Origin of the sequence: Microbulbifer hainanensis (genome assembly GCF_014904735.1) — a bacterium.
Taxonomy (GTDB): Bacteria; Pseudomonadota; Gammaproteobacteria; order Pseudomonadales; family Cellvibrionaceae; genus Microbulbifer; species Microbulbifer hainanensis.
Genome location: NZ_JACZCR010000047.1, coordinates 1 through 198,012 on the forward strand (window position 1 = coordinate 1; position 198,012 = coordinate 198,012).

176 protein-coding genes and 1 tRNA gene are annotated in these 198,012 nt (G+C 60.0%); 73 read left to right on the forward strand and 104 right to left on the reverse strand.

What is annotated here, in order from left to right; genetic code table 11:
• Positions 1-190: 190 nt before the first annotated feature.
• From IG168_RS17285 to IG168_RS17355, 15 genes are all read right to left on the reverse strand, one after another.
• A tRNA-Ser gene (locus tag IG168_RS17285) sits at positions 191-280 on the reverse strand.
• Positions 281-569: 289 nt separating this feature from the next.
• Entirely contained in the window at positions 570-764 is a 195-nt protein-coding gene (gene csrA / locus IG168_RS17290) for a carbon storage regulator CsrA (protein ID WP_193165853.1), read from the reverse strand.
• A gap of 234 nt (positions 765-998) precedes the next feature.
• Positions 999-2,237 carry an aspartate kinase gene (locus tag IG168_RS17295; protein WP_193165854.1) on the reverse strand — a complete coding sequence of 413 codons (1,239 nt, stop codon included), beginning with the start codon at positions 2,235-2,237 and terminating at the stop codon, positions 999-1,001.
• 160 nt (positions 2,238-2,397) lie between these two features.
• A complete protein-coding gene (gene alaS / locus IG168_RS17300) occupies positions 2,398-5,010 on the reverse strand; it encodes an alanine--tRNA ligase (RefSeq protein ID WP_193165855.1) in 2,613 nt (870 codons plus the stop codon).
• 111 nt (positions 5,011-5,121) lie between these two features.
• Positions 5,122-5,472 carry a histidine triad nucleotide-binding protein gene (locus IG168_RS17305; RefSeq protein ID WP_193165856.1) on the reverse strand — a complete coding sequence of 117 codons (351 nt, stop codon included), beginning with the start codon at positions 5,470-5,472 and terminating at the stop codon, positions 5,122-5,124.
• Between the two features lie 5 nt (positions 5,473-5,477).
• Positions 5,478-5,663 carry a Trm112 family protein gene (locus IG168_RS17310; protein ID WP_193165857.1) on the reverse strand — a complete coding sequence of 62 codons (186 nt, stop codon included), beginning with the start codon at positions 5,661-5,663 and terminating at the stop codon, positions 5,478-5,480.
• 113 nt (positions 5,664-5,776) lie between these two features.
• A complete protein-coding gene (locus IG168_RS17315; protein ID WP_193165858.1) occupies positions 5,777-6,634 on the reverse strand; it encodes an alpha/beta hydrolase in 858 nt (285 codons plus the stop codon).
• A gap of 77 nt (positions 6,635-6,711) precedes the next feature.
• Entirely contained in the window at positions 6,712-7,734 is a 1,023-nt protein-coding gene (locus IG168_RS17320) for a class I fructose-bisphosphate aldolase (protein ID WP_193165859.1), read from the reverse strand.
• A gap of 48 nt (positions 7,735-7,782) precedes the next feature.
• The gene (gene glpK, locus IG168_RS17325; RefSeq protein WP_193165860.1) at positions 7,783-9,261 is read right to left on the reverse strand and encodes a glycerol kinase GlpK; all 1,479 of its coding nucleotides are present in this window, start codon (positions 9,259-9,261) and stop codon (positions 7,783-7,785) included.
• Between the two features lie 170 nt (positions 9,262-9,431).
• Complete coding sequence (gene pcp, locus IG168_RS17330; protein ID WP_193165861.1) at positions 9,432-10,076, reverse strand: pyroglutamyl-peptidase I; 645 nt, start codon at positions 10,074-10,076, stop codon at positions 9,432-9,434.
• Entirely contained in the window at positions 10,073-11,020 is a 948-nt protein-coding gene (locus tag IG168_RS17335; RefSeq protein ID WP_193165862.1) for a DUF979 domain-containing protein, read from the reverse strand. Before IG168_RS17335 ends, pcp begins: the two co-directional genes overlap by 4 nt.
• Positions 11,007-11,732 (reverse strand): DUF969 domain-containing protein, encoded by a 726-nt coding sequence (locus IG168_RS17340; RefSeq protein WP_193165863.1) that lies wholly within the window; start codon positions 11,730-11,732, stop codon positions 11,007-11,009. Before IG168_RS17340 ends, IG168_RS17335 begins: the two co-directional genes overlap by 14 nt.
• Before the next feature lie 263 nt (positions 11,733-11,995).
• Positions 11,996-12,493, reverse strand: coding sequence for a regulatory protein RecX (locus tag IG168_RS17345; protein ID WP_193165864.1), 498 nt, complete (start codon positions 12,491-12,493; stop codon positions 11,996-11,998).
• Positions 12,494-13,528 carry a recombinase RecA gene (gene recA / locus IG168_RS17350; RefSeq protein ID WP_193165865.1) on the reverse strand — a complete coding sequence of 345 codons (1,035 nt, stop codon included), beginning with the start codon at positions 13,526-13,528 and terminating at the stop codon, positions 12,494-12,496.
• Between the two features lie 142 nt (positions 13,529-13,670).
• Positions 13,671-14,186, reverse strand: a complete 516-nt coding sequence (locus tag IG168_RS17355) for a CinA family protein (RefSeq protein WP_193165866.1) — start codon at positions 14,184-14,186, stop codon at positions 13,671-13,673.
• A 143-nt stretch (positions 14,187-14,329) separates the two neighbouring features.
• Here IG168_RS17355 and IG168_RS17360 point away from each other — a divergent pair, with 143 nt between their 5' ends.
• Positions 14,330-14,575 carry a hypothetical protein gene (locus IG168_RS17360; protein ID WP_193165867.1) on the forward strand — a complete coding sequence of 82 codons (246 nt, stop codon included), beginning with the start codon at positions 14,330-14,332 and terminating at the stop codon, positions 14,573-14,575.
• A 148-nt stretch (positions 14,576-14,723) separates the two neighbouring features.
• Here the strand turns inward: IG168_RS17360 and IG168_RS17365 are convergent, their stop codons facing one another.
• Both IG168_RS17365 and IG168_RS21035 read right to left on the reverse strand, forming a co-directional pair.
• The gene (locus IG168_RS17365) at positions 14,724-15,362 is read right to left on the reverse strand and encodes a TetR/AcrR family transcriptional regulator (RefSeq protein ID WP_193165868.1); all 639 of its coding nucleotides are present in this window, start codon (positions 15,360-15,362) and stop codon (positions 14,724-14,726) included.
• A gap of 914 nt (positions 15,363-16,276) precedes the next feature.
• On the reverse strand, positions 16,277-16,522 hold the full coding sequence (locus IG168_RS21035) for a DUF6482 family protein (protein ID WP_404932008.1): 246 nt from the start codon (positions 16,520-16,522) through the stop codon (positions 16,277-16,279).
• Between the two features lie 212 nt (positions 16,523-16,734).
• On the opposite strand from IG168_RS21035, the gene ppnN reads away from it, so the two are divergent.
• The 7 genes from ppnN to IG168_RS17400 all read left to right on the forward strand — a co-directional run bounded on the left by ppnN (position 16,735) and on the right by IG168_RS17400 (position 23,701).
• Positions 16,735-18,108, forward strand: coding sequence for a nucleotide 5'-monophosphate nucleosidase PpnN (gene ppnN / locus IG168_RS17370; RefSeq protein ID WP_226877102.1), 1,374 nt, complete (start codon positions 16,735-16,737; stop codon positions 18,106-18,108).
• Positions 18,109-18,406: 298 nt separating this feature from the next.
• Positions 18,407-21,037 carry a DNA mismatch repair protein MutS gene (gene mutS / locus IG168_RS17375; RefSeq protein ID WP_226877103.1) on the forward strand — a complete coding sequence of 877 codons (2,631 nt, stop codon included), beginning with the start codon at positions 18,407-18,409 and terminating at the stop codon, positions 21,035-21,037.
• A 151-nt stretch (positions 21,038-21,188) separates the two neighbouring features.
• On the forward strand, positions 21,189-21,512 hold the full coding sequence (fdxA, locus tag IG168_RS17380; RefSeq protein WP_193165869.1) for a ferredoxin FdxA: 324 nt from the start codon (positions 21,189-21,191) through the stop codon (positions 21,510-21,512).
• A gap of 93 nt (positions 21,513-21,605) precedes the next feature.
• Positions 21,606-22,268, forward strand: coding sequence for a polysaccharide deacetylase family protein (locus IG168_RS17385; protein WP_193165870.1), 663 nt, complete (start codon positions 21,606-21,608; stop codon positions 22,266-22,268).
• A 386-nt stretch (positions 22,269-22,654) separates the two neighbouring features.
• Entirely contained in the window at positions 22,655-22,822 is a 168-nt protein-coding gene (locus IG168_RS17390) for a DUF1328 domain-containing protein (RefSeq protein ID WP_193165871.1), read from the forward strand.
• A gap of 279 nt (positions 22,823-23,101) precedes the next feature.
• The gene (locus IG168_RS17395) at positions 23,102-23,494 is read left to right on the forward strand and encodes a hypothetical protein (protein ID WP_193165872.1); all 393 of its coding nucleotides are present in this window, start codon (positions 23,102-23,104) and stop codon (positions 23,492-23,494) included.
• A gap of 9 nt (positions 23,495-23,503) precedes the next feature.
• Positions 23,504-23,701, forward strand: coding sequence for a helix-turn-helix transcriptional regulator (locus IG168_RS17400; protein ID WP_193165873.1), 198 nt, complete (start codon positions 23,504-23,506; stop codon positions 23,699-23,701).
• Positions 23,702-23,748: 47 nt separating this feature from the next.
• Here IG168_RS17400 and IG168_RS17405 read toward each other — a convergent pair whose 3' ends face one another.
• A complete protein-coding gene (locus IG168_RS17405; RefSeq protein WP_193165874.1) occupies positions 23,749-24,270 on the reverse strand; it encodes a peroxidase-related enzyme in 522 nt (173 codons plus the stop codon).
• Between the two features lie 103 nt (positions 24,271-24,373).
• Here IG168_RS17405 and dinB point away from each other — a divergent pair, with 103 nt between their 5' ends.
• From dinB to IG168_RS17425, 4 genes are all read left to right on the forward strand, one after another.
• Positions 24,374-25,456, forward strand: a complete 1,083-nt coding sequence (gene dinB, locus IG168_RS17410) for a DNA polymerase IV (protein WP_193165875.1) — start codon at positions 24,374-24,376, stop codon at positions 25,454-25,456.
• Positions 25,457-25,603: 147 nt separating this feature from the next.
• A complete protein-coding gene (locus tag IG168_RS17415; protein ID WP_226877104.1) occupies positions 25,604-25,885 on the forward strand; it encodes a DUF6116 family protein in 282 nt (93 codons plus the stop codon).
• A gap of 95 nt (positions 25,886-25,980) precedes the next feature.
• A complete protein-coding gene (locus IG168_RS17420) occupies positions 25,981-26,514 on the forward strand; it encodes an RNA polymerase sigma factor (protein WP_193165876.1) in 534 nt (177 codons plus the stop codon).
• Positions 26,511-26,960 carry a hypothetical protein gene (locus IG168_RS17425; RefSeq protein WP_193165877.1) on the forward strand — a complete coding sequence of 150 codons (450 nt, stop codon included), beginning with the start codon at positions 26,511-26,513 and terminating at the stop codon, positions 26,958-26,960. Before IG168_RS17420 ends, IG168_RS17425 begins: the two co-directional genes overlap by 4 nt.
• 40 nt (positions 26,961-27,000) lie before the next feature.
• On the opposite strand, the gene IG168_RS17430 is transcribed toward IG168_RS17425, so the two are convergent.
• Genes IG168_RS17430 through IG168_RS17470 form a run of 9 tightly spaced genes read right to left on the reverse strand, consistent with a single transcriptional unit; the run spans position 27,001 to position 35,293 of the window.
• Positions 27,001-27,978 (reverse strand): NADPH:quinone oxidoreductase family protein, encoded by a 978-nt coding sequence (locus tag IG168_RS17430; RefSeq protein ID WP_193165878.1) that lies wholly within the window; start codon positions 27,976-27,978, stop codon positions 27,001-27,003.
• A gap of 50 nt (positions 27,979-28,028) precedes the next feature.
• Positions 28,029-29,210: an acetyl-CoA C-acyltransferase gene (locus IG168_RS17435; protein ID WP_193165879.1), complete on the reverse strand. Its 1,182-nt coding sequence runs from the start codon at positions 29,208-29,210 to the stop codon at positions 28,029-28,031.
• 33 nt (positions 29,211-29,243) lie between these two features.
• The gene (locus IG168_RS17440; RefSeq protein WP_193165880.1) at positions 29,244-30,167 is read right to left on the reverse strand and encodes an SDR family NAD(P)-dependent oxidoreductase; all 924 of its coding nucleotides are present in this window, start codon (positions 30,165-30,167) and stop codon (positions 29,244-29,246) included.
• A 27-nt stretch (positions 30,168-30,194) separates the two neighbouring features.
• Entirely contained in the window at positions 30,195-30,653 is a 459-nt protein-coding gene (locus IG168_RS17445; RefSeq protein WP_193165881.1) for a MaoC family dehydratase, read from the reverse strand.
• Positions 30,654-30,709: 56 nt separating this feature from the next.
• Complete coding sequence (locus IG168_RS17450; RefSeq protein ID WP_193165882.1) at positions 30,710-31,492, reverse strand: SDR family NAD(P)-dependent oxidoreductase; 783 nt, start codon at positions 31,490-31,492, stop codon at positions 30,710-30,712.
• 1 nt (position 31,493) lies between these two features.
• The gene (locus tag IG168_RS17455) at positions 31,494-32,270 is read right to left on the reverse strand and encodes an SDR family oxidoreductase (RefSeq protein WP_193165883.1); all 777 of its coding nucleotides are present in this window, start codon (positions 32,268-32,270) and stop codon (positions 31,494-31,496) included.
• Positions 32,271-32,304: 34 nt separating this feature from the next.
• Complete coding sequence (locus IG168_RS17460) at positions 32,305-33,351, reverse strand: phosphotransferase (protein WP_193166015.1); 1,047 nt, start codon at positions 33,349-33,351, stop codon at positions 32,305-32,307.
• Between the two features lie 43 nt (positions 33,352-33,394).
• Complete coding sequence (locus IG168_RS17465) at positions 33,395-34,609, reverse strand: acyl-CoA dehydrogenase family protein (RefSeq protein WP_193165884.1); 1,215 nt, start codon at positions 34,607-34,609, stop codon at positions 33,395-33,397.
• 12 nt (positions 34,610-34,621) lie between these two features.
• Entirely contained in the window at positions 34,622-35,293 is a 672-nt protein-coding gene (locus IG168_RS17470) for a histidine phosphatase family protein (RefSeq protein WP_193165885.1), read from the reverse strand.
• A gap of 108 nt (positions 35,294-35,401) precedes the next feature.
• Between IG168_RS17470 and IG168_RS17475 the strand changes: the two genes are divergently transcribed.
• Both IG168_RS17475 and IG168_RS17480 read left to right on the forward strand, forming a co-directional pair.
• Positions 35,402-36,301, forward strand: a complete 900-nt coding sequence (locus IG168_RS17475; protein ID WP_193165886.1) for a LysR family transcriptional regulator — start codon at positions 35,402-35,404, stop codon at positions 36,299-36,301.
• 246 nt (positions 36,302-36,547) lie between these two features.
• Entirely contained in the window at positions 36,548-38,578 is a 2,031-nt protein-coding gene (locus IG168_RS17480) for an NADPH-dependent 2,4-dienoyl-CoA reductase (RefSeq protein ID WP_193165887.1), read from the forward strand.
• A 116-nt stretch (positions 38,579-38,694) separates the two neighbouring features.
• Here the strand turns inward: IG168_RS17480 and IG168_RS17485 are convergent, their stop codons facing one another.
• Both IG168_RS17485 and IG168_RS17490 read right to left on the reverse strand, forming a co-directional pair.
• A complete protein-coding gene (locus IG168_RS17485) occupies positions 38,695-39,957 on the reverse strand; it encodes an MDR family MFS transporter (protein ID WP_193165888.1) in 1,263 nt (420 codons plus the stop codon).
• 168 nt (positions 39,958-40,125) lie between these two features.
• Positions 40,126-40,305: a hypothetical protein gene (locus tag IG168_RS17490; RefSeq protein WP_193165889.1), complete on the reverse strand. Its 180-nt coding sequence runs from the start codon at positions 40,303-40,305 to the stop codon at positions 40,126-40,128.
• A gap of 198 nt (positions 40,306-40,503) precedes the next feature.
• On the opposite strand from IG168_RS17490, the gene IG168_RS17495 reads away from it, so the two are divergent.
• Both IG168_RS17495 and IG168_RS17500 read left to right on the forward strand, forming a co-directional pair.
• Positions 40,504-42,090, forward strand: coding sequence for a carboxylesterase/lipase family protein (locus IG168_RS17495; RefSeq protein ID WP_193165890.1), 1,587 nt, complete (start codon positions 40,504-40,506; stop codon positions 42,088-42,090).
• Between the two features lie 3 nt (positions 42,091-42,093).
• Positions 42,094-42,642: a histidine phosphatase family protein gene (locus tag IG168_RS17500; protein ID WP_193165891.1), complete on the forward strand. Its 549-nt coding sequence runs from the start codon at positions 42,094-42,096 to the stop codon at positions 42,640-42,642.
• A gap of 95 nt (positions 42,643-42,737) precedes the next feature.
• Here IG168_RS17500 and pepN read toward each other — a convergent pair whose 3' ends face one another.
• Together pepN and ggt are read right to left on the reverse strand one after the other, a co-directional pair.
• A complete protein-coding gene (pepN, locus tag IG168_RS17505) occupies positions 42,738-45,368 on the reverse strand; it encodes an aminopeptidase N (protein WP_193165892.1) in 2,631 nt (876 codons plus the stop codon).
• A 163-nt stretch (positions 45,369-45,531) separates the two neighbouring features.
• Complete coding sequence (ggt, locus tag IG168_RS17510; RefSeq protein WP_226877105.1) at positions 45,532-47,178, reverse strand: gamma-glutamyltransferase; 1,647 nt, start codon at positions 47,176-47,178, stop codon at positions 45,532-45,534.
• Between the two features lie 164 nt (positions 47,179-47,342).
• Between ggt and IG168_RS17515 the strand changes: the two genes are divergently transcribed.
• The 3 genes from IG168_RS17515 (at position 47,343) to IG168_RS17525 (ending at position 51,026) form a co-directional block, all read left to right on the forward strand.
• Positions 47,343-50,309, forward strand: coding sequence for an intermembrane phospholipid transport protein YdbH family protein (locus IG168_RS17515; RefSeq protein ID WP_193165894.1), 2,967 nt, complete (start codon positions 47,343-47,345; stop codon positions 50,307-50,309).
• A gap of 184 nt (positions 50,310-50,493) precedes the next feature.
• Positions 50,494-50,688: a YnbE family lipoprotein gene (locus IG168_RS17520; RefSeq protein ID WP_193165895.1), complete on the forward strand. Its 195-nt coding sequence runs from the start codon at positions 50,494-50,496 to the stop codon at positions 50,686-50,688.
• Between the two features lie 11 nt (positions 50,689-50,699).
• A complete protein-coding gene (locus IG168_RS17525) occupies positions 50,700-51,026 on the forward strand; it encodes a YdbL family protein (protein WP_193165896.1) in 327 nt (108 codons plus the stop codon).
• A gap of 71 nt (positions 51,027-51,097) precedes the next feature.
• Here the strand turns inward: IG168_RS17525 and rpoS are convergent, their stop codons facing one another.
• From rpoS to tilS, 12 genes are all read right to left on the reverse strand, one after another.
• The gene (gene rpoS / locus IG168_RS17530) at positions 51,098-52,141 is read right to left on the reverse strand and encodes an RNA polymerase sigma factor RpoS (RefSeq protein ID WP_226877106.1); all 1,044 of its coding nucleotides are present in this window, start codon (positions 52,139-52,141) and stop codon (positions 51,098-51,100) included.
• A 191-nt stretch (positions 52,142-52,332) separates the two neighbouring features.
• Positions 52,333-53,097, reverse strand: coding sequence for a peptidoglycan DD-metalloendopeptidase family protein (locus IG168_RS17535; RefSeq protein WP_319024746.1), 765 nt, complete (start codon positions 53,095-53,097; stop codon positions 52,333-52,335).
• Positions 53,098-53,320: 223 nt separating this feature from the next.
• Positions 53,321-54,259, reverse strand: coding sequence for a DUF368 domain-containing protein (locus tag IG168_RS17540; RefSeq protein ID WP_193165898.1), 939 nt, complete (start codon positions 54,257-54,259; stop codon positions 53,321-53,323).
• Positions 54,256-54,927 carry a protein-L-isoaspartate(D-aspartate) O-methyltransferase gene (locus tag IG168_RS17545; protein ID WP_193165899.1) on the reverse strand — a complete coding sequence of 224 codons (672 nt, stop codon included), beginning with the start codon at positions 54,925-54,927 and terminating at the stop codon, positions 54,256-54,258. Before IG168_RS17545 ends, IG168_RS17540 begins: the two co-directional genes overlap by 4 nt.
• Before the next feature lie 123 nt (positions 54,928-55,050).
• Complete coding sequence (gene truD / locus IG168_RS17550) at positions 55,051-56,025, reverse strand: tRNA pseudouridine(13) synthase TruD (protein ID WP_193165900.1); 975 nt, start codon at positions 56,023-56,025, stop codon at positions 55,051-55,053.
• Entirely contained in the window at positions 56,018-56,503 is a 486-nt protein-coding gene (gene ispF, locus IG168_RS17555; RefSeq protein ID WP_319024747.1) for a 2-C-methyl-D-erythritol 2,4-cyclodiphosphate synthase, read from the reverse strand. The genes truD and ispF overlap by 8 nt, the downstream gene beginning before the upstream one ends.
• Positions 56,503-57,222: a 2-C-methyl-D-erythritol 4-phosphate cytidylyltransferase gene (gene ispD, locus IG168_RS17560; RefSeq protein ID WP_193165901.1), complete on the reverse strand. Its 720-nt coding sequence runs from the start codon at positions 57,220-57,222 to the stop codon at positions 56,503-56,505. Before ispD ends, ispF begins: the two co-directional genes overlap by 1 nt.
• Positions 57,219-57,515, reverse strand: coding sequence for an FtsB family cell division protein (locus IG168_RS17565; RefSeq protein WP_193165902.1), 297 nt, complete (start codon positions 57,513-57,515; stop codon positions 57,219-57,221). The genes ispD and IG168_RS17565 overlap by 4 nt, the downstream gene beginning before the upstream one ends.
• A gap of 110 nt (positions 57,516-57,625) precedes the next feature.
• Positions 57,626-58,912: a phosphopyruvate hydratase gene (gene eno / locus IG168_RS17570; protein WP_193165903.1), complete on the reverse strand. Its 1,287-nt coding sequence runs from the start codon at positions 58,910-58,912 to the stop codon at positions 57,626-57,628.
• 91 nt (positions 58,913-59,003) lie between these two features.
• Positions 59,004-59,849, reverse strand: coding sequence for a 3-deoxy-8-phosphooctulonate synthase (kdsA, locus tag IG168_RS17575; protein ID WP_193165904.1), 846 nt, complete (start codon positions 59,847-59,849; stop codon positions 59,004-59,006).
• Between the two features lie 76 nt (positions 59,850-59,925).
• Positions 59,926-61,560 (reverse strand): CTP synthase, encoded by a 1,635-nt coding sequence (locus IG168_RS17580; RefSeq protein WP_193165905.1) that lies wholly within the window; start codon positions 61,558-61,560, stop codon positions 59,926-59,928.
• 143 nt (positions 61,561-61,703) lie between these two features.
• Positions 61,704-63,020: a tRNA lysidine(34) synthetase TilS gene (gene tilS / locus IG168_RS17585; protein ID WP_319024748.1), complete on the reverse strand. Its 1,317-nt coding sequence runs from the start codon at positions 63,018-63,020 to the stop codon at positions 61,704-61,706.
• A 275-nt stretch (positions 63,021-63,295) separates the two neighbouring features.
• On the opposite strand from tilS, the gene IG168_RS17590 reads away from it, so the two are divergent.
• Together IG168_RS17590 and IG168_RS17595 are read left to right on the forward strand one after the other, a co-directional pair.
• Positions 63,296-64,798 (forward strand): sugar porter family MFS transporter, encoded by a 1,503-nt coding sequence (locus IG168_RS17590; RefSeq protein WP_404932009.1) that lies wholly within the window; start codon positions 63,296-63,298, stop codon positions 64,796-64,798.
• Positions 64,799-65,134: 336 nt separating this feature from the next.
• A complete protein-coding gene (locus IG168_RS17595; RefSeq protein WP_193165908.1) occupies positions 65,135-66,037 on the forward strand; it encodes a DegV family protein in 903 nt (300 codons plus the stop codon).
• Positions 66,038-66,133: 96 nt separating this feature from the next.
• On the opposite strand, the gene IG168_RS17600 is transcribed toward IG168_RS17595, so the two are convergent.
• From IG168_RS17600 to IG168_RS17625, 6 genes are all read right to left on the reverse strand, one after another.
• Positions 66,134-67,090, reverse strand: coding sequence for an acetyl-CoA carboxylase carboxyltransferase subunit alpha (locus IG168_RS17600; protein ID WP_193165909.1), 957 nt, complete (start codon positions 67,088-67,090; stop codon positions 66,134-66,136).
• 102 nt (positions 67,091-67,192) lie between these two features.
• Positions 67,193-70,732, reverse strand: coding sequence for a DNA polymerase III subunit alpha (gene dnaE, locus IG168_RS17605; RefSeq protein ID WP_193165910.1), 3,540 nt, complete (start codon positions 70,730-70,732; stop codon positions 67,193-67,195).
• A gap of 87 nt (positions 70,733-70,819) precedes the next feature.
• A complete protein-coding gene (locus tag IG168_RS17610) occupies positions 70,820-71,023 on the reverse strand; it encodes a DUF1289 domain-containing protein (RefSeq protein WP_193165911.1) in 204 nt (67 codons plus the stop codon).
• 20 nt (positions 71,024-71,043) lie between these two features.
• The gene (locus tag IG168_RS17615; RefSeq protein WP_193165912.1) at positions 71,044-71,574 is read right to left on the reverse strand and encodes a gamma carbonic anhydrase family protein; all 531 of its coding nucleotides are present in this window, start codon (positions 71,572-71,574) and stop codon (positions 71,044-71,046) included.
• Positions 71,575-71,676: 102 nt separating this feature from the next.
• Positions 71,677-72,177 (reverse strand): methylated-DNA--[protein]-cysteine S-methyltransferase, encoded by a 501-nt coding sequence (locus IG168_RS17620; RefSeq protein ID WP_193165913.1) that lies wholly within the window; start codon positions 72,175-72,177, stop codon positions 71,677-71,679.
• Complete coding sequence (locus IG168_RS17625) at positions 72,174-73,646, reverse strand: DNA-3-methyladenine glycosylase 2 (RefSeq protein ID WP_193165914.1); 1,473 nt, start codon at positions 73,644-73,646, stop codon at positions 72,174-72,176. The genes IG168_RS17620 and IG168_RS17625 overlap by 4 nt, the downstream gene beginning before the upstream one ends.
• A gap of 442 nt (positions 73,647-74,088) precedes the next feature.
• Here IG168_RS17625 and IG168_RS17630 point away from each other — a divergent pair, with 442 nt between their 5' ends.
• A complete protein-coding gene (locus IG168_RS17630) occupies positions 74,089-77,139 on the forward strand; it encodes a thrombospondin type 3 repeat-containing protein (protein WP_193165915.1) in 3,051 nt (1,016 codons plus the stop codon).
• Positions 77,140-77,705: 566 nt separating this feature from the next.
• On the opposite strand, the gene IG168_RS17635 is transcribed toward IG168_RS17630, so the two are convergent.
• The 5 genes from IG168_RS17635 to IG168_RS17655 form a co-directional block, all read right to left on the reverse strand.
• Positions 77,706-79,448 (reverse strand): dipeptidyl-peptidase 3 family protein, encoded by a 1,743-nt coding sequence (locus IG168_RS17635; RefSeq protein ID WP_193165916.1) that lies wholly within the window; start codon positions 79,446-79,448, stop codon positions 77,706-77,708.
• A gap of 97 nt (positions 79,449-79,545) precedes the next feature.
• Positions 79,546-81,342, reverse strand: a complete 1,797-nt coding sequence (locus tag IG168_RS17640; RefSeq protein WP_193165917.1) for an ABCB family ABC transporter ATP-binding protein/permease — start codon at positions 81,340-81,342, stop codon at positions 79,546-79,548.
• A 145-nt stretch (positions 81,343-81,487) separates the two neighbouring features.
• Positions 81,488-82,099: an NUDIX hydrolase gene (locus tag IG168_RS17645; RefSeq protein WP_193165918.1), complete on the reverse strand. Its 612-nt coding sequence runs from the start codon at positions 82,097-82,099 to the stop codon at positions 81,488-81,490.
• A 102-nt stretch (positions 82,100-82,201) separates the two neighbouring features.
• Positions 82,202-85,363 carry an efflux RND transporter permease subunit gene (locus IG168_RS17650; RefSeq protein ID WP_193165919.1) on the reverse strand — a complete coding sequence of 1,054 codons (3,162 nt, stop codon included), beginning with the start codon at positions 85,361-85,363 and terminating at the stop codon, positions 82,202-82,204.
• 20 nt (positions 85,364-85,383) lie between these two features.
• Positions 85,384-86,655 carry an efflux RND transporter periplasmic adaptor subunit gene (locus IG168_RS17655; RefSeq protein ID WP_193165920.1) on the reverse strand — a complete coding sequence of 424 codons (1,272 nt, stop codon included), beginning with the start codon at positions 86,653-86,655 and terminating at the stop codon, positions 85,384-85,386.
• A 378-nt stretch (positions 86,656-87,033) separates the two neighbouring features.
• Here IG168_RS17655 and IG168_RS17660 point away from each other — a divergent pair, with 378 nt between their 5' ends.
• The 5 genes from IG168_RS17660 (at position 87,034) to IG168_RS17680 (ending at position 93,202) form a co-directional block, all read left to right on the forward strand.
• The gene (locus IG168_RS17660) at positions 87,034-88,467 is read left to right on the forward strand and encodes a basic amino acid/polyamine antiporter (protein WP_193165921.1); all 1,434 of its coding nucleotides are present in this window, start codon (positions 87,034-87,036) and stop codon (positions 88,465-88,467) included.
• Positions 88,468-88,480: 13 nt separating this feature from the next.
• On the forward strand, positions 88,481-89,749 hold the full coding sequence (gene arcA / locus IG168_RS17665; RefSeq protein ID WP_193165922.1) for an arginine deiminase: 1,269 nt from the start codon (positions 88,481-88,483) through the stop codon (positions 89,747-89,749).
• Positions 89,750-89,868: 119 nt separating this feature from the next.
• Positions 89,869-91,371, forward strand: a complete 1,503-nt coding sequence (gene nhaC / locus IG168_RS17670; protein WP_193165923.1) for a Na+/H+ antiporter NhaC — start codon at positions 89,869-89,871, stop codon at positions 91,369-91,371.
• Between the two features lie 50 nt (positions 91,372-91,421).
• Complete coding sequence (locus tag IG168_RS17675; protein WP_193165924.1) at positions 91,422-91,961, forward strand: NUDIX hydrolase; 540 nt, start codon at positions 91,422-91,424, stop codon at positions 91,959-91,961.
• Positions 91,962-92,029: 68 nt separating this feature from the next.
• Positions 92,030-93,202: a sterol desaturase family protein gene (locus IG168_RS17680; protein ID WP_193165925.1), complete on the forward strand. Its 1,173-nt coding sequence runs from the start codon at positions 92,030-92,032 to the stop codon at positions 93,200-93,202.
• Positions 93,203-93,273: 71 nt separating this feature from the next.
• On the opposite strand, the gene IG168_RS17685 is transcribed toward IG168_RS17680, so the two are convergent.
• From IG168_RS17685 to IG168_RS17720, 8 genes are all read right to left on the reverse strand, one after another.
• Positions 93,274-93,591 carry a Nif3-like dinuclear metal center hexameric protein gene (locus tag IG168_RS17685; protein ID WP_193165926.1) on the reverse strand — a complete coding sequence of 106 codons (318 nt, stop codon included), beginning with the start codon at positions 93,589-93,591 and terminating at the stop codon, positions 93,274-93,276.
• Positions 93,592-93,608: 17 nt separating this feature from the next.
• Positions 93,609-94,463 (reverse strand): thioredoxin, encoded by an 855-nt coding sequence (gene trxA / locus IG168_RS17690; RefSeq protein ID WP_193165927.1) that lies wholly within the window; start codon positions 94,461-94,463, stop codon positions 93,609-93,611.
• 21 nt (positions 94,464-94,484) lie between these two features.
• Positions 94,485-94,865 carry an MmcQ/YjbR family DNA-binding protein gene (locus IG168_RS17695; RefSeq protein WP_193165928.1) on the reverse strand — a complete coding sequence of 127 codons (381 nt, stop codon included), beginning with the start codon at positions 94,863-94,865 and terminating at the stop codon, positions 94,485-94,487.
• A gap of 9 nt (positions 94,866-94,874) precedes the next feature.
• Positions 94,875-96,251, reverse strand: coding sequence for a hypothetical protein (locus tag IG168_RS17700; RefSeq protein WP_193165929.1), 1,377 nt, complete (start codon positions 96,249-96,251; stop codon positions 94,875-94,877).
• A gap of 94 nt (positions 96,252-96,345) precedes the next feature.
• Entirely contained in the window at positions 96,346-97,734 is a 1,389-nt protein-coding gene (locus IG168_RS17705) for a flavin monoamine oxidase family protein (RefSeq protein WP_193165930.1), read from the reverse strand.
• 48 nt (positions 97,735-97,782) lie between these two features.
• On the reverse strand, positions 97,783-98,922 hold the full coding sequence (locus tag IG168_RS17710; protein ID WP_193165931.1) for a carbon-nitrogen hydrolase family protein: 1,140 nt from the start codon (positions 98,920-98,922) through the stop codon (positions 97,783-97,785).
• A gap of 220 nt (positions 98,923-99,142) precedes the next feature.
• On the reverse strand, positions 99,143-100,303 hold the full coding sequence (locus tag IG168_RS17715; RefSeq protein ID WP_193165932.1) for an acyltransferase family protein: 1,161 nt from the start codon (positions 100,301-100,303) through the stop codon (positions 99,143-99,145).
• Positions 100,304-100,397: 94 nt separating this feature from the next.
• Complete coding sequence (locus IG168_RS17720) at positions 100,398-101,306, reverse strand: LysR family transcriptional regulator (RefSeq protein WP_193165933.1); 909 nt, start codon at positions 101,304-101,306, stop codon at positions 100,398-100,400.
• Positions 101,307-101,405: 99 nt separating this feature from the next.
• Here IG168_RS17720 and IG168_RS17725 point away from each other — a divergent pair, with 99 nt between their 5' ends.
• The 7 genes from IG168_RS17725 to IG168_RS17755 all read left to right on the forward strand — a co-directional run bounded on the left by IG168_RS17725 (position 101,406) and on the right by IG168_RS17755 (position 107,017).
• Positions 101,406-102,155 carry a Mut7-C RNAse domain-containing protein gene (locus IG168_RS17725; protein WP_193165934.1) on the forward strand — a complete coding sequence of 250 codons (750 nt, stop codon included), beginning with the start codon at positions 101,406-101,408 and terminating at the stop codon, positions 102,153-102,155.
• 174 nt (positions 102,156-102,329) lie between these two features.
• Positions 102,330-103,466 carry a pectinesterase family protein gene (locus tag IG168_RS17730; RefSeq protein ID WP_226877108.1) on the forward strand — a complete coding sequence of 379 codons (1,137 nt, stop codon included), beginning with the start codon at positions 102,330-102,332 and terminating at the stop codon, positions 103,464-103,466.
• A gap of 193 nt (positions 103,467-103,659) precedes the next feature.
• Positions 103,660-103,875: a hypothetical protein gene (locus tag IG168_RS17735; RefSeq protein WP_193165935.1), complete on the forward strand. Its 216-nt coding sequence runs from the start codon at positions 103,660-103,662 to the stop codon at positions 103,873-103,875.
• The gene (locus IG168_RS17740) at positions 103,876-105,450 is read left to right on the forward strand and encodes a cytochrome ubiquinol oxidase subunit I (RefSeq protein WP_193165936.1); all 1,575 of its coding nucleotides are present in this window, start codon (positions 103,876-103,878) and stop codon (positions 105,448-105,450) included.
• 10 nt (positions 105,451-105,460) lie between these two features.
• Positions 105,461-106,594 carry a cytochrome d ubiquinol oxidase subunit II gene (cydB, locus tag IG168_RS17745; RefSeq protein ID WP_226877109.1) on the forward strand — a complete coding sequence of 378 codons (1,134 nt, stop codon included), beginning with the start codon at positions 105,461-105,463 and terminating at the stop codon, positions 106,592-106,594.
• 28 nt (positions 106,595-106,622) lie between these two features.
• Positions 106,623-106,766, forward strand: a complete 144-nt coding sequence (gene cydX / locus IG168_RS17750) for a cytochrome bd-I oxidase subunit CydX (RefSeq protein WP_193165937.1) — start codon at positions 106,623-106,625, stop codon at positions 106,764-106,766.
• Positions 106,763-107,017 carry a cyd operon YbgE family protein gene (locus IG168_RS17755; RefSeq protein ID WP_193165938.1) on the forward strand — a complete coding sequence of 85 codons (255 nt, stop codon included), beginning with the start codon at positions 106,763-106,765 and terminating at the stop codon, positions 107,015-107,017. The genes cydX and IG168_RS17755 overlap by 4 nt, the downstream gene beginning before the upstream one ends.
• Positions 107,018-107,052: 35 nt before the next feature.
• Here IG168_RS17755 and nhaA read toward each other — a convergent pair whose 3' ends face one another.
• Positions 107,053-108,480, reverse strand: coding sequence for a Na+/H+ antiporter NhaA (gene nhaA, locus IG168_RS17760; RefSeq protein WP_226877110.1), 1,428 nt, complete (start codon positions 108,478-108,480; stop codon positions 107,053-107,055).
• 207 nt (positions 108,481-108,687) lie between these two features.
• Between nhaA and IG168_RS17765 the strand changes: the two genes are divergently transcribed.
• Positions 108,688-109,455 carry a TlyA family RNA methyltransferase gene (locus IG168_RS17765; protein WP_193165940.1) on the forward strand — a complete coding sequence of 256 codons (768 nt, stop codon included), beginning with the start codon at positions 108,688-108,690 and terminating at the stop codon, positions 109,453-109,455.
• A 40-nt stretch (positions 109,456-109,495) separates the two neighbouring features.
• On the opposite strand, the gene IG168_RS17770 is transcribed toward IG168_RS17765, so the two are convergent.
• The 3 genes from IG168_RS17770 to IG168_RS17780 form a co-directional block, all read right to left on the reverse strand.
• Positions 109,496-109,957, reverse strand: a complete 462-nt coding sequence (locus tag IG168_RS17770; RefSeq protein ID WP_193165941.1) for an OsmC family protein — start codon at positions 109,955-109,957, stop codon at positions 109,496-109,498.
• A gap of 13 nt (positions 109,958-109,970) precedes the next feature.
• On the reverse strand, positions 109,971-110,201 hold the full coding sequence (locus IG168_RS17775) for a DUF1272 domain-containing protein (protein ID WP_193165942.1): 231 nt from the start codon (positions 110,199-110,201) through the stop codon (positions 109,971-109,973).
• A gap of 120 nt (positions 110,202-110,321) precedes the next feature.
• Positions 110,322-110,666 (reverse strand): 4a-hydroxytetrahydrobiopterin dehydratase, encoded by a 345-nt coding sequence (locus IG168_RS17780; protein ID WP_193165943.1) that lies wholly within the window; start codon positions 110,664-110,666, stop codon positions 110,322-110,324.
• A 277-nt stretch (positions 110,667-110,943) separates the two neighbouring features.
• Between IG168_RS17780 and IG168_RS17785 the strand changes: the two genes are divergently transcribed.
• Positions 110,944-112,752: a DUF885 domain-containing protein gene (locus IG168_RS17785; protein WP_193165944.1), complete on the forward strand. Its 1,809-nt coding sequence runs from the start codon at positions 110,944-110,946 to the stop codon at positions 112,750-112,752.
• A 99-nt stretch (positions 112,753-112,851) separates the two neighbouring features.
• Here the strand turns inward: IG168_RS17785 and IG168_RS17790 are convergent, their stop codons facing one another.
• Positions 112,852-114,042, reverse strand: coding sequence for an acetyl-CoA C-acyltransferase (locus IG168_RS17790; RefSeq protein ID WP_193165945.1), 1,191 nt, complete (start codon positions 114,040-114,042; stop codon positions 112,852-112,854).
• A 187-nt stretch (positions 114,043-114,229) separates the two neighbouring features.
• Here IG168_RS17790 and IG168_RS17795 point away from each other — a divergent pair, with 187 nt between their 5' ends.
• From IG168_RS17795 to IG168_RS17820, 6 genes are all read left to right on the forward strand, one after another.
• Positions 114,230-114,826 (forward strand): LemA family protein, encoded by a 597-nt coding sequence (locus IG168_RS17795; RefSeq protein WP_193165946.1) that lies wholly within the window; start codon positions 114,230-114,232, stop codon positions 114,824-114,826.
• A 9-nt stretch (positions 114,827-114,835) separates the two neighbouring features.
• Entirely contained in the window at positions 114,836-116,779 is a 1,944-nt protein-coding gene (locus tag IG168_RS17800; RefSeq protein ID WP_193165947.1) for a M48 family metallopeptidase, read from the forward strand.
• Positions 116,780-117,057: 278 nt separating this feature from the next.
• On the forward strand, positions 117,058-119,355 hold the full coding sequence (locus tag IG168_RS17805) for a TonB-dependent receptor (RefSeq protein WP_193165948.1): 2,298 nt from the start codon (positions 117,058-117,060) through the stop codon (positions 119,353-119,355).
• Positions 119,356-119,364: 9 nt separating this feature from the next.
• The gene (locus IG168_RS17810; protein WP_193165949.1) at positions 119,365-121,377 is read left to right on the forward strand and encodes an amidohydrolase; all 2,013 of its coding nucleotides are present in this window, start codon (positions 119,365-119,367) and stop codon (positions 121,375-121,377) included.
• 24 nt (positions 121,378-121,401) lie between these two features.
• Entirely contained in the window at positions 121,402-122,718 is a 1,317-nt protein-coding gene (locus IG168_RS17815; protein ID WP_193165950.1) for a serine hydrolase domain-containing protein, read from the forward strand.
• 135 nt (positions 122,719-122,853) lie between these two features.
• Entirely contained in the window at positions 122,854-123,483 is a 630-nt protein-coding gene (locus IG168_RS17820) for a TetR/AcrR family transcriptional regulator (RefSeq protein ID WP_193165951.1), read from the forward strand.
• 240 nt (positions 123,484-123,723) lie between these two features.
• Here the strand turns inward: IG168_RS17820 and IG168_RS17825 are convergent, their stop codons facing one another.
• From IG168_RS17825 to zapE, 14 genes are all read right to left on the reverse strand, one after another.
• The gene (locus IG168_RS17825) at positions 123,724-124,338 is read right to left on the reverse strand and encodes a Yip1 family protein (protein WP_193165952.1); all 615 of its coding nucleotides are present in this window, start codon (positions 124,336-124,338) and stop codon (positions 123,724-123,726) included.
• 104 nt (positions 124,339-124,442) lie between these two features.
• Entirely contained in the window at positions 124,443-125,639 is a 1,197-nt protein-coding gene (locus IG168_RS17830; protein WP_193165953.1) for a GGDEF domain-containing protein, read from the reverse strand.
• An 87-nt stretch (positions 125,640-125,726) separates the two neighbouring features.
• Positions 125,727-126,512: a COG4705 family protein gene (locus tag IG168_RS17835; RefSeq protein WP_193165954.1), complete on the reverse strand. Its 786-nt coding sequence runs from the start codon at positions 126,510-126,512 to the stop codon at positions 125,727-125,729.
• 36 nt (positions 126,513-126,548) lie between these two features.
• A complete protein-coding gene (locus tag IG168_RS17840; protein WP_193165955.1) occupies positions 126,549-127,277 on the reverse strand; it encodes a phosphatase PAP2 family protein in 729 nt (242 codons plus the stop codon).
• Positions 127,270-128,883 carry a phosphoethanolamine transferase gene (locus IG168_RS17845; protein ID WP_193165956.1) on the reverse strand — a complete coding sequence of 538 codons (1,614 nt, stop codon included), beginning with the start codon at positions 128,881-128,883 and terminating at the stop codon, positions 127,270-127,272. The genes IG168_RS17840 and IG168_RS17845 overlap by 8 nt, the downstream gene beginning before the upstream one ends.
• A 137-nt stretch (positions 128,884-129,020) precedes the next feature.
• Complete coding sequence (locus tag IG168_RS20940) at positions 129,021-130,286, reverse strand: sensor histidine kinase (protein ID WP_193165957.1); 1,266 nt, start codon at positions 130,284-130,286, stop codon at positions 129,021-129,023.
• Entirely contained in the window at positions 130,283-130,960 is a 678-nt protein-coding gene (locus IG168_RS17855; RefSeq protein WP_193165958.1) for a response regulator transcription factor, read from the reverse strand. The genes IG168_RS20940 and IG168_RS17855 overlap by 4 nt, the downstream gene beginning before the upstream one ends.
• A 131-nt stretch (positions 130,961-131,091) precedes the next feature.
• Positions 131,092-131,487, reverse strand: a complete 396-nt coding sequence (locus tag IG168_RS17860; RefSeq protein ID WP_193166020.1) for a ClpXP protease specificity-enhancing factor — start codon at positions 131,485-131,487, stop codon at positions 131,092-131,094.
• A 41-nt stretch (positions 131,488-131,528) separates the two neighbouring features.
• Positions 131,529-132,155: a glutathione S-transferase N-terminal domain-containing protein gene (locus IG168_RS17865; protein WP_193165959.1), complete on the reverse strand. Its 627-nt coding sequence runs from the start codon at positions 132,153-132,155 to the stop codon at positions 131,529-131,531.
• A 114-nt stretch (positions 132,156-132,269) separates the two neighbouring features.
• On the reverse strand, positions 132,270-134,471 hold the full coding sequence (locus tag IG168_RS17870; protein ID WP_193165960.1) for a ubiquinol-cytochrome c reductase: 2,202 nt from the start codon (positions 134,469-134,471) through the stop codon (positions 132,270-132,272).
• Positions 134,468-135,073, reverse strand: coding sequence for a ubiquinol-cytochrome c reductase iron-sulfur subunit (gene petA, locus IG168_RS17875; protein WP_193165961.1), 606 nt, complete (start codon positions 135,071-135,073; stop codon positions 134,468-134,470). The genes IG168_RS17870 and petA overlap by 4 nt, the downstream gene beginning before the upstream one ends.
• Before the next feature lie 379 nt (positions 135,074-135,452).
• On the reverse strand, positions 135,453-135,845 hold the full coding sequence (gene rpsI / locus IG168_RS17880) for a 30S ribosomal protein S9 (protein WP_193165962.1): 393 nt from the start codon (positions 135,843-135,845) through the stop codon (positions 135,453-135,455).
• 14 nt (positions 135,846-135,859) lie between these two features.
• Positions 135,860-136,288, reverse strand: coding sequence for a 50S ribosomal protein L13 (rplM, locus tag IG168_RS17885; RefSeq protein WP_193165963.1), 429 nt, complete (start codon positions 136,286-136,288; stop codon positions 135,860-135,862).
• Positions 136,289-136,413: 125 nt separating this feature from the next.
• Positions 136,414-137,514 carry a cell division protein ZapE gene (gene zapE, locus IG168_RS17890; RefSeq protein ID WP_404932010.1) on the reverse strand — a complete coding sequence of 367 codons (1,101 nt, stop codon included), beginning with the start codon at positions 137,512-137,514 and terminating at the stop codon, positions 136,414-136,416.
• 185 nt (positions 137,515-137,699) lie between these two features.
• Here zapE and IG168_RS17895 point away from each other — a divergent pair, with 185 nt between their 5' ends.
• Complete coding sequence (locus tag IG168_RS17895) at positions 137,700-138,158, forward strand: YhcB family protein (RefSeq protein WP_193165965.1); 459 nt, start codon at positions 137,700-137,702, stop codon at positions 138,156-138,158.
• A gap of 77 nt (positions 138,159-138,235) precedes the next feature.
• Here the strand turns inward: IG168_RS17895 and sat are convergent, their stop codons facing one another.
• Positions 138,236-139,426, reverse strand: coding sequence for a sulfate adenylyltransferase (gene sat / locus IG168_RS17900; protein ID WP_193165966.1), 1,191 nt, complete (start codon positions 139,424-139,426; stop codon positions 138,236-138,238).
• A 153-nt stretch (positions 139,427-139,579) separates the two neighbouring features.
• On the opposite strand from sat, the gene IG168_RS17905 reads away from it, so the two are divergent.
• Entirely contained in the window at positions 139,580-140,713 is a 1,134-nt protein-coding gene (locus IG168_RS17905; protein WP_319024750.1) for a S1C family serine protease, read from the forward strand.
• A 13-nt stretch (positions 140,714-140,726) separates the two neighbouring features.
• On the opposite strand, the gene hisD is transcribed toward IG168_RS17905, so the two are convergent.
• From hisD to IG168_RS17930, 5 genes are all read right to left on the reverse strand, one after another.
• A complete protein-coding gene (hisD, locus tag IG168_RS17910; RefSeq protein WP_193165967.1) occupies positions 140,727-142,037 on the reverse strand; it encodes a histidinol dehydrogenase in 1,311 nt (436 codons plus the stop codon).
• Between the two features lie 14 nt (positions 142,038-142,051).
• Positions 142,052-142,687, reverse strand: a complete 636-nt coding sequence (gene hisG / locus IG168_RS17915) for an ATP phosphoribosyltransferase (RefSeq protein ID WP_193165968.1) — start codon at positions 142,685-142,687, stop codon at positions 142,052-142,054.
• Positions 142,688-142,786: 99 nt separating this feature from the next.
• Positions 142,787-144,049, reverse strand: coding sequence for a UDP-N-acetylglucosamine 1-carboxyvinyltransferase (gene murA, locus IG168_RS17920; protein ID WP_193165969.1), 1,263 nt, complete (start codon positions 144,047-144,049; stop codon positions 142,787-142,789).
• Between the two features lie 19 nt (positions 144,050-144,068).
• Positions 144,069-144,302, reverse strand: coding sequence for a BolA family protein (locus IG168_RS17925; RefSeq protein ID WP_193165970.1), 234 nt, complete (start codon positions 144,300-144,302; stop codon positions 144,069-144,071).
• A 90-nt stretch (positions 144,303-144,392) separates the two neighbouring features.
• Positions 144,393-145,043, reverse strand: coding sequence for an MlaC/ttg2D family ABC transporter substrate-binding protein (locus IG168_RS17930; protein WP_193165971.1), 651 nt, complete (start codon positions 145,041-145,043; stop codon positions 144,393-144,395).
• A gap of 389 nt (positions 145,044-145,432) precedes the next feature.
• Here IG168_RS17930 and IG168_RS17935 point away from each other — a divergent pair, with 389 nt between their 5' ends.
• The 12 genes from IG168_RS17935 (at position 145,433) to yjgA (ending at position 154,907) form a co-directional block, all read left to right on the forward strand.
• On the forward strand, positions 145,433-146,404 hold the full coding sequence (locus IG168_RS17935; RefSeq protein ID WP_193165972.1) for a KpsF/GutQ family sugar-phosphate isomerase: 972 nt from the start codon (positions 145,433-145,435) through the stop codon (positions 146,402-146,404).
• A 94-nt stretch (positions 146,405-146,498) separates the two neighbouring features.
• Complete coding sequence (locus IG168_RS17940; RefSeq protein WP_226877126.1) at positions 146,499-147,032, forward strand: KdsC family phosphatase; 534 nt, start codon at positions 146,499-146,501, stop codon at positions 147,030-147,032.
• 74 nt (positions 147,033-147,106) lie between these two features.
• The gene (lptC, locus tag IG168_RS17945; protein WP_193165974.1) at positions 147,107-147,673 is read left to right on the forward strand and encodes an LPS export ABC transporter periplasmic protein LptC; all 567 of its coding nucleotides are present in this window, start codon (positions 147,107-147,109) and stop codon (positions 147,671-147,673) included.
• The gene (gene lptA, locus IG168_RS17950; protein ID WP_193165975.1) at positions 147,660-148,232 is read left to right on the forward strand and encodes a lipopolysaccharide transport periplasmic protein LptA; all 573 of its coding nucleotides are present in this window, start codon (positions 147,660-147,662) and stop codon (positions 148,230-148,232) included. The genes lptC and lptA overlap by 14 nt, the downstream gene beginning before the upstream one ends.
• Positions 148,233-148,312: 80 nt before the next feature.
• Positions 148,313-149,038: an LPS export ABC transporter ATP-binding protein gene (gene lptB, locus IG168_RS17955; protein ID WP_193165976.1), complete on the forward strand. Its 726-nt coding sequence runs from the start codon at positions 148,313-148,315 to the stop codon at positions 149,036-149,038.
• 162 nt (positions 149,039-149,200) lie between these two features.
• Positions 149,201-150,649, forward strand: coding sequence for an RNA polymerase factor sigma-54 (locus tag IG168_RS17960; RefSeq protein ID WP_193165977.1), 1,449 nt, complete (start codon positions 149,201-149,203; stop codon positions 150,647-150,649).
• 205 nt (positions 150,650-150,854) lie between these two features.
• Positions 150,855-151,145 (forward strand): ribosome hibernation-promoting factor, HPF/YfiA family, encoded by a 291-nt coding sequence (hpf, locus tag IG168_RS17965; RefSeq protein WP_193165978.1) that lies wholly within the window; start codon positions 150,855-150,857, stop codon positions 151,143-151,145.
• A 3-nt stretch (positions 151,146-151,148) separates the two neighbouring features.
• On the forward strand, positions 151,149-151,610 hold the full coding sequence (ptsN, locus tag IG168_RS17970; RefSeq protein WP_193165979.1) for a PTS IIA-like nitrogen regulatory protein PtsN: 462 nt from the start codon (positions 151,149-151,151) through the stop codon (positions 151,608-151,610).
• A 108-nt stretch (positions 151,611-151,718) separates the two neighbouring features.
• Complete coding sequence (gene rapZ, locus IG168_RS17975) at positions 151,719-152,576, forward strand: RNase adapter RapZ (RefSeq protein WP_193165980.1); 858 nt, start codon at positions 151,719-151,721, stop codon at positions 152,574-152,576.
• 51 nt (positions 152,577-152,627) lie between these two features.
• Positions 152,628-152,897: an HPr family phosphocarrier protein gene (locus tag IG168_RS17980; protein WP_193165981.1), complete on the forward strand. Its 270-nt coding sequence runs from the start codon at positions 152,628-152,630 to the stop codon at positions 152,895-152,897.
• Between the two features lie 128 nt (positions 152,898-153,025).
• Complete coding sequence (gene mgtE / locus IG168_RS17985) at positions 153,026-154,372, forward strand: magnesium transporter (protein ID WP_319024753.1); 1,347 nt, start codon at positions 153,026-153,028, stop codon at positions 154,370-154,372.
• A gap of 19 nt (positions 154,373-154,391) precedes the next feature.
• Complete coding sequence (gene yjgA / locus IG168_RS17990; RefSeq protein ID WP_193165983.1) at positions 154,392-154,907, forward strand: ribosome biogenesis factor YjgA; 516 nt, start codon at positions 154,392-154,394, stop codon at positions 154,905-154,907.
• Positions 154,908-155,145: 238 nt separating this feature from the next.
• Here yjgA and IG168_RS17995 read toward each other — a convergent pair whose 3' ends face one another.
• The 8 genes from IG168_RS17995 to IG168_RS18030 all read right to left on the reverse strand — a co-directional run bounded on the left by IG168_RS17995 (position 155,146) and on the right by IG168_RS18030 (position 165,709).
• On the reverse strand, positions 155,146-155,985 hold the full coding sequence (locus IG168_RS17995; protein WP_193165984.1) for a hypothetical protein: 840 nt from the start codon (positions 155,983-155,985) through the stop codon (positions 155,146-155,148).
• A gap of 78 nt (positions 155,986-156,063) precedes the next feature.
• A complete protein-coding gene (gene msrB / locus IG168_RS18000; RefSeq protein WP_193165985.1) occupies positions 156,064-156,597 on the reverse strand; it encodes a peptide-methionine (R)-S-oxide reductase MsrB in 534 nt (177 codons plus the stop codon).
• 60 nt (positions 156,598-156,657) lie between these two features.
• Positions 156,658-160,917, reverse strand: coding sequence for a YhdP family protein (locus IG168_RS18005; protein ID WP_226877111.1), 4,260 nt, complete (start codon positions 160,915-160,917; stop codon positions 156,658-156,660).
• Positions 160,918-160,995: 78 nt separating this feature from the next.
• A complete protein-coding gene (gene rng, locus IG168_RS18010; protein WP_193165986.1) occupies positions 160,996-162,486 on the reverse strand; it encodes a ribonuclease G in 1,491 nt (496 codons plus the stop codon).
• Positions 162,483-163,103, reverse strand: coding sequence for a Maf family protein (locus IG168_RS18015; RefSeq protein ID WP_193165987.1), 621 nt, complete (start codon positions 163,101-163,103; stop codon positions 162,483-162,485). Before IG168_RS18015 ends, rng begins: the two co-directional genes overlap by 4 nt.
• Positions 163,104-163,267: 164 nt before the next feature.
• Positions 163,268-163,747, reverse strand: coding sequence for a rod shape-determining protein MreD (gene mreD, locus IG168_RS18020; RefSeq protein ID WP_193165988.1), 480 nt, complete (start codon positions 163,745-163,747; stop codon positions 163,268-163,270).
• Entirely contained in the window at positions 163,734-164,585 is an 852-nt protein-coding gene (gene mreC / locus IG168_RS18025; protein WP_193166023.1) for a rod shape-determining protein MreC, read from the reverse strand. The genes mreD and mreC overlap by 14 nt, the downstream gene beginning before the upstream one ends.
• 89 nt (positions 164,586-164,674) lie before the next feature.
• A complete protein-coding gene (locus IG168_RS18030; RefSeq protein ID WP_091386284.1) occupies positions 164,675-165,709 on the reverse strand; it encodes a rod shape-determining protein in 1,035 nt (344 codons plus the stop codon).
• Between the two features lie 423 nt (positions 165,710-166,132).
• On the opposite strand from IG168_RS18030, the gene gatC reads away from it, so the two are divergent.
• The 7 genes from gatC to cysZ all read left to right on the forward strand — a co-directional run bounded on the left by gatC (position 166,133) and on the right by cysZ (position 174,189).
• The gene (gene gatC, locus IG168_RS18035) at positions 166,133-166,420 is read left to right on the forward strand and encodes an Asp-tRNA(Asn)/Glu-tRNA(Gln) amidotransferase subunit GatC (RefSeq protein WP_193165989.1); all 288 of its coding nucleotides are present in this window, start codon (positions 166,133-166,135) and stop codon (positions 166,418-166,420) included.
• Positions 166,421-166,461: 41 nt separating this feature from the next.
• Positions 166,462-167,922: an Asp-tRNA(Asn)/Glu-tRNA(Gln) amidotransferase subunit GatA gene (gene gatA, locus IG168_RS18040; protein ID WP_193165990.1), complete on the forward strand. Its 1,461-nt coding sequence runs from the start codon at positions 166,462-166,464 to the stop codon at positions 167,920-167,922.
• 27 nt (positions 167,923-167,949) lie between these two features.
• The gene (gene gatB, locus IG168_RS18045; protein WP_193165991.1) at positions 167,950-169,401 is read left to right on the forward strand and encodes an Asp-tRNA(Asn)/Glu-tRNA(Gln) amidotransferase subunit GatB; all 1,452 of its coding nucleotides are present in this window, start codon (positions 167,950-167,952) and stop codon (positions 169,399-169,401) included.
• A 211-nt stretch (positions 169,402-169,612) separates the two neighbouring features.
• Positions 169,613-171,301 (forward strand): AMP-binding protein, encoded by a 1,689-nt coding sequence (locus IG168_RS18050; RefSeq protein ID WP_193165992.1) that lies wholly within the window; start codon positions 169,613-169,615, stop codon positions 171,299-171,301.
• A 128-nt stretch (positions 171,302-171,429) separates the two neighbouring features.
• Positions 171,430-172,974, forward strand: coding sequence for an amidase (locus IG168_RS18055; RefSeq protein ID WP_193165993.1), 1,545 nt, complete (start codon positions 171,430-171,432; stop codon positions 172,972-172,974).
• A gap of 68 nt (positions 172,975-173,042) precedes the next feature.
• Positions 173,043-173,342: a PA4642 family protein gene (locus IG168_RS18060; protein WP_193165994.1), complete on the forward strand. Its 300-nt coding sequence runs from the start codon at positions 173,043-173,045 to the stop codon at positions 173,340-173,342.
• Between the two features lie 13 nt (positions 173,343-173,355).
• Positions 173,356-174,189 (forward strand): sulfate transporter CysZ, encoded by an 834-nt coding sequence (gene cysZ / locus IG168_RS18065; RefSeq protein WP_193165995.1) that lies wholly within the window; start codon positions 173,356-173,358, stop codon positions 174,187-174,189.
• 11 nt (positions 174,190-174,200) lie between these two features.
• Here the strand turns inward: cysZ and IG168_RS18070 are convergent, their stop codons facing one another.
• Entirely contained in the window at positions 174,201-175,109 is a 909-nt protein-coding gene (locus IG168_RS18070) for a LysR family transcriptional regulator (protein ID WP_193165996.1), read from the reverse strand.
• Between the two features lie 104 nt (positions 175,110-175,213).
• On the opposite strand from IG168_RS18070, the gene IG168_RS18075 reads away from it, so the two are divergent.
• The gene (locus IG168_RS18075) at positions 175,214-176,152 is read left to right on the forward strand and encodes a peptidyl-alpha-hydroxyglycine alpha-amidating lyase family protein (RefSeq protein WP_193165997.1); all 939 of its coding nucleotides are present in this window, start codon (positions 175,214-175,216) and stop codon (positions 176,150-176,152) included.
• A gap of 127 nt (positions 176,153-176,279) precedes the next feature.
• Here IG168_RS18075 and IG168_RS18080 read toward each other — a convergent pair whose 3' ends face one another.
• The 4 genes from IG168_RS18080 to IG168_RS18095 form a co-directional block, all read right to left on the reverse strand.
• Positions 176,280-176,627: a 5-carboxymethyl-2-hydroxymuconate Delta-isomerase gene (locus IG168_RS18080; protein WP_193165998.1), complete on the reverse strand. Its 348-nt coding sequence runs from the start codon at positions 176,625-176,627 to the stop codon at positions 176,280-176,282.
• A 395-nt stretch (positions 176,628-177,022) separates the two neighbouring features.
• Positions 177,023-178,531 (reverse strand): fumarate hydratase, encoded by a 1,509-nt coding sequence (locus IG168_RS18085; protein WP_193165999.1) that lies wholly within the window; start codon positions 178,529-178,531, stop codon positions 177,023-177,025.
• A gap of 202 nt (positions 178,532-178,733) precedes the next feature.
• Positions 178,734-181,196, reverse strand: a complete 2,463-nt coding sequence (locus IG168_RS18090) for a plasma-membrane proton-efflux P-type ATPase (protein ID WP_193166000.1) — start codon at positions 181,194-181,196, stop codon at positions 178,734-178,736.
• 376 nt (positions 181,197-181,572) lie between these two features.
• Positions 181,573-182,340, reverse strand: a complete 768-nt coding sequence (locus IG168_RS18095) for a hypothetical protein (RefSeq protein ID WP_193166001.1) — start codon at positions 182,338-182,340, stop codon at positions 181,573-181,575.
• Positions 182,341-182,709: 369 nt separating this feature from the next.
• Between IG168_RS18095 and IG168_RS18100 the strand changes: the two genes are divergently transcribed.
• Both IG168_RS18100 and IG168_RS18105 read left to right on the forward strand, forming a co-directional pair.
• Positions 182,710-183,291 carry a superoxide dismutase gene (locus IG168_RS18100; protein ID WP_193166002.1) on the forward strand — a complete coding sequence of 194 codons (582 nt, stop codon included), beginning with the start codon at positions 182,710-182,712 and terminating at the stop codon, positions 183,289-183,291.
• Positions 183,292-183,359: 68 nt separating this feature from the next.
• Positions 183,360-185,276: a DUF885 domain-containing protein gene (locus IG168_RS18105; RefSeq protein WP_193166003.1), complete on the forward strand. Its 1,917-nt coding sequence runs from the start codon at positions 183,360-183,362 to the stop codon at positions 185,274-185,276.
• A gap of 86 nt (positions 185,277-185,362) precedes the next feature.
• Here the strand turns inward: IG168_RS18105 and IG168_RS18110 are convergent, their stop codons facing one another.
• Positions 185,363-186,298: a universal stress protein gene (locus IG168_RS18110; RefSeq protein ID WP_193166004.1), complete on the reverse strand. Its 936-nt coding sequence runs from the start codon at positions 186,296-186,298 to the stop codon at positions 185,363-185,365.
• Positions 186,299-186,431: 133 nt separating this feature from the next.
• Here IG168_RS18110 and IG168_RS18115 point away from each other — a divergent pair, with 133 nt between their 5' ends.
• Genes IG168_RS18115 through IG168_RS18125 form a run of 3 tightly spaced genes read left to right on the forward strand, consistent with a single transcriptional unit; the run spans position 186,432 to position 190,232 of the window.
• Positions 186,432-187,946 carry a thymidine phosphorylase family protein gene (locus IG168_RS18115; protein WP_319024751.1) on the forward strand — a complete coding sequence of 505 codons (1,515 nt, stop codon included), beginning with the start codon at positions 186,432-186,434 and terminating at the stop codon, positions 187,944-187,946.
• A complete protein-coding gene (locus IG168_RS18120) occupies positions 187,943-188,872 on the forward strand; it encodes a ribose-phosphate diphosphokinase (protein ID WP_193166005.1) in 930 nt (309 codons plus the stop codon). Before IG168_RS18115 ends, IG168_RS18120 begins: the two co-directional genes overlap by 4 nt.
• Before the next feature lie 4 nt (positions 188,873-188,876).
• Complete coding sequence (locus IG168_RS18125) at positions 188,877-190,232, forward strand: MBL fold metallo-hydrolase RNA specificity domain-containing protein (RefSeq protein ID WP_193166006.1); 1,356 nt, start codon at positions 188,877-188,879, stop codon at positions 190,230-190,232.
• A gap of 28 nt (positions 190,233-190,260) precedes the next feature.
• Here the strand turns inward: IG168_RS18125 and IG168_RS18130 are convergent, their stop codons facing one another.
• From IG168_RS18130 to IG168_RS18140, 3 genes are all read right to left on the reverse strand, one after another.
• Positions 190,261-191,526 carry a C69 family dipeptidase gene (locus IG168_RS18130; RefSeq protein WP_193166007.1) on the reverse strand — a complete coding sequence of 422 codons (1,266 nt, stop codon included), beginning with the start codon at positions 191,524-191,526 and terminating at the stop codon, positions 190,261-190,263.
• 63 nt (positions 191,527-191,589) lie between these two features.
• On the reverse strand, positions 191,590-192,315 hold the full coding sequence (gene hda / locus IG168_RS18135) for a DnaA regulatory inactivator Hda (RefSeq protein ID WP_193166008.1): 726 nt from the start codon (positions 192,313-192,315) through the stop codon (positions 191,590-191,592).
• A gap of 2 nt (positions 192,316-192,317) precedes the next feature.
• Positions 192,318-193,415 (reverse strand): DUF2066 domain-containing protein, encoded by a 1,098-nt coding sequence (locus tag IG168_RS18140; protein WP_193166009.1) that lies wholly within the window; start codon positions 193,413-193,415, stop codon positions 192,318-192,320.
• A 360-nt stretch (positions 193,416-193,775) separates the two neighbouring features.
• Here IG168_RS18140 and purM point away from each other — a divergent pair, with 360 nt between their 5' ends.
• The 4 genes from purM (at position 193,776) to IG168_RS18160 (ending at position 197,967) form a co-directional block, all read left to right on the forward strand.
• Entirely contained in the window at positions 193,776-194,840 is a 1,065-nt protein-coding gene (purM, locus tag IG168_RS18145; RefSeq protein WP_193166010.1) for a phosphoribosylformylglycinamidine cyclo-ligase, read from the forward strand.
• A complete protein-coding gene (gene purN / locus IG168_RS18150; protein WP_193166011.1) occupies positions 194,840-195,493 on the forward strand; it encodes a phosphoribosylglycinamide formyltransferase in 654 nt (217 codons plus the stop codon). Before purM ends, purN begins: the two co-directional genes overlap by 1 nt.
• A 111-nt stretch (positions 195,494-195,604) precedes the next feature.
• A complete protein-coding gene (locus IG168_RS18155; RefSeq protein WP_319024752.1) occupies positions 195,605-196,318 on the forward strand; it encodes a DUF3108 domain-containing protein in 714 nt (237 codons plus the stop codon).
• Between the two features lie 233 nt (positions 196,319-196,551).
• Positions 196,552-197,967 carry an OmpP1/FadL family transporter gene (locus IG168_RS18160; RefSeq protein ID WP_193166012.1) on the forward strand — a complete coding sequence of 472 codons (1,416 nt, stop codon included), beginning with the start codon at positions 196,552-196,554 and terminating at the stop codon, positions 197,965-197,967.
• Positions 197,968-198,012: the final 45 nt, after the last annotated feature.

Consider the following 198,012-nt stretch of genomic DNA (forward strand, 5'->3'; position numbering starts at 1 on the left):
TCACCGTCCCCGGCGACCCTTGAAGTGGCGCGCATTATAACGCTCCACCTCCTCCCTTCAAGCACTTTCTCAACATTTTTTTGAGCGTTACCAGAAGGAAAAATCCAGAACCATTTCTGAGCCTGGCAGCCTCGCGAAACCAAGCCCGCGGAGCAAAAAAAACACCCTCTCGAAAGAGGGCGTTTCTATATGGCGGTGAGAGAGGGATTCGAACCCTCGATGAGTGTTAACCCATACGCCCTTAGCAGGGGCGCGCCTTCAGCCACTCGGCCATCTCACCTGGAATCTTTTGCCCAAACCTAAATGGTTTACCGGGCGACCTCAATATGAGGCTCTTTTCTCTGCGACCAACGACTTGCGGTGACCGCTGAAAGTGGACGGCATCATACCAACGGCGAGGCAAAAATCAATGGGGAATCAATAACTTTTTGAGGATTGAGTGTGGGCAGAACACTAATTGAACAGCCTGTGTGCAATGCGCCCCGGAGGCCCCCTTCGGGTAGCCCTATTGGACTGGGCGCCAATAAAAAAGGCCGGAGATTCCGGCCCTTTTGCTACGCGTGCAGCGACTACTCGCTATCGCCTTCCTCGGAAGACTGCTTCTCGCGCTGGATGCGCTGGTAGATCTCCTCGCGATGCACGGCGACTTCTTTGGGTGCATTTACACCGATGCGCACCTGATTACCCTTTACGCCCAGTACAGTAACGGTGACGTTGTCACCTACCATCAGCGTCTCGCCAATCCGGCGGGTTAAAATCAGCATTACCTACTTCTCCTTGATCATCCTGTGATAGTGCGCAGCGGGAAGTTCCCTGAGGCTGCGCATCTGGTCATCATAACCGGATGGCGGCGTAAATGGTCGAAATTCGCCAATCACACTATTCATTATTGACCAGTCGATCAAAATCTCAACAGGTCGGACTCTACGCCAAATGACCGAATCGCTATGGAAAGCTCACGGCCGCCTTCACTCTGGTTATAGTTTTGGCGCCTGTATTCAGCTCGCTTCACGCGGCTCAGACAGCTCAAACTCACTGTGTAGTGCTCGCACAGCCAGCTCCAGGTACCGCTCGTCGATGATCACCGAGATCTTGATCTCAGACGTGGTAATCATCTGAATGTTGATATTGTCTTCCCCCAGGGCGCTGAACATACGGCTGGCCACATTGGCGTGGGAGCGCATACCAACGCCGACAATCGATACCTTGGCGATTCGGTCATCGGCAACCACTTCCCGGGCGCCCAGTTCCCTGGCTACCCGCTCCAGTACCTCGCGGGCCTTGGAGAGGTCATTCCTGTGCACCGTAAAGGTGAAATCGGTAGTGCCGTCGACCGCACTGATGTTCTGCACGATCACATCGACTTCGATATTCTCGGCACCTACCGGCGCCAGAATTCGGCAGGCTACGCCGGGGGTATCCGGCACTCCGCGAATCGTCAGTTTGGCTTCATCGCGGTTAAAGGCAATCCCGGAAACGACGGGCTGTTCCATTTCGTTGTCTTCCTCATCCAAACTGATCAGAGTGCCCTCCCCCTCCTCAAAGGTAGAGAGTACACGCAGGGGCACCTTGTATTTGCCAGCAAATTCAACCGCGCGGATCTGCAATACCTTGGAGCCCAGGCTGGCCATTTCCAGCATTTCTTCGAAAGTAATGCGATCCAGACGGCGGGCGCTGTCCACCACGCGCGGATCGGTGGTGTAAACGCCGTCGACGTCGGTATAGATCTGGCATTCGGTCGCATCCAGTGCCGCGGCGAGCGCGACACCGGTAGTATCGGAGCCCCCGCGGCCAAGGGTGGTGATATTGCCGTCCTCATCGACCCCCTGGAATCCGGCCACGACGACCACGCGGCCCGCATCCAGGTCCCGGCGCATGCGCTCGACATCGATGCGCTGGATACGCGCCTTGGTGTGAGCCGTGTCGGTAAGAATCTTCACCTGTCCACCGGTGTAGGAGCAGGCGTCATAACCGCGCTTTTTCAGCGCCATACTGAGCAGCGCGATAGTGACCTGTTCACCAGTGGATACCAGAACATCCAGCTCCCGCGGATCGGGCTTTTCCTGGACCTGGAATGCGAGATCGAGCAGGCGGTTGGTCTCGCCGCTCATCGCGGACAGCACCACCACCATTTCGTGTCCCTGGGCGCGGAATGCCGCGACTTTGTCGGCCACCGCCTCGATGCGCTCAATGGAGCCCACCGAGGTGCCGCCGTATTTCTGCACGAACAAACTCATTGGTTTCTGTGTTTCCTTACTACTCCCCCACTAAACGCTAGTCGGGCTCGCTCTGTCATGCGCTTGTAGTACCAATTCGCGCAAGTCGCGCACTAAATCACCAAAATTCAGTGAAATCAACTTGCCGAATGGCAACATCTGCCAATTTGGCCGAAATTAACTAGTTAAGCTGACTCTGTATCCATTCCGGCACTTCGGAAAGCATGGCAGGCAGGGCCGACACGTCGGTGCCACCGCCCTGAGCCATATCCGGGCGGCCGCCGCCCTTGCCGCCGAGCTTGCCCGCCGCAAAGCGCATCAGATCACCGGCGGCCACCTGTTTAGTCAGGTCTTTGGTCACCGCCGCGACCAGGGCGACCTTGTCCTCTCCGGGCGCCGCCAGCAGCACGACACCGCTACCGAGCTTGTTCTTCATCTGGTCGGCCAGGTCCCGCAGAGACTTGGGATCCGCGCCGTCGATAGATGCCGCGAGCACTTTCATGCCCGCCACTTCCACCGCCTGGCTGGTCAGGTCGCCGCCGGTGCCACTGGCCAGTTTCGTCTTCAGCTGTGCCAGCTCTTTTTCCAGCTTGCGGTTGTTGGCGAGCAACTGCTCCACCTTGTCCGCCAGCATATCGGGGCGCGTCTTGAGCAGCGTTGCAGCGTGCTCGAGGCGCTGCTGTGCCTGATCGAACAGCGCCAGCGCATGGGCACCGGTAACAGCTTCGATGCGGCGCTGGCCGGAGGCGATACCGCTCTCACCGACAATCCGCAACAGGCCGATATCACCGGTGCGCTGCACGTGGGTGCCGCCACACAGCTCTACCGAGAAGGCGCTGCCATCGTCTATCTGGCCCATGGACAGGACGCGGACGGTATCGCCGTATTTCTCGCCAAACAGTGCCATGGCACCCTTCTGTTTGGCGCTCTCGATATCGGTCTCCTCGGTATGCACCGGTGAATTGGCACGAATCTGCCCATTCACCAGGGACTCGATTGCGTGCAGCTGTTTGGCAGTCACCGCTTCCGGATGGGAAAAGTCGAAGCGCAGGCGCTCGGAATCCACCAGCGAGCCCTTCTGGGTCACGTGTTCACCGAGGACTTTGCGCAGCGCGGCGTGCAGCAGGTGCGTGGCAGAGTGATTCAGCGCCGTTGCCTGGCGGACGTCGGCGGAAACCTGCGCCTCCACTTTGTCGCCCACGGCAATGGCACCCTGCAACATTTTGCCGGTATGCAGGTGATGTGCGCCCTGCTTGGTGCAGTCGCCCACTTCGAAACGGCCAGCGTCGCAGCTCAGGTAACCGCTGTCGCCCACCTGGCCACCGGATTCCGCGTAGAACGGCGTGCGGTCCAGGACGACAACGCCCTCGTCCCCTTCCTCCAGGCGCTCGGCCTGCTCGCCGTCGCGCAGAATGGCAACGACGGTACCCTCGGCGCGAGTCGCGTCGTAGCCGAGAAATTCTGTGGCGCCCTCCAGGTCCAGCGCCCCGGTGTAATCCAGCTTGAATTTACCGGCGGCGCGGGCGCGCTCGCGCTGCGCTTCCATCGCCTCTTCGTAGCCGGCCATATCCAGCGTCAGGTTGCGCTCGCGGGCGATATCCTGTGTCAGGTCGACCGGGAATCCGTAGGTGTCGTACAGGGTGAACACCAGCTCACCGGGAATTTCCGAGCCCTTCAGGGAAGCCAGGCCGTCTTCCAGCAGCGCCATACCCTTATCCAGGGTTTTGGCAAACTGCTCTTCTTCCTTGCGCAGGGCATTTTCGATAATTTCGCGCTTCTCGCGCAGTTCCGGATAGGCGTCGCCCATCTGCTCGGCCAGCGCCGCCACCAGTTTGTAGAAGAAGATATCCTCGTGGCCCAGTTTGTGGCCGTGGCGCACCGCGCGGCGGATGATACGGCGCAGCACATAGCCGCGCCCCTCATTGGAGGGCATGACGCCGTCGGCGATCAGGAAGGCACAGGAGCGGATATGGTCGGCGATCACGCGCAGGGATTTCTCTTCCAGGTCGTCGCAGCCGACGATCTCGCCCGCCGCCTTCAGGAGCGCCTGGAACAGGTCGATCTCATAGTTGGAGTGGACGCCCTGCATCACCGCGGCAATGCGCTCGAGCCCCATACCGGTGTCCACCGATGGCTTCGGCAGCGGGTGCAACTCGCCGTCGGCAGTGCGCTCATACTGCATGAACACCAGGTTCCAGATCTCGATATAGCGATCGAGATCATCGTTATCGGAACCGGGGGGACCACCGGGCACATCTTCGCCGTGATCGTAGAAAATCTCGGAACTGGGACCACAGGGACCGGTATCCCCCATCTGCCAGAAGTTGTCTTCGTCGAGGCGCGAGAAACGCTCGGCACTGACGCCGACCTCTTTCAGCCAGATATCCGCGGCTTCATCGTCACTGATGTGCACCGTTACCCACAGGCGCTCTTGGGGCAATCCCAGCACCTGGGTCAGGAAGGTCCAGGCGAACTGGATGGCCTCGCGCTTGAAGTAGTCGCCGAAACTGAAGTTGCCCAGCATTTCGAAAAAGGTGTGGTGACGGGCGGTATAGCCGACGTTTTCCAGATCGTTGTGCTTGCCACCCGCGCGTACGCAGCGCTGGGAACTCACGGCGCGATTGTAGGGACGCGGCTCCTGACCGAGGAAGGTGTCCTTGAACTGCACCATGCCGGCATTGGTAAACATCAGCGTCGGGTCATTGCCCGGCACGAGCGAACTCGAGGGCACCACCTGGTGGCCCTGTTCGGCAAAGTAATTCAGGAAGGCATCGCGAATCTCTGCACTTTTCATCCAGCGTAATTCCACTTCATTGGTCAAATTTAATCGTTCAGTTTTGCTCGGGGTAAGCCCCCAGCTGCCGCCCGCGGCGGGTCCCCTGACCGCGTGCAAAGCTGCGCTTTGTCAGTGCGCGGCCAGATCCTGCTCGCGCATCTCGCGCTGTGCCAACAGGTGTATATGCAGGTGAAAGACCGTCTGCCCCGCAGATCGGCCATTGTTCACGACCAGGCGATATCCCTCGAGCCCCAGCTTGCGCCCGAGCTCGGCGGCCACCCACATCAGGTGGCCCAGCAGCGGCTTGTCGTCGCCATTTGCTTCGGACAGGTTGGCCAGCGGTTTGCGCGGAATAATCAGCAGGTGGGTAGGGGCTTGTGGGGAGCGGTCCCTGATCACGATACACAGGTCGTCCTCATAGACTCTCGGAACCTCAATCTCCCCGGAAATGATCTGGCTGAACACGCTGGGCTCGGGCATAGGTGCTACTTTTCCAGCTTTTCCTCAGCGGTCAGCTGGCGCGCTTCGGACTCCAGCATCACCGGGATACCGTCGCGCACCGGATACGCCAGGCCGCTGGCTTTGCAGACCAGTTCCTGGGTTTCTTCACGATACTCGAGGGGCGCCTTGCTCACCGGGCACACCAACAGACTCAGTAACTTCTTATCCATGTCTACCCAACCTAGTTCTACCGCAGGTCAAAAATGACCGCGTATAGTACAACGGTTGTCCGGGTATTTCACGGTCTCTTGGGCGCCCGGGGCAGGCGAAAATGAACAGCAGGTCAACCAGTGGCCGCTGCGGGTAGTGGCAACTGTGCCTTCAGGTGCTGCAACAGCAGTTCGCGGGCCACCGGCCCCTCTTCAACCTCATTGAACAGCTCGTGGTAAGCGCCAGCGAAGGAATGCAACCGCTTGGCGTCGCTGCCCAGGTGATCGAACCAGGCACGGGTCGTCTCTGGATCCACCGCCAAGTCACCTTCTGGCAACAACACCAGGCAGGGTACGGTGATCTGCTCCAGCCGCGCACGCAGGAACTCCCGCTCACGCAGAAAGGCGACAAACCACTGCAGGGTCACCCGATTGTGGACAAGATCGTCGGCGCAATAGTCTGCGACTACCGCCGGATCGCGGCTCAACCAGTGCGGGTCTATGCGGTTCGGCAGGGACAGGCGCGGGGCCACTACTGCCAGTCGGTGTACCAGCCAGCGCTCCACAGCGCTTGGCTCTGCCCCCCCGCGAAAACCCGGTGCCGAGAGGATCAGACTTTCCATGCCCCCGAAGCGGATGGCACAACCGGCCGCGATGACCCCACCCATGCTGTGCCCGAGCAGGTGAATCTGGCGCCCCCCGTCGGCCCGGCGCTCGCCATCGAGGTCCCGCCGCACCAGTCGCAGGAAATGGTAGAGATCCTCACTGAAATGGGCGAAATCATCGATGTGCCCGCGCTTGCCCTCGGACAGGCCGTGGCCGAAATGATCCAGCGCGTAGACACTGAAGCCCGCTGCATTCAGGTAGCGGGCCAGTGCCCGGTAGCGGCCACTGTGTTCGCCGAGGCCGTGGGATATCACTACAACACCGAGCGCGCCCTCGACCCACCAGCGCCGGTAATGCAGGCGGTTTCCGCGTGAAACAAACTCCATGGCTCTCTCCTCATTATCTTGTCGTTATATTTATCGATATTATCCGCGTCGTTTGTTGTGGTTTTACTGCAGTATCGCTAGTCGTCACGCCCCTCTAGGGACTCATCGTACTCCCCCAGCATCGCCAGGTGATTCAGGTGCGCCCGCTGCAACAGCGCCTTCTGCGCCGCCGGGCCATTGGCCGACTCGCCCGCCCAGGCCGCCAGCGCCGGTTCCTGTAGCGCACGACCGAAGGAAAAGCTGAGCTGCCAGGGCGCCTGCCACAACTGATTCAGCGCATTCAGGTTAGCGGTGGCTTCCTCCGGACCCTGGCCGCCGGACAGGAAGTTGATGCTGGGCACCGCAGCTGGAACGGCACGGCGCAGGCAGCGCATTGTGTATTCCGCCACCTGCTCCGGCGGCGCCTTCGCGCAGGCCTTGCCGGGTGTGGCCATGCTGGGCTTCAGGATCATGAACTCCAACTGCACTCCGTGACGGTGCAAGGCATCGAAAACCTTCTGCCAGACGTGTTCGTTCACCTGGGCACTGCGTTCGATACTGTGGTCGCCATCGATCAACACTTCCGGCTCCACGATCGGCACCACGCCACAGGACTGGCATACCGCCGCGTAGCGAGCGAGCATTTCCGCGTTGGCCGTGAGGCCGAGAGGAGTGGGATTGGTGGGACTGACGGGATAGACTTCGCGCCACTTGGCGAAGCGCGCACCGAGTTCCCGGTAGCTATCGAGGCGCTCGGCCAGGCCGTCGAGTCCGTAGGTGATCATGTCGCCGGGTGCACCGGGCAGCGGTCCCTTACCCTTGTCGACCTTGATACCGGGAACGATACCCTGCGCCGCAGAGACCTTGGGCAGTGGAGTGCCGCTGTCGTCGGTTTGCCCGAGAGTCTCCTCAAACAGGATGACGCCACTGACATAGTCGCCCAGCCCTTCCGTCGACAACAGCGCCGAGCGGTAAAAGCGGCGGTTTTCCTCCGTTGATTCCACGCCGATGGTGTCGAATCGCTTGGCGATGGTTCCACTGCTCTCGTCCGCGGCGAGAATGCCGCGGCGCCCATCGACCATATCGGCAATGGTGGCTTGCAAGTCTTCACTGACACTCATATTCAACTCCTCCAAATCAAATCCTGATCTGAGGATAGGCCCAAAGTCTTAGAAGGCGCGGCAAGCGGCGACCGCTTTTTGCCAGCCGGCAATCAGGTCATCCCGCCGCGCCAGTGACATCTGCGGCACGAAGTCCCGCTCAATTTCCTGCAGGCACCGCGGCAACTTGTCGGCGCTCCAGAGGCCGGCACCGATTCCCGCCAGCAGCGCCGCACCCACGGCGGTCGACTCGACCTGGCGCGGGCGCTCGACCCGCACGCGGGAAATATCTGCCTGAAACTGCATCAGGAAATTGTTGGCGCTCGCACCGCCGTCGACACGGATATGGCTGATTTCAACATCCAGCGCCTGCCCCATCAGCTGCACCAGCTCGTCGCTCTGGTAGGCAATGGACTCCAGCGTTGCGCGCACCAATTCCGCCTTGCCGGCCCCGCGGGTCAGGCCGCAGATGGTACCGCGCGCATGCGGATCCCAGTGGGGCGCGCCCAGGCCACTGAAGGCCGGGACCAGGTAGACACCTCGGGTATCCGGAATGCTGTGAGCAATGGTTTCACTGTCCGCCGCCTGCTGAATGAGGCCCAGGTCGTCGCGCAACCACTGCACGGCGGAGCCCCCATTGAACACCGCGCCCTCGATGGCGTAAACCGGCCCACCATCCGCTCCGCAAGCGATGGTGGTGAGCAGTCCCGGTGGTGCTTCCGGACGTTCCGCACCGGCACAGGCCAGCATGAAGCAGCCAGTACCGTAGGTATTCTTGACGTGACCAGGCCGGGTACATCCCTGCCCGAACAGGGCGGCCTGCTGATCGCCAGCCACGCCGCAGATGGCAGCCCCGGCGCCGAGGAATGCCTCGGGATCCGTTGTGGCGAAATGTCCCGCGGAGGGCAGGATTTTCGGCAGTACCGCCTCCGGGATATGGAACAGCGCCAGCAGTTCCGGATCCCAGGTCCTCGCCTCTATGTTATAGAGGAGCGTGCGGCTCGCGTTGGTGTGATCGGTCATGTGCGCGCAGCCACCGCTCATCTTCCAGATCAGCCAGCTGTCGATGGTGCCGAAACAGAGTTCGCCGGCTTCCGCGCGGGCGAGCAGTTCTGGCTGCTGGCGAAACAGCCACTGCAGCTTGCTGGCAGAAAAGTAGGCGTCCAGCACCAGTCCGGTCTTCTCCAGCAACCAGTCGGCTTTGCCGGCCCGCTGCAGCTCTGCACAGATATCTGCGGAGCGGCGGCATTGCCAGACAATGGCCGGATAGACCGGCTCTCCGGTCTGCCGGTCCCACAGTACCGTGGTTTCGCGCTGGTTGGTAATGCCAATAGCCGTCAGGTCAGCGGCAGCAATTTCGGCGCGCTCCAGCGCCGCGGCGCAGACACGCAGGGTGACATCCCAGATTTCACTGGCGTCGTGCTCGACCCAGCCAGGATGCGGGTAATATTGGGGGAATTCGGAATAGCTGCGGCCGCGCAATGCGCCGCTGGAATCAAAGACAAAGGCAGTGGTGCCGGTGGTGCCCTGATCGATAGACAAGATCATGGAAGCTGCTCGCGCTTATTATTCTCAACCTCTTCATCTCGCAGAAGCGACCTTTAGTCACTCCTGCCGGTCAGAGTATAAGTCGGATTCTCCCGCGTCCAGCACCCGATGGACACGCCGGCGGAAAATCTGCGATTCGCAATTTCTTGCCGCCGGCGCGCGCCCCGAAGTCAGTGGGTGGTACCGGCGATGGCGTCAATCTCTTCCATTTCTTCGCCGCCGGCAATCAGCTCGTCGCAGATCCCCTTGAGCCCCTCGGTCAGCATGGACAGGGCCATGTGCGGACTGCCGGGATGGCGCGCAGCCTGTTCCGGCAGATAGGGAATATGGACGAAGCCGACCCGCGGCGGCCGGGGCAGCTGTTCGGCCAGGTGGCTGGCGCCGTAAAAAAGGTGATTGCAGACGAAAGTGCCCGCCGTGTAGGACAGCTCCGCCGGGATACCGCTGTCCTGCAGCCTGGCTGTCAGGCGCTTGAGTGGCAGGCCACTGAAATAGGCGGTGGGGCCACCGGGCACGACCGGGGTGCCGCGCGGCTGGCCACCGGCGTTATCCGGGATGCGCGCCTCGTTGAGATTGATGGCGACCTTTTCCAGGCTTATCGCGGCGCGCCCGCCGGCCTGCCCGACGGCCAGAATGACATCCGGCCCCACTTCCCTGACACGACTGCCTAGCTGCTCTAGGCACAGATCGAAGACGCAGGGCAACTGCAGAGCCTCGACCCTACCCCGATAACCGTGCAGGGTTTTGACCGCCTCCCAGGAAGGGTTAATGGGTTCGCCACCGAAGGGTTCGAAACCCGTGAGCAGTATCTTCATAGCAGCCACCAGAGCAGAGCGATATTCGCCACAAGAACCATCAGCGCCGTGGGTATCTGCGCCTTGATCACGGCATTCCTGTCGTGCAATTCCAGCAGCGCCGCCGGCACGACATTGAAATTGGCGGCCATGGGCGTTATCAGCGTCCCACAATAACCGCAGAACATGCCAATGGCGGCCATGACCGCGATGTTGCTGTGGTATTCCTCAACCAGGAAGGGAATACCGATGCCCGCGGTAATCACCGGGAAAGCGGCAAAGGCATTGCCCATAATCACGGTAAACAGCGCCATGCCCAGGGCGAAGGCCACGATGGCCCATAAGCGCTGACCTTCCGGCAGTATCTGCCCGACAATATCGGCCACCGCGTCGCCGACACCCGCCTGCGCAAACAGGATACCCAGTGTCGCCAACATCTGCGGCAGCAACATCGCCCAGCCAATGGAATCCATCAGGCGGGCACTTTCGCGCAGCCCCTGCACCGGGGCTTCCCGCGTATACCGACAGGCGAGCACAAAGGCGAGCACACAGGCGATACCGAGGCTCACCAGGGTGGATTTGGCGGGATCCACCAGCGTCAATCCGTGCTTGGCCAGGAAGGGGAAGCCCAGGGCCCCGACCAGGGTAAATCCGGGTATCGCCAGGGACGGCCAGAACAGCTTGATACCGAGCCTCTCGGCGCCATCGCGGGCGCGCTGTTTATCCGGCTTGGCGGTCGGCTTGGCCGCGACCAGGTTGAATCCACCCAGCGCGCACATAGCCAGCACCAGTACACCACTGACGACCGGGGGCAACCAGCTACCGACCAGGAACAGGATTCCGAACAGCCCCCAGAAGAGCGCCGATGGCCAGCGCCTGGGATTAGTCCGGTCGAGCGCTGAAAGCAGCGCATTGGCCAACAGCAACAGGCCGGCAACGACGTAAAAGAACTCAATTGTTAGCATGGGTCGCCTCCGCCGCAGCCTGATCGACCGCTGCGCGCGCGCGGGCCAGCTGGCGATCCAGGTACAGCACCCGGGCACCGTGAATGACCAGCGCACAGAGGGCGGTGGGAATACCCCACAGGGCGATGTGCATCGGCTCCACTTCATAGCCCCGCTCGCTGAGGAAACTGTACATCAGCATTACCGCGCCGAAAGCCACAAAAATATCCTCACCGAAAAAGAGGCCCACATTGTCGGTGGCCGCCGCCATCGCGCGCAGGCGCTGACATTCATCATCGGTGAGCGGCCCCAGCGCGCGGCCAGCCGAACCCTCGGCCATGGGGGCGAGCAGCGGTCGCACCATCTGCGGGTGGCCACCCAGGCTGGTCAGCCCCAGGGCGGCGCTGAGCTCGCGCAGCAGTAAGTACAGGGCCAGCAGGCGCCCGGCGGAAATACGTTTGAAACCGGCGATCCAGTTTGCCGCCTGCTCGCGCAGGCCGTTGCGCTCCAGCAGCCCGACCACCGCCAGCGGCAGCACCAGGATCAACGACAGGGTGCGGGTATGGTTGAAGCCCTCGCCGAGAGCCTCGAGGATTTTGGTAATGGGTAGCGCATCGGCCAGCCCGGTGATTACGCCGGCCAGCGTCACCACCAACAGCGGATTAAAGCGAAAAGCAAAGCCGACAATAACGACCAGTACCCCGATCAGGGGCAAGTAGGAAACAGTATCCATAGGGGAGTCCTGTCTTTTTTGAGTTTTGGAGCTCCGTGATATTCCAGCTGGGCCCGCAATCAGACACTCCCCCCTGGAATGTACAGCCCCGAAAGGATGGCTGCAGCGCCATTATGGCGGAATTGATTCAGCTCCGCTAACCGGGAACTGCGGCCCACCGGCCAGTTCTGCCACAGGGAAAGAACACTGCGCAACCGACCGGCGACGCTGAATCGGGATGGGAGGATGTGGGCAGGGAGGGAAAGGTTATGCCAGACCGGCGCTCACGGGGAGCCGCCGTCCTCAAATGCATCTGCCGCGTCCAGCGCCCAGTGAATGGCATCGCTGGAAAATCCGCGATAGGCGAGGTAACGACTGCGCCGCGCGCGCTCTTTCAGCTGCTGTTCGCGGGGCAGCGCGTCGCTGACAGCTCCGCGGAATTTGCGCTGCAGTAACTCGGCAGCCAGCGCAAACCAGTCGGTGTCCGCCTGCTCCAGCGCGCTGGCGATAAGGTCACTGCCGATGCCGCGCTGCTGCAGCTCGCGGCGAATGCGCAGCGGCCCCTGGCCGCGCTGCACCCGTGAGCGGGCAAAGACTTCGGCAAAGCGCTGGTCGGACTGGTAGTTGAGTTCCTGCAGGCGCGTGAAAAGCGCGTCGAAGTCGGCACCGGGGAATTTGTCCGCGAGCTTCTGCCTCAGTTCGAGACGCGAATGCTCGCGGCGGGAGAGCAGCTCAAGCGCCGCACCGAAGAGCGCCTGAGCTGGATCCTGCTCGGAAAACACTTAGTCTTCCGGGGTCTCTGCAACCTCTTCGGGCTTGGCGGGCACCAGGTCACCCAGCAGCTGGGCGCGCAGCAGGCCTTCGATTTCGTCGCGGATATCCTGGTTCTCCTTCAGGAATTTGACCGCGTTGGCCTTGCCCTGGCCGATCTTGTCGCCCTTGTAGCTGTACCAGGCACCGGCCTTGTCCACCAGACCCAGCTTGACGCCGTAGTCGACGATCTCACCCAGAAGGTTGATACCCTGGCCGTACATGATCTGGAACTCGGTCTGCTTGAACGGCGGGGCCACCTTGTTCTTGACGACTTTCACGCGGGTCTCGTTGCCCACCACTTCATCGCCCTCTTTCACCGAACCGATACGGCGGATATCCAGGCGTACGGAGGAGTAGAACTTCAGCGCGTTACCGCCGGTGGTGGTTTCCGGGGAGCCGAACATCACGCCGATCTTCATGCGGATCTGGTTAATAAACACACACAGGGTATTGGTGTTCTTGATGTTACCGGTCAGCTTGCGCAGAGCCTGGGACATCAAACGCGCCTGCAGGCCCACGTGGGAATCGCCCATCTCGCCCTCGATCTCGGCGCGCGGGGTCAGGGCCGCTACCGAGTCGACGACCAGCACGTCTACCGCGCCGGAGCGCACCAGCATATCGGCCACTTCCAGCGCCTGCTCACCTGTATCCGGCTGGGAGACGATCAGCTCGTCGACATTCACACCCAGCTTCTCGGCGTAGATCGGGTCCAGCGCGTGTTCGGCGTCGACAAACGCACAGGTGCCGCCCTTGCGCTGGGCTTCGGCAATCACCTGCAGGGTCAGGGTGGTTTTACCGGAAGATTCCGGACCGTAAATTTCAACGATACGGCCGCGGGGCAGACCGCCAATGCCTAGGGCCACATCCAGGCCGAGGGAACCGGTGGAGATGGCGGGAATCTGCTCGCGCTCCTTGTCCCCCATGCGCATAACCGTACCTTTGCCGAACTGGCGTTCGATCTGTGACAGCGCCGCCTGCAGTGCCTTGTCTTTGTTGGAATCCATGACCCTTCCCGTGTGTTTAAGCATTGTTGATTGGGGGCAAGCTTATCGAAGGATTACTGTATAAGCAACCAGTGATTGGAGATGGTGAGAAAGCGCCCGCTAACGACGCAGCGGTCGCTTTGGGGAAACTGCGGGCTACCCCCTATTCCGGATGCTCCCGCACCAATTCCAATACCCCGCGCAGTGCCTCGGCGACCGTCTGGGCCTGCACCGCCGCGCGATCGCCACTGAAACGGAAGCACTGGGCATCGATATACACGGGCTCTTGCCCCACCGAGTGCGCCCAGGCAATCCAGACGGTGCCCACCGGTTTCTCCGCGGTGCCACCGTCCGGGCCGGCGATACCGCTGACCGCCACCGCTACCTGTGCGTCCATCAACGCCAGCACTCCGCTGGCCATCTGCCGCACCACCGGCTCGCTGACCGCACCGAAGGTCTCCAGGTCGTCCCCGTCCACCGTCAACAAATCGCGTTTGATGCGATTGGCATAGCTGACCACGGAACCCTCGAACCAGTTCGAGGCTCCCGCTACGGCGGTGATCGCTGCGGCGATGCCGCCACCGGTGCAGGACTCAGCCGCGGTACAGAACCATTTCCGCTTGTGCAGTTCCTCTCCGAGCGACTCCGCCAGCGCCGAGATATGCAGCTCCTCAGCCATTTACCTGCCTCCTTTGAAACACCTGTATGAACGGCTTCAATCAGGTTCCACATCTGGACATACCGGGCTGCCTGGAGCCGATAACACTCAGCTAAAACGAATAATGTTCGCAGACCAAGGGCTTCCAGCAGTTTGTCGACACCATGCTCAGCCTGGATATGTCGCCGCTACTGGCACTGCTGAGTTCGGTCAGTGTGATTGCCGGCATCATCGGCTCCTCTTCGGGCTGCCAGAAGATCATGCGACAGTCCTACCCACGCCTGGGTATCCAGACCGATGCGCTGCATCGGGTGGCAGCGATGGCTTCCGGTGGCCCGGATTCACTGCCGCATTCTAATGGAGTAATCGCCGTCCTGGCCATCATGGGTTCGAAACATAACGAGTCCTAAAAGGACATCTTCATCATGTCGGCACTCATCTCAATCATCGCCGCTCGGGTCGACATCGCAATGGCCGCAGCTTTCTATCTTAAGCGGCCATGTGGCCGGTTACGCGACACAGTAGCAGTGCTGCGCGTGGTCACGTGACCGGCCCCACTCAATCAAGCAACGGCAGGGGTTCGAATCCCCGGCAAAGCACATCGACCATCTCGTCGTAACTTTTCTTGTAATTCTCTGCCGACGCCTGCTCATCCGGTAATGCCAGCCACCGTTGCACGACATCGATTCGCAGCCAGTCGTACATATCGCAGACCAACTCTGCGGAAATATCAGTGCGGATAACGCCTTGGGATTGGGCCTTAATCACCCGCTCCATTCGCGGTTTCCGGTAGGTCGCGGGGAATAGCAGATTCTTCCCGGTCGGGGCCGCCCCGGAAAAATAAACGGAGGAAAACAGGTCCGTGTGATACATGATCATCTGTAATATGCGGCGGTGCTTGATGATCCAGTCCTGAATCTCTTCTATGTTCGGCGGCACTATTGCCGACCTCAGGTTTAGTTCCGGCTCGCTCTCAAAGCTCCAGGCATTGATCTCCCGCAACAAACTCAGCAGCAGCTCTTCGAGCAAGTAAGCCTTACTGGGGAAATAATTGAAAAAAGTCTTTTGACTGATTTCCGCCCTGGCAACGATTTCGTCAACCATCACCTCTTCGTAAGGCAACTCTGAAAACAGTTGTTCGGCTATCTCCAGCAATCGTATCCGGGTCTGCTGTTTCTTGCGCTCGCGTAAACTCATTGTCCCAACCTAAAAAATAGATGATCCAAGGCCCTTGATGATTCGGCCACTTCGCAAAACTGACAGCATGTGCAACCGTCAGTCACCTTCCGCGAGAGCCTGTCCAATGGAGGGGTAACAAAGCGGCTGCCATGGTCGTTGAAAGCTGCGTGACGAGCCATCGTTCAACAGATGCCACCACAATACTACAGTAGCTGTAACATTTGGACTGGCATATTTTACAGCAGCTGCATTTTTTGTGCTCCGTACCGCCTCGGATTCCAGTTTATTGCAGCGCCCGATCACCCTGCAGCGAACGAGCGGGGCAACGACAAACCGGGGAGTGTCACTAATGGGCAGCCGACTAACGGTTCGGTACCATCCATCAAAATTCGGTACTTACTCAGCAATCAGGAAAGTGCGGTACGCCGGTTGAATAGCAATGGATGGGCTAGTAGCCGGCAAAGTGAAGTAAACAGCAAGGAACACCAACCTTCGACGCGGATAAACAAGATAAGAAGAGGACGATGATGAACGTATAAGCTTACCTGAAACAGGTCCGCGAACTATGCCTGCTGACCGCACAGAGCTCCCCTCCAAACCGCTCTATCCGCACGGAGAAAAGCCGGTTATCAAATACCCAGCGGAATGGGCCAAGAGAAACCGGGACAAGCCGCTCACCCACTGCTACGGTTATGATCTCGCCTCGGGGGGAACTGTATTGGCTCAGCACTCTTTCCGCCAATGGGTTCTTCGTGGAAATGGAGAAACGTAACGCCAAGGATGGCACTACATTATGCGAGTCAATGCGACTTCAATCGCAGTTCCTGTCCGCTGTTTTGTGTCCCTTGACCAGCACATCAGTCAACAATATTTTTCGATGCTACTTATCCCACGCCGCTGCCAAGCGACCGGCCAAATCGATATCTTGCCCCTTACCAATGAAGCCTGATCCTCAGTGGCAAAGTGTCGTCTGGTAGCCCACACATTTCCTCATAGGGCGTCTGCTGCTCGAGCCAGACCTCGCCTAACTCCTGCGTCAGAAAATGGTCATGGATTTCTTCCAGGCAGTGAAACTTGCGTGGCCGACGCTTACGATCGGTGAGGAGATGAGATCCTTCCTCATCGATTGTCTCGACGAGATAAATATGTCCCTCCAGGGAGAGTATCTGTAGGTTCACGTTCCCTCCTTCGGCACTCGCGGCGCACGCCTTTGCGATGACATACTTTCAGCATAAGGTGGCGCCGAAACAACGGGAAATCTGCCGTCAGCCGAGAGTTCGCCACTCGGGTCTCAGCTCCACTGTACGACTTGTGGGCCCGAACATGAATCTATATCCACCCTGCGATATTTCTTGTACTGTAAAAGCTTCTAGCATTAGCGGGAGGGTGCATGTCCACCGAAGTCATTGATGCGGAAGTCTCGCCAACCGGCCAGTTCGATATCCTGTCCAAGTACGAAATTCACAAGCTCACGGACGACAGTCGCGGCCCCCAATACCAACTGTTCCGCAACTGCGCCCTCGCAGTACTCAACTGTGGAAACTACATGGACGATGGCAAAGAGTTGCTGGAAAAATACGCCGGCTTTGACATTGCCGTCGTCCCAACGGAACGCAGCGTCAAGCTCAAGGTAACCAACGCGCCCGCCAGCGCCTTTGTAGATGGCAAGATGATCCGCGGTATCGCCGAGCACCTCTTTGCGGTGCTGCGGGACATTATCTACGTCAACAGCGAAATCACCGGCGATCCGCGCTACGACCTGGTTTCCGCGCAGGGCGTCACCGACGCGGTATTCCATATCCTGCGCAACGCCGGCACGTTTGACCGGCACCGCTCACCGAGGCTGGTAGTGTGCTGGGGCGGGCACTCGATTTCGCGCGAGGAATACGATTACACCAAGGTAGTTGGCTACGAGCTGGCCCTGCGACACCTCGACATCTGCACCGGCTGCGGTCCGGGTGCAATGAAAGGGCCAATGAAAGGCGCGACTATCGGGCATGCCAAGCAGCGTTACCAGCACGGGCAGTATCTCGGTGTTTCCGAGCCCGGGATCATCGCCGCAGAGGCGCCGAACCCCATCGTCAACCAGCTGGTCATCATGCCGGATATCGAGAAGCGCCTGGAGGCGTTTGTGCGAACCGGGCACGGCATTGTCGTATTTCCAGGCGGTGCGGGCACGGCCGAGGAAATCCTCTATCTACTGGGAATACTCCTGCATGAGGACAACAAACAGCAGCCTTTCCCCCTGATCTTTACCGGCCCACACAGCGCGGCGGATTATTTCATCCGCATCGACCAGTTTATTGGCCAGACACTCGGAGAGGCAGCGCGGTCGCGATACCAGATCATCATCGACGACCCACAGGAAGTCGCGCGACAGATGACAGCCGGTATCCAGAGGGTGCAGCAATACCGCAAGGAAACCGGCGATGCCTACTACTTCAATTGGCAACTGAAAGTCTCGACAGAATTCCAGCGCCCGTTTGTGCCCACGCACGAAAACATGCGCGACCTCGCACTGCATACCAATCAGGAACCCTACCTGCTCGCCGCCAATCTGCGCCGGGCATTTTCCGGAATTGTGTCCGGCAACGTAAAAGACGCAGGTATTCGCAATGTCGCCAGAAATGGCCCCTACGAACTGAACGGCGACGCAACCCTCATGCACAGTATCGATACCCTGCTGGATTCCTTTGCCAAACAGCAGAGGATGAAACTGCCCGGTAAGGAGTACGTTGCCTGCTACAGAATCGGCGCGGACTGAAAGCTGAGCCTCGCTGGCCGCCAGCAAACCAACGCATCGAGGGCAGTCAGTGCGAAAACCGGAAACGGACAGGCCACAATAACCAATTGATTTTATTGAACTTTCCAGGTCATTCACGGCAGAATAGGTCAAAAATCAATCTGACCTGCAGAATCACCGGGCAACTGGTGGCGGCACTCCGGTAAATATAACCACGCGCGCCCGGGCAACTCGCCGATACCCGGTTTCATCACCCGCCTGACCCGCTACAATAGCGCCCCTTCCATCCTTAAATCTGACAACAAGAAGTAGCCTGTCCATGCCGCAAGCCGCGACCGCCAGCAAGACCAGTACCCAGCACACCCCGATGATGCAGCAGTACTTAAAGATCAAGGCCCAGCACCCCCAGGAGCTGGTGTTCTACCGCATGGGCGACTTCTACGAGCTGTTCTACGACGACGCCAAGCGCGCTGCCGAGCTCCTGGACGTGACCCTGACTGCCCGCGGCAAATCCGGCGGAGAGCCGATCCCAATGGCGGGAATCCCTTACCACGCCGCCGAAGGCTACCTGGCGCGGCTGATCAAGCAGGGCGTGTCCGTGGCCATCTGCGAGCAGATCGGCGATCCAGCCACCAGCAAAGGGCCGGTAGAACGCAAGGTGATGCGCATCGTCACACCGGGTACCGTCACCGACGAGGCGCTGCTGAACGAGCGCCGCGACAACCTGCTGGCCGCTGCGGCCCCGCTGGGCGACCAGTTTGGCCTGGCCCTGCTAGACTTGGCCACCGGCCGCTTCGTGGTGCAGGAAATGGAATCCGCCGAAGCGCTCGCGGAACAGGTGCAGCGCCACAGCCCAGCGGAGCTGCTGGTGCCGGAAGACCTGGCCCTGCCCGCGGACATCGAGCGCCGTGCAGGCCTGCGCCGCCGCGCGCCGTGGGAATTCGAGCTGGAAACGGCCCTGCGCCTGCTGAACCAGCAGTTCGGCACCCTCAATCTTGAGGCCTTCGGCTGCAGCCACATGCACGCTGCCGTCGTGGCCGCCGGCTGCCTGCTGCAGTACGCCCGCGACACACAGCGCACCGAACTTCCGCACATCCGCAGCCTGCAGACGGAGAGCAGCGACGACACCGTGGCACTGGATGGCGCCAGCCGCCGCAACCTGGAAATCGACCTGAACCTTTCCGGAGGCGACGACAACACCCTGCTGTCGGTCCTCGACAGCTGCAAGACCGCGATGGGCAGCCGCCTGCTGCGCCGCTGGCTGAACAACCCGCTGCGCCAGCTCACCGCACTGAACAACCGCCAGGACGCCATTGCCGCGCTGATCGACGGCTATCAGTTCGAACCGCTGCGCGATGCGCTCAAGCCGGTTGGCGATATGGAGCGCATTCTCGGCCGCCTGGCCCTGCGCTCGGCGCGCCCGCGGGACCTGGCGCGGCTCGGCCAGTCGCTGGCACAGTTTCCGGAAATCCAGCGCGAGCTGGCCGAAACCGAATCCGTGCTGCTGAAAGAACTGCTGCGGGAAATCGGCGAGTGGCCGGAAACTGTAGAACTCCTCGAGCGCGCGCTGGTGGAAAACCCGCCGGTGGTGATCCGCGAAGGCGGTGTTATTGCCACTGGCTACGACAGCGAGCTGGACGAGCTCCGCGCGATCAGCGAAAACGCCGGCGACTACCTGGTGCAGCTGGAAGTGCGCGAAAAAGAGCGTACCGGCATTCCCACCCTGAAGGTGGGCTACAACCGCGTGCACGGCTACTTTATCGAGATCAGCCGCGGCCAGAGCGACAAGGCGCCGGCGGACTATATCCGCCGCCAGACCCTGAAAAACGCCGAGCGCTTCATTACCCCGGAACTGAAAGAGTTCGAGGACAAGGCGCTATCCGCCAAGAGCCGCGCCCTGGCGCGGGAAAAGGCCCTGTACGAGGAGCTGATCACAAAACTCAATGAGTTCCTCGCGCAGCTACAGACTGCCGCGGCGGCGGTGTCCCAGCTGGACGTACTGGCGTGTCTCGCCGAGCGGGCCGACAACCTGCGCCTGTGCCGCCCGGAGCTCGGCACCGAGCCCGGCCTGCACATCGGCGCCGGCCGCCACCCGGTGGTGGAGCAGGTGCTGGACGAACCCTTCGTGGCCAACGATATCGAACTGCGCGACGACCGCCGCATGCTGGTGATCACCGGCCCGAACATGGGCGGTAAGTCCACTTATATGCGCCAGACCGCACTGATTGCCCTGCTCGCCCACTGCGGCAGCTATGTGCCGGCAGACTCCGCCAAAATCGGCCTGCTGGACCGTATCTTCACCCGTATCGGCAGCGCCGACGACCTGGCCGGAGGCCGCTCCACCTTTATGGTGGAAATGACCGAGACGGCGAATATCCTGCGCAACGCCAGCGAGCACAGCCTGGTGCTGATGGACGAGATCGGCCGCGGCACCAGCACCTACGACGGCCTGTCACTGGCCTGGGCCTGCGCGCACTACCTGGCGGACCAGGTACGTGCTTTCACGCTGTTCGCGACCCACTACTTCGAACTGACCGACCTGCCGAACCAGTGCCCGGAATCCGCCAATATCCACTTGAATGCCACTGAGCACGGCGACGACATCGTCTTCCTGCACCGCATCCAGGAGGGGCCAGCATCCAAGAGCTACGGACTGCAGGTGGCCAAACTGGCGGGAATCCCCGGCGACGTCCTGGTGGAGGCACGCCAGCGCTTGCACGCGCTCGAATCTGGCGACAGCGACAATTTCAGTGCGCAACCCGCCGTCGCCGCGGAGCCGCCACCGGCGTCCGCGCAGGCACCGGTGGCCACGGGCGAATCCCCTCGCCAGGTGGACCTTTTTGGGGCCCCCAGTCACCCTGCGGTCGACGCCCTTGAAGCACTAGATCCGGACGACCTGAGTCCGCGCCAGGCACTGGAGCAGCTCTATGCCCTACGCAAGCTCCTGTGACTCACTGCCACATCGACAGCGCGGGACTGGTGCCCCGCGTGCCCGGCAGTTATAAGAACCCAACCAATTTGACTGAAAAGCCACTACAATTCGCGCCAGTAATTGCTAAAATCCGCTGCTTCACCGATCTGGGTACTTTCGAGGGACAAGCATGACATTCGTAATTGGGGAAAACTGCATCAAGTGCAAATACACCGACTGTGTGGAAGTTTGCCCGGTGGACTGCTTCTATGAAGGCCCCAACTTCCTCGTGATCCACCCGGACGAATGCATCGACTGCGCCCTGTGCGAGCCGGAGTGCCCGGCGAACGCCATCTTTTCCGAAGACGAGGTCCCCGAGGACCAGCTGCAGTTCATCGAGCTCAACGCGGAACTGTCCGAAGTCTGGCCGAATATCACCGAGAAGAAAGATCCCCTGCCCGACGCGGCGGAGTGGGATGGTAAAAAAGGCAAACTGGATCAACTGGAACGCTGAATTTACCCGCGCAAAAGCCGTCCCGACGGCTTTTTTTATTGCCGATCCGGGTATCCCCGCTATCGACCAAGTAGTATTAAGACAGTCCCTACCATGAAAACGCTGCGTGTTCTCCTGCGACGCACCCTCGCGATCGCACTGCTGAGTATTCCCGCCGAAGTACTGGCCAACGACGACAAGAAGATCGCCCTGACCTTTGACGACGGGCCCCTGCCCGGCGCCACCGAAGCCCTGCTCGACGAATTGGATCGCCTGCAGATCAAGGCAACCTTTTTCCCGGTCGGCAGCGAAATGGAAAAGTTTCCCGAGCAGACCAAGGCGATCATTGACGCCGGCCACAGCGTCGGCAATCACACTTACTCCCACGCCAATCTGGCGGAGCTGGCAACCCCCCAGGCGAAAAAGGAAATTGCCGGAGCGACGCGTATCCTGCGTGAACTGGGCTACGAGGATCCGCTGATGTTCCGCCCGCCCTTCGGGCTACTGCCACAGCCGCTGGAGCGCGAACTGACTCGCGAGGGCACCCCGGTGGCACGCTGGGACCTGTTGCCGGAAGCGAAAACCGATATGGACGATCCGCAGGCCGTCGCCGACTATGTTGCGGACAACGCCTTCCCCGGCGCCATAGTGCTGCTGCATCCGATGTACGGCCAGCGCCGCCAAGTACTGGAGGCCCTGCCGCTGATCAGCGAACAGCTCCGCGACAGGGGCTACGAGTTTGCCACCCTGTCGGAAATGTTACTCGACGCCGATTGAACCGGCGCCGCGACCGTTCAGCTCGCGGACTTCTCCCACAGCGTATCGCATCGACCGGATCCGCCTGGTCGGCGGCGCGATCTGTCCGGCATTCAACGCCGCATGAAAACGCCTCGACAAACTGCGCGCGTATTTATCGCTATTTCCCCATCCTCCGAACCAACAGCTCGTCGCGAGACTTGCCTGGCCCAACCAGTGAACACGGACAGGACACATCCCTTGATCTAATTTTCACGCGATTAAAGTGGTGGTCGACGCAAGGTAACCCTATAAATTAGAACCATCGACTCACGGCACATCATGCCCCTACCGGTGTGGTCGGCGGTGAGACGGTGAACTGAGAGCCGCCGCTAGCGGTTTTTTCCTGACACAACAGGAGTATTACCATGTTGCGCTGGGCCATTATCTTCTTTGTGATCGCACTGATCGCGGCATTCTTCGGTTTCGGCGGCGTCGCTTCCGCAGCCTCAGGTGCGGCTAAAGTGCTCTTCTTCGTATTTATTGCACTGTTCGTGCTGGCACTTATTTTCGGCCGTCGCGGACCGCCCAAATAGCTTCGCTCACGAATCAAAACCGGCGGCTCAGGCCGCCGGCTTTTGCTGTCCCCCGCCCGCCTCTGAATCATCCTCCGCCTTACAGGCCGCACCGTTAAAACCTCCACGGTGTCCACTCTCTGCGCAACCTCTTCCAGCGACGGGAATGATCTTCCCGGTGATAGCCGCCAGCGAGTCAATCAAAGGGAGATTTCCACGCCCAATTTGTAAAGCACACTTGACATAAGGTGCTGCCGCGCAGTCCAATCAGATGACAAGCTAACTTTACATGGAGGTACTATGTCCAGACGGCCCAGACGCCCACTTCACCGGTATTCCTTTCCTCTCATTACCGGCCTGTTTTCCCTGACAACACTCTGCGCCGGCCTGGCGTTGAGCACGGTGCCCGAAGACTCGATGTGGCGCTTCCCGTTGCTACTGGGGCCAATCGTCCCGGCGGCTGGCCTGGTGATCATTGCAACCCGCTACCTGCTCGCACGCGACGAACTGGAACAGCGGGTACAGATGATTGCCGCCACCGTGTCGCTGTTGATCACCGTGACTTTCACGCTTACCTACGGTTTGTTGGAATCCCGTGCGGGTTTTCCCAGCCTCAACGCCACATGGACCGCACTGCTGATTCTGGTGAGCTGGATCATGACCGGGAATATTGTGCGCAGGCGCTACAGGTAACCCCGGGCGATGAAGAACTGCCTGAAAGCTTTGCGCGCCGAACGGCGCTGGACGCAGCAGCAACTGGCCGACGCGCTGGGGGTCAGCCGGCAGACCGTAAATGCGATTGAAAAAGGGAAGTTCGATCCGAGTCTGCCGGTGGCATTTCGCCTCGCCGCGCTGTTTGCCTGCCGGATTGAGGATATCTTCTCGCCAAATTCAGGATAAAGGAGCCCGCACCAACGGCACTGGTGCAGGAACTGCGACTGCAGAACCTAGTTCTCCAGCCCCAGTACATCCGCAAAGTTGTTGAATCCGGTCACCATTTCCATGACCCCCAGCGCCTCGACGATTTCGTCATCACTCGCACCGACCTGGTGGGCCTTGGCAATCAGGTGCTCGCCGTGGTCGAAGGGCGCCAGGTTGGCGTGGCGCGCGAGGTCAAACAGAGCGTGCTCCTTGGGGGGATAGTGCACGTGCTTGGGGTCGGTGCGAATATGCAGCACTTCCTTCGGATCCACGCCCAGCTCCTGCAACATGGCGCTGTGGTGGTAGATACCATAGTCGCAGTTGTTATCAGCTGAAACCACCAGGGCGATGCCCTCCTTGAGCTGTGCCGACAGGCACCCGTGCAGCATCAACGTTTTGAATTTTTCCCAGTTGGCTTGCAGCAAGGCTGGGTGCTGGGCAAAGGCGCGGAACAGATTGGGCACACTCCCCAATTCACTTTCCATCTCTTCAAAGACTTTCTGCACCCGCTCGTCCGCGGGTCCCTCCACCAGGGGTATACGACTCATAGTTCACCTGCCCGAGCTGCCTGCAGCTCTCTGTTCACCTACCCGATTCCATTGCTTCCAAATTCGCTTTTCGCGCTGACCACATACTGTATATAATCCCAGCATGCGAAAGATCATCCACTGCGACTGCGACTGCTTTTACGCTTCAGTCGAAATGCGCGACGACCCGAACCTCCGCGGCCGTCCTCTCGCAGTGGGCGGCGCCAGTGACCGGCGCGGTGTCATTTCCACCTGTAATTACGAGGCGCGCAGCTATGGCGTGCGTTCCGCCATGCCCAGCGCCCAGGCAAAAAAACTTTGCCCTGACCTGATTGTAGTACCGGGCAACATGAAAAAATATCGAGAGATCAGCGGCCAAATCCGGGATATTTTCCTGGATTATAGCGACGCTATAGAACCGCTATCCCTCGATGAAGCCTTTCTGGATGTCACTGGCAGCGGCCACTGCCAAGGCAGTGCCACGCTGATCGCCGAGGAGATCCGCCGGCGGGTACGCGAAGAGCTGGGTATCACCATCTCCGCCGGGGTAGCACCGAACAAGTTTCTCGCCAAGATCGCCAGCGACTGGCGCAAACCCGACGGGCTGACGGTGATCGTGCCAGACGCAGTCGACCAGTTCGTCCTGCGGCTGCCGGTCAACAAGATTCACGGCGTCGGTCGCGTAACGGCGGAAAAGATGCTGCGCCGCGGCATCCGCACCTGTGCCGATCTGCGCGGCTATTCGCAGGTCGAGCTGACCCGGGACTTCGGCAAATTTGGCCAGCGCCTCTATGAACTGTGCCGGGGTATCGACGAACGCCCAGTCAGTGGTGACGGTGCGCGCAAGAGCGTCAGTGTCGAGCATACATTCAGCGAGGACCTGCCGACCCTGGAAGACTGGCAGGAGCAGCTCACAGGACTCTACATGCGCCTGCTGGAACGGCTCGACAACCTGGACGAGCGCTATCAGATTAGTGGCGCGTCGGTAAAAGTGAAGTACGGCGACTTTTCCACCGCCACCCAGGAGCGCGCCAGTCACGCTGCGCGAATCTCCGAGTTTAAACACCTGCTACAACAGAGTTGGGACAGGCGTCCGGAGCCCATCCGCCTGCTCGGCGTGGGAGTAAAACTCAAGGATTTACGTGCCGAATTTGGACCCGAGCAACTCCCCCTACCCCTGCCAGCGGTAAACAGCCTGTCCGCTTGATTCGGGCCCTGCACGCAAATCCGGCCGGGTAACGGCTACCGCCTGGCACGTACCAGTCAGTAAATTTGGCGCCGCCAGACACTCACTACAGACAGGACTGCAAAGCCGCGAACTATACTCCCCAGACTACCGGCAAGGTGCGGGCCGATGAAAAAAGTACTCCCCAGCGCCGCTGTAAGTTGGTTCCTGAATTACGCCAGGAAGCTGGAACATCCGCAGCTGTTCAAGTGGATTTGCGCCATATTTCTGGTGAATCTGTTTATCCCCGACCCGGTACCACTTGTAGACGAACTGCTGCTGGGAATGGTTGCCCTTTATCTGGCCCGCCAGAAGAAAGCGCCAGACCAGTCCGGTGAAAAAACAGTAGGTAGTGGCAGAGGTGAGCGGGTCAAGGAAGAGCCGCAGACCGGGGAACGCCATAAATTCTGACCTGCGTCAGAAGGGCCGCCAGCCAGCGAAACGCTTCGATGGCGTTATCGCTGCCAATCGTTCAAAAAGGTGTACAGCGCATGGAGGCGCGATAAATGTCCTGGAAAGACTTTCAGCACCTGAGTGACGAGGCCCTGCTCGATTACTACCACTCCACGCGCAATATCAAGGCGTTCCGCCAGCTTTACGCCCGCCATAAAGACTGCCTTTATCGCTACTGCACGCAAATGAATTTTGCGGGCGCAGCGAGCGTGCTGGAGGAACTCTGGAGGGGGCTGCTCGAGCGCCCACCACAGCTCTGCGGCCGCCTGCTGCGCAGCTGGTTATTTATTCGCGTCAACAAACTGTTGCGCAACTATGCCGGCGCAGATCCGGATGCCAAACAGAATTCTCTCCTCCCTGACAGCCAACTCCTGCAGGGCATTCAGCAACTTTCCCGGACTGAGCGCAATATTCTGCTGCTCCACCTGGAATGCGAGTTGCCGCTCGCCACAGTTGCCGATATCGAAAAAATTTCCCTTAAATCCTGCCGCGAACACTATCGCAGCGGCAAGGATAAACTGGACGAATTTTTACACGGTTCCAAAAGGAAACCTTGGCGTATCGAAGAGGTAGAGGTAACTGTATGAGCGTATGGGAGCATCAATACCGGGACGCAGTAGCAGAAATCACTTCCCCGGGAACTCTCGATGAAAAAATCCTGCTGCAGGCCCGCCAGTTCAAGCCGGTCAAGCAGGAAAACCGCTGGCTGTCCAAAGCGGCTGGCAGTTGTGCAGCTGTGGCAGTCATCGTGCTGCTGGTCCATCCGGCGCAATATCTTGGCGCCCTGACACCGAAACAGCGCGGCGCACAGAGTAACGAAAGCAGTTCGCTGACAAACTGGCAGCTACAGAAACCCTTACCGGCAACCGGTACAGATCCCTGGTTCGAACTCCGCAGCGAAGTACAGGCGGGAAATTATATGCGCCTCTGCCAGCAGTGGCGCCACGAACAACGTGGCATCACCGCGGATAAGCTGCCCCGCGACCTCGCCAACAAAGCGCGTAAACACTGCCGCTTACTGCCCACGCATTAACCACCCGTGGCGGGGCGGCACTCTGCTGCGCCGCTACCGCTTACTTCAGTGTCAGTATCACTTTACCCCGTGCGCGACGTTCGGTGATCGACGCGAAGGCCTGTACATACTCTTCAAACCGATAAACTTCGGTTGTCAGCGGGTTCAGTTTTCCCTCCTCGACCATCTGCAACAGCTCGGCAAAATTCTGCAGGTTGGCTTTGGGATCTCTCTGCGCCCAGCTGCCCCAGAAAATTCCCATAATATCGCCCGCTTTAAGCAGTGGCAGGTTCAGCGGCAACCTGGGAATATCCCCCGAAGCGAAACCAATGACCAGGTAACGCCCACACCAGGCGATAGAACGGTAGGCTTCTTCCGTGTAGTCGCCACCGACCGGATCGTAGATAACATCAGCACCCTTGCCACCGGTCAGTTCCTTGATGCGATCCTTGAGGTTTTCCTCTGAGTAATTGATCAGCTCATCCGCACCCACCTCGCGGCAAAACTCCAGCTTTTCCGCACTGGATGCGCAGGCAATCACCCGGGCCCCGAGAGACTTACCCAACTGGATGGCAGTCACACCGACACCACCCGCTGCTCCCAGCACCACCAGGGTTTCGCCCGGTTCCAGGGCTGCGCGTTGCTTGAGCGCGTAATAGGAAGTGGCATAGGTGATACAGAATCCGGCAGCCTGTTCGAAACTGAGTTTTTCCGGCATCGGCACCAGCAGTTTCTGGTCCACGTTAACCTGCTCTGCAAATGCGGACATGCCCGGCATGGCGATCACGCGGTCGCCAACCTTGAAGTTTTTCACCGCGCTGCCCACAGCACTGATTACACCGGCACATTCGCCACCGGGCACAAACGGTAGTGGTGGTTTCACCTGGTATTTTCCGGCAATGATCAGCGAATCCGGGAAATTGATGCCCGCGGCACGCACATCAATACGCACCTCGCTTTCTTTCAGTTCCGGAAGTTCCCGCTCGGCAATGACCAGCGTTTCCGCAGTACCGTATTCCTCGCACACCAGAGCGCGCATACATTTCTCCAATTCTTCAATCTAAACCAAGTTTGACGGCGACGAAAAGATCACACCACTTCAAACAGCCCGGCCGCCCCCATGCCGCCGCCCACGCACATGGTAACCACGACATACTTGACCCCGCGGCGTTTGCCTTCCAGCAGTGCGTGCCCGACCATGCGCGCACCACTCATGCCATACGGGTGGCCGATGGAAATGGCCCCGCCGTTGACATTGAGTCGGTCGTTATCGATTCCCAACTTGTCACGGCAGTAGAGTACCTGTACCGCAAAGGCTTCGTTCAGTTCCCACAGGCCGATATCGTCCATGGAGAGCCCTGTCCGCTTGAGCAGCTTGGGAATGGCATAGACGGGGCCGATACCCATTTCGTCCGGCTCGCAACCGGCCACTGCCATTCCCCGGTAGATACCCAGCGGCTGCAGGTTGCGCTGCTCTGCAAGCGCGCGATCCATCAGCACCATCGCCGCCGCACCATCGGACAACTGCGACGCGTTGCCAGCGGTGATGATGCCGCCCTCGCGCACCGGCTTTAACCCCTGCAACCCTTCGAGCGTCGTCTGCGGCCGGTTGCCCTCGTCCTGGGCCAGCGTGACTTCCTCATAGGAAATCTCGCCGCTCTCTTTGTCGAATACGCCCTTGGTGCAGGTTACCGGGATGATTTCGTCTTTGAATAGATTGGCCTGCTGCGCGGCCGCGGTGCGCATCTGCGACTGCAACGCATATTCATCCTGGCGCTCGCGCCCAATACCGTAGCGCTCGGCAACCACCTCCGCCGTGTCGATCATCGGCATATAGATCGCCTTGTGCATTTCGAGCAGCCCCGGATCCGTCGCCCGGAAACTGTTCATGTGCTCGTTCTGCACTAGGGAGATCTGCTCCAGTCCGCCCGCCACAGCAACCGGGCAACCATCCTGCACAATCTGCTTGGCCGCCGTCGCCACCGCCATCAGGCCCGACGAACACTGGCGATCGATGGTCATGCCGGCAACGCTGACCGGCAGCCCTGCGCGCAGCGCGATCTGGCGCGCCGCATTCAGACCCGTGGTGCCCTGCTGCATGGCCACGCCGAAAATACAGTCGTCGACTTCTGCCGCTTCGATTCCAGCGCGCTCGACTGCGGCGCTGACCGCGTGCGCGGCGAGGCTGGGGCCCTCGAGATTATTGAATGCACCGCGATAGGCCTTGCCGATCGGCGTGCGTGCGGTAGAGACGATAACGGCTTCTTTCATGATGGTTTCCTCAATTCAGTCGCGAATTGATATTCAGCTCAATTCCACATCCAGCGCAGCTGCGGCTTTCTGCACAAATTTGACGGTCTGATTCAGGCCGCCGACCAGTTCTTTCTGGGCACTCTCATCCGAGATTGCGTCCAGGTTGGCAAGTACATCTTCCGCTGTCTGCCGTTCCGGTGGCAGATAGACACCATCGGTTTCCACAATCCTGGCGCGGGCAAATGCACCGGCGCCGGCACCCAGAATAAAGCGATTGGGCGCATCTTCTGCCACCAGAGCGACCAGGCCCGCGGTAACCGATTCCGGCGTCATCAGATCGAGAATTTTCTCATCGGTAATAATGTCTTCCGTCATTCGGGTACGCGCAGTCGGCGACAGGCAGTTGATCTTGATACCGTACTTTTCACCCTCCAGATACAGGGTGTTCATCAGCCCCACCAGCGCCATCTTGGCGGCACCGTAGTTGGACTGGCCGAAGTTACCGTAAAGCCCGGAAGAGGAAGTGGTCATGACAATACGGCCGTAATTCTGCTCACGCATCAGGCCCCAAACCGCCTTGGTGCAGTTGACCGAGCCCATCAGGTGCACTTCCATCACAAGTTTAAAATCGTCCAGATCCGCCTTGGCGAAGGATTTGTCCCTCAATATACCGGCATTGTTCACCAGAATATCCACGCGACCCCATTGATCCACGGCCTCTTTGACCATGGCTTCCACTTCACCGTAACGGGTCACATTGGCGCCGTTGGCGATGGCCTCGCCCCCGAAACCGCGAATCTCTGCCACCACCTGCTCCGCCGCGGACAGAGATGCGCCGGAACCGTCCCGCGCGCCGCCCAGATCGTTGACGACGACACGCGCTCCGCGTCGCGCCAGTTCCAGCGCGTGGGATTTTCCAAGGCCGTTGCCGGCGCCGGTCACAATGGCGACCTGCCCATCAAATCGAATGCTCATATCGCTGACTCTCTCAAAACCGATTTTTTAGACGAATTGCATAAACAGCCACTCGGCAATCAACGCCGGTTTCTCCTGCCCCTCAATCTCCATGGTGACTTCCAGCTTCAACTGAAACTGGTTCGGGCTTTTCTCCTGGATATCCAGAACCTTCGCCCGCACGCGGACATTGCTGTCGACCTTGACGGGATTGATAAAGCGCACTTTATCCAGGCCATAGTTAACCCCCATCTGCACGCCCTCGATACCAATTTGCAGTTGTTCCGCAAAATAGGACAGCAGTGACAGAGTCAGGAAGCCGTGGGCAATAGTCCCGCCGAACGGGGTCTGTTTGGCCGCCTCGGGATCCACATGGATAAACTGGCGATCGAGGGTGCACTCGGCAAAGGTATCAATACGGTGCTGATCTATTTTCAGCCAGTCGGTGGCCTCACTTTCAAACCCGATGAATGCCTGGATCTGGTCGCGGGGAATCAATGTCGTCATGGTGTACTCCTGTTGTTATCTGTTCATTGGAGTCAATTCACAAAAGGCGTTGCGCGTCAGTAGGCGGAAAGTCCGCCGTCTACCGCCAGCGCCTGCCCCGTGACATAGGTCATTTTAGGCGACAGCAACATCAGCATCGCCGTCACCACTTCCTCCGGCTGCCCCAGGCGCTTCATCGGACACCCGGAAGCGAGGAAACCCTGGAAATCCTGCTGGCTAACACCGGGTGTTTCGATACCTGTCACCATCGGCGTCAGGGTAAAGAAGGGGCAGATCGCATTGACGCGCACGCCGTATTTGGCAGTTTCCACTGCAGCGGTCTTTGTCAGGCCGATGACCGCATGTTTTGCCGCCGAATAGGAGGCAATCTTGGGGGCGCCGCCCAGACCAGCCATTGACGACACATTGAGCACCACACCGCTGCCGCGCTTTTTCATCAGCGGCAGCTGGTGCTTGAGGCCGAACAGGACACCCTTCAGGTTAACGTTGTACTGACGGTCCATCTCCGCCTCGTCAGTCTCTTCAACCAGCATCATCGGCGGGGCAATACCGGCATTGTTGACCGCAATATCCAGCTGCCCGAATGCGTCCTGTGCCAATTCCACCAGTGCCGCGCAGTCTTTTTCTGACGACACGTCGCAACGCCGCGCGCGGACTTCGATACCTGCTCCACCCAGCTCGTCGGCCAGTGTCATCAGATCCGCTTCATTGATATCGCCCAATACCAGCTTTGTTCCACGCTCGCCCAACTCGCGGGCGAGTAGCTTGCCAAATCCGCTGGAAGCACCGGTAATCAGCGCCACCTGGCCGCTGAAATCGAGAATCGGATCGGTAGCCATATCAGATACCCCCACAGGAAGTCATGCCGCCGTCGACCACTACACATTCACCGGTGGTGTAGCTGGACGCATCGGAGACGAGATAGAGCACGGTACCGGCCATTTCCTCCGGCTCCGCGTGACGGTGCATAGGAATATGGTCGACGGCCGTCTTGTAGATATCCTCGTGGGTGAACAGCGCGCCGGCGAACTTGGTCTTGGTCAACCCCGGCAACAGCGCATTGACGCGGATATTGAACTGCGCACACTCCTTGGCAAATGCCTTGGTCATATTCACTACCGCCGCCTTGGTGATGGAGTAGATGCCCTGGCCCACCCCGGGCTGCAGCGCATTGATCGAGGCAGTATTGACAATACAACCACCGCCCTGCTCGCGCATCAGCTTGCCGGCCTCGACGGACATAAAGAAATAACCGCGAATATTTACGTCGACGGTTTTCTGGAAGGCACCCAGGTCCGTATCGAGAATATGGCCGAAGTACGGGTTCGTTGCCGCATTGTTCACCAGGATATCCAGGCGACCGTATTTCTGGCGAATCTCGCCGAAGACCCGCTCGATGTCCTCCATATTGCCGATATGGCAGGGTACCGCTTCGGCCTTGCCACCGGCGTCGACAATGGCATCGGCGACTGCCTGGCAGCCCTCGATCTTCCGGCTGGACACCAGCACGTGGGCGCCCTGCTCTGCCAGCAGCTTGGCAATGGCTTCGCCGATACCCCGGCTCGCACCGGTCACCAGAGCAATCTTGCCTTTCAGGTCAAAAAGATTAGTCGCCATACATTTCTCCAATACGTAAATTTTTAATTTGGTTTCAGGATTCTTTGTCGATCACATCCAGGGCCATCTGTGCCAGCGGCTCTACAAAGGCGCCCAGTTTGGCTGCGCTCTTGCTGGAAGCATTCCCGTCCTGCGCGCGCTTGGCGACACCCTGTACGATTGCCGCGAGACGGAAAAAGCTGAAGGCCAGATAGAAGGCCCAGTTGTCGATTTTATCGATTCCCATGCGAGCGCAGTAACTGGCGACGTATTCCCGTTCCGAGGGAATGCCCAGCGCGTGCCGGTCCATCCCCATCAGTCCGGAGATATTGCCCGCGCCCGCGGGCATGCGCAGCTGCATGCACTGATAGGCCAGGTCGGCAAAGGGGTGACCGAGCGTCGACAGTTCCCAGTCGAGCACCGCGATAGCGCGGCTCTCGGTGGGGTGAAATACGATGTTGTCGAGACGGTAGTCGCCGTGCACCAGCGTTGCGCGGCCGTCATCTGCAGGCAGAGCGGTTCCGAGCCAGTCCATCAACTGATCCATCGCCGCAATCGGCTGCAGCTCCGAGGCCCGGTATTGCCCCTGCCAGCGCTCCAGCTGGCGCTCGAAGTAATTCCCCGGCTTGCCGTAATCGGTCAGCCCACAGGCCTCCAGATCGACGCTGTGCAGGGCAGCCAGTACCCGATTCATTTCTTCGTAAAAGCCGCTGCGTTGGGCGTTGTCGAGTTCCGGCAACGCCGCATCCCAGAAAATCCGGCCGTCGCAGTATTCCATCACGTAGAACATCGAGCCGATCAGTTCCCGATCTTCACACAGGTGCAGTACACGCGGCACCGGCACATCGGTATCCGCCAACGCGCGCATCACGCGAAATTCTCGATCCACCGCGTGGGCAGATTTCAGCAGTTTGCCCGGGGGCTGGCGGCGCAATACGTAGGTACCGGATTCCGCCTGGACTTTGAACGTCGGGTTCGACTGGCCGCCGGAGAACTTTTCGACCTGGATCGGCCCGCGGAAGCCTTCGATATGTGTAGCCAGGTACGCGGCCAGTTTTTCGGTGGGCAACTGCTCCACCGCCGTTTTCTTGCCGGATTCCATTGTTTCCGTGGTCACGTTGTCATCACCTTATCGCTCGATTTTTTTATTCGGTTTCAGCACCGTAACGCGCCGCGAGGTTGCGTCCCAGCTGCATCATATGCACCTGGTCGGGTCCATCCGCCAGGCGGATGGTGCGCGCATAGGCGTAGTGCTGTGCAAGGTTGAAATCCTGGCTGAGGCCCGCGGCGCCGTGAATCTGTATCGCCCGGTCAATCACATTGCAGGCCATTTGCGGCGCCACGATTTTGATCATTGCGATCAGGTCTTTCGCCGACTTGTTACCATACTTATCCATCTGCTGCGCCGCTTTCAGGGTCAACAGTCGCGCCTGTTCGATTTCACAGGCGGACTTGGCGATATCCTCGCGCACCGATTGCTGCTTGCTCATCGGACGACCGAATACCACGCGCTGTTCGGCACGACGGGACATCATTTCCAGCGCGCGCTGTGCCTGGCCGATCAGGCGCATGCAGTGGTGAATGCGCCCCGGCCCGAGACGGCCCTGGGCGATTTCAAAGCCCCGCCCCTCGCCGAGAATCAGGTTGGACGCCGGCACGCGCACATTGTCGAATATCACCTCCGCGTGGCCTTCCGGTGCGTCGTCGTAGCCAAACACCGTCATCGGGCGCAGAATTTTCACTCCGGGGGTATCGGTGGGTACGAGAATCTGCGACTGCTGCTGATGGCGGTTCGGGTTTTCCGGATCGGACTTGCCCATCACGATCATGATTTTGCAGCGCTTGTTCATCAACCCACTGATATAGAACTTGTGGCCATTGATAACGTAGTCATCGCCATCGCGCACGATCGAGGTTTCGATATTGGTAGCATCGGATGACGCCACCTTCGGCTCCGTCATTGCAAATGCGGAGCGGATCTCTCCGGCGAGCAATGGTGTCAGCCACTGCGCCTGCTGCTCGGGGCTGCCGTACTGTGCCAGCACTTCCATATTGCCGGTGTCGGGGGCGCTGCAGTTGAAAATCTCCGAGGAAAAGAGCACCTTGCCCATTTCTTCGGCCAGCGGCGCGTACTCGAGATTGGTCAGGCCCGCGCCGAAGCGGGAGTCCGGCATAAACAGGTTCCACAGCTCGGCACTCTTCGCCTTGGCTTTCAGTTCCTCCATGATCGCCGGTTCGCCCCAGCGATCTTCCTGCAGCTGCTGGAAGTAGGTGTCTTCAGCCGGATAGACATGTTCCTGCATAAACTGCTGCAGGCGTTCGAGTAGCTGTTTTACTTTGTCTGAATATTCAAAATCCATTATTCGCTACCTTTAGCTGTAGGTAATAAATTCCTGCCGCTCCTCGCTTTCGAGATGTGGCACGTGATTGAAACTGTGCAGACTGACGCTGTCAGCACTGGAGAAAAACTGACTGACTGACGTGTTCTTGATCTGCATATTGAGCTTGGTGACCGTCTCCGCATGGGCGCCGAGCACCTGGCGTACCATCATCGCAATGGCGCCGCCGGAACTGACGACCAGAGTGGTACTGCCTTTGGGTCCACTGCCGATCACTTTCAGTCCGTCCTCAATACGCTGTTCGAACGCCCGCCATGTCTCGGTTGGAGTAATTTCTCCGTTGGCCCAGGCGAGCATGGCTTTTTTCAGGAAGCGGTAATAATCGGCCCGGCCGGCGTCCTTAGCAGGCACGGAGTGCGGATCGCGCTCTCCGTAACTGCGCATCATGCTGTGGAAATCGAATTCATTCAGGTGCGGCACCAGCTCGACCCGGGAGACATCCAGGTCCAGTCCCTCGCAGATCCCCTGCGCCGTCTCCCGGTGGCGCAACAGGTCCCCGCAAAGGACCCGATCAAACTGCATGCGGGCATCACGCCAGTGCTCTCCCAGCCAGCGCGCCTGGCGCCAGCCAAGATCGGATAGCTTGTCGTAGTCGGCGGCGCCAAATGACGCCTGGCCATGGCGAACGATATAAAACTCAGCCAATTTGTATCTCCCCTCGGATTGCCCACTACCCTAGCTCGCCCCCATAGATCATCCAAATTTATTATGCGAATATCGCACCATTCACAGCATCAAACTTGGGTGATCGAAGTGAATCTGCAACAGATGGACATGAATCTCTTCCTGGTCCTGGAAGCAATCTACAACGAGCGCAATCTGACCCGCGCTGCGGAGCAGCTGCACATCACCCAACCGGCGGTGAGTAATGCCCTCGCCCGCTTGCGCCGCACACTGGATGACCCTCTGTTCACGCGAACCACAGGCGGCATGAGTCCGACACCGCTCACCGAACGCATCATGCCCAAGGTGCATGAGGCCCTGGTGCTGCTCGGCGGCAGCCTGAGAGAGCAGCGTCAATTTGATCCGGCCAGCGCGGAAATGACGCTGCGCCTGTCGATGAACGACATGGCCGAAACCCTGCTGTTGCCACGCCTGCTGGAACAGCTGCAACAGACTGCGCCCGGTATTTCCGTCGAGTCCTACTATGTGCCCAGGAACCAGCTGGTTAAGGAGCTTTCGGCCAATATGCTGGATTTCGGCCTGGATATTTCCCTCGCCACCACCACGCAATTGCAGCAGCACCGCCTGGTCCACGATCGCTATCTGTGTATGGTGCGCACAGACCATCCACTGGCACAGCAGACCAGTCTGACCCTGGAACAGTATCTACAGCTGGAACATATTCACGTTTCCAGCCGGCGCAGCGGCCCCGGGGTCGTGGATATCGGCCTGAATAAGCTCGGGCGCCGCCGCAATATCAAGTTGCGGGTACAGCACTACCGGGTTGCCCCGCTCGTGGTATTGCGTACAGACCTGGCTCTGACAGTACCGGCCAGTCTCGCCAACCAGTACCCCGCGCGCCTGTTCGAACTGCCATTCCAGATCCCACAGCTGGACTGGCACCTGTTGTGGCACAACAATCAACATGACGATCCGGCCAACCGCTGGTTGCGCGAGCTGATACTGGATATGTTCGCAACCGCTCAATAGGCAAGGATCTGTGCCCCGCAGGCCGTATCGGCGAAAGAGTCACCTCAGGCCATTGCCAGCCGCTGGAATGCGGATTCTTCCGCAGCCATGCGGTGCACGTCGGAGATTGATCACTGATTTCGACCGGATCGGTCACTGCCCACCGCTCCCGCCATTGCTATTCTGCGCCCAACAATATGCAACTCTTTGCATATACGAATCGACCGAAACCGGTCACATCTAGGTCAAGAAGAAGAGATTATTGCCATGTCCCACGCCTACCCCCACCTGCTGGCCCCGCTGGACCTGGGCTTTACCACGCTGAAAAATCGGGTGCTGATGGGCTCGATGCACACCAACCTGGAGGAACACGCCGGTGGCTTTACCCGGCTGGCAGCTTTCTATGCGGAGCGCGCCCGGGGCGGTGTAGGCCTGATTGTGACTGGCGGTATCGGCCCCAATGAAGAGGGCGGCGTCTTTATGGGCTCCGCCAAAATGACGACCCCGGAAGAGGCCCAGCAGCACCGGGAGATCACCGACGCGGTCCATTCGGAGGGTGGCAAAATCTGTATGCAGATTCTGCACGCGGGCCGCTACGCCTATAACCAGAATCTGGTTGCCCCTTCCGCGATTCAGGCGCCGATCAACCCGTTCACGCCGCGTGAACTGACTGGCGAAGAAATCGAAGGCCAGATTGACGATTACGTGCGCTGCGCCACCCTGGCCCGCGAGGCGGGTTACGACGGCGTCGAGATCATGGGCTCCGAAGGCTACTTCATCAACCAGTTCATCGTGTCGCGCACCAACAAGCGCACCGACGAGTGGGGCGGCAGCTTCGAAAATCGCATCCGCCTGCCGCTGGAAATCGTGCGCCGCGTGCGCGAGGCGGTCGGCGAAGACTTCATCATCATCTACCGCCTGTCGATGCTGGACCTGGTAGAAGACGGCAGCACCTTTGACGAAGTCGTTGCCCTGGGCAAGGCGATCGAAAAAGCCGGCGCCACCATCATCAATACCGGCATCGGCTGGCATGAAGCCCGTGTGCCCACCATCGCTACCAGCGTCCCCCGCGCGGCATTTACCGAAATCACTGCCAAGGTAAAACAGCACCTGAGCGTACCAGTGGTGACCAGTAACCGCATCAATATGCCGCAGGTGGGCGAAGACGTACTGGCAGCAGGCCACGCCGACATGGTGTCCATGGCGCGTCCGTTCCTCGCCGACCCCGACTTCGTCAATAAGGCCGCAGAAAACCGCACGGATGAGATCAATACCTGTATCGGCTGTAACCAGGCCTGCCTGGACCACACCTTCGAACTGAAGCTGACCTCCTGCCTGGTCAACCCGCGTGCCTGCCACGAAACCGAACTGCAATACCAGCCGACGGATAAGGCGAAGAAGATCGCTGTCGTCGGCGCCGGTCCGGCCGGCCTGGCTGCAGCGACTGTGGCCGCCGAGCGCGGCCACGAGGTCACGCTGTTTGAAGCGGACGGTCGCGTCGGCGGCCAGTTCAATATTGCCAAGCAGATTCCCGGCAAGGCGGAGTTCGAGGAAACGCTGCGTTACTTCAAGCGCAAACTGGAGCTCACTGGTGTAACGGTGAAGCTGAACACACGTGTGGAAGCGGCGGACCTGCGGGAATTCGATGAAGTGATCATCGCCACCGGCATCGAACCGCGCACACCGCCGATCCCCGGCGTCGAGCACGAAAAGGTATTGAGCTACCTGGACGTACTGAAACACAAGAACGCGGTCGGGCAGAAAGTCGCCGTCATCGGCGCTGGTGGTATTGGCTTTGACGTGGCGGAATACCTGACCCACGAGGTGGATCCGCAGGCCGAACTCATCGCCAGCAGCAAGTCCGAGTTCTTCGACGAGTGGGGCGTGGACATTCAGCTGGAAAACCGCGCGGGCCTGAAGTCCGCAAGCGCGGTTTCCGCTCCCCGCCAGGTTACGCTGCTGCAGCGCAAGACATCCAAAGTCGGCGCCGGTCTCGGCAAGACCACCGGCTGGATTCACCGCACCAGCCTCAAGCACCGCAATGTTCAGATGATTCCCGGTGTGCAGTACGAAAAGATCGACGATCAGGGCCTGCACCTGCGCATCGGCGACGAGCAGCAGGTTCTGGACGTCGACAACATCGTGATCTGTGCGGGGCAGGAACCGGCGCGCGCTCTGTACGATGCATTGCAGGAAAATGGAGTGACCACGCACCTGATCGGCGGCGCAGACGAGGCCGCCGAGTTGGACGCCAAGCGCGCGATCGACCAGGGTTCACGCCTTGCGGCCGAGATCTAACTATTCGGGCAGGTAGTCAGTATAGGCGCCGGATGCCGTCCGCATCCGGCAGGAATTTCCAGGTAAAAAAAGGCCCCGTAATGGGGCCGAGCTCAGGGTCATAAGACAAGCGACAATCAATTTGGGTGGGGCGGCACAGCCAGCGCCGCTTCACTCTCCGGCTGCCACTGGGGCCGCGAGAGATATCCGGTCAGGCGGTAGAGCACAAATACCAGGCCACAGAGTGCAAACATTGCCCAGTACAGCGCCGGCCCGCCCAACCACTCGATCACCAGTCCGCCGACAAACGGCGCCGCGGACCAGCCCAGCGAATAGAACGACGAAGCGCCGAAGTAACTACCGCGCAGATGATCCGGCGCCATCCGGTCTATCTGCACACTCATGGTCGGGAACAGAATCGCCTCTGCGAGACTGACGACAAAGGTCGCGCCCATCCACCCGGCGAACCAGTCCACCGGATTGGTCGCATACCAAATCTGTCCCGCGGCCAGAATCAGCAGCCCGATCGCAATACGCCTGTTTACGCTGATATCGCGCATCATCTGCAGCATCGGAAACTGCAGCAGTACGATGGTCGATGCATTCACCAGGATCATACTGGAAATCAGCTGCACCAGATCCGGCGCCTCAGCGCGAGTCAGGTACTGGACCAGACTCGAATCCATATGGGCGTAGATAAACATGGTCAGCACATTCGCAACAATAACAACGAGAAAAACGTGGTCGCGTTTCAACACTGCAAGCGTACTGGCAAACGTAGCTCCCGCATCGCGTTTTTTGTGCGCGAGGCGGCCGGTGGCGGTCCGCGCAAATCCCCAGAGAAAACCGAGGCTCAGCAGTAAATAACTGAGTGCGGTCAGGCCGAACGTGGACTGCTGCGCACTAAGCCCTGCCCACACCCCGACAATAGGACCGAGCGCCGCCCCGACGTTGACCAGGAAATAACGGAACTGCAACGCCAGCTCCCGGCTCTGCTTGTCCCGAATCAGGTCGCCCATCAACGCACTGGCGGGCGGCTCCCATACCGCGCGGCCGATCGAGCAGAAGGTTATCGACAGGACAAACAGCGGCAGCGTGTCTGCCACTGCCAGCAGAGCAAAAGCGAGGAAATTAATTCCGGTTCCGGCCAGCAGAATATTGCGTCGGCCGTAACGGTCTGACAGTGCCCCGACATAAAACCCGAGCAGGGCCGCCCCCACCGCGGAGGCACTCAGAATCAGACCGATTTGCGCCGCACCCAACTGGAATTTTTCATACAACAGAATCGCCAGAAACGGCCACACCATGAAATAGGTGCCGCGTCCGAAGAAGCTGCCGATCAGAATGATCCATATCAAAGGCGGAAAGTTATGCAGCCTCTGCCACCACTGCCTGTCCATTGGAATTACTCCTTGTCGATGATCTTTCTCTCGTAAATAACCAGAACGCACAGACACTCTTCTGCGCGAAATTTTTGGCAAAAAAAAACCCGGGAGGCGTGCCTTCCGGGTTTTCTGTTGGGAGGAAGGCTTTTTCACCTTCCATCGCCAGTAGCTTTGTCAGGTGTGCTAGGTGATCACGACGGTCACCGGGCGCATCTTATAAGTATTGCGCTGGGCGCAGACTTTACGCGCACCGCCACACCAGGTCACAAACCCGAACGCCGAACGCAGATGCACAGAGGCCGACAGCAGGTGCTGCAGGGCGGAGCGCAGTCGCGGCGAAAATTGTAGGGTTTGCGGGTTCATCGAATTAAATTCTTAAGTTGACGCTATGGCGTTAATAGTATCTGAGCAGTCAGCGTTTGCAAGGAAAAAGTTGCATTATTTTTTCGAGTTGTTCTCATCGCCGCAGCAAATATTTCAACGCGGTAATCAAAGGGGCATGGCCGACTATACTGGAAACATTTCTGCGGACCGGAGACCCACCAAGGATTGGACCCGCCCATGACCAGTGACGCAAATATTCCCCAGAATATTGACGATACCGCCGCGCGGCAGACTGAGATGATAGCCACCCCCGCCGGCCCACTTCTCGGGAAGATAGATCCCAAAACCGGAGTACAGTGTTTTCTCGGTGTTCCCTTTGCTGCGCCACCGGTGGGTGAGCTGCGCTGGCGCGCCCCACAGAAGATGGCGCCGTGGCGGGCACCTTTGCAGGCCACCCGATTCGGTATGCCCGCGGCACAGAACCCCTCGCTACTGTTCAAGGTGCTCGGCCCCAACGGCGAGCATCCAGAGGGGGAGGACTGCCTGTACCTCAATATCTATGCGCCGCCACAGGACAGGCGGAGTTCGACCAAACTGCCGGTGATGGTCTGGATTCACGGTGGTTCTTTTTACCTGGGATCCGGCTCACAGGAAATTTACGACGGCCGTTACCTGGCTGCCAGCGGCCGGGCCATCGTGGTCACCTTCAATTACCGCCTCGGCGCCCTCGGTTTTCTGCGCCTCGACGACATCAGCGATATTCCGGCGACCGGCAACGAAGGCCTGCAAGACCAGATTGCTGCACTGCAATGGGTACAGGAAAACGTCGCTGCATTCGGCGGCGATCCTGACAACGTCACCCTGTTTGGCGAATCCGCTGGCGCCATGTGCATCGTCAATTTGATGGCTGCGCGCAACTGCCGCGGTCTGTTTCATCGCGCGATTGTACAGAGCGGTAACCCGAGCACCGTGCACTCCCGCGATCGGGCCAACGACCTGGGCCGGGGATTTCTCGAACACCTGGCACAACTGAGAGATGTCGACGATCCGGCCGGCGCCAGCACCCGGGAAATCTTACAGGCTCAACTGGCGGTGCTGTCCGATCCGCGTATGGAACAGCACTGGGGGCAACTGCCGTTCAAACCGGTAATCGACGGCGCGTTGCTGCACGCGGAACCCGTCACCGCAATGCAGGATGGCAGCGCCGCCGACTTATCCCTTTTACTCGGCTACAACCTGGACGAGTGGAACCTGTTCAGCGCAACCGCACCGGACAGCTTTACCCTAGATAGCGATCAGATCCGTGCGCGCCTCGAGTGGATGCTGCCGGGCAATGTGCTGGATCCATTACTCGAACACTACTATCGCAAAGCCGTGACCCTGACAGGCAATCCCTGGCCGGAGTGGAGCCGCGCCTGGAACCTGATGCTGACCGATATGATATTCACCCTGCCCGGCATGCGCCTGCTGCAAGCCCATGGCGGCCGTAATTTCCACTACCACTTTGCCCAGCCCCTGGCGTCGCAACCGCTACTCGGGGCCTGCCACGCGGTGGAACTCGGTTACGTATTTGGCACCCATGGGGAAAGCGCTGTTCAGGATCTCTACGGTGCCGAAACTGAGCCGCACCAGCTCAGTGATGTGATGCGCGATGCCTGGCTGAACTTTGCCGAAAGCGGAGATCCCGGTAAAGACTGGCCGGCATTCAGTGAGGGGCACAGTCGCCGGTTCGGCGATCACCCGGAGGATCGCGCCTTCGATGCGGCAGAAGTGGCCGCACTGTGGCAACATGTGCCGCATGAATGGTTGCAGCGATATCTATAGGGAATGACAAAAATATTACTGATCCGCCACGGCGAAGCGGCGAAGTCTCCCAAAGACCCGGATCCGGGCCTGACCGAACTGGGCAATCTGCAGGCAAGAAAACTGGCGGAACACTTCGCCGAAGCGCCGCGCTTCGAACTGGTCAGCAGCCCCAAGGCGCGGACGCGACAGACGGCGCAACCGCTGGCGGATCTCTGGCAGTGCCCGGTCATTATCGAGGAAGCGATGATTGAAATCCCGTCGCCGGCAGGCGTAACCCTGAGCAATCGGGGCGACTGGCTGCGGAGTTTGCTCAACAGTGAATGGGATTTTGCAAACCGGGAACAGTCCGAATGGCGCAGTAAAACCCTGGACTACCTGAAAGGGCTGGAACAGGACACCGCAGTGTTCTGCCACTTTATGGTCATCAATTCAGTGGTTGCACATATTCGCGACGACGCCAGTGTTCAACAGTTCCGACCCGACTACACCTCGGTGACGGAGCTATACCTCGAGGGTGACACCCTCGAGCTGGTAACCCTGGGCAAGATCCGTGACAGTCGGATCCTCTAGAAAACCGATAAACCACCGCCAATAAAAAAAGGGGCAAACCGCAATGGTTGGCCCCTCTTTCACTTCGATCTTGCAGCAATCCGCCAATACGGCGGTCAGGCGAGGCTTTTGCTCACCACCTCGTAGAGATCCCGCGACAGCTTGCCGGAGTCCATTACTGACTGCAGTGCAGCCCGCATCTTATCTCCCAGATCCGCCGTGTACTTCTTCCATCGCGTGATGGGTGTTACCAGGCGCGCGGCGATCTGCGGATTGAGTTTATCAAGTGCGATTACCTGCTCCGCGAGAAAATCGAAGCCGCTGCCATCCGCACGGTGGAACTGATTGAAATTGCGATTGGCAAAACCACCAATGACAGCACGAACCTTGTTCGGGTTTTTCAGTTCGAAGGCAGGGTGCTGCATCAGGCCGCGCACATTCTCCAGTGTGCCGCGCTGGGCACTGCTGCTTTGCAGGCCGAGCCAGAGTTCCACCACCTGCGTATCCTGCTGCCAGCGCTGGTAGAAGGATTCCAGGGCGCTCTGGGCGACCTGTTCCGGCGCGTGATTGACCAGTGCCGCCAGCGCCACTGCGCTGTCGGTCATATTGCCGGCGGCGGCAAATTGCGCTTCCGCCAGCGCCAGCTGTTCCGTTTCCTCCGTGACACACAGATAACTGAGGCAGGTATTCTTCAGGCTGCGCGCGGCGATATCGGCGGCGCTGGGGCTGTATTCGCGGTCGTCGTGGAATCGCTGGTAACAGGCGAGCAGATCGTCTTTCAAGGCCAGTGCCAGCTCGCGCCGCGCGAATTCGCGCGCGGCGATAATGGCTTCCGCATCGATGGTTTCCGCGTGCTCCGCCAGTGTCTGCGCACTAGGCAGCGCCAGTATCTCCGCCACCAGGGCCGGATCCAGCTCGCGGTTTTGCAGCACACTGCGATAGGCGTTCACTAGTGCCGGAGGCAGTTCCAGCGGGCGCTGCTGGCGAAAATCTTCCTGCAGTTTTTCCAGCGCCATAAAGGCCAGACGCTGGCCAGCATCCCAGCGATTGAATTCGTCGCTGTCGCAGCGCATCAGGAACAGCAAATCCTCGCTGCTGTATTCATAGCGCACTTTCACCGGCGCAGAAAAACCGCGCAGCAATGACGGCAGCGGTTTTTGTGCAAATCCATGGAACCGGAACGTCTGCTCACTCTCGGTGATTTCCAGCACCTGCTCGGTGTTGCCTGCGGTATCCAGCGGCAGCGCCTCACCATCGCGGCCCAGCAAACCGAGCGCAAATGGAATATGGAAAGGCAGTTTTTCCTGCTGTCCCGGTGTCGCCGGGCAGGATTGCCTGATTGTCAGGGAATAAGTGCCGCTGGCCGCATCAAACTCATCGCTCACATCGAGCACCGGTGTGCCCGCCTGGCTATACCAGCGGCGGAACTGGGAAAAGTCGACACCGTTGGCGTCCTCCATCGCCTTGACGAAATCCTCGCAGGTCACCGCCTGTCCGTCATGGCGCTCAAAATAGAGGTCGCTGCCCTTGCGGAAACCATCGGCCCCCAGCAGCGTGTGGATCATGCGCACGACTTCCGCACCCTTTTCGTAAACCGTCAGGGTGTAGAAGTTGGAGATTTCCATGTAGGAGTCCGGCCGCACCGGGTGAGACATGGGCCCGGCATCCTCGGCGAACTGCGTGGTGCGCAGCATGGAAACATCTTCAATGCGCTTGACCGCGCGGGAGTTCATATCGGCGGAAAATTCCGCGTCGCGAAATACGGTAAAGCCCTCTTTCAGGCTCAACTGAAACCAGTCGCGGCAGGTAACGCGGTTGCCGGACCAGTTGTGGAAATACTCGTGCGCGACGATCGCTTCGATACGCTGGTAGCTCGCGTCCGTGGCAGTCTTGGGGCTCGCCAGTACACAGGCCGAGTTGAAGATGTTCAGCCCCTTGTTTTCCATTGCGCCCATATTGAAGTGATCGACGGCGACCACCATGAAAATGTCCAGGTCGTACTCGCGTCCGTATACCTCCTCGTCCCAACGCATCGACTTTTTCAGCGAGCGCATGGCGTGATCGCATTTGCCGATATTCTTGGCCTCGGTGAAGATCTGTAGCTTCACCGCGCGGCCGCTGGCCGTGGTAAACGTGTCTTCCACATGCTGCAGGTCACCGGCCACCAGGGCAAACAGGTAGGACGGCTTGGCAAAGGGGTCCTCCCAGGTGACGAACTGCCGCCCGTCTTCGGTGGTGCCGCGCTCGATTTCATTGCCGTTCGACAGCAGCACCGGGTACTGCTTCGGCGCGACAATGGTGGTCGTGAAGGTGGACATGACGTCCGGACGGTCCGGATAGAAGGTGATCTTGCGGAAACCCTCCGCCTCGCACTGGGTGCAGTACATGCCGTTGGAGAGGTAGAGCCCCTCCAGCGAGGTGTTCTCCTCCGGATTGATGCGGTTGTGGATCTCCAGCACGAATTCCGGCTTGTCCACCGGGATCGACAGCCCTTCCGGCAGCTCCTGGTAGCGGCTGGCCGGGACCAGTTCGCCATCGATGGACACCGACAGCAGCTCCAGTTCCACCCCATCCAGAACCAGAGGTGGCAAATCGGTCCCCGCGGCAGGGTTGCGGCGGATATGCAGCTCCGACCTGACCAGCGTGGACCTGGGCTGCAGCTCGAAGCGCAGCCGCGTACTGTCGACGAGATAGTCGGGTACGCGGTAATCCTTCAGGTAGACGGTACGGGGCTGGGCATCTTTCATGACAAAATCCAATAGACTGCTGACAGACGGTTCGGCGCCCATGACGCTACTAGGCGTTTCCCGAGGGCGTCTATCCAACGCGTCTCTCAAGCTCATTTAGGGGGGCCGGAGCGCCCCACTATATAGATTTCATCCGCAGTGCCAAGGCCCCGCGCCAGCGACTTCAGTAGCCGGCGGCCTGTCCGTCTTTGCGACTTTCCGAGGCCCCGTGGTAGACACCCTGGCTGTCGCGCATGATCCCCTGGTAACCCCCGTAAGGGCCGCTTTCGAAACGCACCTGGTGCCCCATCTGCACCAGGGCGCGACGGGTCTCCATCGGGAAACCGTCTTCAAGGCTCAGGTAGCCCCCGTCGAGCATAACTTCGTCGGTGGGCTGGCTGGAGCCGCTGTGCAGAATTCGCGGGGCATCGCCGGCTTCCTGCACGTTCAATCCAAAATCGACCATGTTGACGACAATTTGCGCATGCATTTGCGGCTGTGTCGCCCCACCCATCACGCCGAAACTCATATACGGCTCGCCATCTCTGGTGATGAATCCGGGAATAATGGTGTGAAACGGGCGTTTGCCCGGTTGGTACTGATTGAAATGCCCCTCTTTCAGGCTGAACATCTCGCCGCGATCCTGCAGGATGAATCCGAGGTCGCCGGGAGTCATTCCGGAACCCATCCCCCGGTAATTACTCTGGATCAGCGACACCATGTTGCCGTTCTTGTCCGCCACCGTCAGGTAGATGGTGTCGCCGTGTCGCAGAGCGACATTCCCCGCGTCGTAGCGTTTGGCGGCCCGGTGCCGGTCGATCTGCTTGCGTCGCTCCGCCGCGTATTTCTTGGAAATCAACTGCTTCACCGGTATCTGGTTGAAATCCGGGTCGGCGTAATATTTGGCGCGATCCTCGAAGGCGAGCTTCTTGGCCTCGGCAAACAGGTGCACATACTCGGGACTGGTGCGGCCCATCTTGGCCAGGTCGTAGCCCTCCAGAATGTTGAGGATCTGCAGCGCGGCGATGCCCTGGCCATTGGGCGGCAGCTCCCAGATGTCGAAACCGCGGTAATTGGTGGATACCGGCTGCACCCAATCGGAGTGATGCGTCGCCAGGTCCTCATAGGAGAGGAAACCACCATTCTTTTTCATGTAGGCAGCGATTTTCCTGGCGATCTCACCCTTGTAGAAGGCGTCGCGGCCGCCCTCCGCGATGGCACGATAGGTCTTGGCCAGACGCGGGTTACGGAAAATATCCCCCTCCTGCGGCGCCTTGCCGCCGGGCATGAAGGTCTCACGGAAACCCGGATATTTTTCCAGCAGCGGCACCGAGCGGTTCCAGTAATAGGCCACCAGTTGTGTTACCGGGAACCCCTGTTCGGCATAATCGATCGCCGGCGCCAGCACGTCTTTCATCGGCAGGCGACCGAACTTCTTGTGCAGCTCAAACCAGCCGTCTACGGCGCCGGGTACCGATACCGGCAACGGCCCGTGAGCGGGAATACTGGTCAAGTTGTGCTGGGCAAAGTATTCAAATGGCAGGGACTTTGGCGAGCGGCCGCTCGCATTCAGGCCGTATAGTTTTTGGTCTTCGGCACTCCAGACGATGGCAAACAGGTCGCCGCCTACACCGCTGCCGGTGGGCTCCATCAGGCCCTGCGCGGCGTTGGCGGCAATCGCCGCGTCCACGGCACTGCCGCCGCGTTTGAGAATATCCAGCGCTACCTGCGTCGCCAGCGGCTGGCTGGTGGCCGCCATACCGTGGGTGGCCAGTACCTGGGAACGGCTGGCAAAGCCCTCGCCATTGACCCGGTCATACCCATTCGCCATAACGGTTCCTCCCATTAGCAGACAGGTCGACAACAAAACAGAAAAATTTCGCAATATGCCTTTCACGCGGCGTGCCCCTCTCATTATTTTTCCCGGCCGGTTACACTGAAATCCGGATAGAACATCCAGTCTCCATATTTACCCGGCGATCGCAAGTCAGTCGAATGAATCTCAAGTTGCGCAAATCCATCGTATTTTCCACCGCACTGGCCGTGCTTTTAGCCGTACTGCTCTGGTTGTGGCTGGATCGCGATCGCATGACACCGACGCTGCTCAATCCGTTTCTGCAGGGCAGTCGTATCCAGGAATTGCAGGAACTGCACTTGGCTCCGCGAAAGATCGGTGCAAAAACACTCACCCTGGTGTTGGCGGATGGCGCCACGTTGCAGGTACAGGATCTGCAATTGCACAACCCGCTGGACCTGCTGTTTGGCTCCCGCAATAACCGCAGCCGGCTCAGCGCCAGCCAACTAATCTGGACCCCGGCCCCGGATGACACCGCTCCCCAGAAAAATGCACGCGCGATCGGCACCCCGGACCTGTCACTGCATGACCTTCTGCAACAGCTGCAGCGCTACCTGCCCAATGCGATGCAGATCCGGCAATGGCAGTGGCGAGGGGCCGAGCCCATTACCGGCGAACTGCAGGCACAGCGCAATAACGCCGATGAATCCGCCAAGGTACAAATATCCGCAGATGGACGACAACTGAAACTGGACGTGAGATGGCGCGGGGAGCAATTCCAGTTCGGCGCGCAGATAGTTGCCGCCAATGGTGAGTCGATCGCCACGCTGAACGGAGCCTTAAATAGAGACTCCGCACAATCGCCGGCACCCCAGCACTGGCGCGGCGAGCTGACCGCCACCGCCAGACTCGACCAGTTCAAGACCCTGCCCATTCCACCGGATGCAGTCGCCCGGCTGGCCGGCGCCCGCGGCGATGTAACAATGACAGTGAGCGGCCAATTACCGGACCGTTTGCTGCAACTCGATGAATATCGCGATATTGCCGCCGAAGTCCGCACTGAATCCGCCCGGCTGCCGGTACCGGATTCGACGCTGGGCGTGCCGCTGGAACTTTCCTTGAAGACGGTAGCGCCATTCACCGTGCGCCTCGCCTCCGTCAGACCGTTACAACCTGAAGAGATCGCCGGTCGCGGCGACCTCGAAATCACTGCGGAAAACGAAAGTGCGCCGCTACTCTGGGCCACGATCAGCGCCGATGACTCTGCCGGGCAAGCGAAGATCACGGTCGACGGCACGCTGGATTTCGCCGCGGCATCCGGCGTACTCAAGGCACCGCCGCTGCAAGACGCCCTGTCGCCGCTGGTGCTAGACACTCCGAGTGGCTCGGCGCGCCTCCACGGCTCGGCCAGTCTGCCCGCACTCAATCAGATCGACAGGGACACCGCCGCGCTGCGCGATATTGCCGTCACTCTGCTTCCCGCGAGTACGCTGAAGGTATCGGTGACAGAAAAGGGGCAACCCGGCAAGGTTGAGCCTCTTCTGGCGCCATTCAACTGGCGCAGCGGCACGGCACAGGTGCAACTGACGGAACCACTGACCGTCACCGCACCGACCTTGCCCGGCAAGCTCCAGCTGGAGGGTGGAAAGATAAAACTGCACCTGCAAGAGCAACGCGGAACGCCGCTCGCCGATATAGCGCTTTCCGCATTGTCCTGCGAGTTGACCGATGACTACCGGTGTACGCTGTCTGCCAGTGCACAGCTTCCCGAATTGTCGATCCCGGCCGACAACATCACAGTGAAAGATCTTGCGCTCGATTCACACCTGACACTGAAGCTCACCGACACCGAACAGCGCTGGCAGCTGCAACAGCTCGCCGTAACGGCAGACAGACTTGCCCTCGAAACCGTCAGTGCGGACAACATCGCATTCCGGGCAGGTAAAATAGTGTGCGTCGATAGCGGTGCGCCGACCTGCCACAGCCCGTCAGTGGATGCGAGTGTCGCCACGCTCAAAGGCGATGATTTTGAAGTTGGCGGCACGGTTGGCTTTACCGACGTGCAGTTCAGCCGCGAGAATCTGGAGAATCGGGCTTCCGCCCGCTTCCACACAGACCCGCTGCAACTGCGCCTGCAGGGAAAATATAAAGCCGATGTCAGTATCAGCGGACAGTTGGCATTGACTGGCGATCGCGTGCACGGCGACAGTGAAGTGCAGTCCGGCGCTGTCACGCTGAAAGCGGCGTGGCAGCACGACCTGCAGAAGAATCGCGGATCGGCACAGCTGGATATGCCAGCGGTCACATTCAGCCAGGGCTCCCCCCTGAGCCAGTCAATCGCAGGATTGCCCGTGGATATCGTCGCTGGAACCCTGACTGCGGGTGGGAACGTTTCCTGGCCCCAGCTGGATGGCGACCAGCTGCGGGCAACCCTCGACCAGGTCGCCGCCACCCACGGTGACATATTTGCGGTGGGTGCCAGTGGACAACTGGCCGCCACTCACCGCGACGGCCACTGGTTGACGCCCGAACCCCAGCCGATGCGACTGGACACCCTGGACGTGGGCCTCCCCATCGAAAAGATCCGCTTTACCATCGGCCTCAACGGCGATCAGGACCTGACTCTCGGCAACATCAGCGCCGAGCTGCTGGATGGCAAGCTGCACTCGAAGGCCGTCGTGTGGAACCTGGCCGGCGAGGAACGCCGCAGTGAAGTCGATATCGAGGGTATTTCCCTCCGCAACCTGGCCGACGAAATGGACGCGGAAAACTTCGCTGCCAGCGGCACCCTCGACCTGCAGGTACCACTGATAACGGGAAAAGACGGCATTACTGTCGAACAGGGCAAAGTACAGGCGCGCCCCCCCGGTGGCCGCCTGCGTTATTACGGCGCCTTTTCTCCCGAGGTACTGGCGAGCAACCCATCGTTGAAACTGGTAGCGGGGGCGCTGGAGGATTACAACTACCGCGAATTGAGTGGCACCGTCGAATACCCCCCGAGCGGCGACATGCAGATGGCACTGAAACTGGTTGGACGCAGCAATTCTGTCGCGGCGGACAGGGATCTGATAATCAACCTGAACCTGGAAAACAACGTTCCGGACACCCTCCGCTCCCTCCAGGCAAGCCGCGATTTAACCGAAGCGCTGGAGAAGAAACTGCAATAACAGCCCGGCACTCGCCGCCGGCCAAAGGTTTGGCCGCCATCTCGGGGATGTGACACGATAAATCCCATCCCGATTCAGATTGGGTTAAGCTAGGGCGATTAATATGAGGGTACTCGAAGCAACTCCACAGCCCCTGTGGATTTCAGAGATTCCCTGACTATCGTTAACGATGTAGGAGCGTCAGATGACAACCACCCGATTGCTTCCGCTAGTGCTGACGGCCTTTGTCGTTATAGCGGGGTGCACACCGACAGTCGCGGTTCAGGCACCGAGTGAGCCGATTACCGTCAATCTCAACGTGAAAATTCAGCACGAGATCCGCATAAAAGTCGACAAGGAACTGGACAACCTGTTCGAAGACAAAGAAGGCATTTTCTAAGGAGGCGAATGATGAAATTTTTAAAAATGACCCTGATCAGCCTCGGTCTCGCCATTGCCTTGCCGGTAATGGCGATCACCCTGGACGCCGCACGCAGCCAGGGATTGGTGGGTGAAGCCAACAGCGGCTACATCGCCGTGGTCAACCAGAGCACTCCGGAGCTGGAAAAACTGGTGGCCGAGGTCAACGCCAAGCGCAAGGCCGAATACGCGCGAATCGCCAAGCGCAACAAAATCGATATTGCCCAGGTTGCCGCCCGTGCCGCGGAAAAGCTGGAGGCCAGGTTGCCTGCAGGGGCCTACTACCAGGATTCCCGTGGACGCTGGGTACAGAAGTAATTAGTGACCCCAACGGGACACAAAAAAGGCCGCGGAGAATCACTTCTCCGCGGCCTTTTTTTGAAGCTTAATTAAAGATTGCCGAACAGCGACAGGCCGTCGAGCCCCTGTTTCTCCATCACTTCACGCAGGCGCTTGAGGGCATCTACCTGGATCTGGCGAACACGCTCACGGGTCAGCCCGATTTCGCGACCAACTTCTTCCAGAGTACTGGCCTCGAAGCCGCGCAAGCCAAAACGGCGGGATACCACTTCGCACTGCTTGTCGGGTAACTCACCCAGCCAGCGATTGATACTGTCGAACAGGTCGCTGTCCTGCAGTAGCTCGGCGGGATCGGATTCCTGCTGATCCGGAATGGTGTCTACCAGTGTCTTTTCGGAAGAAGGGCCGATCGGTGTGTCCACTGAGGTGACACGCTCGTTCAGCCCCAGCATACGCTCGACATCTTCAACCGGTTTTTCCAGCAGATTGGCGATTTCTTCCGCGGACGGCTCGTGATCGAGTTTCTGTGCCAGCTCGCGCGAGGCGCGCAGATACACATTAAGCTCTTTGACGACGTGAATCGGCAGACGGATGGTGCGCGTCTGATTCATGATCGCCCGTTCGATGGTCTGACGAATCCACCAGGTGGCGTAGGTCGAAAACCGGAAACCGCGCTCCGGATCGAACTTCTCCACCGCGCGAATCAGACCGAGATTACCCTCTTCGATCAGGTCGAGTAGCGCCAGACCGCGACTGACATAGCGACGCGCAATCTTCACGACGAGGCGCAGGTTACTTTCGATCATTCGTTTTCTCGATGCCGCGTCACCGCGCAACGCTTTCCGCGCGTAGTAGACCTCTTCTTCTGCGGTCAAAAGCGGAGAGAAACCGATTTCATTCAGGTATAACTGGGTGGCATCGAGATTCTTCTGCAAGTATCCGTCAGTTTCCGGCTTGCGTGCCCGTGCCTTCAGGGGGGTAGGTTCGGAGTTTTTTTTTGCCGTAGTTCTCCGGGTGCGGCCTTTTGAAGTGTCCTCTTTCCGTTCTATTTGATGCTCATTGCGATCTGCTGCCAACTCTGGAGGAAGATCTGCCTGGGCGGCTACAACCTGGTCTTGCCGTTGTGCTTCCATTTCCCCAACTCCTTGTACTTTGCCATTGTCAGCCGCACTTCAGTTTTCGACCTGGGCCGGCTCGAAAGCTGTCAGTGCGACAGTCGCCGGATCGGCTGACCTTGCGATGGTCACGTCACCGGTGACTACCTCAAGTGGTACAAATTAAAAATCCATTTTTATTTGCAGAAGCTCACGGCTCCCCACTCGGGTTATGGCAAATAGGCAAGAGGGTCAACCGGTTGACCGTTGTGGCGAATTTCGAAGTGGAGCTTATTGCGGTCGGTACCACTAGAACCCAGTTCCGCTATCCTTTGCCCCGCCTTCACTTCGCTGCCCTCGCCGACAAGTAGTTTGTCGTTGTGGGCGTAAGCACTCAGAAATTCGTCGTTGTGCTTAACGATCAGTAATTTTCCGTAGCCTCTCAGCGCACTTCCCGCGTAGATCACGGTGCCATTGGCTGCTGCGAGTACAGAGTCCCCCTTTTCCCCGGCGATATCAACACCCTTGCGCAACGGGTTCCTGGCCTGGAAGCTGCTGATCACTTTTCCCCTGGCGGGCCAGCGCCACCGAATTCCCGAAGACGAAATACGCGTAACTGTCTTCTTTGGCTTACTGGGTGTTAAGGATTTTGCTGTTTTTGCGACTGGCCTGGTGGTCGGCCGGGAGGGCTTACGCGGCGCTGTATATTTCTTTTTGGGCGCCGCCACCGGCGCCGCAGCAACGACCCGGCCGGCCAGATTCAGGCGCTGCCCGGGAAAGATCTGGTAGGGAGGTGCTATGCCGTTGGTTGCCGCCAGCTGGCGAAAATCCTTGCCATACCGCCAGGCGATGGAATAGAGGGTCTCGCCGCGAGAGACAACATGGTATTTGATCCGCTGGCTCGGCGGCTGCTGCAGGGAGCTGGTGGGGGCCCGGTTACTGGCACAGGCGCCCACCAATAGCACCAGCAGTACCATGGTAAATATATTGAACACCCGGAAAAGCATCCCGGCGGATTCGGAACGATTACTCCGCCAGGAGGGGGCTTCAAAATGTTGGAAAAGACGACATTTCATTATTCTCTTTTTACATCACACGGCCGCATTTATGGAAAAAGTGTCTAAAAAAATATCTGGGAATTGCGCCATTTCCCTTTAGAAAAAGCTGCCATACCGAGCTTATGCAGCGCAATTACCGGTGGCGCGAAATTCTTGCCCACTAATCGTGCGCTCCCGCGCGCCCACCGAAATAATCGACGACCAGTACCAGCAACACAGCGGCAATGGATGCGCCAATTGCCGCGCCCAGAAATGCGTCGTGGCCAGTGCTGGCCGCGTAAGTAGAGGGCCAGCTGTTGGACATCAGCGGCGCCAGTTTGTCACCGGCATCGGCGGCCCCCTCGACAGCCAGTTTCCATGGCCAGACGATTTTCAGACTGCCCAGCAGAATACCCGCGAGGAATGCCAGGGTTCTCGCGACATAGGTATGCATGAGCCAGGAAAGCAGGCGACTGAACAGCATAAGCCCCACTGCTGCTCCGCTGGCGAAGCAGGCGAGGCTGAAGATCTGCAGGTCGTGGACTGCATCCAGCACCCGCGGATAGATACCGATCATCAACAAAATGAAGGCCCCCGAAATACCCGGAAGGATCATCGCGCAGATGGCGAGGGCCCCGGACAGGAACAGGTTCAGCGGGGTGGCTGCGATCTCCGCCGGACGCATTTCGCTGACAGCGATGGCGACCAGCGCGCCGAGTACCAGGCAAACGACTACCGATACCGACCAGCGGGGAATCCGCTTGATTATTGGGAAACAGGACGCGAAGATCAGGCCGAAAAAGAAGGCCCACACAACAATCGGATAGGTACTCAACAGGTAGCTGATCAGCCTCGCCAGACTGAAAATACTGACGAGTATTCCGCCGAAAAGTGCCAGTAGAAAACTGCCATTGATATATTGCCAGGCAGCGACCACGCCGCTGCGGCGCAGGACCGTCAGACAGTGCGGTCCGATTCGGCTCAGGGAGTCGAGCAGTTCCTGGTAAATGCCGGTAATGAAGGCAATGGTGCCGCCCGAAACGCCGGGGACTACGTCCGCCGCGCCCATGGCCATGCCCCGCAATGCAACGCCCCAGTAGCGCCCGCGCAACCACTTCATCGCACTACCCCCCCTAGCAATGGCACAAAGCGCACGGCCTCCAGGCGCTCCACGTCAAACTGATCGGAATCCTCGCGTCGGGTCACCAGGTGCAGATACTGGCTGTCACTCCCGACCGGGATCACCAGAACGCCGTTGGGCGCCAGCTGCTGCTTGAGTTCCGCCGGTATCGACGCCGGGGCGGCCGCGGCCAGAATGGCATCGAAAGGCCCCTTTTCCGGCCAGCCAAACCCGCCACTGCTCAATTTCACTTCGACGTTGTACAGCTCCAGCTCCCGCAGACGGCGTCGCGCTTTATCCAGCAGTGGCCCTATTCGTTCCACGGAGTAAAGCTGGTCGACCAGGCGGGCGAGTATCGCGGTCTGGTAACCGGATCCGGTTCCGACCTCCAGGACCCGGTGCAGGGATTTCGCGCGGCTGAGCAGCAGCTCGGTCATCCGCGCGACAATATAGGGCTGGGATATGGTCTGGCCATAGCCGATAGGCAGTGAGGTATCTTCGTAAGCGCGCACGGAAAGGGCTTCATCGAGAAACAGGTGGCGTGGTGTGGAGGCCATGACATCCAGCACTTGCTCGCTCTCAATACCCTCTTCCCGTAGCCGCTGTATCAGGCGATTGCGGGTTCTCTGGGAGGTCATTCCCAGACCTTCACGTTTCAGATGATCCATCTTTTTCTTATTTCAACCTCTCCGGTATCTTCCGCATGCAGCAGAACCGGACGTCACAACCTGGCGATTCTTCCGCCAGCCCCCAATGGCTGGTCCACAAGGACCGCCCCCATGGCACAGATTCTATGTGGCGTCGGAAACGTTGACCAGTTCCGCTACTTCCCGCAACAACGCGGTGGCAAACGTACCCACTGGCAGGGCAAATTGCAGAATAAGGTCGTCTCCCGACCATTCGTGGGTAAATGCCGCCGGCTGCAACACCAGCGGGCGCCGCTCCTGCTTCAACCCGCAGTGCTCAAGCCAGTCACACCAGGCGAGCCAAGGTGCAACAGTGCTTTCCTCCAGCGCCGCCACCGCTTCGCTGGCAGGGTTCCTGCCACGGCCCCAGAGTGGGCCCGTGGGCTCGGATTCCGGCTCCCCGGGCAGAGGCTGGCGCCAGTTGTCGGCGCGCACGCGCGCAGCGAGCACCTCGTTGAACAGCCAGCTGCGCGCCGCCGACATGGCGAACGCCTTTTCGCTCTTGCGACAGCGTCCCCCCTCCTCTGCCAGCCGGCGCGCCAGTGACAGATTGCCGCCTTCGCGGCCGAAACGCTGCTCGCCGAAGTAATTGGGTACTCCGCCGCCAAACCTCCCCAGTACTTGTTCCGCGCTGTCGCGGTCGCCGCGCACATTGCGTAGGCGGATGACGAAGCGGTTGCCTGCATGCTCTCCGCGGCGCAGTTTGCGCGGACCGCGGTGGTGCTGCAGCACCTCGACTTCGCCGTTGTTCAGAGGAGACCAGTCCGGCTCAGCCTTCTGTCCGAGCCAGACACTGAACCACTGCGTAGTAACCGCGTGGCGGTCCTTGAGCCCGTAGAAACCAATATCCTGGGTCCGCACGCCGGCCAGCTGCGCCAGTTGCTGTGCCACCCAACCGGTATTGGCACCGCGCTTGCGAACCTGCAGGTAAACATGCTCTCCCTCGGCAAACGCCGGTGCGGCCATCTCGTCCACGACGAAGTCTTCCGGTTCGGAACGGAAATCGGCGGAGATCGCCGTGCCGCCCAGTGCGCGCGGCCAGTCGAGCGCCCATGCGCTAGAGGAATTCTGCTCAGTCATTCAAACGCTCTACGAGAACCGTTGCCTGTGCGGCAATACCTTCACCGCGGCCGGTAAATCCCAGGCGCTCACTGGTGGTCGCCTTGATGCTGGCTGCGCCGATCTCGACACCGCAATCGGTGGCGATATTTTCCCGCATGGCATCGATATACGGTGCCATTTTCGGTGCCTGGGCGATCAGTGTGCAGTCCGCATTGACCAACCGATAGCCTCGCTCCGCGACCAGCTCCACCACGTGCCGCAGCAGTGCGCGGCTGTCCGCTCCGGCAAAACGGGCATCGTTGTCTGGAAAATGATGACCGATATCGCCGAGCGCCAGTGCTCCCAGCAAAGCGTCCGCCAGCGCATGCAGCAGTACGTCGCCATCGGAATGCGCTTTCAATCCGCGCTCATGGGGTATCTTTACGCCGCCGAGCACCACGTGATCGCCCTCGCCAAAGGCGTGCACATCAAAGCCCTGGCCAATTCGGAAACTCACTATCTCTTATCCTCTGTGGGCGCAAAACGCAGACGCAAAATTGCCTCTGCCACAATAATGTCGGATGGATGGGTCACTTTGAGGTTATCCCGCCGGCCCGGCACCAGTTGCGGCGCGTGGCCAAACAGCTCCAGGGCACTGGCCTCGTCGGTAATGGGGGCTCCCTGTTCGAGCGCGCGGCGCAGGCAGTCCTGCAGTAGACCCAGTGGGGCCCGCTGGGGCGTTTGCGCCAGCCAGATACTGTCCCGATCCAGTGTTCGGTCGACCAGATCGCGGTCACCCTCACGGCGACTGGATTTCACCGTATCGCTGGCGGGCTGCGCCAGCAGGGCTTGTGGCGACGTGTTTTCGTCGAGCAATGCGGCGATATCTTCCAGCGCCACGCAGGGACGCGCCGCGTCGTGCACGAGTACAGGAGTTTCCGCGGGGACCCGGGTTATCAGGGTATTCAGCGCAGCGAGCACTGAATCCGCGCGCTCGGCGCCACCGGTGACCCGGTGCACTCTTGGATCGCTGGCCTCCGCCAGATGGGGAAAGTAGCTGTCGTCATCAGATACCGCGACAACCACACCGGCCAAGCCTGGCCAGGTCAGAATATTGCGCAACGTCAACGACAACATGGGGCGGCCCAGCAGCGGTAGGTACTGCTTCGGTCTGTCTGCGCCCATACGCTTGCCCACGCCGGCGGCGGGGACGACGACCCAGAAATCACTGATCACGGTTTACCGTTCTCCGCTTTATCCGGATCCATAAAAATAAACAGGGTTTCACCATCCTTGATCAGGCCCAGATCGTATCGGGCCTTGGCCTCTACACCGTCGGTACCCACTTTGAGGCTGCGCACTTCGCGCAGCAACTGGCGATTGCGCCGTTCGAGTGCCGAGTTCTTTTCCTGCTGCTGTGCCAGCTCGCGCTTCAGGCGCGTGACTTCTGCCAGGCTCCCCTCACCCACCCAGAGGCGGTACTGGGTAACCAGCAGAATAATGGTGAGAATTGCCAGCAGCCATCTCATTCTGATTTATCCAGGCTTCACGCAATACGAAAAGTGCGGAGGAGGGGTTCGGGTTGTTCAATTGAACTGAAGCTCCCTGACTCCACCCCCCGCTACTCTCGTTACATAAATTACTTGAATTCTGCGCGGCCGCGGTACGGCGCAGCGCCGTTCAGCTCGGCTTCGATACGCAGCAGACGGTTGTACTTGGCCACGCGGTCAGAGCGGCACAGGGAACCGGTCTTGATCTGGCCCGCGGCAGTGGCCACGGCCAGGTCCGCAATGGTGGTGTCTTCAGTCTCACCGGAACGGTGGGAAATCACCGCAGTGTAACCGGCGTCCTTGGCCATTTTGATCGCGTCCAGGGTCTCGGACAGGGAGCCGATCTGGTTGAACTTGATCAGGATGGAATTGGCCACGCCCTTCTCGATGCCCTCTTTCAGGATCTTGGTATTGGTCACGAACAGGTCGTCACCCACCAGCTGCACCTTGTCGCCGATCTTGTCGGTCAACACCTTCCAGCCGTCCCAGTCGCTTTCGTCCATACCGTCTTCGATGGACAGGATCGGGTAGTTGGCGGACAGGTCTGCCAGGTAGTCAGCGAAACCTTCGCTGTCGAATTGCTTGCCTTCGCCCGACAGGTCGTACTTGCCACCCTTGTAGAATTCAGAGGAAGCGCAATCCAGTGCCAGGGTGATATCTTCGCCCAGTTTGTAACCGGCTTTTTCCACCGCCTCGGCAATCATGGTCAGAGCGGCTTCGTTGGACGGCAGGTTGGGGGCAAAGCCGCCCTCATCGCCCACAGCGGTGTTCAGTCCCTGCGCGGAAAGTACTTTTTTCAGGGAGTGGAAAATTTCTGCACCCTGGCGCAGCGCTTCGGCGAAGCTGGTTGCCTTGACCGGCTGGACCATGAACTCCTGGATATCGACGTTGTTGTCGGCGTGCTCACCGCCGTTGAGGATATTCATCATGGGGATCGGCATGCTGTACTGGCCGGGAGTGCCGTTCACTTCAGCAATGTGCTGGTACAGCGGGATTTTCTTGGAAGCCGCAGCTGCCTTGGCCGCAGCCAGGGAAACCGCCAGAATCGCGTTGGCGCCAAACTTGGATTTGTTCTCGGTGCCGTCGGCATCGATCATCGCCTTGTCCAGCCCGCGCTGATCGGTCGCGTCCATACCTTTCAACAGGTCGGCGATGGTGGTGTTGATGTTTTCGACGGCTTTCAGCACGCCCTTGCCCAGGTAGCGGCTCTTGTCACCGTCGCGCAGTTCCAGCGCTTCGCGGGAACCGGTGGAGGCACCGGATGGCGCGCAGGCAGAACCTACGGATCCGTCTTCCAGAATCACATCGGCTTCAACCGTCGGGTTTCCGCGGGAATCCAGCACTTCATAAGCTTTTACGGCAACAATCTTGCTCATTAACAAGGGCTCCATGTTGGTGAATGGCAAATTGAATTTTGGTTTTGGCGGAGGTTGGTTGGTGCCAGCTCCGCCGACTTTTCTATCGTCGTTATTTGGTATCCAGCGGCGCGAAGCTCTTCACCAGGTCGTCCACGGCTTTCATTTGCGCCAGGAACGGCTCCAGCTTCTCCAGCGGCAGTGCGCTGGGGCCATCGCACAGGGCTTTGTCCGGATTCGGGTGCGCTTCCAGGAACAGGCCGGCGATACCGATGGCCAGACCGGCGCGGCCCAGTTCAGTGACCTGGGCACGGCGACCGCCGGAAGCGGCACCGGACGGATCGCGCATCTGCAGCGAGTGGGTCACATCGAAAATCAGTGGCGCACCGCCGGAGGCGTCGATCATGGTGCGGAAACCGAGCATGTCCACGACCAGGTTGTCGTAGCCGAAGCAGGCGCCACGCTCGCACAGGATGATTTTGTCATTGCCGCCCTCGGCAAACTTCTCCACCACGTTCTTGACCTGCGGCGGGCTCATGAATTGCGGCTTTTTCACATTGATGACGGCACCGGTCGCGGCCATTGCCTTGACCAGGTCGGTCTGGCGAGCCAAAAACGCGGGCAGCTGGATCACGTCGACCACCTCGGCCACCGGCGCTGCCTGGTCGGGCTCGTGCACATCGGTAATCAGCGGCACATTGAAGGTGCTCTTGATCTCTTCAAAGATCTTCAGCCCTTCTTCCATGCCCGGTCCGCGATAGGAATGGATGGAAGAGCGGTTCGCCTTGTCGAAGGACGCCTTGAAGACGTAGGGAATGCCCAGCTTCTCGGTGACCTTGACGTAGTGCTCTGCCACCTGCATGGCCATATCGCGGGATTCCAGTACGTTCATGCCGCCAAACAGCGTGAACGGCTTGTCGTTGGCAACCTGGACTTTTCCGACTTCGATGGTTTTCATAGTTTCCCTCTGCCCCGCCCTTTCACTCAGGAATAGGCGGGGTTCATCAATTGCCTGCGTACAGGCCCTTAATTGTTTAGCCCTGCTTGTCGTGCTGCTTCATCGCCGCGGCGATAAAGCTTTCGAACAGCGGGTGACCGTCGCGCGGCGTGGAGGTGAACTCCGGGTGGAACTGACAGGCCACGAACCACGAGTGCTCCGGCAATTCAACCATTTCCACCAGGGTGTCGTCCGCAGACCAGCCACCGACTTTCAGGCCGGCTTTCTGCAGGCGGTCGACATAGTTGTTGTTGACCTCATAGCGGTGGCGGTGGCGCTCGACAATTACGTCGGAGCCGTAAATCTCGCGCGCCTTGCTGTCTTTGGACAGACGACACTCCTGGCCGCCAAGGCGCATGGTGCCGCCCAGATCGGACTGCTCGTCGCGCTTCTCGACTTTACCTTCGCTGTCGATCCACTCAGTAATCAGGCCAATCACCGGGTTGGAGGTATTCACGTCGAATTCTGTACTGTTGGCATCTTTCAGGCCCAGCACATTGCGGGCGTACTCGATGACGACCGACTGCAGGCCCAGGCAGATGCCCAGGAACGGGATATTGTTCTCGCGCGCGTAGCGCACCGATTCCAGCTTGCCTTCCAGGCCGCGCTCGCCAAAGCCGCCCGGTACAAGAATGGCATCGGCACCCTTGATCAGGTCGAGGCCGTTCTCGCCTTCCACGTCTTCGGCATTGATAAAGTCGATATCCACTTTGCAGCGATGCTTGATACCGGCATGGGTCAGCGACTCGATCAGGGATTTGTAGGCGTCCAGCAGCTCCATGTACTTGCCGACCATGGCAATTTTCACTTCGTGCTGCGGGTTCAGCTTGCCATCGACCACCGCGTCCCACTCGGACAGGTCCGGTGCGGCACATTCGAGCTGCAGTTTCTCCACCACGATATCGTCGAGGCCGTGGCTGTGCAGCATGCGCGGCACACTGTAGATGGTCTTCGCATCCGGCAGCGGCACGACCGCGCGCTCTTCCACGTTGGTAAACAGCGCAATCTTGCGACGGGAGTCCTCGTCGATTTCACGCTCGGAGCGGCACAGCAGGATGTCCGGCTGCAGACCGATGGAGCGCAGTTCTTTCACCGAGTGCTGGGTCGGCTTGGTCTTGGTCTCGCCGGCAGTGGCAATAAAGGGCACGTAGCTCAGGTGGATCAGCAGGGCGCGGTTCAGGCCCATCTCCACGCGCAGCTGGCGCACGGATTCGAGGAACGGCTGGGATTCAATATCCCCCACGGTTCCGCCGATCTCGACGATGGCAACATCGACATCGCGGCCACCTTCAATCACGCGGCGCTTGATCTCGTCGGTGATATGCGGAATCACCTGTACCGTCCCGCCCAGGTAATCGCCGCGGCGCTCTTTGCGCAGCACGGTTTCGTACACCCGGCCGGTGGTGAAATTGTTACGCTTGGACATGCGCGTGCGAATGAAGCGCTCGTAGTGTCCCAGGTCCAGGTCCGTCTCGGCGCCATCTTCGGTCACATAGACCTCGCCGTGCTGGAAGGGGCTCATGGTACCCGGATCCACGTTAATGTACGGATCCAGTTTCAGGATGGTGACCTTGAGGCCACGGGCCTCGAGAATGGCGGCCAGGGAGGCGGAAGCGATACCTTTCCCCAACGAGGAAACCACGCCACCAGTGACAAAAATATAGCGCGTCATGCAAAACCTTGGTCAGTTGAAAACCCGATGGAATCGGGGATGCGGGGCTGGCCCGGGCAAGCCGTCCTGGGGACGAATCCCACTTATCCCGGAGCCTTTGAGATGGGACGCCAGACTACCAGAAAGCGGTTTTCCGCTCAATCTCAAATCGCGGTCGGAAGCCCGCAATATCGCCACTCGAGCGCGTCCGGCAGGCCCTCCTCGCAGCGGAACAGGTCGCCCACCGCCAGCAGGGATTCCGGGGCATCCGCGCGATACACGAGCGGCACCCGATCCCGCAGCCAGGGCTCGAGACCGGTTTCCTGCAGGAGTTTCTTCAGGCGCTGAGAATGCGCGCGGCCCAGCGGCTGCGCCCGCTCGCCACCGCGGCGGAAGTGAACCCGATAGTCACCGGCCGGCCAGGCTGCGCCGGGCCTCAGCTCCCAGCCCTGAGGCAATAGTAGGGTCCGATCTCCGCGCCATGACCAGTCACCGGTTGCCAAAGCCTGCGGTAATTGTGGCGTGAGGTAGAGCCGATTGCGATAGCGGCGCACCACCCGCCCAACCAGGGAGACCGCCAGTTCGCTGTCCTCCGCCGCCGCCATGGCCTGGTCCAGGGCTTCCTCCAAGTGCACTGCCGCTGGCATATCGCCACCGAGTCGGGTGAGCCAGGTACGCAGCAAATTCTTGCGGCGCCGCGGCGGTAACTGGCACAGGAGTTTCAGGTCGATACTTTCACCAAACCGCTCCTCACGCCGGTCGCAGGCCAAAAGGTCTACATCGCCCAAATCCTGTAACAGATCGGCGGCTTCGCGCAGGTTGGATGCCGCCCGCGCCACCCGCTCGCGCACCGGCCAGCGCTCGCGCAGCGGGGGCAGGACGCGCGCGCGCAGGAAATTTCGCTCGAGAGATAAGTCCCGGTTGCTCTCGTCTTCAATCCAGCTCAGGCCTTCGGCCCGGGCGTAGGATTCGAGCTGATCGCGACCTGTACCGAGTAGAGGCCGCAACAGCGTTGCCGTCGACCCACCTTCACATTCGAGCTGCCGGCTCTCCGCCATCGCCGCCAGGCCCAGAGCACCACTGCCGCGCAGCAGCCGCAGCAGAAACGTCTCAGCCTGGTCGTCGCCGTGTTGGGCCAGTAACAACTGATCCCCGGGTTGCAGCAGTTCCGCAAACACATGGTAGCGGGCCCGCCGGGCCCCCTGCTCCAGGCCCCCGTCCCCGGAGTCGACCGCTACGCGGCGCACTTCGATCGGAATGCCCAGCGATTCCGCAGTCGATACACAGTGCTCTTGCCAGGCATCCGCATTGGCCGACAGCCCGTGATGAACGTGTATTGCGCGCACGGGTAATCGAAGGCGGGCGAGGATGTGCAGTAATACACTGGAATCCAGCCCGCCGGAATAGGCGACCCAGCGCACACCCGCACAGGGGTGGCGCGACAACGCCGCGGCAACAATTTCCGGCAATTCCACAGACACGCCCGCTCCGGCTCCCGACTCTCTCTGGCGGCAGTATACGACAGCCGCCTCTGGTCTTGATTGCCCCAGCGCCCAAGCCGGCCCAGGAGGCGCATTCCACTTGCACTGAAGCATTCACTACGCCGGTTTGTGGCCGGCCGAACCGTTGCCGCCAGCTTTCCCGGCATCCCGGCCCGCCACGAACAAAGTGGGACACCCGACCATGTCCAACTTTGCGGCAAATGGCAAAGTAGGACGATTATCGACCGGCTTATGCTCCACCATCGACTCACAGGGTGGCAGTGCTGCGCACGCCCAAAACGCCGCCCAAAGGCTCAACAATAAAAACCGGTAGGTACATCATGCAAGCGATTGAGAACTCTCCGGATGCCCTGGTGACGGGCACACCGGACTCCCCTCCCCTGGCCTTTGTGATTCTGATCTGCAGCGTCGCCACCATCGGCGGCTTCCTTTTCGGCTTCGACAGCGGCGTCATCAATGGGACCGTCACGGGCCTACAGCAGGCCTTTCATTCCGACACCGCCGGAACCGGCTTCAACGTCGCCTCGATGCTGCTCGGCTGCGCCGCGGGTGCCTTTTTCGCCGGCCGCCTCGCCGATATCTGGGGGCGCAGGCAGTTGCTGCTGATCGCCTCGGTCTTTTTTGTAGTCAGCGCCTGGGGATCAGGTATTGCCGCCAATTCACCGGAATTTGTGTTCTACCGCATCCTCGGTGGCCTCGCCGTGGGGGCCGCCAGTGTGATGTCGCCAGCCTATATCAGCGAAGTCGCGCCGGCGGCTTGGCGCGGTCGCTTGATCACCACTAACCAGATCGCGATCATCTCCGGGCTCTTCGCCGCCTTCGTCAGCAACTACTTTCTCGCCGACATCGCCGGTTCCGCGGTCAATGAATGGTGGATGGGATACAGCGCCTGGCGCTGGATGTTCTGGATCGAAATTGCTCCTGCCCTCATGTTCTTTCTCGCCCTGTTGCTGATTCCGGAAAGCCCTCGCTACCTGGTTCTGTCCCGCCAGATATCGAAAGCGACCCAGGTTTTGCGTCGCCTTTACGGGGAAAGCGAGGTTGCACAAAAGCTCAGTGATATTCGGGCATCGGTTGCCGGTGATCGCCACCCCAAGTTCAGCGATCTGCTCGATGGGCGCGCCCGCCCGCGCAAGATCGTCTGGGTCGGTATTGGCCTGGCCGTATTCCAGCAGCTGGTGGGTATTAATGTAGTGTTTTACTACGGTGCCGTTCTCTGGCAGGCCGTCGGCTTTTCAGAGAGCGATGCCCTGTTGATCAATATCATTTCTGGCGCAGTCAGTATCGGCGCCTGCCTGATCACGATTGCACTGATTGACCGAATCGGTCGCAAACCGCTGCTCTTAGTAGGTTCCATCGGTATGGCCATCACCCTCGGAATGGTGGCAGCGGCCTTTACGAGCGCCTCTGCGGATACAACCGGCAAGCTTGTACTGTCACAAAACATGGGGCTAATGGCACTGATCGCAGCCAATGCCTATGTTTTCTTTTTCAACGGTTCCTGGGGCCCGGCCATGTGGACCATGCTCGGAGAAATGTTCCCCAACAAAATCCGCGGCTCCGGTCTCGCTATCTCCGGCCTGTCCCAGTGGGTGGCCAACTTCGCCATCACGATGACGTTCCCGATCATGCTGACCGGTATTGGACTGGCCGGGGCCTATGGCATTTACATGCTGTTTGCCATTCTGTCTGTCGCTTTCGTGATTTATCTGGTGCACGAAACCAAGGGATTGGAACTGGAGGAGATGCGCGGCTGACGCCGAGCGCTCATTCACCAAAGTGTCGGCCCGGAAAACTACCGGGTCGCACTGCGCGGTGTCGCCTTCGCGACCGCGCGTCCACATACCGCCGAGACCGCCTGTGGACAATAAACTGATCGCGTTTCCCTCTCGCATTCCGTGACCCAATCATCCCACCTGGTTTCCCGGCGGCGTAGACAAACTTGGACCATTTAGAAAACGCCCGAGTCACTTTATCCGCGCTGCAATTATGTCAATTCGATCAAGTAAAAGGTTCCCTTTTAGCCTGTTGCTACTCGGCGGCAAATGATAAATTTCAGCCCCAAGTTAGACGACGATGTACACGAGTTTTTCATGGTCCAGTTAGTTGTAGATTCCGGATGTGACCTGCCGGATGAGTTTCTGCGCAAATATGCCATCCCCGTCCTGCCCCACACGGTCAGCGTCGGCAAGGATACCTTTGGCGACCAGCGCAACCCGGCCCAGATGGCCCACTTCTATACGCTTTCGCTGGTGGACCGCTCCCGGCAGATTGTCAGCGGCCCGGCAGAAAGTGGGGAGATCGGCGCGATTCTGCAACGCCTGGTGGCCAGGGGCAGCAAGGATATCGTCGTGCAGACCATCAACGGTTCCAACAGCCCTACCTACCAAAACGCCCAAACTGCGGCCAGTAAATTGCTCGCCGAATCAAGCGGCGATGTCGAGATCCACACGGTGGACTCACATACCCTGTTCTCGGGCCAGGGGCTGCTCGCGCTATATACACTGTCATTGATCCAGCGTGGACTCAGCGGTGCGGAGATCAAAGACAAGGCGGAGGATTTCGGTCGCCGTATCCAGGCCTTTGCCGCCATCAAGGACGTCTACTATGTGCGCGAGCGCGGGCGCCTCAAAAACGAAAACAGCATCAGCTGGCTCAAGGCGATGGCCGCCCAGACCCTCGACCTGCATCCGATATTGTCGATGAAATACAGCGGCAGCTCGGTGACCGAGACAGTTCGCGGGTTCGACCAGTGCACTGAAACCCTGTTCGCGCTGGCTGCGGAAAGAATTCGGGCCGGTGACCTGCAGGTTCCGATGATTGCCGTGAGTATTGCCGGCCGCCTCGAAGACCTGTCGCGGACACCGGGATTCAATGCGCTGGAAAAACTGGCCCAGGAAAAGGGCGTGAAGATCTATCGCTCGGTCATGAGCCTGTCAGGCGGTATCAATCTTGGCCCGGGAACAATCGGCATGGCATTTGCCGCCAGAGATTAAGCGGGACAAGCTCGGGGCGCGACTACAGCGTGGCCAGCACCCGGCAAACAAAAAAGGCGAACCGATTGGTTCGCCTTTTTTCTAAGTCACAGCTACTCAGGAAGTGATGTTGCCGTAGCTCATCAGACGCTGGAAGCGCTTTTCCAGCAATTCATCAATAGGCACGTTGCGCAGCTGGTCCAGCTGGGCCGACAGGCGTTCCTGCAGACGGGCGGCCATGGTATCCGGATCACGGTGGGCCCCACCGAGCGGTTCCGGGATGGTCTCGTCGACGATACCCAGCTCTTCCAGCACACTGGAGGTCACCCCCATGGCCTCGGCGGCCAGCGGCGCCTTCTCCACGGTTTTCCAGATGATATTGGCGCAGCCCTCCGGGGAGATCACGAAATAAGTGGAGTACTGCAGCATATTCAGCTGGTCGCCGACGCCGATCGCCAGCGCGCCGCCGGACGAGCCCTCGCCAATGACGGTGCAGATGATCGGCGTACGCAGGCGGGACATTACCGCCAGGTTCTGCGCAATGGCCTCACTGATACCGCGCTCTTCACTGTCGATCCCCGGATAGGCTCCGGGGGTGTCGATCAGGGTCAACACCGGCATCTTGAAGCGCTCGGCCATCTCCATGATACGCAGTGCCTTGCGGTACCCCTCGGGCTTGGGCATGCCGAAGTTGCGCGCCACCTTGTCATTGACCGAGCGACCCTTCTCTTCGCCAATGACGGCAACCGGTTTGCCGTCCAGGCGGGCGATACCGGAAATGATGGCCTTGTCGTCGCCGAAATGGCGGTCGCCGTGCAGCTCATCCCAGTCGGTGAAGATGCGCTCGATATAGTCCTTCGAGTAGGGGCGCTGCGGATGGCGCGCCACCTGGACCACCTGCCATGGGGACAGGTCGGAATAGATAGATTCGGTCAGGTTCTTGCTTTTTTCCCGCAGGCGGGCAACTTCGTCGGCGATGTTCAGCTCATTGTCATCGCCCACGTGCTGCAGCTCTTTGATCTTGCTTTCCAGTTCAGCAATCGGCTGTTCAAACTCGAGAAAATTGAAATTCATGAAATCCGCGCCTTTAAATCTTTTCCAATGCCGCCGGGCCACAGGGCAATAATGGCGGCATAGCTTACCTGTACAGAACCGGGCAGTCGAGCCTGATGAGGGCTATCGCCGCTCAGTGTAGTTGAGCGCGACCTGCTCGCGCCCGAGAAGCTCACGCAGGGACTGCACCAACTGATCGTTTGGCTCCACTTTCCACGCCGTCGGCAACCGGAAGGTGCCGCGGGCATCGCTGCGCGCCACTTCCAGTGTCACGCCGCAGGTGCTGCCGGCGCCGCCGGTATACGGCTGCAGGCAGGCCGCCAGGCGTTTGGCCAGCCCGGGCGGGGCCGTGGCACTGTCCAGCTGCAGGCGCACCCCTGTCACACTGCCCTGGCGTAAATCGTCGAGGGTCGAAACGCCGTTGACGGTCATTTTCAGGCCGCCGCTGTAATCGTCGTGGGCCACGGGCCCATCCAGCACCAGCAGCGAGTCTTTGACCAGCTTCTCGCGATGCTCGCCGAACGCCTCACTGAACACCGCTGCCTCGATGCGACCGCTGCGGTCATCCAGGGTCACAATGGCCATGGAATCACCGCGCTTGGTCTTCATCACCCGCATCGCCACCACCAGGCCGGCGACCTTCTGCCCTTCGCGACCGGGCTTCAGGTCGGCGATACGCGCCTTCACCAGGTGCTTCAACTCATCTTCGTATTCGTCAATCGGGTGGCCGGTGAGATAGAGGCCGAGCGTGTTCTTCTCGCCTTCCAGGCGCTCGCGGATGCTCCACGGGCGGGCGCGGCGGAATTCGGCGTAGACATCGCCATCGGCGGCCTGGGGCACAACCTCGCCGAACAGGTCCATCATGCCGGCATTGGCGTTGGCCGCCTGCTGTTCGGCTGCCTTGACCGCTTCGTCCACTGCGTTAAACAACACCGCGCGGGAATAATCGAGGCCGTCGGCACCGTGGATATCGGGGCCGATACTGTCCAGCGCGCCGGATCGCACCAGCGCTTCCAGCGCGCGCTTGTTGACCTTGCGCGGATCGATACGGGAACAAAAATCAAACAGGTCGGTAAAGGGACCGCCCTCTTTGCGCACTGCAATGATATTTTCAATCGGGCCTTCACCCAGTCCCTTGATGGCACCGAGGCCGTAGATGATGCGGTTGTCGCCATTCTCGGAGACAGGCACCGAGAACTGGTAGCTGCCGAGATTCACATCCGGCGGCACCAGCTCCAGCCCCATGGCCCGGCACTCTTCAATAAACGTTACTACCTTGTCGGTCTTGTCCATGTCGGAAGACATGGTGGCGGCCATGAACTGCGCCGGGTAGTGGGCCTTGAGCCACGCGGTCTGGTAGGAAACCAGGGCATAGGCGGCCGAGTGGGATTTGTTGAAGCCGTAGCCGGCGAACTTTTCCACCAGGTCGAAGATCTTGATCGCGAGATCCGGGTCTACGCCCTGCTCTTTCGCCCCCTGCTCGAAGGTGCTGCGCTGCTTGGCCATCTCCTCGGGCTTTTTCTTACCCATGGCCCGACGCAGCATGTCCGCGCCGCCGAGGGTGTAGCCCGCCAGTTCCTGGGCAATCTGCATTACCTGTTCCTGGTAGACGATAACCCCGTAGGTGGGTTCCAGGATCGGCTTGAGTTTCTCGTGCTGGTACTTGGCATCGGGGTAGGCCACCTGCGCGCGGCCGTGCTTCCGGTTGATGAAGTCGTCCACCATGCCCGACTGCAGCGGACCCGGGCGGAACAGGGCCACCAGGGCGATCATGTCCTCGAGGTTGTCCGGCTGCAGACGCTTGATCAGGTCCTTCATACCGCGGGATTCCAGCTGGAACACCGCAGTGGTCTCGGCCCGCTTGATCATTTTGAAGGTTTCGTCATCGTCCAGCGGCAGCGCCTCGATGACCAGCGGCTCTTTGCCCTCGAGCGCGCGCTGCTCATCGACCATGCGCTTGGCCCAGTCGATGATGGTAAGTGTGCGCAGGCCGAGGAAGTCGAACTTCACCAGACCGGCGTCTTCCACATCGTTTTTGTCGAACTGGGTCACCAGGCCGGCGCCAGTCTCGTCACAGTAGAGCGGCGCAAAATCCGTGAGCTTGGTCGGCGCGATTACCACGCCGCCAGCGTGCTTGCCGACGTTTCTGGCCACACCTTCAAGCTGCAGGGCCATCTCCCAGATTTCCTGGCCCTCTTCGTCGCTCTCCAGGAATTCGCGCAGCACGTCTTCCTGGTCGTAGGCCTTCTGCAGGGTCATGCCCACGTCCGGCGGAATCATTTTCGACAGCTTGTCGGCGAGGCCGTAGGACTTGCCCTGCACCCGCGCCACGTCGCGCACCACCGCCTTCGCGGCCATGGTGCCGAAAGTGATGATCTGGCTCACCGCGTTGCGGCCGTAGTTATCGGCCACATAGCCGATCACCCGATCGCGCTTTTCCATACAGAAGTCGACGTCGAAGTCGGGCATGGATACCCGCTCCGGGTTCAGGAATCGCTCGAACAGCAGGTCGTACTGCAGCGGGTCCAAATCGGTAATATCCAGCACATAGGCCACCAGTGAGCCGGCACCGGAACCCCGCCCCGGCCCCACCGGGATATCGTGGTCCTTGGCCCACTGGATAAAGTCCATCACGATCAGGAAGTAACCGGGGAATCCCATCTGGATGATGATATCCAGCTCGAAGCGCAGGCGTGCCTCGTAGTCGGCGCGGCGCTGCTGGTAGTCCGGCGCCGCCTTGTCGAGAATTTTCTCCAGGCGCCGCTCGAGTCCATCGAAGGAGACTTTCTCGAAAAATTCGTTTTCCGTCATTCCCTCGGGAATCGGGAATTCCGGCAGGAAGTATTTACCCAGCTGGATCGGCGCGGAGCAGCGCCTGGCGATCTCCACCGTGTTCTGCAGGGCCTCGGGGATATCGCTGAAGAGCTCGCACATTTCCTCGGGCGTGCGGAAATACTGCTGCGGCGAATAGCGGCGCTCGCGCCGGGGGTCATCCAGGGCGCGACCCTCGTGGATACAGACGCGCACTTCGTGCGCCTCGAACTCGCTCTCCTCGAGAAAGCGCACATCGTTGGTGGCCACTACCGGCAACGCCAGCAGCTGTGCCAGCTTGACTGCCTCGTGCAGGTATTCCTCGTCACCGGGGCGGCCGGTGCGCTGCAGTTCCAGGTAGTAGCGTCCGGGAAAAATCCGCGCCCACTCGCTGGCCAGCTCCTGCGCCTGGGCGCGACGCCCCGCTATCAGGGCGCGACCCACGTCGCCGTACTTGGCGCCGGACAGCATCAATACTCCGTCGGCGTATTCCTGCACCCATTCCCGGCGGATATAGGCGTGACCGTGGTACTGCCCCTCCATCCACGCGCGCGAGATCAGCTCGGTGATATTGCGATAGCCATCGGCATTCATCGCGAACAGCGAGATCAGCGTCGGGTTGTCTTCGCCCCCTTCACTCAGCCAGAAATCCGTGCCGGTCAGCGGCTTGATGCCGGCGCCGAGACAGGCTTTATAGAACTTGATCTGGCCGTAGTAATTGGTCTGGTCGGTGAGCGCCAGCGCCGGCATTTCCAGCTCGGCCGCGCGCGCCACCAGCGGCTTGATCCGTACCAGCCCGTCGATCAGGGAAAATTCCGAGTGGACTCTTAAGTGGACAAAAGATTGGGTCATATTTTTTCGTTATCGAAACTGTTTTGGCCCGCAGGCGCTAGAGCACCCGCGAGTATTGTTCTACAAGTAGCCAGTTGCGCCCGCCCGCTACAGCAGGCGGCCCATCTGCCGCGCGCGCTCCAGGCAGCTGCGCAATACACTGCGGCGCTCATCGTTGTTCAGCGCCGTCCAGCGGGTAATTTCCGACCCGGTCCGGAAGCAGCCCTCGCAGACATCCTGCGCATTCAGCGCACAGACGGAAACACAGGGGGATTTTACCGGGCGCTCGGTTTCGGCAGTTTTATCAGACATCGCGCTTCGACTTATTCCGTTTACGTTCCAGCCACAGGCACCAGCTGCTCGGCAAAGCGCTGGCCGTTGGCCACGTAGTGATCACTACTGTACTTGAGTATTTCGAAGGTGGCTTCGTCGAGGGTTTTGACCACTTTGCCGGGGCTGCCCAGCACCATCGAGTAGTCGGGAATTTCAGTGTTTTCGGTCACCAGCGCGTTGGCGCCAATGATGCAGCACTTGCCGATTTTGGCTCCATTCAGCACCACCGCGTTGATGCCGATCAGGCTGTAGTCGCCGATGGTGCAGCCGTGCAGCATCACCTTGTGGCCGATGGTCACGCCGGTGCCAATGGTCAGCGGCACGCCCGGGTCGGTATGCAGGACCGAGCCGTCCTGGACATTGCTGTTTTCGCCGATCGTAATGCGATCGCAATCGCCACGCACCACGGCATTGAACCAGACAGAGCTGTGACTGAGCATTCGCACATTGCCGATTACATGGGCGCCGGGCGCGATGTAGTGGCCCTCGCCTTCGAGGACAGGCTGTTGATCACCCAGTTTGTACAGCATATGGCCTCCGGCTTCTCTTTTTGGCAAGCCGGCTATTATCCCGCCAGGAGCGGCCTATGGCTAGCGGATGGACCTTGCGCTTTTGCCGGCGCCCGCCCCGGGTCACAGCAGCTCCGGTTGCTGGATGAAGTGAGCCCCCTCGAGTGTCAGCAGCTGCGCCTTCCGCTCCAGGCCGCCGGCGTAGCCAGTCAGGGTCCCATCGGCGCCGATCACGCGGTGACAGGGAATAATAATGGCTATCCGGTTGGCGCCGTTGGCCCGCGCTACCGCGCGGATCGCCCGCGGATTGCCGAGGGACTCCGCCTGCTCCCGGTAACTGCGGGTCTCGCCGTAGGGTATGCGCAACAACGCGTCCCAGACGCGGCGCTGGAATTCGGTGCCCTGCGGATCCAGCGGCAGGTCAAACGCGCGGCGTGTACCGGCAAAGTATTCCTCAAGCTGCCCCGCCGCCATGTCGGTCAGCGCCGTCGCCCCCTCCTGCCATTCAGGGCTTATGCTGGAGGGCCGCTCTACCCCGTGAAATGCGAGCGCCACCAGCCCTGCGTCGTTCGCCGCGATGACTACATCGCCAAAGCGGGTACTGTAAATTGCGTAGTGAATCATTCTTCTGCTCCCGATTTGAGCGACTGCCACAACAGCAGTGCGCCGTAGGCCCGCCAGGGGCGCCAGTGTTCCGCACGCTGAAGGGCCTGTTTGGGTTTGGCCTTCTCCCCACCGCCACCCAGGGCCTGCAGTATCCCCAGATCCGACGCCGGAAACGCGTCCGGCATCGACAGGCCGCGCATGGCGATGTAGTGGGCGGTCCAGTCGCCGATACCCGGCAGTTCAGTGACCCGGGCGCACCAGCTGTCCAGCTCCGGTTCGGTGAAATCCACACGCTCATCGAGCACAGCCTCGACGAAAGTGCGCAACGTCTGCGCCCGCGCCCGGGTAACACCGAGCCCGGCGAAATCGACACCGGCCAGTTGCTCCGCAGTCGGGAACAGCCGGTGGGCGACGCCATCGGCGCCAGTAAAGGATTCCCCGTAGCGATCGACGATGCGCCCGGCGATGGTGGTGGCCGCCGCTACCGAGATCTGCTGGCCGAGGATTGCCCTCAGCGCATACTCGAACGGGTCCCACGCGCCCGGCAGGCGCACGCCCGGCGACCGCTCGATTTCCCGCGCGAGCAGCGGATCCGCCGCCAGCACGCCGGTGATTTCCTCGGTATCGGCATCCAGGTCGAACAGCCGCCGCAGCCGCTGATTCACCCGGTACAGCCCCACCCCACCCTCGCCGATCACGTCTACGACCAGGCAGTTGCGGGCACTGTCGTCACGGACACGAAGCACGCCGCGCAGGCCGTCGAGCGCGAAGCTGCGCTGGTAGGTATCGCCATCTACCTGCTCAACCCCGGCAAGCGCCCGGGCGCGAAAAAACTCCAGTAATTTCCGCCAGTGAAATGGCGGGCGGTAGTGCAGGTACAGCCGGGCACCCAGATCGCTGCCGGAACTGGGCGATGGCGTCCGGCCCGGCGACTTTTCGCGGCGCACTTCTGACGGCGTGCGCCGGTAAATCTGTTTGAACACGCCATTGAAGCGGCGCAGGCTGTTAAAGCCGGATTCATAGGCAATCGCGGCAATCGGCAGATCCGTGTCGCGCAGCAGGCCGAACGCGAACAACGCCCGCTCCGCCTGCCACACTGCCAGCGGACTCACCCCCAGGTGCTCGGCAAACAGGCGGCGCAGGTAGCGGCTGCTGACTCCGAGGCGATCCGCGAGGGTTTCAAGGGACTGGGCCTCGCGCTCGCTACGCATCAGCTGCAGAGCCCGCCGCACCGTTGTCGATACCAGCCCCCAGGCTGGGCTGCCTGGCGCCGCGTCCGGGCGGCAGCGCAGGCACGGGCGAAAACCCGCTTCGACCGCTTCGGCGGCAGTGGCGTAATAGGTGACATTGCGCTCCAGCGGCGCCCGCGCGGGACAGATGGGCCGGCAGAAAATGCCGGTCGTCTTCACCGCCGTAAAGAACCGGCCATCGAAACGGCGATCTCGGGCGAGGCGGGCACTGGAACAGATTTCGGCGTCAAGCTGCAAGGTATTCTCCTGATGAACGGCGCCAGTGTAATCGCCCGCAGAATCCTCGACTAGTCAGATTCGGAACTGACAGTAGACGGGACTCCCGCCGCAGTCTCCACGCAACAAAAGAAAGACTTGAATGGTTAGTCAGGCCAGTAGATAACAACTAGATTCATTGTCCGCCAACAATTAGACACAGGTCACAATTTCAATTAGAAACGCAACACGAACACCTGCGTTCGCAACGAATGGAATTCGTCCGGCCGCTGTACCAACTTGCAGCGGGTAACGGTCATACAGGGAAGTATGTTGTGAGTGCGCCGCAATCGTTGTTTAGATGACAGCGCCAGTTTCTGCCGTCTCCGCGCAGAGGGCGGGTCTTACCCCGTCATAACCATGCTCCCCGGGCCGTGCGGCCAATAACGCCAACAAGAATGCCTGTTGCCTGGAGCTGTCACTCATGATTCGTATTTCTACCCTGACCCTGTGCGCCCTGCTGGTGCTGCTCGCCGGATGCTCCGCGGATGTCAAACACGGCCGCCGCCAGTCCACGGACGCACTGCTGACAGCAGCGACAACGTCCACGTCGAGCGACACGGAAACAGTGGTCGACGGCGATAGCGACGGAGTCGGCGACGCCAGCGACAACTGCCCCGCAATTGCCAACGCAAACCAGGAAGACTTGGATAAAGACGGCATCGGCGATGCCTGTGACAGTGACGACGACGGTGACGGCACTGCCGACAACAGCGACAACTGTCCGCAATTGTCCAATAGCGATCAGGCCGACGGCGATGGCGATGGCCTCGGCGATGCCTGCGATGAAGATCTGGATGGCGATAACGTCGACAACGAAAGCGACAACTGCCCCGCCGTTGCCAACAGCGAGCAGGGCGACCTCGACGGCGATGGTATCGGCGACGCTTGCGACAACGATCGCGATGGCGACGACATCACCGACAGCCTCGACAACTGCCCGGCGGTGGCCAATCCAGATCAGGCGGATCAGGACAACGACAATATCGGCGACGCCTGCGATCAAGACAGCGACACCGATAACGACGGACTGGACGACGGCGAGGACAACTGCCCAGCCATCGCCAATGCCGATCAGATCGATACCGACGGCGACGGCTTGGGCGATGCCTGCGATGACGATGACGACGGCGACAGTATCAGCGACAACACCGACAACTGCCCTACGGACGGCAATGTCGGACAGAGCGACCTGGACGGCGACGGCATCGGCGATATCTGCGACACAGATCGTGACGGCGACGGCGTCGACAACCCCGAGGACAACTGCCCCGCCATCGCCAATCCCGGCCAGGAGAACGCCGATGGCGACGACACCGGCGATGCCTGCGACCCGCTGACCGATAGTGATGGCGACGGCGCCGGTGACGATGCCGACAATTGCCCCAGCCAGCCCAACCCGGATCAGGCCGACCAGGACAACGACGGTATTGGCGATAGCTGCGACACCGATGTGGATGGAGACTCCACCGCTAATGACAGCGACAACTGCCCGGTAATTGCCAACGACCAGACGGACAGCGACAGCGACGGTCTCGGCGATGCCTGTGACGACGATGACGATGACGACGGCCTGAATGACGCCGTCGACAACTGCCCGACTACTGCCAATGCCGATCAGGCGGACCAGGACAGCGACGGCATCGGTGACGCCTGTGATGGCGACCGCGATGGCGACGGAGTGGACGATACCGCAGACAACTGTCCGCTGGTGGAAAACCCGGACCAGGCGGATACGGACAGTGACGGGTTCGGCGATGCCTGTGACGACAACACCGACAGCGATGGTGACAGCGTTCCGGACGATGCAGACAACTGTGCAAACGCCGCCAACCTCGACCAGGCGGATCTGGACGGCGACGGCATCGGCGATGCCTGCGATGAGGATGTCGACGGAGACGGCGACGCCAACGACGTGGACAACTGTCCGGTGACAGCCAACCCATCGCAGGCGGATACCGACAGCGACGGGTTCGGCGACGCCTGTGACAGCGATGACGACAACGACGGTGTCGAAGACACCGCGGACAATTGCCCGCTGATCGACAACGCCGACCAGGCCAACCTGGATGGCGACGCCTTCGGCGATGTCTGCGATGCGGACGACGATGGTGACGGCCTCGACGACGACGCGGACAACTGTCCGGCCGTTGCCAATGCCGGCCAGGACGATCTGGACGGTGACAGTATCGGCGATGCCTGTGACGACGACGACGACAACGACGGCACCGGCGACGACGTCGATAACTGCCCGGTCTCCGCCAACGCCGACCAGGCCGATCTCGACAATGACGGTACCGGCGATGTCTGCGATACGGATCTCGACGGCGACACCGTCGCCAACGATGCTGACAACTGCCCCAACGTCGCTAACCAGGATCAGGCGGACCAGGACGGTGACGGCATCGGCGACCTGTGTGATACCGACAGCGACACCGATAACGACGGCCTGGACGACGGCGAAGACAACTGCCCGGCCCAGCCGAACCCGGATCAGCTCGATTCCGATGGTGACGGCATTGGCGATCTGTGTGACAGCGACGTCGATGGTGACGGAACTGACAACGGCAGTGACAACTGCCCGATGACCGCCAACGACCAGAGCGACAGCGACGGCGACGGCATCGGCGACGCCTGCGACGATGATCTGGATGGCGATGGCACGGACGACGCCGTGGACAACTGTCCGCTGGACGCCAATCCCAGCCAGGCGGACAGCGACGGCGACGGTATCGGTGACGCCTGCGACCAGGATCAGGACGGCGACGGCATCGACAACGGCCCGGACAACTGCCCGTCCGTCTCCAATCCCGACCAGCTGGATTCCGACGGTGATGGTATCGGCGATGCCTGCGATACCGATGTCGACGACGACGGCGTTGCCAACGAACTCGACAACTGTCCGCAGACCCCGAATCCGGACCAGGTGGACTTTGACGGTGATGGTATCGGCGACGCCTGCGACAACGGCCTCGCCGCGAGCTGCGAATCCCTCGGCGACCTGCTGCCGATCACCACCAGTGAGTCCTTCCGCTCTATCGGTACCGAAGGCTCCTGTGAAGGTTGCAGTGTCAGCAGTCCCGGACTCATTACCAACAGCGTGATCACCGATGCGTCGCGGATGCAGGTCACCGCGGGCGCCAGCGGCTCGGTGTACATCGATGTCACCAAGACGACGGTCTTGAACGGTCGCTACGTCATCGGGTATCTGGTGGAAAAACCGGAATCGCTACTGGACCTGGTGATGCTGCAGACTGTGACCATCAGCACCTGGATGGACGATACGCCCACTGGCGACAGTGGCAGCGGCAGTTCACTGGTGGTGTTTGACGTGGACGGCGCGGTGAACCAGCGGGTGATCACTATCGTCTCCATACACGACTTTAACCGCGTGCGCCTGAGCCTCGGCAGCCTGCCGTACGAGGTCAATACGCTGGATGTTTATATGGCCTGCCTGGCCCCTCTCGATCCCTGACCATCCCCCCGGTGCAGTACGGCTGACAACTGTCACTGCAGCGGAACATGCAAAGCCCCGGCACCAGCCCGGGGCTTTTTTAATGGGGAATACGCTGTGCTGCCGGCACTGCCTGCCTCATTCCGTCCATGCGTTACTCACCGCAATTCCGGGCATCGCACTGCTTGAATTTCCCCCATCAAAATTGCCGTTCAAAAAACATACAATTCTGCACAGAAAGCGTGCGACATTTCACAGTTTCAGCGCTTTTATCCACCAGTAGGAGCGTGAACGTGCCAGCACTGTCGCCAGAATTTGAATTTGGATAAGGCTGTTTATTTTTCGTACAGTCAGAGTTTTTTCTGCCAGTGCAGGAGGAAGGTGCTCAGGCAGCAGAACGACAGAGATTGGTGGCGGGCAGCCGGTGGCAAAGGAGAAGCGCGATTCGCTAGCGGCAGCTATTTCTCTCGTTACTACCTCTCTCGGTAAATGGCTATCGCTATGTACCGGCGCACAAGACGGGCCTTGTTCCCATAAAAAAACCCCGGCCAATGCCGGGGTTTTTATCGGACGGAGAAAACCGGGGCTTACTTGATACCCAGTACTTCCCTGCCCTGCACGAAAGTAACATCGACCGGGATACTGGCAGCCGCCAGGCGGTCCAGGTCTTTCTGCAGCTGTGCGTTGATCACGCCCTTGCTCTCGAGCAGTTCCTTGGCGCGCGCATAGTCGCCATCACCCTGGATGGTGAGAATCAGGCGGGACAGATCCGTCATCGCCTGCTGCATCTTGTCAAAGTTCACCCGGTACAGGCCGGTATCGGCATCGCGACTAAAGGCGCCTTCCTCTTCAAAGAAATTGAAGCGCACCATATTCGCAGTACCGTGGGCATCGGCAGCACCGAAGCGCACGCTGCGGAAAATACTGGCGAGGAAGGTAACGTAGTTGTCCATCAGCTCGCTGTCGGGCAGCTCGCCTTTCTCGTGCAACTTGGTGACCATGTACAGGCCGAGGATATCTGCCTTGCCCTCTTCGAGCGCCGAGGCATTTTCCTTCAGCGCCTGGCGCACATTGCTGCCGTCGGTCAGGGTTTTCTTGATACCCAGGCCGTGGGCTACCTCGTGGAACATGGTGTTCTGGAAGAAAGCCGGGAAGGTGATGTTCTCACGCTGGTCTTCCGCGATCAGGACATCGCCGATGGGTACCAGGATCTTGTCAAACTTGGCGCGCATGGCGTTTTTCAGCTGCAGGCGACGGGTCCCCTTGGCCAGCTGAACTTCCTCATCGTTCGGCAGATTGATGGCGATGGTCTTGCCACCGGCATTGGAGTGGCCGGCGTAATACAGCACGTCGTAGGCATTCAGGTCGGAGTCGGTTCCCGGCTTTTCTGCCTTGTATTTTTCATCCACGGGCAGGCCGCGCTGCAGCTCCGGCAGGAAGGCGGCGAACTTGGCCAGCTTCTCACTCCACTCCTTGTCCTTCAGCAGTACATAGGCCTCATAGGCGGTGCGGTAGCCGAACAGCTGGTCTTCGTAGTTCTCGATCGGGCCAATGACTACATCGATCGGGTTGTTCTTCATGTCCATCCAGGCCATGTCGCTGGGACGGAAGTCGTCGCTGACCAGGGCCTTCGCACGCAGGTTCAGGTAGCCGGCAAACTCCTCGTCGTCGGCCAGCTTCGCGGCTTCGCGCAGCAGCTCGGCGGCCTTCTGCAGATCTTCCTTGTAGGCCACGTGATACGGCACCAGTTCCAGCTTGCCTTCCTGGTTGCGCCGCACCAGGGTATAGAGGCCGTCCTTGCCCGGCTGGTTCCAGGATTCGAACTCGGCCTTGGTCATGTCTTCCGGATAAAACTGCGCACCCAGGGGTTTGGCACCATATCCCGCGATAAACGGTTCGTTATCGTTCAGGCGATCCCAGGGGCCGTAGTTGATCTTGGCGAAGTCACGTTTGGTGCTGTCTTCGATGCTCGACAGCAGCTCTTCCGCCGGACCGTAGGCCTGCAACCAGAACAGGCGATCCATGACCTTGCTCGCGTCGATCAGCTTGCCAATCATCTGGCGCTGGTTGTCGGAGAGGTCGGAAAGATCGGCATTGAGCTCGACCGGGACGTAAATCTCGAAATCGGCGCTGGACTCCAGCTTTTCGGGTTTGGCCGCCGTTTCGGAGGTCGATTTCGCTGCGGTTGACTCGGCGGCGCTGGATTCCGCGGCCGGGGCCTGAGTCGATTCAGTCGTTTCGCTTTTGTTGTCGCGCGGCGAACAGGCGGTGGTCAGCGCCAGTGCCAGTAGCATCGCAGTCAATCGGGCGAACTTGAAAGGGGTAGTCATAGGAGCCTGCCTATCGTTATCTTTTGTCCGGCGCCACATTAGTCCGGCGCCGGGCATTTATCAAGACGGGCAGAGGCTGCCGCGACAGAATCCGCAGTTATACCACCTCGGCGCTGCGCTCCTGCTGCTGCAGGCGCCACAGGGCGGCGTAATGCCCCCCCTCCGCCAGTAACTGGGCGTGGCTGCCGCGTTCGACGATCTCGCCCTGCTCCAGCACCAGGATCACGTCCGCATCCACCACGGTGGACAGGCGGTGGGCGATCACCAGGGTGGTCTGCTCCCGGGCGATATCCCGCAGGGATTCGAGAATACCGCGCTCGGACTTGCTGTCGAGCGATGAAGTGGCCTCGTCGAATACCATGATTGGCGGATGTTTGAGCAGTGCGCGGGCAATGGCTACGCGCTGTTTTTCGCCGCCGGAAAGTTTCAGGCCGCGCTCGCCCACCAGCGTGTGAACGCCTTCCGGCAGCTGCTGCACGAAATCCGCCAGCTGCGCGTGCCTGATCGCCTCCATGACCTCTTCATCACTGGCATTCACACGGCCGTAGCGCACGTTTTCGAGGATCGACTGGTTGAACAGCACCGCGTCCTGCGGCACCACACCGATAACAGAGCGCAGGGAATCCTGGCTGACGCTGCGGATATCCTGCCCGTCAATCAAAATTCGTCCGCCGGTAGCGTCGTAGAAACGGAACAGCAGCTTGAACAGCGTCGATTTACCCGCGCCGCTGGCGCCGACGATCGCCACCTTCTGCTGTGGCTCCACGGTAAAACTGATGCCTTTGAGGATTTCCCGCTCGGGCCGGTAACCGAAATGCACATCGTCGAACACGATGCGCCCGCTGTGCACCTCCAATATGCCCGCCGAATCGTCATCCCGCACCGCCGGCTCTACCAGCAGCAGGGAAAACATCTTCTCGATATTCGCCATTGCGCCCTTCATCTCCCGGTAGACAAAACCGAGGAAATTCAGCGGAATAAAGATCTGCATCATGAAGGCATTGATCAGCACAAAGTCACCAATGGTCATCGCACCCCTGGTGACATTCACCGCAGCCAACACCATGGCGCCGCACATGGCGCTGGCAATGATCAGCGCCTGTCCGGCATTGAGGCCGAACAGGGACAGGCGGTTCTTGCGCCGCGCCTGCTCCCAGAACGCCAGCTCGCGATCGTAATGGCTCGCCTCGTGCTGTTCGTTGCCGAAATACTTGACCGTTTCGTAGTTGAGCAGGCTGTCCACCGCGCGGCTACTGCTCTGGGATTCCGCCTGATTCAGCTCGCGGACAAAACGCGTGCGCCACTCGGTGGCGACCACGGAGAAGCCGATATAGATCACCACCGCGCCCAGCACCAGCAGGGCGAAGGCGGCGCTGTAGTTCCACCACAACAGCCCCGCCACCATCGCGATTTCCACCAGGGTCGGCACGATGTTGAACACCATAAAGCGCATCAGGAACCCGATGCCGGAATTGCCCCGTTCAATATCCCGCGACAGCCCCCCGGTGCGGCGATTCAGGTGAAAATCCATATCCAGCCGGTGCAGGTGCCGGAATACTTCCAGCCCCACCCGGCGCTGGGCGCGCTCGGTTACGCGGCCGAAAATCGTGTCGCGCAATTCACCGAACAGAACGCTGGAAAAGCGCACTGCCCCGTAGGCCAGCAGTAATCCAAGGGGCAGTGCGATAGCCGCGGCCGTGCCACCGGAGCTGTCGAGGGCGTCAACAATGTGCTTGAGGATAAACGGCAGCCCCACCCCGGCCAGCTTGGCTCCCACCAGACACAGCAGCGCGAAAATCACCGCGCGCTTGAATTCCAGCAGATACGGGAACAGGGTTTTCAGTGCGCCCCAATGCACTTCATCCAGGGCAACTGCGGATTTTGGTCTGGGCATAGATCACTCGCGATAAATACAACGGAATTATAAGCGCTAGGCGCCATTTATTGCGGGAGGGTAAAAGATGAAGTTAACTTGAGATCAAGTGCATGGCCCCGGCCAGGCGCTTTCTTTTGATAATGAAGGACTGAAACAGCGTCCGTCACTTCAGCGCCCGCAGCGGCACATCCTCGCGATGGACAATCTCGGCACCGAGGATCCGGACCATGAACTCGGTCAATATTCCAGCGGTAAAGCCCCAGATTTCGTACTCGCGAAACTGGTAGGCCGGCAGATAAACGGTGCTCTGGTCGATGGTGATCCGGTCCGTGCGAATGCGCGGATCGGCGAGAAAAAACGACAGTGGCACGCGGAAGATCGCATCCAGCTCGCCGGGATTCGGCGTCAGTTCAACATCCGGCGATACCACACCGAGCCAGGGCGTCACCTGTACTTTCCAGCGCGTAGCGCGGGTCCACAGGGGACCCAGCACACGGATCTCGTCCGGGTGCAGGCCGATCTCCTCTTCGGTCTCGCGCAGGGCGGTGTATTCCAGGGAGGGATCGGTAGCGTCCCAGCGGCCGCCAGGCAGCGAGACTTCGCCTGAGTGGGTCGACAGGTTCGCGGAGCGCAGGGTAAGTATCACTTCCGGATCCGGCTCATCGGTCAGGGCCAGCAGCACTGCGGCGTGGCCACGCAGGTCCGGCCCCTCTGGCACTTTCGCCAGCAGGTCCTGCCGCAACTGCGATATTTTTTGCTCGATAACGTCCAGCATTGCCCGTTTACTTACCACTGCACCGCATGGCGCGGCGACTTCGCCTTATTATCTGCCACTATACGCCAAAGACACCGATTTCCTCTATATTCGATCGGCCACTCAGCTATCGGACGCGGCTGCATCCCGCTGTTTCATCGGCGTATGGCCTCCCTTGATCTTCTCCCGCAGCGACTGCACCAGCGCGTAATACACCGGCACCAGCAATGTGGCGAAGATTGCCGCTGCGGTCATTCCACCGAATACCGCCAAACCCAGCGAGATGCGGCTGGCGGCGCCGGCTCCGGTGGCCACCAAAAGGGGGATCACCCCCAGCACGAACGACAGTGCGGTCATCAGCACGGCGCGGAAACGCAACTGGGTTGCGCTGACCGCCGCTTCCAGCACTGATTTTCCGCTGTCGCGCTCCAGGCAGGCAAACTCCACAATCAAAATGGCGCTCTTCGCCGCCATACCGATCAGCAACACCAGCCCGATTTGCGTATAGAGATTGTTGATCGAGCCCACCAGCCAGACCACGAAAAGAGCACCGGCGATGGCAATGGGCACACACAGCATCACCGCGATGGGAATCATCCAGCTCTCGTACTGCGCCACCAGAAACAGGTAGACAAACACAATGGCGAGAGAAAACAGAATCGGCGCCATATTGCCGGAACTGATTTCCTGCAGACTGGAACCGGTCCAGTCATAGCTGTAGCCCTCCGGCAATTGCGCGGCCAGCTCCTCCATTGCCCGCATAGCCTGGCCACTGGAATAACCGGGCGCCGGCGAGCCATTGATGGTAACGCTGTTGTAGAGGTTGTAACGGTCTATGGTCTGTGGGGCCACCGTCGGCTCGATATTCACCACTGCGGTAATCGGCACGAGCTCGCCACTGTTGGCGCGCACAAAAAAGCCCGTCAGATCCTGCTCGTTACTGCGAAACTGCTGGTCCCCCTGCACCATCACGCGAAACACCTTGCCGAATAAATTGAAATCGTTGACGTAAAATCCGCCGAGCTGGGTCTGCAAGGTGTTGTAGACATCGGTGAGCCGCAAACCCAGCGTGTGCGCCTTGTCCCGGTCCACCGTCAGTTCCAGTTGCGGTGTTGTGGCCTGAAAGGTAGTGAATGCCTGTGCAATCTCCGGTCGCTGATTCGCCGCGCCGAGGAGTCCGTACATCACCTGTGCCAGTTCAGCGGGATCGCGCCCCATCAGATCCTTGAGGATAAATTCAAAGCCGCCAATGGTGCCGACTCCCGGCAGGGGTGGAGTCGGGAAGACCATCACCCGGGCCTCCGCTATGCCCGCAGCCTTCTCCTGTATTCGCTGCATGACCGCCATCTGATGCTGGTCGGCATTGGGCCGCTCGTCCCATGGCGGCAAAATGCCTATCATGAAGGCCGAGTTGGAGCTGACACTGCCCGACAGCACGTTGAACCCGGGCACCGCCATGACATGGGAAATATCCGGGTCCTCTCGCATGATTTCACTGAGGCGCGCCACCACGGGTCCCGTGCGAGTCAGCGAAGCCCCCTCAGCCAGCTGCACATGGACCAGGAAGAACCCCTGATCCTCATCGGGAATAAAACCGGTGGGCACACTGGTAAATAGCCAGGCACAAAGGCCCACCATGCCGGCTATGGATAATAATCCGAACAGAGGGCGAGCCACCCAGAAGCGCACCATGCCCGTATAAAAATGCGTGAGTTTATGCAGTGCTTTGTTGAACCAGCCAAATGCACCGGTCTCTTTGACCCCGGCGATTTGGTCGCCTTCACTTTTCTTGAGCAGTGTTGCGCAAAGGGCCGGGCTTAAAGTGAGGGCATTAATGGAGGAGATAATCACCGCAAAACTAATCGTCACTGCAAACTGCTGGTACATCCTGCCGGTCAGACCCGGCATCAGCATCACCGGCACGAACACCGCCAGTAAGACCAACGTCGTGGCAATCACTGGACCGGTCACCTCCTCCATCGATTTCAGTGCCGCCTGCCGCGGCGCCAGACCCTCACTCATCAAACGCTGAGTGTTTTCTACGACAATAATGGCGTCGTCCACTACGATGCCGATCGCGAGGATCAAGGCAAACAGTGTGACCGTGTTGATGGTCATACCAAAGGCAAACATCAGGGCAAAAGTGCCAATCAGCGAGACGGGAATGGCAATGGCGGGGATCAGGGTGGAACGCACATCTTGCAAGAATACGAATACCACCAGAATGACGAGCAGCAGCGCAATCAATAGCGTCGTAATCACCTCCGCGATCGATGCGCGCACGAAGTCTGTCGTGTCGTAGAGAATTTCTGCCTTGAGGCCTTCAGGAAAGCGCTGGGACAATTCATCTACACGCTCCGCGATACCTTCAGCGACACTGAGGGCGTTGGCATCCGGCAACTGGTATACGGCGATAACCGCTGCTGGTTTGCCGTCCAGACGGCCGTAGGCACTGTAAAACTCGCTGCCCAGCTCCACACGCGCGACATCCTTCATGCGAACCATGCCGCCGGAGGGATCGGCGCGAATACTGATTTCCTTGAATTGCTCCGCATCGACCAGTCGGCCCTGAGCGAGGATGTTGTACTGGAACTGCTGGTCCTTGCCGATGGGCGGCGAACCGATCTGCCCCGCTGCCACCTGCATATTCTGCGACTGGATTGCGCTGATGACATCCTGGGTCGTCACATCCAGTGCGGTCATACGATCCGGATTGAGCCAGATGCGCATGGCATAGTTGAGGGAACCGAGAATCTCTACATCACTGACACCTGGCACCCGCGCCAGCTCGTCGCGAATGAAGATCTGCGCATAGTTGGCCAAAAACAGTTCGTCGAACTTTTCATCCGGTGACAGCAGGTTCACCACCAGCAACATGGTGTTTGACTTCTTGCGCACGACGACACCGTTACGGCGCACATCCTCCGGCAGCCCCGGTATTGCCTCCTGAACCCGGTTCTGCACATTCACCTGAGCGATATTGTCGTCAGTCCCCGTCTCGAAGGTGACCGTGAGGCTGTAACTGCCGTCGTTACCGCTGACGGAATCCATATACAGCATGTCTTCCACACCATTCACTTCCGCTTCGATCGGCACGGCGACACTGTCGCGCATTACTTCGGCGCTCGCGCCGGTGAAGCGGGCGGTGGCAGTGATGGTGGGGGGGGTAATGTCGGGAAACTGGGCGACGGGCAGGATCGGCAGCGTCAGCAATCCCGCAAGGGTAATCAAAATCGATACCACAAAGGCAAAGCGCGGTCGGCGAATAAAGAATGCGCTGATCAAAAAAACCTACTCCCTGTCAGCTATTTGCTGTCCGTTGCCGGCGCCTCGCGTCTCGACTCCTGCTGTTGTGTGACGGAGGCTGAACCGCTCCCCTGTTTGCTTTCCTGCTCCGGCCGGGCTTTCGGGCCCCGCTGAGACTTGTCCTTGGAATACGGGTTACGCGCCGAAGTTTGTGGCGCCACTGGCCGATCCGCCACTACCCGCTGGAGACCATTGACGATCACTCGCTCGCCTGCCTGCAACCCCTTTTCCACGGCCCACAATTCCCCTTCCCGCTGCCCCAGCTCCAAATAGCGGCGGTGGGCGACATCATTCTCGTCCACGACAAATACATAGCGCCCTTGCATGTCCTCGAGCACCGAGGATTGCGGCACCAGGGGCAATATATTCTCGTCACCGGACATGACCCGGATCGAGACACGCACAAACTGCCCCTGTACCAGCAGTTGATCCGGGTTGGGAAACTCTGCTCGGACCGCCACCGAACCGGTATTGAGATTAATCTGGTTGTCGACAAACGCGATTGAGCCGGGATACGGATAGAAGGTATCGTCGGGCAGCTCAATGCGAATATCCCGCGAGCTGGGGGCCCTTCCTTCACGCAGCCGACGCGCCTCGCGAATTTGCACCGCTAACAGCTGGTCTTGCGGGACCTCAAACAGCACAAATGTGGGATTGAGGTTCAGAACTGTCGTCAGCGGCTCTGACTGGGGCCCGACCAGAGAACCTTCGGTAAACGCCGAGCGGCCGATACGTCCGGTCAATGGCGCATATATCTTGGTGTACGACAGATTTAGTTTGGCACTCTCTACGTCTGCCTGCGCTGCCTGCAGGCCCGCCTGGGCCTGTTCGTAAGTCCCCTGTAGCTCGTCCATGGTCTTCTTGCTGATAAAACCCTGACCAACCAGTTGCCGCCCCCGCCGAAAATTGCGCTCCGCTACCTGTAATCCCGCACGGGCCTGCTCCAGAGCCGCTCGGCGATTGTCCAGAGTGGCAATGAAAGGCTGCGGATCTATCTCGTAAAGTAGCTGGCCCTTCTCCACCATGGAACCCTCCTCGAACAGGCGGCGCATGATGTACCCCTCCACCCGCGGACGCACGGCGAGCTCATCGGTGGCTTCTACGCGTCCCACATACTCGTAACGGGGAATTACCGGCTGTTCACGTACTGCGAGCACCTCCACGGGAGGAGGTTTTTGTTCTGGCTCCTCTGCCCCGCGATCGCCACAGCCGACAGCGAGCAACAGCGGCGCGGAAATTACGATCGCAGCAAATAAGAAACGCCAGATCATCGGGTTACTTCTCAGCCAGGGGGAGCAGGACTCATTGGAAACTATAGATGCTAAGCCATCGGGGGAGCGAAACGCCCAAAGGGCCCACAATAGGAAAGGCAGTCCGATACTCAGGGACCTCGGACTAAAAGAATAGAAATCGACCTGCATATTTCGAGGAGAAATAGCGCATCCATATTCGGGAAGGGATTTCCGGATTGCGACGCGGAATGCGAACAGACACGCCGCTCTTGCCCGCGGACCACGGACCACGGACCACGGACCACGGACCACGGACCACGGACCACGGACCACGGACCACGGAAGTGTAAACGCGCCGGGTCTGTCGAATAAGCTGTCTACACTGTACTGACACTGCGGGTAATCCAAGTAGACACCATGACAGTCGAGGCACAGAAGACCCTGAACCGCACGACCATGATGGGCATGGTGGTTGGCTCCATGGTCGGCGCAGGCATTTTTTCCCTGCCTGCGACCTTCGGCAATGCCACCGGTCCTTTTGGTGCCCTGATTGCGTGGTCAATTGCCGGCACCGGCATGTTGATGCTCGCGTTCGTATTCCAGTTTCTGGCCGTGCGCAAACCCGATCTGGATGCCGGCATCTTTACCTACGCCAAGGAGGGATTCGGCGACTATCTCGGCTTTATCGCCGCCTTCGGATTCTGGGCCGGTAGCTGTCTCGGCAATACCACCTATTTCATCCTGATCAAGTCCACACTTGGCGCCGCTATTCCCGCATTCGGCGAAGGCAACACGGTTCCGGCGGTAGCCGTTTCCTCGGTGATTCTCTGGAGTATTCACTTCATGATATTGCGCGGCGTTAAGCAGGCCGCCGGTATCAATAAGCTGGTCACCGTCGCGAAAATTGTGCCGATCCTTATCTTCATCATCATCGTCGCGTTCGCCTTCAAGAAAGACCTGTTCGCCGACAATTTCTGGGGCGGCGCCGATTACAGCTTCACGGATGTGATGGCACAGGTACGACGCACCATGCTGGTGACCGTATTCGTGTTTATCGGCGTGGAAGGGGCCAGCGTTTTCTCCCGCTATGCGAAGAACCGCGCGGATGTCGGCTGGGCCACGGTAATGGGTTTTCTCGGTGTGCTGTGCCTGATGATCCTGGTCACGCTGCTGCCCTATGGTGTCATGTTACGCTCGGAAATCGCCGACTTGCGCCAGCCTTCCATGGCCGGCGTGTTGCAGCATGTGGTCGGGACCTGGGGCGCCGTATTTGTCAGCGCCGGGCTCATCGTATCGGTGCTCGGTGCCTACCTGGCCTGGACTCTGCTCTGCGCGGAGGCGCTGTTTACGGCCTCAAAATACGACCTGGTGCCGAAAGTGTTCGGGCGAGAAAACCAAAACGGCGTGCCGCATATCGCCCTGTGGCTCACCAATGGCCTGGTGCAGCTATTCCTGATCATGACGATATTTGCCCAGTACGCCTTCGACCTGACGCTGGAATTGACCAGCGCCATGACGCTGATTCCCTACCTGCTGGTCGCGGCCTTCGGGCTAAAACTGGCGCTGACCAATGAGACTTATGAGAAGGATCCGCGCCGGCTGCGCAACCGGGAATTGCTGTTCGCCCTGATCGCCACTGTTTACGCCATTTTTATGATTATCGCCGGGGGCCTGGGGCACGTGCTGCTCGCCTGCATCCTGTTTGCACCGGGCACTCTGCTGTTTATCTTCGCACGGCGCGAGCTGAAGTTGTCGACCTTCAACAAAGTGGAGCTGATCCTGTTCTGCGCCATTCTTCTCGGCGCCATTATCGGAATCTACTCACTCGCAACCGGTGCCATCACTCTGTAACGGGAGACCCGTCATGGCCAAAGCCAAATCGAACTCCACCGCCACTCTCGGTGTTTACAGCGAAGTTGGCCAACTGCGCAAAGTCATGGTGTGCGCGCCAAGCCTCGCCCATTCGCGCCTGACGCCGACCAACTGTGACGACCTGCTGTTCGACGATGTGCTATGGGTACAGAACGCCAAACGCGACCACTTCGACTTCATGACCAAGATGCGGGAATTTGATATCGAAGTTCTGGAGATGCACAACCTGCTGGCGGAAACCGTGGCTATACCCGAAGCCAAGAAGTGGTTGCTGGACCGGAAAGTGACCCCGAACAATGTGGGGCTCGGTTTGATGACGGAGACCCGCGCCTATCTGGAGAGCCTGGATCCGCGCAAGCTGGCGGAATTCCTGATCGGCGGAATGTCGGTGGCGGATATCCCGGACGAGTACTCAAAATCGGAATTTATGGAACTCGCCCACGAGGCCCACGGCGCCACCGAGTACCTGCTGCCACCTCTTCCCAACACTCTCTATACCCGCGACACCACCTGCTGGATTTATGGCGGTGTCACCCTCAACCCACTCTACTGGCCGGCACGCAAAGAAGAGACGTTTCTCACCACGGCCATCTACAAGTTCCATCCCAGCTTTACCCAGGAAACCTTTGAGGTCTGGTGGGGAGACCCGGACATCAACTTCGGTGCTGCAACGCTCGAGGGTGGCGATGTGATGCCGGTCGGCAACGGTGTGGTCTTGATCGGTATGAGTGAGCGCAGCTCGCGCCAGGCAATATCGCAAGTGGCCGTGGCACTATTCGAGAAGGAAGCGGCGCAGCAAATCATTGTTGCCGCGATGCCCAAACTGCGCTCCGCCATGCACCTGGATACCGTGTTCACCTTTGCCGACCGCGACCTCGTCACGCTGTACCCGGAGATCATGGACAGGGTGCAGCCTGTGATCATGCGGCCCGGCGATAGCAAGGGGCCGCTGCATGTCACTCTTGAAAACAAACCATTCGTGGATGTGGTGGCCAAGGCACTCAACCTGAAGAAACTGCGGGTGGTGGAAACCGGCGGCGACGCCTATGCCTCAGAGCGCCAGCAGTGGGACAGCGGCAACAACCTGGTCGCCGCGAAGCCCGGGGTGGTTTTTGCCTATGATCGCAATACCACTACGAATACCCACCTGCGCAAGGAGGGGATCGAAGTCGTGACCATCGTCGGTGCGGAACTCGGTCGCGGCCGCGGCGGTGGCCACTGTATGACCTGCCCGATTGTTCGCGACCCGGTCGATTTCTGAACCAGTCTGAACCAGAGTGGTAGGCAAATCTTGCACCCAGCGTGTTACCCCGGCACATCCGCATGCCCCCATGCTGACGCAACATATTCCGGCAGTCAGACAGACCAGCCGAGAACACGATGAGCAACGAAGATAACTCCCCGACAGAGGTGGAAGGCGAGATCAAAGCGCCCTCGCTTGTGGATGCGCTGATTCCGCTTTTCACTCTGGTATTGCTGATTGGCGCGGCGCTGTGGTTGTTTGGTATGGATGCGCTGGATGGACCGATCCAGACGGCACTGATTGTCTGCTGTATGGTGACGGCGCTCATCGCGCGAAAAAACGGCCACAGCTGGAGTGCGATGCATGAAACCGGTCGCGGCGCCCTGGCTTCGATCACCAGTGCTATTTTTATCCTGCTCGCCGTGGGGGCGTTGATCGGTGCCTGGAATCTGTCGGGCACCATCCCCACACTTGTCTACTACGGCATTCAAGTACTGTCTCCATCCTGGTATTACGTGGCCACCGCACTGATTTGCGGAGTGATCGCGATGTCAATCGGCAGCTCCTGGACCACTGCCGGCACGATTGGCGTGGGGCTCGTCGGTATCGCCGCGATGCTCGAAGTATCCACCGTGATCACCGCCGGCGCGGTTGTCTCCGGAGCCTATCTCGGAGACAAGTCCTCACCGCTATCCGAAACCACCATCATCGCCGCACAGATGGTCGAGGTGGATGTCTATACCCATATCCGCAATCAGCTGTGGACCTCGCTACCGGCGTTCCTGATCGCCCTTATCCTGTTCACCCTACTCGGGCTGGGCCGAGTCGACGCCGCCGGACAGAGTGACATGCAAACGGCAGTGGAATTGGGGGAGCTGAACGGCATCTACCACATTACTGCCTTCAACCTGCTGCCCCTTGGGATGCTGGTGTGGTTCTCGGTTCGCAAACGCCCGCCGTCGCTCGCCCTGTTAGTCTCCGCGTTATTCGCCGGCGTGCTGGGCGCTTTTCTGCAGCCGCAGGTGTACGCCACCTTTGCCGGTGAAGACAGCCTGACGCTCAGTGGTGCCGTAACGGCGGTGTGGCAGGCCATGGCAAATGGTTTCTCCATGAACTCCGGCATCGCGGATGTGGACAACCTGTTATCCCGTGGCGGTATGTCGAGTATGTTACTGACCGTCTGGCTGATCATCGGTGCGGTGACCTTCGGCGCCCTGCTCGATGAGTTCGGCCTGATCGCGCGGCTGCTCAATCCGCTGATCCAGCGAGCCAAATCCACCGGGGGACTCTTCCTCACTGTGTCTGCCACGGCGCTCGGCCTCAACGTCGTCGCTGGCGATCAATATATCGCGGTGGTACTACCCACCCGCATCTACCGGGCTGAATTCACCAAACGGGGATTGGCACCGCAAAACCTGTCACGCCTGGTCGCCGACAGCGGTACAGTGACATCGCCCCTGGTACCGTGGAATTCCTGCGGCGCCTTCATGTCTGCAGTACTGGGGGTATCGACCCTGCTCTACCTGCCATTCTGTTTCTTCAATATCGCCAGCCCTCTGCTCAGTGTGTTTTACGGGTTCACCGGCTTCAGGGTGGTGCGGCTCGAACACGCCGGGGCCCCCGAAACCGAATCCCGCTAACCGGCACCTCCGGCACTGACGCCACGCCCCCGCACGGGTATACTGGCGCGATGAAATACTGCAGTCATTGCGGCAGCGACGCCGTTACATTTGCCATTCCCGAAGGCGACGACCGCCCGCGCCACCTGTGCGGCGGCTGTGGCGCCATTCACTATATCAACCCGCGCGTGATCGTCGGCGTACTGCCCTATCTCGGCGACAAGGTGCTGCTGTGCAAGCGCGCCATCGAGCCGCGCCTGGGCCTGTGGACACTGCCGGCGGGATTTATGGAGAACGGCGAGACTAGTGAAGAGGGTGCCCTGCGGGAATCCTGGGAAGAGGCGCGGGCCAATATCCGCGTCGACGGACTCTACAGCGTGTACGATATTCCGCATATCAACCAAGTGTACCTGATGTACCGCGGCGAACTCGCCGACACCGGTTTCGGCCCGGGCCCGGAGTCTCTGGAAGTCGAGCTGTTTACCGAAGCGGAAATTCCGTGGGAGGAAATCGCCTTTCCGATAATGCAGGAAACGCTCGAACACTATTTCGAGGATCGCAAAAAGAACAGTTACCCACTGCACCGAGGGGTTATTCAACGCAAGCTGTAACCGCAGGGGCGATGAGACGATTCAGCACAATCATCGCGCAAAGATCAGGTCGGCAAATCCCAGGGATTATGAGTAGCGAAACTTCAAACTATGAATATCGTAAGCGCCGGGTAAAACTCGACAGGGCGCGGGAGCTCCGTCTCGGCGAAGGTAGGATCAGCGGTATCAGCTCCGTTCTACTGGGCACATTGAGCCTGCTGGCCGTACTGGCTTACCTTTACCCCTCCTACCTGACAACCGTCGAGTTGCGTCAGGCTTACGACGCTGTAGCCCTGCAGAAGTTGCTGAAATACGGCATGTACTTTTCGCTCTTCTTCGGCGCCCTCACTCTGCTACTCAACCGCTACAAACGTCTCGGCGCACTGGGCATGGCACTGACGCTGCTCGCCTTTGCCCTCGGCGGCTACTCGATACCGGTTGGCCCAGTGGAGCCCCGCAGGCTGTCACTCGGGGTGGACTGGCTGATCCTCGCCCTACTCGGTTCCATTTTCATCTTCATGACCCTGGAAAAGCTGTTTCCCAAATATCGCAACCAGGTGATCATGCGGCCGGAGTGGGACGTGGACCTGTTTTACTTCTGTCTCAATCACCTGCTGATCTCGGCCATTTTGATCTACGGCAATTACCACGCGACCCACTTTCACTGGGCGGTGAGCCCCGCCCTGCAGCAACTGGTGCAGTCGGCGCCGCTGGCCCTGCAGGTAGCGCTGATCATTATCTGCGCCGATTTCGTTCTTTACTGGGAACACCGCCTGTATCACGAAACGAGCTGGCTGTGGCCGATTCATGCGGTCCATCACTCGGTGGAGCATATGGACTGGCTGGCGGGTTCTCGCGGGCATTTCCTGCAGGTCTTTTCCGAGCGGGCTCTGGTACTGGTCCCCCTCTACCTGCTCGGCCCCTCCCAGGCGGCGCTGGATATCTACGTTGTTTTCGCCGCCCTACAGGCGGTATTGATTCACAGCAACCTGCGCTTTTCCTTCGGGCCACTGAAAGCGATTTTTGTCACGCCACAGTTTCACCACTGGCACCACAGTTCGGAAAAGCCCGCTATCGACACCAATTACTCGGCTCACACCGTCTTGTTCGATCGGCTGTTCAATACTTTCCATATGCCGGAGGAACACTGGCCCGCCGAATACGGAACCACCAAACGGCTTCCGCGCACGGTGCTCGGCCAGACGCTCTATCCGCTGACCGCGCTGCTGCCAAAGCGTTTGAAATCCGATTCTCAGCGCTGAACATCGCAGTCGCCGACACAAAAAAGCCGGGCAACACCCGGCTTTAAAAACCTATCGACAATGCAATTTCGCTAACCGCAGCGCTCGTCCAGCTTCCACAGATCAAACGCCGGTTCCTCGTACGGATGCGCCGTCCGCAAAGCGGCCAATGCAGCATCCACACACTCATCGGCACAGACCATTTCCACCCGGTATTCGGCCACCTGCTCCACGGTGCCGGTCTCGCCGATAAATGGCTGGCTGCCTTCCAGTGGACGGAACTGGCCCGTGCCCTTTACCTGCCAGCAGCAGGCGTCGTAGTCGCCGATGCGCCCGGCACCGGCGGCAAACAGCGCCTGCTTTACTGGCTCGACATGGGATTCAGGAATATAGATACAGAGCTTGTACATGGCAGACTGCTGGCTGGTCAGTACAGCAGTGTCATCAGCTTGCGCTGATACTGGGTGGCGATGGGGTCGCCGCCGCCGAGGCTCTTGACGATATCCAGGTAGGCCTGTTTCGCCGCTCCGTCTGCGTAGTTGAGGTCAGACCGCAGGATATTCAGCAGCAGGTCCAGGGCCTCCTGGTGGCGATGGCTCTGGCTGTACTGCACGGCCAGGTCCATCGCGGACTTGTAGTCGTCCGGGTTCTGCGCAACTGCCTGCTGCAGCGCCTGAATTTCAGGGGAATCGGCAGCCTGTTGTTTCAGTTCCAGCTGTGACATCAGCTGTTGGTAATCACTGTCCTGGTCCGCCAGCAAAATCTTGCCCAATACGGTTTCCGCCTCCTGGGCCCGGTTCAGTTCCAGTAGCACCGCCGCCAGCTGCTTGGCGATATCCGCCCGTTCCTCGGACTCGGTGTAAGCCTGGCGCAGCACTGGCAGTGCCTCATCGAGCTTGCCTTCCGCCACAAGCTTCTGGCCCTGCTCCAGTTTCAGGTCACAGGGCTTGGGCAGGTACTTGTCCAGCATTTCACGGATCTGCTGTTCCGGCTGCACTCCGGCGAAACCATCCACCGGCTGCCCTTCTTTGAGCACCATGACCGTCGGCAGACTGCGCACACCCAGTTGGCCGGCCAGCATCTGTTCGGTATCGGCATTGACCTTGGCCAGCAGGAACTGCCCGGCGTATTCTTGTGCCAGTTTCTCCAGAACCGGCATCAATTGCTTGCACGGCTCGCACCAGTCGGCCCAGAAATCCACCACCACCGGGCGCTGCATGGATTCCTCAATCAGCACCTGCTGGGCATTTTCCGCCGTTACGTCGACAATAAATTCGTTCACAACCACTCCTGATTCAGAAATCTATCGATAAATGGTGTCGCTGCCATAGGCAAGCTCCAGCGCCTCGCGCTCCACTTTGCGCAGGCCTTTCACCACCAGTCCGTACGAGCGGTCCATCATCCGCTCGATTTCATAGTCCGGCACACTGCCGTCCAGCAGCACCGTATTCCAGTGCTTCTTGTTCATATGATAACCGGGCAACACCCCGGTGAAGATATCCCGCAGCGCCTGCGCCTCATCCGGGTCGCACTTGAGATTGGTGCGCGCCACGCCGTTTTCAACGGTGAGAGTGGCATACATCCTGCCTTTCACCTTGAAAACCGCCACCTGCGGGCCAAACGGGAAGTCCTCGACCGCTTCGGGCCGAGAGAGCAGATAGTCGCGCGCGACCCGGTAGTCCATTGCGACCGCCTACCAGTCCAGCGACGACGGCAGGCGCGGTGAGGACAGCAGCTTGCTGAATCGTTCCCAGCGCTGCTCGTCAGTAGCATCGCCCTTTTCGACGTAGTTGGCCACCAGCTGTTTGCCCCAATTGTAATTGATGACGTAGGCACCGTAAGTGTCCACAAAACGCAGACGCTGTTTGGCTTTCTCCGGGCTCATCACGGTGTATTTCTGGAACAGCTCGACGACCTTGTCCCCATCGATTTCACCATCGATATACTGGCGGGCGATTTCGTTGCCGGCAAAGCTGAGCTTTTCGACCAGCTCCAGGACGCGATCGTATTTTTCCGCATCGGCGGGGTTCAGGCCGGCCAGCGGATAGAGCACGGTTTTTTCGAACTCCGCCTTTTCCTTGCCGGGAAATGCCAGTTCAATTCCGTAGTTGGCACTGCCCTCGGCAATCAGGGACTGGGGACTGAACAGCGGATAGACACTGTATTCAAGCCAGCCGTGCTTATCGACCAGTTCACTTTCCAACAGTGCATTGTAAGTGTGGTGTCCCGGATAACCCTCATGGCAACCCAGATCAATCGCGCGGTCGATCATGATCGGCAGTTCGGTATTGACCTGGATCAGGCTCTGCGCGTGGCCCTGGTACCAGTTGTAGCCGCTCCAGGGTTTATCGGTGACGTATTCGAGTTTGAAATTTTCATCCGCCGGAAGCTGAATATGTTTTTTCGTGCGCTCACGACAGGCATCGATGGCGGCCTTGAAGACATCGTCAAGTTTTTCTGACGGGATTTCAAACTGCTTCCTGAATTCCTGCACCCGCAGATGCAGCGGCTTGTCGCCGGGCAATAATTTGTCCAGTTCCGCCAGCACCGGTTCAAATTCGGCGTAGCTCTGTTTTGGCGGCTGCGTATCGTAAAGGAGCTGCGCTTCGCGCTCGAAACTGCGCTCGCCAACACCGGCCAGGCTTTCCGCATGGGCGACAACAGCGCGCAGCTGGGTTTTCAGGTAGTGCTGGCGCAATGTTTCGAGATCACTGCCGGGCGCGATGGTCTCCGGCAGTTGCTGCAGTAACTGTTTTGCCCGCTGGGCGATTTCAGCCGGAGTAGCCTGGCTCGCCGCCGCCTTGTCTTTCAGGGCCTCGGGACCGTAATAGGCATCGACATAACTTTTGTCGTGATTGCCGAGCTCCAGCACCAGCAGTACATAGTCCCGGGCCAGTTGGTCCATTTTCGTATCTTCCGCACGCTCGGTATCCGGCTTCGCCGTTACCGCCGCCGAGCTGGCCGGCGAAGGTGCCTTGTCGGGCGACTCGCTCCGGTCTCCGCAGGCGCCGAGCGCCAGCAGCATCGCCGCGAGGGGCATCAATTTGGGCAGTTTACGGAAAGTGATCATAGTCATTCCTGTTGTTCTTTATTCAGATCCGTGCGGATGCGGGGAAGCAAAGCGCTATGCTAGCGAAAATCACCACCGGTGTAACCGCGCGCCCTCAGGCCGTCACCAGTTCCAGCCGTCCGCTGGTGCGCGCCAGTGCGCCGGCCACTTCGTCCGCGGCACGTTCGGCCGCCTCCAGCGCACCCTCCATATAGCCAAACCACTCCGTCGCAAATTCGGTACCGGCCCAGTGCACCGGGCCGTTGGTCTCACGCATTCTGGGGCCGTAGCTGGTCCAGGTACCCGGCGCCAGGTGTGCCGCATAACAGCCGCGAGTCCAGGGTTCGCTACTCCAGTCTTTATCCACGTATTCCAGTGGTTGCCGCGCGCGCTCGCCGAAATACTGGGCGAAGCAGTCCAGAACCGCCGCGCGGCGCTGCTCGGGATCGACATTGCTGTAATAGCGCGCCACGTCCCCTTCGAGGAACCCCATCAGCAAACCCGACTCGCGACCAGCCTCGGAGTTGTCGAAAGTGACCCGCACCGGGCCGGCGGGACTCGCAACCTGACCGGACAACCCTTCCTCGCGCCAGAAGGGTTTATCGTAGCGGGCGATACATTTGATGCAGGCACCGGCGGGCATGCGCTGCAACAGCTGGTCGCGCCAGGCAGGCAATTCCGGCTCAAAGCGGATGCGCAGTGCCTGGTTGGGCGGCAGCGCCACGATCACCCGCTCGCACACCACCGATCCCGACTGGTGACGCACCCGCAGGCGGCCATCGGGCAACTGCTCTACCGCTTCCACCGCCGCGTTTAATTGCACTGCCTGCCCCAGTTCCGCGGCCATGCGCTCACACAGGCCCGCGGTGCCACCGTGCACCCGGTCCTGCTGGGCACCGCCGGTGACCGCCAACAGAGTCTCGAGCGAGTGGCCGGAACGGGCATAGAAAAGTGCGTGCAGTAGCGACAAATCTTTCGCCTCACCGGCAAATACTGCACCGATACCCACTTCGAACAGTTCCCGTCCTAGGCGCGTGCGGCAGTTCTTGTGCAGCCAGGTATCGAGCGTTGTGGCGTCCCACTGCCGCGCTTTCTTATATTCCCAGGGCGCGGTTGGATCGATCGATTTGGCCATGGCTTCAAAGCGCGCCATGGCGATACCCAGATCTGCCAGGGCCAGGGGATTGATCCTGGGGATAGTGCCGCGGTAGCGGCGCAGCTTGCTGTTCAGGCAGAGCAGGTTGTCACCGCTGTCGTACAGTGGCCAGGTGCTCGCCCCCAGCTCCTCGATCAACCGGTACATACGATCCTGGCCCGGCCCCACCCACTGGCCACCGACATCCACAGTATCGCCGTTGGTGAACTGGTGATTACAGAGGCGTCCGCCGACGCGCTCGCGGGCCTCCAGTACGCGCACTCGATATTTCTTCTGCAGCAACCGCGCTGCCTGCAAACCGGAAATACCCGCGCCGACTATCGCTACCTGAACCTGGTCCAGTGACATGGTGCTCTCATCCGTTACTGTTTTTTATCGTTGGCGTTTTTGTATTTTTCAGTCGTAATCCGCTGTCGGCAGCCACAGACTGGTAATCACCGCGCCGTCGCGGCGCTGACCCTGAATCACCGTACCGCGCAACACGGCAGTGGTCTGGCCGTCGTCACCGAGATCCCACAGGTCGCCGCGCAGAAAGGTATTGATGCCCGCGCGCAGCTGGCCGCCGCGTCCACCCAGGGCATATTTTCTCCAGGCCTCGCCTTCGGTGAGTTGCCCCACATCGGCGGGGTCGACATCGGCCGGCGCCGCGGCGCCGTTGTAGCCACCCCAGGACCGGGCCCAGATACCCTCCGGCGTCGAGAAAGACGGCACGGCCACCAGGTCGGCGTCGCGCAGCTGCCGCCAGGTATCCGGGTACCAGCTGTCAGCGCAGATCAGGATTCCCAGTTTGCCCAGCGGCGTGTCGAACAGCGGCAGCGCTTGCGCGGCCGGCTCGGTAAACGGCAGTTCGCTGGCGATCGGGTGCATCTTGCGCACCGGTCCAGCGACAGAACCATCCGCGTAGAAAACAAAACTGCTGTTATAAATGGGTCCGCTGCCCGCACGGATTTCACCGTCCTGCAGCTGTGGATCCGGCAACGCGATGGAACCGGCCACCAGGGTCACGCCGTAGCGGCCAGCCAGGGTGGCGAAAACCCGCTGGTAGTCGTGCGCCATGGCCGCGGCCTTGGTTTTGAACATTGCCGCGGCGAAAGGGTCCGCTGCCTCTTCGCCGAGCAGGTGCTGGCCGAAGGCCGGCAGGTTACCGAGCGCGGCCCAGAGCAGCGCACCACTGGTGGTTTCCGCGCGGTAGGCCAGGAAGCTCTCGCCCTCCGCCACCAGCCAGGTGCCGATATGTTCGGGAAACACCACCAGGGTGCGGTCGTTGAGCCAGCCAGCATCGCGGGCGCGTGCCATATAGCCATCCAGTTTGCGGTACAGGCGATCCGCGCTGGCATAGTCAGCGGCAACCAGATAGGGCTGGATGGACAGCAGATTCGCCGCATTCGGCTGGGGCGGATTCAGCGGCTCGAGCAGTACCTCAGGTTCTGTGGCCGCGACTGCCGTCGCCGGCAGCGGACGCTGCACCAGAACCGACACCAACAGAGCGGTAAAAAGCAGCAGCGCAAGCAGTAAATAGCATATTTTTCTTATCATTATCTGGCCGGGAGGGAGCGATGCCCATTATTGATGGGTCAACTTTACCGCACCCGCTTGCTCCCCGCATCCCGGCAGCGATCGGCAGACGACGCCTGCCAGCCTCAGGGCGGGCACAGCACTGACTGAGTCCACATCGACCCGACCACGTCCACAAGCATTTGTCTCGAACAAGCCGGCCCTATGCTGCAGGAATCTGACCGCGAGTATCCCAACGCTGTTAACCCTGCGCCGCGACCGCGACGGGTGCCGCACTGCGGATATTGGATGGGAACAGTCGCGCGCGCATCTGCATAAACGGGGTTTCCACGGCGCGGCACAGCAACCAGCCGGCAGCGATACCGGCCAGCATGATGATCGCCATGCCGGTATAACCGTCGACGTCGACACCCGCCTTCGCCACTGGCACCTTCAGCAGCTTGAAAAGTGGCTTGTGGATCAGGTAGATCGCATAGGACCACAGCGCCACACTGGCTGCACCGGGAACGCGCACGCGGTGCAGCCAGGATGCGGGAGACAGCGCGGACAGCACCAGCAGTGCAAACCCCCAGGCCAACAAGCTGTAGCCGCAGGCGGTCCAGAAATAATCCACGCCGATGCCACTGCGGTACCAGTAGGTCTCGAACCCATAAAATGTAAAGCCCACCAAGGCCAACCCGGCCAGGAATAACTTCTGCCCGTGGGCCAGCAGACGCTCGAAGGTTTCGCGATGGAAGTTTTTCAACAGCGCAATGGCAATGCCCGGCAGCAGTTCATCAAAGCGGGTCACGCTGGTGTAGTAGATATACTGGTAGTAATCCAGCGCACCGATATCGGCGCCGCCGTGATGGCTCAGCATCACCGCACGAATCGCCATTGCCGCCAGGCTGCAACCTGCCAGTAGCCACCAGGCAGATACCGGCGAGCGGTAGCGGCGCAACAGCAGCAGTGCGGCGAGCGGGAACAGCAGGTAGAACTGCTCTTCAATACACAGCGACCAGGAGTGAGTAAAGGTTTCGCCGGGGCGCATCGCCAGGTTCTGGGTAAAGGTCAGGAAAGACCATAGCGGCGCCGTGTCCTTGCCGTTCAACATCGGAACCAGCAGGCACAATGCCAACACCACGATATAATTCGGCAGGGTGCGGAAAAACCGGCGCGCATAGAAGCGTCGCAGGGAAAAGTCCTCGCGCCGGGCCAGTGCGCCCACCACCTGGTTGCCGATCAGATAGCCACTCAGCACAAAGAACAGATCCACCCCGGTCCAGCCGAGTTGGCTCATAAAGCCGAACAGGGGTTCTCTGCTGACGATGACGCGGTAGTGGTAAATCAGAACGATCAGAATGGCGATGGCGCGGAGGGCGTCCAATCCGTACAGGCGACGGGATGCATCGGGGTGTGGCATTTCAAATTCGCATTTTTTATTTTAAGCAGTGACCGGGGGATGATAAGTGAGTTCCCCCGGCAGCGAAAATTTTCCCCTCACAAATCCGAAAATATCATCTCGCACCCCGGCCGACCGGGCGCATGCGTTGCAGGCGCGCCAGATATTCGCCGATAAAATCACTGAATGCGCGCAACTCACCCGCTGCATACTGTTCCTGACGACAGTACAGCCACAGGTTCCGCCGCCATTCATTCGGCGGTGGCAGCAACCGGCGCAGTCCGTCGTCGCCACGCGCACGCCAGGCACACAACGGCGCTATGCCAAAGCCGGCTCTCGCCGCCTCCAGCAACTGTCCCTGACTGCCACAGTGCAACTTTATCTGCCGTTCGGGCACCGACTCCCGTAGCCATTTAAACGCCGGGCAATCGTCGTTGTCAGCACAGCTAATAAAACGGTGGCCATCAATTGCGTCCAGGCTGTGCAGTTCACCGTGATTACGCAGGTAGCTGTCCGAGGCATAGAGGCTGTAACCAAGTGGCGGCAAAGATTGCACGGCGCAGCCGGCTTCGTTGGGGCGTGCGCTCACACGCAGACCGACCCGAACTTCTCCACGGTGGGAACCCGGCCAATCTGTGCTCTCTTCCATTTGCAGGCGCAGTTCCGGGTGTCGCCGCTGAAACCGCTGTAGCAATGGCAGTAACGGAGATACCAGTTCCGCATCGGTGTGAATAGCCAGGTTGCCGCGCAGCAGCTCTGCGGGGCCGTGTACCCGTTCGACCAGCAGGTTCAGCTGATCCTGCATGGACTCCGCCGCGTGCGCCAACCGGCGGCCAGCTTCCGTGGGCACATAACCGCGGGCGTGGCGATAAAAAAGTTGCGTGCGCAGGTTTTTCTCCAGGGCGTCCACCCGGCGCAGCACCGTCGAGTGGGAAACACCCAGCTGCTGTGCGGCACCAGACAGAGTACCGGCTCGCGCTACTGCCAGTGCGTACTGCACGTGATTCCAATCGTCGACCTGCATGTTCCCCTCCCCCGATCTATTGGCCCGCTCTGGTCGCAGACGCTCGCCCGCCCCGCGAACCTACACTGATACTGTGTCTGAATATTCGGCCGTCGCCCCATGCTCAGTGTGACTTTTCGCTTTTACCGGGAGCTCAACGATTTCCTGCCGCGCAAATGGCGGCAGCGGGACTTGCCGCGCGAATATTTGCTGCCCGGGTCGGTCAAGGACGCCATCGAAAATCTCGGTGTGCCTCACACCGAGGTGGACCTGATACTCGCCAACGGCCGCTCAGTGGATTTTTCTTACCGCCTGCGCGACGGAGATCGCATCACCGTCTACCCGATGTTTGAAGCACTGGATATCACGCCGCTGGTCCGGTTGCGGCCGCAACCCCTGCGAATTCCGCGTTTTGTTCTCGACTGCCACCTCGGGCGACTGGCCCGCTATCTGCGCTTGCTCGGTTTCGACACGTTGTTTCGCACTGATTATGATGACGACACTCTGCTGCGCATCTCGATCGATGAGCAGCGCATACTGCTGTCCCGTGACCGCGGCCTGCTGAAGCGGCGTCAACTGCAGCGTGGCTACTTTGTGCGCGCGACAAAGCCGCGCCTGCAGATAGCGGAGGTGGTGGAGCGCCTGCAATTACAGCCGGCGATGCGTCCGTTCAGCCGCTGCATTGCCTGCAACGGTCACTTGCAGCCGGTGTCCAGAGAGCAGGTTCTCGATCGCCTACCGGCCAGAACCCGCCAATACTTCGATTCCTTCTATCAGTGCAGCGACTGCCTGCGAGTCTACTGGAAGGGTAGCCACTACGATCGCATGCAATCGCTGGTGCAGTCGCTGCGCCAAATTCCGCCGGCGTGATCACCGCCGCCCGCAATGCGGGTGCCAGGCAAAATCACCCCTTCGACCAATATTATTGGCCTTACCAATACGTTTATCTGGCGATATTACCATACCAATTTTTCTTTTGAATAGCTTTTGGACAGACCAATTAACCGATATGATGGTGGCGCCACTGACCGGAGAGGGATCCCCATGCGTCTATCCATCGCCAATACCGCCCGCTTGCTCGCACTGACACTGTGTTCCCTGCTCGTGGGCACCGCGTATAGTGCAGATACCGATACACAAAGCGTCGATGCCATCGTCGACGCGGGCGGGCGGGCGGTAGAGACCGGACGGCCGGTTTATCGGTCGATCGGCGCCGCCCTTGCGGCGGCACCGGCGGACGGCGATACGCCCTTTCTGATATTCGTGCGCGGCGGCCACTACCGGGAAAAACTCGTCATTACCCGCCCCAACGTAACCCTGCGCGGTGCAGGACGGGATAAAACCGTGATCAGTTACGACGCCTATTCCGGCGCCCGGATCCCCGGCACAGAGGAGACCTGGCGCACGTCCGGCTCCGCCACGCTCATCGTGCGCGCGACGAATTTCCGCGCCGAACACCTGACGATCGAGAACAGTTTTGATTTCCTCGGCAACGATGCGCTCGCCGCGGACGACCCGCAGAAAGTCCACCACAGTCAGGCCGTAGCATTGATGACCGATACCGGCAGCGACCGCGCGCTGTTTCGCGATGTACGCCTGTCCGGCTACCAGGACACCCTGTATGTCAACGCCGGGCGCAGCGCCTTTGTGAACAGCGTCGTTGAGGGCAATGTGGATTTTATCTTCGGCGCCGGTACCGCGCTGTTCCTCGATAGCGACATCGTCAGCCGCAAGCGCGCCCGCACAGATGGCAAGTTCAGCGGCTACGTCACCGCGCCCAGTACCGATATCGAGCGACCTTTCGGCCTGGTGTTCGTGCGCTGCCGCCTGCTCAAGGAGACGGGCGTAAAGGCTGGCTCGGTGGCGCTCGGCCGTCCCTGGCATCCCACCACGGACTTTAATGACGGTCGCTATGCCGATCCCGATGCGATTGGCGCCAGCGTATTTATCGACACCTATATGGACGATCACATCGTGGCCGATGGCTGGACCACGATGCGCGGCACCAGCCGCGACGGCAGTAAAAGCACCGTCTTTCGTCCCGATAATTCCCGCTTTTTCGAGTACCGCAGCCGCGGTCCCGGCGCTGCCAATAACCCCGCGCGCCGTCAGCTGGATGAACCCCGCGCAGAACAGTTCACTCCGGTCGCAGTACTCGGCGACTGGCGCCCGCTCGACTGAAACGCGCCCAGGCCCGCAACACTTACGCCCCAGGCCCAGGCCCAATCCCTTACACCGCACCCAATGCCGCGCTTAGGCGCGGTACACGGACAATCCCCCGCCAGAATTGCGTCCAAAGCACCACCCCGACTTTAACCGCGTGATTTTCCTGCAAGACTGATACTTCGAATTCAGCCATGGAAACTGTGCGGCCATGAATCCAGGTGACCGTCGCCTGCTGATCGAACTCGGCATCATTCTGGCGATCAAGCTCGCGATTATTGTCTTTCTCAAGATCCAATTCTTTAGCCCGGCGCCGGTGGACCAGTGGCATCCGCTGGCGGTTGATTCCGGGAAACGAACCACCGCCAGTGAGTTATTTCAATCCTCCGCCGCGGAGGCTGCCGCCGCTGCAGAGAAGGAGAACTAAGTGATTGATGAAGCCGTCGTCGACCTGTCCCGGCTGCAGTTTGCCCTGACCGCCCTCTACCACTTCCTGTTTGTGCCGCTGACGCTGGGATTGTCGTTCATCCTCGCGATCATGGAATCCTGCTATGTCATGTCCGGCAAGGAAATCTACAAGGACATGACCAAGTTCTGGGGCAAGCTGTTCGGCATCAATTTCGCCATGGGCGTGACCACGGGTATCACGCTGGAATTTCAGTTCGGCACCAACTGGAGTTATTACTCCCACTACGTGGGGGATATCTTCGGCGTACCGCTGGCCATTGAAGGACTGATGGCATTCTTCCTCGAGTCCACCTTCGTGGGGCTGTTTTTTTTCGGTTGGGACCGACTGACGAAAGTGCAACACCTGGTGGTGACCTGGCTGGTGGCCATTGGCTCCAACCTGTCGGCGCTGTGGATACTGATTGCCAATGGCTGGATGCAGTATCCGACAGGAGCGGAATTCAACTATGAATCCATGCGTATGGAACTGGACAGTTTTGCCGACGTACTGTTCAACCCGGTGGCCCAGGTCAAGTTCGTGCATACGGTAGCGGCCGGCTACACCACCGGCGCCATGTTCGTACTCAGCGTGTCCGCCTATTACCTGCTGCGCAATCGCGACCTGCCCTTCGCGCGCCGCTCTTTCGCCATTGCGTCGAGCTTTGGACTCGCGTCTGCACTGTCGGTGATCGTGCTCGGCGACGAGAGCGGTTACACCGTCGGCGATATCCAGAAAACCAAGCTGGCGGCGATCGAGGCCGCCTGGGAAACCGAAGATCCCCCGGCCTCATTCACCCTGTTTGCGATTCCCGACCGGGAAAATCAGACCAATCACTACGCAGTGGAAATCCCCTGGGTGATGGGCCTGATCGCGACCCGCTCGATCGATGAACCAGTGCTGGGGTTTGACAAGCTGATCCCTCAACACGAGCAACGCATTCGCAACGGCATCCTCGCCTACGAAACACTCGAACAGCTGCGCGCCGGTGATACCAGCGACGAGACCCGGCGGCAGTTTGCCGACCTGCGCGCCGACCTCGGCTTCGGCCTGCTACTGAAGCGCCAAACCGACAATATCAGTGCGGCCACCGAAGAGCAGATCAAGCGGGCGGCGCAGGACTCCATCCCATCGGTGCCCCTGTTGTTCTGGACTTTCCGCATCATGGTGGGCTGCGGCCTGCTCATGCTATTCGTGTTTGCCGCTGCCTTCATCGAATCCGCCCGGCATCACAGCGCCGCCAGCAAGCGGTTGTTGCGGCTGTGTATGTGGTCGCTACCCCTGCCGTGGATCGCGGCCGAGTGCGGCTGGGTGGTCGCGGAGAGCGGCCGCCAGCCCTGGTCAATCGCCGAAGTGCTGCCCACTTATCTCTCCGCCTCTTCCATCACCCGCGGCGAGGTGATCGGCAGCCTGGCGGCCATCATCGCGTTTTACACTTTCCTGCTGGTGGTGGAGGTCTACCTGATGCAGCGCTTTATCCGCAAAGGGCCATCGAGCCTCGGCACCGGTCGCTATCACTTCGAACTGGCCGCCGAACACACTGCGCAGAGAACCTGAGGGCAGCATCATGGATTACGAAACACTGAAGCTGATCTGGTGGGCGCTGATCGGCGTCCTGCTGATCGGTTTTGCCATTACCGATGGCTTCGACATGGGTGTCGGGATGCTGCTGCGCGTCATCGCGCGCACGGACATCGAGCGGCGCGTGATGATCAATACCGTGGGGCCGCACTGGGAGGGCAACCAGGTGTGGCTGATCACTGCCGGCGGCGCCATTTTCGCTGCCTGGCCGATGGTGTATGCGGCGGCATTTTCCGGTCTCTACGCCGCTCTGATCATCACCCTGCTCGCCCTGTTCTTCCGTCCCGTCGGCTTTGATTACCGCTCGAAAATCGGGGATTGGCGCTGGCGCGAAGCTTGGGACTGGGGACTGACCATCGGCGGCGTGGTACCGGCGCTGATCTTCGGAGTGGCCTTCGGCAACCTGTTGCTGGGCCTGCCGTTCAATCTGGACGATCTGTTGCGCCCGAGTTACGAGGGTTCCTTCTGGGCACTGCTGCACCCCTTCGCCCTGGTGTGCGGCCTGCTGTCGGTCGCCATGCTGGCAATGCAGGGGGGCGCCTGGCTACAGCTCAAAACCGAAGGCCTGCTGCTCTCCCGCGCGCGACGGATTACAGAAATCACCGCCTGGGCAGTGATCGGACTGTTCATACTGGCCGGTATCTGGCTGTTGCTTGGCGTGGACGGCCTGCATATCGTGGAGGGCAGACCGGCCGATGAGGCCATCACACCACTGATGAAAACCGTGGCCGCCGGCAATAGCGGCTGGCAGGCGAATTTCCGCGCGCAGCCCGCACTTTATGCCATACCGCTGCTGGGTATCATCGCGGCACTGGCCACCGCCCTCTTGAGCCGCCGCGAGAGTAACCTGGTCTTCGTCGCCAGCTCGATTTGTCTGACCGCGATCATCCTGACCCCGGCCGTCGCACTGTTCCCATTCGTGATGCCGTCATCAGTCAATCCGGATATCAGCCTGACAATGTGGGACGCCACCTCCAGCAAACTCACCCTGGGCCTGATGCTAGTGGCCGCCGCGGTGTTCGTGCCCATCATCCTGCTCTATACCGCCTGGTGTTACCGCCGTATGTTCGGGCGCGTCAGCAAGCAGTACATCGAAGACAATTCACACAGTAGCTACTGAGCAGTTACTGAATAACGGAAACACTTTTATGTGGTATTTCACCTGGATTCTGGGCGTACTGCTGGCCTGCGCATTTGCCATCGTCAATGCGCTCTGGCTGGAAAACACGGAAAACATGGACCGGCTGGAAGCCGAGGAAGAGCGGCGGCGGGAAGGAACCGGCGGCGCATGAAGTGGTTGCGCCGCCTGACCTTCGCCGCGGCACTGCTGGTCAGCCTCGGCATCACCTTCTGGCCGCCGCTGCTGTATGGAGAAGAGGCCGCACCGGGACACGGTACGACCATCGCGATAATACTCGGGCTCTGCACGGGCGTTGTCTATGGCTGCGGTATTCTGCGCCGAATGTCCCACCCGCTGCAGCTGACCCTCGCTGTAGCAGCCTGGCTGGCGATCACGACAGTAGCGGTGATCACCAGCCGGTGAATCGCGCGACCGCGATCACCACTGATTGCCAGTCGTTATTCCGTTCGGCCTTCGTCGTCCTCATCGGCCATGGGAAATACGTCTTCGTCGATGGCATCGATCTCTTCAACCGCCGGTGCCCGGCGCAACACGAGAAAACCGCAGATACCAGCGATAACCGATGCCAGCAGGACCCCGGCCTTGGCCTGAATCAGTAGATCCCCCTCGCCGGCAAACGCCAGTTCCGAAATAAAGATCGACATGGTGAAACCGATACCGCCAAGCAGCGCCACACCGAAAATATGGTGAAAATTGGCAGATTTGGGCAGTCTGCCGAGGCCCAGTTTCCACCCCAGCCAGGTGGCACCGACGATGCCGACGAGCTTGCCGAAAACCAGTCCGGTAATCACGCCGAGGGTCACCGGGTTGAGCACCGCCGCACTGCTGGTAAAGCTGTCGATCGGAATGCCGGCATTGGCCAGGGCAAAAATCGGTACCACCAGGAAGGCCACCGGGGTATGCAGGCGTGTCTCCATGCGCTGCAGCGGCGACTGCGCCATGTGGACACCGTTATCCAGCGCCATCACCCGCGCGCGCAGCGCATCGTTGGCGATGATCTTGTCGCCAGGGCGGAAACAGCGGTCGAAGCTGCGAATGATATCTTTCACGAAGGTGCTGAACGCGACCGGATCGTACTTGGGCCGCGCGGGCATCGCCATGGCGGTAATAACGCCCGCCAGGGTTGCATGCACACCGCTCAGGTAAAATTCGTACCACAGCAGCAGGCCGACAAAAATGTAGGCCGGTGCACGGCGCACCCCGGCGAACTTGAGCAGCCACAGGATCACCACCAGCAGTCCGGCGCCCATCAACGCAACAGTATTGACGCTCTCGGTATACCAGATGGCAATCACCAGGATCGCACCCAGGTCGTCGACAATCGCCAGCGCCACGAGGAATGTGACCACGGCGCGGGGCACGCGGTTGCCGAGCAGGGCGATACAGCCCACCGCGAAGGCGATATCCGTCGCCATCGGGATACCCCAGCCGCGCGCTGCGATACCGTCGCCGTTGAGACCGGAATAAATCAGCGCCGGTACCACCATGCCGCCAATGGCCGCCATCACCGGCAACACCGCCTGTTTCAGGTCCGACAGTTCACCGACGAGGAACTCCCGCTTCAGTTCGAGTCCGACGAGAAAAAAGAACACGGCCATCAGGCCATCGTTGATCCAGTGGTGCAGGCTCAGGGAGAACGACCAATCGCCGACGCCCAGGCTGACCGGCAGGTGCAACAGGTGTTCGTAGGCTTCCTGCAGAGGGGAATTGGCGATGATCAGCGCCAGCAGGGCGCAGATCATCAAGACGATACCGCCACTACTCTGGCGGTGGATAAACTCTTCGAACGGCGTTACCAGCCGGCCGAATGCGCTTTCCAGTGGCGCTTCGAACACCTTGCCCTTGCGGATTCTAAATTTGTCCAAAACGCTCTTCGGCATCGACAGCGGACCTCCTTCCTTAAGAATAGGGCACCGCTCAACATCGTGGCCCGCGTGTATCCGCTGCCGGCCACCGCCAGCGCGCGCGTCAGATATCGAGAGGTGCCCATAGTGCTTCTATCAATTTGAAGCAGAGGGTAGCATGGCACCCAGTTCCGCCACCATCGTTGACCACTACACTATTAGCCTGCCATGACGCGCCTGGACCTCCTTCTTGTCGAACGCCAACTCGCCAACTCCCGGACTCACGCCAAGAAACTGATTGAGGCGGGTCGGGTACAGATCGGTGCCGGCGGCAACTGGGAGCAGGCCCGCAAAGCCGGCCAGCCAGTCGGTGAAGACTGGGAGCTGCGGGTGGAACCACTGCCGGAAGACCGCTATGTGTCCCGCGCCGGACTCAAGCTCGCGGCTATTCTCGACCACACCGGGCTGGATCCGAGCGGCTGGCACGCACTCGACGTAGGCTGCTCCACCGGAGGCTTCAGCGACTGCCTGTTACAGCGCGGTGCCGAGCTGGTAGTGGGTGTGGACGTCGGGCGCGACCAGCTGGCACCCAGCCTGCGCGAGGATCCGCGCATGCACCTGTTTGAAGGCGTCAACGCCCGCCATCTGGAAGCCGCGCAGCTGGCGCCATTCGGCGACGAAGGTTTTGACGCGATCGTGATGGATGTGTCGTTTATTTCCCAGACGCTGATATTGCCGCAGCTGCCACCGCTGCTGAAACCCGGCGGGCAGCTGCTGAGCCTGGTAAAACCCCAGTTCGAAGTGGGCCCGGAACATATCGGCAAGGGCGGACTGGTACGCGATAGTGGGCTCTACCCGAAGGTGCAGGAGAGTATTACCGCATTGTGCGCCTCGCTGAACCTGCAGGTGCGGGAATATATCGATAGCCCGATCCGGGGCGGAGACGGCAATCGCGAATTTCTGCTGTGGGCGGTACTCGATAACCCCACAAATTAGTTTCGCTGCAGCGCCCTATTCCGGAACAACCGGGCGCGGTTCAGCGGATTTCCGTCACCACCTCGGTCTTTACTGAATTGGCGATAAAGCACTGTTCGTGGGACTGGTGGTGAACCCGCTCCAGCTGCTCGCGGGTGGGCTGTTTGTCGCCGCTAAAAACCACCTGCGGGCGCAATATCACCCGGGTCATGGCCATACGCCCGTCTGCGTCTTTAGACATCACCCCCACCGCCTCATCGCGATACTCGTCAACCACCCAGCCACGCTTCGCCGCTATAGCCAGGAAAAACAACATATGGCAGCTGGACAGCGCCGCGACAAAGGCCTCCTCGGGATCGACGTTGTCGGACACGGAATACGGGATGGGGACAATATGAGGTGAGGACGAGGCGGCCACTTCAGCGCCGCCATCGAACAGCCACTTGTGCGCGCGGCTGTATTGGTTATCGGTAAAAGCGGCGCCGTCGCGACACCAGAGAACGGTGGAAAAATACTCGGACACGAGACCTCTCAGATCAGGAAAGCAGTTTTTCCAGCTTGGCCTTGAAACGATGGCTGGGCACTTCGGTCGGGGAGCGGGTGCGGGTCGGGCGCATGACCAGCTGCCCCTGGCAATTGGGGCAGCTCCGCGCCAGTTGCTCGGCGCACTGGGGACAATAGGTACACTCGAAAGAGCAGATATAGGCCTCGTCGGCCAGTGCCAGCGGCGCGCTGCAGCGCTCGCAAGTCGGCTTCATTTTCAACATGGCAGCCCCGTAGATCTCCATCTGTTACGGCGATGTCTCACGCCAAATTCAGCGGCCCCTCCGGAATCCTGTTCCGGCAGGACCGCCAACTCGACAGAGGCGGGTTACTGCAACGTCCCGTTACTCCGCCTCGAGTTGCTGGTCAGTGCGCGCGGCCATAATAAAGTCGTTCTTGTGCAACCCTTTTGCCTCGTGGCTCCACCAGGTTACTGTCACCTTGCCCCACTCTGTGAGCAGAGCCGGATGGTGACCGACTTCTTCCGCAATGGCGCCGACGCGGTTGGTAAATGCCAGCGCCTGCTTGAAGTTGCGAAACTTGAACACACGCTCCAGTTGCATGATTCCGTCGCGGGCTACCGGGGTCCAGTCGGGGATTTCCCGCAGCAGCTCGGCCAGCTCCTCATCGCTTACCAGCGGTGCATCGGCGCGACAGGCTTCGCATTGTTGTTGGGCAAGTTCAGTCATGAAGAATTCCTCAAAAAATTTAAATTATTATGGACTCTTTTGAGTTTCGCCTCACTCTACCCGCCGCCAATTGAGGAAACAAGCGCACCGAAGAAAAACCAATTTTATGTGGTTTTCCCTCGTCTTAATGGGACAGAGTGCTAAAAATCAGCAGAGCATTCTGCGCTCGTACCGGTTCGATCAGGCTGCAGTGGCAGCCGCCCCGCGGACGCTGATATCGGTACCATCGCACTTGTGATAGCTTTGCCACTGCAGCAGATACGGAATAAGGAATCCCATGAAAGCCACCGCCCTGCCCGCCCTGGCCCTGTTATTGGCGCTCGGCGCCTGCGACGAGCGCCCGGCCTCCAGCCCCGCGCCCACGAAACCCGAAGCGACAGCCGCCAGCAGCGAAGTAAAGAACGCCGGGTTCGAACAGCTGTCGGCGCAGATGGTGGACGACCTGTGGAAGCTGTTCCCGTCCTGGGCGGTCAGCGAGGGGTACTACGCTGTCGCCGATCAGCTGCAGGTGCCGGATGACAACTACCGCAAGCAGGTCCTCGACTTTGTGAAGCAGTACCGCGGCCTGTTCCGAAAAATCGACGCGAGCCAGCTCGATTCCGGCGCCAGCAGCGACCTGTCGATGATCCGCAACTATCTCGACCGCCTGCAGTGGCAAATAGAGAAGTTCAAGGCCTACCAGTGGAATCCCGCGGAATACAATGTTTCGGCAACCTTCGCATTGATTCTCAATACCGACTACGCCCCGCTGGACGAGCGGCTGCGCACATTCAGTCGCCGGATGGAGAAGGTGCCGGCTTACTATGAAGCCGCCGAACAATCCCTGCGCACACCCGCTTCACCGCAGCTGGTGCTCGCCATAAAGCAGAACGAGGGAGCACTCAGTGTGTTCGGCCAGGAGCTGGAAGACAAGCTGGCCGCAAGCGGACTCAGCAAGGACGAAAAAACGAAATTTACCCAGCGGCTGATTGCCACCCGCGAGGCGATCGAGGACTACATTACTTTCCTGCAGACCCGTCACGCGGAACTCGAGAAAACACAGAAGTACAAGAACTTCCGTATCGGTGAAAAACTCTACGAGGAAAAATTCAAATACGATATCCAGATTGGCATGGGTGCCAGGGAGCTCTACGAACGCGCGCTAAAGGAAAAAGCCAGGCTGCACGACAAGATGACCGAGCTCGCGGACAAACTGTGGCCCAAATATTTCCCCGACCAGCAACCGCCGGAGGATCGGCTGGAGCGCATTTCCGCCATGCTGGAAAAGCTCTCGCTGCACCACGCCACCAAGGAAAGCTTCAAGGCGGATGTCGAAAAGCAGATTCCCGAGCTGGCGGCCTTCGTAACCGAGCACAACCTGCTGTCACTGGATGCGGAAAAACCGCTGGTCGTTCGTACGACACCGCCTTACATGCGCGGTTTCGCCGTGGCCTCGATCAATGCCCCCGGCCCCTATGACAAGGGCGCTAACACCTACTTTAACGTCATGCCGATCGCGGACTTCAGCGACGAGGAAGCCGAGAGTTTCCTGCGCGAATACAACAGTTACCTGATGCAGATCCTGTGTATTCACGAGGCCATCCCCGGGCACTACACACAGCTGGTCTACGCCAACAGATCCCCCAGCCTGATCAAGAGTATTCTCGGCAACGGCGCCATGATCGAGGGCTGGGCCGTCTACGCCGAACGCATGATGCTGGAGGCCGGCTACGGCGACTTTTCTCCGGAACTGTGGTTGATGTACTACAAGTGGAACCTGCGCACCGTGACCAACACCATTCTCGACTACGAGATCCAGGTGAAGGGCATCGATGAGCAAAGGGCCATGGAACTGATGGTCAAGGACGCTTTCCAGCAGAAGGCCGAGGCCATGGGCAAGTGGCGCCGCGCAACCCTGAGCCAGGTACAGCTCACCAGTTACTTTGCGGGCTTTGCCGATATTCTCGCGCTGCGGGAGGAAGTGAAACAGAAGCTCGGCGACAAGTTCGACCTGAAAGCCTTCCACGAGAAGTTTCTGAGTTACGGCAGTGCGCCGATACCGGTCATTCGCAAGTTGATGCTGGAGGACTTGCCGAAGAGCCAGTAATAAAAAAGCGGGTCCCTACCGGGCACCCGCTTTGTCGACAACCGAAAACGGAGGCATTGCTGCCTCCGTTTTTTATGGCCGCTCCGGTTTATCGCCGGCTCAGACGCGTTCGATCGCCACGGCAGTGGCTTCCCCGCCACCGATACACAGGCTGGCAATACCCTTGTGCAGGCCACGTTTTTCCAGCGCGCCGAGCAGGGTCACCAGGATACGCGCCCCACTGGCACCCAGCGGGTGGCCCAGCGCGCAGGCGCCGCCGTTCACGTTGACTTTATCGTGGGGCAGATCCAGTTCGCGCATTGCGGACATGGTGACCACGGCAAAGGCCTCGTTGATCTCGAACAGATCCACGTCCCCGGCCGACCAGCCGGTTTGCTCCAGCAGTTTCTGCATCGCGCCAACCGGTGCGGTGGTGAACCACTCCGGCGCCTGGGCGTACTGGGTCTGGCCGCGCAGCACCGCCAACACCTTCAGGCCGCGCGCCTTGGCCTCGCTCTCGCGCATCAGCACCAGGGCGGCGGCGCCGTCGGAAATGGAGCTGGCGTTGGCCGCGGTAACGGTGCCGTCTTTGCGGAAGGCGGGCTTCAGCTGCGGGATTTTGTCCGGACGGGCACTGCCCGGGCCCTCGTCGACGCTGACTTCCACGTCGCCGCGGCGGGAGGAAATGGTTACCGGCGCGATCTCGCGCTCAAAGGCACCGCTCTCGATGGCGGCGTTGGCCCGCGCCAGGGATTCCAGCGCGAACGTATCCTGTTCCTCGCGGGTGAAGCTGTACTTGTCGGCGGTACACTCGGCAAAGGTGCCCATCAGCTTGCCGTCGTAGGCGTTCTCGAGGCCGTCCAGGAACATGTGGTCCTTGACTTCGCCGTGGCCGAGACGCATGCCACCGCGCGCCTTCGGCAGCAGGTAGGGCGCATTGCTCATGCTCTCCATACCGCCAGCCACAACCACCTTGGCATCGCCGACCAGCAGTGCATCGCGGCCCATCATCACGGTCTTCATACCGGATCCACACACCTTGTTCACGGTGCTGGCGGGCGTACCCTCCGGAATGCCCGCCCCCAGGGCGGCCTGACGCGCCGGTGCCTGGCCGACGCCAGCGGGCAGAACGCAACCCATCAGCACTTCGTCCACATCGGCGGGGGCCACGCCCGCATCCTCGAGGGCGGCGCGGATCGCCACGGCGCCCAGTTCCGGCGCGCTGGCGGAGGACAAGGCGCCCTGCATGGCGCCCATTGGCGTACGTGCCATACCCACGATTACTACGGGATCTGTCGTTACATCGCTCATTCTGGCTGCTCCCAAAATCTGTGCCGCCGCGACGTCTGGCGCCGGCTGTGTATTTATTGCGGCGGCATTATAACCGAAGCGCCCGCTCCCGCCCCATCCACCCTTGGCAGTAGCCGCAGACACAGACACCCGGTGTCGCCGTGATACTATCGGCGCCAGACCATTCACAAAAAAGGCGAGAAGTCATATGGAAATTTCAACCATCGTCTGGCTGGTGGCGATTGCCGCCCTGCTGTTCTACGTTGTCGGTATATACAACAAGCTGGTTTCACTTAAGAACCGTTATGAGAACGCGTTTGCGCAGATTGAGGTACAGCTGAAACGCCGCTACGACCTGATCCCCAACCTGGTGGACACCGCCAAGGGCTACCTCAAGCACGAACGCGAGACCCTGGAAGCCGTGATCAGTGCCCGCAACACCGCGCTCGCCGGTCTCAAAACCGCCGCGGCCAATCCGGGCAGCGCCGGCGCCATCGCCGATCTCGGCCACGCCGAAGGTGCGCTGGCCAATGCCCTCGGTCGCCTCAATGTGGTGATGGAAGCCTACCCGGACCTGAAAGCCAACCAGAATATGATGCAGCTCACCGAGGAGCTGACCAGCACCGAGAACAAGGTTGCGTTCGCCCGCCAGGCCTTCAACGATTCGGTAATGTCCTACAACATCTACAAGCAGAGCTTCCCGCCGGTGTTCTTCGCCGGATTCTTCGGCCATCGCGACGACGGCAAGCTGCTGGAATTTGCCGATTCCGAAGCTTTCCAGGCAGCGCCGCGCGTCGAGTTCTGAGGGCGCTAGATGAACTTCTTCGAATACCAGGACAAAGCGCGCCGCAATACCGGCCTGCTGGTGGGCCTGTTCTTCACCGCGGTCGTATTGCTGATTGCGATTACCACGCTGCTTGCCGCCGCGGCGGTGGGCTGGTCCCGCGGCCAGCCCTTCAATGTCGCCCAGATAGGCCCGCTGCTGGGCTGGGATACCGTCGCCACCATCGCGCTGACCATTGCCGCCGTGATTGCCCTCGGCAGCCTGTACAAGCTGCGCCAGCTGGCGGCCGGCGGGCGCGCGGTGGCGGAATCACTGGGCGGGCGCAAGATCAATATTGCCCCGCAGAATGATGCAGAACGGCGCGCGCTCAACGTGGTGGAGGAGATGGCCATCGCCTCCGGTACTCCGGTACCAGATGTCTATGTACTGGACGACGATGCCATCAATGCCTTTGCCGCCGGATACAAACCCACCGATGCGGTGGTGGGCCTGACCCGCGGCTGTATCGAGAAGCTCAACCGCGACGAACTGCAGGGCGTCGTGGCCCACGAATTCAGCCACATTTTCAACGGCGATATGCGCCTGAACATCCGCATCGTCGGGCTCCTCAACGGTATCCTGATCATCGGCATGCTCGGCTACTGGCTACTCCGCGGCAGTCATTTCAGCTCCGGGCGCGACAACCGCGGGCGCGCGGCGCTGTTCGGTATCGGCGCGGGCCTGATGGTCATCGGCTACACCGGCACCTTTTTTGGCAACCTGATCAAGTCTGCGGTCAGCCGCCAGCGGGAATTTCTCGCCGACGCCTCCGCGGTGCAATTCACCCGCAACAACACCGGTATTGCCGGTGCGCTGAAAAAAATCGGCGGCTACAGTGGCGGCTCGCAGCTGGCTTCCAGCCAGGCGGCGGAATTCAGCCATATGTATTTTGCCAGCGGGCTGAAAAAATCCTTCGCCAACCTGTTTGCCACACACCCCCCACTGAACGAGCGCATCACGCGCCTGGATCCCCAGTGGAACGGCCGCTTCCCCACCGTGAGCGACAGCGGGGCCGGAATTGCAGTGACGCGGGAGCAGGACGCCCAGGTCGCGGGGTTCGCCGCTGCGGTGCCTTTCGAAGCTGTAGCGGATGCGGTGGACAACCGTATCGGCAACCCCAGCGAGCAACAGGTGCGCTACGGACAGCAGTTACTGGCGAGTGTGCCCGCCGCGCTGCAGGCGGCCGCGCGCGATCCCTTCGCGGCCCGCGCGCTGGTTTACCGCCTCCTGTTCCACAGTGACGCCGGCGAGCAGGAACAGCAGCGCCAATTGCTGCAGCAGATCGCCCACCCGGCGGTTTACCGGGAGCTACAGAACCTGGATGCGCAGGTAGCAGCGCTGCCGTCCTGCGCGCGCCTGCCACTGCTGGATCTGTGTGTGCCGGCGCTAAAAGAGCTGGTGCCACAGCAATACCAGGTATTCAAACGCAACCTGATCAAACTGCTGCGCAGCGACGGTCGCGTGGATTTGTGGGAATGGGCACTGTACCGCGTATTGATGCACGCGATTGAGGGCAGTCCGGACCGCCAGCGCCTGTCGTCGAAAAGTGCAGCGCACAACGACGCAGCCCGATTTATCCTCGCCGCCGTGGCGCACGCCGGACAGGCAGACTACCTGCCCGCCAAGCGCGCATTCGAAAGCGGTCTCTCGGCCATGCAACTGCCGATCACGCCACTGCCCGCCGCGGGAGACATCACCCTGCAGCGGCTGGACAAGGCCATCGCCATCGCCGCCACCCTGCGCCCACTGCAGAAGCCGGCGCTGCTCAAGGCCATGGCCGCCACCATGACCCATGACGGCGTCGTGGAAGCGGAGGAAATCGAACTGCTGCGCGCTGTCGCGGACAGTCTCGACTGCCCTATGCCACCGGTGCTGGGCGGCGCGCCCTCAAATGCCACCGGCACCACTCAGACCGAGCACACACTGACTTCGTAAGACTCACAGATCTAATCGCTCCCCCAAAGCCCGGCATTCGCCGGGCTTTTTTGTCTGCCACCCAGCCCAAATCACACCTCACCCACAAAACATGAATAATCCCTCACATTTATAAACAACAAAACCCAATAAAAACAATTAGTTATAAATATCAAAAAATCTATGTTTGACTTTATCTCACGACAAAACTTACTGTAGAGATAACCGAACAAATATTCGGTTTATTGGTGGAGTTGTAATAAATCCAAATAATCACAACCACTAGAGGGGCCAAGACCATGCGGGCCATCGAATTTTCCAGGGCGGTATTGAGCGTGGCGGTCGCTACGGCATTAGTCGGCGGCGCTCGCGCAAACGAAATCGAAGAAGTCACTGTAACGGCGCAGAAACGCGCCGAAAGCGTACAAGATGTTCCTATAGCCATCTCAGCCTTCAGCGGCGATGCACTGGACTCCCTCGGGACCTCCAATCTGCAGGAACTGACCGAACATATCGCCGGCGCCGAGCTGTTCGACGATCGCGGCGCCGGCCAGCCTACCTGGGTGATCCGCGGCGTCGGCCTGGCGGACTTCAACTCCAACAACACCCCCACCGCCGCGATTTACTACGACGAGCAATACCTGCCCTCCAACGTGATGGGCGGTATCGGCATGTTCGATATCGACCGGGTGGAAGTACTGAAGGGCCCACAGGGCGGCCTCTACGGACGCAATACCAGCGGCGGTGCCGTGCGTGTGGTGTCCGCACGGCCGGAGCTGGGCGGCGACGCCAACGGCTATGTTTCCACCTCCTACGGCAGCTGGGGCCGGGCCACGCTGGAGGCCGCCGCCGGCGCCTCGCTGGGCGAATCCAGCGCCTTCCGCATTTCCGCGATGACCGAGCAGGGCGGCGGCTGGCAGGACAGCCTGGCGACTGAAAAGGACGACGAGTATGGCGACCGCGACTTCTCGGCGCTGCGCGCCCAGTGGCTCTTCGCTCCCAGCGACGGAGTGGAGCTGCTGCTGAAACTGGAGACCGGCCGCGATCAATCCGAGACCACCCTGGGCCTGACCCGCGCTCTCTACGATCCGAATACCGGCGACTTCTGCGCATCTGCCTGGGCCGGCCGCGCCGATTCCAGCCAGTGCGCCACCCTGGCCAACCTGACCAACGCCTGGGTGCTGACACCCGGCGACCCGGGCCTGCTGCCCTCGCAGCAGAAAGCCGACGGCAGCGTGGTACTCAGCAACCCGATCAACGCGCTGGACAACGACTGGCGTGGCTTCAACGGCCAGTTGAATTGGGACCTGGGCTTCGCCACCTTCACCTCTATCAGCGCCTACCTGGCGTACCAGAACAACCAGGTGTTCGACTACGACGGTCAGTCCCTGCATCTTTTCCACGAGGACGGCCGCGCCGATCTGAAATCCTGGTCGCAGGAATTCCGCCTGGTCTCCAACGGCGACGGCGACAGCAACTGGTTGCTCGGCGCCACCGTCGCCCGCGACACCATCGACGAGCTGCGCCTCGCCGACCTCAGCGACAACTGGCTGGTATTCCCCGGCATGACCAAGCGCGGCTTCAATCAGGACAGCAAGTCCTGGGCAGTCTACGGCCAGTGGGAACAATACCTGGCCGAGGACTGGCGGCTGAGCAGTTCGCTGCGATATACATCGGAAGACCGCGCCCTGCGCAATGACTACCACTACGACACCATCGGCGACTTCTACTACATCCAGGGCGTCGACAAGGACTACTCGCTCGGCGCCAACTGGTCCGGCCATATCGGCCTCGACTGGAAGCCCAGCGAGAATGCGCTGATCTACGCCAAGGCCACCAAAGGCTTCAAGTCCGGCGGCTTCTTCGGTGGTTTCGCCTTTTCTGCGGACGAACTGCAGGCTTACGGCGAGGAGACAGTGTGGTCCTACGAGACGGGCTTCAAGAGCGATTGGCTCGGACGCAGCCTGCAGCTGAACGGCGCCCTCTATTACTACGACTACCGCGATGTGCAGGGCTTTACCCAGGCATTGAGCGACACTACCGGCCTGCCAATCACCCGCCTGGGTAATCTGGGCGATGCGGAGCACAAGGGTGCCGAACTGGAGATGGTCTGGCTGCCACAGGCCGTAGAGGGACTCAGCCTGCAATTGGGCCTGGCGTGGCTGGACGTCAAAATCTCCGACTCCGACACCATTGCCCTGGACCCGGCCGGACAGGCTGCGCCGATCGAGGGGCGCCCCCGCGCTTTCGCTCCCCAGTGGAGCACCTCTGCGCAACTGCGCTACGAGTTCGCTGTGGGCGCAGACCTGAACTCCGCACTGCAGCTGGACTACAGCTGGCGCGACGACTTGGCTCCGCGCGACGCCTTTACCAGCCCGCTCGATTACGCAGCCTACGGCTATGACGGCTATCAGGTGGTAAACGCGCGCCTGTCGCTGCTGCCAGCGGGCGAGCGCTGGGAGCTGGCGCTGGTGGGCAAGAACCTCACCAATGAGGCCTACCTGGCCACCGCCACTGGCGACGACCTGGGCAGCTTTATGCAGATCCCCGGCCGACCGCGCAGCTGGGCACTGGAAGCCAGCTATCGCTGGGAATAAGGATTACCAATGACGAATAAAAAAATGATCGCCGGCCTGCTGGCCGGCCTCTTGGGCGCCCAGCTGAGCGGCTGTGGAGCAAAACCGGAATCGCCAGCGGACACGGTGCTGCTGCACGGCAAGGTCTACACCGCCGACGCCGGCCGGCAAGTGGTGCAGGCGCTGGCGGTGCGCGGCGACACGCTGGTCTACGCCGGCGGCGACGACGCTGCGGAAACGCTGATAGGACCGGACACCAAGGTCGTGGACCTGGGCGGCAAACTGGTGCTGCCCGGCCTGCACGACACCCATATACACCCGGCCGGCATTATTCGCTACGAGGGCTGCAACCTGCAAAGCGAGGCCAAAAACCTGACGCAGATTGCCGACTTCGTAAAAGACTGCGTCGAGCGTTTTAAACCCGCGGACGGCGACTGGCTGGCGGTGCGCCAGTGGAATTTCGCCGAAAACAATTTACCTGGCGAACAAATACGGACGCTGCGCCAGGCCCTGGACGCGGCCTCGCAAAGTACCCCCATAGTGCTACTCGGCAACGACGGCCACCACAACGCCACCAATAGTGCGGGACTTGCCCGCGCCAGCACTCGCGATGGACACATGCTCGGGCTTTCCGCAAAGACGCTGCAATCGGCTTTTGCCGAACTGCAACCCTTTGTCGGCGTCGACGAGCGCGGCGAACCCAATGGGGCCATTAACGAGCATGTGATCGAAGTCCTCGGCGGCCCATGGATCCTCACCGCGGACCTGCCCCTGTACATCAAACACGCCAATCAGATTCCGGAGCGACTGAACAGCCTGGGCATAACCTCGATTCAGGACGCCGCTTTGGAACCGAAGCTGCAGGCACTCTATGACGAGCTGCTCAAACAGTCGTCGGTGCCCCTGCGCATCAACCTGGCGCAGTTGCTGAAACCCGATCACTACCGGGACAATAACGGCGCAGTGGACTTCGACCGTCTCTTCGCCGATGCGGAACAGACCCGGGAAAAATATCGCTCCCTGCCCAACGTCAAGGCGGATACCCTCAAGTTCTTCGTCGACGGTGTGCTCGAGGGTAACCCGCTCGCCTCCCCGCCTACTCTGCCCAATGCGGCCATGCTGCACGACTACCAGCAGCCGTTGTTTCAGCTGGACGGAGATCAACTGACGCTCAGCGGCTATGTGGATCTGGATTCGAACGCCTGTAATGAGGTGCGTGCCAGCCGCGACACCCTTGCCGACGACCAACGGGTACAGGCCTTTATCCAGCACAACGGATTCCACCCCGCCCAGTGCCAGCGGAGCAACGGCAAGCTGATGGCCAGCCCAGCAGTGGTAAAAGAGTTCGTAAAGCGCGCCAAAGAAAACGGCTTCGCGGTGCACTTCCACGCGATCGGCGACAGGGCCGTGCACACCGCCGTGGATGCTATCGCCGCGGTTTCCAACGGCAAGGACCCGATCAATCGTTTCAGCCTTGCCCATGTGCAGCTTGCTTCCGATGAGGATATCGCGCGCATCGCCAAGCTGAAGATCCCGGTCAACTTTACGTTCGCCTGGGCGGCGATGAATCCTCCCTACGATATGACCGTAATTCCCTTTATCGAGCGGCTCGACTCGCAGGAGGACATCTACCGGGAAGATAGCTACTACTACCGCAACTTCTATCCCGCCAATTCAATTCTGCACGCCGGCGGCATCGTCACCGCAGGTTCGGACGCGCCAGTGGACTCCGATGATCCTCGCCCCTTCCTCAATATCGAGCGGGCGGTTACCCGCGATGCCGGCGCTGGCGCTTTCAATCCTGCGCAGGGGTTGTCGATCTTCGACGCCATCGATGCCTACACCATCAACGGCGCGCGCATGTTGAACCAGGACGACATCACCGGATCCCTGGAAGTAGGTAAGAAGGCCGACTTTATCGTCGTCGACCGCGACATATTGACACTGGCGAAAAATGACCAGGCCGGGCGCATCGGCGAAACCCGGGTACTGCAGACCTGGTTCGGCGGCAAAGCCGTCTATCGGGCCGATTCCCAAAAATAACGCACAACAAGCGAGGAATAATCGATGTTGGCAACCGCCACTATACGCATCGGCTGTCTCGGTCTCTGTCTGGTAGCCGCCGGCACCTGTGCCGGCGACTACACACCGCCGAAAACAGCTGCGGAACTGGGCCTGATGCAGGGCGAACCACCGCCGCTGGAAAAGCGCGTCGACCAGAGCAACTTTATGCAAGCGCCCTACAACCGCTGGGCACTGCAGCATATGCGCGAACTAGTCCCCACCCGTGAGGTGCCCCGCGGCAGCGGCGCACCGACACCGCTCGAAGACAACGGCCAAGACCTGGACGATTTCACCGTGCCGCTTGCCTCGGGCCGCAACCTCAGTGTTAAACGCTGGTTGCAGGAATCCTATACCGATGGCTTCCTGGTACTTCATCGGGGCAAACTGGTGTACGAGCGCTACTTCAACGGCCAGACACCGGGCAGTCACCACCAGATGTTCTCCGCCACCAAATCCTTTACCGGCACCATGCTGCTGATGCTGGCCGACGAGGGCAAGGTGGACCTGCAGTCGCCGGTGCGTGAATACCTGCCGGAGTTGAAAAGCAGCGCCTACGGCGACGCCAGTGTGCAGCAGGTGCTGGATATGACGGTGGGCGTTCAATACAGCGAGGCGTATACAGACCCGAACGCGGATATCTGGAAATACGGTTTTGTGTTCGGCATCGGCAAGGCACCGGGAAATTACCGCGGGCCGCTGAATATCCACGACTACCTGGTGACCCTGAAAAAGCGCGGCCAACACGGCGAAGCTTTCCACTACGTCACCCCGGACACGGATGTGCTCGGCTGGATAGTGCGCCGCGTCAGCGGGCAGAATCTGTCGCAGTTTTTCTCCGCGCGCATCTGGTCGAAACTGGGAGCGGAGCACGACGCCTTCTACTGGCTGGACCACGGCGCCACGGAGATGGCCGGTGGCGGCCTCAATATCACCCTCAGGGATGGTGCGCGCTTGGGGCAGATGATACTGCAGCAGGGCCGCTACAACGGCAGCCAGATAGTCCCCCGGAAAGTCGCCAGCCGAGTACTGCAAAAAGGTGATCCGGTTCCCTTCAATCGTTTTTACCAGGACCCCTGGTACGAGCAGATCGGCTACGCCTACCACGATCAGTGGTGGACCTTTAACAATTCCCACAAAGCGGTCAGCGCTATTGGCGTGCACGGGCAGTTTATCTATATAGACCCGGAGGCCCAGGTAGTGATCGTCAAGCAGTCCTCACACCCCGAGGCAGAGAGCATCAGCAACGAGGTGGACGGACCACAGATAATGCACGCGATCGCCAACAGTCTGATGGAAAGGGACAGCCGCGCAAACGGATGATAACTGCTGCGGACACAGGGATGTGTCCCGCCGGTTCCGCGGAAAATTCAGAGTGCCGCGGCAGCGATATCCGAGTTGAAAAATCCTGTAAGGATTGTTTGAATTTGGCGCACGCAAACAAAAAGGCGCCTCACAATGAGCGCAGAAGTAAACAGCAGAAAGCAGCCGCAACAAGAGAGATCGCGCCGGCGTCGGCAGCAAATACTGGACACCAGTATCGAGATATTGCAGCAGGACGGGCTGGAGAAACTCAACACCGCCGCCATCAGCGAGAAGCTGGGTATTTCCGTCGGCTCCCTGTACCGGTATTTCCCCAACAAGCAGGCCATACTCCACACCCTGGCCGAACAGTGGCTGGCCGCCAACCGCGCTGCACTGGAAGAAATCGCGCACTGGCCCCTGGAGACCACAGAAGTGGAAAACTTTGTCGTGCCCTTTCTGGACAGGATGACCGAAGTCTATCGGGCACAGAGCGGTCTTGTTCGACTCCTGCAGACAATCATGGAAGTTCCGGAGTTGAGGGCGCTGGACGAGGAGCACGACCGCTTCGTGGTGCGCTTCCTCACACGCTTGTTAAAGCGTCTCGGGGTGGGCGAGACCAGGACGGAACGGGTGCGTCTCAGCGAATTGTTACTCAATCAGGGGCACTTCGGTTTGTCTCTGGTGATCACCCAGGGCCCGCGCCTGGGCAAGCGCAGCCTCGACGATCTGAAGACATGTCATATTGCGCTACTGCAGAAGCACCAGATAAAAGGTCGGGACTAACCCGGCCAATAGGGATGCAGCCGAATTTGTCTTCGCTGGCGTCGTGCACGCCGGCGGGGCCAACTACCTGCCCGCCAAGCGCACTTTTGAAAGCGGTCTCGCAACCATGCAACTGTCGACCACGCCACTGCCCGCCGTGAGACAGGGCCATAGTGACCGCGCCGGGGAAACCACCATAGCCAACTGACGCGCATAAAAAAGCCGGCGTTAACGCCGGCTTTTTACGTCACCTTTTTTTACTCAGTGCTGATAGATGGGCCCCAAGCCCATACTCCACAGCAGCACCGAACCGATTAGCACCGTCACCATCATGATCAGCGCTACCGTGACCACGGCGCTCGCATAGAGGAAGGCCCGGTCCTTATCCATATTCATCAGGATCGGGATACCCTCGTACATCAGGTAAATGGAATAGAGTCCCGCCAGCCCGATCACGGTGACGGTCAGCCACAGGTGGGGATAGAGGACCACGATGCTGGCCAGGAATATCGGTGTAGTCACGAACACCGCCAATGCTGTCCCTTCGTAGTGCCGCGTCGGTTCGTCACCTTCGACACCGTAGGACCTGGCCATCCAATTGATGAACTCACCCAACAGGTAAACGCCGATCAGCATTGCGAAGTAAGTCACTACGGCCAGCACTGCGGCACTTGGCGGCGTAAGTCTGGTCAGATGACCGCCCAGTTCGAAGCCGAAGCGGGTCACACCGATATAGCCTGCTATGCAAGGAATGAGCGCCAGAAATGGCACATGACTGAGAAAAACCTGCTTGAAGGAGTGCTTGTCGGCGCGAATTGCCGCCCACTCCCTATCTGGGTGGGTGAATATCCCAATGGTATGACTGAGTAAGCGCACGCTGAGTCTCCCTTCACTGCTGTTGTCTAGCAGTATCGGGGGCGTAGCGCCAATTAACCAATCGAATTCGGTAATAAGGCGCCGTTTTTAACAACTAAAAACTACTAGCCATTCTGCACACAAACGCGGTTACGCCCGCTGCGCTTGGCTTTGTAAAGCGCACGGTCCGCCGCCTGCAGCACGTCATCCGGTGTTTTCAGCTTGTCGCCGGCCACCGCGACACCGACACTGACCGTCGTCTTGATTACCTTGCCTTTACCGCCCTGCCCCCGACTGCGGCGCACCTTGGGACTATTTCCGGCCATTCGGTTCGGCGACCGGAGTCGCAGGGAATAGCCGGCAATTTTTTCCCGCATGTGCTCGAGGGAACGCTCTGCCCGCTCCCGGTCACTCCCGCGCATGACCACAACAAACTCCTCGCCGCCGTAGCGAAAGGCCCGGCCGCCGCCAAAGCGCGCAATCTGGCCCGCTACCATACGCAGCGCCTCGTCACCGACCTGGTGGCCGTGGCGGTCGTTGAGTTTCTTGAAGTGATCGATATCGATGACCGCAATACTGTAGTTGCGCCCCAGTGTCAGCAGATAGCGACTGTACGCGCGCCGCGAGGGGATCCCCGTCAACTCATCGCGAAATGCCAGTTCATAGGCACTGCGCAACACTAACAGTACTAGCAGTATCCCGGCGCCCGTCATTGACAGGGTCAGCCCCCAATCGTCGACCCCGCGATTAAACAGCCAGAACAACACGACAATGCACGCCAGCATGGCGAACGCCGTATGATCGGGGCGAAAGATGGCCCTGAAGCTCGCCAGCAGCAGCGCCGACGCAAACAGCAGTTTTGCCGCGGAAAGCGGTAGACCTGTGTGGATTGGCAGATGCCAGCTGGTGGCGAGTAAGTCTGTGCAGCAATCGCCCAACAGATAGAGCGCCACCCCCTGCACTGCAATCGCACAGCCCAGCGCCAGCCCGAAGCCGCTCAGCGGACTGCGATCGCGGGTGCCAGCGACCAACGCCAGGTTCAGCGCCACCAGTCCCAGCGACACGGCCTTCAGCGGCCCCGGCTGCAGCCAGTCCAGGTGTCCCATCGCCAGCCAGGTCGTCAGCAACAATGCAGCCGCGTAGGCAGTGCGACTGGATTTGAAAAAGGTTCCGAGCGCCGTGGCGCCGCCTAAAAGCACGAGCGGCAGTTGATCGTTGAGAAGCGGGCGGAAATCGAACCAGGAAAAGTACTGCGCGGCAAATCCGGCCAGGAGCAACCCTGGCGACCAGCCGTAACGCAGCCAGAAAAAATACGATGGCATAGCGCGGCAAAGTGTGAAATTTGTCGCGATTATACGTGCGATATCACAGTATTGCCGGGAGTGAGTCGCAAATCAGTACAGTAGCGCTCAACTGTAGGATTTTCTCAGGCGGCTGAACTCGCCGACAAGCAATATGGCCAGTACCATTGAGGAGAGAATAAACAGAGAGGTCTCTATTGTCCCCACTGCCAGCCCGCCGTCTTCCCGGGACTTTGTCAGTATGTCACCCAGCGTCGCACCGAGCGGTCGGGTCAGGACGAACGCAACCCAGAAGAGTCTCGCCCGCGGCACATTGGTGGCGAAGTAGAAAATGGCAACGGTTAGCAACAGCCCGCCAAACAGCAGAGAACCACCGCCAAAGCCCAAGCCGAGGTCGTCCGAGGCATAGTCTCCTACCGCCGTGCCGAGCGTGTTGGCAATCAGTATCGCTACCCAATAGAAGCTCTCATCGCGGATATCCGCGATATCCTGACAGGCTATCCGGCCCCTGACCCAATACCAGGCCGCCAGTACGGAGACCAGCAGCACAGTGAGAATCATTGACGAGTGTATATAACCGAGGCCGAGGCTACGATCGAGGAAATCGGAAACCGTCGTTCCCAGGGTCGTTGTCGTCACTACCGCAAACCAGTATATCGATGGCGTAAAACGCCTAGATCGCAACTGAAAGCTCAACGCAGCGATGAAAAAGAGCAGGAAGATCAGACTCGCCGCAGCGTAGCCGGCGTGCAGCGTCATCGAAATCGAATCGCCGCCGGTTTCGCCCAGGGTGGTTGCCAGTATTTTTATCAACCAGAAACCGGCCACGACTTCCGGTACTTTACTCGCTGTGAGCGACTCTGCCGGATTTACACTGAGAACTTCCGTTTTCATTTCCCCAACCATCAATAGGTGCTCATATCCCGACAGTCATGTCGTCCCGCTGGCCACCGGGCCTGCCGCGGCCTCCACCGATTTGTTCCCCGAAAGCCGGTAGACACAGGCCGCCACCAGTACCGAGACCAGCCACGCCAGACACATGGTCACCAGGGTATGGCTCAGGAAGTGGTCGCCAATCAGCATTTTGTAAATACCAAAGGTCCACCCGCACGCCATGCCGACACCAAAGCCAATCCACTGGTTGCGCCGGCGCCGGAATAGAAAGAACAGAGACAGCAGAGCGAAACCGCCACTGGCGTGTCCTGCCGGGAAACAGCGCACACGATCCAAATGCTCTGCGAGCGGGATACGGTGCAAGAAGGTGACGTAGGGATAGGCACCACCGAAGTGACTCAGGTCCTTCGGGCAGGGCACATTGGTCAGCGACTTCAGGCCACCGACCAGCGCCACCGTAATGATCGTTGAAATCAGGACAATCGCCAGTCCCTGACTGTATTTTTCAACGCGACTATTGCGGCGAAACACAATCAGAATCAACAGTACGATCTTGGCCAAAAGAGTCAGCAGCTTCTTCGGCCCATCATAAAAGAATAGCTTTAGTGTTTCGTTGTGCTTGTCCAGCACCCACTGCCCTGCCCCAAACTGGTACAGCTTGTTCTGCACCCACATATCGATGTTGGTGAAATCAAACAACAATACGACAAACAGCAGGCAGCCGATCGCAATCAGAGCCTGGTGGAGTAAAAAACGCTTATCCATTGGCAAACATATCCAGTGCCGGCTGGTAGACAGAAGTTTTGACATCCATCAGACCCAGCAGTGTGTGGAACAGGTTATCCTGGGAGAATTTTCTGTGGACAAAATCCTTCTGCGCCAACTTGTTCTGCACACGGGTATACCCGTCGCCGGACCAGAAGACCATCGGCACATGCTTCTGGTCATCCGGTGCCAGCGCATAAGGAAAGCCGTGCAGGTAGATACCGTTTTCGCCGAGGGACTCCCCGTGATCGCTCAGGTAGAGCATTGCCGGGGAAAAGTCAGCCGACTCGTCTTTCAGATAGTCGATCACCCGGCTCAGGAAGTAGTCCGTGTAGCGGATCGAATTATCGTAAGCATTGTTGATTTCAGCCTCTGAACAGTCCTCTAACAAGTTGCTCTGGCAGCTGGGAGAAAAGTGCGCAAACTTGCTCGGATAGCGCTTGGCATATTCCGGACCATGGCTGCCCATCTGGTGCAGGACTATCAGGATATCGCCGGTGGGATGCTCTTTGACATATTTCCTGACGCCCTCGAGCATACCCTCGTCGCGACACTCGGCATCGCAGATAGGATTCACATCGCTGCTGCGGTAGCTGACATAGGGAACGCGCAGGGCAACGCCCTTGGAATCGGAATTGTTGTCCAGCCACGCAACGTTGACGCCGGCGCGCTGGAGAATATCCAGAACATTGTCAGTGCTTTTGGCTTGCTGTTCGCCATAGTGCGCCCGATCCAGCACGGAAAACATACAGGGCACTGAAATAGCCGTAGCGGTACCGCAGGACCAGACATTGTCGAAACTGGTTACCTGACGCTCGGCCAATAGCGGATTGGTATCGCGACCGTAGCCGTTCAGAGAAAAGTGGTCCTCGCGCGCCGTCTCTCCCACAACCAGGACCATTAGCCGACGCTTTCCTGCACTGGGCTGCTGCTGGGCATCCAGCCCGATCTGTTGATATGGCAGGGTCGTATTGCCGACCAATTTTTCATCGGCATATTTGATCGCGGTATACACCGGCGTTACGGGATTGGTGTAGAAACGAACCGATTTGTGCTCGCGAAAAAACGAAGCATAAGCGCTATTGAAAACCCCGATGATGGCGACGATTGCCACCAGTGAGACACCCAGCAGTTTCACTCGGGAAAGCAGCCCGGCACGGAACGGCCGGGGGCGAATGCGCGCCCGGTAAACCAACACGGCCGGCAGAATCCCGAACAGGCCCAGGTATACCACCAGCTTCAGGCTCAACAACCCCATTGTCTCTGAGGAGTCAGTCTGCATTGCACTCTCGATCAATTCAGTACTGACGATGAGATTGTAGGAGTCCATGAAATAGGCACTCATCGAGGCGACCAGCAACATCGCAATCAATAGCGGTTTCAGCAGTCGACCGGCGGCGAAGGGTGCCAGCAGCAATACCGTTACTGCGACCAACAGCAGGCCCAATGACACGATAAAGCCGACATTGCCCAGCGACAGCGGGTAAACGCCCAGCACATTGGAAAAGAAGGAATAGTTGCAGAAAAGCACCATCCACACCGCGACCGCCACAATGACAGTCCCGGCCGAAAATTGACGTTGAAACACCCGATTCACGATGCGCATACCTCCAGCGAGTTTCGCAGCAGCGAGACTAAGCGCCGGGGCATCAAACGGGCGTCAATAAATTGTCAAAAATTTGTCAAAAACGAAGATCGACCGGAAAGGAACGTTTTGGCAGATGCGGTCTCTCGGGGAATACGTCAGTCCGCGGCGAGATCGACCCGGAAGACGCAGCCACGCGGCTGTGCGGCCACCATGCTGACCGACCAACCCTGGTGCTCGCAGATACGCTTCACCAGTGACAGCCCCAGACCAAGTCCCTCACCGCGACCGTGGGAGCCGCGCTGAAACGGCTGGAACAACTGTGACTGCTGCTCCGGCGCAATACCCGGACCGGTATCTTCCACCCGAAATCCGCTGTCGAAGAGCACCAGATCGACCCGCCCCTGCTCTGTGTAGTGCAGGGCATTGCGCAGCAGGTTGGACATGACGGTGCGAAGAAAAGCGGGCTGGTAGCGCCCGCTGTCCGGCGACTCCACGGTACAGGCGAAGTCGATACCGCGCTCGGCAAACTGCTCTCCCCAGACATCGCTCTGCTCGGTGGCGACCTCGGACAGAGACAGGCTCCCACCCTGGTCCGCTTCGGTGCCGCGTTCGCGGGCCAGTAACAGCAGGGTTTCCACCAGCTCGAGCATCTCGGCACTGGCGCGGTGGATGCGATCGAGCTGCTCACACTGTTTCGGCTCCAGTCCCGGCGACTGGGTCAAAAGTTCACAGGAGGAGCCTATTACCATCAATGGTGTACGCAATTCATGGCTGACGTCGCTGGTGAACAGCTTCTCCCGCTCCAGCGAGCGGCGCAGCTGCTCGAAAGTAGTATCGAAGGCCTCGGCCAGGCGACCGACCTCATCGTCCGCGTAGTTGTTCGCCAGCTGTTCCGCGCCGCGGGGGCGTGCCCCCGAGCGGACTTCGTCGGCCAGCAGTGTCACTGGCTGCATCACGTGTTTGGCCAGTAGGGCCCCGAGTACCCAGGCGATAACCACACTGGCCAGGAAACAGGCCAGTACCACGTTGTACAACAACTGCTCGCGCGTCTCGAAATCAAGCTGGTCCTGCACCAGTATGTAGTCGAAGCCGTCGCGGCGCTGTTTGAAAACATAATACGCCCGCTCCCCCTGTACCACTTCGGAGAAGCCATCACTGGCCCGGGCGAATTCTGCCGGTGGGGCGAATTGGGGCCCGGCATTGGTGAACAGGCGTTTGTCCTTGTCGAGAAGCAACGGCCTGCCGGTGCCCAGCGCATCCATGGCCGCCTGCAGTTCCGCGTGCATATCCTCCGAGACCAGGTGCTGCTCCACCTGGTGTACGATCAGTACAATGCCGATCGAGAAAGCACCACTGATCAACAGCGTCATCAGAACGAAGGCACTAATGATCCGCTGCTTAAGCGGCTGCCTGACCTTCACTCGTCCAGCTCCGCAAGGCGATAACCGATGCCGTGCACCGTGTGAATCAGCGGCCGCGCAAAGGGTTTATCCACCACCTGGCGTAGCTGGTGGATATGGCTGCGCAGACTGTCCCGATCCGGAGTGTCTTCACCCCACATAGCCATTTCCAATACCTCGCGCTTTACCACGGCTGGGCTCCTCTGCATCATCAGCACCAATAGCTTGGTGCCCATGGGATTCAGCTTGAGCGGTTGCCCGGCGCGAGTCGCCTGGTGGGTTGCGGGGTTGAATACCAGGTCGCCGACTTGCAGTTCAGCCACACCGGCACCGCGACTGCGACGTGTGATCGCCTCGATCCGCGCCACCAGCTCGGCCAGCGAGAAGGGTTTTACCAGATAGTCGTCAGCACCGGCGTGCAGCCCCTGCAGCCGGTCTTCCAGGGTGTCGCGAGCGGTTAGCATCAGGATCGGTGTATCGCGGCGGGCGTCTTCCCGCAACCGCTGGCAGAGCTGGAAGCCGTCGATACCCGGCAGCATGATATCGAGGACAATCAGGTCATAGTGGTGAGTGGCAGCCAGGTGCAGGCCGCTGAGTCCATCTTGCGCGCAGTCGACGCTATAGCCCTTGAGCTCCAGGTAGTCGAGCACGTTGGTCAGGATATCCACATTGTCTTCAACCACCAGAATACGCATAGGCTTTTTCGCAACCGGGAAATACTGTCAGGTCACGATTTTCGGCGCCTGAAGGCGGTAAAGCAAGTTGTCTGGGAGGAGGCGATTGGCACGGGCAGATACAAAAACGGCGCCCTTAGGCGCCGTTCGTATTACTTCACCACTCGCAGAGAGGGTTTCTTGCTGGTTTTTTTGCCCAGACTCGTCGGGGGCGTCGGCTCCGGCGGCTCTGGCGTTTCCTCCGCTTCGAATACCATTCCCTGGCCGTTTTCCCGGGCATAAATTCCGACTACCGCGCCCACCGGCACCTGGATATCGGTGGGTACGCCGCCGAAGCGGGCATTGAAGCGGATGGCGTAATTATCCATCGTCAGCCCGGCAACAGCGGTCTCGGAGATATTCAGCACTATCTGGCCATCTTCGTTGACATGCTGCTGGGGTACCAGCACTCCGGGCAGGTGCGTATCCACAAGGATATAGGGAGTGCACCGGTTATCGGTTATCCACTCGTAAAACGCCCGCAGAATATACGGACGGTTGGATGTCATATCCGGCTTACTCAACGCAGTCTCCCCTCATAAACAGCATTTCAGCGCATTTCGCGTTCGTATTCGGTCAGACTCTGCTGAAAGGCTTCGCGGTTAAACAGGCGATCCATGTAGTCCAGCAACGGCTTGGCCTGCTTGGTTTTCGGGAGACTGATCTCGAACTGCTCCAAGCGCCACAGCAGCGGGGCCATACAGCAATCAACCAGTGAAAACTCTTCATTGAAGAAATACGGCAGATCATTGAACAGCGGCGCAATACCGACAAAGCTGTCGCGCAGGTCTTTGCGCGCCGCCGCGGCGTCTTTACCGCCGGCAAGGATCTTGTCCACCATCGGACACCAGTCGCGCTCAATGCGATACATGATCTGGCGGCTCTGCGCACGCGCCACCGGGTAGACCGGCAACAGCGGCGGGTGCGGGAAACGCTCGTCCAGGTATTCCATCATCACCTTGGTTTCGAACAACACCAGGTCCCGATCCACCAGGGTCGGCAGAGAGTTGTAGGGGTTGAGGTCAGCCAGCTCCGCGGGCTTATCGTCAGGATCGACGTCGATGATATCGACGGAGACGCCCTTTTCTGCGAGCACAATGCGTACTCGGTGACTGTAATGACTGCGACCATCGGAAAAGAAGGTCATAGAGGAGCGCTTGTTGGTCGGCACACCCATGTTCTAACTACCTCAAACTAAGTGGCCGGCGCCGGTGCCAGCCATCTGTCAAAAAACATAAAAGGGTGGAGGAGCAGCTCCACCACCCGAAGAAAATCATTGCGCCGCGAGGACTCAGTGGTGAACGTCTTTCCAGTATTCGCGGTTTAGCAGCAGTGCAAAGATCAGGAACACCAGAATAAATGCCAGCACATAGAAACCCAGGTTCTTACGGTGCTCTTTTATTGGCTCGGCGACGTATTCCATGAAATTCACCAGGTCGTACACCGCCTGGTCGAATTCCTCCTCGGTCATCGAGCCTTTGACATCCTTGACCTGCAGACTGCCACAGTCGGCATCCATGATCGGGTTGCCCATATCGTCGCGCAGTGTATGGCCGTGCTCGCGCTTCGGACCCGGGGCACACTCTGGCAGCCCCTGCAGCTCCATTAGCACATGCGGCATACCCACGTTGGGGAACACTTTGTTGTTCACACCAGTGGGACGGCTGTCGTCCTTATAGAAACTGCGCAGGTAAGTGTAGAGGTATTCCGGCGAGCGGGCGCGGGCGATCAGGGTCAGGTCCGGCGGCGCGGCGCCGAACCAGGTCTTGGAGTCCTCCGGACGCATGGCAATCTGCATCAGGCTTCCGATTTTTTCGTCGCCCAGCACCAGGTTCTGCATCATCAATTCATTGGGGATGCCCAGGTCGGTAGCCACACGCTCCCAACGGGAAAAGTTGGCGCTGTGACAGCCCATGCAGTAATTGACGAAGTACTTGGCGCCACGCTGCAGGGACGCCTGATCGTTCAGGTCGATCTTGATGTGGTCCAGTTCGACCTCACTTTCCGCACCAACCGCCTTGATTGGCAGCAGTGCCAGCAGGCCGACGACGATCAGGCCACCAAACAGCGTCACGAAAGTCTTGGTGCCGGAGGGGCTGGTCACGCGTTCCGGCTCCGGATGTACCTGGTCGCGCCCGGTCAGCCACGGCAACACCGCAAAGAATGCCGCCAACAGCAACCCGACGACACCCACAAACGGGCTGGCCATGAAACTGCCCGCCGCCATCCACAGGAACAGCAGTGCGAAGATGCCGCTGACGATCCACGAAGCAATGCCCTTGCGCTCGACCGGGTTACTCCAGATCGGCATGGTGACGAAGAACGCGAAATAGAACAGCGTGGCGATCTGGGCCAGGAAGTTGCGACCCGGAGTCGGCGCCTGCACACCCAGGTAACCCAGGATGATAAATACCGCCGCAAAAACCAGCAGCAGGGCCTTGGGCAGGAATCCCTTGTAGCGAATCGACTTCACCGGGCTCTTGTCGAGCCATGGCAGCACAAATAGGATCGCAATGGCCGCGCCCATGGCCACCAGGCCCAGGAACTTGGCGGTCAGCGGACCTATGTCGATGGTGACCGCGCGCAGGACCGCGTAGAACGGCGTGAAGTACCAGACCGGCGCAATATGCGGCGGAGTCTTCAGCGGGTTGGCCTCTTCGAAGTTTGCGTGTTCAAGGAAGAACCCGCCCATTTCCGGGAAGAAGAACACCACTACACAGAAGATGAATAGGAATACGGCCACGCCCACCAGGTCGTGCACGGTGTAATACGGGTGGAACGCCACGCCATCTTTCGGAATACCGTTCTCGTCCTTGTTCTTCTTGATCTCGATGCCGTCGGGGTTGTTGGAACCCACTTCGTGCAGCGCGAGGATATGCAGCACCACCAATAGCACCAGTACCAGCGGCAGCGCAATGACGTGCAGGGAGAAGAACCGGGTCAGGGTAATACCCGAAATCAGGTAGTCACCGCGAATCCACTGCACCAGGTCTTCACCAATCCCCGGTATCGCCCCGAACAGGGAGACGATCACCTGGGCGCCCCAGTAAGACATCTGGCCCCAGGGCAGCACGTAACCCATGAAGGCTTCGGCCATCAGCACCAGGTAGATACACATGCCGAAGATCCACACCAGTTCGCGCGGCGGCTTGTAGGAGCCATACATAAGACCGCGGAACATGTGCAGGTACACCACCACGAAGAACGCAGAGGCGCCCGTGGAGTGCATGTAGCGGATAATCCAGCCCATGTCCACGTCGCGCATGATGTACTCGACGGAAGCAAAGGCACCCTCCGCGGAGGGGTTGTAGCTCATGACCAGCCAGATACCGGTGATCAGCTGGTTTACCAGTACCAGCATCGACAGTACGCCGAAGAAGTACCAGAGGTTGAAGTTCTTGGGCGCGTAGTACTTGCCCATGTGGGTATCCCACGCGCGATAGATCGGCAGACGCTGATCGACCCAATCTCCCAGTGCGGTTAACCAGTTCATGCGCTGCCCTCCTGATCCACGCCTATCACGATTACGGCCTCACTCTCATAGGAGTAAGGCGGCACTTCCAGATTCAGCGGTGCGGGAACGCCCTTGAACACACGACCTGCGAGATCGTATTTGGAACCATGACAGGGACAGAAGAACCCGCCCAGCCATTCGTGGCCTTCCACAGACAGGTCGGAAGCCCCCACCTCCGGCCGGAACATGGGCGCACACCCCAGGTGTGTGCAAAGCCCTACCAGCACCAGCAGGTGCGGTTTGATCGCGCGATTTTCGGGATCGACGTAGTCGGGTTGCTGGGGCTCCTTGGACATAGGATCCCGCAGCAGCGGATCCACCTTGGGCAGATTCTCCAGTGTCTCGTCTGTACGGCGAAGCACGTAGACCGGCTTACCACGCCACTCCACAGTCACCATCTGGCCCGGTTCGAGCTTGCTGATATTGTATTTGACCGGTGCACCGGCGGCTTTGGCCTTGGCACTCGGATTCCAGGATGCGACAAAGGGTACGGCAATTCCAACCGCGCCTGCGCCACCGACAACCGAGGTAGCGGCGGTCAGAAAACGGCGCCGTCCTGCGTTTACTCCGTCATCACTCATGACGTATATCTCCCATCACAGCGTCCCTTGAAAGCAAGAGATTCGCTGACCCAATCCCAAAAGTTGTACTTACAGAAAACTCCCGCCCGGCAATCTGCCTGTACAAATAAACCCCATAAATCAAGCGGATACAAATTCGCGCAATGTTAAAGAAAATGCCAATTTGATACAAGGTAGTAGCGGAAGGGAACGTCGGGAATCCCGCTGCGAACTGGCGAGAAAATAGACAAAAGCAGCAAGAAGCATTCGGCGCCATCCGCTGCGAACTCCCTGCCTGCAGCCATTTCCCACGCAGTTTGTGCCGCGGAATCTGTCCGATCTGGGCGCATTGCGCGCCCAATAAAAAAACCCGGCAGCTGCCGGGTTTTGAAAGAATCGCTTAACGCTTGGAGAACTGCGGCTTCTTCCGCGCTTTGCGCAGACCCACCTTTTTCCGTTCCACAGCGCGGGCGTCGCGGGTAACGTAACCCTCGGCACGCAGCGGCTGGCGCAGAGCTTCGTCGTACTGCATCAGGGCGCGGGTCAGGCCGTGACGGATTGCACCCGCCTGACCGAAGGAACCACCACCTTTAACAGTGACGTTAATATCGAATTTTTCCACCATATCGACCTTTTCCAGCGGCTGACGCACGATCATGCGCGCCACTTCGCGGCCGAAGTATTCATCCAGGGAGCGGCCGTTAACGGTAATTTTGCCTTCACCCGCAGCGATGAATACGCGCGCAGTGGAGGTCTTGCGACGGCCGGTACCGTAATATTGAGTAGTTGCCATGAGAATATTTCCGTTTAGATCGCCAGTTCAATCGGCTGTTGCGCCGCGTGAGGATGTTCGCTGCCGCTGTATACTTTCAGCTTCTTGAACATGGCGCGACCCAAAGGACCCTTCGGCAGCATACCTTTTACGGCGCTTTGAATGGTGCGCTCGGGCGCTTTCTCGATCAGCTTTTCAAAGCTGATGGACTTCAGACCACCCGGGTAGCCAGAGTGGCTGTGGTAGATCTTGTCTTTGGCTTTGTTGCCAGTTACACGCACTTTTTCCGCGTTGATCACAACGATGTAATCACCAGTGTCAACGTGGGGCGTGTACTCAGGCTTGTGCTTGCCGCGCAGACGGGAAGCGATCTCGGCGGAAATACGTCCGAGAGTCTTGTCTGCAGCGTCAACAATATACCAGTCGCGTTTTACCGCTTCCGGCTTGGCACTGTATGTCTTCATGTTATAAAACCTGCAATATGGCCCCGATGAAATGAGGCCTTCCCACAAAAGAGCGCGAATACTACATAAGCGCAAAGGGCTTTTCAAGCGATATTTCGCTCACTTTTTAACCCTCCTGTAACAGCCTAATCTGCCCGATGCGGCCGCGCCAGATACTCATGCGACTGCATCTCCAGCAGGCGACTGACCGTCCGCTCAAATTCAAAGCGCAGGTGTCGGCCGGCATACAGCTGATCAGCCGGCACTTCGGCCGAAATCACCAACTTGACGCAGCGGTCGTAAAACTCGTCCACCAGATTGATGAATCGGCGCGCCTGACTCTCCATACGCTCATTGAAGCGCGGCACCTCGGCCAACAACACCGTGTGATACTCCCGCGCCAGCTCGATATAGTCATTCTGGGAGCGCGGGCCATCGCAGAGGTCGCTGAAATCGAACCAGACCACATCGTCGGCCTCTTTGAGCGCACGGATTCGGCGCCCTTCGATATCCAGATCCACCCGCGAACGCACCTCGCACCCCTCCACGATCAGCCGTTCAAAGCTCCGCGCCAGGCTGGCATCCGCCTGCGCACCCAGTGGTGAGTGATAGAGCTCGGCCATTTCCAGGGCACGCAAGCGGTAGTCGGTACCACTATCTACGTTTACGACTTTGGTGTGCTGTTTCAACAAATTAATCGCCGGTAAGAAGCGGGCCCGCTGCAAGCCATCTTTATATAACCCCTCAGGCACTATATTCGAGGTCGCCACCAGCGTGACTCCACGCCGGAACAGTGCATCGAGCAGGTTGGCCAGGATCATCGCATCGGTGATATCCGATACGAAAAATTCATCAAAACACAGCACCCGCGCCTTGGCAGCAATGCGGTCCGCCACCTGCTCCAGGGGGTTTTTCTCCCCCGCCAGGGATTTCAGCTCCCGGTGCACCTCGCGCATAAAGCGGTGGAAATGCGTGCGCTGCTTCTGTGCAAATGGCAGCGACTCGTAAAAGGCATCCATCAGGTAGGTCTTGCCGCGCCCTACCCCACCCCAGAAATAGAGGCCACGCTCCGGTTCCAGCGCGGTGCGCCACAGCCGGCTCACCCGGCCCCACAGGCCGCCATCGCCGCGATCCAGCAGGCGCAGATACAGATCCTGCAGCTCGTCGACGGCGGCCTTTTGCGCTGCATCGGCAACGAAGTCTGGGCGCTGCAGGTCGCGCTGATAGCGTTCTACGGGAGAGAGCAACGGGCTTTGCGAGGGGGACATAACGGGAAATGAAACCGGCTACTGGTTGCGAAGGGCGCCACTCTACCAAAGTCGCGGCATTTTTTCGCGAGTCAGGTAATGCCGACGATCCGGTCTGAATTGAGTATACTGGTGGCACCGTCATGGATGGTCGGTGCCATAAAACAGTTGAGGAGGAGTTATTCGTGCACTCTACATCGGTATTGATTCTGGTTGGCGTATTCGGCCTGGCGCTGGGCGCCCTGCTGGCCTTTCTGGCTGTGCGCGGCCGCAACAACGTGGACCGGACCCAGGAGCTGGAACTGCGCCTGCGCGAGGCCAACAACAAGCTCGAGGACTTCCAGCTGCAGGTCAACGAGCATTTTGACCAGACTGCCCAGCTGGTTCACAACCTGACTGAGAGTTACCGCGAAGTACACGAATACCTGGCCAACAGCGCCATGCGCCTGTCCAGCCAAGATATCGGCCGGCAGATGCTCGACGCGGGCAGCGGCAAACTGAGCGAAAATGACGAGCAGCTCCAGGAAATCACGCCACCGCGGGACTGGGCACCGAAAGAGCCCGGCGCCAAGGGCACCCTCTCCGAGGATTTCGGTCTCGACAAGGAGCCGCTGAACGGTACTGAAAACGCCGTCAGCCGCTAAAAACAGGACCGCATATTGCGGGCACAAAAAAGGCGGGTTGCGACCCGCCTTTTTTGTGCCCGGAGAACCCAACCCCTTTACAGTGACTGGTAGTAATCCATCAGGATCTGCGCCACTTCAGGGCGGGAGAACTCAGCCGGGGGCGCAATACCATCACCCAGCATTTCGCGTACCTTGGTACCGGACAGCAGGATAAAGTCTTCCTTGGTGTGATCCGGCACATCCCGCATCATGACCACCCTATTCAGCTTTTTTGAGTAGGCCGTGTGGTCCGCGCGGAAGATCTCGATCTCCAGCGCCCCCTCCGGAACCTTCTCGTCGAAGATGGTCTGCGCATCAAAGGCGCCGTAGTAGTCACCGACGCCGGCGTGGTCGCGACCGACAATCAGGTGGCTGCAGCCACAGTTCTGGCGGAATACCGCGTGCAGCACAGCCTCGCGCGGACCCGCATACAGCATATCGAAACCATAGCCGGTCACCATGACCGTGTTGGCCGGGAAGTACAGTTCCACCATCTTGCGAATGGAGGCATCGCGCACCGGTGCGGGAATATCACCAGGTTTCAGCTGACCCAGCAGCATGTGAATCAGCACACCATCGGCATCTACTGCTTCCAGTGCCATCTTGCACAGCTCTTCGTGGGCGCGGTGCATTGGGTTGCGGGTCTGGAAGGCTACGACCTTGTTCCAGCCACGCTCGGCAAATTCGTGGCGGATTTCCACAGCGGTGCGGAAAGTATCCGGGAAGTCGCTCTGGAAGTAGCTGAAATTCAGCACTTCGATGGAACCGGAAATCAGCTGGCGTCCAGCGGCCTTAAATGTGGCCACACCCGGATGCTTTTCATCCAGGGTACCGAACACCTGCTGCGCCATGGTGTCCATCTGGGCATCGGTTACGGTTTCGATCGCCTGCACGTCCATGATCGCGAGCACCGGGTTGCCCTCGACGTTCGGATCACGCAGCGCGATGCGGGAAGCGCCGGCAATCGCACTGGTATCCTCGACCATATTGAGGACCGGTACCGGCCAGAAGAGACCATCCACAGTCCGCAGTGAATCTGCCACGCTCAATGCGTCGGCCAGGTTCATGTAGCCGTGCAGTGGATTGAAGTAGCCCGCCCCAAGCATCACCGCATTGGCAGCAGCGGCGGAGCTGACAACGATCGACGGCAGTGACTCCGCCTCGTGCATCAACTGGTGATGACGCTCGCTGTCGTAGACAAATCGGGGCTGCAGCTCCACGCTGCCGTGAGGACGAACCAGGGACATAGGGGTCTCCAATCAGGGAAAACAATGGCTTCTTAGATTTGCGGATCCGCCATTATACGGATTACGCCCCACCGCCCAAGGGGATCGACAGAACAGAGAGTGAGAAAACCATTATCGAAAACCGTATAATGGCCGCAAATTGAGGAGTTCCGAGTGTCGTTGAAACGTTTCCTACAAGACTGGGCCGGGCCCATTGGTATCGGTCTAGTCGTTGCCGCCGCCATGCTGCTGCTCTTTCCCCAATTGCGGGGCGGTCCTGCCGATGGCATGGCGACAGAGGGCTGGCGGGGACCCGTCTCCTATGCGGACGCGGTGAACCACGCCGCCCCCTCCGTAGTAAACATCTATACGCGCAATGTGCTGCGCCGCCAGCCCCAGCTTAATGACTCGCTGAGTAACTTCTTCGGTCACAGGACAACGCCGCAGCAACAGGGACGCGTGCAGTTCAACCTGGGATCCGGCGTTATCGTCAGCAAGAAAGGCTACATCCTCACCAATCATCACGTCATCGATCAGGCCGATGCCATCGTGGTACTCCTGTCCGACGGACGCGAGGCGCAAGCACAGGTTGTGGGCAGCGATGCGGATTTCGATCTCGCAGTGCTGAAGGTGGATCTCCCCAACCTCACGCCGATCGAGGTGGGCGAAACCGACAAGGTCCAGGTCGGCGACGTGGTTCTGGCCATCGGCAATCCCTTCGGCCTCAGCCAGACAGTCACCCAGGGCATCATCAGTGCCACCGGTCGCTACCTGCCGAATGACGGCCCCAGTTTTATGCAGAACTTCCTGCAAACGGATGCCGCTATCAACCCCGGTAATTCCGGCGGCGCACTGGTGGACACCCGCGGCCGCCTGGTCGGCATCAATACGGAAAAAGTGACGGAAAGCACCAACCGTGGCGGCATCAGTTTCGCTATTCCGGCCAATATCGCCTTCAAAGTGATGAACGACATCATTGAATACGGTCGCGTCGTGCCGGGCTGGCTCGGCATCGAAGCCAGAGCCGTAACCCCATACCTCGCCCGCGCTTTCCGGCTGAACTCCAACCACGGCGTACTGATCACCGCGATTTACGACCAGGGCCCCGCGTTCCAGGCCGGCCTGAAACCCGGTGACGTCATTACCCATATCGACGGACTGCCAATCAATGACGGCAAGCGCGGTGTCGCCGCCATGGCCACATTGCGCCCGGGAGATACCGTGTCGATTACCTACAGTCGCAAGGGGGAAGTGCGCACGGTCAATGCAACCGTGTCCGAGGTACCAAAGCCCCAGAAACACACCTGAGGGAACAGCGCAGTCAGTCGCCCGTCACCCGATATTCCGCCGAGCGCGCGTGGGCATCCAGCCCCTCACCGCGCGCCAGCGTGGTGGCAACGCGACCGAGCCGATCGGCACCTTCCGGCGAACAGTAAATGATCGAACTGCGCTTCTGGAAATCGTAAACACCCAGCGGTGAGGAAAAGCGGGCGGTGCCACTGGTCGGCAGCACGTGGTTGGGGCCGGCACAGTAGTCACCGAGCGCCTCGGCGGTGTGGCGGCCAAGAAAAATGGCACCGGCGTGGCGAATTTTCGGCAAATAGTTTTCCGGCTGATCGACCGAAACTTCCAGGTGCTCCGGCGCGATACGATTGCTGACGGTAATCGCCTCCTCGATCGATTTCACCTGAATCAACGCTCCCCTGTCCGCCAGTGACTGCGCGGCAATATCGCGGCGCGGCAGGTCGTCCAGCAGTTTTCCGAGCGAGGCCGATACCGCATCGAGAAACGCCGCATCCGAGCTCAGCAGGATCGATTGCGCCTGCTGGTCGTGCTCCGCCTGGGACAGCAGATCCATCGCAATCCAGTCGGGATCGGTTTTGCCATCGCAGATCACGAGGATCTCCGACGGCCCGGCGATCATATCGATGGCAACACGGCCGAACACCGCGCGCTTGGCCGCAGCGACAAAAACGTTGCCGGGCCCGACAATCTTGTCCACCCGCGCGATGGATTTCGTCCCCCACGCCAGTGCAGCCACCGCCTGGGCACCACCAATGGTGTAGACCTGATCGACACCGGCGATTGCCGCAGCAGCGAGCACCAGGTCATTCAGTTGGCCGTCCGGCGCCGGCACCACCATGGTGACACAATCCACCCCCGCCACTTTGGCCGGGATCGCGTTCATCAGTACGGATGACGGATAACTCGCCTTGCCGCCGGGCACGTAAATGCCCACGCGCTCCATCGGCGTAATCTGCTGGCCGAGTACCGTGCCATCGGATTCGCGGTATTGCCAGGATTCCTGTAACTGGTGCTGGTGGTAGTCGCGCACGCGCGCAGCCGCTACCTCCAGGGCCTTACGCTCCGCTTCGGGAATACGTTCCAGTGCAGAGGTGAGCGCAGTTGCCGAAAGGGTGAAATCTTCTGCGCTTTGCAACTGACGGCGATCGAAGCGGTTGGTGTACTCCACCACGGCCTCATCGCCGCGTTCGCGCACCTGCTGCAGGATTTCCGCAACCGTATCTTCCACGACGGTGTCGGCGACGGATTCCCACGCCAGTAGCGCATCCAGTTGCGAATCGAAGTCCTGGTCCGCGGCGTTCAGCCGGCGAATACTTTCCTTGGTCATAGGTCGTCGGTGGTTCAGTCGGTAGTTACAGCGGCGGCGAGTTTTTCAATCAGGGCATTGATTGGGCCGTATTTCATTTTCATCGACGCCTTGTTAACGATCAGGCGGCTGCTGACCTGGGCAATGGTTTCCCGGGCCTCCAGCCCATTCGCTTTGAGCGTATTGCCGGTATCGACGATATCCACAATCTCATCGGCCAGATCCATCAGCGGTGCCAATTCCATCGCGCCGTACAGCTTAATGATGTCCGCCTGGCGCCCCTGGGCGGCGTAGTAGCGCTTGGCACTCTGCACAAACTTTGTCGCCACTTTGATGCGACCACGCGGTAGTTCAGCCCCCTTCACACCCGCCGTCATCAACCGACAGCGGGCAATACCCAGATCGAGCGGCTCGTAAATGCCGTCACTCCCGTGTTCGAGCAGCGTATCCTTGCCGGCGACGCCCAGGTCGGCCGCGCCGTGCTGCACATAAGTGGGCACGTCGACGCCGCGCAGAATCAGCAGGCGTACACCCTCCTGATTGGTGGGGAAAATCAGTTTGCGACTCTTGAAAATGTCTTCCCGCGGCTCGAGTCCCGCCGCTGCGAGTAGCGGCAGGGTTTCCTTGAGGATTCTCCCCTTGGTCAGCGCGATGGTGATTTGCATGGTCATTATCAGTTTATGCGTAGATACCCGGAACAAAGCTGTACGGGCAAGGCTCGACTCCAACAGAGCGATATCACCGGGGCAGCTGACCCGCCCCGGCGACCATTAACCCGCGATACGGCGGATATTCGCTCCCAACTGTTGCAGTTTCTCTTCGATACATTCGTAACCGCGGTCGATATGGTAGATGCGATCCACAACCGTCGTCCCCTCGGCGATCATACCGGCAATCACCAGGCTCGCCGAAGCGCGCAAGTCTGATGCCATAACCGGTGCACCTTTCAGTTTCTCCACACCGGTAACAATGGCTGTGTTGCCCTCCAGCAGGATATTGGCGCCCATGCGGTTCAGCTCATGCACCTGGATCAAGCGGTTTTCGAAAATGGTTTCCACCACCGCACCCTTGCCCTCGGCAACGGCGTTCATCGCCATAAACTGTGACTGCATATCGGTGGGAAACGCCGGATAGGGCGCGGTGCGGAAGCTGACAGCTTTCGGACGGTTCCCCTTCATATCCAGCTCGATCCAATCCGGCCCGGTAGACAGGTGCGCGCCGGCCTCTTCGAACTTCACCAGTACCGCGTCGAGAATATCGGCGCGCGTGTGAGTGAGGCGCACTTTGCCGCGGGCTGCCGCCCCCGCTGCGAGGAAAGTACCGGTTTCAATACGATCCGGCATCACGGAAAAAGTACACGGATTCAGGCGCGTTACACCGTGCACACGCAGGGTATCGGTCCCGACCCCCTCGATCTGTGCGCCCATCGCGATCAGGAATTCCGCCAGGTCGACGATTTCCGGCTCGCGCGCCGCGTTGTGCAGTACAGTGGTACCCTCGGCCAGCACGGCGGCCATCAGCAGGTTCTCGGTGCCACCTACTGTGACTTTCTCCATCACAATATTGGCGCCTTTCAGACGCCCGTTGGACCGCGCGCGGATAAAGCCCTCATCGATGGTGATCTCGGCACCCATCGCCTCGAGCCCCTTGAGGTGGATATCCACCGGCCGGCTGCCAATCGCACAACCGCCGGGGAAGGACACGTTGGCGACGCCGTGGCGCGCCAGCAACGGCCCCAGCACCAGAATCGACGCGCGCATGGTTTTCACCAGCTCGTAGGGAGCGGTCAATTCATTGACCGAGCGCGGATCAATCTCCACCCCGAGCTTTTCGTCGATAGTGACATCGCACCCCATGCAACGCAGCAGCGTGATCATGGTGGTGATATCGTTCAGGTGCGGCAGATTGTGGATATGCACAGGGCCATCCGCCAGCAGCGCGGCAGCCAAGATCGGCAGAGCCGCGTTTTTGGCACCGGAAATTTTCAGGGTGCCGGAAATCGGGCTTCCGCCCTCAATCATTAATTTGTCCATTCAGTCTCGCTGTGCGGCCTTATCGGCCGGCCTCTTCCGGAGTGAGCGTCTGCATCTGTACCGCGTGCAGAGTACCGTCGGCAATTTTGTCGCCGAGCGCCGCGTAGACCAGCTGCTGTTTTTTAAGCCGGCTCAGTCCCTCGAAGGCGCTACTCACGACGGTGACCATCAGGTGGCTGCCTTCAAAGGCCACATCGGCCTGGCTATCGGGTATATGCCCCTCGATCAGGGACTTGATTTGTTCGGGTTGCATAGGCGGGGAAAGCGTTGAGTTGAAAATAGCGGGCGATTGTACTGGAAACCCACCGGTCGCGCAGCTGCATGGCGCGACCGGTGGATACCATCAGCTCACTTTGTCAGCTGCGTCGCCGGCCGACCAGTTGGCGATCACCTTGTCGATGTCGCCGTGTGTCTGCATGGACTGGGCAAACTGACTGCGGAAGGTCTTGCCCAGGTTTACCCCATTCAGAATCACGTTGATCAGCTTCCACTGCCCCGCGCGGTTGCGCACCAGGGTATAGGAAACCTTGGTAATCCCCTCCTGACTGCGTACTTCCTGCAGGACATTTACGCGATTACCGCTCGGCATGGAGCCCGGATTGACGACTTTCACATCCATAGTGCCAAAGGAGGCGACTCCGCGGGCAAATGTGGCTACCAGGTCGCGGCGGAAGGTATGGGAAAAGCGCGAGCGCTGCTCCGCAGTCGCCTGTTTGGCATAGCGCCCCATTACACCGCGGGCGATGAAGTCGAAATCCACAACCGGGGTCAACACGCTCTCCACGGCGCTGTAGTAGCGCTGTGGGTCTGAATTCAGGTATTGGGCGTTGGTGCGAATCACACCCAGCAGGTTCTGGGACACCCCTTCAATCATCGTGTAGGGGTTCTGGGCAGCGCTGGCAAAGGGGGCCCAGGCGGAAACCAGCAACGCGCAGCAGGCCGCTTTAGCCCACTGTGCAAAACCGGTACGGCCAAATATTGACGATGTGTTCACTAATTATCTCCCATTGGCAAATCGTTCCTTGGACGCTTGCGGCGCCAAATAGTGCCGCAGCAACGCCACTGTCCGCGGCAAATCGCCGCGCGGTAGACTGTCGAGCTGCCGATCATCCGTTAATCGCTGGAGCTGACAGCGGCGGCGGCAGACTATACCATGGCCGCGCCCACCGGTGTGGCCACACGTCACTATCACACAGTGAACTGTCGCGCTCAGGCCACCGGGCACCGCATTTTCCATATAAAAGGTTAGCATGCCGGCGATCCGACCCGCGGCATCCGGATTGCCCCCGGACGTTTCCGCGCTGACAGCTATCCTTTTTCGCCGCCAGACGGCGTTGGCAGAAGAGTTCCTACACTCAAAAGAAACCTGAACAGAGATAGTCCATGACTCAGGATCTGATATTACAAGCGGGGCGCCGCACGGTACTGATGGAAACCGAGGCCGTCGCAGCCCTGGAAAACCGCATCAATGATGATTTCAAACGCGCCTGCGAACTGATTCTGCAGTGCCGCGGCCGCGCCATCGTCACCGGTATGGGCAAATCCGGCCATATTGGCCGCAAGATTGCCGCCACCCTGGCCAGCACAGGCACCCCCAGCTTTTTTGTCCACCCAGGTGAAGCCAGCCACGGCGACCTGGGTATGATTACCCGCGACGACCTGGTAATCGCCATTTCCAACTCTGGCTCCTCTGCCGAAGTACTTACCCTGCTGCCGCTGCTGAAGCGACTGGGCATCCCGATGATCAGCATGGCCGGCAAGTCCGACTCGCCGCTGGCACAGGCGGCGGACGTGAATCTGGATATCGCCGTGGAGACGGAAGCCTGTCCACTGAACCTGGCACCGACCTCATCCACCACAGTAACGCTCGTAATGGGCGATGCCCTGGCTGTAGCCCTGCTCGAAGCCCGCGGCTTTACCGCCGAAGATTTCGCCTTCTCACACCCGGGCGGCGCCCTCGGCCGGCGCCTCCTGCTGAAAGTGGAGGATGTCATGCACGCCGGCGACGAGCTGCCGCAGGTAGAGCCGCAGACGCTGCTATCCAAGGCACTGCTGGAAATGACCAGCAAGGGCTTCGGCATGACCACTGTTGTCGACAGCAAGGGCACTCTGCTCGGCGTCTTCACCGACGGCGACCTGCGCCGGGTGATCGACCACCGCGTGGAACTCGATACCGCCACCATGGAAGAGGTCATGAGCCGCCGCCCGAAAACAGTATCGGCGGAAACCCTGGCCGCCGAGGCGCTCCGCATTATGGAAGATAACAAGATCACCGCCCTGGTCGTCGAAGACGACGCCCGCCACCCGGTCGGCCTCCTGCATATGCACGATATACTGCGCGCCGGAGTGATCTGATTCAGCTCCGGTTCACTGCATCCAGGCTTGAATCGACATCCCCGCCGAGCGCTGGCGGGGTGCCCGCTATATTAAGGATTGAAAACCTGTGACTTTGGAAGAAAAGCTCGACAGCGCCCTGCAGCGCGTACGCTGGCTGGTACTGGACGTCGACGGCGTGCTGACCGATGGCCGCCTCTACTTCGACAATAACGGCAATGAATTGAAGACCTTTAACACCCTGGACGGCCACGGCATCAAAATGCTGCAGAAATCCGGTGTACAGGTCGCTATCATTACCGGCCGCCGCAGCAGCGTCGTGGAACGTCGTGCCCACGACCTCGGAATCCACAAGTTGATCCAGGGCCGTGAGGACAAGTACGTGGCGTTGCAGGAACTTCTCGAGCAGGACAGCTGCCGGCTCGAGGACATCGCCTACGTCGGCGACGACTATCCAGACCTGCTGGTAATGACCCGTATCGGCTGCCCCATATCGGTCCCCAACGCCGCGCCCCCTGTGCGAGAAAGGGCGCTATGGATTACCGATGCCCGCGGCGGCGAAGGCGCAGTTCGCGAAGTGTGCGATCGCATCATGCGGGCACAGGGCACTTTTGACGCAGCCCTGGCGCCCTACCTGGGCGACAGCTAGTAGAAACAGACCGGCACAGTGGACCTGCACGCGGCCAATTAATTAGCCGCCATTGAGATTGATGGAGAATTCAAATGCGCACCTGGCTGCCACTGGTCATCGTCGTGGCCCTTATCAGCGCCGGCCTCTGGTTCATGGAGAGCCCACCGGAACAACTGGTCGGCAAGCGGCCCACGCCACAGGAGCAAAACCGCGCTCCCGATCTGGTGATCCGCGATGCCAAAACCCGCCACTTCAACCAGGAGGGTACTCTCGCCTACCGGGTCGACGCGGACAAAATCACCTTTTTCCAGTTCGCCCGCCGCGACCGCGCCGACCTGACCGAGCCGCGCATACTTTTTTATCAAGGCGACCAGCCCAAGTGGCGCACCGTGTCCCGTACCGGTGTCGCCCACAACAATGGCCAGCGCGTCGTTTTGAGGGGCGACGTCGAGATTACCGAACAACCGGAACCCGGTGGCGTCCGCCTGGAAACCCAACAAATCACCATCAAACCGCGGCAGGAATACGCCGAAACCGACAAACTTGTTACCATTACCGCCGGCCCCAACCGCACCCAGGGCAAAGGCCTGCGCGCGTTCCTGAAACAGGACCGGGTGGAAATCCTCTCCGATGTGGAAAGTAGCTATGAACCGAATTGACCTACTGCAGCGGCTGACTGGCATTGTCGCGCTCTGCCTGCTGTCCCTGAGCGCCCAGGTTTCCGCCCTGCCCGACGACCGCAACCAGCCGATCAAGGTGCAGGCGCAAAAGCTCGAAGCCAACCGAGGCAAGAACCTGTCCGTCTACAGCGGCAATGTGGTCATCACACAGGGATCACTACAGATCCGCGCCGACCGCGTTGAAGTCCACGGCAGTCCCAGCGGTGAGATCAAGCGCGTAGTGGCCACCGGCAAGCCCGCCCACTTCCAGCAGCAGGTACAGCAGAGCGAAAACCCGGTGAAGGCCAAGGCCCAGCGCATCGAATTTACCGTCAGCTCCGACGAACTGCACCTCAGCGGCAATGCCCATGTGGATCGCGATGGCAACACGCTGGCGGCGGAGCGCATCGACTACGACATGAACAGCGAACAGATGCAGGCCCAGGGACAGTCCGGCGACGGCCGCGTGGAAATGATCTGGAAGCCGGAGAAAAAGACGACGGGCGATCAACCGGCGGAAAACGAACAGCAACAGCAACAGCAACAACAGCAGCAGTAGCGGACAGCGGACTCTACCGCCCTTCGCAGCGGGCCCGGCATCCTTCCGGCAGCCCGATGGATTGAATTTCGGAACACACTATGCCAACGCTACAGGCGTTACATCTCGCCAAGCAGTACAAAAAACGCAAGGTAGTCCAGGACGTTTCCGTGCAGGTTACCAGCGGCCAGGTGGTCGGCCTGCTCGGCCCCAACGGCGCCGGCAAAACCACCTGCTTCTACATGATCGCAGGCCTGGTACAGGCGGATGCCGGCCAGGTCCTGATCGACCAGGAGGACATCACACGACTGTCGATGCACGGACGCGCGCGCAAGGGGATTGGTTACCTGCCGCAGGAAGCATCGGTATTCCGACGCCTTTCGGTTCGCGACAACATTCTCGCAATCCTGGAAACCCGCAAGGACCTGTCCCGCGGCGAGCGCCAGCAACAATTGCAGAACCTGCTGCAGGAATTCAACATCACCCATATCGAGAACAGCCTCGGCATGGCACTGTCGGGCGGTGAGCGCCGCCGCGTGGAAATCGCCCGCGCCCTGGCCACCGACCCGGCCTTCGTGTTGCTGGACGAGCCCTTTGCCGGGGTCGACCCCATTTCGGTCAACGACATCAAGCAGATCATCCGCCACCTGCGCGACCGCGGCATCGGCGTACTGATCACCGACCACAATGTGCGTGAGACCCTGGATATCTGTGAGACCGCCTATATCGTCAGTGAGGGGCATATCATTGCATCCGGCACTCCCGACGAAGTTATGAACAACCAGCAAGTACGCGAAGTCTATCTCGGGCACGACTTCACCATCTGATGCCGCCTCCGGGCGGCTCCCCCCAACAGCATCATTTCCGACCCGAATCGCGATCGGCGTTTTCGGCATAGTTATTGCTTGTAATCGGCCAAACAGAGGGTTAGTCTGCATCGTCTCTGATATTTAGACGATTCATCCGCCGATTTGGCCTGAAAGCCCTCTATGAAGCAGTCTCTCCAGTTAAAACTCGGCACCCAGCTGACCATGACGCCTCAGTTGCAACAGGCCATTCGCCTGCTGCAACTGTCGACACTGGATCTGCAACAGGAAGTCCAGTCCGCGCTCGACAGCAACCCTCTTCTGGAGGTGGAGGGCGACGATCATGGCGAAGCGCCCGCCGAACAGCACACCCAGTCCAGCGACCCCACTGCTGCCAGCAACGATACTGCCAGCGAAGGCGACACTGAGCGGAACTGGGAGGATCAAAATATCCCCGACGACCTGCCAGTCGACACGCGCTGGGATGACATCTACAGCAATGGCAGCTACAGCGGTGGCGAGGGTGACGAATCGACTCTGGACCGCAATACGACGACGGACAGCCTGCAAGGGCATCTTGCCTGGCAGCTGAACCTCACCACCCTGTCCCTGCAGGATAAGCAGATCGGAGAAAATCTGATCGACGGCATCGTGCCGAGCGGGTTTCTCGAAGCCTGCCCCCGCGAAATCGCCGCGGCACTCGATGTAGACGAAGATGAAGTGCTCGCAGTGCTGAAGACTATCCAGCAATTTGAGCCCGCCGGTTGCGGGGCCCGGGATCTGCGCGAGTGCCTGCTGTTGCAACTGCACCAGCTACCTGCTTCCACACCCTGGCTGGATCAGGCCCGCCTGGTGGTGGATCGTCATCTCGACCTGCTCGGCAAACGCGACTTCCGCCAGCTCAGCCGGCGCACACGCCTGAGCGAAGCACAACTCGGGGACGTGGTGCGCCTGATCCAGACGCTGACGCCCTACCCCGGAGAGGCGTTCGGGGGCGAAGACCCACATTACGTCATACCGGATATCATCGTCAGCCGGCGGCAGCAACGCTGGGTGGTGGAGCTCAATCCGGAAACCACCCCGCGCCTGCGCATCAATGGCGACTACGCGGCGCTGATCAAACGCGCCGACAATTCCAGCGATAACAACTTCCTGCGAGATCACCTGCAGGAGGCGCGCTGGTTCCTGAAGAGCCTGCAGAGCCGCAACGAAACGCTGTTAAAGGTAGCTTCCAGCATTGTCGAGAAACAACAGGCCTTCTTCGAACTGGGTCCAGAGGCAATGAAACCCATGGTGCTGGCGGATATCGCCGAAACCATCAGCATGCACGAATCCACCATTTCCCGCGTGACCACCCAGAAGTACATGCTCACTCCCCGCGGCGTATTCGAGCTGAAATACTTCTTTTCCAGCCACGTGAGTACCGACTCTGGTGAGGACGCCTCCTCCACCGCCATCCGCGCCATGATCCGCAAACTGATCGATGCCGAACAGCCACGCAAGCCGCTGTCCGACAACAAGATCACGCAGGAACTGGATCAACAGGGCATCAAGGTGGCGCGCCGCACCGTGGCAAAGTACCGCGAATCCATGGGAATACCCTCCTCCAGCGAGCGCAAACGCCTGGTCTGAACCCGGCCTGACGCCCTCCACTTCCCGACCACATCAAGCGCCCTGGTCATTTTTGCCAGGGCGCGCCATTCCACCCCACGCACAACCAAACCTCGAACTTTGAGTGTATCCTTCCATTCTGGCGAACTTCCTAGTAGGGTTGCCGCCCTGACGGAGGGCGCCAGTGACACACCAGTCATAAGATGCTCTCGCGGAGGAGATATCCATGCAGATTAATATCAGTGGCCACCATGTTGAACTGACACCGCCCATTCGCGACTACTGCGAAAGCAAGCTGGAAAAACTCTCCCGACATTACGATAACATAACCAATGCCCAGGTCATTCTTTCGGTCGAGAAGCTGGTGCAGAAAGCGGAAGCCCGGGTACACATCAACGGGCACGACCTGTGTGCAGGCTCCGAAGACGAAGACATGTACGCGGCCATCGATGCCGTTTCCGACAAGCTGGATCGCCAGCTGAAGAAACACAAAGAGAAGTTGCAGAAACACCGATAAACTATGACATTGGAAGCATTACTCTCTCCCCGCCTGAGTCTGTGCCACCTGGCGGGGAGCAGCAAAAAGAAATTGCTGCTCAATATTGCCCAGGCCATTGCCGAACAGTACCCGCAACTCGATGCGGATACGATTTTCAATCAGTTGATCGCCCGCGAGCGCCTCGGATCCACCGGAATCGGCGAGGGCGTGGCGATTCCTCACTGCCGCCTGCCGGGCTGCGAGCACCCGATCGGCGTGCTCTGCACCACCGACCCCGCCGTTGATTTTGACGCCGTCGACCGCCAGCCGGTCGACCTGCTGTTTGCCTTGCTGGTTCCGGAAGATGCGGAGCAGGAGCACCTGGAAACCCTCGCGGAGATCGCCGCGCTGTTTTCCGACAGCCGGGTAAGGGAAAAGCTGCGCCAGGCGCAGAGCGGTGATGAGCTCTACGCCCTTGCTATCGACAGCGCCGCCGTGGCCTAAACCGGCGGAACCCCCACAATAATTCAGTCATAGTGAACAATTACGGTTGAGCCGCCAACGCGAAACCCCGATCATTGTTCACTTTCAGCAAACCCCGGTATTTGATCCATGCGCCTGGTGATTATCAGCGGCCGATCCGGCTCCGGTAAAAGCTCCGCCCTGCAACTGCTCGAGGATGTCGGCTTCAACTGCATCGACAACCTCCCGGCAAGCCTCCTGCCCGAGCTGGTCAATCGGGTAAACGAGCAGCCCCTGGAAAACACACGGCTGGCGCTTGGCATCGACGCCCGCAACCTGTGGCAGGACGTGCAGCAGGCCCCGCGGGTAATCAACACCCTGCGCGAGAGTGGTGTACAGTGCGATGTCATCTACCTGGACGCGCGCTCGCCGGTACTGGTGCAGCGCTTCAGCGAAACCCGCCGCAAACACCCGCTGAGCGATAATCGCACCCACCTGCTGGAAGCCCTCAACCGGGAGAAAGAGTTGCTGGCGCCGGTTGCGGCAATGGCCGACCTGGTGATCGATACCAGCAGCCTGAGCCTGCACCAGCTGCGCGACCTGGTGAAAAACCGCGTTGTCGGCCACGAGACGCCGGGTATGGCAATCCTGTTCCAGTCTTTCGGTTTCAAACATGGTGTACCGGTGGACGCAGACCTGGTCTTTGACCTGCGCTGCCTGCCGAACCCCTACTGGGTAGCGGAGTTGCGCCAGAAGACCGGCCGGGACCCGGAAGTGATCGAGTACTTGCGCAACCACCCGGAAACAGCGGAAATGCAGCGGGACATTACCCAGTTCCTGCAGCGCTGGCTACCGGCTTACCAGCGCAGCAACCGCAGTTATACCTGCGTCTCCATTGGTTGCACCGGCGGACGTCACCGCTCCGTATACATGGTGGAACAGCTGGCCAGGGTATTCTCCGGGGAGTTCGACAATGTACAGATTCGCCACCGCGAACAGCAGCTGTAAACTCCACCCGACCAGCCAGGTAACCAGCTAGCCAGACAGAAAACAGCGCCCATGCAAAAATCCCGTCTCCTCATCATCAACAAGCTGGGCCTGCACGCCCGCGCGGCGAGCAAGCTCGCGCAGACCTCAGCGCGATTTTCCGCGGACATCAAGGTTCACTGCGGCGGCAAATCCGTGGACGGCAAGAGTGTCATGGCGCTGATGCTGCTGGCCGCGGGCAAGGGCACGGAACTTGAGCTGGAAGTCGAAGGAAGAGATGAAGAGGCAGCGCTTAACGCAATCTGCGAACTCGTTGAGGATCGTTTCGGCGAGACCGAGTGATCCCCCAACTCCTGACCATAGGCGCCCCAATCATCAATGATCGCTGGAGGCGGCTGTCGCAAGTATAATCGCGCTATTTACCACCCCGCAGTCAGGGAACCGCCGTGCCCAGCCAATCTCCAGCTGAAATCAAATTCCGCGCACAGAAGCAGCTGAGCGAGTTGTTCGCCGCCCTCGACAGCGGCACCGGCCGCGAAGTCCGGCGCATGCTCAGCACCCTGTCGCCGCAGAGCATCGCCCAGCTGCTGGAAAGTTCGCCGCCGCGTATCCGCCAGGTCCTGTGGAAACTGATCGACCGCGAGGTCGAGGGTGAGGTCCTGCAGGAACTGCCCGACGAGGTCCAGAGCCAGATCCTCGCCACCATGGATACCGAGGAAATGGTCGCGGTGATGGAGGGCCTCGACGCTGACGACGTAGCGGATATCCTGCAGCAGCTGCCCGAGCGGGTGATGGCTGAAGTGCTCGCGGCGATGAGCGCAACGGACCGCGCGCGGGTGGAAAGCGTACTGTCCTACGACGAAGAAACCGCCGGCGGGTTGATGGACACGGATACCATTTCCGTGCGGCCCAACCTGACTCTGGATGTGGTACTGCGCTATCTCCGCCGCCACGAACACCTGCCAGAATCGACGGATTGCCTGTTCGTCGTCAACCGCAAGGGCCAGTATATCGGCCTGCTGCCGCTGTCGCGGCTGCTTACCACCGATCCGTCGGTGACGGTCAGGGAAGTGGTCAACACCGACGTGGAACCGATTCCGGCGGATATGCCCGACACTGAAGTCGCGCGCCTGTTCACCAAGTACGACTGGATTTCCGCGCCGGTTGTGGATGAAGACAATCGCCTGCTGGGCCGGATCACCATCGACGACGTTGTGGACGTAATCCGCGAGGACGCCGATCACTCGCTGATGAGTCTTGCCGGCCTCGACGAGGAAGAGGATACCTTCGCACCGGTGCGGCGCACTGCGCGCCGCCGCGCCCTGTGGCTGGGAATCAACCTGCTGACCGCGCTGCTCGCCTCCTGGGTCATCAGCCTGTTCGAGGGCACCCTGGACAAAGTGGTGGCGCTGGCGATTCTGATGCCCATCGTCGCCAGCATGGGCGGCGTGGCCGGCAGCCAGACCCTGACCGTGGTCATCCGCGGCATGGCGCTCGGCCAGATCGGGCGCAGCAACTTGAGCTGGCTGTTGAACCGCGAACTTGGGGCCGGTGCGCTCAATGCGCTGCTGTGGGCCCTGGTGATGGGCCTGATCGCCGGGTTGTGGTTCGACGACAGCCGCATCGCGCTTATCATCGTCGCCGCCATGGTCATCAACCTGATCACCGCGGCGCTGGCCGGTGCCATACTGCCGGTAATGCTGCGTACCATGCGCATCGACCCCGCCCTGGCCGGTGGCGTCGCCCTGACCACCGTCACCGACGTGGTAGGCTTTATGTCATTTCTCGGACTGGCCACCTGGTATTTCGGTAGCTAGCCATCAACAGGAAGTCACTGTGGAAGAATTTGAAGATTTCGACAACGAATTACCGAAGAGCAAGACCCGGGTCAAACAGGAGATGCACGAGCTGCAGGCCCTTGGCACCCAGCTGACCGAGCTGGGGGCCGCACAACTAGCCGAAGTGCCGATCAGCGACGATCTGCGCGAGGCGATCGCGACGCTGCACCGCATCAAATCGAACGAGGCGCGACGCCGCCAACACCAGTACATCGGCCGGCTGATGCGCAGTGAAGACAGCGAAGCGATTGAAGCGGTCATGACCCGGTTCAAGGAGCGCGACCAGCAACACCTGCGCTTCGACAAAATGGCCGAGGACTGGCGCAGCCGGCTGCTGGACGAGGGCAATACCGCACAGAGCGAATTCTTTAATCGCTACCCGAATGCAGATCACCAGCAGTTGCGCCAGCTGATCCGGGATTCGCACAGGGAAATCAAAAACAACAAGCCACCCACCAACCGGCGCAAGCTGTTCCGTTTCCTGCGGGACTTCTTTATCCAGGAAGCGGAATAGATATTCAGCAACGACGGGTGACAGGGGCGAACTTTGTGTTCGCCCTTTTATTTTGGGCCCTGAGGCTGGTCTTTGCGCGCTTTGCTCCGGCTCTGTGAAGGCCAAGGTTACGGGGCCATTGCGGCTTACTCTAAGGCCTCCGGCAACAAGGCCGCATTCGAAGTCATCTAAAGTACGCTAAACGAAAGAGGGCGAACACAAAGTTCGCCCCTACATCGAAAAACACTTGTAGCTGTGACTACTCGGCACTGGTCTCCGCCTGCCACTCGAACAGGTTCATTTCGATAAAGAAGAAGGCCACCAGCCACAGGAAGGCATCCCAGAAGTCCAGGAAGCTGCCGTTGATGCCCCAGTAGATGGCACACAACAGCAGCGTGGAATACAGCAGCACCTTGATCACCTGGGAGTAGCGCATCATTGAATTGGACAGTTCATGCCGTAGCTGTAGCCACACATCGAATGCCAGGATGACCACCACCAGCAACCAGGCGCCGGCATTCACCACGTCTGTTGCCGCCAGCCATTTGATCTCGTTCCAGGTACCCACCGTTGCCAGCACATGAATGTCGGCCTGGCGCAGTATATGGGCATCTGCCAGCGCCGCGCAGTTGTTTGCCGCCAGCGGCACATAGTCGTCCTGCCCCACCGCCAGTAGCCAACCGCCCTGATTGGCCAGGTCACAAACCGGCTGCGACAGTGGCAGCAGATGGGTCAGGGAAGCCATTTCGGCCACATAACCGTAAAACGAATAGAGAATAAACAGGTAACAGAAACCGGAAACGATATTCAGGGCCCACTTCACCCAGCCGTGGATCTTGTCATCGGCCAGGATAAAGGTCTCCAGCTCGAAAACCAGCAGTAGCAGCACCCAGGAAAGCGTGTCGATAGAATCGTTGTAGGCTTCGATTAGCTTGCCGAGCTGCATACCATCGGCAAAGACGGCACCCGCGGCAGCATGGTTTTCGGTAAAGAACGCATAAACGTTGTAAGCGAGTAACAGGTAAACAGCGTATTTGAATACCCGGAACAGCATGTAGCGGTTCGCGGGCGCACCTGGCAATGTGGCCGCTTCAGACATCTGTATGGACCTCTGTTGATTATTGTTTTACCTCTGCGCAGCGGTCACCCTAGTGCCGCAGACACAAATATCGAATAATTATTCGGTTTTTGCAACTGCCGGGATAAAATCCAGAGCCAGCGAGTTCAGGCAGTAGCGCAGACCCGTGGGCTGGGGCCCATCCCGGAACACATGGCCGAGATGTTCACCGCAGGCCGACAGCACCTCCGTGCGTTTCATACCCAGGCTGTAATCGGCCTTTAGTACGATATTCTGCGGGTAAGCAACGTCCCAGAAGCTGGGCCAGCCCGTGCCCGAATCGTATTTGTGTTTTGAACTGAATACCGGCAGGCGGCAGCCCGCAGTCACGTAGGTACCTTCTGCCTTATTGTGCAGCAACTTCCCGGTGTAGGCGCGCTCAGTCCCCTTTTCCCACAGGATCCGGTACTGCTCTTTCGGCAGCAGCTGGCGCCACACCGAATCGGGAATTGTCGACAGGTTGGTGCCCGCGGCAATGTTGGCCTTGGCCTGTTCGACGGTCATGCTCTGATCGCCGCGCTCGTCGGCCTCGCCACAGGCGGGAACCAGCGCCAGCATCAGACTCAGAGTGACCAGTTTCACAATACTGTTCATTAGTACACTCCCTCCCCTACCTCTACATTGTTATAGGGTTAGCGGAGTCCCGGTGGCGATTCAAAATGCGGACGCTCCCATCGCTGCTCCGGCGGCGCTGCCGGTCTCCTGCAGCTTTTGCGGTTGCGGCAGCAGTCGGTCGGGCACATCGGTTGCGGGCCTATCGTCCGGCGGCGGCCGGCTCTGCGCCTCCGCTTCCGATCCCTCCCTCTGGGCGCCCTCATCATCGAAGAGCTTATCGAAGCGAACCTGCGGTTCATCCCAGTCACCGCTAATGCGGTAACTGACGCTGGCCATCTTGTTGACCTGTTTCTTGAACGCCTTGCTGATCAGGTAGACCCCGGCGGCGGCCGGCAGCCCGCCGGCCAGTGCCGCGACGAGCGCCAGGTTATTGCCCACCGGCAGCGTCGCCACCAGGGTCAGGTTGAGGTCCTCGCGCTTCAGGTTCACGCGCCCGGCCATCTGCAGCTCGCTGGTGGGACCTTCCACCTGGATCGGTACCGAAATCAGCAGTTTGCCATCCCCCTCGAAATAGACTTCTCCGCGCACCTGGTCGAAAGCCATGCCACTCTGGTACAGATCGGAGAAATCCAGGCGCAGGCGGCGCGCCCAGGTATCGAAATTGAACAGCGACAGCAGCCGCAAAAACGCCGAACCGGCGGTATCGCTGGCGCGCAGGAAACGCCCCTTGCGAATATCGATTTTCAGGTCGCCGGAGAGACGGTCCGCAGACATCTGGGCCGGGGAGCCATCCCAGCGCAGCGCGGTATCAAATGTGGCGTATTCGCTCTCGATGGCCGGCTCCTGCCCCCAGGCTCGCTGGATATCTGCGAGGTCCGCAGCCGCCAGACGCCCGATAAACTGCGAGGATTCAGTGCCGTCGGCATTGCGCAGCCACATCAGTTGCGCGCCCAGCTTGTTCTCGCCTTCACCGCGCCCCTCGACGCGCACGCCGCGCGCGACACCCCGAATATCGCTGACCACCAAGCGCTGCGCAGACGGGCGCACACGGAAGGACCAGCGCCCCAGATCCTCGTCGCCAACGCGCAATTTGTCGGTACTGAAATCCACGTGAGGCAACTGGGTAAAATCGAAGCCGGCCCAGGGATCCACCGCGGGCTTCTCTGTGTCGCTACTGTCCGACTCGCCCTCCGCAGGCTGGGCCTTTTCCCGCGCCGGCAGATAGAGATGACTCAGATGCAACTGCAGTGGCGTTTCGGAATTCATCACGCCGTCCAGCTCGCCGGAAGCCATTTCGCTGTCAAACTGCAGCCGCCAGTCGGCGCCGAGCCCCCGCCCCTTGACGTGAATGTGATCGATATCGGCAGCACCGAGTTGCAGGTGATCGGTGCTCAGGTCCAGGGAAATCGGCAGGGGATTTTCTTCCGCCGGCAACCCTACACCGCTATCAACTTCAGGACTGCCGGAGGCCGGAGCAGAGTGGCCATCGCTACTAAAGACTTTCAGTCGATCCAGCCAGTGCGGCACATCGACTTGCGACAGGTCGCCGGAGATCTTCAGGCCGCGCTCTTCCGGTAGCACCGCCTGGGCGTTGAGGCCGATAGCAGCCCGGTCGACCACACCGTCTACCTGCCAGAACAACCCCTGCAAGTGTTCGCCGTAATTCATGTGGAACAGCGTGCCCTGCTCGCCAATCGGCGCCCGCAGTACGTATTCGGTGCTGACGTCCCGCGCCTTGCCAAACGGCGCGGGCAGGTCCACAGCGACGCCTTTCAGGTCGGAAGACAGCTCGAATATCGCCGCATAGGGTTTCTGCTTGGCCGACGCGGGAATTGTCACCAGGGCGTGATAATCAAAGACGCCATCGAGCCAGGCCAGTTCCGGCCGGCCGCTCCACTGTTGCACCGATTCAGCACTGCTGCTGCCGTCGATCACCACCTGGGTATCGCGCAAATCTCCCTCGCCCATGTGCTGGATGTGCGCCTGCAGGCGCCGTCCCCAGAGGTCCCCGGTAAGCTTGGTGCCGGCGAGGCCACGCTCACTGTCGTAGTGCACCTGCCCGTCCAGGCCGTCGATATCGAGACGCAGGTTCTGCAGCTTCAGCTCGCCGCCGCGCAGTGACACCTGTACATTCTGGCGAGGCGCCACGTTTGCGCCGCCGAGGGGCTGTGACAGGGTCAGGCTGCCGTCCATACGCCCACCCAGCTGCCAGTCGTCAAAGGCGCTGCCGAGTCGCTCGCGCAGCGGCGACTCGCGCAACAGTTTGAGACCGTCCGCCGCCGGGCCACTCAACTGGGCGCGCACACCGAGAATGGATCCATCACCGGCCGGATTTGGTGTGACCCCGACCTCAATGGAATGCGCATCGATATTCCAAAGCTTCGCGGTGCTGGCGTTGACCTGCACATCGCCGTCGTTGATCAGCAATCGCGCCGCAATGTCGCGCGCCGCCGGCCAGCCGGGAGCGTAATCGAGCGCGCCATCTTCGACATCTGCAGCCAGCTGCACTGTCTGGCGATCCGGGCGTTCGCCGAGCGCCAGCAGGCGGGCGTTGTCGCCCTCGTGGTAATTGGAACCGCGGTAGATAAACCCGGCGCGGGACACCCGTCCGGGATTCTTTTTACCCAGGCCGTGGTTCAGCCAGCTGCGCAGGTCCTCACTGACGGTGGTCGGGATCAGGTTCCGCTGCGCGGTAACCGGCGCATCGCGCAGCCCCAGCGCCAGAGTCAGATCCGCCGCCCTTGTGTGCGGATGGAACGGTAGGTCCAGCAGGAACTGCCCGTTGACCTCGCCCATCTCGCCGCGTAATTGCAGCGGCCCCGAATAGATGTCGACCGCATTGGCGTCCCGATCTACCGACCAGGCGACTGTGCCGCTGGCTCGCGTGAAATGGAATGCCTCGTCGTACAGATTGGGAAAATGCACACTGAAATCCTGACCGCCGCCGAATTCCACGCGGCCATTGGCTCCGTGCACTTCCAGGTAACCGTTCAGTCCCGTTACTGCCGGCGCCCCGCGATAGGCCTCCGCCACCAGATCGCGCACATTGGCACTTAGAGTGATCTGGCCTTCAGGATCGCGGGCAAACTGAATCCGCTCGAGACTGCCGGTCGGCTGCAGCGCCTGCAGCCAGTCAGCGGCAGGCCCCTTGAGCAGTGCCATGCGCTCCAGAATATGACTCCAGGCTCCGAGATCAACGCGGTCGACCGCCAGTTGCAGGCCGGTGGCAGTGCCATTTCGGGCCTGCAGGTTGAGTGGTGGCATCGGCAGGTCGTGCCAGCCGAGCTGGACATTCTGCAGCGCCAGCCGCCACTGCTCGCCCGGCTGCCAGTGTCCGGAAATATCGCCGGAAACGGATTCCAGCGGTGCCATCAGCGACGGCTCCGCCGGCTGATCGACAGTATCACCGTCGACCGCGTTCTCGGCCGCGTCGGTGCCGGCTGGCGCGCTGGCCAGATCCAGGCGGCCGCGCAGGCGGTAGCCCTCTTTTGCGTCGCTCTGCAGCCACAGGCTGCCCCGCGCCAGCTTCGGTCCGTTCCAGTGGTATTTCTGCGGTAGCGGCAGCATCTGCTGTAGCAGTGAGACAATATCTCCATCCAGCAGCAGCTCGTTGAGCTGAACATAGCCGTTGATGGCAAAGCGGGATTTGTCGCGGGGATTGCCACTGCCCTCCAATACCAGGCGCAATGTCTCCGCATGGGGCGTGGCCTCCGCAGCGGCACCAGGCTCACCGGGCAATTCCCGCGACAGGAAGGCGCGTGCGGTCAGGCGGTGAAAGCCGCCGCTGTTTTCCAGCAATATCTGTGGCAGGTTCATCTGCGCGGCCGGACCGTCTGGCAGGCGCAGGGTGATACTGGCATTGCGCACCTGCACCTTTGGGCCCAGCTGGAAAATACGCGCGGGATCCCCGAGGCGCAGGCCGCCCTCTGCACTGTCTGCAGGCGCCGCATCCTCTGCCACCGGGAAGCCTTCGATATGCCAGTCGCCGCTGGCCGTGCGACTCAGTTCCGCGGAAAAATCGTGTACCTGCAGGTTTTTCCACACCAGTTCGCGGTTCCACAGACTGGCTAGCAGGTCCAGGTGAAACAGGCCGTATCCCATCTTCACCTGGCCGTGATCGCCAAGGCGCAGGCCGTCCAGCTGCAGCGCCACCTCGAGGGCCTTCCAGCGCAGCGACAGGCCGTCCATCTGGACCGGTACACCGAGGCGCGAGGACAGCAACCGGCTGATTTCCGGGCGGTACTGCTCCACCTGCGGCGACAGGATACGGCCGGTCTGTACCAGGATCGCCAGACCGATGACCAGGGAGATCACCAGCAGCCAGAACTTACGCGCCAGCCAGCGCAGGGCGCCGATCATCACCGCACTCCCCGCGGACGCGGCACTGCGGGTCGCGGACACTGGGTGCGCGACCGGAACACGACGACGCTACGGCGTTCAGACCAGAACAATGTCGTACTGCTCCTGGTTGTAAATGGGCTCGACCTGGAACTGGATCGGCCGGCCGATAAATTCTTCGAGATCCGCCACATTGGCCGATTCCTCGTCCAGCAGCAAGTCGATCACCACTTGGCTGGCCAGCACCATGATCTTCTCGCTGTCGTAGGCACGGGCTTCGCGGATGATCTCGCGGAAGATTTCGTAGCAGACGGTCTCGGCACTCTTCAGCGTGCCGCGCCCACCGCACACTGAACAGGGTTCGCACAGGAACTGTCCGAGGGACTCCCGCGTGCGTTTGCGCGTCATTTCCACCAGCCCCAGTTCGGACACACCGGTGATGCTGGTCTTGGCGTGGTCGCGTTCCAGGGTCTTTTCCAGCGTCCGCAGCACCTGGCGCTGGTGCTCGGGATCTTTCATGTCGATGAAATCGATGATGATGATGCCACCCAGGTTACGCAGGCGCAGTTGGCGCGCGATGGCGGTGGCCGCCTCGAGGTTGGTCTTGAAAATAGTCTCTTCGAGGTTGCGGTGCCCGACAAAGGCACCGGTGTTCACATCGATGGTGCTCATGGCCTCGGTCTGCTCGACGATCAGGTAACCGCCTGACTTCAGCGTCACCTTGTTGTGCAGCGCCTTGCGGATTTCCTCCTCGACGCCGTAAAGGTCGAACAGCGGGCGCTCTCCCGGATAGTGCTCCAGGCGGCCGGCAATTTCCGGGGCGTATTTGCCGGAAAACTCCGCGGCACGACCGTGGGCCTCGCGGGAGTCGATGCGGATTTTCTCCGTGTGCGGCCGTGCCAGGTCCCGCAGCGCACGCATGAACAGCGGCAAGTCCTCGTAGATGATCGACGGCAGCGGGCGACTCTTGATGCGCTGTTCCAGTTCGCCCCACAGCTTGTACAGGAAGGGAATGTCCCGCAGCAGCTCTTCCTCGCTGACGCCCTCGGCGACAGTGCGCAGGATGAATCCGCCATCCCCGGACTGCCCTTCGTCCGCCAGTTTGGCCGACGCCTGCTCGACCAGTTCGCGCAGGCGTTCGCGCTCGCCCTCGTCCTCGATGCGGTTGGAGATGCCGATATGACGGGTCTGCGGCATATACACCAGGTAGCGCGCGGACACGGACAGGTGTGTGGTCAAGCGGGCACCCTTGCTGCTGATCGGGTCTTTCACCACCTGGACCAGCAGCGACTGCCCCTCGCGTACCAGCGCGCGGATATCCGCGACTTCCGTCGGTTCGCGGGATTCCATGCCCTCTTCATCCAGCGGCGCGATATCCGAGGCGTGGATGAAACCGGCCCGCTCAAGGCCGATATCCACAAACGCCGCCTGCATGCCCGGCAGCACCCGTACCACCTTGCCTTTATAGATATTGCCGACAATGCCGCGGCGCGCACTGCGCTCCAGGTAGACTTCCTGCAGCACGCCGTTTTCGACCAGCGCCACGCGGGTTTCCATCGGCGCCACGTTGATCAGTAGTTCTTCGCTCAAGTGATATCCTCCGCGCCGACCCAATAGCGGATTCCGGCGTTTTCCAGCATCGGTACCAGCGCCTCCAGCGGTAGCCCCACCACATTGCTGTAACTGCCACTGATGGATTCCACCAGCGCCGCGCCCAGCCCTTGAATGCCGTAGCCACCGGCCTTGTCGGCGGGCTCGCCGGTGCGCCAGTAGGATTCAATCACACGCTTATTGAGATGGCGAAAGCGCACGCGGGTTTCGACCACCTGGCTGAACTGGCGTCCACTACCGCGCAGGCAGAGCGCGGTCAGCACCGAATGCTCGCCGCCGGACAGGCTGTGCATCATGGATTCGAAGTCGGCGAAATTCTCCGGCTTTTCCAGCACCTTGTCGCCTGCGAGTACCAGCGTATCCGCGCCCAGTGCCCAGAGTTCGTCACCGGAATCCCCGGCCATAGACAACCCGGCCTCGGCCTTTTCCTGGGCCAGGCGGCGGATATAGTCCTGCGGGGTTTCGCCGGCGCGCTGCTGTTCCGGCACTGAAGGAGTAATGCGGGTGAAGGGCACACGGATCTGCGCCAGCAGCTCCGCGCGGCGCGGCGAGCCGGAGGCGAGCAGTAGGCGGCTGTCGGCAGAGGAGTTAGGCACGGTACTACTTATTTTCTTTGTGGATCAGCGACCGATTATAGCCGGACAGGTCGAAAAATGATCGCCCTTTACGCGGCTTTACATCGACTGCGGCGGGCAGTGACTTTAACGCCTTTTGCCGACATTTATTAGCACATATTTCTCAGAATTGAGCACTCAGACAATCAGCGGACCTGCAGGCGCCCCGCCACCGAGTTCAGCCAGGGAACGACCCAGGGCCACAGCAGCGCGCTGGTGATGGCGGGCCACAGGAAAGTCAGCCCGGGAACCGGTTTGCCCGACAGGCTGTGCACCCAGTTGCCCACCACCTGATTGATACCCACCAGCACGAAAACCCACATTAGCTGCTGGGCAGGATTGAACGCGCGCGTGCGTTGATAGGTGAGCAGACTGAAATAGGCGAGCACCGCCAGCGCCAACGCGTGGGTACCCAGGGTCGCGCCGGTCACCAGATCTTCCAGCACCCCCACCAGCCACGCGAAGCCAACGCCGAGGCTCTGCGGCATGCGCGTAATCCAGAATATGACCAGCAGTGCCGTAAAGGCGGGGCGAAACCACAGCCAGTTATAGGGCAATGGCATCACTGCCAGCAGCAATGACAGCAGGATGGTGACGGCGATAAACCAGCGATTATGGGGTTCCAACGCTCGCCTCTCCCGCATTGTCGCTATCGAGGACGGCGAGCACGAAACGGCTGCGATTCATACGCCCGCGGGGCTGAACGTCCGCCTCGACAAAAGCGTGGCCCGGATCGCGCTGCACGGAAATGACTTCGCCCACCGGGTAACCCGCCGGGAAGCGCCCGCCGAGGCCGGAACTGAGCAGCAGGTCGCCCACGCGGATATCACTGGTATTGGCCAGGTGACGCAGCTTGAGTCGATAGAGATCCCCGGTACCTTCGGCGACGGCGCGCACACTGTTGCGCAGTACCTGTACCGGTATCGCGTGACTGGCGTCGGTGATCAGCAGCACGCGGCTGGAGGATGCCCCCGCCTCGATCACCTGCCCCAGCAGGCCGCTGGCGTCCATGATTGGCGTTCCAAGGTGCACGCCGTCGTCGCGACCCTTATCGATCATCAGTACATGCTCGAGCGGGTCCGGCGAAACGCCGATTACCTGGGCCACCAGGACTTTTTCGTCGAGGGTCTCGGCGGAATTCATCAGCTCCTTGAGCTGGGTATTTTCTGCCTTGGCCGCCGCCAGCAACTGGCTGCGCTGTTCCAGCAACAGGACCTGGCGTTTGAGGCGGCTGTTTTCGTCCAGCAGCTCTTCGCGGGTGCGGAACTGCTCTTCTGCCCAGTCGCCGACGCGGCCGGGCGTTCCGGTAACCCAGTAGAACGGAGCCACCAGACTGGCGGCTTTCTCGCGCAACGGCTGAAGCCAGTCTGTATAGATATTGATGACAATCAGGACGGCCGCCGCCAGACCCAGCACGAGGATGCGGGATTCCGGGGAAGGGCCGCGAGTAAACAGCGGTTTAATGGGAAACCCCCATTACCAGGTCAGCCAGTGAATAGTTGTTATCGCAAGTGACTGCAGGCGCCGCGGCGCCTGCAGATCGGGACATTCGCTTAATTGGACACCAGGTACAGACGGCTCTTGTCCATCATGTCCAGGGCCTTGCCGCCGCCGCGGGCCACACAGGTCAGCGGGTCGTCGGCAACGATGACCGGCAGACCGGACTCTTCCATCAGCAGGCGGTCCAGATCGCGCAGCAGCGCACCGCCACCGGTCAGCACCATGCCGCGCTCGGCGATGTCGGATGCCAGTTCGGGGGGAGACTGCTCCAGTGCGCTCTTCACTGCCTGCACAATGCCGGTCAGCGGCTCCTGCAGCGCCTCGAGAATCTCGTCGGAATTGAGGGTAAAGCTGCGCGGCACACCTTCGGCCAGGTTGCGCCCGCGCACGTCGATTTCGCGCACTTCGCTGCCGGCGTAGGCACAGCCGATCTCTTCTTTGATTCGCTCGGCGGTCGCGTCGCCGATCACGCTGCCATAGTTGCGACGCACATAGTTGACGATGGCCTCGTCGAAGCGGTCACCGCCAATACGCACGGAATCCGAGTAAACCACGCCGTTCAGGGAGATGATGGCGATCTCGGTAGTACCGCCACCGATATCCACGACCATGGAACCGCTGGCCTCTTCGACCTTCAGGCCGGCACCGATGGCCGCGGCCATGGGCTCCTCGATCAGCCACACTTCGCGGGCACCTGCGCCCATGGCGGATTCGCGGATCGCGCGGCGCTCCACTTCGGTGGACTGGCAGGGGACACACACCAGCACGCGCGGGCTCGGGCGCATCCAGCTGTTTTCGTGCACTTTCTTGATGAAGTGCTGGAGCATCTTTTCGGTAACCTGGAAATCGGCGATGACGCCGTCTTTCAGGGGGCGGATAGCCGTGATATTGCCCGGTGTACGGCCCAGCATACGCTTGGCTTCGACACCAACGGCCTCGACGATCTTCTGGCCGTTGTAGTGGCGGATGGCGACGACAGAGGGTTCATCCAGAACTACGCCGCGATCGCGCACGTAGATCAGCGTGTTGGCGGTTCCCAGATCAATGGAGAGGTCACTGGAGAACATGCCCCGCAAACGTTTAAACATGGAATTCGATTACCTTGTACTAATTTTTTACTGCGCCCCGGGCGGGCGCGGCATTGGCAGACCAAAGCCTAGTTAGTCCACACAATAAATTCTGAGTTCCGAAGCGCATTTTGCGGCTTCGCGGCCGATGGCGCACAGACCCCGGCCAGAATCGGCAAACTCTAACAACGGTGCAGGTTCAGGGCAAGGAAGAATGCGCGAAATTCACACAATGCCCGGCAAGCTGTCCACCGTACACCCGCACCCGGCATCTGGGACAGTCGCGCAAGCCGCGGTCGCCGACACCGCCTTTGAGCCCGGAGTGAGCAACGCGCCGCGTAGATTTATGAGAATTCCGGCCTTCTGTGCTAAATTTGCGGCCCTCCTGCCCCGCACCCGAAGGGGACAATTCTTCATCGCCACCCAAGCTGGAGCCCTGTCGTCATGGCCGTAGACGAGCAAACTGTCGAAAAACTGGCGGAGCTGGCCCGCATTGCCATCTCCGAGGAAACCATTGAGGAAGTCAGCAGCCGGTTGGGGGATGTCCTGCAGCTGGTCGACCAGCTGCAGTCAGTCAATACCGAAGGCGTATCGCCGATGGCCCATCCCCTGGACGAAGTCCAGGTACTGCGGTCCGACACCGTGACAGAAGCCGACCAGCGCGAGGATTTCCTGGCCCTCGCTCCGCAAACCGAAGAGGGGCTGTACCTGGTCCCGAAAGTCATCGACTGACCAAACTTCGCCCCAACGCTCAAGAATAACGCGGGAAATTCATGCACCAGTTAACCATCGCCGAAATTATTCGAGGACTGCGCGACAAGCAGTTCTCCAGTGTCGAACTCACCCGGCACCTGCTCGAGCGCATCGCGCAACACGACAGCAACTACAACAGTTTCATTACCGTCACTGGCGAGCAGGCCCTGCAGCAGGCCGCTGCGGCCGACGAGCGCCTCGCCCGCGGCGATGCCCCGGCCATGTGCGGCGTGCCCATCGCACACAAGGATATCTTCTGCACGAATGGTGTGCGCACCAGCTGCGGATCGAAGATGCTGGACAACTTCGTTCCGCCCTACGATGCGGCGGTCGTGGAAAATTTCCAGCGCGCCGGCGCCATCTCCCTGGGCAAGACCAATATGGACGAGTTCGCCATGGGCTCTTCCAACGAGACCAGTTTCTATGGCCCGGTGAAAAATCCGTGGGACACCGCGCGCGTCTCCGGCGGCTCTTCCGGCGGCTCCGCTGCCGCCGTTGCGGCGCAGCTGGCCCCGGGCGCCACCGCCACCGATACCGGCGGATCCATTCGCCAGCCGGCGGCGCTAACCAATACCACCGGCCTCAAGCCCACCTATGGACGCGTGTCCCGCTGGGGCATGATCGCCTTTGCCTCGAGCCTCGACCAGGCCGGCCCCATTGCCCGCAACGCCGAGGACGTCGCCCATATGCTGTCGGTGATGGCCGGCAGCGACGAACGCGATTCCACCAACCTGAGGCGGGCACCGCAGGACTATACCGCCGACCTGGACAACCCTGTCGCCGGCCTGAAGATAGGTGTTCCAAAGGAATACTTCGGCGAGGGCCTCAACCCGGAAACCGCCGCGCGCGTGCAGGACGCCCTGAAGGAATACGAAAAACTGGGCGCGAAACTGGTGGAGGTCAGCTTGCCACATACCGGTCTCGCGGTACCGGCCTATTACGTTATCGCGCCGGCAGAGGCATCCGCCAACCTGTCGCGCTTCGACGGCGTGCGCTACGGCTACCGCTGTGAAAACCCCGCCGACCTGCGCGATCTGTATATGCGCTCCCGCGGCGAGGGCTTCGGCGACGAGGTACAGCGCCGTATCCTTGTCGGCACCTACGCGCTGTCCGCTGGCTACTACGACGCTTACTACAACAAGGCCCAGCAGGTGCGCCGCCTGATCAAGCAGGACTTTGTGCAGGCCTTCGAAAAAGTCGACGTGATCATGGGCCCCACAGCGCCGTCGCCGGCGTTCGCAATCGGCGCCAAGGCAGCCGATCCGGTCGCCATGTATCTCGAGGACATCTACACCATCGCCACCAACCTGGCGGGGCTCCCGGGCATGTCCCTGCCCTGCGGACAGGTCGACAACCTGCCCGTCGGCCTGCAGATTATCGGCAACTACCTGGACGAGGCGCGCATGCTCAACGTTGCGCACCAGTACCAGCAGGTAACCGACTGGCACCAACAGCACCCGGACTTGGCCAGCGCCGTCTAACCAGCGCCGAATTAGGAGAGTATCACTGTGGAATGGGAAATCGTGATCGGGCTGGAAGTCCACGTACAGCTCGCCACCCAATCAAAACTGTTTTCCGGCGCCAGCACCCAGTTTGGCGCTGCACCCAATACCCAGGCCTGCGCCATCGACCTGGCCATGCCGGGCACCTTGCCGGTACCGAACGAAGAGGCCTTTCGTTTCGCGACCATGTTTGGTCTGGCGATGAACGCGGAAATCGGCAAGCGCTCCGTCTTCGAGCGCAAAAACTATTTTTACCCCGACCTGCCCAAAGGCTACCAGACTACCCAGCTTGCGGAACCGATTGTCGGCCCGGGCAAAATCGAAATCCACCTGGAGGACGGCAGCAGCAAGACCGTGCGACTGCACCACGCACACCTCGAAGAGGACGCGGGGAAATCGTTGCACGAAGACTTTCACGGTATGTCCGGCATCGACCTGAACCGTGCCGGCACCCCGCTGATTGAGATCGTCTCGGAGCCGGATATGCGCAGCGCGGCGGAAGCGGTTGCCTACCTGAAAAAAATCCACAGTATCGTCACCTACCTGGGAATTTCCGACGGGGACATGTCCCAGGGCTCCATGCGCTGCGATGCCAACGTATCCGTGCGTCTGAAGGGCGAGGAAAAACTCGGCACCCGCACCGAGCTGAAAAACATCAACTCCTTCCGTTTCGTCGAGCGCGCCATCAAGGTGGAAGCCGAACGCCAGATCGATATTCTCGAGGACGGCGGCAGCATCGCGCAGGAAACCCGCCTCTACGACGCCGACAAGAACGAAACCCGCTCGATGCGCAGCAAGGAAGTGGCCAATGACTATCGCTATTTCCCCTGCCCCGACCTGCTGCCAGTCGTACTGACGGATGACTATGTGGAAAAACTGCGCGGCGAGTTGCCGGAACTCCCGGACGCCAAGAGCGCACGCTTCCAGAGCGACTACGGCCTTTCCGCCTACGACGCCGAGCAACTGACCCAGGAGCGCGCCCTGGCCGATTACTTCGAGACAGCGGCCAGGTCTTCCGGCGAAGCCAAGCTGGCCGCCAACTGGATCACCGGTGAACTGGCCGCGCTGCTGAACCGCGAGGAACTGTCCATCGCGCAGTCACCGGTGTCGGCGGAGCAACTGGCCGGCCTGATCGCGCGCATCAAGGACAACACCATTTCCAGCAAGATCGCCAAACAGGTGTTCGAGGCCATCGCCAACGGTGAGGGCGATGCGGATACCGTCATCGAGAAACGCGGTCTCAAGCAGGTATCCGATACCGGCGCCATCGAGAAAATGGTGGACGACGTGATCGCCGCCAGCGGCGCCCAGGTAGAAAACTACCGCAATGCCGACGAGGCCAAGCGCCCGAAAATGATGGGCTATTTCGTCGGCCAGATCATGAAGGCCTCCAAGGGCCAGGCCAACCCGCAGCTCATCAACCAGATTCTCAAGAAGAAGCTGGACGAACTACTGTAATCGCCACTTTGACGGGAGCGCCGCGGCGCTCCCGCCTTCCCCCGCCCTCCATACCTCGCCGCACTCCCCTCTCCGGCATACTGCTGCCACCTTTCCTCCGACAAAGACGACTGGACAAACGGAACGAATGACAGGACAGTAACCTCCAATAACCTGTAACAAGGCGCGCTGCCTGATTGCCAGCCACAGATAACGATAAGAGGTCTACGCAATGTCCGAAGCCCTGCTCAGTCATACCCGCGGTGAAACCAGTCCAGCTCTGATCAGCATGACCATCGGCGACAAGTTCGACCAGATTGTCGCCGCCTACCCGGACAACGACGCCCTAATTGTTCGCCACCAGGGGCTCCGCTGGAGCTACCGGGAATTCCGCCAGCAGGTGGATACCTGCGCCCGCGCCCTGCTGTCCCTCGGCCTGCGCAAGGGCGACCGCATCGGCATCTGGTCGCCCAACAACGCCCAGTGGACCACGCTGCAATTCGCCACGGCCAAGATCGGCGCCATCCTCGTCAACATCAATCCATCCTACCGGCTGCACGAACTGGAATATGCGCTCAACCACTCGGGCACGCGCATGCTGGTAATCGCTGAGCGATTCAAGCAGTCCGATTACACGCAGATGCTCTACGAACTGGCCCCGGAACTGGAGCAATCGCAAAAGGGGCAGCTGCAGGCGGCCAAGCTACCTGGACTGGAAACGGTGGTGAACCTGGCTGAGCGGGACTACCCAGGCATGTGGCGCTGGAATGACCTGCTCGAGGAGGCGCGCCACACCGATCCCGCGCAACTCGCCGCAGTGCAGTCCGGCCTGCATTATTCCGACCCCATCAATATCCAGTACACCTCCGGCACCACCGGCTTCCCGAAAGGCGCCACCCTCTCCCACCACAATATTCTCAATAACGGTTTCTTCGTTGCCGAAAGCATCGGTCTGACGGAAAAGGATCGCATGGTTATCCCGGTACCGCTCTACCACTGTTTCGGCATGGTGATGGGCAACCTCGGTTGTGTCACCCACGGTGCCACCATGATCTATCCGGGCGAGGGCTTTGATCCCGAGGCGGTACTGGAGACCGTGGCCAGCGAGCGCGCCACAGCCCTCTACGGCGTACCGACGATGTTTATCGCAGAGCTGGATCATCCGCGCTTTGCCGATCACGACCTCAGCTCACTGCGCACCGGTATCATGGCCGGTTCCATCTGCCCCGCGGAAGTCATGAAGGCCGTCACCGGAAAAATGCATATGCACGGAGTGCAGATCGCCTACGGCATGACCGAGACCAGCCCGGTCTCGACCCAGACCGGCGCCGACGACCCATTCGAGAAACGCGTTACCACCGTCGGCCGCACCCAGCCACACCTGGAATCGAAAGTGGTCGATCCCGCCACCGGCGATTCGGTGCCGCGGGGCACCATCGGCGAGCTTTGCACCCGCGGTTACAGCGTCATGCTCGGCTACTGGAATAACGAGGAAGCCACTCACAATGCAATCGACAGCGAGGGCTGGATGCACACGGGCGATCTCGCCACCATGGATGAAGAGGGCTATGTGCAGATCGTCGGGCGCATCAAGGATATGGTGATTCGCGGTGGCGAAAATATTTACCCGAAGGAAATCGAGGAGTTCCTCTACACACACCCGGCCGTTTCCGATGTACAGGTCACCGGTGTGCCGGACAAGAAGTACGGCGAGGAACTGATCGCGTGGGTCAAACTGCGCACAAACAGCGCAGATGTCACTGAAGAAGACCTGCGCGCATTCTGCAAGGGAGAGATCGCCCACTACAAGATTCCCCGCTACTTCAAGTTCGTCGACGATTTCCCGATGACAGTCACCGGGAAAATCCAGAAATTCCGAATGCGTGAAATATCCATCGCCGAACTCGGACTGGAGGATTAATGAGTCGGGCGGGCGTACAACACGGTTGTGCGCCCGCTGGTCACGCCGCAGACGAGAATTCGTTGCAGAATTCGGTAGTATGGCAGTATGGAAATCGTTCGACCTCCATGAATTGAACAAGGATAACCATGAAAACAATAAAAATGCTTGCCTACAGTGCCATGGCGCTGCTGTTCAGTACGGCAGTACTCGCCGCCGACCACAAAAAAGACTTCACCACTACCAGTGAACTGCGCGCGGCCCTGACCGCAGGCCAGACAACCTCCGTTCAGCTGGTCAACGATTACCTGAGTCGCATCGAAGCGCGCAACAAGTCACTGCACGCGGTCACCCAGCTCAATCCCCACGCACTCGAGGATGCCCGGCGCCTCGACCGGCTGCGCGCCGAAGGCACGTTGCTCGGCCCCCTGCACGGCATCCCCGTGCTACTGAAGGACAATATCGACACCGGCGACGGCCTCGCCAATACCGCGGGTTCAGTACTGCTCAAAGACAATATTCCACAGCGGGATGCCTTTCTCGCTGCCAAGCTGCGCTCTGCCGGCGCAATTATCCTGGGCAAGGCCAACCTGAGCGAGTGGGCCAATTTCCGCTCGACACACTCCTCCAGCGGCTGGAGCGGCACCGGTGGCCAGGCCCGCAACCCCTATGACCTGAGTCGCTCCCCCTGCGGCTCCAGCTCCGGTTCCGCCATCGCCGTCGCCGCCGGACTGGTGCCTCTCGCGGTCGGCACCGAGACCGACGGCTCGGTGACCTGCCCTGCAGCCATCAACGGTATTGTCGGCATCAAGCCCACCCTCGGCCTTATCAGCCGCTCCGGTATCATCCCCATTTCCATTCACCAGGATACTGCGGGCCCAATGGCCACTACGGTCACCGGCGCAGTACTGCTGCTGGATGCGATGACCGGCCGCGATAAGAATGACCCCGACAGCATTGCCCCCAGCGGGCGCTACGCCGATCAGCTGGTGAGCGGCGGCCTGAAAGGCCTGCGTGTCGGCGTCGTGCGCAACCTGATGGGCTACAGCCCCCAGACCGATGCAGAATTTGAAAAGGCCCTGCAGACTCTGCGCACCCAGGGTGCCACCGTCGTCGACAACACCAATATCGACACCATGGACGCCATCGAAGAAAAGGAATTCGAGCTACTGGCCTGGGACTTCAAGGACGCATTGAACGAGTACCTGGCCGGCACCACCGGCGACTACAAGACTCTGCAATCACTGATCCGCGGCAATCGCGAAAAAGCCGGCGCCGAAATGCCCTATTTCGATCAGGAAATCTTCCTGCAGGCCCAGGCATCCCGCGGGCGTGCGGAGCCGGAATACGCGGTACAGGTGGCGCGACTGAAGAAACTCGCCGGCGCCGATGGTATCGACGCGACCATGAAAAAATACAACGTGGATATTCTGGTGGCGCCCACCGTCGGCCCCGCCTGGAAGATCGATCACATCAATGGCGATCACTACCTGGGCTCCGCCACCACCCCCGCCGCTGTAGCCGGCTACCCGCACATCACCGTGCCCATGGGGTTTGTCGGACACCTGCCGGTGGGCATCTCGTTTTTTGCCGGCGCACGGCAGGAGGACAGACTGATCCGCGCTGCGTACAATTACGAGCAGGCCAGCCAGCAGCGCCGCGCGCCTGAATTTCTGGCCGGCGACCCGAACTAAACCGGACAACCCGTGTTGCAGTGATGGTGGGCCACTACTGCAACCATCGACAATGAAAGGAAAAGATTGTGAGCCTGAAAAAAGACAAGCAGAAAGTACTTGGTGAAGTCTTCGACGATGAGCGTATTTCAGGCTTTCTGATCGGCGAAGCGCCAGACGGCATGGAGCGGGACTTCTACCTGCTGGAACGCGCCTACCGCGGTATGAAGGTGGAAAACTTTGCCACTTTCGTACGCCTTTTTCAGGAACAGAACCTCGACGTGAACAGCACCGGCCCCGACGGCAAAACCCTGCTCGCCCGTATCGAGGAACACCGGCAGGGCGGTGACTACGCCGATGTACTGAAAGCGGCCGGCGCCCACGCTTGAGCGGAGCCGGATCATGACTTCCAACCCGATACACGGTGTCGACGCACTGGTGAATGGCGCCCGCCTGCTGACCCGACCGGAGCTGCGCCGCTTCGTAATCATTCCGTTGCTGATCAACCTGGTACTGTTTATCGCGCTCACCGTGGTGATGCTGTCGCAGCTCGATGGCCTGGTCGACTACCTCAGCAGCCTGGTTTCCAACACCCCGGTCAATACTGAACACATGTCCTGGTGGCGGGCGATCATGGCCAAGGGTGCCGCCTGGGCTGCCGCAGTATTCCACTGGCTGGCCTGGTTGATAGCCGTTGCCGTCGCCCTGCTGTTTCTGTTCGTATACGGCTACATCTTCAGCATCATCACCAACATCATTGCTGCGCCTTTCAACGGCTTCCTCGCTGAGAAAGTCGAAACAATGCTGACGGGCCAGGCACCGCCGGCGGAATCGCTGGGGCGCATGGTGTGGCGTACCCTGGGGCGCGAACTGCGCAAGTTGCGCTATTTTATCGGCTGGGGGTTACTGATTTTTGTCCTCGGCCTCTTCACCAGCTGGACTGTATTCGTACCCGCCGTCATGAGCGCCCTGTGGGGCGCCTGGTGTATGGCGATTCAATATATCGACTACCCACTGGACAACCACCAGCGTCCCTTCGATGAGCTGAAAAGTGTGCTGCTGCGGCGCAAACTGACGACGCTCAGCTTCGGCGGTACCGTGATGCTGGCGAATATGGTTCCAATCCTGAACATCTTCGTCATGCCCGCAGCGGTGGCCGGCGGTACGGCACTGTGGATCGAGCGACTGCGGCAGCATGGCGATCCGGGCACCAACACACTGCCAGTTGAGAAATAATCCGGACTTGCTCAGAAGGCCCCTTCGAGAAAAGCCAGAAAGGCGTCCAGTTTAGGTGACAGGTCGCGTCGCTGCCCGTAGACCGCAAAGCGCGGTCGCGGGGACTGCTGCCAGTCTGGCAGCACTCGCAGCAGGGTGCCCCGTTCTAGCTCTGCGGCCACCATATAATCATAGAGATTGGCAACACCCAGGCCTCCCAACGCCGCCGCCAGCAGCACCTGGTAGTTGTCCGCGCGGAAGTCGCTGTGAGGGGCGACGGTGTGGCACTCCCCATCGCGCCACAGGTGCCAGCGCTGGTCGCCCGAACGCCCACTGTAGAGCAGTGCCGGATACGGCGAACTGTTCCCGCAGTCCAGTTCAGCCGGATCTCTGGGCACTCCCCTTTTATTCAAAAACTCTGGCGCAGCCACCAGCAACCGCTGCTGGCTGCCCAGTCTCAGCGCGTAGACTCCGGCATCCTCCGCCGGTGGCACGGAGCGAATAGCAACATCAATCCCCTCACCGGTCATGTCCAGCATGCTGTCACTGAGAATCAGGTCTAACCCTATATCGGGATAGTCTCGCTTGAACCGTGGCAGTTGCGGCCCCAGGGCAAACTGCCCCAGCGCGGTGGGGGCGGTAATTCGCAAACGACCCGATGGACGGTGGCTGCTGGCCGCGACCTGCTCCTCCAGAGAAAGCAGCTGCGCCAGAATCTGCTCCGCCTGCGTCAGGTATAGGCGACCACTGTCTGTCAGGCTTTGCTGGCGAGTCGTGCGGTATAGCAGCTTCACCGAGAGCAAGGCTTCCAACTGGGATACTGACTTGCTCACCGATGAGGTCGTCATATCCAGTGCCGCGGCAGCTTTGGTGAAGGACCCGAGTCGCGCCACTTGCTGGAAAACCCGCATCAACTGGAACCGATCGACCGCACGGGACATTGACTCTTTCCTTAAAAGAAAAATACATTTCGAAAACGCCCCAATTATTTCCTATACGGCGCAAAATTACACTGGTCTCTTCATCACTTCGCGAGGAGACCGTCATGCACAAGCTTGCCCTACCGGCAGTACAAGCACTCTTTTCTTTACTGCTACTGATTTCGCCCCCACTGTCAGCCTCCTCCTGGCCGTCACTGGAGGCGGATCTCGAACCTCTGGCTCTGTCGCTGCCCCAAGGCTGGGTCCTCGGTGAAGCGGCCGGAGTGGAGATTGATCAGCGGGGCCACCTGTTCGTATTCAACCGCGGCCCCCACCCGCTGCTGGAATTCGACGCCCGGGGCAGGCTGTTGCGTGAGATTGGCGCCGGCCTGTTCGAAAATCCTCACGGGCTGCGTCTGGAAGGCGACGGCATCTGGACCACCGATACGGGCACCCACCTGGTATTGCGTTTCTCACCAGCGGGGAAAGTCACTATGGTGTTGGGCATGCGCGGCAAAGCCGGCACAGGGTGGTTTGACCGCGACTACAACCTGACCCTGTTCGACCAGCCCACCGATGTCGCACTGGACAGTAAGGGGAATATTTATGTCACCGACAAGGGCAACGCGCGCGTAGTGAAATTCAATGCAAAGGGTCAGGTCCTCACGCATTGGGGCAGACAGGGCGACGCACCGGGCGAATTCAATTTTCCGCACTCCATCCGTATCGACCCAGACAACCGCGTGTTCGTCGCTGACCGGGAAAATCGGCGGATACAGGTATTCGGTCCTGAAGGCGACTTGCTGGAGACCTGGGATCACATCGGTTACCCGTACACGCTCAGCTGGGATACTAAGGATCACTTGTGGGTAACCGATGCCCGCGCAGAGCGTGTATTGAAACTGGATCGGGAAGGGAAAGTCCTCGGCGCCTACCAGGGTACACCCGGCCGGGGAGAGAAGCAGTTTGGTTTTGTGCACGGGATCGCGGTTTCCCCACAGGGCACCGTCTACTTGTCAGAGATTCTGAACTGGCGCCTGCAGCGCCTGCTGCCGCACTCCTAGCAATTTAAAAGCCACAGAGGCTGCGCGACCACTGCGGGCGCAGCCGGCCGATTTTCTGCCGTGTATTTTTATCCTGGTAGATAGCGGCCCTGCCGTATGTTCGGCAGCGGCCGCAATTCCGATCGAACTAATCCACCATGCTCCGGTTGCAGTAAGTTGCCTGCTCGAAGTCACGGACATTCATAGCGATATAAGCAGTATCTGGAAACAAACTCGTCAGCTTGCGAACGATGGAATTCGACAACTGCGCCTTCTGTTCGGTGGTGCGGCCCTCCATGATATCGGCAAACACGTGGATAAAGCTCACCTTTCTATTACCCACTGCATACTTGCCGAAAGGTCTGACACGTACTTTTATATCGTTTTCTTCAAACAACCCCGAAGCATGTGCGGTCACATGCACTTGCTCGATAATAAATTCCTCGGGTTGAACCGTTAACACATCATCTGAACAGTCAATCACAAAGTGGGGCATAGAGAACTCCTTTCCATATTCAACGATAACGATGCCGCAAACACGGCCGCACTATTTTACACTTCCTGACTGGCTGCAATTACATTCAATATGGATTTTCTTTCTTTAATTATCAGCCCTCCGCCGGCGTCAACATTGCCACCATCTACCAAATCAATTCGCCGGGGAAAGCGAACCCGTCCCAAAATACTCTTACCGAAAAACTTAGATAACTACTAACTAGATCATAGTGATTTAGCATTAGTGACGTGAGGGAAAGTGATCGAATAGTCTTTCGCGAAAACCACGGATGGCAGGGGTACCACTGAACCGAACCCATACGCATCAGATCCGGATACAAAAAAGGGCGAACACAAAGGTTCGCCCCCAAAGAACTACGATTTAATTGCAGTCGGTTAAACCGCACCCTCTTCGATCTTTGCTTTCCAGATCAGCGGCCCGGTTTCATGCACCGAGTCGCCCTGGCTGTCGACAGCCACAGTCACCGGCATATCCTCGACATCAAACTCATAGATGGCTTCCATTCCCAGCTCCGGGAAGGCCACCACTTTCGCGTCTTTGATCGCCTGGGCCACCAGGTAGGCGGCACCGCCGACAGCCATCAGGTAGACCGCCTTATTGTCGCGGATCGCCTCGATGGCAACGGGGCCGCGCTCGGCCTTGCCGATCATGCCCAGCAGGCCGGTCTCTTCCAGCATGGTGCGGGTGAACTTGTCCATGCGCGTGGCAGTGGTGGGGCCAGCTGGACCGACCACTTCCTCGCGCACCGGATCCACCGGGCCCACGTAATAGATAAAGCGGCCAGACAGGTCCACCGGCAACTTCTCGCCACTGGCCAGGATATCGACCATTTTTTTGTGCGCCGCATCGCGACCGGTCAGCATCTTGCCATTCAACAGCAGGGTTTCGCCCGGCTGCCAGCTCAGCACGTCTTCGCGGGTCACTTCGTCGAGGTTCACACGGCGGGTGTTGCCGCCGGCCTCGCGGGTGATTTCCGGCCAGTCTTCCAGCTTCGGCGGAGTCTGGCGCGCGGCACCGGAACCGTCCAGGGTAAAGTGGGTGTGGCGGGTGGCGGCGCAGTTGGGGATGATTGCCACCGCCTTGTTGGCGGCGTGGGTCGGGTAGTCCTTGACCTTCACATCCAGCACGGTCGTCAGGCCACCGAGACCCTGGGCACCGATACCCAGTTTGTTGACCTTGTCGTACAGCTCCAGGCGCAGTTCCTCGGCGCGATTGGATGCACCGCGTTCCTGCAGCTCCTGGATATCGATCGGATCCAGCAGGGATTCCTTTGCCAGCAGCATTGCCTTCTCGGCGGTACCGCCGACACCGATGCCCAGCATGCCCGGCGGGCACCAACCGGCGCCCATCTGCGGCACCATCTTCAGTACCCAGTCGACCACCGAATCGGACGGATTCAGCATCGCGAACTTGCTCTTGGCCTCGGAACCGCCGCCCTTGGCCGCCACGTACACCTCGACAGTATCGCCGGGCACGATTTCGTAATGGATGACCGCCGGGGTATTGTCGCCGGTGTTTTTGCGGGCGCCGTCCGGGTCCGCCAGGATTGAGGCGCGCAGCACGTTGTCCGGATTCATGTAGGCGCGGCGCACACCTTCGTTGACCATGTCGGTCACACTCATGTCCGCTTCCCACTGCACATTCATGCCCACTTTCAGCTTCACGGTCACGATGCCGGTATCCTGGCAGATCGGACGGTGGCCCTGGGCACACATGCGGGAGTTGATCAGGATCTGCGCCATGGCGTCCTTGGCCGCCGGGTTGGCTTCCTTCTCATAGGCCTGGTTGAGGGCCTGGATGAAGTCCTGCGGGTGATAGTAGGAGATGAATTGCAACGCGTCGGCGACGCTGTCGATCAGGTCATCCTGGCGGATAGTGGTCATAGCCGGCTCCGGTTTACGTCTCGAGGCGGGCGATTTTACACGATTTGGCGCGCGTTATGCGTATCCCTTGTGGTGCTTCGCCAGAACAAACAGGAATGGTGCCGCGCAGGGGGCTATCGCGGCAACTTAAACAAGAGTCACCGGCGGGACTCAGGTCACCGCCGCGATGACGGAAGCCGCGCCCAGTCGCCGGCGAGCCGGCTTAACGGTGCTGGGCCACGTCCCTCTCCGCGCGCGCCAGGTGACGCTGCTGGAACCCCGACTGATGGGCGAGCAGCCGGTAGGTCAGGATTTTCGCGCGGTTGTTGACCACCAGCCAGGCCAGCGCGTAGCCCCACACCGCCAGCGCGTACTTCCAACCAATGGGCTCGACGAACCAGCCGTACACAGCTGCCAGGGTACCGATAATCTTGGTGGCAAAGGTGACCGAGAAGAATTTCCAGTCCGGCCACGGTCGCTGCCACAGTGCGCCGGAATTGCGGGTCACGAATATCGTCAAGTGACCCGCGACCAGTAACTTGAGAAAGATCAGCGACTGGATAGTCTCCCGCGGCAGCCGCAGCCCCTCCTCCGCATACCAGAACAGGCCAAAGCTCGCGATGACGCCCAGTGTGCCGAGCACCGCCGATACCACCAGCACTCGCTGCATCTGCCAGCGCACGGGCCGCGGAGCAACCGGTGCCCTGTCATAGGCGATCATCATGATGGGAAAATCGTTGAGTAGTGCGATGATCACGATCATCACCGCCGTGACGGGATAAAAATTGAAAATGATGATCGACAGCGTCATGAACAAGAGAACCCGAATGGTCTCGGCGATGCGGTAGATCGCATAGCTGTTCATACGCTCGAAAATACGCCGCGCTTCCTCGATTGCCGCGGTGATCACCGACAGTCCCGGTGCGGTCAGCACCAGATCGGCGGCGGCGCGGGCCGCTTCGGTGGCACCGCTGACCGCGATACCGACATCCGCCTGTTTCAGCGCGGGGGCATCGTTGACACCATCGCCGGTCATACCGGCGATGTGCCCCGCACTCTGCGCTGCCTTGACCAGTCGGAACTTGTGCTCGGGATAGACCTGGGCGAAGCCATCGGCGCGGGCAATGGCGGCCGCATCGATCTCTCGGGTCTCGTCTTGAAATACGTCCTGCGCCTTTAAGATGCAGTTGCCGAGTTTCAGTGTCGAGGCAATCTCACGGGCAATCGCAAGGTGGTCACCGGTAACCATCTTGACGTCGATGCCGCGCTCGCGCGCGCTGGCGATCGTCGCGGCAGAATCCTCGCGCGGCGGATCGAACAGCGCCAACAGCCCGAGGTAGTGCCACTGCCCTGCAGCGTCGGTGCGCGCCACGCCGAGGGTGCGGAAACCGTGACCGGCCTGTTCGTCGACCGCCTGCGTCAAGCGCTTCTCCAGATCCGCATCTATGTTGCACAGCTCGGCAATCGCTTGCGGTGCGCCCTTACTGACCTGGAATTCGCCATCGGGGCCAGCGACGCTCGCCTCCGTGCGCTTGCCCACCGGGTCGAAGGGGTGGAAGTGCCGGATCTCGCAACCGTCCAGGACACTGGCGTCGGCGAGGCCATCGAGTATCGCCTGGTCGATGGCATCGGGGGATTCGCGGTCGCTCGCCAGCGCCGCGACGCGGATCAATTCGGCGGCATCTATGTCTTCGAACAGGGCCGGCTCGCCGAGCGTCAGGCGGTTCTGCGTCAGAGTGCCGGTCTTGTCGGAGAAGAGCACATCCATGCCGGCCATCTCTTCGATCGACACCAGCCGCGCGACGATCGCCTTCATGCGTGCAAGCCGCTCGGCACCGACCGCCATGGTCACCGACAGCACCGCCGGCAGTGCCACCGGAATCGCGGCAACCGTCAGCACCAGCGCAAACAACACGGTGTCGATCAACGGGTCGTGGCGGAACAGGGCGATGACCAGGATCAGCGAGACCAGTGCCAGGGTGACGAGGATCAGGAAGTTACCGATGCGCAGCACCGCGCGCTGGAAGTGCGACGTCGCCCCGGCCTGCTCCACCAGCCCCGCCGTCTTGCCAAACAGCGTATTCATGCCGATGGCCGTGACAACTGCGGTCATCTCGCCCTGGCGGGCAATCGAGCCGGAATAGGCCTCATCGCCCACTGCGCGGTCCACCGGTAGAGATTCCCCGGTCAGCGCCGACTGATCGACACTCAGGTATTCGCCGTCGATCAGCACCACATCGGCCGGCAGTATGTCGCCGAGTTTGACCCGCACGATGTCACCGGGAACCAGTTGATCGGCAGGGATATCCGCCCACTTGCCACCGCGCAGCACCCGCGCTTTCAGAGCCAGCTGGCGCTTGAGCATCGCAATGGCGTTGTCGGCCTTGTGCTCCTGCCAGAAGCCGACACCTGCGTTAATCACCAGCATTGCGAAAATGATGAAGAAGTCTGCCCAGTGGCGCACGACCGCCGACAGGATCGCCGCAACCTCGATCATCCAGGGAATCGGCCCCCACAGGAAAGACAGCAACTTCTTCCAGGCGGGCTCCGCTTCTTCGGTGATTGCATTGGGGCCGTAGCGCTCGCGGCGGCTTTTCACTTCCGCATCGGTGAGTCCGTCCTTGCGGTCGGTTTCGAGCTCACGCAGCACTTCTTCGGGACTGTGGGATTGGCGGGAATCTGTCATTGCATCGCCACTTCGTACATCTAGGGCCTGTTAACAGTGAATTCGACGGCCGCCCGCCGGCGGCAACGTTACCCGGTTATCAATCGCCGTTGAAATGCGGCCGATAGACGAAATTCAGCATAGTTGTTGTAGCCCGGTAATGTTACCCGCAGCCCCGCAGCTGGAGAGAAATGTTGTCGACGAAGACGGCCAAGCGTCGTCCGCCAATGCAAGGATGGTTTGCTCGGACCGGATTCCGACAACAGAACGCCGGCGATCTAAGACTCGAACGCTAAGACAGGATGGGTGGATAGTGATGGCGGAGGCGGGAAATGAACGGAGGGCGTCACGTGACGCCCTCACGTTACAGGCAGTTAGAGTTACTACCTGTTAGAGGTTACATGGACGAGGCGGTGGAACCACCCTGCAGGCTGCGGATAGCCTCGCGCAGCTGCACTATGTCCTTGTTCACTGAACGGCGATAGGCGTCGATAGACTCCACGGCCTCCTCGTTGGCGCCGACGCGCGCGGTCAGCTCCGTGCGTACAGAGGCCAGCTGGCGCTCCATCTTGGCCAGCGCATCTTTGGTATCGCGCTGGCTGGTGGTATTGGACTTGCGCAGTTCTGCCAGGGCCGATTCCACCGCGGCGATCTTGTTGACGCTCGCGCTCAGGCCATTGACCTTGCCAGACAGGGTCGCCAGCTCTTTCTTGACCGCGGCGGCACTCTTGGCCGCAGAGGCCGCAGCGCTCTTGTTCGAGGCAATATCCTTGCGGTTGGTATCGTAGGACACGCCCCACAGCTTGCGGATTTCAGACGCGTTGTCCTTGACCTTGGCATTGAGCACTTCCACTGATGCCGAAGACTCCTCGTCCGACATTTCAAAACGCTTTTCCAGCTCGGCGATGCGGCTGTCGGCGTCAACCAGCTTCACCCGGGTCGCCTGCCACTGGTTGTAGAGAAAGGCCGCCGCACCGACGCCTGCCAGCGCAATGATCAGCGCCACCGCGGCCAGCGCGGAGGAACCACCGCCACCACTGCGCTCCTCGCCAACGGGGCCCGCCACGGGCTCCCGCACCGGGGCACTGCGGCCAATCGGCTTGTTGTCCAGTTGCGGCTCAAGAGCGGCACTGCTGCCGTCCAATGTGGGCTCTCTGCGTTGCATGTTTAAAAATACCCGATATTTTTAAAGGGCCCGCGCACTGCTGGCGGGCTTGTGGTTGGTCGAATTCAGCGGCAGTTATACCAAAAACTGACGAAAAAGTAATCGGTTTCCGCCTAAGCCTAGCAGGTGGCACCAGGCGTCGCCTCTATGGGTCATTGGAGTTTCAGTGTGCATAAAAGTGCCGTTTCCCCGCTCTGGCGCAATAAATCGATCAAATTCCGACCACAAATGACAGCCGCGCTCTTGCGTTTTCAGAAATAGGCCCCACTACGCTGTATTCAACCCCGCCGCGGGTTAATTAAGGCAACCCGCGCGTGTAGAATGCCCTCACCAAATAAACCCGTGACAAGACAAAGGAAGGAAGACACCATGGCTCACGTTCTCCCCGAACTTCCCTACGCGATGGATGCCCTGCAGCCGCACATCTCCGAAGAGACCCTGCAGTACCACTACGGCAAACACCACAAGACCTATGTGGACAAACTGAACGGCCTGCTGGAAGGCACCCCGGATGCCGACAAGTCCCTCGAGGAAGTCATCAAGTCCTCCTCTGGTGGCGTATTCAACAACGCGGCCCAGATCTGGAACCACACCTTTTACTGGAACTGCCTGAGCCCCAACGGCGGCGGCGAAGCGACCGGTGCCGTGGCCGAGGCCATCAACGCCGCTTTCGGTTCTTTCGACAAGTTCAAGGAAGAGTTCACCAACAGTGCCGTGAACAACTTCGGCTCCGGCTGGACCTGGCTGGTCAAGAAGGGCGACGGCTCCGTGGCCATCGTCAACACCTCCAATGCCGGAACGCCGCTGACTGAAGCGGACCAGACGCCGCTGCTGACCTGCGACATCTGGGAACACGCCTACTACATCGACTACCGCAACGCGCGGCCGAAGTACATGGAGGCCTTCTGGGCACTGGTGAACTGGGACTTCGTGAACCAGAATTTCGCCTAATATCTAGTGCAAAGCACAAAAAAGCGGGCCTCTGGCCCGCTTTTTTGTTGAGATCGTGGAGAAGAAGAATGGACATTAAAAAATTTCGTTTAACGCTGCTCGCCGCCCTGTTCGGCTCGCTGCTGCTGGCCGGCTGTGACCAGGGGCAGGACAAGGCAGCCAACGAGCCACAGGTCAAAGCGGGGGAGAAAAGCGCCCAGTCCCAGGCCGGTGAGAGCGCCAGCCAAACAGAGGCAGCAACCAGTACTGGCGATCCCCAGGTCATTGCCCAGGCCAACCAGCTGTTTGAAGACCAGTTCCAGGAGCTGCTCGCGCGCAGTCCGGAATTCGAAACAGCTCTGGGAATCAAGAAAAACTACGGCAAGTGGGACGACCTGTCGGACGAATTCTCCGCGGAAACGCACCAGATCAAGCAGCGTCAACTGACAGAGCTGGAGAAACTCGATCCAGCCAAGCTGGACGCCCCCACGCGCCTGAGCCTCGAACTGGCCAAAGACAACCTGAAGATGGATATCGCGGGTTACAAGTGGCGGCTGTACAACTATCCGGTCAACCAGATGTTCGGTACCCACTCCGACGTGCCGTCACTGCTGATCAACCAGCACCGCGTCGACGATGTCAGCGATGCCCAGGCCTATATCGCCCGCCTGAACGCCCTGCCCCAGCACTTCGACCAGTTGATTGCCGGCATCAAGGAACGCGCGGACAAGGGCATCATTGCCCCCAAATTCGTTTTTCCCTATGTCATCAGCGACAGCAAAAACCTGATCCGCGGCGCACCGTTTGACGACGGCGAAGACAGTACCCTGTTTGCCGACTTCAAGGGCAAGGTGGACAAGCTCAATATCGACGCGAAACAGAAAGAGCAGCTGATCGCCGATGGCAAAAAAGCGCTGCAGGAAAGCATGCAACCCGCTTATGAAAGCCTGATTGCCTATCTCGGCGAGCTGCAAAAACAGGCCACCACTGACGATGGCGCCTGGAAATTCCCCGACGGCAACGACTTCTATAATTTTGCCCTGAAGCGCACCACCACGACCGACCTGACCGCCGAACAGATTCACGAGATCGGCCTCAAGGAAGTCAAGCGCATTCACGATGAGATGCGTGGCATCATGAAGGAGGTGAATTTTGACGGCAGTCTGCAGGACTTCTTCAAGTTCATGCGCACCGACGCGCAATTTTACTACCCGAACACCGACGAGGGCCGCAAACGCTACCTGAAAGAAGCCACCGCGGTGATTGACGATATGAAGGCGCACCTCGATGAGCTTTTCATTACCAAGCCCAAAGCCGATCTGGTGGTCAAAGCGGTAGAGCCCTACCGGGAAAAATCTGCCGGCAAAGCGTTCTACGAGCGCCCCGCCCCGGACGGTTCCCGTCCCGGTATCTACTACGCCAATCTCTACAACATGAAGGATATGCCCACCTACCAGATGGAGGCGCTCGCCTATCACGAGGGTATTCCCGGCCACCATATGCAGATTTCCATCGCCCAGGAACTGAAGGATATTCCGAAGTTTCGCAAATTCGGCGGATACACGGCCTATGTAGAGGGTTGGGGGCTTTATTCAGAGCTGACACCGAAGGAAATCGGCTTCTACAAGGATCCGTATTCGGACTTCGGCCGCCTCGCGATGGAACTGTGGCGGGCCGCCCGCCTGGTCGTAGACACAGGTATTCACCACAAGAAGTGGACGCGCGAACAGGCGATCGACTGGCTGTCCGAAAACACCCCCAACCCCAAAGGGGATGTGGTCAAGGCCATCGAGCGCTACATCGTCATGCCCTCCCAGGCGACCGCCTACAAGATCGGCATGCTGAAGATTCTCGAATTGCGCAAGAAAGCCAAAAATGAGTTGGGTGACCAGTTCGATATCCGGGCCTTCCACGACACGATTCTGGCCAACGGTGCGGTACCGCTGGATGTACTGGAAGAACTGGTGGACAAGTGGATCGCCGAGGTCAAAACTCAGCAGGCATAAACTGACGTTATCGACCGTTTAAAAGGGCCGCATTGCGGCCCTTTCTTATTTTGACACTGATGTGTGACAGCTGCCCTGGCAGCCCTTCAGGGCTTGACCGGTGAAACGAATTCATCCGGTTTTAATGCCAGTAGTGAACAGCTCACCTTCTGCAGGATATTTTCCGCCGTATTGCCCATGATGAACCCGGGTATCCCCGTGCGCGCTAACGTGCCCATGACCAGGATGTCGAAGTGGCGTTCCTCGATCAGCTGGGGGATAAACCGCTCCGCCTGGGCGATGGCGTGGTGGATTTCCATGGCGCCGCCGATACCCGCCTCCTGAATCAGTGCATCCAGCTTGCTGCGATGGCTGGAGCCGGCGCGTTCGATAATCCGTTCCAGTTCTTCATCGGAAACATTGATCGGCACATGGTGGCGCAGGTATGCATCTACGTCGTATTCCCAGCAAGAAACCACGTGCAGCGTGCCACTGCAGGTGTCCGCCAGATCCCGGGACAACCGCAACAGCCGAATGGAAAGGTTGCGGTCTTCGACACTCTCGCTCTCCGGGTCGATCGCCACCACCACATTGATCTCGGCGCGAGGGCGACGAATCGGGCGACATAGCCACACCGGGCTCGGGCACTTGCGCAGTAACTCCATATCCATGGCGCGAAAGCCACTGCGACGTTGTTTGCCCTCGACTTGTTTGACGACCAGGTCGAATCCCTCGCGCTGTACCCGCCGGATGACGCGCTCAGCCGGTGTGCTGCCGCAATTCACGGAGATCGACACGGGCAGCCCCTCTTCGCTGAGTTCCAGATTGACCCGCACTTTACGCAGCGTGTCCTCGACATGGTTTTTCAGGCCTTCGATATAGGCCCCCCGGTACTCTTCGAATTCACCGGGCAGGCTCGGGCACACGACTTCGACTTCCAGCGTGGCGCCACTGTAATCTGCCACAGCGGCAGCCTGCATCAAGCCGTCGCTCTCATCGCCAACCCCGTGGCTGACAAACAAAATGTTATGAAAATTCCGCATAACAAAACCCTGAAGCCAATATTCCAATGAATTAAAAACTTTCCCGGCATCCACTTTTAACTCTAGCTGCCACAATTGTTTCAGTGGCTCAGCAATCTGCCCGCAGAGCCAGCCGGTCTAGGGAAGGAATATCGTGGCATTCGGACAACTGCGCGCTTTCCGTATGGGTATTGATACTCACGAGGAACCGATCGTGTTTATGCGCGACGATTGCGCCATCTGCCACGCCGAGGGTTTCACCGCCAATACCCGCCTGCAGATCCGCGCCGGCGATCGCAGCCTGATCGCCACGTTGAACATGGTCAGCGCATCGATGCTTCCGGAAGGCGCCATCGGCTTTTCCGAGAGCAGCTGGCAGTTTTTACGGCTGGAAGCGGAACAGCGGGTACGGGTACGCCATACACCGATCGTCCATTCCCTCAGCGCGCTGCGCAAAAAGATCTATGGTCACGAGCTGAATGCGATGGAAATCCAATCCATCATTCGCGATATCAATCACCGCCTGTATGCGGACATAGAAATTGCCAGCTTCCTGACCGCCTGTGCCGGCGAGCGCCTGAATACCGCCGAGGTGATCGCGCTGACCCGGGCCATGGTCGGCGCAGGCAAGACCATCCACTGGCCCAATTACACCCGGATTTTCGATAAACACTGCATCGGCGGCCTGCCGGGTAATCGCACGACGCCGATCGTGATTGCCATCGTGAGTGCCGCCGGTCTCGTGATCCCGAAAACCTCCTCGCGCGCGATCACCTCGCCGGCCGGCACTGCCGACACCATGGAGGTGTTGACCGAAGTCGACCTGACACTGGAACAGCTACAGGATGTCGTCAATAAAACCGGCGCCAGCCTGGCGGCCGGCGGTCGCGTCGGACTCAGTCCGACCGACGAGCTTCTGATCCGAATTGAGCGCGCACTCGATCTGGACAGCGAGGGACAGTTGGTGGCCTCGGTACTGTCGAAAAAAATTGCCGCGGGCGCCAATCATATCCTTATCGATATGCCCGTGGGCCCTACTGCCAAATTGCGTAGCCGTGCCCAGGCGGAGCGCCTGACCGGCCTGTTTCACGCTGTCGCCGCAGCACTGCAACTGCAGCTGCGCTGCGTCATCACCGACGGTACCCAGGCCATCGGCGACGGCATAGGCCCTACGGAAGAGGCCCGCGACGTTCTCGCCGTTCTGCAAAACCGCGCGGATGCCCCGGCGGATCTCGCCGAGCGCGCACTTTTTCTCGCCGGCGAATTACTGTCGATGCATTCTGGAGAAGTGGAAAGTACCACTGAAGCCACAGCACGGGCGCGGGAAATCCTCACTTCCGGTCGGGCCTGGGAGCAGTTCCGGCGCATCTGCATCGCCCAGGGTGGGCTGAAAGAGATTATCGAGGCACCGCACCACGTAGAGTTGCGCTCCAATCGCAGCGGACAGTTACTGTCGATGGACAACCGCCGTCTGGCACAACTGGCCAAGCTGGCCGGTGCCCCCTCCTCTGCGGCGGCCGGCCTGCGCCTGCGGGTCAAGGTCGGCACCACCATCACCAGCGGCCAGCCACTCGCCACGCTCTACGCGGATACCGTCGGCGAACTGGCCTACGCGCGGGACTATTTTCGCGAAAACCGCGATCTGTTCGAAATCGGAGCCTCACCGTGAAGCCACTACTATTCACGCTGGAAGCCGGGCTGCCACTGTTCCAGCCGCTCTGTCGCCAGTTGGCGGCGGAGATCGGCGAACTGGAATCCCGGCAATTTCCAGATGGCGAGAGCTACCTGCGTATTCCCGCTCCGGTCACGGGAAGACACTGCGTCCTGCTTGCCGACCTGAGCCATCCCGACCCCAAATTCCTGCCACTGCTGTTCCTCGTCGCCACACTGCGGGAACTCGGCGCCGCCTCCGTGGGCCTGGTGGCCCCGTACCTTTGCTACATGCGACAGGACCGCCGCTTCCAGCCCGGCGAGGCGCTGACGTCGCGGATTTTTGCCCAGCACCTGTCGCGGGAACTGGACTGGCTCGTCACTGTGGATCCGCACCTACATCGCTATCACTCACTCGACGAGATTTACACGATTCCAGCCCGGACCCTGACCGGTGTGCCGCTGCTTGCGGACTGGCTCAGGCAGCGCGGCGAAACCTGCCTGCTGGTGGGGCCGGATGCGGAAAGCCGCCAGTGGGTGGCAGAAATCGCCGCACAAACCGGATTGCCGTTTATTGTCGGGCACAAGGAGCGCCGCGGTGATCGCGATGTGGTTGTGACTCTGCCAGCAATTCCCCCCGAACAGACGGCGATAAAGAGCGCGGTCATCGTCGACGACGTGATTGCCAGCGGCCATACCATCCTGCAAACGATTGCGTCCCTGCGCTCGGTGGGTATCGAAACGATTGACTGTATCGCCGTACACGGGGTCTTCGCCGGCAATGCAGAGGTGCTTGTGCGCGGCAGCGGGCTGCGGCAACTGGTTACCAGCAACAGCATTCCCGGCAGCTCGGCGAAGATCGACTTGAGTCCGCTACTGGCCGAACCGATCCGGGAACTACTGGCGGGCGCCGGGGGCTCGCCCACTACCGTCAACGGAGACTGACCACATGAAACTTATCTTTCTCGGCGCCACGCAAACCGTGACCGGCTCCAAGTTTCTGGTAGAGGACGATCAAAGCAGTTTTCTCGTCGACTGCGGCCTCTACCAGGGGTACAAATGGCTGCGCGAGCGCAACTGGCAACCACAGGCATTCGATATCGATAAGCTGGATGGGATCGTACTTACCCATGCGCATATCGACCATTCCGGCTATATTCCGCGGCTATACAAGCAGGGCTATCGCGGCCCGGTCTACTGCCACCATGCCACGCGCGATCTGTGCAGTATTCTTTTGCCGGACAGCGGTCATATCCAGGAAGAGGATGCGCTCTTCTACGCGCGCCACAAGCTGAGTAAGCACGCACATCCCGAACCGCTTTACGACGGGGAGACCGCGGAGCGCTGCATGGAACTGTTTCAACCGGTGGATTTCGGCCAGGAATTTTCGATCGGCAACAGCCGTATCCACCTCCAACCGGCGGGACATATTCTCGGCGCAGGCAGTGCCATTCTCGACAACAACGGCGTTCGCGTCGGATTTTCCGGCGACGTCGGCCGCCCTCACGACCTGCTCATGCGACCACCGCAACCGCTGCCGGAACTGGACCTGTTGCTGATGGAGTCGACCTATGGCAATCGCCTGCACCCGGAGGTTCATCCCCGCGAGGATCTGGCGCGGGTGGTGAACGATACGGTGAGCCGCGGCGGTATTCTGTTGATACCGAGTTTTGCCGTTGGGCGCGCCCAGGCCCTGCAGTATCTGCTGGTCACGCTGATGGACCGCGGCGACATCCCGGAGCTGCCGATCTTCCTCGACAGTCCCATGGCCATCGATGTCACCGATGTCTACTGCCGCTATGCCGACCAGCATCGCTTGAGCCCTGAAGAGTGCCAGCACATGCACCGCGGCATCACCTACACCCACAGCGTGAACGAATCCAAGGCCCTGGAGAACATCCAGTACCCGCATATCATTATTGCCGGCAGCGGCATGGCCACCGGGGGGCGCATACTGCACCACATGAAGCGGCTGCTCCCCAACCACCGCACCACGCTGTTGTTTACCGGATATCAGGCAGGCGGCACCCGCGGTGCGTTGCTGACGGGAGGAGGGACGTCGGTAAAAATTCACGGCGAGCGGGTACCCTGCAGGGCGAGCATCGAGATGATTCAGGGGCTTTCCGCACACGCGGATTACCGCGAACTCTGCGCCTGGCTGCAACAGTCACAACTGCGTCCGGGCACACCGATCCAGCTGGTCCACGGTGAACCGGATGCCGCAGACGCGCTGCGCTTTTACCTGAAAGAAAACACCGAATTTCACCCGGTCGTCGCCGAGTACCGGCAGGTGCTGCACCTTTAGAAGAGTTCAGCAGTCTAAAGACCAGCTATTAAATGGTGTCGAGCCGGTCGAGCTTTTTCCAGTAGCGCTCATAGGCGGAATACCAGCGAAAGTGCGGCGCCCGAATGGCGGCCTGATCGTGCCAGTGCCGGTGCCAGGACTCGGCGATGTCGCTGATCTCCCCGATGGGAGTGCCCTGCGCGGCCGCCGCGAGCACCTCGGCCTCGATTCGATCCCGGTGTGAGCGCAGCTGGTTACGGAAGCTGCTATCCCGCAGCGCCCGCCGGTGCACCGGCTCGAATTGTGCCCACAAACTCTGCTGCGCATCGCCGTGCTCTGCGCAAATCGCCGCGCTCGCGCCGGAAAAATCCACCGGCTGGAACAGTGACAGGCAGGGCGCCGAAGTGCCGGTCACCCACACTTGCGGTACTTCCCCCTCTGCCAGCTTTACGATCATCGATCCGCAAGTCTGGCTGGGCCGGGTAAGGCCGCCGGCATGCATGCACACATCCCGATTGCCGTGCCCGCTGAAGCCGCCACTTTCGCGGTGATGCCGGCGCAGGCTCGCTGCCATGGCGGGCACCGACGGGCGCGCCATGCCTGCGAGGGAATCCAGGCTGCTCTGGCGACGCTGTGCGGCACAGCCCATGAACTTCATAAAACGCGTATCGAAAGTCGCGGCAAAATCGAATTGTCCCCTGCCGCGATACAAGCCGCTCTCCCTTGCACAGTCGACCAGCCCCGCAGAGCAGAGATCAAACTCGGTGCCGATGGTGTGCGCATTGGAAATAGCCGCCAGTGTCCCGACCCGTTTTGCGGCCCAGTGGCGACCCGCCGTTTCCAGAATCCAGGCCTCGCGGCCATCGGCAATGAGAAAGCTGTTGTCGTAGCGGAATGATTTGTCGCGGTAGCCGGCCGGCCCGCCCTGACCGTGGGCCTGCAGCAGACCGGTGATGCACTCCAGCGCCTCCCGGGCAGTAACCGCCCGCTCCAGCGCCAGGCGCAGCAGGTCCATGCCCAGCAGTGCCCGGCCTTTCCTGTCGACCAGCCGCGTGAATACGGCCTCGTTACCGATGACGACACCCCGGTCGTTGACGCCCATTTCGGCGCCCCAGATCCACGCGGGCCTGGACAAGATGACACCGTGGCGATCGGGTACCTGGGGAATGCTGATATAAGTAGTCGCCACCTCGGCGGCGGTATCGTTCCGGACCGGTGGCAGATAGCAGACGAGCTGTGCCTCACTCGGCTCGCGATCGCTGTTCTTGGCGAACCAGGTTTCCGTGGCGGTTCTTATTATCTGTGTATCGCACATGGCAATTTCTGTGTCACGAGCTGCCCGGCATCCGAGCTCGGGACCGGGGCCCCTTATCCGCTATCAGATATCGAGCACTTGTTTGACAAAGGGAATGGTAATTTTGCGCTGCGCTACCAGCGAGGCGCGATCCAGCTGTTCGAGCAAGTTGAACAGCGCGCGGGTATCCCGCGGCGCGCGGTGCAATATGTACTGGGCCACATCCTCCGGCAGGTCAAAGCCGCGCAGGCGGCTCCGGCGACGCAGTGCCGCGAGCTTGTCCCGGTCATCGAGGGCGCGCAGCTGGAAGGTCAGGCCCCACTGCAATCGGGAGTGCAGGTCGGCCAGTTCGAGGGACAGATTGCGGGGAGACTTGCGCGCCCCCAGCAGCATTTGTCCGCCGCCATCCCGCACGCGGTTATAGAGATGGAACAGCGCCGTCTGCCACTGCGGCTGGCCCTCGAGCAAATGGAGGTCGTCGAGACAGACCAGGTCGAGCTGCTCCAGCCCATCGAGCGCCACCGCAGGGTCCATCGGCAACAGCTCGGCCAGAGGCAGATATTGAAAGCTGCGGCCACAGGCATCGGCCCGCTGGCATGCAGACTGCAACAGGTGGCTGACACCGCTGCCGGCCTCGCCCCACAGGTAGATCACCTGTTCTACCAACTCTCCACCGGCAAACTGCTGCAGTGCGGCAACTACCTGCCGGTTGGAGTCCTCAGGCGACAGATAGTAGTTATCGAAGGTGGCGTCGTCCCGCAGGGAAACTCCCAGCGAAAGCTGCTGCGGAACGCCCTTGTTCCTGGTCATTATCAGTGCCAGCGATAGCGCAGCGGGTTTTCCGCACTGCCCAGGGGGGCGCGGTAACCGCTCAGGTCAATGGGACCCTCATCGGCCTGCTGCCGCAAGTTGCGGTTCAGCGCCATGGCATCGCGCAGGTTCTGCATCGGCACAGAGCTTGTCAGCGCAAAGCGCAGCCGGTCGTGATCGACGGAGAGCAATTCGGCATTGTTGACCTGGGCCAGCCCCTGCAGGTAGGCAGAGACCTTGGAATAAGCCGCAAAGCTGTCGACCCCGGAGAGTTCGACAATCACGGCGCTCTGCTGGCCGCTGCCGTCTCCCGGGCGCACCGCATAGCGCTGCGCCAGCAGGTTGGCAGCCTCATCGACGCCGCGCGCGGCCACATCCTCCAGGGAGGTGCCGCTGGCATCGAAGGCATAACTGCGCCCGCCCTGAATCAGCAGCCAGTTGGCCTGCCAGCGCTCACCGGATACCTGCAGGAGCCGCCCCATCAGGGTGGCATCCGGGCGGTAGCGCACGCCGGCGCGTTCCGCCGACTGTTCGTCCAGGGCCCACAGGTTACCGAGCGGCATGTTGCGACGGTCACTGTCGTCCATCGCGGGAAAATCTACTGGCAGGCCGCGGTTCATGGCCGCCGCATCCAACGCCGCGAAAAGCTCTGGAGCATCCTTCTCGGATAGCGCACTGCGCCCTCCCTGCAGTGTGTCTACCGCCAGCCAGACCAGTGTGCCCGGGCGATTGTTCGGCCACATCGGCAACTGGCGCGCGTGCACCTGCTCCGCGACCGCCTGGGGATCAAAGGAGAGATGCAGGTAGAGCTGGTTGTCTTCCATTTCGTAGCGGTAGCTCTGCACATACTGCTGGGCCTTCTTCAGCACCGGCTGCAATTGCGGGTTGCTGCCGATGGCGGCATCGCCGGTCACCCGCACAAAAATGCGCTCCAGCCCCCGGCTGCTGGCATTGGCGCGGTCTGTCGCGCCGCGACTGGGCACAGCTTCCACCGCCTCGTATAGGTCCGGAATCACGCGCGCCTGCGCCGGCAGAACCAGGACGCACAGCAACAGCGCCAGCAATCCGGATGCGCGACGGTGCCGAAGCAGCTGAACCATTGGATTTCTCCCCAAAACTTCTTATCTGTGGAAGCGGCCCGACCCGCCAAATGCGGGGGAAAAGGCTCGAATAGCGACTATTGTATCAGTGTCGGCTCTTTCTCCCAGTACCTGGCCCGCATTTCTCGCAAAGATCCGCCAAGAGGCGGTCCCAGGGAGCGGTATGACTGCCTTCGCAACAGGGGGAGCGCATAGGCGTGTCTTGCCGCACGCTGAGTACTGAAGGGGAGAGAAAGGCATTCAGGATCTACTCTGGAGCCGGCGCAGCAGGAGACTTGCGGGAAATGCAGGTCCATTCGCACAATTGGTCAGTTTTCCTCTAGAATACGCGCCCTCTCAATGCCCACTGCAGGATGAATCATGAGCGATTCCAAGCCCCAGTCCCTTTCCTATAAAGATGCCGGTGTCGACATCGACGCAGGCAATGCCCTGGTCGAGCGCATCAAGCACGTCGCCAAGCGCACGGCGCGCCCGGAAGTGATGGGCGGGCTGGGCGGTTTCGGCGCCCTGTGCGAGCTGCCGACAGGCTACAAGGAGCCTGTGCTGGTTTCCGGAACCGATGGCGTCGGCACCAAGCTGCGCCTGGCCATGGACCTGGGCATCCACGACACCATCGGTATCGACCTGGTGGCCATGTGTGTCAACGACCTGGTGGTTGCCGGCGCCGAGCCGCTGTTCTTCCTGGATTACTACGCCACCGGCAAGCTGAATGTGGACGTCGCCGCCCAGGTGGTGACAGGCATCGGCGAAGGCTGCGCCCAGGCCGGCTGTGCCCTGGTTGGCGGTGAGACCGCGGAAATGCCCGGCATGTATGAGGGCGACGATTACGACCTGGCCGGCTTCTGTGTCGGCGTGGTGGAAAAGTCCGAAATCATCGACGGCAGCAAAGTCAAAGCCGGCGACAAACTGATCGGCCTCGGCGCCAGCGGCCCCCACTCGAATGGCTACTCACTGATCCGCAAGGTAATCGAGGTCAGCGGTGCCGATCTGCAACAACCTCTGGAAAAGGACTCGGGGGGCGGCAAGTCCCTGGCCGAAGCCCTGATGGCCCCCACACGCATCTACGTGAAAAACCTGCTGGACCTGATGAAGTCCAGCCAGGTCAACGCGCTGAGCCATATCACTGGCGGTGGCCTGCTGGAGAACCTGCCGCGGGTACTGCCGGAAGGCACTTCCGCGCGCATCGACGTCAACAGCTGGGAAATGCCGCCGGTATTCCGCTGGCTGCGCGAGAGCGGCAACATCGACCGCCGCGAAATGTACCGCACCTTCAACTGCGGTGTAGGCATGGTGATCTGCGTGCCCGCAGACGGTGCCGACGCCGCACTGGCCACCCTGCGCCAGCTGGGTGAGGACGCCTTCATCATTGGCAGCATCGAACCCGCCACCGACGGCGCCGAAGCCGTGGAATTGGCGGGCCTCTGATGTCGCGGGAAAAATGTAGAGTGGTGGTGCTGATCTCGGGAAGCGGCACCAACCTGCAGGCACTGATCGATGCCGCCCAGTCTGACGAAGCGGACTTTTCCATCTCCGCGGTCATCAGCAACAAGGCGGACGCCTACGGCCTCACCCGTGCCCGTGAGGCCGGCATCGACGCCTTCGCCGTCAGCCACCGGGACTACCCGGACAGGGAGACCTTCGATGGCGCCCTGATGGAAGAAATCGACCGCCACCAGCCGGATCTGGTCGTGCTGGCCGGTTTTATGCGCATCCTGACGCCGGAGTTCGTGCGCCACTACGGCGGGCGCCTGCTGAATATCCACCCTTCCCTGCTGCCAAAATATCAGGGGCTGCACACGCACCAGCGCGCGTTGGATGCCGGCGATCGCGAGCACGGTGTCACCGTACACTTTGTCACCGAGGAACTGGATGGCGGCCCCGCCATCATCCAGGCCGTAGTTCCCGTCGAACCCGGCGACACAGCCGAGCAGCTCGCGGCCCGGGTGCAGGTTCAGGAACACTTCATCTATCCTCTGGCAGTATCCTGGTTTTCCCAGGGACGCCTGCGGATGCTCGACGATCGGGCCGAGCTGGACGGCGAACTGCTGCCCCGCGGCGGCCATAGAATCGCCGACTGAATCCGCGGCACTTTTGCCGTTAAAGTGCGGTCGAAGTATCCCGACGAATCTTTCGCCGCACCGGGGCGTTTTTCGCGCACCGGTGCGGGGCATGGACAACAGGAGGTCGCAGTGCCGTTTCGTTTTTTCGCCCCCTTCTTCGCCTTACTGATCATTGTGGCGCCTGCGCACGCGTCCGAGCCACAACTCAAGCCCTTTACCGCCACCTACGAGGCCCGCTACAGCGGTATCGGCGTCTCCGCAACACGGGAATTATCCGGCAGCGGCAACAACTGGCGCCTCGATTTCAATGTCGATTCCATGTTCGCGAAAATTCGCGAGTTTTCCCGCTTCACTCGCGCCGGCAACCAGCTCACGCCGCAGCACTACGAATACCACAAAACCGGCCTCGGCCGGGACAGGCACACCGTGCTGAATTTCGAACACGCGACGCAGCGCGTGGTCAACCTGAACAATTCCAAACGCACGCTCGAGCATGTCCCCGAAGATACTCATGACAAGCTCACCTACCAGTTGCAGTTGGCGCTGGATATCGCCGCGGGAAAAAAAGAATTGTTTTACCGTGTCGCCGACGGCAAGCGAATCCAGGAATACCGTTTTGCGATTGCCGGGCGGGAATCATTGAAAACGCCACTTGGGGTGATAGAAACGGTCAAGGTTGAACGGGTCCGCGACGATGATTCCGACCGTGAAACCACTATCTGGTTTGCGCCGCAGTGGGACTACGCGCTGGTAAAATTAATGCAGCAGGAAGATGGCAATACCTACCAGATCGCATTGACCGAATTGACCATCGCTGGAAAAAACGCCGGCACTCATCAGTAATATTTCTCAACTCATCTAAAAAACGAAAAAAAATTACGTCGCTCGATGGATTTTCCGCGTTTTTGTCTTTATAAAGTCGCCCGATTCCCCTGATGTGGTAGGTTGGCGCTGCTAAAATTTTCCATCAGGGAATTAGTTGCAAAGAGTGAAGGCGCTGTAAACGCTTTCCCGCCACTGCGTGACCTCGATGTCGCCCGTGGCAACGAAATAAACGCAATCCAGAGTGGGATCTCATGAATAAAATGCATCTGCGACGCGCAGTCCTCGCTGCCGCAATCAGTACCGCCTCCAGCGGCTCCATGGCCTCGGGATTTTTCCTGCAGGAAACCAGCAGTACCGGCCTCGGCCGCGCTTTCGCGGCGGAAAATACCATCGGTGACAACGCCTCAATCCTGGGACGCAACCCGGCGGGCTCGGCCCTGTTCGACGAGATCAACATAACCGGCGGTGCCATTTATGTGAATCCGGAAATCGATGCTGCGGGCGACGTCACTTACTTCCTGCCCACCGGACAAACCGCGACCTTCCTCAACCAGAAAGACAACGATTACGCCAGCAGCGCCTGGGTACCCAACGCCTCCCTGGCCGTGCCCATCAATCCCTGCTGGTCTTTCGGACTGGCCATGTTCACCAACTACGGCCTGGAAACCGATTTCAGCAACGATTTCCTGGTCACCACCATTGCCAACAAAACCGAGCTCACCACGGTCAACATCGCGCCGTCTGTAGCGTACAACTACAACGACATTTTCATGATCGGCGTGGCGGCGAACTTCCTGTACGCAGATGCGACCCTGCGCACTGACGTGCCCAACGACTTCCCGCTGGACCCGATACTGGCCCCCGTTGTGGGCAGAAACCTGTCGGGCGCCAATGTGCTGAAACTCGATGGCGATGACTGGGATACAAGCTGGTCCATCGGCGCCCTGTGGAATATCAACGACCGCACCCGTTTCGGTTTTTCCTACCACGCCGAGCTGAAACCCAAACTGGAAGGGGACGTCGACTCCGACCTGCTGCCCACCGCGCTGGTACCCAGCCTGCCGCCGTTCCACAATGCGAAGGCAAACCTGGAACTGGATCTGCCGGATACCGCAGAACTGGGTCTCTACCACAAGTTCAACAAGAACTGGGGCGTTGCTCTGGGCGCAACCTGGACCGACTGGAACGACTTCCAGCGCCTGGAAGTCAACATCCCCAGCGCCAGACTCGGCGTCGAGCCGGAGCCGTTTAACCCGCTGCTGATCAAGGAAGAAAACTTCCAGAGCGGCTGGCGTTACAGCCTGGCTGCCGAATACTATCCGTGTGAAGAAGTTACCTGGCGCATCGGCTACGCCTACGATGAAGGCGCCGCGCGCGACGGCCTGAACCCGGACGGCGTGGCGGAAACCCAACAGGATCTGGGCATTGCCCTGCCGGTTACCTGGCGCACCCTGTCCATCCCGGATACCGATCGCCAGTGGATCACTTTCGGCGGCACCTACAAGTTTGACCAGCACCTGAGTGTCGACGGTGGCTTCGCCTACCTGTGGGGTGATGACGAAACCATCCAGGAATACACCCGTATTCCGGTTCCCACTTACTTCAACGGTGGCACTACCAACATCGAAGCCTGGCTGGCGGGTGTATCAGTCAACTACAAGTTCTGATTTCCCAGCTGCAGAAACGAAAAAGGCCGGACAGCTTCGCTGTCC

Coding starts and splice junctions, on each gene's coding strand:
- csrA (WP_193165853.1), bottom strand. CDS start 764: ATGCTGATTTTAACCCGCCGGATTGGCGAGACGCTGATGGTAGGTGAC.
- IG168_RS17295 (WP_193165854.1), bottom strand. CDS start 2,237: ATGAGTTTGTTCGTGCAGAAATACGGCGGCACCTCGGTGGGCTCCATT.
- alaS (WP_193165855.1), bottom strand. CDS start 5,010: ATGAAAAGTGCAGAGATTCGCGATGCCTTCCTGAATTACTTTGCCGAA.
- IG168_RS17305 (WP_193165856.1), bottom strand. CDS start 5,472: ATGCCCGAGCCCAGCGTGTTCAGCCAGATCATTTCCGGGGAGATTGAG.
- IG168_RS17310 (WP_193165857.1), bottom strand. CDS start 5,663: ATGGATAAGAAGTTACTGAGTCTGTTGGTGTGCCCGGTGAGCAAGGCG.
- IG168_RS17315 (WP_193165858.1), bottom strand. CDS start 6,634: ATGGAGTTTGTTTCACGCGGAAACCGCCTGCATTACCGGCGCTGGTGG.
- IG168_RS17320 (WP_193165859.1), bottom strand. CDS start 7,734: ATGAGTGTCAGTGAAGACTTGCAAGCCACCATTGCCGATATGGTCGAT.
- glpK (WP_193165860.1), bottom strand. CDS start 9,261: ATGATCTTGTCTATCGATCAGGGCACCACCGGCACCACTGCCTTTGTC.
- pcp (WP_193165861.1), bottom strand. CDS start 10,076: ATGAAGATACTGCTCACGGGTTTCGAACCCTTCGGTGGCGAACCCATT.
- IG168_RS17335 (WP_193165862.1), bottom strand. CDS start 11,020: ATGCTAACAATTGAGTTCTTTTACGTCGTTGCCGGCCTGTTGCTGTTG.
- IG168_RS17340 (WP_193165863.1), bottom strand. CDS start 11,732: ATGGATACTGTTTCCTACTTGCCCCTGATCGGGGTACTGGTCGTTATT.
- recA (WP_193165865.1), bottom strand. CDS start 13,528: ATGGATTCCAACAAAGACAAGGCACTGCAGGCGGCGCTGTCACAGATC.
- IG168_RS17355 (WP_193165866.1), bottom strand. CDS start 14,186: ATGGCTGAGGAGCTGCATATCTCGGCGCTGGCGGAGTCGCTCGGAGAG.
- IG168_RS17360 (WP_193165867.1), top strand. CDS start 14,330: ATGCTCAGCCTGGATATGTCGCCGCTACTGGCACTGCTGAGTTCGGTC.
- IG168_RS17365 (WP_193165868.1), bottom strand. CDS start 15,362: ATGAGTTTACGCGAGCGCAAGAAACAGCAGACCCGGATACGATTGCTG.
- ppnN (WP_226877102.1), top strand. CDS start 16,735: ATGTCCACCGAAGTCATTGATGCGGAAGTCTCGCCAACCGGCCAGTTC.
- mutS (WP_226877103.1), top strand. CDS start 18,407: ATGCCGCAAGCCGCGACCGCCAGCAAGACCAGTACCCAGCACACCCCG.
- fdxA (WP_193165869.1), top strand. CDS start 21,189: ATGACATTCGTAATTGGGGAAAACTGCATCAAGTGCAAATACACCGAC.
- IG168_RS17385 (WP_193165870.1), top strand. CDS start 21,606: ATGAAAACGCTGCGTGTTCTCCTGCGACGCACCCTCGCGATCGCACTG.
- IG168_RS17390 (WP_193165871.1), top strand. CDS start 22,655: ATGTTGCGCTGGGCCATTATCTTCTTTGTGATCGCACTGATCGCGGCA.
- IG168_RS17395 (WP_193165872.1), top strand. CDS start 23,102: ATGTCCAGACGGCCCAGACGCCCACTTCACCGGTATTCCTTTCCTCTC.
- IG168_RS17400 (WP_193165873.1), top strand. CDS start 23,504: ATGAAGAACTGCCTGAAAGCTTTGCGCGCCGAACGGCGCTGGACGCAG.
- IG168_RS17405 (WP_193165874.1), bottom strand. CDS start 24,270: ATGAGTCGTATACCCCTGGTGGAGGGACCCGCGGACGAGCGGGTGCAG.
- dinB (WP_193165875.1), top strand. CDS start 24,374: ATGCGAAAGATCATCCACTGCGACTGCGACTGCTTTTACGCTTCAGTC.
- IG168_RS17415 (WP_226877104.1), top strand. CDS start 25,604: ATGAAAAAAGTACTCCCCAGCGCCGCTGTAAGTTGGTTCCTGAATTAC.
- IG168_RS17420 (WP_193165876.1), top strand. CDS start 25,981: ATGTCCTGGAAAGACTTTCAGCACCTGAGTGACGAGGCCCTGCTCGAT.
- IG168_RS17425 (WP_193165877.1), top strand. CDS start 26,511: ATGAGCGTATGGGAGCATCAATACCGGGACGCAGTAGCAGAAATCACT.
- IG168_RS17430 (WP_193165878.1), bottom strand. CDS start 27,978: ATGCGCGCTCTGGTGTGCGAGGAATACGGTACTGCGGAAACGCTGGTC.
- IG168_RS17435 (WP_193165879.1), bottom strand. CDS start 29,210: ATGAAAGAAGCCGTTATCGTCTCTACCGCACGCACGCCGATCGGCAAG.
- IG168_RS17440 (WP_193165880.1), bottom strand. CDS start 30,167: ATGAGCATTCGATTTGATGGGCAGGTCGCCATTGTGACCGGCGCCGGC.
- IG168_RS17445 (WP_193165881.1), bottom strand. CDS start 30,653: ATGACGACATTGATTCCCCGCGACCAGATCCAGGCATTCATCGGGTTT.
- IG168_RS17450 (WP_193165882.1), bottom strand. CDS start 31,492: ATGGCTACCGATCCGATTCTCGATTTCAGCGGCCAGGTGGCGCTGATT.
- IG168_RS17455 (WP_193165883.1), bottom strand. CDS start 32,270: ATGGCGACTAATCTTTTTGACCTGAAAGGCAAGATTGCTCTGGTGACC.
- IG168_RS17460 (WP_193166015.1), bottom strand. CDS start 33,351: ATGGAATCCGGCAAGAAAACGGCGGTGGAGCAGTTGCCCACCGAAAAA.
- IG168_RS17465 (WP_193165884.1), bottom strand. CDS start 34,609: ATGGATTTTGAATATTCAGACAAAGTAAAACAGCTACTCGAACGCCTG.
- IG168_RS17480 (WP_193165887.1), top strand. CDS start 36,548: ATGTCCCACGCCTACCCCCACCTGCTGGCCCCGCTGGACCTGGGCTTT.
- IG168_RS17485 (WP_193165888.1), bottom strand. CDS start 39,957: ATGGACAGGCAGTGGTGGCAGAGGCTGCATAACTTTCCGCCTTTGATA.
- IG168_RS17490 (WP_193165889.1), bottom strand. CDS start 40,305: ATGAACCCGCAAACCCTACAATTTTCGCCGCGACTGCGCTCCGCCCTG.
- IG168_RS17495 (WP_193165890.1), top strand. CDS start 40,504: ATGACCAGTGACGCAAATATTCCCCAGAATATTGACGATACCGCCGCG.
- IG168_RS17500 (WP_193165891.1), top strand. CDS start 42,094: ATGACAAAAATATTACTGATCCGCCACGGCGAAGCGGCGAAGTCTCCC.
- pepN (WP_193165892.1), bottom strand. CDS start 45,368: ATGAAAGATGCCCAGCCCCGTACCGTCTACCTGAAGGATTACCGCGTA.
- ggt (WP_226877105.1), bottom strand. CDS start 47,178: ATGGCGAATGGGTATGACCGGGTCAATGGCGAGGGCTTTGCCAGCCGT.
- IG168_RS17515 (WP_193165894.1), top strand. CDS start 47,343: ATGAATCTCAAGTTGCGCAAATCCATCGTATTTTCCACCGCACTGGCC.
- IG168_RS17520 (WP_193165895.1), top strand. CDS start 50,494: ATGACAACCACCCGATTGCTTCCGCTAGTGCTGACGGCCTTTGTCGTT.
- IG168_RS17525 (WP_193165896.1), top strand. CDS start 50,700: ATGAAATTTTTAAAAATGACCCTGATCAGCCTCGGTCTCGCCATTGCC.
- rpoS (WP_226877106.1), bottom strand. CDS start 52,141: ATGGAAGCACAACGGCAAGACCAGGTTGTAGCCGCCCAGGCAGATCTT.
- IG168_RS17540 (WP_193165898.1), bottom strand. CDS start 54,259: ATGAAGTGGTTGCGCGGGCGCTACTGGGGCGTTGCATTGCGGGGCATG.
- IG168_RS17545 (WP_193165899.1), bottom strand. CDS start 54,927: ATGGATCATCTGAAACGTGAAGGTCTGGGAATGACCTCCCAGAGAACC.
- truD (WP_193165900.1), bottom strand. CDS start 56,025: ATGACTGAGCAGAATTCCTCTAGCGCATGGGCGCTCGACTGGCCGCGC.
- IG168_RS17565 (WP_193165902.1), bottom strand. CDS start 57,515: ATGAGATGGCTGCTGGCAATTCTCACCATTATTCTGCTGGTTACCCAG.
- eno (WP_193165903.1), bottom strand. CDS start 58,912: ATGAGCAAGATTGTTGCCGTAAAAGCTTATGAAGTGCTGGATTCCCGC.
- kdsA (WP_193165904.1), bottom strand. CDS start 59,849: ATGAAAACCATCGAAGTCGGAAAAGTCCAGGTTGCCAACGACAAGCCG.
- IG168_RS17580 (WP_193165905.1), bottom strand. CDS start 61,560: ATGACGCGCTATATTTTTGTCACTGGTGGCGTGGTTTCCTCGTTGGGG.
- IG168_RS17595 (WP_193165908.1), top strand. CDS start 65,135: ATGGTCCAGTTAGTTGTAGATTCCGGATGTGACCTGCCGGATGAGTTT.
- IG168_RS17600 (WP_193165909.1), bottom strand. CDS start 67,090: ATGAATTTCAATTTTCTCGAGTTTGAACAGCCGATTGCTGAACTGGAA.
- dnaE (WP_193165910.1), bottom strand. CDS start 70,732: ATGACCCAATCTTTTGTCCACTTAAGAGTCCACTCGGAATTTTCCCTG.
- IG168_RS17610 (WP_193165911.1), bottom strand. CDS start 71,023: ATGTCTGATAAAACTGCCGAAACCGAGCGCCCGGTAAAATCCCCCTGT.
- IG168_RS17615 (WP_193165912.1), bottom strand. CDS start 71,574: ATGCTGTACAAACTGGGTGATCAACAGCCTGTCCTCGAAGGCGAGGGC.
- IG168_RS17620 (WP_193165913.1), bottom strand. CDS start 72,177: ATGATTCACTACGCAATTTACAGTACCCGCTTTGGCGATGTAGTCATC.
- IG168_RS17630 (WP_193165915.1), top strand. CDS start 74,089: ATGATTCGTATTTCTACCCTGACCCTGTGCGCCCTGCTGGTGCTGCTC.
- IG168_RS17635 (WP_193165916.1), bottom strand. CDS start 79,448: ATGACTACCCCTTTCAAGTTCGCCCGATTGACTGCGATGCTACTGGCA.
- IG168_RS17640 (WP_193165917.1), bottom strand. CDS start 81,342: ATGCCCAGACCAAAATCCGCAGTTGCCCTGGATGAAGTGCATTGGGGC.
- IG168_RS17645 (WP_193165918.1), bottom strand. CDS start 82,099: ATGCTGGACGTTATCGAGCAAAAAATATCGCAGTTGCGGCAGGACCTG.
- IG168_RS17655 (WP_193165920.1), bottom strand. CDS start 86,655: ATGATCTGGCGTTTCTTATTTGCTGCGATCGTAATTTCCGCGCCGCTG.
- IG168_RS17660 (WP_193165921.1), top strand. CDS start 87,034: ATGACAGTCGAGGCACAGAAGACCCTGAACCGCACGACCATGATGGGC.
- arcA (WP_193165922.1), top strand. CDS start 88,481: ATGGCCAAAGCCAAATCGAACTCCACCGCCACTCTCGGTGTTTACAGC.
- nhaC (WP_193165923.1), top strand. CDS start 89,869: ATGAGCAACGAAGATAACTCCCCGACAGAGGTGGAAGGCGAGATCAAA.
- IG168_RS17675 (WP_193165924.1), top strand. CDS start 91,422: ATGAAATACTGCAGTCATTGCGGCAGCGACGCCGTTACATTTGCCATT.
- IG168_RS17680 (WP_193165925.1), top strand. CDS start 92,030: ATGAGTAGCGAAACTTCAAACTATGAATATCGTAAGCGCCGGGTAAAA.
- IG168_RS17685 (WP_193165926.1), bottom strand. CDS start 93,591: ATGTACAAGCTCTGTATCTATATTCCTGAATCCCATGTCGAGCCAGTA.
- IG168_RS17695 (WP_193165928.1), bottom strand. CDS start 94,865: ATGGACTACCGGGTCGCGCGCGACTATCTGCTCTCTCGGCCCGAAGCG.
- IG168_RS17700 (WP_193165929.1), bottom strand. CDS start 96,251: ATGATCACTTTCCGTAAACTGCCCAAATTGATGCCCCTCGCGGCGATG.
- IG168_RS17705 (WP_193165930.1), bottom strand. CDS start 97,734: ATGTCACTGGACCAGGTTCAGGTAGCGATAGTCGGCGCGGGTATTTCC.
- IG168_RS17710 (WP_193165931.1), bottom strand. CDS start 98,922: ATGATAAGAAAAATATGCTATTTACTGCTTGCGCTGCTGCTTTTTACC.
- IG168_RS17715 (WP_193165932.1), bottom strand. CDS start 100,303: ATGCCACACCCCGATGCATCCCGTCGCCTGTACGGATTGGACGCCCTC.
- IG168_RS17720 (WP_193165933.1), bottom strand. CDS start 101,306: ATGCAGGTCGACGATTGGAATCACGTGCAGTACGCACTGGCAGTAGCG.
- IG168_RS17725 (WP_193165934.1), top strand. CDS start 101,406: ATGCTCAGTGTGACTTTTCGCTTTTACCGGGAGCTCAACGATTTCCTG.
- IG168_RS17730 (WP_226877108.1), top strand. CDS start 102,330: ATGCGTCTATCCATCGCCAATACCGCCCGCTTGCTCGCACTGACACTG.
- IG168_RS17735 (WP_193165935.1), top strand. CDS start 103,660: ATGAATCCAGGTGACCGTCGCCTGCTGATCGAACTCGGCATCATTCTG.
- cydB (WP_226877109.1), top strand. CDS start 105,461: ATGGATTACGAAACACTGAAGCTGATCTGGTGGGCGCTGATCGGCGTC.
- cydX (WP_193165937.1), top strand. CDS start 106,623: ATGTGGTATTTCACCTGGATTCTGGGCGTACTGCTGGCCTGCGCATTT.
- IG168_RS17755 (WP_193165938.1), top strand. CDS start 106,763: ATGAAGTGGTTGCGCCGCCTGACCTTCGCCGCGGCACTGCTGGTCAGC.
- IG168_RS17765 (WP_193165940.1), top strand. CDS start 108,688: ATGACGCGCCTGGACCTCCTTCTTGTCGAACGCCAACTCGCCAACTCC.
- IG168_RS17775 (WP_193165942.1), bottom strand. CDS start 110,201: ATGTTGAAAATGAAGCCGACTTGCGAGCGCTGCAGCGCGCCGCTGGCA.
- IG168_RS17780 (WP_193165943.1), bottom strand. CDS start 110,666: ATGACTGAACTTGCCCAACAACAATGCGAAGCCTGTCGCGCCGATGCA.
- IG168_RS17785 (WP_193165944.1), top strand. CDS start 110,944: ATGAAAGCCACCGCCCTGCCCGCCCTGGCCCTGTTATTGGCGCTCGGC.
- IG168_RS17790 (WP_193165945.1), bottom strand. CDS start 114,042: ATGAGCGATGTAACGACAGATCCCGTAGTAATCGTGGGTATGGCACGT.
- IG168_RS17795 (WP_193165946.1), top strand. CDS start 114,230: ATGGAAATTTCAACCATCGTCTGGCTGGTGGCGATTGCCGCCCTGCTG.
- IG168_RS17800 (WP_193165947.1), top strand. CDS start 114,836: ATGAACTTCTTCGAATACCAGGACAAAGCGCGCCGCAATACCGGCCTG.
- IG168_RS17805 (WP_193165948.1), top strand. CDS start 117,058: ATGCGGGCCATCGAATTTTCCAGGGCGGTATTGAGCGTGGCGGTCGCT.
- IG168_RS17810 (WP_193165949.1), top strand. CDS start 119,365: ATGACGAATAAAAAAATGATCGCCGGCCTGCTGGCCGGCCTCTTGGGC.
- IG168_RS17815 (WP_193165950.1), top strand. CDS start 121,402: ATGTTGGCAACCGCCACTATACGCATCGGCTGTCTCGGTCTCTGTCTG.
- IG168_RS17820 (WP_193165951.1), top strand. CDS start 122,854: ATGAGCGCAGAAGTAAACAGCAGAAAGCAGCCGCAACAAGAGAGATCG.
- IG168_RS17830 (WP_193165953.1), bottom strand. CDS start 125,639: ATGCCATCGTATTTTTTCTGGCTGCGTTACGGCTGGTCGCCAGGGTTG.
- IG168_RS17835 (WP_193165954.1), bottom strand. CDS start 126,512: ATGAAAACGGAAGTTCTCAGTGTAAATCCGGCAGAGTCGCTCACAGCG.
- IG168_RS17840 (WP_193165955.1), bottom strand. CDS start 127,277: ATGGATAAGCGTTTTTTACTCCACCAGGCTCTGATTGCGATCGGCTGC.
- IG168_RS17845 (WP_193165956.1), bottom strand. CDS start 128,883: ATGCGCATCGTGAATCGGGTGTTTCAACGTCAATTTTCGGCCGGGACT.
- IG168_RS17855 (WP_193165958.1), bottom strand. CDS start 130,960: ATGCGTATTCTGGTGGTTGAAGACAATGTGGATATCCTGACCAACGTG.
- IG168_RS17860 (WP_193166020.1), bottom strand. CDS start 131,487: ATGACATCCAACCGTCCGTATATTCTGCGGGCGTTTTACGAGTGGATA.
- IG168_RS17865 (WP_193165959.1), bottom strand. CDS start 132,155: ATGGGTGTGCCGACCAACAAGCGCTCCTCTATGACCTTCTTTTCCGAT.
- IG168_RS17870 (WP_193165960.1), bottom strand. CDS start 134,471: ATGAACTGGTTAACCGCACTGGGAGATTGGGTCGATCAGCGTCTGCCG.
- petA (WP_193165961.1), bottom strand. CDS start 135,073: ATGAGTGATGACGGAGTAAACGCAGGACGGCGCCGTTTTCTGACCGCC.
- rpsI (WP_193165962.1), bottom strand. CDS start 135,845: ATGGCAACTACTCAATATTACGGTACCGGCCGTCGCAAGACCTCCACT.
- rplM (WP_193165963.1), bottom strand. CDS start 136,288: ATGAAGACATACAGTGCCAAGCCGGAAGCGGTAAAACGCGACTGGTAT.
- sat (WP_193165966.1), bottom strand. CDS start 139,426: ATGTCCCTGGTTCGTCCTCACGGCAGCGTGGAGCTGCAGCCCCGATTT.
- hisD (WP_193165967.1), bottom strand. CDS start 142,037: ATGACCAAGGAAAGTATTCGCCGGCTGAACGCCGCGGACCAGGACTTC.
- hisG (WP_193165968.1), bottom strand. CDS start 142,687: ATGACCATGCAAATCACCATCGCGCTGACCAAGGGGAGAATCCTCAAG.
- murA (WP_193165969.1), bottom strand. CDS start 144,049: ATGGACAAATTAATGATTGAGGGCGGAAGCCCGATTTCCGGCACCCTG.
- IG168_RS17925 (WP_193165970.1), bottom strand. CDS start 144,302: ATGCAACCCGAACAAATCAAGTCCCTGATCGAGGGGCATATACCCGAT.
- IG168_RS17935 (WP_193165972.1), top strand. CDS start 145,433: ATGACTCAGGATCTGATATTACAAGCGGGGCGCCGCACGGTACTGATG.
- lptC (WP_193165974.1), top strand. CDS start 147,107: ATGCGCACCTGGCTGCCACTGGTCATCGTCGTGGCCCTTATCAGCGCC.
- lptA (WP_193165975.1), top strand. CDS start 147,660: ATGAACCGAATTGACCTACTGCAGCGGCTGACTGGCATTGTCGCGCTC.
- lptB (WP_193165976.1), top strand. CDS start 148,313: ATGCCAACGCTACAGGCGTTACATCTCGCCAAGCAGTACAAAAAACGC.
- IG168_RS17960 (WP_193165977.1), top strand. CDS start 149,201: ATGAAGCAGTCTCTCCAGTTAAAACTCGGCACCCAGCTGACCATGACG.
- hpf (WP_193165978.1), top strand. CDS start 150,855: ATGCAGATTAATATCAGTGGCCACCATGTTGAACTGACACCGCCCATT.
- ptsN (WP_193165979.1), top strand. CDS start 151,149: ATGACATTGGAAGCATTACTCTCTCCCCGCCTGAGTCTGTGCCACCTG.
- rapZ (WP_193165980.1), top strand. CDS start 151,719: ATGCGCCTGGTGATTATCAGCGGCCGATCCGGCTCCGGTAAAAGCTCC.
- IG168_RS17980 (WP_193165981.1), top strand. CDS start 152,628: ATGCAAAAATCCCGTCTCCTCATCATCAACAAGCTGGGCCTGCACGCC.
- IG168_RS17995 (WP_193165984.1), bottom strand. CDS start 155,985: ATGTCTGAAGCGGCCACATTGCCAGGTGCGCCCGCGAACCGCTACATG.
- msrB (WP_193165985.1), bottom strand. CDS start 156,597: ATGAACAGTATTGTGAAACTGGTCACTCTGAGTCTGATGCTGGCGCTG.
- IG168_RS18005 (WP_226877111.1), bottom strand. CDS start 160,917: ATGATCGGCGCCCTGCGCTGGCTGGCGCGTAAGTTCTGGCTGCTGGTG.
- IG168_RS18030 (WP_091386284.1), bottom strand. CDS start 165,709: ATGTTTAAACGTTTGCGGGGCATGTTCTCCAGTGACCTCTCCATTGAT.
- gatC (WP_193165989.1), top strand. CDS start 166,133: ATGGCCGTAGACGAGCAAACTGTCGAAAAACTGGCGGAGCTGGCCCGC.
- gatA (WP_193165990.1), top strand. CDS start 166,462: ATGCACCAGTTAACCATCGCCGAAATTATTCGAGGACTGCGCGACAAG.
- IG168_RS18050 (WP_193165992.1), top strand. CDS start 169,613: ATGTCCGAAGCCCTGCTCAGTCATACCCGCGGTGAAACCAGTCCAGCT.
- IG168_RS18055 (WP_193165993.1), top strand. CDS start 171,430: ATGAAAACAATAAAAATGCTTGCCTACAGTGCCATGGCGCTGCTGTTC.
- cysZ (WP_193165995.1), top strand. CDS start 173,356: ATGACTTCCAACCCGATACACGGTGTCGACGCACTGGTGAATGGCGCC.
- IG168_RS18070 (WP_193165996.1), bottom strand. CDS start 175,109: ATGTCCCGTGCGGTCGATCGGTTCCAGTTGATGCGGGTTTTCCAGCAA.
- IG168_RS18075 (WP_193165997.1), top strand. CDS start 175,214: ATGCACAAGCTTGCCCTACCGGCAGTACAAGCACTCTTTTCTTTACTG.
- IG168_RS18080 (WP_193165998.1), bottom strand. CDS start 176,627: ATGCCCCACTTTGTGATTGACTGTTCAGATGATGTGTTAACGGTTCAA.
- IG168_RS18085 (WP_193165999.1), bottom strand. CDS start 178,531: ATGACCACTATCCGCCAGGATGACCTGATCGACAGCGTCGCCGACGCG.
- IG168_RS18090 (WP_193166000.1), bottom strand. CDS start 181,196: ATGACAGATTCCCGCCAATCCCACAGTCCCGAAGAAGTGCTGCGTGAG.
- IG168_RS18095 (WP_193166001.1), bottom strand. CDS start 182,340: ATGCAACGCAGAGAGCCCACATTGGACGGCAGCAGTGCCGCTCTTGAG.
- IG168_RS18100 (WP_193166002.1), top strand. CDS start 182,710: ATGGCTCACGTTCTCCCCGAACTTCCCTACGCGATGGATGCCCTGCAG.
- IG168_RS18105 (WP_193166003.1), top strand. CDS start 183,360: ATGGACATTAAAAAATTTCGTTTAACGCTGCTCGCCGCCCTGTTCGGC.
- IG168_RS18110 (WP_193166004.1), bottom strand. CDS start 186,298: ATGCGGAATTTTCATAACATTTTGTTTGTCAGCCACGGGGTTGGCGAT.
- IG168_RS18125 (WP_193166006.1), top strand. CDS start 188,877: ATGAAACTTATCTTTCTCGGCGCCACGCAAACCGTGACCGGCTCCAAG.
- IG168_RS18130 (WP_193166007.1), bottom strand. CDS start 191,526: ATGTGCGATACACAGATAATAAGAACCGCCACGGAAACCTGGTTCGCC.
- hda (WP_193166008.1), bottom strand. CDS start 192,315: ATGACCAGGAACAAGGGCGTTCCGCAGCAGCTTTCGCTGGGAGTTTCC.
- IG168_RS18140 (WP_193166009.1), bottom strand. CDS start 193,415: ATGGTTCAGCTGCTTCGGCACCGTCGCGCATCCGGATTGCTGGCGCTG.
- purM (WP_193166010.1), top strand. CDS start 193,776: ATGAGCGATTCCAAGCCCCAGTCCCTTTCCTATAAAGATGCCGGTGTC.
- purN (WP_193166011.1), top strand. CDS start 194,840: ATGTCGCGGGAAAAATGTAGAGTGGTGGTGCTGATCTCGGGAAGCGGC.
- IG168_RS18160 (WP_193166012.1), top strand. CDS start 196,552: ATGAATAAAATGCATCTGCGACGCGCAGTCCTCGCTGCCGCAATCAGT.